Source organism: Xanthomonas translucens pv. undulosa (assembly GCF_017301775.1).
GTDB lineage: Bacteria > Pseudomonadota > Gammaproteobacteria > Xanthomonadales > Xanthomonadaceae > Xanthomonas_A > Xanthomonas_A translucens.
Genome location: NZ_CP063993.1, coordinates 114383 through 345068 on the forward strand (window position 1 = coordinate 114383; position 230686 = coordinate 345068).

At 67.7% G+C, this 230686-nt stretch carries 137 protein-coding genes, 9 tRNA genes and 5 pseudogenes (1 of these 151 only partly in view); 57 read left to right on the top strand and 94 right to left on the bottom strand.

The window, feature by feature from the left end; genetic code table 11:
- The first annotated feature begins 138 nt into the window (after positions 1-138).
- From ISN38_RS00540 to ISN38_RS00560, 6 genes and pseudogenes are all read left to right on the top strand, one after another.
- A complete protein-coding gene (locus ISN38_RS00540) occupies positions 139-14619 on the top strand; it encodes a non-ribosomal peptide synthetase (protein ID WP_206712006.1) in 14481 nt (4826 codons plus the stop codon).
- Positions 14620-14642: 23 nt separating this feature from the next.
- Positions 14643-36995 (top strand): non-ribosomal peptide synthase/polyketide synthase, encoded by a 22353-nt coding sequence (locus ISN38_RS00545; protein WP_206712007.1) that lies wholly within the window; start codon positions 14643-14645, stop codon positions 36993-36995.
- Between the two features lie 5 nt (positions 36996-37000).
- Entirely contained in the window at positions 37001-56257 is a 19257-nt protein-coding gene (locus ISN38_RS00550) for a non-ribosomal peptide synthase/polyketide synthase (RefSeq protein WP_206712008.1), read from the top strand.
- Between the two features lie 237 nt (positions 56258-56494).
- Positions 56495-57994 (top strand): annotated as a pseudogene (locus ISN38_RS20740) (condensation domain-containing protein); the annotation flags it as partial.
- 379 nt (positions 57995-58373) lie between these two features.
- A pseudogene (locus ISN38_RS20745) lies at positions 58374-59441 on the top strand (AMP-binding protein); the annotation flags it as partial.
- 65 nt (positions 59442-59506) lie between these two features.
- Entirely contained in the window at positions 59507-61390 is a 1884-nt protein-coding gene (locus ISN38_RS00560) for a non-ribosomal peptide synthetase (RefSeq protein WP_206712010.1), read from the top strand.
- A gap of 264 nt (positions 61391-61654) precedes the next feature.
- Here ISN38_RS00560 and ISN38_RS00565 read toward each other — a convergent pair whose 3' ends face one another.
- Positions 61655-62665 (bottom strand): helix-turn-helix domain-containing protein, encoded by a 1011-nt coding sequence (locus ISN38_RS00565; RefSeq protein WP_230811686.1) that lies wholly within the window; start codon positions 62663-62665, stop codon positions 61655-61657.
- A gap of 490 nt (positions 62666-63155) precedes the next feature.
- Here ISN38_RS00565 and ISN38_RS00570 point away from each other — a divergent pair, with 490 nt between their 5' ends.
- Positions 63156-63662: a VOC family protein gene (locus ISN38_RS00570; RefSeq protein ID WP_047324911.1), complete on the top strand. Its 507-nt coding sequence runs from the start codon at positions 63156-63158 to the stop codon at positions 63660-63662.
- 18 nt (positions 63663-63680) lie between these two features.
- Entirely contained in the window at positions 63681-65006 is a 1326-nt protein-coding gene (locus ISN38_RS00575) for an aminotransferase-like domain-containing protein (RefSeq protein WP_241753972.1), read from the top strand.
- 146 nt (positions 65007-65152) lie between these two features.
- On the opposite strand, the gene ISN38_RS00580 is transcribed toward ISN38_RS00575, so the two are convergent.
- On the bottom strand, positions 65153-66289 hold the full coding sequence (locus tag ISN38_RS00580; RefSeq protein WP_058358684.1) for an alpha-hydroxy acid oxidase: 1137 nt from the start codon (positions 66287-66289) through the stop codon (positions 65153-65155).
- Between the two features lie 316 nt (positions 66290-66605).
- Between ISN38_RS00580 and ISN38_RS00585 the strand changes: the two genes are divergently transcribed.
- Positions 66606-67172, top strand: coding sequence for an aminotransferase class III-fold pyridoxal phosphate-dependent enzyme (locus tag ISN38_RS00585; protein WP_230938570.1), 567 nt, complete (start codon positions 66606-66608; stop codon positions 67170-67172).
- Between the two features lie 894 nt (positions 67173-68066).
- Here ISN38_RS00585 and ISN38_RS00590 read toward each other — a convergent pair.
- Positions 68067-69392 (bottom strand): glycoside hydrolase family 10-like protein, encoded by a 1326-nt coding sequence (locus ISN38_RS00590; RefSeq protein WP_003470263.1) that lies wholly within the window; start codon positions 69390-69392, stop codon positions 68067-68069.
- A gap of 386 nt (positions 69393-69778) precedes the next feature.
- Between ISN38_RS00590 and ISN38_RS00595 the strand changes: the two genes are divergently transcribed.
- From ISN38_RS00595 to ISN38_RS00620, 6 genes and pseudogenes are all read left to right on the top strand, one after another.
- A complete protein-coding gene (locus ISN38_RS00595) occupies positions 69779-70054 on the top strand; it encodes a hypothetical protein (RefSeq protein WP_003470262.1) in 276 nt (91 codons plus the stop codon).
- 236 nt (positions 70055-70290) lie between these two features.
- Positions 70291-71442 (top strand): SPFH domain-containing protein, encoded by a 1152-nt coding sequence (locus ISN38_RS00600; protein WP_058358685.1) that lies wholly within the window; start codon positions 70291-70293, stop codon positions 71440-71442.
- 19 nt (positions 71443-71461) lie between these two features.
- The gene (locus ISN38_RS00605; protein WP_206712011.1) at positions 71462-72829 is read left to right on the top strand and encodes a TFIIB-type zinc ribbon-containing protein; all 1368 of its coding nucleotides are present in this window, start codon (positions 71462-71464) and stop codon (positions 72827-72829) included.
- Positions 72826-73077 carry a hypothetical protein gene (locus ISN38_RS00610; protein WP_003470259.1) on the top strand — a complete coding sequence of 84 codons (252 nt, stop codon included), beginning with the start codon at positions 72826-72828 and terminating at the stop codon, positions 73075-73077. Before ISN38_RS00605 ends, ISN38_RS00610 begins: the two co-directional genes overlap by 4 nt.
- Before the next feature lie 55 nt (positions 73078-73132).
- Positions 73133-73369, top strand: coding sequence for a hypothetical protein (locus ISN38_RS00615; protein ID WP_058362117.1), 237 nt, complete (start codon positions 73133-73135; stop codon positions 73367-73369).
- Positions 73370-73710: 341 nt separating this feature from the next.
- Positions 73711-75078, top strand: a pseudogene (locus ISN38_RS00620) (efflux RND transporter permease subunit); the annotation flags it as partial.
- A gap of 104 nt (positions 75079-75182) precedes the next feature.
- Here the strand turns inward: ISN38_RS00620 and ISN38_RS00625 are convergent.
- The 5 genes from ISN38_RS00625 to ISN38_RS00645 all read right to left on the bottom strand — a co-directional run bounded on the left by ISN38_RS00625 (position 75183) and on the right by ISN38_RS00645 (position 76307).
- A tRNA-Glu gene (locus tag ISN38_RS00625) sits at positions 75183-75258 on the bottom strand.
- A 47-nt stretch (positions 75259-75305) separates the two neighbouring features.
- A tRNA-Ala gene (locus tag ISN38_RS00630) sits at positions 75306-75381 on the bottom strand.
- A gap of 105 nt (positions 75382-75486) precedes the next feature.
- A tRNA-Glu gene (locus tag ISN38_RS00635) sits at positions 75487-75562 on the bottom strand.
- Positions 75563-75610: 48 nt separating this feature from the next.
- A tRNA-Ala gene (locus ISN38_RS00640) sits at positions 75611-75686 on the bottom strand.
- 534 nt (positions 75687-76220) lie between these two features.
- Positions 76221-76307: transfer RNA gene (locus tag ISN38_RS00645), tRNA-Leu, on the bottom strand.
- A 135-nt stretch (positions 76308-76442) separates the two neighbouring features.
- On the opposite strand from ISN38_RS00645, the gene ISN38_RS00650 reads away from it, so the two are divergent.
- Together ISN38_RS00650 and ISN38_RS00655 are read left to right on the top strand one after the other, a co-directional pair.
- Positions 76443-76823, top strand: a complete 381-nt coding sequence (locus ISN38_RS00650; RefSeq protein WP_003470256.1) for a response regulator — start codon at positions 76443-76445, stop codon at positions 76821-76823.
- A gap of 118 nt (positions 76824-76941) precedes the next feature.
- A complete protein-coding gene (locus tag ISN38_RS00655; protein WP_230938285.1) occupies positions 76942-80784 on the top strand; it encodes a PAS domain-containing protein in 3843 nt (1280 codons plus the stop codon).
- 50 nt (positions 80785-80834) lie between these two features.
- Here ISN38_RS00655 and ISN38_RS00660 read toward each other — a convergent pair whose 3' ends face one another.
- The 3 genes from ISN38_RS00660 to ISN38_RS00670 form a co-directional block, all read right to left on the bottom strand.
- Positions 80835-83192, bottom strand: coding sequence for a Tex family protein (locus ISN38_RS00660; protein WP_058358689.1), 2358 nt, complete (start codon positions 83190-83192; stop codon positions 80835-80837).
- Between the two features lie 129 nt (positions 83193-83321).
- Entirely contained in the window at positions 83322-84950 is a 1629-nt protein-coding gene (locus ISN38_RS00665; RefSeq protein WP_206712013.1) for a hybrid sensor histidine kinase/response regulator, read from the bottom strand.
- 75 nt (positions 84951-85025) lie between these two features.
- A complete protein-coding gene (locus ISN38_RS00670) occupies positions 85026-85241 on the bottom strand; it encodes a hypothetical protein (protein WP_003473015.1) in 216 nt (71 codons plus the stop codon).
- A gap of 176 nt (positions 85242-85417) precedes the next feature.
- Here ISN38_RS00670 and ISN38_RS00675 point away from each other — a divergent pair, with 176 nt between their 5' ends.
- Complete coding sequence (locus ISN38_RS00675; protein ID WP_003473013.1) at positions 85418-86629, top strand: NAD(P)/FAD-dependent oxidoreductase; 1212 nt, start codon at positions 85418-85420, stop codon at positions 86627-86629.
- Between the two features lie 3 nt (positions 86630-86632).
- Here the strand turns inward: ISN38_RS00675 and ISN38_RS00680 are convergent, their stop codons facing one another.
- From ISN38_RS00680 to ISN38_RS00705, 6 genes are read right to left on the bottom strand one after another with little or no spacing between them, the layout of a single operon-like run.
- On the bottom strand, positions 86633-87088 hold the full coding sequence (locus ISN38_RS00680; protein ID WP_047324898.1) for a hypothetical protein: 456 nt from the start codon (positions 87086-87088) through the stop codon (positions 86633-86635).
- Positions 87085-87288 carry a PspC domain-containing protein gene (locus ISN38_RS00685; RefSeq protein WP_058363219.1) on the bottom strand — a complete coding sequence of 68 codons (204 nt, stop codon included), beginning with the start codon at positions 87286-87288 and terminating at the stop codon, positions 87085-87087. Before ISN38_RS00685 ends, ISN38_RS00680 begins: the two co-directional genes overlap by 4 nt.
- Positions 87289-87316: 28 nt before the next feature.
- Complete coding sequence (locus tag ISN38_RS00690) at positions 87317-87748, bottom strand: DUF5329 family protein (RefSeq protein ID WP_399507437.1); 432 nt, start codon at positions 87746-87748, stop codon at positions 87317-87319.
- 4 nt (positions 87749-87752) lie between these two features.
- Entirely contained in the window at positions 87753-88826 is a 1074-nt protein-coding gene (locus ISN38_RS00695; protein WP_003466504.1) for a class III poly(R)-hydroxyalkanoic acid synthase subunit PhaC, read from the bottom strand.
- Entirely contained in the window at positions 88823-89995 is a 1173-nt protein-coding gene (gene phaE, locus ISN38_RS00700; RefSeq protein ID WP_003466505.1) for a class III poly(R)-hydroxyalkanoic acid synthase subunit PhaE, read from the bottom strand. Before phaE ends, ISN38_RS00695 begins: the two co-directional genes overlap by 4 nt.
- Before the next feature lie 46 nt (positions 89996-90041).
- Positions 90042-90656, bottom strand: coding sequence for a CDP-alcohol phosphatidyltransferase family protein (locus tag ISN38_RS00705; protein WP_003466507.1), 615 nt, complete (start codon positions 90654-90656; stop codon positions 90042-90044).
- Positions 90657-90798: 142 nt separating this feature from the next.
- On the opposite strand from ISN38_RS00705, the gene ISN38_RS00710 reads away from it, so the two are divergent.
- Positions 90799-91557, top strand: coding sequence for a 3-hydroxybutyrate dehydrogenase (locus tag ISN38_RS00710; protein ID WP_003466509.1), 759 nt, complete (start codon positions 90799-90801; stop codon positions 91555-91557).
- Between the two features lie 291 nt (positions 91558-91848).
- Here the strand turns inward: ISN38_RS00710 and ISN38_RS00715 are convergent, their stop codons facing one another.
- The 3 genes from ISN38_RS00715 to ppsR form a co-directional block, all read right to left on the bottom strand.
- Positions 91849-92337 (bottom strand): NUDIX hydrolase, encoded by a 489-nt coding sequence (locus ISN38_RS00715; protein WP_003466511.1) that lies wholly within the window; start codon positions 92335-92337, stop codon positions 91849-91851.
- 57 nt (positions 92338-92394) lie between these two features.
- A complete protein-coding gene (locus tag ISN38_RS00720; protein WP_003466513.1) occupies positions 92395-92901 on the bottom strand; it encodes a DUF1249 domain-containing protein in 507 nt (168 codons plus the stop codon).
- Between the two features lie 146 nt (positions 92902-93047).
- Positions 93048-93869: a posphoenolpyruvate synthetase regulatory kinase/phosphorylase PpsR gene (gene ppsR, locus ISN38_RS00725; protein WP_003466516.1), complete on the bottom strand. Its 822-nt coding sequence runs from the start codon at positions 93867-93869 to the stop codon at positions 93048-93050.
- 146 nt (positions 93870-94015) lie between these two features.
- On the opposite strand from ppsR, the gene ppsA reads away from it, so the two are divergent.
- Both ppsA and ISN38_RS00735 read left to right on the top strand, forming a co-directional pair.
- Entirely contained in the window at positions 94016-96391 is a 2376-nt protein-coding gene (gene ppsA / locus ISN38_RS00730; RefSeq protein WP_047324895.1) for a phosphoenolpyruvate synthase, read from the top strand.
- Complete coding sequence (locus ISN38_RS00735) at positions 96391-97350, top strand: mechanosensitive ion channel family protein (RefSeq protein ID WP_003466522.1); 960 nt, start codon at positions 96391-96393, stop codon at positions 97348-97350. The genes ppsA and ISN38_RS00735 overlap by 1 nt, the downstream gene beginning before the upstream one ends.
- A 60-nt stretch (positions 97351-97410) precedes the next feature.
- Here the strand turns inward: ISN38_RS00735 and orn are convergent, their stop codons facing one another.
- From orn to mntR, 3 genes are all read right to left on the bottom strand, one after another.
- Complete coding sequence (gene orn / locus ISN38_RS00740) at positions 97411-97989, bottom strand: oligoribonuclease (RefSeq protein ID WP_003466549.1); 579 nt, start codon at positions 97987-97989, stop codon at positions 97411-97413.
- Positions 97990-98128: 139 nt separating this feature from the next.
- Positions 98129-98626 (bottom strand): tRNA adenosine(34) deaminase TadA, encoded by a 498-nt coding sequence (gene tadA, locus ISN38_RS00745; RefSeq protein WP_003466552.1) that lies wholly within the window; start codon positions 98624-98626, stop codon positions 98129-98131.
- Positions 98623-99087 (bottom strand): manganese-binding transcriptional regulator MntR, encoded by a 465-nt coding sequence (gene mntR / locus ISN38_RS00750; protein WP_003466555.1) that lies wholly within the window; start codon positions 99085-99087, stop codon positions 98623-98625. Before mntR ends, tadA begins: the two co-directional genes overlap by 4 nt.
- A 148-nt stretch (positions 99088-99235) precedes the next feature.
- On the opposite strand from mntR, the gene ISN38_RS00755 reads away from it, so the two are divergent.
- Positions 99236-100588 (top strand): Nramp family divalent metal transporter, encoded by a 1353-nt coding sequence (locus tag ISN38_RS00755; RefSeq protein ID WP_003466557.1) that lies wholly within the window; start codon positions 99236-99238, stop codon positions 100586-100588.
- Between the two features lie 82 nt (positions 100589-100670).
- On the opposite strand, the gene ISN38_RS00760 is transcribed toward ISN38_RS00755, so the two are convergent.
- The 6 genes from ISN38_RS00760 to folD form a co-directional block, all read right to left on the bottom strand.
- Positions 100671-102383: a response regulator gene (locus tag ISN38_RS00760; protein ID WP_003466559.1), complete on the bottom strand. Its 1713-nt coding sequence runs from the start codon at positions 102381-102383 to the stop codon at positions 100671-100673.
- Positions 102380-103897, bottom strand: coding sequence for an ATPase domain-containing protein (locus tag ISN38_RS00765; protein ID WP_003466562.1), 1518 nt, complete (start codon positions 103895-103897; stop codon positions 102380-102382). Before ISN38_RS00765 ends, ISN38_RS00760 begins: the two co-directional genes overlap by 4 nt.
- 338 nt (positions 103898-104235) lie before the next feature.
- A complete protein-coding gene (locus ISN38_RS00770) occupies positions 104236-107187 on the bottom strand; it encodes a glycoside hydrolase family 31 protein (protein ID WP_230839032.1) in 2952 nt (983 codons plus the stop codon).
- Between the two features lie 340 nt (positions 107188-107527).
- Entirely contained in the window at positions 107528-109093 is a 1566-nt protein-coding gene (gene guaA, locus ISN38_RS00775) for a glutamine-hydrolyzing GMP synthase (RefSeq protein ID WP_058358694.1), read from the bottom strand.
- Between the two features lie 146 nt (positions 109094-109239).
- Positions 109240-110697 carry an IMP dehydrogenase gene (gene guaB, locus ISN38_RS00780; RefSeq protein WP_003472503.1) on the bottom strand — a complete coding sequence of 486 codons (1458 nt, stop codon included), beginning with the start codon at positions 110695-110697 and terminating at the stop codon, positions 109240-109242.
- Between the two features lie 131 nt (positions 110698-110828).
- The gene (folD, locus tag ISN38_RS00785; RefSeq protein WP_003472502.1) at positions 110829-111767 is read right to left on the bottom strand and encodes a bifunctional methylenetetrahydrofolate dehydrogenase/methenyltetrahydrofolate cyclohydrolase FolD; all 939 of its coding nucleotides are present in this window, start codon (positions 111765-111767) and stop codon (positions 110829-110831) included.
- Between the two features lie 51 nt (positions 111768-111818).
- On the opposite strand from folD, the gene ISN38_RS00790 reads away from it, so the two are divergent.
- The 3 genes from ISN38_RS00790 to ISN38_RS00800 all read left to right on the top strand — a co-directional run bounded on the left by ISN38_RS00790 (position 111819) and on the right by ISN38_RS00800 (position 114111).
- Positions 111819-112115, top strand: coding sequence for a DUF1244 domain-containing protein (locus ISN38_RS00790; protein WP_003472500.1), 297 nt, complete (start codon positions 111819-111821; stop codon positions 112113-112115).
- Positions 112116-112889, top strand: a complete 774-nt coding sequence (locus ISN38_RS00795; protein WP_047324890.1) for an alpha/beta hydrolase — start codon at positions 112116-112118, stop codon at positions 112887-112889.
- 244 nt (positions 112890-113133) lie between these two features.
- On the top strand, positions 113134-114111 hold the full coding sequence (locus ISN38_RS00800; protein ID WP_241753973.1) for an IS110 family RNA-guided transposase: 978 nt from the start codon (positions 113134-113136) through the stop codon (positions 114109-114111).
- A gap of 32 nt (positions 114112-114143) precedes the next feature.
- On the opposite strand, the gene ISN38_RS00805 is transcribed toward ISN38_RS00800, so the two are convergent.
- The 11 genes from ISN38_RS00805 to ndk all read right to left on the bottom strand — a co-directional run bounded on the left by ISN38_RS00805 (position 114144) and on the right by ndk (position 126046).
- Positions 114144-115985: a monovalent cation:proton antiporter-2 (CPA2) family protein gene (locus ISN38_RS00805; protein WP_206712014.1), complete on the bottom strand. Its 1842-nt coding sequence runs from the start codon at positions 115983-115985 to the stop codon at positions 114144-114146.
- A 252-nt stretch (positions 115986-116237) separates the two neighbouring features.
- Entirely contained in the window at positions 116238-117377 is a 1140-nt protein-coding gene (moeB, locus tag ISN38_RS00810) for a molybdopterin-synthase adenylyltransferase MoeB (RefSeq protein ID WP_003468623.1), read from the bottom strand.
- 62 nt (positions 117378-117439) lie between these two features.
- Complete coding sequence (locus ISN38_RS00815) at positions 117440-118657, bottom strand: molybdopterin molybdotransferase MoeA (protein WP_003468625.1); 1218 nt, start codon at positions 118655-118657, stop codon at positions 117440-117442.
- Positions 118654-119259, bottom strand: a complete 606-nt coding sequence (gene mobA / locus ISN38_RS00820; RefSeq protein WP_003468631.1) for a molybdenum cofactor guanylyltransferase — start codon at positions 119257-119259, stop codon at positions 118654-118656. The genes ISN38_RS00815 and mobA overlap by 4 nt, the downstream gene beginning before the upstream one ends.
- A gap of 7 nt (positions 119260-119266) precedes the next feature.
- Positions 119267-120664 carry a ribosome biogenesis GTPase Der gene (der, locus tag ISN38_RS00825; protein ID WP_003468634.1) on the bottom strand — a complete coding sequence of 466 codons (1398 nt, stop codon included), beginning with the start codon at positions 120662-120664 and terminating at the stop codon, positions 119267-119269.
- Between the two features lie 15 nt (positions 120665-120679).
- On the bottom strand, positions 120680-122035 hold the full coding sequence (gene bamB, locus ISN38_RS00830; RefSeq protein WP_003468636.1) for an outer membrane protein assembly factor BamB: 1356 nt from the start codon (positions 122033-122035) through the stop codon (positions 120680-120682).
- Positions 122035-122673, bottom strand: coding sequence for a YfgM family protein (locus tag ISN38_RS00835; protein WP_003468638.1), 639 nt, complete (start codon positions 122671-122673; stop codon positions 122035-122037). The genes bamB and ISN38_RS00835 overlap by 1 nt, the downstream gene beginning before the upstream one ends.
- A 64-nt stretch (positions 122674-122737) precedes the next feature.
- Positions 122738-123604 (bottom strand): RodZ domain-containing protein, encoded by an 867-nt coding sequence (locus ISN38_RS00840; RefSeq protein WP_003468640.1) that lies wholly within the window; start codon positions 123602-123604, stop codon positions 122738-122740.
- On the bottom strand, positions 123601-124419 hold the full coding sequence (pilW, locus tag ISN38_RS00845) for a type IV pilus biogenesis/stability protein PilW (protein WP_108084926.1): 819 nt from the start codon (positions 124417-124419) through the stop codon (positions 123601-123603). The genes ISN38_RS00840 and pilW overlap by 4 nt, the downstream gene beginning before the upstream one ends.
- Positions 124406-125611: a dual-specificity RNA methyltransferase RlmN gene (gene rlmN, locus ISN38_RS00850; protein WP_425509976.1), complete on the bottom strand. Its 1206-nt coding sequence runs from the start codon at positions 125609-125611 to the stop codon at positions 124406-124408. The genes pilW and rlmN overlap by 14 nt, the downstream gene beginning before the upstream one ends.
- A 9-nt stretch (positions 125612-125620) precedes the next feature.
- Positions 125621-126046: a nucleoside-diphosphate kinase gene (gene ndk, locus ISN38_RS00855; RefSeq protein WP_003468646.1), complete on the bottom strand. Its 426-nt coding sequence runs from the start codon at positions 126044-126046 to the stop codon at positions 125621-125623.
- Between the two features lie 222 nt (positions 126047-126268).
- Between ndk and ISN38_RS00860 the strand changes: the two genes are divergently transcribed.
- The 3 genes from ISN38_RS00860 to ISN38_RS00870 all read left to right on the top strand — a co-directional run bounded on the left by ISN38_RS00860 (position 126269) and on the right by ISN38_RS00870 (position 130665).
- Positions 126269-126901 carry a TetR/AcrR family transcriptional regulator gene (locus tag ISN38_RS00860; RefSeq protein WP_003468651.1) on the top strand — a complete coding sequence of 211 codons (633 nt, stop codon included), beginning with the start codon at positions 126269-126271 and terminating at the stop codon, positions 126899-126901.
- 60 nt (positions 126902-126961) lie between these two features.
- Positions 126962-129334, top strand: a complete 2373-nt coding sequence (locus tag ISN38_RS00865) for a 3-hydroxyacyl-CoA dehydrogenase/enoyl-CoA hydratase family protein (protein ID WP_058358636.1) — start codon at positions 126962-126964, stop codon at positions 129332-129334.
- Between the two features lie 125 nt (positions 129335-129459).
- Positions 129460-130665 (top strand): acetyl-CoA C-acyltransferase, encoded by a 1206-nt coding sequence (locus ISN38_RS00870; RefSeq protein WP_058358635.1) that lies wholly within the window; start codon positions 129460-129462, stop codon positions 130663-130665.
- 124 nt (positions 130666-130789) lie between these two features.
- On the opposite strand, the gene galU is transcribed toward ISN38_RS00870, so the two are convergent.
- The 8 genes from galU to cmk all read right to left on the bottom strand — a co-directional run bounded on the left by galU (position 130790) and on the right by cmk (position 139139).
- Complete coding sequence (gene galU, locus ISN38_RS00875; RefSeq protein WP_003468660.1) at positions 130790-131686, bottom strand: UTP--glucose-1-phosphate uridylyltransferase GalU; 897 nt, start codon at positions 131684-131686, stop codon at positions 130790-130792.
- Positions 131686-133596, bottom strand: coding sequence for a polysaccharide biosynthesis protein (locus ISN38_RS00880; RefSeq protein WP_003468661.1), 1911 nt, complete (start codon positions 133594-133596; stop codon positions 131686-131688). The genes galU and ISN38_RS00880 overlap by 1 nt, the downstream gene beginning before the upstream one ends.
- A gap of 17 nt (positions 133597-133613) precedes the next feature.
- On the bottom strand, positions 133614-134585 hold the full coding sequence (locus tag ISN38_RS00885; protein WP_058358634.1) for an MraY family glycosyltransferase: 972 nt from the start codon (positions 134583-134585) through the stop codon (positions 133614-133616).
- Positions 134586-135764 (bottom strand): lipopolysaccharide assembly protein LapB, encoded by a 1179-nt coding sequence (lapB, locus tag ISN38_RS00890; protein WP_003468665.1) that lies wholly within the window; start codon positions 135762-135764, stop codon positions 134586-134588. It lies immediately after the preceding gene.
- 6 nt (positions 135765-135770) lie between these two features.
- Positions 135771-136070, bottom strand: coding sequence for a LapA family protein (locus ISN38_RS00895; RefSeq protein WP_003468667.1), 300 nt, complete (start codon positions 136068-136070; stop codon positions 135771-135773).
- Positions 136071-136161: 91 nt separating this feature from the next.
- On the bottom strand, positions 136162-136467 hold the full coding sequence (locus ISN38_RS00900) for an integration host factor subunit beta (RefSeq protein ID WP_003468670.1): 306 nt from the start codon (positions 136465-136467) through the stop codon (positions 136162-136164).
- A gap of 79 nt (positions 136468-136546) precedes the next feature.
- Positions 136547-138226 (bottom strand): 30S ribosomal protein S1, encoded by a 1680-nt coding sequence (gene rpsA / locus ISN38_RS00905; RefSeq protein ID WP_003468672.1) that lies wholly within the window; start codon positions 138224-138226, stop codon positions 136547-136549.
- A 241-nt stretch (positions 138227-138467) separates the two neighbouring features.
- Complete coding sequence (gene cmk, locus ISN38_RS00910; protein ID WP_058358633.1) at positions 138468-139139, bottom strand: (d)CMP kinase; 672 nt, start codon at positions 139137-139139, stop codon at positions 138468-138470.
- A 172-nt stretch (positions 139140-139311) separates the two neighbouring features.
- Between cmk and ykgO the strand changes: the two genes are divergently transcribed.
- From ykgO to ISN38_RS00935, 5 genes are all read left to right on the top strand, one after another.
- Positions 139312-139437 carry a type B 50S ribosomal protein L36 gene (gene ykgO / locus ISN38_RS00915; protein ID WP_003468676.1) on the top strand — a complete coding sequence of 42 codons (126 nt, stop codon included), beginning with the start codon at positions 139312-139314 and terminating at the stop codon, positions 139435-139437.
- Between the two features lie 128 nt (positions 139438-139565).
- Positions 139566-139895 (top strand): hypothetical protein, encoded by a 330-nt coding sequence (locus ISN38_RS00920; RefSeq protein WP_003468678.1) that lies wholly within the window; start codon positions 139566-139568, stop codon positions 139893-139895.
- A 105-nt stretch (positions 139896-140000) separates the two neighbouring features.
- On the top strand, positions 140001-141038 hold the full coding sequence (locus tag ISN38_RS00925; RefSeq protein ID WP_003468680.1) for an agmatine deiminase family protein: 1038 nt from the start codon (positions 140001-140003) through the stop codon (positions 141036-141038).
- Between the two features lie 312 nt (positions 141039-141350).
- The gene (locus tag ISN38_RS00930) at positions 141351-142253 is read left to right on the top strand and encodes a carbon-nitrogen hydrolase (protein WP_058363276.1); all 903 of its coding nucleotides are present in this window, start codon (positions 141351-141353) and stop codon (positions 142251-142253) included.
- Positions 142254-142288: 35 nt separating this feature from the next.
- The gene (locus ISN38_RS00935; RefSeq protein ID WP_038237671.1) at positions 142289-143584 is read left to right on the top strand and encodes a TraB/GumN family protein; all 1296 of its coding nucleotides are present in this window, start codon (positions 142289-142291) and stop codon (positions 143582-143584) included.
- 159 nt (positions 143585-143743) lie between these two features.
- Here ISN38_RS00935 and ISN38_RS00940 read toward each other — a convergent pair whose 3' ends face one another.
- The 3 genes and pseudogenes from ISN38_RS00940 to ISN38_RS00950 all read right to left on the bottom strand — a co-directional run bounded on the left by ISN38_RS00940 (position 143744) and on the right by ISN38_RS00950 (position 151497).
- Positions 143744-146836: an efflux RND transporter permease subunit gene (locus ISN38_RS00940; RefSeq protein ID WP_206712015.1), complete on the bottom strand. Its 3093-nt coding sequence runs from the start codon at positions 146834-146836 to the stop codon at positions 143744-143746.
- A pseudogene (locus ISN38_RS00945) lies at positions 146833-150373 on the bottom strand (efflux RND transporter permease subunit). The gene ISN38_RS00940 and the pseudogene ISN38_RS00945 overlap by 4 nt, the downstream one beginning before the upstream one ends.
- A complete protein-coding gene (locus tag ISN38_RS00950; protein ID WP_003468689.1) occupies positions 150373-151497 on the bottom strand; it encodes an efflux RND transporter periplasmic adaptor subunit in 1125 nt (374 codons plus the stop codon). Before ISN38_RS00950 ends, ISN38_RS00945 begins: the two are co-directional and overlap by 1 nt.
- Before the next feature lie 217 nt (positions 151498-151714).
- Here ISN38_RS00950 and ISN38_RS00955 point away from each other — a divergent pair, with 217 nt between their 5' ends.
- Both ISN38_RS00955 and ISN38_RS00960 read left to right on the top strand, forming a co-directional pair.
- Positions 151715-152092, top strand: a complete 378-nt coding sequence (locus tag ISN38_RS00955) for a c-type cytochrome (RefSeq protein ID WP_038237712.1) — start codon at positions 151715-151717, stop codon at positions 152090-152092.
- Positions 152093-152099: 7 nt separating this feature from the next.
- Complete coding sequence (locus ISN38_RS00960) at positions 152100-152561, top strand: c-type cytochrome (RefSeq protein ID WP_003468695.1); 462 nt, start codon at positions 152100-152102, stop codon at positions 152559-152561.
- Positions 152562-152796: 235 nt separating this feature from the next.
- Here ISN38_RS00960 and ISN38_RS00965 read toward each other — a convergent pair whose 3' ends face one another.
- Together ISN38_RS00965 and ISN38_RS00970 are read right to left on the bottom strand one after the other, a co-directional pair.
- Entirely contained in the window at positions 152797-154491 is a 1695-nt protein-coding gene (locus ISN38_RS00965; RefSeq protein ID WP_058358632.1) for a hypothetical protein, read from the bottom strand.
- A 16-nt stretch (positions 154492-154507) separates the two neighbouring features.
- Positions 154508-155104: an NfuA family Fe-S biogenesis protein gene (locus tag ISN38_RS00970; protein WP_003468698.1), complete on the bottom strand. Its 597-nt coding sequence runs from the start codon at positions 155102-155104 to the stop codon at positions 154508-154510.
- 90 nt (positions 155105-155194) lie between these two features.
- Between ISN38_RS00970 and ISN38_RS00975 the strand changes: the two genes are divergently transcribed.
- The 4 genes from ISN38_RS00975 (at position 155195) to ISN38_RS00990 (ending at position 158873) form a co-directional block, all read left to right on the top strand.
- Positions 155195-155536, top strand: a complete 342-nt coding sequence (locus ISN38_RS00975) for a 4a-hydroxytetrahydrobiopterin dehydratase (protein ID WP_003468699.1) — start codon at positions 155195-155197, stop codon at positions 155534-155536.
- A 5-nt stretch (positions 155537-155541) separates the two neighbouring features.
- The gene (locus ISN38_RS00980) at positions 155542-155985 is read left to right on the top strand and encodes an energy transducer TonB (RefSeq protein ID WP_003468700.1); all 444 of its coding nucleotides are present in this window, start codon (positions 155542-155544) and stop codon (positions 155983-155985) included.
- A 117-nt stretch (positions 155986-156102) separates the two neighbouring features.
- Positions 156103-156924, top strand: a complete 822-nt coding sequence (gene zupT / locus ISN38_RS00985; RefSeq protein WP_003468701.1) for a zinc transporter ZupT — start codon at positions 156103-156105, stop codon at positions 156922-156924.
- A gap of 131 nt (positions 156925-157055) precedes the next feature.
- On the top strand, positions 157056-158873 hold the full coding sequence (locus ISN38_RS00990; RefSeq protein WP_058195552.1) for a DUF3300 domain-containing protein: 1818 nt from the start codon (positions 157056-157058) through the stop codon (positions 158871-158873).
- Between the two features lie 49 nt (positions 158874-158922).
- Here ISN38_RS00990 and ISN38_RS00995 read toward each other — a convergent pair whose 3' ends face one another.
- On the bottom strand, positions 158923-159915 hold the full coding sequence (locus tag ISN38_RS00995) for an RluA family pseudouridine synthase (protein ID WP_003474753.1): 993 nt from the start codon (positions 159913-159915) through the stop codon (positions 158923-158925).
- 394 nt (positions 159916-160309) lie between these two features.
- Here ISN38_RS00995 and ISN38_RS01000 point away from each other — a divergent pair, with 394 nt between their 5' ends.
- On the top strand, positions 160310-163837 hold the full coding sequence (locus tag ISN38_RS01000; protein ID WP_206712016.1) for an Rne/Rng family ribonuclease: 3528 nt from the start codon (positions 160310-160312) through the stop codon (positions 163835-163837).
- Between the two features lie 186 nt (positions 163838-164023).
- Here the strand turns inward: ISN38_RS01000 and ISN38_RS01005 are convergent, their stop codons facing one another.
- Both ISN38_RS01005 and ISN38_RS01010 read right to left on the bottom strand, forming a co-directional pair.
- Positions 164024-164614: a putative glycolipid-binding domain-containing protein gene (locus ISN38_RS01005; protein ID WP_004425762.1), complete on the bottom strand. Its 591-nt coding sequence runs from the start codon at positions 164612-164614 to the stop codon at positions 164024-164026.
- 112 nt (positions 164615-164726) lie between these two features.
- On the bottom strand, positions 164727-165374 hold the full coding sequence (locus ISN38_RS01010) for a response regulator (RefSeq protein ID WP_004425760.1): 648 nt from the start codon (positions 165372-165374) through the stop codon (positions 164727-164729).
- Between the two features lie 563 nt (positions 165375-165937).
- Here ISN38_RS01010 and xopAD point away from each other — a divergent pair.
- A complete protein-coding gene (gene xopAD, locus ISN38_RS01015) occupies positions 165938-172645 on the top strand; it encodes a XopAD/skwp family type III secretion system effector (RefSeq protein ID WP_241753974.1) in 6708 nt (2235 codons plus the stop codon).
- Between the two features lie 172 nt (positions 172646-172817).
- Here xopAD and ISN38_RS20040 read toward each other — a convergent pair whose 3' ends face one another.
- From ISN38_RS20040 to ISN38_RS01030, 5 genes and pseudogenes are all read right to left on the bottom strand, one after another.
- A complete protein-coding gene (locus ISN38_RS20040) occupies positions 172818-173087 on the bottom strand; it encodes a TraX family protein (protein WP_230811727.1) in 270 nt (89 codons plus the stop codon).
- A 50-nt stretch (positions 173088-173137) separates the two neighbouring features.
- Positions 173138-173305: pseudogene (locus ISN38_RS20045) on the bottom strand (TraX family protein); the annotation flags it as partial.
- Complete coding sequence (locus ISN38_RS20050) at positions 173227-173568, bottom strand: TraX family protein (RefSeq protein WP_058363974.1); 342 nt, start codon at positions 173566-173568, stop codon at positions 173227-173229. The pseudogene ISN38_RS20045 and the gene ISN38_RS20050, both read right to left, overlap by 79 nt.
- Positions 173569-173658: 90 nt before the next feature.
- Complete coding sequence (locus ISN38_RS01025; RefSeq protein WP_004425755.1) at positions 173659-175374, bottom strand: ATP-binding cassette domain-containing protein; 1716 nt, start codon at positions 175372-175374, stop codon at positions 173659-173661.
- Between the two features lie 135 nt (positions 175375-175509).
- Positions 175510-176568, bottom strand: coding sequence for a phosphoenolpyruvate carboxykinase (ATP) (locus tag ISN38_RS01030; protein ID WP_206712017.1), 1059 nt, complete (start codon positions 176566-176568; stop codon positions 175510-175512).
- Between the two features lie 171 nt (positions 176569-176739).
- On the opposite strand from ISN38_RS01030, the gene ISN38_RS01035 reads away from it, so the two are divergent.
- The 3 genes from ISN38_RS01035 (at position 176740) to ISN38_RS20750 (ending at position 180013) form a co-directional block, all read left to right on the top strand.
- Entirely contained in the window at positions 176740-178290 is a 1551-nt protein-coding gene (locus tag ISN38_RS01035; RefSeq protein WP_425509985.1) for a B12-binding domain-containing radical SAM protein, read from the top strand.
- The gene (locus ISN38_RS01040) at positions 178287-179564 is read left to right on the top strand and encodes a nucleotidyltransferase family protein (RefSeq protein WP_080964767.1); all 1278 of its coding nucleotides are present in this window, start codon (positions 178287-178289) and stop codon (positions 179562-179564) included. Before ISN38_RS01035 ends, ISN38_RS01040 begins: the two co-directional genes overlap by 4 nt.
- A 134-nt stretch (positions 179565-179698) precedes the next feature.
- Positions 179699-180013: a transposase gene (locus ISN38_RS20750; RefSeq protein WP_277820288.1), complete on the top strand. Its 315-nt coding sequence runs from the start codon at positions 179699-179701 to the stop codon at positions 180011-180013.
- Here the strand turns inward: ISN38_RS20750 and ISN38_RS01050 are convergent.
- The 3 genes from ISN38_RS01050 to ISN38_RS01060 form a co-directional block, all read right to left on the bottom strand.
- Positions 179992-181142 (bottom strand): IS3 family transposase gene (locus ISN38_RS01050; protein ID WP_206712191.1). Its coding sequence is split into 2 segments (ribosomal slippage): positions 179992-180887 and positions 180887-181142, totalling 1152 coding nucleotides; the frame shifts between segments, so codons are not numbered across the junction. The genes ISN38_RS20750 and ISN38_RS01050 overlap by 22 nt on opposite strands.
- Before the next feature lie 162 nt (positions 181143-181304).
- Entirely contained in the window at positions 181305-182186 is an 882-nt protein-coding gene (locus ISN38_RS01055; protein ID WP_170874037.1) for an arginase family protein, read from the bottom strand.
- Between the two features lies 1 nt (position 182187).
- The gene (locus ISN38_RS01060) at positions 182188-183258 is read right to left on the bottom strand and encodes a GNAT family N-acetyltransferase (RefSeq protein ID WP_003472821.1); all 1071 of its coding nucleotides are present in this window, start codon (positions 183256-183258) and stop codon (positions 182188-182190) included.
- Positions 183259-183371: 113 nt separating this feature from the next.
- On the opposite strand from ISN38_RS01060, the gene ISN38_RS01065 reads away from it, so the two are divergent.
- Together ISN38_RS01065 and ISN38_RS01070 are read left to right on the top strand one after the other, a co-directional pair.
- The gene (locus ISN38_RS01065; protein WP_003472820.1) at positions 183372-183647 is read left to right on the top strand and encodes an acyl carrier protein; all 276 of its coding nucleotides are present in this window, start codon (positions 183372-183374) and stop codon (positions 183645-183647) included.
- 6 nt (positions 183648-183653) lie between these two features.
- Positions 183654-184880 (top strand): beta-ketoacyl-[acyl-carrier-protein] synthase family protein, encoded by a 1227-nt coding sequence (locus ISN38_RS01070; RefSeq protein WP_206712018.1) that lies wholly within the window; start codon positions 183654-183656, stop codon positions 184878-184880.
- Positions 184881-184941: 61 nt separating this feature from the next.
- Here ISN38_RS01070 and ISN38_RS01075 read toward each other — a convergent pair whose 3' ends face one another.
- Both ISN38_RS01075 and ISN38_RS01080 read right to left on the bottom strand, forming a co-directional pair.
- On the bottom strand, positions 184942-186459 hold the full coding sequence (locus ISN38_RS01075) for an aspartate aminotransferase family protein (RefSeq protein ID WP_003472814.1): 1518 nt from the start codon (positions 186457-186459) through the stop codon (positions 184942-184944).
- 5 nt (positions 186460-186464) lie between these two features.
- Entirely contained in the window at positions 186465-187157 is a 693-nt protein-coding gene (locus tag ISN38_RS01080) for an MtnX-like HAD-IB family phosphatase (RefSeq protein ID WP_058359073.1), read from the bottom strand.
- Positions 187158-187311: 154 nt separating this feature from the next.
- Between ISN38_RS01080 and ISN38_RS01085 the strand changes: the two genes are divergently transcribed.
- Positions 187312-187398 (top strand) — tRNA-Leu (locus ISN38_RS01085).
- Between the two features lie 145 nt (positions 187399-187543).
- On the opposite strand, the gene ISN38_RS01090 is transcribed toward ISN38_RS01085, so the two are convergent.
- Entirely contained in the window at positions 187544-187957 is a 414-nt protein-coding gene (locus ISN38_RS01090) for an oxygen-independent coproporphyrinogen III oxidase (RefSeq protein ID WP_058359072.1), read from the bottom strand.
- 506 nt (positions 187958-188463) lie between these two features.
- On the opposite strand from ISN38_RS01090, the gene ISN38_RS01095 reads away from it, so the two are divergent.
- The 3 genes from ISN38_RS01095 (at position 188464) to ISN38_RS01105 (ending at position 192586) form a co-directional block, all read left to right on the top strand.
- Positions 188464-188539, top strand: a tRNA-Gly gene (locus tag ISN38_RS01095).
- A 79-nt stretch (positions 188540-188618) separates the two neighbouring features.
- A tRNA-Cys gene (locus ISN38_RS01100) sits at positions 188619-188692 on the top strand.
- Positions 188693-188830: 138 nt separating this feature from the next.
- The gene (locus ISN38_RS01105; RefSeq protein WP_230938661.1) at positions 188831-192586 is read left to right on the top strand and encodes a DEAD/DEAH box helicase; all 3756 of its coding nucleotides are present in this window, start codon (positions 188831-188833) and stop codon (positions 192584-192586) included.
- A 179-nt stretch (positions 192587-192765) separates the two neighbouring features.
- On the opposite strand, the gene ISN38_RS01110 is transcribed toward ISN38_RS01105, so the two are convergent.
- From ISN38_RS01110 to ISN38_RS01160, 11 genes are all read right to left on the bottom strand, one after another.
- Positions 192766-192841: transfer RNA gene (locus ISN38_RS01110), tRNA-Gly, on the bottom strand.
- Between the two features lie 36 nt (positions 192842-192877).
- Entirely contained in the window at positions 192878-193513 is a 636-nt protein-coding gene (gene pgsA / locus ISN38_RS01115) for a CDP-diacylglycerol--glycerol-3-phosphate 3-phosphatidyltransferase (RefSeq protein ID WP_003472804.1), read from the bottom strand.
- 9 nt (positions 193514-193522) lie between these two features.
- Positions 193523-195382, bottom strand: a complete 1860-nt coding sequence (gene uvrC, locus ISN38_RS01120) for an excinuclease ABC subunit UvrC (RefSeq protein WP_058361853.1) — start codon at positions 195380-195382, stop codon at positions 193523-193525.
- Complete coding sequence (locus ISN38_RS01125) at positions 195379-196800, bottom strand: nhl repeat protein (RefSeq protein WP_003472797.1); 1422 nt, start codon at positions 196798-196800, stop codon at positions 195379-195381. The genes uvrC and ISN38_RS01125 overlap by 4 nt, the downstream gene beginning before the upstream one ends.
- Positions 196797-197285, bottom strand: coding sequence for a low molecular weight protein-tyrosine-phosphatase (locus ISN38_RS01130; RefSeq protein WP_003472796.1), 489 nt, complete (start codon positions 197283-197285; stop codon positions 196797-196799). Before ISN38_RS01130 ends, ISN38_RS01125 begins: the two co-directional genes overlap by 4 nt.
- Positions 197282-198067 (bottom strand): 3-deoxy-manno-octulosonate cytidylyltransferase, encoded by a 786-nt coding sequence (gene kdsB, locus ISN38_RS01135; protein WP_058195588.1) that lies wholly within the window; start codon positions 198065-198067, stop codon positions 197282-197284. Before kdsB ends, ISN38_RS01130 begins: the two co-directional genes overlap by 4 nt.
- 461 nt (positions 198068-198528) lie before the next feature.
- Positions 198529-199563 (bottom strand): tetraacyldisaccharide 4'-kinase, encoded by a 1035-nt coding sequence (gene lpxK / locus ISN38_RS01140; protein ID WP_003472790.1) that lies wholly within the window; start codon positions 199561-199563, stop codon positions 198529-198531.
- Positions 199563-201311: a lipid A export permease/ATP-binding protein MsbA gene (msbA, locus tag ISN38_RS01145; RefSeq protein WP_003472789.1), complete on the bottom strand. Its 1749-nt coding sequence runs from the start codon at positions 201309-201311 to the stop codon at positions 199563-199565. Before msbA ends, lpxK begins: the two co-directional genes overlap by 1 nt.
- Positions 201308-201730 (bottom strand): ExbD/TolR family protein, encoded by a 423-nt coding sequence (locus ISN38_RS01150; RefSeq protein WP_003472788.1) that lies wholly within the window; start codon positions 201728-201730, stop codon positions 201308-201310. Before ISN38_RS01150 ends, msbA begins: the two co-directional genes overlap by 4 nt.
- Before the next feature lie 3 nt (positions 201731-201733).
- The gene (locus tag ISN38_RS01155; RefSeq protein WP_003472787.1) at positions 201734-202411 is read right to left on the bottom strand and encodes a MotA/TolQ/ExbB proton channel family protein; all 678 of its coding nucleotides are present in this window, start codon (positions 202409-202411) and stop codon (positions 201734-201736) included.
- Positions 202305-204803, bottom strand: coding sequence for a DNA internalization-related competence protein ComEC/Rec2 (locus tag ISN38_RS01160; protein WP_206712019.1), 2499 nt, complete (start codon positions 204801-204803; stop codon positions 202305-202307). Before ISN38_RS01160 ends, ISN38_RS01155 begins: the two co-directional genes overlap by 107 nt.
- A gap of 304 nt (positions 204804-205107) precedes the next feature.
- Between ISN38_RS01160 and ISN38_RS01165 the strand changes: the two genes are divergently transcribed.
- A complete protein-coding gene (locus ISN38_RS01165) occupies positions 205108-206172 on the top strand; it encodes an SDR family oxidoreductase (protein ID WP_206712020.1) in 1065 nt (354 codons plus the stop codon).
- 607 nt (positions 206173-206779) lie between these two features.
- Here ISN38_RS01165 and lolD read toward each other — a convergent pair.
- The 9 genes from lolD to ISN38_RS01210 form a co-directional block, all read right to left on the bottom strand.
- On the bottom strand, positions 206780-207418 hold the full coding sequence (lolD, locus tag ISN38_RS01170) for a lipoprotein-releasing ABC transporter ATP-binding protein LolD (protein WP_483444609.1): 639 nt from the start codon (positions 207416-207418) through the stop codon (positions 206780-206782).
- Between the two features lie 109 nt (positions 207419-207527).
- Positions 207528-208772 carry a lipoprotein-releasing ABC transporter permease subunit gene (locus tag ISN38_RS01175; RefSeq protein WP_003472782.1) on the bottom strand — a complete coding sequence of 415 codons (1245 nt, stop codon included), beginning with the start codon at positions 208770-208772 and terminating at the stop codon, positions 207528-207530.
- Positions 208773-208795: 23 nt separating this feature from the next.
- Positions 208796-209251 (bottom strand): hypothetical protein, encoded by a 456-nt coding sequence (locus tag ISN38_RS01180; protein WP_047324873.1) that lies wholly within the window; start codon positions 209249-209251, stop codon positions 208796-208798.
- Positions 209202-209450 carry an FAD assembly factor SdhE gene (locus ISN38_RS01185; protein WP_003471713.1) on the bottom strand — a complete coding sequence of 83 codons (249 nt, stop codon included), beginning with the start codon at positions 209448-209450 and terminating at the stop codon, positions 209202-209204. Before ISN38_RS01185 ends, ISN38_RS01180 begins: the two co-directional genes overlap by 50 nt.
- Positions 209451-209582: 132 nt before the next feature.
- Positions 209583-210365: a succinate dehydrogenase iron-sulfur subunit gene (locus ISN38_RS01190; protein ID WP_003471715.1), complete on the bottom strand. Its 783-nt coding sequence runs from the start codon at positions 210363-210365 to the stop codon at positions 209583-209585.
- 111 nt (positions 210366-210476) lie between these two features.
- Positions 210477-212267 carry a succinate dehydrogenase flavoprotein subunit gene (gene sdhA, locus ISN38_RS01195; protein WP_003471717.1) on the bottom strand — a complete coding sequence of 597 codons (1791 nt, stop codon included), beginning with the start codon at positions 212265-212267 and terminating at the stop codon, positions 210477-210479.
- Between the two features lie 29 nt (positions 212268-212296).
- Positions 212297-212683, bottom strand: coding sequence for a succinate dehydrogenase, hydrophobic membrane anchor protein (gene sdhD, locus ISN38_RS01200; protein WP_003471718.1), 387 nt, complete (start codon positions 212681-212683; stop codon positions 212297-212299).
- Positions 212680-213072, bottom strand: a complete 393-nt coding sequence (sdhC, locus tag ISN38_RS01205) for a succinate dehydrogenase, cytochrome b556 subunit (protein WP_003471720.1) — start codon at positions 213070-213072, stop codon at positions 212680-212682. The genes sdhD and sdhC overlap by 4 nt, the downstream gene beginning before the upstream one ends.
- Positions 213073-213132: 60 nt before the next feature.
- Entirely contained in the window at positions 213133-213303 is a 171-nt protein-coding gene (locus ISN38_RS01210; RefSeq protein ID WP_003471722.1) for a DUF1674 domain-containing protein, read from the bottom strand.
- A gap of 38 nt (positions 213304-213341) precedes the next feature.
- Here ISN38_RS01210 and ygfZ point away from each other — a divergent pair, with 38 nt between their 5' ends.
- Positions 213342-214214, top strand: a complete 873-nt coding sequence (gene ygfZ, locus ISN38_RS01215) for a CAF17-like 4Fe-4S cluster assembly/insertion protein YgfZ (RefSeq protein ID WP_038239398.1) — start codon at positions 213342-213344, stop codon at positions 214212-214214.
- Positions 214215-214243: 29 nt separating this feature from the next.
- Here the strand turns inward: ygfZ and ISN38_RS01220 are convergent, their stop codons facing one another.
- Entirely contained in the window at positions 214244-215368 is a 1125-nt protein-coding gene (locus ISN38_RS01220; RefSeq protein ID WP_003471726.1) for an ABC transporter ATP-binding protein, read from the bottom strand.
- 412 nt (positions 215369-215780) lie between these two features.
- Here ISN38_RS01220 and zwf point away from each other — a divergent pair, with 412 nt between their 5' ends.
- From zwf to ISN38_RS01245, 5 genes are all read left to right on the top strand, one after another.
- On the top strand, positions 215781-217244 hold the full coding sequence (gene zwf, locus ISN38_RS01225; protein ID WP_081318774.1) for a glucose-6-phosphate dehydrogenase: 1464 nt from the start codon (positions 215781-215783) through the stop codon (positions 217242-217244).
- Positions 217241-218248: a glucokinase gene (gene glk / locus ISN38_RS01230; RefSeq protein ID WP_003471740.1), complete on the top strand. Its 1008-nt coding sequence runs from the start codon at positions 217241-217243 to the stop codon at positions 218246-218248. Before zwf ends, glk begins: the two co-directional genes overlap by 4 nt.
- Positions 218245-218964 carry a 6-phosphogluconolactonase gene (pgl, locus tag ISN38_RS01235; protein WP_003471742.1) on the top strand — a complete coding sequence of 240 codons (720 nt, stop codon included), beginning with the start codon at positions 218245-218247 and terminating at the stop codon, positions 218962-218964. The genes glk and pgl overlap by 4 nt, the downstream gene beginning before the upstream one ends.
- Positions 218965-219085: 121 nt before the next feature.
- Complete coding sequence (gene edd / locus ISN38_RS01240; RefSeq protein ID WP_003471745.1) at positions 219086-221002, top strand: phosphogluconate dehydratase; 1917 nt, start codon at positions 219086-219088, stop codon at positions 221000-221002.
- A gap of 99 nt (positions 221003-221101) precedes the next feature.
- A complete protein-coding gene (locus ISN38_RS01245; protein ID WP_058361831.1) occupies positions 221102-221776 on the top strand; it encodes a bifunctional 4-hydroxy-2-oxoglutarate aldolase/2-dehydro-3-deoxy-phosphogluconate aldolase in 675 nt (224 codons plus the stop codon).
- A gap of 174 nt (positions 221777-221950) precedes the next feature.
- Here ISN38_RS01245 and ISN38_RS01250 read toward each other — a convergent pair whose 3' ends face one another.
- The 6 genes from ISN38_RS01250 to ISN38_RS01275 all read right to left on the bottom strand — a co-directional run.
- On the bottom strand, positions 221951-225073 hold the full coding sequence (locus ISN38_RS01250; RefSeq protein WP_003471749.1) for a discoidin domain-containing protein: 3123 nt from the start codon (positions 225071-225073) through the stop codon (positions 221951-221953).
- Between the two features lie 305 nt (positions 225074-225378).
- Complete coding sequence (locus ISN38_RS01255; protein WP_003471751.1) at positions 225379-226215, bottom strand: carbohydrate ABC transporter permease; 837 nt, start codon at positions 226213-226215, stop codon at positions 225379-225381.
- A complete protein-coding gene (locus ISN38_RS01260; RefSeq protein WP_003471753.1) occupies positions 226212-227093 on the bottom strand; it encodes a carbohydrate ABC transporter permease in 882 nt (293 codons plus the stop codon). The genes ISN38_RS01255 and ISN38_RS01260 overlap by 4 nt, the downstream gene beginning before the upstream one ends.
- Positions 227090-228403, bottom strand: a complete 1314-nt coding sequence (locus ISN38_RS01265; protein WP_058362557.1) for a sugar ABC transporter substrate-binding protein — start codon at positions 228401-228403, stop codon at positions 227090-227092. Before ISN38_RS01265 ends, ISN38_RS01260 begins: the two co-directional genes overlap by 4 nt.
- On the bottom strand, positions 228400-230022 hold the full coding sequence (locus ISN38_RS01270) for a glucoamylase family protein (protein ID WP_003471757.1): 1623 nt from the start codon (positions 230020-230022) through the stop codon (positions 228400-228402). The genes ISN38_RS01265 and ISN38_RS01270 overlap by 4 nt, the downstream gene beginning before the upstream one ends.
- 111 nt (positions 230023-230133) lie before the next feature.
- Positions 230134-230686, bottom strand: partial view of a TonB-dependent receptor gene (locus ISN38_RS01275; RefSeq protein ID WP_058361611.1) — the 3' portion only. Its footprint extends 2423 nt past the window's final position; the window shows 553 of its 2976 coding nt (coding positions 2424-2976); the start codon falls outside the window, past its right edge — the gene reads right to left on this strand; its stop codon occupies positions 230134-230136.

The window sequence follows — 230686 nt, forward strand, 5'->3', positions numbered from 1 at the left end:
CAAGTTGGGTCAGGTACGTGCAACGCCCGATGTCGATGATCCTGTTACGACGCGATCGCCAAGTGCCGCGTCTTCCGCCACGTACTGCCAGGCGCACCCTCCGGTGCTGGTCACGCCTGCTCAAGGATCCCGTCCCTCATGGATAAGTCTGCAAAGACCCTTCCTGCCTCGTTCGTGCAAAAACGCATGTGGCTGCTCGCCCGGCTGGATCCGCAGGCGTCGATCACCTACCACATCGCCAACGGCGTCCGTCTGATCGGCGAGTTGGACATCCATGCGTTGCAAGCTGCGCTGGATCGCATCGTGGCACGGCACGAAATACTGCGCACCAGCCTGGTCGAAGTGAACGGCCAGATCCGCCAGCGCATCCATCCGGCAACACGCTTTCCGCTTGTCCATGAAGACGCGAGCGCCTGCGACAGGGCCACGATCGCACGCATCGCACAGCAGGAGGCAGCGCTTCCCTTTGACTTCGAGCTGGGCGCTCCGGTGCGCGGAAGCCTGCTGCGCCTGGCGGCGCAGGAACACGTCTTGCTGCTGACCTTTCATCACATCGTCTGCGATGGCTGGTCGATCGGCGTTCTATTGCGCGAGATGGAAGCCTTGTACGACGCTTACGCCCGGCACCTGCCCGATCCGCTACCGCCATTGCCGATCCAGTATGCGGACTATGCGATCTGGCAGAGCGAGCAGTTGCGAGGCGAGTCCCTTGCTGCGCAACTGCGCTTCTGGACAGAGCAACTGGCCGGCGCCCCGCCGCTGCTCCCCTTACCGACCGACCGCGCTCGCCCAGCCGTCCAGGACTATCGCGGCAGGGCGGTCGAACTGCTGTTGCCGCCGGAACTGGGGCAACGCTTGAATGCGTTGGCACGCCGCCATGGTTGCTCGCTGTTCGTGACCGTGCTGGCCTGCTGGGCCCTGCTGCTGGCACGGATCAGCGCGACCGATGACGTCGTGATCGGCACGCCGGTCGCCGGACGCACACATCCGGATCTGGAAGGGCTGATCGGCTGCTTCATCAACACGCTTGCGCTGCGTCTCAAGGTGTCCGGCACACCCACCGTGGCGCAGTGGCTGGCACATGTCCGCAACGTGGTTCTAAACGCACAGGATCGCCAGGAGCTGCCGTTCGAGCGCGTCGTCGAAGCGCTGCAACGCAGTCGCAGCCTGAGCCATACGCCGGTGTTCCAGACATTGTTCAGCCTGGATGGCTTCCGCGACAGCCCGTCGCAGCACACTCCGGGCCTGCGACTGGAGCCGTTGCCGGATGCGTCCGACATGTGCGCGTTCGACCTGATACTGACGATGAAGGAGTCCGAGGCCGGGCTGGACGGCGTCATCAGATATCCAATATCCCTGTTCGATCACACCACGGTCCAAGCGTATGCGGCGCAGTTCCTGCACCTGCTGCAGGCCATCACCGCGAACGACGATGCGTTTGTAGAGCAACTCCCCTGGATACCGGACGATCAACGCCGGCAGGTGCTGTATGGCTTCAACGCCACGACGGTCGCCCTGCCCGCCGTCACCACGCTCGTGGAAGCCTTGCACACCCATGTCCAGCGCAATCCCGACGCGACGGCGGTAATCGACGGCACGCTCACGCTTCGCTATTGCGAACTGTGGAGCCGCGCCGCCTGCCTGGCCGAAAGACTTCGGCGCATCGGATTGCAACCGGACCAGCCGGTAGCGTTGCTGTTGCCGCGCTCGGCGCTGTTGATCGTGGCCGAACTGGCGGTGCTGATGTGCGGCGCCGCGTATGTCGTCCTGGACCAGACGCAGCCGGAAGTGCGCCTGCGCGCACTGCTGCACGATTGCGCGGCCGCCGCGCTGCTGTGTCTTCCCGACTGTCCGCTCGATGTCCCGGCCGTTCCCCGCCTGGAACTGGAGTTCGCGGCGCTCGCTGAAGAAACCATTGCGCCGCAGGTCGGCATCATGCCCGGCAGCGTCGCCTATGTCGTCTACACCTCCGGCTCCACCGGCACCCCGAAAGGCGTGGCCGTCTCGCATGCCGCCGTGCTGGCGTTCGCGCTCAGCCAGCAGCATGCGCCGTTGCAACCGCAGGACCGGGTCGCCTTCCTCGCCAATCCCGCCTTCGATGCCAGCACGTTCGAGATATGGGCCACGCTGTTGCATGGCGCGGCCATCGTCGTCGTCGATCAGCAGACCCTGCTCGATCCACGCGCGTTGAGCCGGCACCTGACGGCTGCCGGGGTCAGCATCCTGCATCTGACCGCCGGCCTGTTGCCTGGCTATTGGCAGGCCCTGCGCGCATTGCTGCCGACGTTGCGCTGCCTGCTCACTGGCGGCGACAGCGTCGATGCCGGCAGCGTCGCCGCGCTCCTGGCCCAGGCCGCGCCGCAACGGCTGCTGCATTGCTATGGCCCGACCGAGACCACCGCTTTCAGCGTGGTCCACCCGGTCGCGACACTGGCCTCGGACGCCACGCGGATTCCGCTCGGACGACCGTTGCCGGGCAGCCGCGCCTACGTGCTCGATCGTCACGGTCAGCCGGTCCCGATCGGCGTCGCCGGCGAGCTGTATATCTCCGGTGCGCAGTTGGCGCAGGGCTATCTGCATCGCCCCGACCTGACCGCCGAACGCTTCGTGCCCGATCCGTTCGCCAAGCAACCCGGCGAGCGCATGTACAGGACCGGCGACCTGGCCCGCTGGCTGGCCGATGGAAGTCTGGACTTCCTTGGCCGCAACGATGCGCAGGTCAAGATCCGCGGCTTCCGCGTCGAGCCGGGCGAGATCGAAGCGGCTTTGCGCGGCTGCGACGGTGTGCGCGAGGCGGTTGTCGTGGCGCGCGACGACACCGGCGACAAGCGCCTGGTCGCCTATCTGGCCGGCGACACGTCGGCCGTGGATCTGGCCGCACTGCGTATCCAACTCGCCGCGCGCCTGCCCGACCATATGCTGCCCGCGGCCTACGTGCAGTTGGACGCGCTGCCGCTGACGCCCAACGGCAAGCTAGATCGCGCCGCCCTGCCGGCGCCGGACGCTCAGGCACTGGATCTGCAGGCCTATGTCGCCCCGCAGGGCGAACTCGAACACGTCCTGGCCACGCTGTGGAGCGAGCTGCTCGGCGTCGAGCAGGTCGGCCGCAACGACGACTTCTTTGCCCTCGGCGGGCACTCGCTGCTGGCGGTGCAATTGATCTCGCGCCTGCGCGAGCGGCTGGGCGTGGAGCTCCCCCTGGCCGAGGTCTTCGCCCATCCTCGGGTGGCGGCGCTAGCGACCGTGCTCGCCAACGCGGCGCCGCAGACGCTGCCACCGATCGTCCCGACACCGCGCACTGCCCCGCTGCCGCTGTCCTTCGCCCAGCAACGGCTGTGGTTCCTGGCGCAGCTCGATCCCCAGGCCGAGCTCGCCTATCTGATGCCCAACGGCCTGCGCCTGCGCGGCAAATTGGATCGCCAGGCCCTACGTCATGCACTGGACCGCATCGTTGCTCGCCACGCCACCTTGCGTACCCGCATCGGCCTGCACCAGAACGAGCCGGTGCAGATCATCGACGCCGCCGACGTCGGCTTCCGGCTCTGCGAACACGACCTAAGCATCTCTCCCGATCCAGAAGCCCAGGCACAGATCCACGCCGAACAGGAAACCCAGACCCCCTTCGATCTGGCTCACGACACCCTGGCACGCGGCCAACTGCTGCGCTTGGGCGAGGACGACCATGTCCTACTCGTCACCCTGCACCATCTGGTTTCCGATGGCTGGTCGATGGGTCTGCTGGTGCGCGAACTGAGCACCCTGTACACCGCCTTCGCCCAGGGCCAGCCCGATCCGCTGCCACCGCTGCCACTGCAGTACGCCGATATCGCCGTGTGGCAACGCCGCTGGATCAGCGGCGAGGTGCTGCAACGCCAGCGCGACTTCTGGATTGAACAACTGCACGACGCCCCGCCGCTGTTGGAGCTGCCGACCGAGCGCCCCCGTCCTGCGCTGCAGGACTACAGCGGCGACACGGTCGAGGTCACCGTGGATGCCGATCTCACTGCCGCGCTGCGCGGCTTGAGCCAGCGCCACGGCACCACGCTGTTCATGACCCTGCTGGCCGGCTGGGCGGTGCTGTTGTCGCGCTTGTCCGGTCAGGACCAGGTGGTGATCGGGACCCCGATCGCCGGACGCGATCGCACCGAGCTGGAGCCGGTGATCGGCCTGTTCGTCAATTCGCTGGCCCTGCAGATCGACCTGCGTCAGGCACCCGATACCGCCCGTCTGCTCAGCCAGGTGCGTGCGACCACGCTCGCGGCGCAGGCGCACCAGCACCTGCCCTTCGAACAGATCGTCGAGGCGCTCAAGCCGGTGCGCAGTACCGCGCATAGCCCGCTGTTCCAGGTCATGTTTGCCTGGCAGAACGCGCCGGAAGGCCACCTGGCACTGCCCGGCCTGACCCTGCAGCCAGTGGCGCTGCCGATGCAGACCGTGCAGTTCGACCTGGAAATCGCCATGGCCGAGCACGGCGATGTGCTGGTCGGCAGCCTCGGCTACGCCACCGCACTGTTCGAGCGCAGCAGCATCGAACGCCATGTCGCCCTGTTCATCGCCACGCTGCGGGCGATGGTGGCCGACGCGCACACACCGGTCGCGCGCCTGCCGTTGCTGAGCGCGGCCGACCATGCGCAACTGCGCCAGTGCAACGACACTGCTGGCGGCGTCGTGGACGCGATGCCGGTGCATCGCCTGCTGGAACGGCAGGCCGCACAGCGGCCCGAGGCGATCGCCGTGCAGGACGCGACAGGCAGCCTCGACTATGCCGGCCTGAACCTGCGCGCCAACCGCCTGGCGCACCATCTGATCGCACTCGGCGTGGCCGCGGACGTGCGTGTGGCGCTGTGCATGCAACGTGGCGTGGACGCCATCGTCGCGATCCTGGCCGTGCTCAAGGCCGGCGGCGCCTACGTGCCGCTGGACGCGGCCTATCCGCGCGAGCGTCTGCAGTGCATGCTCGCCGACAGCGCGCCGCGCGTGCTGATCGCCGACGCGGCGTGCCTGGCCCGCCTGCCTGACGCCATCGACGCGGTGCTGCTGCGCATCGATGCCGACGCCGAGGCGTGGTCCGCGGCACCGTCGGACAACCCGTTGGTGCCGGGGCTGCATCCGCAGCAGCTGGCCTATGTGATCTACACCTCCGGCTCCAGCGGCCAGCCCAAGGGCGTGATGGTCTCCCACCAGGGCCTGGCCACGCGCCTGCATGCCTTGATCGCCACCTATGGGCTGGGCCCGCAGGACCGCGTGCTGCAATTCGCCACACTGGCCTTCGACGCTTCGGTCGAGGAACTCTTCGGCGCCCTGTGCAGCGGCGCCAGCCTGGTGCTGCGCGACGACACCTGGCTGGACACCGAGCAGTTCTGGCCGAAGTGCGCGCAGGCCGGTATCACCTTGGTCGATCTGCCGACCCGCTTCTGGGCGCAGCTGTGCGCGCAGTCGCTGCAGATCCCCGACGGCGTGCGCCAGGTGATTGTCGGCGGTGAAGCACTGACCCCGACTATGCGCCAGACCTGGGTCCAGGGCACCCGCACGCCGTTGCTGGATACCTACGGCCCGACCGAAGCCGTGGTGGTGGCAACTACCCAATCCGTCGGCGCCGACACCCCGACCGGCATTGGCCGTCCGCTCGCCGGCACCCAGGCGCATGTGCTCGATCGCCACGCTCAACCGCTGCCGATCGGCGCGCGCGGCGAGCTGCATCTGGCTGGCGCGGCGCTGGCGCGCGGCTATCTGGGTCGTCCCGACCTGACTGCCGAACGCTTCGTCCCCGACCCGTTCGCCGACCAACCCGGCCAGCGCATGTACAAGACCGGCGATCTGGCCTGCTGGCGTGCCGACGGCAGCTTGGGCTTCCTCGGCCGCACCGACCGCCAAGTCAAACTGCGCGGCTTCCGCATCGAACCGGGTGAGATCGAAGCGGCGTTGCTGGCCTGCGGAGGTATCGACGATGCGCTGGTGCTGGCGCGCGAAGACGACATGGGCGAACCACGCCTGGTGGCTTACGTCGTGGCCGAACGGATCGACACCGAGGCAGTGCGCGAACACCTGCGTGCGCGCCTGCCGGACTACATGCTGCCGGCTGCCTATGTGTGCAGGGATGCCTTGCCGCTGACACCAAGCGGCAAGCTGGACCGCAGTGCATTGCCGATACCGCCTCGCTCCATCGCCGATGCAATCGGCGACGCACAGCAGCCGCAGGGCGCGGTCGAACAGGCATTGGCCACGGTGTGGTGCGAACTGCTCGGCCTGCCGCAGCTGCGGCGCGATGACGACTTCTTCGCTCTCGGCGGCCACTCGTTGCTGGCCGTGCAACTGATCTCGCGGGTGCGCAGCTCTCTGGGCGTGGAACTTCAGATCGGGGACGTGTTCAACCATCCGCAACTGCATGCCCTGGCCCGCTGCGTGGCCAGCGCCGCCGCCAGCAGGCTGCCGACCATCGTGCCGGCCGACCGCAGCGCACCGCTGCCGCTGTCCTTCGCCCAGCAGCGGCTGTGGTTCCTGGCCCGGCTCGATGCCCAGGCCGCGCTGGCCTACCTGATGCCCAACGGCCTGCGTCTGCGCGGCCGCCTGGATCGCCACGCCCTGCGCCAGGCCTTGGACCGCATCGTCGCCCGCCATGAGATCTTGCGCACCCGTATCGCCCTGCACAACGACGAACCGGTACAGCGCATCGACGCCGATAGCATTGGTTTCCCGCTGTCCGAACACGATCTCAGCACTCACCCCGATCCGGACGCACAGGTCCGATCACTGGCCGACCAGGAAGCCGACACACCCTTCGATCTGGACCACGAAACCCTGGTACGCGGCCGCTTGCTGTGCCTGGCCGACGATGACCATGTGCTGCTCATCACCCTGCACCACCTGGTCTGCGATGGCTGGTCCATGGGCCTGCTGGTGCGCGAACTGAGCACGCTCTATGCCGCCTTTGCGCAAGGCCAGCCCGATCCCTTGCCGGCGCTGCAGTTACAGTACGCCGACGTCGCCGTCTGGCAGCGCCGCTGGCTCGAGGGCGAGGTGCTGCAACGTCAGCGCGACGTCTGGGTCGAGCACTTGCACGACGCGCCAGCGCTGCTGGAGCTGCCCACCGATCGGCCCCGCCCGCCGCTGCAGGACCATCGCGGCGATGCAGTGGGGTTCGCCTTCGATGCCGAGCTGACTGCGGCGCTGAAGTCTCTGAGCCAGCGCCACGGCACCACTGTGTTCATGACCTTGCTCGCCGCCTGGGGCGTGCTGCTGGCGCGCCTGGCTGGCCAGGATCAGGTGGTCATCGGCACACCGGTCGCCAACCGCACCCGCAGCGAACTGGAGCCGCTGATCGGCCTGTTCGTCAACACCCAGGCGTTGTGCATCGATCTGCGCGCCGATCCTTCTGTCGCCGAGTTGCTTGCCCAGGTGCGTGCCACCGCACTGACGGCTCAGCAGCATCAGGACCTGCCGTTCGAGCAGCTCATTGCCGCGCTCAACCCCGCACGCAACCTGGCCCATCACCCGGTGTTCCAGGCCATGTTCACCTGGCAAAGCGCCACCGCCAGCGAGAGCAACCTCGAGCTGCCCGGACTGCAGCTGCAGTCGGTACCGCAGCCGCTGGCCGTGCTCAAGTTCGATCTGGACCTGACCCTGGAAGAGCGCGATGCCTGCATCGTCGGCACGCTGGGCTATGCCACCGCGCTGTTCGATGCGAGCACGATCCAACGCTGGTGGCGCGGCTTCGAGCAGCTGCTGCAGGCGCTGACGCGCGACGACGACATCCGCGTCTCGCAATTGCCTTGGCTCGACGCGCCACAGCGGCAGCACTTGTTGGCCGACTTCGGCACCGGCGCGATCGCCTCCGTGCCCGAGCAGGCGCTGCACCACCTGTTCGAGACACAGGCACGCCGCACGCCCGACGCCATCGCGGTGGTATCGGACCAACGCTGCGTCAGCTATGCCGCGCTCGATACGCAGGCCAACCGGCTGGCGCAGCGTTTGCTCGGTGTGGGCCTGCGCGCTGGTGCGCGCGTGGCGATCGCCCTACCACGCTCGATCGACCTGATCGTCGCGCAACTCGCCGTGCTCAAGTGCGGAGCGGCCTATGTGCCGCTGGACGAGGCGCACCCCACAGAACGCCTGCTCGCGCTGATCGCCGATGCGCAGGCCGCTGTACTGATCCACGACGCCGACAGCGCGCTGGCGCCTGCGCAGGTGGCGTGCCTGACGATCGGTGATCTTGACGACCTCGACGGCGACGACGTGACAACGCCGCCGGCGATCAGCGTGCCCGCCACGGCTGCGGCCTACGTGATGTACACCTCCGGCTCCACCGGCACGCCCAAGGGTGTGGTGGTGTCGCATGGCGCCGTGCTCAATCTCGTCCTGCAGGACGGGGCGGCGCGCTTGCTGGACAGCGACCGGGTCGCCTTCGCGTCCAATCCCGCCTTCGACTCGGCCACGCTGGAGGTCTGGGGAAGCCTGCTCAATGGCGCCACGGTCGTCGTCGTTCCTGCGCCGGTCATGCGCGATCCGCAGGCCCTGGGCGCGTTGCTGGAGCGCGAACGCTTGTCGGTGCTGATCTTGGTCGCTGGCGTATTGCGCGCCTACGCGCCGCTGCTGGCCACGCAATTGGGTGCACTGCGTCTGTTGCTCACCGGTGGCGATGTCGCCGATCCGCACGCCATGGCCAAGGTATTTGACGCTGGCGGCCAAGCCAGCGTGCTGCAGACCTATGGTCCGACCGAGAGCACCCAGTTCGTCACCGCGCTGGCGTTGCAGCATGCGCCCGATCCACAGCAGCGTGTGCCGATCGGCCGGCCGCTGGCCAATACCCGGCTCTATGTGCTCGATCGCCACGGCCAACCGACGCCAATCGGCGTGGCCGGCGAACTGCATCTGGCCGGTGCGCAGCTGGCGCAGGGCTATCTGCATCGCCCCGACCTGACCGCCGAACGCTTCGTGCCCGATCCGTTCGCAGAGCAGGCCGGTGAGCGCATGTACAGGACCGGCGACTTGGCCCGCTGGCTGGCCGATGGAAGCCTGGATTTCCTTGGCCGCAACGATGCGCAGGTCAAGATCCGCGGCTTCCGCATCGAGCCCGGCGAGATCGAAGCGGCCTTGCGCGGCTGCGATGGCGTAAAAGAAGCGGTGGTTGTCGCCCGCGAACACACTGGTGACAAACGCCTGGTCGCTTATGTGGTCGCCGATCAGGAGGCCACACCTGCGGACCCGGCAACGCTGCGTCTCCAACTTGCCAAGCACCTTCCCGACCACATGCTGCCGGCCGCCTACGTGCAACTCGAGGCGCTGCCGCTGACCCCCAACGGCAAGCTCGATCGCGCCGCCTTGCCCGCGCCCGATGCTCAGGCGCTGGATCTGCAGGCCTATGTCGCCCCGCAAGGCGACCTCGAACAGGTGCTGGCCACGCTGTGGAGCGAGCTGCTCGGCGTCGAACAGGTCGGACGCCACGACGACTTCTTCGCCCTCGGCGGCCACTCGCTGCTGGCGGTCAAACTGATCGAACGCCTGCGTCGGCTCGGCTGGCAGGTCGATGTACGGGCCTTGTTCGCCCAGCCCACGCTCGGGGGCCTGGCCGCCAATCTGCAGACCGCATCCACCCTCGTGGTGCCGCCCAACCGCATCGGTCCCGATTGCACCCGCATCACCCCGGACCTGCTGCCGCTGGTCGCGCTGACCCAGCCGGAGATCGATGCGGTCGTCGCCAGCGTCGAGGGCGGCGTGGCCAATGTGCAAGACATCTATCCGCTGGCGCCGTTGCAGGAAGGCCTGTTGTTCCACCACCTGGCCGATCCACTCGCCGATCCCTATCTGCACTCGTCCGTACTCGGCTTCCCGGCGCGCGAACAGCTCGATGCCTTCCTCGATGCGCTCGACCAGGTCATCGCCCGCCACGATAGCTTGCGCACCGGCTTTGTCTGGCAAGGCCTGCGCGCGCCACTGCAAGTCGTCTGGCGCAAGGCCACGCTCGCTCGCCGTGTGCATCGCTTTGACGGAGCCGATCCGGCCGCCGACTTGCAGGCCTGGATGCACACCCCCACCGCCGCACCCAGCCCGCAGCGGGCTCCGTTGATCCAGGCGCATCTGGCCCACGACCCGGCCTCCGAACGCTGGCTGCTCGGCCTGCAACACCATCACCTGGTGATGGACCACACCACGCTGGAGTTGGTCATCGAGGAGGTACAGGCACATCTGAGCGGACAGCAGCGGCATCTGCCAGCGCCCCTTCCGTTCCGCGACTTTATCGCCCATGCCCACGGCGGAATTTCCGAGCAGGAACACCAGGCCTTCTTCACCGAAATGCTCGCCGGCATCGACACGCCCACCACTGCGTTCGGGGTCTTCGCTCCGGTACAGGATCCCGCCTCGCTGCAACAGGTCTACTTGCCGCTGCCCGCAGCACTTGCCCATGCGCTGCGCAGCCAAGCGCGTCGACGCGGCGTCAGCGCCGCCAGTCTGTTCCACTTGGCCTACGCGCTGCTGCTGGCGCGGATCAGCGGCCGCGACGAGGCGGTGTTCGCCACCTTGCTATTCGGACGCATGCATGCCAGTGCTGGCGTGGATCGTGTGCTTGGCATGTTCCTCAACACCTTGCCGATTCGCCTGGGCGGCGCGCACCATAGCGTGCTGCAGGCCGTGCGTCATACCCAGCTGTGCCTAGCCCAGTTGCTGCATCACGAACATGCACCGCTCGCGCTGGCCCAGCGCTGCAGCGATGTGGATCCCGCCCTGCCGCTGCTGAATGCCTTGCTCAACTATCGCTACGCAGGCGGCAGCACCGTCATCACCGACGACACCCTGCCCCAGCACGATCCTCTGCGCGCGGTAGAGCAGCTCGGCGGCCAGGAACGCACCCACTATCCACTGGTGGTGTCGGTCAACGACCATACCGAGGACGCTGGCTTCTCGTTGGGCGTGCATTGTGTAGAGCAGATCGGCGCCGAACGTATCGCGGCGATGCTGCTGCAGACCGTGCAGGCCCTGGTCCAGGCGCTGGAGCAGGCGCCGGACACCGCACTGCACGCCCTGGAACTACTGCCGGAGAACGAACGCGCGGAGCTGCAGCACTTCAACGCCAACGCCATCGATCTGGCCGGCACCGGCTACCTGCACCGCCAGATCGAAGTGCAAGCACAACGCACACCACACGCCATCGCCTTGGTGGAAGGCCAGGAGGAGCTCAGCTACGCTGCGCTCGAGGCCCGCGCCAACCAGCTCGCTCACCACCTGATCGCGCTGGGCGTCGGCCCGGACAGGTACGTGGCCGTGTGCCTGCCGCGCGGCATCGACCTGGTCGTGGCGCTGCTGGCCACGCTAAAAGCCGGCGGCGCCTATCTGCCGCTGGACCCGGATCTGCCGCCCGCGCGCCTGACCGGCATGCTCGCCGATGCACAGCCGTGTGCGCTGCTTGCGCACCGCGACACCGCCGCGCTGTTGGGCCAGCGCGATGACCTGCACTGCGTGCTGCTGGACGCGGACCCGCCTGCATGGCGCGCCGCTCCCACGCAGACGCCGGCGGTGCCGACCTTGTTGCCGCAACACCCGGCCTATGTCCTCTACACCTCCGGCTCCACCGGACAGCCCAAGGGCGCCATCAACACCCATGCCGGCATCGACAACCGGCTGGGATGGATGCAGCAGACACTGGGGCTGCGGCCAGAGCACAGCTTGTTGCAGAAGACCCCGATCAGCTTCGATGTGTCGGTGTGGGAGATCTTCTGGACGCTGCGCGTGGGAGCGCGCCTGGTCCTGGCCCGACCTGGCGGCCACAGAGACCCGGCCTACCTGATCGCGCTGATCGAGCAGGCCGGCATCGACAGCGTGCAGTTCGTGCCCTCGATGCTGCGGGTCTTTCTCGAAGCACTGCCCGACCAGCGTTGCACCAACCTGCAGCGGTTCTTCTGTGGCGGCGAAGCGCTATCGGTGGATCTGGCTCACGCGGTGCGTGAACGCTTTCCGCAGGCCCGCTTGTACAACCTGTATGGCCCGACCGAAGCGGCAGTAGGCGTCAGTGCCTGGGAATACACCGGTGCCGACGATGCCACCGTGCCGATCGGCAGGCCCATCGCCAATACCCGCCTGCAGGTGCTGGATGCGCATGGCCGCCTGGCTCCGATCGGCGTGCCTGGCGAACTGCAGATCGCCGGCGTGCAACTCGCACGCGGCTATCTGGGCCGGCCCGATCTGACCGCCGAACGCTTTGTCCCCGACCCCTTCGCCGAGCAACCCGGTCAACGCATGTACCGCACCGGCGATCTGGCGCGCTGGCGCCCCGAGGGCGTGCTGGACTACCTCGGTCGCAACGACGACCAGGTCAAGCTGCGTGGCGTGCGCATCGAACTGAGCGAGATCGAAATCGCCTTGCGCGGCTGCATTGGCGTGCGCGAGGCGGCGGTCGTGGCGCGCGACGATCTGCCCGGCGATACACGCCTGGTCGCCTATGTCGTGGGCGACGATGACGCCGTCGGTGCCGATACCTTGCGTACCCAACTGGCCGCGCGTCTGCCCGATGTGATGGTTCCAGCGACCTACATGCAGCTGGACAGCCTGCCGCTGACCTCCAACGGCAAACTCGATCGACGCGCCTTGCCGGTACCCGACGCCGCCATGACGGTGTGCCACGGCTACATTGCGCCGGCCAATGAAATCGAGCGCAGCCTGGCCAAGCTGTGGGCCAGCGTGCTGGGGCCGCAGCCCATCGGCCGCGACGATCACTTCTTCGAGCTGGGCGGTCACTCGCTATCGGCGATGCGACTGATGATCGCCGCCAATCGCCTCGGTCTGCCGCTGACCCTGAATCTGCTGTACGCGCATCCCACCTTGTGTATGCAGGCCGAATGTCTGCTCGGCGGCACGCATGTCCTGGGCAGTCGTGCCCTCGCTGTCCGTCGCCATGGCACACGTCCGCCGTTGTTTGTGGTGCCGACCGGCACGGGCGATATCGCCTATGCCTTCGAGCTGGCGGCACACATCGATCCGAACATTCCTGTCTATGCCCTGCCCTGGCCGGACCCGTTACCGGCCTCGCTGGAAGCGCTGGCCGCGCAGATGGTCGAGCTGATCCAGCAAGTGCAACCGCAGGGCCCTTATCGCCTGCTCGGCTACTCCTCCGGCGGCCTGCTGGCTTATGCCATTGCCCAGCACCTGGGCATGCATGACCAGTCCGTGCCCTTCGTGGGATTGCTCGATTGCGATCTGCCATCGGCACCACCGCAAACCGACGCGCTCGAACAGGCCATCGGCAACGCCCTGGTCCGCCAGCTCGAAGGAGCGATGCGCCATCGCTCGTATCGAGCGCGCAGTGACGTCCAGGCCGGGTTGAATGCACTGCTGGATCGCATCCGCGACGGCACCTATCAGGACATGCTCCACGCCTGCGAAAGCGATCCAACGCTGGCGCAATTGGCGGCCGAAGAGCAAACCACGATCGAAGACCTGCTACGCATCTCGGTCACCAGTACCACCTTCAACCGACTGTGGCCGACGTTCCTGTCCCACCCCCTGCCGACGACGTGCCGACTGTATCTGTTCCAGGCCGTCGAGCCCCAACCGGCAACCGATGCCTATGGTTGGCAACGGCTGTTGCCAGCGACGCAAATCGAGCGGATCCCAGTAGCAGGCAGCCACATCACGCTGATCGAAGCCGAGCATATCGCCGCACTCGGCCAATCCGTTGCGTGCGCGCTTGGCAGTGATGATGCCAAGTCCGTATCGGTGCTTTACCAGCCCGCGCTACCGCTATGCACCGCCAAGGCACGACTGCAGCGCTCCGTGGTTTGTGTTCCAGGCGCGGGCGATAGCGTGACCGGCTTCGTCGATCTGAGCAGCGCCCTCGGCGAGGCCTGCAACGTCATCGGCATGCAGCCGCGCGGCACCGATGGCTGCCAGTTGCCATTCGGCTCGGTCGAACTGGCCGCGCAGCGCTATCTCGACGCCTTGCCCGCCATCGCGACCAACGCTGCGCCGCTGCACCTGATCGGCCATTCGTTCGGCGGCTGGGTGGCGTACGAGATGGCGCTACGTCTGCATGCGCTCGGCCGACCGGCCAGCAGTCTGACCCTGATCGACACCGCCCCCCCGAGCCAGGCCGGCGGCCCGCAGGACTGCAGCCGCGACACCATCGTGGACGACTTTATCGATGCCTTGCAGCTGCGCCTGCATGCTCCCTTGGGCATCGACCGCCAGACCCTGCACCGCCTCGACCAGGAGGCGCTGATCCAGGCTTTGCATCGACTCATGGTCGAGCATGGCCTGATGCCGCCACGCTCGCGGCCCGATTCGCTGCGCGGCAGTCTGACCACCTTCGCGCATTGCTGCCGTACTGCCTACATCCCCGCCAGGCCCTACCCAGGCACCTTGCATCTGGTCCTGGTCGACGATACCCGGCTGCAGCCCGAGCAACACGCTGCCGAGCAGCTGCAGCTGCGGCTGCGGCTGCGGCTGCGCCAGGCATGGGCTGCCTACGCCGCCGAGCTGCGTCCCTGGCAAGGACCCGGCAACCATATGACCGTGCTCGCCAAACCGCATAGCCAGACCCTGGCGCAGTGGTGGGTATCCAGCGTGTGCGACAGCACTCCTCCATCGACGGCCACTGCGCCTGTTCCTCCTGGCACCACGGTGATTGCATGACCCCGTTCGATATGCCCCCTGCCGTGACCAATCCCGTGCATCCGCTCAGCTCGGCGCAGCAAGGCGTCTGGCTCGGGCAACTGCTCGCACCGGACCAGCCCAGCTACACCATCGGCTGCGTGATGCACTTCGAAGGCAATCTGCGCCGCGAGATATGGGAACAGGCCGTTGCCGCGGTCGTCGCACGCCATGACGCCCTGCGCACCGTGCTGCTCGAAGGCTCGCCCTTGCCAAGCCAACGGGTGCTGGAGCACTTGCCCTTCGCGCTGCCCTGGCACGATTATTCGGCCGACGCCGATGGCGAACAGCGCGTGCGCGAGCACATCCAGCAGGCGATGACACGGTCGCTCGCGCAGTACGGCCAACCGCTGTGGGACATCCAGTGGCTACAGGCCTCCGCCACCCGCGGCTATTGCCTGTACCTGTGCCACCACCTCATCGCTGACGGCGTTTCCATGGGAATGCTGGCCCGGCAGGTCGTCGATTGCTACAACCAGTGCCTGCGCGGCGAGCCCGACCAGTCGCCTGCTCCGTCCTACCTGCAAGCGCTCGATGTCGACGTGGCGTATATCGGCTCCAGTCGCTATCAGCGCGATCTGGCGTACTGGCGTACATGCCTGAACATGCGACCGGAGCCGCTGCATCCCGCTGCGACGGTCGCGCTCGGCCATCAGCCGAGCGTGCAGTTGAAGTGCGTGCTGGACACTCCGGTGTTCCTGGGCCTGAGCACGCTAGCCGAGCGCCTGGGCGGCTCGTTCACCAGCCTGATCGTCGCCTGCCTGGCCAACTGCCTGGCTCGCCTGGGCAACCATCAGGCGCCGATCGCCATCGGCCTGGCCATCCACAATCGCCACAACCGCATCGAACGCGCCATGTTCGGCATGCTGTCCACGCAGCTGCCGCTCTATCTCGCCGCGGCGCCACGCGCGGACATCGCCACCGCCATGCGCAGCATCGCCGCGCAATTGCGTACGGCGATGCGCCACGCCCGCTTCCCGCTGCAACATGCCCTGCGCGAGCTGGGCGAGGCCGGACAGTTGGCGCCGCGGCCATTCGACGTCAGCGTTTCGGTCGAGGACTTCAGCGCATTTGGTGATGCGCCGATCGCGGACGGCGCCTGGCACATGCTGCCGCTGCACGCCGGCTACGAAGACACCGCGCTGGGCGTGTTCGTCCGGCGCTACAGCCCGCAGCATCCGACCGTGCTGGAGTTCAACGTCAACCCGGACCGGCTGCCCGTACCGCTGGCCGAACAGGCCCTGGCGGCATTGAGGCAGATATTGCTTGCGCTGCTCGATGAGCCGCATGCGCCTTTGTCGCGTCTTCCGCTACTCACATCGTCGCAGCGCGAGCAGGTGCTCTATACGTTCAACGACTGCGCTGGGCAGCCTCCCCGCGACCGCCAGGTGCACCACGCCTTCGAACGCCAGGCCGCCGCTACCCCTAACGCCATCGCGCTGGTTTGCGACGGCGACATGCTCGACTACGCCGCCCTGGAGGCGCAGGCCAACCAGCTCGCGCACCACCTGTGCACGTTGGGCGTGGCCCCCGACGAGCGCGTGGCGATCTGCCTGCCGCGCGGTATCGCCATGGTGGTCGCCGCGTTGGCCACGCTCAAGGCTGGCGCGGCCTACGTGCCGCTGGACCCGGCCTATCCGGCCGAGCGCCAGGCCTACATGCTGCAGGACTGCCAGGCACGGGTGCTGCTGACGACGACGGCAGCGGCGGCGGCGCTGGCCCTGCCGGCCGACCTGATCGTGCTGTACGCCGACGCTGCGCCAGCGGCGTGGCATGGCCTGCCGACCACGCCACCGGCGCGCGCCGGGTCGCCGCAGCACGCGGCCTACGTGATCTACACGTCCGGCTCCACCGGGCGGCCCAAGGGCGTGGTGATGCCGCACGGCCCGCTGCTCAATCTGTTGCAGTGGGAAGCCGGGCATTGCGCCGGGGCCGAACTGCACGCCTTGCGCACCCTGCAGTTCTCCGCGCTGGGCTTCGATGCCAGCTTCCAGGAAATTTTCAGCACCCTCGGCACCGGCGGCACCCTGGTGCTGATCGATGACACGCAGCGGCGCGACGCACATGCCCTGTACCGTCATGTCTGCACCCAGCGCATCGAGCGCCTGTACATGCCATACATCGCCCTGCAGTCGCTGGCCGAGACGGTGCTGGCCGATCCGGCGCTCGATGCGCTGGACTGTCAGCTGAGAAAGGTGCTCACCGCCGGCGAACAGCTGCGCATCACCCCGGCGATCCGCGCTTTCTTCGCCAGGCGCTCGGCGTGTCGCCTGCACAACTACTACGGTCCCACCGAAACCCATGTCGCGTCCGCCCACCTGCTGCCGGCGGATAGCGCGACATGGCCGCTGTTGCCGTCGATCGGCAGCGCCTTGCCGGACACGCCGTTGTACGTACTCGATGCGGGCCGCCAACCATTGCCGGTGGGCGCCACCGGCGAGTTGTATATCGCCGGCGTGCAGGTCGCACGCGGCTATCTGCACCGTCCGGCATTGACTGCCGAACGCTTCGTCCCCGATCCGTTCGCGACTCAACCCGGCCAGCGCATGTATCGCACCGGCGATCTGGCACGCTGGCGCGCCGACGGCGAGATGGAATTCCTCGGCCGCAACGACGATCAGGTCAAGCTGCGCGGCTTTCGCATCGAACCGGGCGAGATCGAAGCGGCATTGCAGGCCTGCCCGGGCGTGCGCGAGGCGGCAGTGCTGCTGCGCGAGGATCGCCCTGGCGACAAGCGCCTGGTCGCCTATCTGGTCGGCGCAGGACTGCAGGTGGAGCATCTGCGCGACCGGCTAGCCGCGCACTTGCCCGACTACATGGTGCCGACGGCGTATGTCGTGCTGCCGGCCATTCCGACCACCAGCCACGGCAAGCTGGATCGCCAGGCCCTGCCTGCGCCGGATGCCACCGCCCTGGCGGTGTCGGACTACGCCGCGCCCGAAGGCGAACTGGAAACCCGGCTCGCCACGCTGTGGTGCGAGCTGCTCGGCGTGGAGCGCGTCGGCCGTCACGACAGTTTCTTCGCCCTCGGCGGGCATTCGCTGCTCGGCGTGCAGCTGATCGCGCGCATCCGCAGTGCGCTGGGCCTGGAGCTGCCGTTGGCAACCCTGTTCGCCCGGCCGCGCCTGGCTGAGCTGGCCCTCGCCCTCGCCCATGCCGCGCCCAGCGGCTTACCGGCCATCGTGCCGGTGCCGCATCCTGAGCCGCTGCCGCTGTCCTTCGCCCAGCAGCGACTATGGGTGCTGGCCCAGTTCGATGCGCGTGCCGACCTGGCGTATCTGATGCCCGGCACCGTGGCCTTGCGCGGCGCGCTGGACGTGGCCGCGCTGCAGCAGGCGTTGGATCGCATCCTCGCCCGCCATGAGGCCTTGCGCACCCGCTTCGTCGCCACCGAGGACGGGGCCGCCCAGGTCATCGACCCTGTCGAGATGGGCGTGCCGCTGGAGTACATCGACCTGCGCCACGCTTCCGATCCCCAGGCCGCCGCCCAGCGCCATGCCGAGCAGGAGACCACCCTCGTCTTCGACCTGGCGCGCGGTCCGCTGCTGCGCGCGCGCCTGTTGCAGCGCGCCGAGGACGATCATCTGCTGCTGGTGACGCTGCACCATCTGGTCGCCGATGGCTGGTCGATCGGCGTGCTGCTGCACGAGCTGGGCGCGCTGTACAGCGCTTTTGCCCAAGGCCAGCCCGATCCGCTGCCGCCGCTGCCGATTCAGTACGCCGACTACACCCTGTGGCAGCGCCGCTGGATCGACGCGACGCTGCTGCAACGCCAGCGCCAGTTCTGGCTCGATCACTTGGGCGATGCGCCGGCGCGGCTGGCCCTGCCCACCGACCGCCCACGTCCGCCCGAGCAGGACTATGCCGGCGCCGCCATCGCGGTGACGCTGGATGCCGCGCGCACCCGGGCGCTGATCGCGCTGAGCCAGCGGCATGGCGCCACACTGTTCATGACCCTGCTCGCCGCCTGGGGCGCGCTGCTGGCGCGCCTGGCCGGCCAGGACCAGGTGGTCATCGGCACGCCCATCGCCCAACGCACGCGTGCAGAGACCGCCTCGCTGATCGGCCTGCTGGTCAACACCCAGGCGCTGCACCTGGACCTGCGCGCCGACCCGTCCGTCGCCGAGTTGCTGGCCCAGGTGCGCGCCACCGCGCTGGCCGCGCAGGCGCACCAGGACCTGCCCTTCGAGCAGTTGATCGAGGCGCTCAATCCGGTGCGCAGCCTGGCCTATTCGCCTGTGTTCCAAGTGATGTTCACTTGGCAGAACACGCCGCACGTCGAGTTGGCGATGTCCGGTCTGCGCAGCGACGTCCTGCCCGGTCCGGCCCGCGATGCCAAGTACGATCTGGATCTGGATCTGCGGCTCGAAGGCGGCTGTATCGTCGGCAGCCTGCGCTTCGCGACCGCGCTGTTCGATGCCGACACGATCCAGCGGCAGTGGGACAGCTTCGATGTCCTGCTCGATGGCATCCTCGGCGACGCGCAGGCGCGGGTAAGTCGCTTGCCGCTGCTCGCGCCTGCACAGCAGCAACAACAACTGCAAGCCTTCCATGCTGGCGATCGTGCCGGCGACACATCCGCGGCCGATCCGTGCACCGTAGCGCAATGGTTCGCGCGGCAGGCCTCGGCCACACCGCAAGCCATCGCCTTGGTCTGTGGCGATGCCACGCTCAGCTACCAGCAACTGGACTGTCGATCCAACCAGTTGGCGCTCCGGCTGATCGCGCTGGGCGCGCGGCCGGATCGCTGCGTGGCGCTGTGCCTGCCACGCGGCATCACGCAGATCGTGGCGGTGCTGGCCGTGCTGAAGGCCGGCGCCGCCTACCTGCCGCTGGAGCCCAGCCAGCCCGACGAACGCCTCGCCGCGGTGCTGGCCGATGCCCAGCCGGTGCTGTTGCTCGTCGACGAGCTTGAGCGCGCAGCGTTCGTTGGCAATCAGTCCACACCAGTGCAGACCATCGCCGCGCTGCAGGCCGCTGCCTCGAACGATCCCGAGCATGCCGCGACGGTGCCGCCACCGCACCCACAGCAGCTGGCCTATGTGATCTACACCTCCGGATCGACCGGCCGGCCCAAGGGCGTGATGGTCGCGCACCACGGCCTGAGCGTGCGCCTGCAGGACCTGATCCACACCTACGGGCTAGGTCCACAGGATCGCGTGCTGCAATTCGCCACGCTGGCCTTCGATGCCTCGGTGGAAGAACTGTTCGGCGCCCTGTGCAGCGGCGCCAGCTTGGTGCTGCGCGATGATGGCTGGCTCGATATCGAGCGGTTCTGGACGCGATGCGCGCAGGCGGGCATCAGCGTGATCGACCTGCCCACCCGCTTCTGGGCAGATCTGTGCGCGCAGTCGCTGGATATCCCAACTTGCGTGCGCCAGGTCATCGTCGGTGGCGAAGCGCTGACGCCGGCCATGCGGCAACGCTGGCTGCAGGGCGCACGCACGCCGCTGCTGGACACCTATGGGCCGACCGAAGCCATCGTGGTGGCCAGCGCCCAGGCCGTGGCCGCCGACGCCCCCATTGGCATTGGCCATCCGCTCAGCGCCACGCGCGCCTATGTGCTGGATCGTGCCGGCCACGCGCTGCCGATCGGCGCGTGCGGCGAACTGCATCTGAGCGGCGTGGCGCTGGCACGCGGCTATCTGGGTCGCCCCGACCTAACCGCCGAACGCTTCGTCCCCGACCCGTTCGCCGACCAGCCCGGCCAGCGCATGTACAAGAGCGGCGATCTTGCCTGCTGGCGCGCCGACGGCACCTTGGACTTCCTCGGCCGCAACGACCGCCAACTCAAACTGCGCGGCTTCCGCATCGAACTGGGCGAGATCGAATCCGCGCTGCGCGGCTGCGCCGGCATCGACGATGCACTGGTGCTGGCGCGCGAGGATCGGCACGACGCCCACCAGTTGGTTGCCTATCTGATCGGCCAGGACATCGCCGTGTCCAGCGTGCACGCGACCCTGAGCGACCGCTTGCCCGACTACATGCTGCCGGTCGCCTATGCAGTGCTGGCATCCTGGCCGCTCACCGCCAGCGGCAAGCTGGACCGGGCCGCATTGCCGGACCCGCACGCGCAGGCCTTCAACGCGCAGGCCTACGCCGCTCCCGAGGGCGAACTGGAAGCCACGCTTGCCGCGCTGTGGAGCGAATTGCTCGGCGTCGAACGGGTCGGCCGCCGCGACAGTTTCTTCGCCCTGGGCGGGCATTCGTTGCTGGCGTTGCGCCTGATCTCGCGCATCCGCAGTACGCTGGGGCTGGAACTGACCTTGGCCGCGCTGTTCGCCCAGCCACGCCTGGCCGAAATGGCCCAGGCCCTGCCCAGCACCGCCGCCAGCCAACTGCCGGCCATCGTGCCGCTACCCCGCGAAGGCGACCTGCCGCTGTCCTTCGCCCAGCAACGGCTGTGGTTTCTCGCTCAGCTCGATGCCCAGGCCGACCTGGCCTACGCGATGCCCGGCGGCGTGGAACTGCACGGCGCATTGGACCTGGCGGCACTGCGGCAGGCGCTGGATCGCATCGTCGCCCGCCATGAGGCATTGCGCACCACCTTCGTGGCCAGCGGCGACAGCGCCATCCAGCGCATCGCCCCAGCCGAGGTCGGCTTTGCGCTGGACTGCATCGACCTGCGCCACGCGCACGATCCCGACGCCGACGCACAACGCCTGGCCGAGCAGGAAGCCAACACGCCCTTCGACCTGGAACACGGACCGCTGATCCGCGGCCGCCTGCTGCGGCTGGCCGAGCACCGCCATCGTCTGCTCGTGACGATGCACCACATCGTCACCGATGGCTGGTCGATCGGCCTGTTGCTGCGCGAACTCGGCGCCCTGTACGCCGCCTTCGTCCAGGGCCAGCCCGATCCGGTGCCGCCACTGTCCATCCAGTACGCCGACTACACCTTGTGGCAGCGCCGCTGGCTCGATGGTCCGCTGCTGCAGCGCCAGCTCGATTTCTGGCGCGACCACCTGGAGGGCGCACCGACGCTGCTGGCATTGCCGACCGATCACCCGCGCCCCGCCCTGCAGGACTACCGCGGCGACAGCGTCGATCTGACCCTCGATGCCGATCTCACCGAGGCCCTGACGGCCTTGAGCCAACGCCACGGCACCACGCTGTTCATGACCGTCTTGGCCGCCTGGGGCGCCCTGCTGGCGCGCCTGTCCGGACAGGACGAGGCCGTCATCGGCACCCCGATCGCCAACCGCACCTGCAGCGAACTGGAACCGTTGATCGGCTTCTTCGTCAACACCCAGGCCTTGCGCATCGACCTGCGTGGCAATCCCTCGGTCGCCGAGCTGCTGGCGCAGGTGCGCAGCACCGCCCTGGTCGCGCAGGACCATCAGGACCTGCCCTTCGAGCAGGTCATCGAAGCGCTCAACCCGGCGCGCCATCTCGGCCATCACCCCGTCTTCCAGGCCATGCTGGTCTGGCAAAACAACGTGGACGTCGCGCTGGATCTGCCTGGCCTGCACAGTCGGGTGCTGGAACAAGACAACGCCACCGCCAAGTTCGATCTGCAACTGACCTTGCAAGTGCAGGACGCACACATCGCCGGCCAGCTCACCTACGCCACCGCGCTGTTCGAGCGCGACACCATCGAGCGCCATCTGGCCCAGTTCGTCGCGCTGCTGCGCGGCATCGTCGCGGATGACAACATCCGCGTGGATCGACTGCCTTTGTCGAGCGCGCTCGAACGCCAGCAGTGGCTGCACATTCTCGCCCGCCAGCACACGACCTTCGACGACGCCCGCTGCCTGCCCGCCGTGTTCGAACAACAGGTCGCCCGCACCCCGCAGGCCATCGCCCTGGTCGATGGCCTGCGTGAACTTTCCTACGCCGAGCTCGATACCCGCGCCAACCGACTCGCGCATCATCTGATCGCCCACGGCGTCGGTCCGGAAGACCGCGTGGCGCTGTTCCTGCAGCGCGGCATCGACCTGGTCGTGGCCATCCTGGCCGTGCTCAAGGCTGGCGCCGCCTACCTGCCGATGGACCCGGCCTATCCCGCCGAACGCCTGGCCTTCATGCTCGACGATGCGCAGCCGCGCCTGCTGCTGGCCGATCGCGAACTGGCTGCCGCGCTGCCCACCGACGCCCGCATCGCCACCGTGTGGATGGATGCCGAGGCCGACGCCTGGGCGCAGCAGCCGGCCCACGCGCCTCAGCGCAGCGACCTGCTGCCGCAACATCCGGCCTACGTCATCTACACCTCCGGCTCCACCGGCACGCCCAAGGGCGTGGTCGTTGCCCATGCTCAGGTCGTGCGCCTGCTGCACGCCACCCGCACCTGCGTCGCACCCACCGCCGGGGATGTCTGGACCCTGTTCCACTCCTGCGCCTTCGACTTCTCGGTGTGGGAACTGTGGGGCGCGCTGGCCCACGGCGGACGCCTGGTCGTGGTGCCGCAGCACACCGCACGCGATCCGGCCGCGTTCCATGCCTTGCTCTGCCAACAGCGCGTCAGCGTCCTAAATCAGACCCCCAGCGCCTTCCAGGCGCTGCTCGATGCACAGCGACACAGCGACTTGCAGCACAACCTGCGCTTGGTGATCTTCGGCGGCGAAGCGCTGCAACCGGCCACCCTGGCGCCGTGGTTCGCCCAGCACGGCCAGCGCACGGCGCTGATCAACATGTACGGCATCACCGAGACCACCGTGCATGTGACCGCGCATGCGCTCACTCCGCAAGATGCACAACGCGCCGGGCAGAGTCTGATCGGCGCACCGCTGGCCGATCTGCGCGCCTATGTGCTGGCAAGCGACGGCCAGTCCCTGCCGATCGGCGTGGCCGGCGAACTGCACGTGGCCGGCGCCGGCCTGGCACGCGGTTATCTGGGCCGTCCTGGCCTGACCGCCGAGCGCTTCGTCCCCGATCCGTTCGCAGAGCACCACGGCGAGCGCATGTACAAGACCGGAGACCTGGCGCGTTGGCGTGCCGACGGTAGCCTCGAGTATCTCGGCCGCAACGACGAGCAGGTCAAGCTGCGCGGCTTCCGGATCGAACTGGGCGAAATCCAGGCCGCCTTGCGCAGCTGCGAAGGCGTACGCCAGGCTGCAGTCGTCGTGCGCGAAGACAATACCGGCGACAAGCGCCTGGTCGCCTATGTGGTCGGCGACGACGAGGTCGTCCTCAATGCCGAAGCGTTACGCACCCAGCTCGGCGCCCGTCTGCCCGACTACATGCTGCCTGCGGCCTATGTGCCGCTCGCCGCGCTGCCGCTCACCGCCAACGGCAAGCTCGATCGCCGTGCCCTGCCGGCGCCAGACGCCGACGCACTCGCCACTCAGGCCTATGTGGCTCCCGAAGACGAGCGCGAAATCCTGCTGGCCGACTTGTGGCACGAGCTGCTCGGCGTCGAACGCGTCGGTCGCTACGACAACTTCTTCGCCCTGGGCGGACATTCGCTGTTGGCGGTGCGGCTGATCTCGCGGATTCGCACCTCGCTCGGCCTGGAACTGCCCTTGGCTACGGTGTTCGCCCAACCGCGTCTGGCCGATCTGGCCCAGGCCCTGGACAGCGTCGCCGCCAGCGCACTGCCGGCCATCGTGCCCGCCGACCGCGGGCAACCGCCGCCGCTCTCCTTCGCCCAGCAACGCCTGTGGTTCCTCGGCCAGCTCGATGCCCAGGCCGACCTGGCCTACCTGATGCCCAACGGCCTGCGCCTGCACGGCACATTGGATCGCCAGGCCCTGCGTCAGGCGTTGGACCGCATCGTCGCCCGCCACGCCACCTTGCGTACCCGCATCGCCCTGCACCAGAACGAACCGGTGCAGATCATCGACGCCGACAACGTCGGCTTCCGGCTCTGCGAGCACGACCTCGGCACCTCTCCCGATCCAGAAGCCCAGGCACGGATCCACGCCGAACAGGAAACCCAGACCCCCTTCGATCTGGCCCACGACACCCTGGCACGCGGCCAGTTGCTGCGCCTGGGCGAGGACGACCATGTCCTGCTCGTCACCCTGCACCATCTGGTTTCCGATGGCTGGTCCATGAGCCTGCTGGTCCGCGAACTGAGCACCCTTTACGCCGCCTTCGCGCTTGGCCAGCCCGATCCGCTGCCACCGTTGCAACTGCAATACGCCGATATCGCCGTGTGGCAACGCCGCTGGATCGGCGGCCAGATCCTGCAACGCCAGCGCGACTTCTGGGTCAAGCACCTGCATGACGCACCGCCCCTATTGGAACTGCCCACCGATCGGGCTCGCCCACCGAGACAGGACTATCGCGGCGCGATGGTGGACTTTGTCCTCGACGCCGAGTTGACCGCGGCACTGAAAACCTTGAGCCAGCACCACGGCGCCACGCTGTTCATGACCCTGTTCGCGGCTTGGGGCGTGCTGCTTTCGCGCCTCTCCGGCCAGGACCAGGTGGTCATCGGCACCCCGGTGGCCAATCGCCATCGCAGCGAGTTCGAACCGCTGATCGGCCTGTTCGTCAATACCCAGGCCCTGCGTATCGACATGCGCGGCAATCCCTCGCTTGCGGAGCTGCTGGCCCAGGTCCGTGCCAACGCGCTGGCCGCGCAAGAACATCAGGATCTGCCCTTCGAGCAGGTCATCGAAGCGCTCAACCCGGAACGGGGTTTGTCCCACCACCCGGTGTTCCAGGTCATGTTTGTCTGGCAGAACACGCCCGACAGAGACATCGTCCTGCCGGGACTGGAACTGCACCCGATGCAGCAAACGCTGGCCGTGGGCAAGTTCGACCTGGACGTGACGCTCGAAGAACGGCACGGTTGCATCGTCGGCAGCCTGGGCTATGCCACGGCGCTGTTCGATCGCAGCAGCATCGACCGCCACCTGGCCCAGTTCGTGACGCTGCTGCGCGGCATGCTCGTCGACGACAGCGTCCGCGTCGGTCGGCTGCCGTTGTTGCCGGCTGGCGAACATACCCAGTTGCAAGGCTTCAATGTCACCGCGAACGACCTGGGCGGCACCGGCTATCTGCACCGCCAGATCGAAGCGCAGGTACAACGCACGCCGCAGGCCATCGCCGTGGTGGAAGCGCACGTGGAGCTCACTTACGCCGAGCTCGACGCGCGCGCCAATCGACTTGCCCATCACCTGATCGCGCTGGGCGTGGCACCCGAGGACCGCGTGGCGCTCTGCCTGCCGCGCAGTCTCGATCTGATCGTGGCGCTGCTCGCTGTCCTCAAAGCAGGAGGTGCCTATCTGCCGCTGGAGACCGACGCACCGCCCGCGCGCCTGGACGGCATGCTCGCCGATGCGCGCCCAAGCGTCTTGCTAACCCGGCGCGATACCGCTGCAACGCTGGCGCCACGCGACGACCTGCACACCGTGCTGCTGGATGCCGAACCGGCTGCATGGACCTCGGCTCCCGCACACGCTCCGATCGTGACGGCGTTGCACCCAGAGCATCCGGCCTACGTCATCTACACCTCCGGCTCCACCGGAAAGCCGAAGGGCGTGGTCAACACCCATGCCGCCATCGACAACCGCCTGCAGTGGATGCAGCAAAAACTACAGCTGCAACCCGAACAGCGCGTGTTGCAGAAAACCCCGGTCGGCTTCGACGTGTCGGTGTGGGAACTGTTCTGGCCGCTGCGCGTGGGCGCGCGTCTGGTGCTGGCGGAACCGGGCGGTCATAAGGATCCGGCGTATCTGACCGACCTGATCGAACAGGCCGGCATCGACACCGTGCACTTCGTGCCCTCGATGCTGCGTGCATTCCTCGAGGCGCTGCCGGACGGCGCATGCGCCAGCCTGCGGCGCATCGTCTGCAGCGGCGAGGCGCTGCCGGCGGATCTGGCGCGTGAGGCACGGGAGCGCCTGCCACAGGCGCGCCTGTACAACCTCTACGGCCCGACCGAAGCAGCGGTGGACGTCAGCGTCTGGGAATGCACCGCGGCCGACACCCACAGCGTGCCGATCGGCCGGCCGATCGCCAATACGCAATTGCACGTACTCGATGCACAGCGGCAACGCTCGCCCATCGGCGTGGCCGGCGAACTGCAGATCGCCGGCGTGCAGCTGGCGCGCGGCTATCTGGGCCGTCCCGATCTGACCGCCGAACGCTTCGTCCCCGATCCGTTCGCCGAACAACCCGGCCAGCGCATGTACCGCACTGGCGATGTGTCCCGCTGGCGTGCTGATGGCGCGCTGGAGTACCTCGGCCGCAACGATCACCAGGTCAAACTGCGCGGCGTGCGCATCGAACTGGGCGAGATCGAAGCGGCCTTGCGTGGCTGCGACGGCGTGCGTGAGGCGGTCGTCATTGCCCGCGACGACACCGGCGAACAGCGCCTGATCGCCTATTTGGTCGGCGACGCAAAGCACCTCGCGGCCGACGCACTGCGCACGCAACTGGCAGCACGCCTGCCCGAGGTCATGCTGCCCAGCGGCCACGTGTGGCTCGATGCCTTGCCGCTGACCGCCAATGGCAAGCTCGATCGCCGCGCACTACCGGCGCCGGATGCCGACGCGCGCGCCGTCCAGGCCTACGCCCCACCCGAAGGCGAGCTGGAGCCCCTGCTCGCCACGCTGTGGAGCGAGCTGCTCGGCGTCGAACAGATTGGCCGCCACGACAGTTTCTTCGCCCTTGGCGGACATTCGCTACTCGCTGTGCGGCTGATCTCGCGGATTCGCACCTCGCTCGGCCTGGAACTGCCCCTGGCCACGCTGTTCGCCCAACCGCGCCTGGCCGATCTGGCCCAGGCACTGCTGCACGCCGCCACCAGCACGCTGCCGCCCATTGTGCCGGCCGACCGCAGCAAGCCGCTGCCGCTATCCTTCACCCAGCAGCGGCTGTGGTTCCTGGCCCAGCTCGACGTCCAGGCCGACCTGGCCTACCTGATGCCCAACGGCCTGCGTCTGCACGGCCAGCTCGATCGCCACGCCCTGCGCCAGGCGCTGGACCGCATCGTCGCCCGCCACGAGACCTTGCGCACCCGTATCGCCCTGCACAACGACGAACCAGTGCAGCTCATCGCCGCCGACAACGTCGGTTTTCCGTTGCGCGAACACGATCTCAGCGCCTGTGCCGACCCCGAACGTCAGGCGCAACACCACGCCGAACAGGAAACCCAGACCCCCTTCGATCTGGCACGCGACACCCTGGCACGCGGCCAGTTGCTGCGCCTGGGCGAAGACGATCATGTCCTGCTCGTCACCCTGCACCATCTGGTTTCCGATGGCTGGTCGATGGACCTGCTGGTCCGCGAACTGAGCACGCTCTACGCCGCCTTCGCGCTTGGCCAGCCCGATCCGCTGCCACCGTTGCCACTGCAATACGCCGATATCGCCGTGTGGCAACGCCGCTGGATCAGCGGGCAGATCCTGCAACGTCAGCGCGAGTTCTGGGTTGAGCACCTGCATGACGCACCCACCCTGCTTGCGCTGCCCAGCGACCGGCCACGACCCGCGTTGCAGGATTCCCGTGGCGACATGGTGGCATTCGCCTTGGATACGGAATTGAGCGCGGCACTGAAGGCGCTCAGCGAGCGCCATGGCACCACCCTGTTCATGACCGTGCTTTCCGCCTGGAGCGTGTTGTTGGCACGCACGTCCGGCCAGGACCAGGTAGTCATCGGCACACCGGTCGCCAACCGCCACCGCAGCGAGTTCGAACCGCTGATCGGCCTGTTCGTCAACACCCAGGCCCTGCGTATCGATCTGCGTAGCAATTCGTCCGTCGCCGAGCTGCTGGCCCAGGTCCGCGCCACCGCGCTGGCGGCCCAGGACCATCAGGATCTGCCGTTCGAGCAGGTGATCGAAGCGCTCAATCCCGAACGCAGCCTGGCCCACCACCCGGTGTTCCAGGTCATGTTCGCGTGGCAAAACGCTGCATCGGCCGACCTGACCCTGCCCGGCATCCGCCTGCAGCCTCTCCAGTCGCAGGGCCACAACGCCAAGTTCGATCTGGAACTCTTTTTGGGCGAGGACGAGAACCAGGACTGCATCGTCGGCAGCCTGGGCTACGCCACTGCGCTGTTCGATCGCAGCAGCATCGAACGCCACCTGGCCCAGTTCGTGGCGCTGCTGCGCGGCATGGTTTCCGCCGAACCTGCACACATCGCGCAATTGCCGCTGTTGCCGCCAACCGAACGGGCGCAACTGCAGCGTTTCAACGCCACTGAATCCGACCTGGCTGACAGCGGCTATCTGCACCGCCAGATCCAAGCGCAGGCGCAACGCACGCCGCAGGCCATCGCGCTGGTCGACGGCGAGGTCGAACTGACCTACGCCGCGCTCGAAGCGCGCGCCAATCAACTTGCCCATCACCTCATCCATCTCGGCGTGGTCGCCGAAGAGCGCGTGGCGGTCTGCCTGCCACGCGGCGTCGATCTGGTCGTCGCCTTGCTGGCCGTGCTCAAGGCCGGCGGCGCCTATGTGCCGCTGGACCCGGTCTATCCGCCCGCACGCCTGGACTTCATGCTCCAGGACAGCGCGGCGCGCTGCCTGCTCACCCACACCGCGTTGGCCGATCTGCTGCCGGGCAACCAGCTCGCGCGCGTCTGGATGGACGACACCGCCAGCTGGGCCATGCACCCCGTGCACACCCCGGCGGTGCAGGACGTCAGCCCGCACCACCTGGCGTATGTCATCTACACCTCCGGCTCCACCGGACACCCCAAGGGCGTGATGATTTCCCATCACGCGCTGACCCAGTTCCTGGCCGCGCTGCAGATCCAACTGCCACTGTCGCCCGAGGACCGCCTGCTGGCGGTCACCACCGTCTGCTTCGATATCGCCGGTCTGGAACTGTTCGCCCCCTTGGTCCACGGCGCTCGCGTGGTCATCGCCGGCGACCAGGCGATCCAGGATCCTGCCTACTGGTCGCAATTGCTGGACTGGCACGCCATCTCCGTGCTGCAGGCCACCCCGGCGTTCTGGCAGATGCTGCTGGACGCCGGCTGGCAGAGCCGTCCGGGGCTGCGCCTGCTTTGCGGCGGGGAAGCCTTGAGCCAGGAACTCGCGCAGCGCCTGCGCATCGGTGGCGGCCAACTGTGCAACCTGTACGGACCGACCGAGGCCACCATCTGGGCCAGCCTGCACCCGGTGCTTGGCGATGACACCGGGAACGTCGTACCACTGGGCCGACCGCTGACCAATACCCAGCTGTGGGTGCTCGATACCTCTCACCAGTTGGTCCCGCTGGGCGTGGCCGGCGAGCTGTATATCGCCGGTCCGCAACTTGCGCGTGGCTATCTCGCCCGCCCGGATCTGACCGCCGAGCGCTTCGTCCCCGATCCGTTCGCCGAGCACCCCGGCGAGCGCATGTACCGTACCGGCGACCTGGCCCGCTGGCACGCCGACGGCGTGCTGGAGTCGCTCGGCCGCAACGACGCGCAAGTCAAGATCCGTGGCTTTCGCATCGAACTGGGCGAGATCGAAGCGGCCTTGCGCGCCTGCGATGGCGTGCGCCAGGCGGCGGTGGTCGTGCGCGAGGACAACGGCGACAAGCGCCTGATCGCCTATCTGGTTGTCGACGACGAGGTCATCCTCAATGCCGACGCGTTGCACACCCAGCTCAGCGCCCGTCTGCCCGACTACATGCTGCCGGCCGCCTATGTGCAGCTCGCGGCGCTGCCGCTCACCGCCAACGGCAAGCTCGATCGCCGCGCACTGCCCGCACCGGATGCCGATGCGATCGCCACTCAGGCCTATGTGGCTCCCGAAGGCGAACGCGAAGCGCTGCTGGCCGACCTGTGGCACGAGCTGCTCGGCGTCGAACGCGTCGGTCGCCACGACAACTTCTTCGCCCTGGGCGGACATTCGCTGTTGGCGGTGCGGCTGATCTCGCGGATTCGCACCTCGCTCGGCCTGGAACTGCCACTGGCTGCGCTGTTCGCCCACCCGCGCCTGGCCGATCTGGCCCAGGCCCTGGACAGCGCCGCCGCCAGCACCCTGCCGGCCATCGTGCCAGCCGACCGGGGTCAACCGTTGCCACTGTCCTTTGCCCAGCAACGGCTGTGGTTCCTGGCCCAGCTTGATGCTCAGGCCGACCTGGCCTACCTGATGCCCAACGGCCTGCGCCTGCACGGTAAGTTGGATCGCCACGCCCTGCGTCATGCACTGGACCGCATCGTCGCCCGCCACGAGACCTTGCGTACCCGCATCGGCCTGCACCAGGGCGAACCGGTGCAGATCATCGACGCCGCCGACGTCGGCTTCCCATGCTCGGACCACGACCTCAGTACCTCTCCCGATCCAGAAGCCCAGGCACGGATCCACGCCGAACAGGAAACCCAGACCCCCTTCGATCTGACCCACGACACCCTGGCACGCGGCCAGTTGCTGCGCCTGGGCGAGGACGACCATGTCCTGCTGATCACCCTGCATCACTTGGTCTCCGATGGTTGGTCCATGGGCCTGCTGGTCCGCGAACTGAGCACCCTCTACGCCGCCTTCGCCCAAGGCATCCCCGATCCGCTGCCACCGTTGCCACTGCAGTACGCCGATATCGCCGTATGGCAGCGACGCTGGATCAGCGGCGAGGTGCTGCAACGCCAGCGGGAGTTCTGGGTCGAGCGCCTGCACGACGCACCCACCCTGCTTGCGCTGCCCGCCGATCGGCCACGACCCGCGCTGCAGGATTCCCGTGGCGACATCGTGACATTCGCCTTGGACACGGAGTTGAGCGCAGCACTGAAGGCGCTCAGCGAGCGCCACGGCACCACCCTGTTCATGACCGTACTCTCCGCTTGGAGCGTGTTGTTGGCACGCCTGTCCGGCCAGGATCAGGTGGTCATCGGCAGCCCGGTGGCCAACCGCCATCGCAGCGAGTTCGAACCGCTGATCGGCCTATTCGTCAACACCCAGGCCCTGCGTATCGACCTGCGCGGCAATCCCTCGCTTGCAGACCTGTTGGCCAAGGTCCGTGCCAACGCGCTGGCGGCCCAGGACCATCAGGATCTGCCGTTCGAGCAGGTGATCGAAGCGCTCAATCCCGAACGCAGCCTGGCCCACCACCCGGTGTTCCAGGTCATGTTTGCGTGGCAAAACGCTGCATCGGCCGACCTGACCCTGTCCGATATCCGCCTGCAGCCTCTCCAGTCGCAGGGCCACAACGCCAAATTCGATCTGGAACTCTTTTTGGGAGAGGACGAGCACCAGGACCGCATCGTCGGCAGCCTGGGCTATGCCACGGCGCTGTTCGATCGCAGCAGCATCGACCGTCACCTGGCCCAGTTCGTGACGCTGCTGCGCGGCATGCTCGCCGGCGACAGCGTCCGCGTCGGTCGGCTGCCGTTGTTGCCGGCTGGCGAACATACCCAGTTGCAAGGCTTCAATGTCACCGCGAACGACCTGGGCGGCACCGGCTATCTGCACCGCCAGATCGAAGCGCAGGTACAACGCACGCCGCAGGCCATCGCCGTGGTGGAAGCGCACGTGGAGCTCACTTACGCCGAGCTCGACGCGCGCGCCAATCGACTTGCCCATCACCTGATCGCGCTGGGCGTGGCACCCGAGGACCGCGTGGCGCTCTGCCTGCCGCGCAGTCTCGATCTGATCGTGGCGCTGCTCGCTGTCCTCAAAGCAGGCGCGGCGTACCTGCCGCTGGACAGCGACGTGCCGCCCGCGCGTCTCGACACCATGCTCGCCGATGCACGGCCCCGCGTGCTGCTGGCCCATCGCGAGACCGCGGCACTGCTAGCGCAATGCGCTGATCGGCACAGCGTGCTACTGGACGCCGACGCCGCGTTGTGGGCCACCACTTCCACGCAAGCGCCCACGGTGGCACTGCACCCGCAACACCCTGCCTACGTCATCTACACCTCCGGCTCCACCGGAAAGCCGAAGGGCGTGGTCAACACCCATGCCGCCATCGACAACCGCCTGCAGTGGATGCAGCAAAAACTACAGCTGCAACCCGAACAGCGCGTGTTGCAGAAAACCCCGGTCGGCTTCGACGTGTCGGTGTGGGAACTGTTCTGGCCGCTGCGCGTGGGCGCGCGTCTGGTGCTGGCGGAACCGGGCGGTCATAAGGATCCGGCGTATCTGACCGACCTGATCGAACAGGCCGGCATCGACACCGTGCACTTCGTGCCCTCGATGCTGCGTGCATTCCTCGAGGCGCTGCCGGACGGCGCCTGCGCCAGCCTGCGGCGCATCGTCTGCAGCGGCGAGGCGCTGCCGGCGGATCTGGCGTATGCAGCACTGGAGCGCCTGCCACAGGCACGCCTGTACAACCTCTACGGCCCGACCGAGGCGGCGGTGGACGTCAGTGTCTGGGAATGCACCGCGGCCGACACCCACAGCGTGCCGATCGGCCGGCCGATCGCCAATACGCAATTGCATGTGATCGATGCACAGCGGCAACGCTCGCCCATCGGCGTGGCCGGCGAACTGCAGATCGCCGGCGTGCAGCTGGCGCGCGGTTATCTGGGCCGTCCTGATCTGACCGCCGAACGCTTCGTCCCCGATCCGTTCGCCGAGCAGCCCGGCCAGCGCATGTACCGCACTGGCGATGTGGCGCGCTGGCGTGCCGACGGCGCGCTGGAGTACCTCGGCCGCAACGATCACCAGGTCAAACTGCGCGGCGTGCGCATCGAACTGGGCGAGATCGAAGCGGCCTTGCGTGGCTGCGACGGCGTACGCGAGGCAGTCGTCATTGCCCGCGACGACACCGGCGAACAGCGCCTGATCGCCTATCTCGTCGGCGACACGCTAGCCGTGACCCCTGCGCTGCTGCGAACCCAGCTCCGCACACGCCTGCCCGACTACATGCTGCCGGCTGCCTACGTGCAACTCGATGCCCTGCCGCTGACCCCGAACGGCAAGCTCGACTCCCGCGCCCTGCCGGCGCCGGACGATCAGGCGCTGGACCTGCACCTCTATGTCCCCCCGCAGGGCGAGCTCGAACACGTGATGGCTGCGCTCTGGAGCGAGCTGCTCGGTGTCGAACAGGTCGGCCGCAACGATGACTTCTTCGCCCTGGGCGGCCACTCGCTGCTGGCGATCAAACTGATCGAACGCCTGCGCCGGCTCGGCTGGCACTTGGATGTACGCAGCCTGTTCAGCACGCCGACCCTGGCGAGCCTGGCGGCAGAGTTGGCGGCGGCATCAGACGTGATCGTCCCGCCCAACCGCATCGGTCCAGCCTGCACCCGCATCACCCCGGACCTGCTGCCGCTGGTCGAACTGACCCAGGCCGAGATCGACGCGATCGTGGCCACTGTCGCCGGTGGGGTGAGCAATGTGCAAGACATCTATCCTCTGGCCTCGCTGCAGGAAGGCCTGCTCTTTCATCACCTGGCCAATCCGCTCGCCGACCCCTATCTGCATTCTGTCCTGCTCAGTTTCCCGTCACGCGACCAGCTCGATGCGTTCCTCGACGCGCTCGATCAGGTCGTGGCCCGCCACGACATGCTGCGCACCGGCTTCGCCTGGCAAGGCCTGCCTGCACCGGTGCAGGTGGTCTGGCGCCAGGCCTCGCTCGCGCGTCGCCTGCATGTCTTCGACGGACCCGACCCTGCCGCTGAGTTGCAGGCCTGGATGCACGCACCGGCCGCCGCGCTCAGCGTGCAGCATGCGCCGCTGATCCATGCACACCTGGCCGACGACCACGCCGCCGGACGCTGGCTGCTCGGCCTGCAGCACCATCACCTGGTGATGGACCACACCACCCTGGAACTGGTCATCGAGGAAGTGCAGGCGCACTTGAGCGGAAGCCAGCTGCATCTGCCCGCGCCACTGCCGTTCCGCGATTTCATCGCCCACGCACGCAGCGGAATGTCCGAGCAGGACCACCAGGCCTTCTTCACCGAGATGCTCGGCGATATCGACACGCCCACCGCGCCGTTCGGCGCGCTCGCTCCGGTGCACGGCCCAGCCGCGCTGCAACGGATCCAGCGGCCGCTGCCCGCAGCGCTGGCCAATACGTTGCGCGCACAGGCACGACGCCATGGTGTCAGTGTCGCCAGCATCTTCCATCTGGCCTACGCCCTGCTGCTGGCCCGCAGCAGCGGCCGCGACGAGGCGGTGTTCGGTACCGTGCTGTTCGGCCGCATGCATGCCAGCGCCGGCGTGGACCGCGTGCTGGGCATGTTCCTCAATACCTTGCCGATCCGCCTGGGCGGCGCACACGACAATGTGCTGCAGGCTGTGCGGCATACCCAGCTGTGCCTGGCCCGCCTGCTGCACCACGAGCATGCGCCGCTGGCCCTGGCCCAACGTTGCAGTGCGGTGGACCCGACGCTGCCGCTGCTCAACGCCATGCTCAACTACCGTTATGCCGGCGGCAGTAACGTGCTGGACGACGAAGCCCATCCGCACCACGACGCCTTGCGCGAGGTACAGCAGCTAGGCGGGCAGGAGCGCACCCATTATCCGCTGGCGGTGTCGGTCGACGACCGCATTGCCGACGGCGGCTTCCACTTGGATGTGCAGTGTGTGGAACAGATCGGCAGCGAACGCGTGGCGGCGCTGCTGCTGCAGACCTTGGAGGCGCTGGTACACGCGCTGGAGCATATGCCGGAGACGGCATTGCATGCGCTGGACTTATTGCCCGCCGAAGAGTGTGCGCAGCTGCAGCGCTTCAACGCCACCGCCACCGATCTCGACGGCACGGGCTACCTGCATCGCGCCATCGAAGCGCAAACGCAGCGCACGCCCGACGCCATCGCCGTGGCCGACGACCACGGCATGCTCAGCTATGCCGACCTCGATGCCCGCACCAACCAGCTCGCCCATCATCTGATCGGCCTGGGCGTGGTGCCGGAAAGCAGTGTCGCCGTGTGCCTGCCGCGCAGTATCGACCTGGTCGTCGCCCTGCTGGCGATCCTCAAGGCCGGTGCGGCGTACCTGCCGCTGGACAGCGACGTGCCGGCCGCGCGTCTCGACACCATGCTCGCCGATGCGCGGCCCCGCGTGCTGCTGGCCCATCGCCAGACTGCGGCGCTGTTGACGTCACGCGACGATCGGCACAGCGTGTTGCTGGACGCCGATGCGGCGTTGTGGGCCTGCGCTTCCACGCAAGCGCCCACGGTGGCACTGCACCCGCAGCATCCGGCCTACATCATCTACACCTCCGGCTCTACAGGCACGCCCAAGGGCGTGGTCAACACCCACGCCGGTATCGACAACCGCCTGCAGTGGGGACAACAGGCCATGGACCTGCAACCCGAGCAGCGCGTCCTGCAGAAGACCCCGGTCGGCTTCGACGTGTCGGTGTGGGAACTGTTCTGGCCGCTGCGCGTGGGCGCGCGTCTGGTACTGGCGCAACCGGGTGGTCACAAGGATCCGGCCTACCTGATCGACCTGATCGAACAGGCCGGTGTCGACACCGTGCACTTCGTGCCCTCGATGCTGCGTGCATTCCTTGATGCCTTGCCGGACGGCGGATGCGCGAACCTGCGGCGCATCGTCTGCAGCGGCGAGGCGCTACCGGCGGATCTGGCGCATGCAGCACGGGAGCGTCTGCCGCAGGCGCGCCTGTACAACCTCTACGGCCCGACCGAAGCGGCGGTGGAAGTCAGCGTCTGGGAATGCACCGATATCGATACCGACGCCAGCGGCGTGTCGATGGGCCGACCGATCGCCAATACGCAATTGCACGTGCTCGATGCACAGCGGCAACGCTCGCTCATCGGCGTGCCCGGCGAACTGCAGATCGCCGGTGTGCAGCTGGCACGCGGCTATCTGGGCCGCCCGGACCTGACGGCCGAACGCTTCGTGCCCGATCCGTTCGCAGAGCAGCCCGGTCAGCGCATGTACCGCACCGGTGATCTGGCCCGCTGGCGTGCCGACGGCGCACTGGACTACCTCGGTCGCAACGACGATCAGGTCAAGCTGCGTGGCGTGCGCATCGAACTGGGCGAGATCGAAATCGCCTTGCGCGGCTGCGCTGGCGTGCGCGAGGCGGCGGTCGTGGCACGCGACGATCTGCCCGGCGATACCCGCCTGGTCGCCTATGTCGTGGGCGACGATGACGCCGTCAGTGCCGACACCTTGCGTACCCAACTGGCCGCGCGTCTGCCCGATGTGATGGTTCCAGCGACCTACATGCAACTGGACAGCCTGCCGCTGTCATCCAACGGCAAACTCGATCGTCGCGCCTTGCCGGTACCGGAGGCCGACGCGCTCGCCACACAGCTCTACGTGCCCCCCGAGGGCGAGCTGGAAACCCTGCTGGCCGCACTGTGGTGCGAGTTGCTCGGCCTCGAACGCGTCGGTCGCCAAGACAACTTCTTCGCCCTTGGCGGACATTCGCTGCTGACGGTGCGCTTGTCCGCAGCGATTCGCCGAGACCTGCAATGTGATGTGCCGATCCAAAGCTTGTTCGCGCAACCGACGCTGCAGCAGATGGCCTATCTGGTCCTGAGCACGCGTCTGGAGCAACTGCAAGCCGCCGACGCCGCGGACTTTCTCTCCAAAGCCAAACTGGAACGCTAAACCCTATGTCCTCCTCCAAGCTTCCGCAGGATATTTCGACGCTGACCAAGGAGGAGGCCAACCGACTCTGGGCCTTGTTGTCCAAGGCGGCACCTGCAGCCGATGCGCAGGAGACGATCCAGCCACGCAACGGCGACGAGGCGCCGCCGCTGTCCTTCGCCCAGCAGCGGCTGTGGTTCCTGGCCCAGCTCGATGCACAGGCCGATCTGGCCTATCTGATGCCCAACGGCCTGCGCCTGCGCGGCCGGCTGGACCGCCATGCCCTGCGCCAGGCACTGGACCGCATCGTCGCCCGCCACGCGACCTTGCGTACCCGCATCGGCCTGCACCAGGACCAACCGGTCCAGATCGTCGACGCCGCCGACGTCGGCTTCCGGCTCTGCGAACACGATCTGAGCGCCTGTCCCGATCCAGAAGCCCAGGCACAGATCCACGCCGAACAGGAAACCCAGACACCCTTCGATCTGGCCCACGACACCCTGGCACGCGGCCAACTGCTGCACCTGGGCGAGGACGACCATGTCCTGCTCGTCACCCTGCACCACCTGGTTTCCGATGGCTGGTCCATGGGCCTGCTCATGCACGAACTGACCACGCTCTATGCCGCCTTCGCGCTTGGTCAGCCCGATCCGCTGCCCCCGTTGCCGCTGCAATACGCCGATATCGCCGTATGGCAGCGCGGCCACATTACCGGTCAGGTTCTGCAACGCCAAAGGGACTTCTGGCTGGAACATCTTCGCGACGCCCCCGCCCTGCTGGACCTGCCGAGCGACCGACCCCGACCGGCGCTGCAGGACTACCGCGGCGACACCGTCGGCATCACATTGGATGCCGACCTCACCGACGCGCTACGCCGTTTCAGCCAGCGCCATGGCACCACGCTGTTCATGACCATGCTGGCCAGTTGGGCGGTATTGCTGGGACGCCTGTCCGGCCAGGACCAAGTGGTCATCGGCACGCCCGTGGCCAATCGCACCCGCAGCGAACTGGAACCGTTGATCGGCTTGTTCGTCAACACCCAGGCGCTGTGCATCGATCTGCGCGCCAACCCGAGCATCGCCCAAGTCCTGGCGCAGGTCCGCGCCACCGCGCTGGCGGCACAAGACCATCAGGACCTGCCGTTCGAGCAGGTCATCGAAGCAGTCAGCCCAGAACGTAGCCTTGCCTATTCCCCGCTGTTCCAGGTCATGCTCGCGTGGCAGAGCACACCCAACGCCGAACCCTCACTGCCGGGCCTGCGCCTGAGTCCGATCGACAAAGCCGTCAGCGACGCCAAGTTCGACCTCGACCTGTCGCTGCACGAGGCCGACGACCGCATCGTCGGCGGTCTGTGCTATGCCACCGCACTGTTCGACCGCGACACCATCGAGCGCCACGTGGTCCTGTTCGTCCGCATGCTTCATGGCATGCTCGCCGACGATCAAGTCCGCATCGCACAGCTACCGCTGCTGCGCGACGAAGACCGCAGGCAACTCCTGCAGCAGTTCAACGCCACCACGATGGCGCTACCTGCCGCCGGCTGCGTCCACGACCTATTCGAAGCGCAAGCCCGACGCACGCCCGATGCCATCGCCCTGGTTGCCGGCCACTCACAGCTCCGCTATGCCGAGCTGGACGCGCTCGCCAATCGACTGGCAGCCCGGCTGGTCGCACTCGGCATTGGCCCGGAACGCCGTGTTGCGATCCGTCTCGAACGCAGCCCCGAGCTGATTGTCGCCCTGCTTGCGGTGCTCAAGGCCGGCGGCGCCTACGTGCCTATCGACCCGGCCTATCCAATCGAACGCAGCGTCTATCTGCTGGAAGATAGTCAGGCGTGCGTGCTGTTGACCACCACCGCACTGGAAGCAGAGCTGCGTTTCAGCGACGTCCTGCGCACCATCAGTGTCCTGTTGATGGACCAGCCCGACGCCAGCGCCCAGCATGACGCAGCACTGGATACGCCCGCACCTGCCCCGGCCGCGTATCCGCAGCAGCCGGCCTACGCGATCTACACCTCCGGCTCCAGCGGACAGCCCAAGGGCGTGCTGGTCGAACACCGGCAGCTGTGCAATCTGATCCATTGGCATATCGCGCGCTTCGGCCTACAACCAGGCGAACGCTGCACCTCGCTGGCGGGCCTTGGCTTCGATGCCGCCACCTGGGAAATCTGGCCGGCGCTATGCGCCGGTGCCACCTTGCTGCTGGCACCGGCCGCAGCCAGTGCCGATCCCGGCGCGCTGCTCGCTTGGTGGCGACAGCAGCAGATGCATAGCAGCTTCCTGCCCACACCGCTGGCCGAAATCGCCCTGCGCGAGCCGGGTCTGCCGTCGACGCTGCGCGTGCTGCTCACCGGCGGCGATCGGCTCGGCGCAATCGCGCAGCTGCCATCGGTTCAACTTATCAACAACTATGGTCCCACCGAGACCACGGTGGTGGCGACCTCGGCGCAGGTCACGCGCGCCAGCGTGCTGCCCGGCATCGGCCAGCCGATCGCCAACACCCGTGCCTATGTACTGGACGCACACGGCCAGTTGGCGCCGATCGACGTCGTCGGCGAACTGCATCTTGCCGGACGTCAGCTCGCCCGCGGCTACCTCGGCCGCCCTGGACCGACCGCCGAACGCTTCGTCCCCGATCCGTTCGCCGAGCAGCCCGGCCAGCGCATGTACAAGACCGGCGACCTGGTGCGCTGGCGCGCCGACGGCAGCCTGGATTTTCTTGGCCGCAACGACGCGCAGGTCAAGCTGCGCGGGGTGCGCATCGAACTCGGCGAGATCGAAGCGGTACTGCGCGCCTGCGATGGCGTGCGAGAGGCCGTCGTCCTCGCCCGGGAGGATAGCCCTGGCGATACCAGATTGGTCGCCTACCTGGTTGGTGACGCGACACCGGGCGACGCTGCCATCTGCCTCGGTGCAGACAGGCTGCGCGCCCAACTGGCCACACGCCTCCCCGACGCCATGATTCCGGTGGCGTATGTCCGGCTGGATGCCCTCCCGCTGACCACGAACGGCAAACTCGATCGGCGCGCACTCCCACTACCCGACACGGACGCCTTCGATGTACAGGCCTATGCCGCTCCCGAGGGCGAGCTGGAAACCATGCTCGCCGCGCTGTGGAGCGAACTGCTTGGCGTCGACCAGATCGGTCGTCACGACAGTTTCTTCGCCCTGGGCGGACATTCCTTGTTGGGCACGCGGCTGATCTCGCGCATCCGTCGCATGCTCGGCCTGGAACTGCCGTTGGCCGCGTTGTTCATGCAGCCACGCCTGGCCGAGATGGCGCGCGCCATGGACAGCCTCGCGGCCAGCCAACTGCCGGCCATCGTTCCGCTACCCCGCGAAGGCGACCTGCCGCTGTCCTTCGCCCAGCAACGGCTGTGGTTTCTCGCTCAGCTCGATGCCCAGGCCGACCTGGCCTACGCGATGCCCGGCGGCGTGGAACTGCACGGCGCATTGGACCTGGCGGCACTGCGGCAGGCGCTGGATCGCATCGTCGCCCGCCATGAGGCATTGCGCACCACCTTCGTGGCCAGCGGCGACAGCGCCATCCAGCGCATCGCCCCAGCCGAGGTCGGCTTTGCGCTGGACTGCATCGACCTGCGCCACGCGCACGATCCCGACGCCGACGCACAACGCCTGGCCGAGCAGGAAGCCAACACGCCCTTCGACCTGGAACACGGACCGCTGATCCGCGGCCGCCTGCTGCGCCTGGCCGAGCACCGCCATCGTCTGCTCGTGACGATGCACCACATCGTCACCGATGGCTGGTCGATCGGCCTGTTGCTGCGCGAACTCGGCGCCCTGTACGCCGCCTTCGTCCAGGGCCAGCCCGATCCGCTGCCGCCCCTGCCGATCCAGTACGCCGACTACACCTTGTGGCAGCGCCGCTGGCTCGATGGTCCGCTGCTGCAGCGCCAGCTCGATTTCTGGCGCGACCACCTGGAGGGCGCACCGACGCTGCTGGCATTGCCGACCGATCACCCGCGCCCCGCCCTGCAGGACTACCGCGGCGACAGCGTCGATCTGACCCTCGATGCCGATCTCACCGAGGCTCTCACGGCCTTGAGCCAACGCCACGGCACCACGCTGTTCATGACCGTCTTGGCCGCCTGGGGCGCCCTGCTGGCGCGCCTGTCCGGACAGGACGAGGCCGTCATCGGCACCCCGATCGCCAACCGCACCTGCAGCGAACTGGAGCCGTTGATCGGCTTCTTCGTCAACACCCAGGCCTTGCGTATCGACCTGCGTGGCAATCCCTCGGTCGCCGAGCTGCTGGCGCAGGTGCGCAGCACCGCCCTGGTCGCGCAGGACCATCAGGACCTGCCCTTCGAGCAGGTCATCGAAGCGCTCAACCCGGCGCGCCATCTCGGCCATCACCCCGTCTTCCAGGCCATGCTGGTCTGGCAAAACAACGTGGACGTCGCGCTGGATCTGCCTGGCCTGCACAGTCGGGTGCTGGAACAAGACAACGCCACCGCCAAGTTCGATCTGCAACTGACCTTGCAAGTGCAGGACGCACACATCGCCGGTCAGCTCACCTACGCCACCGCGCTGTTCGAGCGCGACACCATCGAGCGCCATCTGGCCCAGTTCGTGACGCTGTTGCACAGCATGGTCGCCGACGACCACGCATGCGTCGTGCAACTGCCGCTGCTGCCGGACGACGAACACGCGCAGTTGCACGGCTTCAATGCCACCGCCACCGACCTCGACGGCACGGGCTACCTGCACCGCGTCATCGAAGTGCAGGCGCAGCGCAGGCCCGACGCCATCGCCGTGACTGATGACCACGGCACGCTCAGCTATGCCGACCTCGATGCCCGCGCCAACCAACTCGCCCATCACCTGATCGTGTTGGGCGTGGTGCCGGAAAGCAGTGTCGCCGTTTGCTTGCCGCGCAGTATCGACCTGGTCGTCGCCCTGCTGGCGATCCTCAAGGCCGGTGCGGCATACCTGCCGCTGGACAGCGACGTGCCGGCCGCGCGTCTCGACACCATGCTCGCCGATGCGCGGCCCCGCGTGTTGCTGGCCCATCGCGAGACTGCGGCGCTGTTGACGCCACGCGACGACCGGCACACCGTGTTGCTGGACGCCGACGCGGCGTGGTGGGCCACCGTTTCCACGCAAGCGCCCACGGTGGCACTGCTCCCGCAGCACCCGGCCTACGTTATCTACACCTCCGGCTCCACCGGCACCCCCAAGGGCGTGGTCAACACCCATGCCGCCATCGACAACCGCCTGCTGTGGATGCAGCAGGCACTGCGGCTGCAACCCGAACAGCGCGTGTTGCAGAAAACCCCGGTCGGCTTCGACGTGTCGGTGTGGGAGCTGTTCTGGCCGCTGCGCGTGGGCGCGCGTCTGGTGCTGGCGGAACCGGGCGGCCACAAGGATCCGGCCTATCTGACCGACCTGATCGAGCAGACCGGCATCGATACCGTGCACTTCGTGCCCTCGATGCTGCGCGTGTTTCTCGAGACCTTGCCGGACGGCGCCTGCGCGACGCTGCAGCGCATTGTCTGCAGCGGCGAGGCGCTGCCGGCGGATCTGGCGCATGCAACACGGGAGCGCCTGCCGCAGGCACGCCTGTACAACCTCTACGGCCCGACCGAAGCAGCGGTGGACGTCAGCGTCTGGCAATGCACCGCGGCCGACACCCACAGCGTGCCGATCGGCCGGCCGATCGCCAATACGCAGTTGCACGTGCTCGATGCACAGCGGCAGCGCTCGCCCATCGGTGTGGCCGGTGAACTGCAGATCGCCGGCGTGCAGCTGGCGCGCGGCTATCTGGGCCGCCCGGACCTGACCGCCGAACGCTTCGTCCCCGACCCGTTCGCCGAGCAGCCCGGCCAGCGCATGTACCGCACTGGCGATGTGGCGTGCTGGCGTGCCAACGGCGCGCTGGAGTACCTCGGCCGCAACGATCACCAGGTCAAACTGCGCGGCGTGCGCATCGAACTTGGCGAGATCGAAGCCGCCTTGCGTGCCTGCGGCGTGCGCGAGACGGTGGTCGTCGTCGATGGTGCCGATAACAAACGGCTGATCGCCTATCTCGTCGGCGACGGTGCGGCTACAGATCCAACCGCCCTGCGCGCCCAACTCGCCGCGCGCCTGCCCGAGTACATGGTCCCCGCGGCCTTCGTCCACATGGACGCGTTGCCGCTCACGCCCAACGGCAAGCTGGATCGTGCCGCCTTGCCCGCAGCGGACACCGACGCACTGGTCGCGAACGCCTACGCCGCGCCCGAAGGCGAACTGGAAACCCTGCTCGCCACGCTGTGGCGCGAGTTGCTCGACGTGCCGCAGGTCGGCCGCCACGACAACTTCTTCGCACTCGGAGGCCATTCGCTGCTGGCGGTCAAGCTGATCGAGCGCCTGCGCCGGCTTGGCTGGCAGTTGGAAGTCCGCGCCCTGTTCGGCACGCCCACCGTCGCCGGGCTGGCCAATAGCCTGCACAGCGCCTCCCAGGTGGTCGTCCCGCCCAACCGCATCGAGGCCGACTGTAGTCGCATCACGCCCGACCTGCTGCCGCTGCTGGAACTGACCCAGGCCGAGATCGACACGGTGGTGGCCAACGTCGACGGCGGCACGGCCAACGTGCAGGACATCTATCCGCTGGCGCCGCTGCAGGAAGGCCTGCTGTTCCATCACCTGGCCGATCCCCTCGCCGATCCGTACCTGCAATCCTCGCTGCTGGCCTTCTCGACATCCGAGCAGCGCGTCGCCTTCCTCGATGCGCTCGACCAGGTCATCGCCCGCCACGACATCCTGCGCACCGGCGTGGTCTGGCAGCACCTGCGCGTGCCCGTGCAGGTGGTCTGGCGCCAGGCCACGTTGCCACGGCATGTGCACGTCTTCGACGGCCCCGATCGGACCACGGCGCTGCAGCACTGGATGCATGCGCCCGAGGCCGCACTGCGCCTGCAGCAGGCGCCGCTGATTCACGCCCACCTGGCCGACGATCCGGCCCGCGGCCGCTGGCTGCTCGGCCTGCAGCACCATCACCTGGCGATGGACCACACCACCCTGGAACTGCTCATCGAAGAGGTGCGCGCGCATCTGGCCGGACAGCAGCACCAGTTGCCGACACCGCTGCCGTTCCGGGACTTCGTCGCCCACACCCTGGCGGGCGTCTCCGCGCAGGAGCACCAGGCCTTCTTCACCAAGATGCTGGGCGACATCGAGACGCCCACCGCGCCGTTCGGGGTGTTCGCCCCGGTGCGCGATCTGGAGAGCCTGCAACACCTCCACCAGGAGCTGCCCACCACGCTCGCCCAAGCCGTCCGCGCCCAGGCGCGGCGCCATGGCGTCACCGCGGCCAGCCTGTTCCATCTGGCCTACGCGCTGCTGCTGGCGCGCAGCAGCGGCCGCGACGAGGTGGTATTCGGTACCGTGCTGTTCGGCCGCATGCATGCCAGCGTCGGCGTGGACCGCGTGCTGGGCATGTTCCTCAACACCTTGCCGATCCGCCTGGGCGGTCGCGGCCACAACGTGGTGCAGGCCCTTCATCACACCCAGCAAGCCCTGGCGCGCCTGTTCCACCACGAGCATGCGCCGCTGGCGCTGGCCCAACGTTGCAGTGCGGTGGAACCGACGCTGCCGCTGCTCAATGCCATGCTCAACTACCGCTATGCCGGCGGCAGCAACGTGCTGGGCGACGAGGCCCATCCACACCACGATGTCTTGCACGAGGTACAGCATATCGGCGCGCAGGAGCGCACCCATTATCCGCTGGCGGTGTCGGTCGACGACCGCACCGCCGACGGCGGCTTCTCCTTGGATGTGCAGTGCGTGGAACAGATCGGCAGCGAGCGCGTGGCGGCGCTGCTGCTGCAGACCGTGCAGGCGCTGGTAAACGCGCTGGAGCATGCGCCGGAGACTGTGTTACATGCGCTGGAGTTACTACCCGCCGAAGAGCGCGTGCGGCTGCAGCGCTTCAACACCACCGCTACCGATCTCGACGGCACGGGCTACCTGCACCACCAGATCGAAGTGCAAGCACAGCGCACACCACACGCCATCGCCTTGGTGGAAGGCCAGGAGGAGCTCAGCTACGCCGCGCTCGAGGCCAGCTCCAACCAGCTAGCTCACCACCTGATCGCGTTGGGCGTTGTGCCGGAAAGCCGTGTCGCCGTGTGCCTGCCGCGCAGTATCGATCTGATCGTGGCACTGCTCGCTGTCCTCAAAGCAGGCGCGGCGTACTTGCCGCTGGACAGCGACGTGCCGCCCGCGCGTCTCGACACCATGCTCGCCGATGCACGGCCCCGCGTGCTGCTGGCCCATCGCGAGACCGCGGCACTGCTAGCGCAATGCGCTGATCGGCACAGCGTGCTACTGGACGCCGACGCCGCGTTGTGGGCCACCACTTCCACGCAAGCGCCCACGGTGGCACTGCACCCGCAACACCCGGCCTACGTCATCTACACCTCCGGCTCCACCGGCACGCCCAAGGGCGTGGTCAACACCCATGCCGCCATCGACAACCGCCTGCAGTGGATGCAGCAAGAGCTGCAGCTGCAACCCGGGCAGCGCGTCTTGCAGAAAACCCCGGTCGGCTTCGACGTCTCGGTGTGGGAACTGTTCTGGCCGCTGCGCGTGGGCGCGCGTCTGGTATTGGCGCAACCCGGTGGGCACAAGGATCCTGCCTATTTGACCGACCTGATCGAGCAGAACAGCATCGACACAGTGCACTTCGTGCCCTCAATGCTGCGCGTGTTCCTGGATGTCTTGCCGCAAGGCACATGCGCCAGCTTGCGGCGCATTGTCTGCAGCGGCGAGGCGCTGCCGGCGGATCTGGCGCATGCAACACGGGAGCGCCTGCCAAACGCACGCCTGTACAACCTCTACGGCCCGACCGAAGCGGCGGTGGATGTCAGCGTCTGGGAATGCACCGATGCCGACGCCAACGGCGTGCCGATCGGCCGACCGATCGCCAATACCCGCCTGCACGTGCTCGATGCGCATGGTCAGTTGACTCCGATCGGCGTGGCCGGCGAACTGCAGATCGCCGGCGTGCAGCTGGCACGCGGCTATCTGGGCCGCCCCGACCTGACCGCCGAACGCTTCGTCCCCGATCCGTTCGCCATGCAACCCGGCCAGCGCATGTACCGCACTGGCGATGTGGCGCGCTGGCGTGCCGACGGCGCACTGGACTATCTCAGCCGCAACGATCACCAGATCAAGCTGCGCGGCGTGCGCATCGAACTGGGCGAGATCGAAGCCGCCTTGCGCACCTGCGCCGGCGTGCGCGACGCCGCAGTGCTGCTGCGCCAGGACAACACCAACAAGCCGCGCCTGGTCGCCTACGTGGTCGGCGATACCGAGGTGCTCGCCGCCGCCACGCTGCGCACGCAACTGGCCGCACGTCTGCCCCACACCATGCTGCCCAGCGCCTACGTGCCGCTGGACGCCTTGCCGCTGAGCGCCAACGGCAAACTCGACCGCCGCGCCCTGCCGGCGCCGGATGCCGATGCGCTGGCGACGCAGACCTACGTCGCCCCCGAAGGCGAGCGCGAAATCCTGCTCGCCGCCCTGTGGAGCGACCTGCTCGGCGTCGAACAGGTCGGTCGCCACGACAGCTTCTTCGCCCTCGGCGGTCACTCCCTGCTGGCTGTGCGGCTGATCTCGCGCGTTCGCGCCTCGCTCGGACTGGAACTGCCCCTGGCCACGCTGTTCGCCCACCCACGCCTGGCCGATCTGGCCCAGGCCCTGGACAGCGCCGCTGCCAGCACCCTGCCCGCCATCGTGCCGGCCGAGCGCAGCGCACCGCTGCCGCTGTCCTTCGCCCAGCAACGGCTGTGGTTCCTCGCCCAGCTCGATCCTCAGGCCGATCTGGCCTATCTGATGCCCAACGGCCTGCGCCTGCGCGGCAAGTTGGATCGCCATGCCCTGCGCCAGGCGCTGGACCGCATCGTCGCCCGCCACGAGAGCTTGCGCACCCGCATCGCCCTGTACCAGGACGACCCGGTCCAGATCATCGCCCCCGCCACGATCGGCCTGCGCTTGCGCGAACACGATCTCAGCGGCCATCCAGAGCCCGAGACTGAGCTGCTGCGTCTAGCCGAACAGGAAACGCGCACGCCCTTCGACCTGGCCCACGACACCCTGGCCCGCGGCCAGCTGCTGCGCCTGGGCGAGCACGAGCATATTCTGCTCGTCACCTTGCACCACCTGGTCGCCGACGGCTGGTCGATGGGCGTGCTGGTGCACGAACTGGGTGCGCTCTACGCCGCCTTCGCCCAAGGCCGGCCCGATCCGCTGCCGCCGCTGCCGATCCAGTACGCCGACTACAGCCTGTGGCAACGTCGCTGGCTCGATGGGCCGCTGCTGCAGCGCCAGCTCGACTTCTGGCGCGACCACCTGCAGGACGCGCCGGCGCTGCTGGAATTACCCACCGACCGCCCGCGCCCGGCGCGACCGGACTCCGGCGGCGACACCGTCGAGTGCGCGCTCGATGCCGAGCTCAGCGCTGCGCTGACAGCGCTGAGCCAGCGCCACGGGAGCACTTTGTTCATGACCCTGCTGGCCGCCTGGGGCGTGCTGCTGGCGCGCCTGTCCGGCCAGGAGCAGGTGGTCATCGGGATGCCGGTCGCCAACCGCACCCGCAGCGAACTGGAGCCGTTGATCGGCCTGTTCGTCAACACCCAGGCGCTGCGCATCGACCTGCGGGGCGAGCCCTCGTTCGCCGAACTGTTGGGCCAGGTGCGCGCTACCGCGCTGGCCGCACAGGCGCATCAGGACGTGCCCTTCGAGCAGGTGATCGAAGCGCTCAACCCGGCGCGCAACCTGGCCCACCATCCGCTGTTCCAGGTCATGTTCGCCTGGCAGAACACCCCCAGCGTCGCGCTGGAACTGCACGATCTGCACCTGCACAGCGTGCAAGGTCCATCTCCGATCAGCAAGTTCGATCTGGAGCTGGCGCTGCACGAGCGCGACGGAACCATCGTCGGCACGCTCGGCTATGCCACGGCGCTGTTCGAGCGCAGCACCGTGCAGCGCTTCCTCGCCAGCTTCGTCCATCTGCTGCGGGCCATGTCCTCGCACGACCACGTGCCGGTGGCCCGGTTGCCTTTGCTGGATGCGCCGCAGCGCCAGCACCTGCTGGCCGTGTTCGGCACGGGGCCGACCGTCGCCATGCCGGCGCAGTCCGTGCACCGGCTGTTCGAAGCCCAAGCGCAGCGCACGCCCGATGCCATCGCCGTGGTCGCCGACCAGCAGTGCGTCAGTTATGCCGCACTCGACGCACGCGCCAACCGGCTGGCGCAGCGTTTGCTCGCGCTGGGCCTGCGCACAGGCGCGCAGGTAGCCATTGCGCTGCCGCGCTCGATCGAGTTGATCGTCGCGCAATTGGCCGTGCTCAAGTGCGCGGCGGTCTATGTGCCGCTGGATTGCGCGCATCCGCGCGAGCGCCTGCTCGCGCTGATCGCCGATGCACAGGCCCAGGTGCTGATCCAGGAACCCGACGGCATGCTCGCTCCGGCAGGCGTGACCTGCCTCAGCTTGGCCGATCTCGACGACGCGAACACAGCCGCGCCACCGGCGATCGCCGTGCCGGCCACGGCCACGGCCTACGTCATGTACACCTCTGGCTCCACCGGCACGCCCAAGGGTGTGGCGGTGTCGCATGCGGCTGTGCTGGCCTTCGCACTCAGCCAGCAACATGCGCCGTTGCAGCCGCAGGACCGCGTCGCCTTCCTCGCCAATCCCGCCTTCGATGCCAGTACATTCGAGATATGGGCCACGCTGCTGCATGGCGCGGCCATCGTCGTCGTCGATCAGCAGACCCTGCTCGACCCGAACGCACTGGCGCGGTACCTGACCGCCAGCGAGGTCAGCATCCTGCATCTGACCGCCGGGCTGTTGCCCGGCTACTGGCAGGCTATGCGCACATTCCTGCCGACGCTGCGTTGCCTGCTCACCGGCGGCGACAGCGTCGATGCCGGTACCATCGCCGCGATCCTGGCCCAGGCCGCGCCACAACGGCTGCTGCATTGTTATGGCCCGACCGAAACCACCACCTTCAGCGTGGTCCATCCGGTCGCGACAGTAGCCGCAGACGCGGCACGGATCCCGCTCGGCCGGCCGTTGCCGGGCAGCCGTGCGTATGTGCTCGATCGCCACGGTCAGCCGGTTCCGATCGGCGTGGCCGGCGAAGTGCACATCGCCGGTGTGCAGTTGGCGCAGGGCTATCTGCACCGCCCCGACCTGACCGCCGAACGCTTCGTCCCCGATCCGTTCGCCGAACAAGCCGGCGAGCGCATGTACCGCACCGGTGACCTGGCGCGCTGGTGCGATGACGGACTGTTGGAGTCCCTCGGCCGCAACGACGATCAGATCAAGCTGCGCGGCTTCCGCATCGAGCTTGGAGAAATCCAAGCGGCCTTGCGCGCCTGCGACGGCATACGCGAGGCGGTGGTCATCGCCCGCCAGGACAGCCCTGGCGAGCAACGTCTGGTCGCCTATCTGGTTGGCGACGGCGCCGCGCCCAGCCCCGAGGCATTGCGTACCCAGCTAGGTCTGCGCCTGCCCGACTACATGGTGCCCAGCGCCTACGTGCGACTGGACGCCCTGCCGCTGACCGCCAACGGCAAGCTCGATCGCCGCGCACTGCCGGCGCCCGACGCAAGCGCCCTCGCGCTGCAGACCTACCTGGCCCCCGAGGGCGAGCTGGAGATCTTGTTGGCCGGACTATGGAGCGAGCTGCTCGGCGTCGAGCAGATCGGCCGCCACGACAGTTTCTTCGCCCTGGGTGGCCATTCCCTGCTGGCGGTACGGTTGATCTCGCGCATCCGCAGCGCGCTGGGCGTCGAACTGCCCCTGGCAACGCTGTTTACCCAACCTTGCCTGGCCGACATCGCCATCGCCCTGCGCAGTGCGGTAGCCAGCACATTGCCGGCGATCGTGCCGGTGCAGCGCGAGGGCACTCTGTCGCTGTCGTTTGCGCAACAACGCCTCTGGTTCCTGTCCCAGCTCGACGCCCGTGCCGCACAGGCCTATCTGCTGGCCGGCGGGGTGGACCTGCACGGCGAACTGGATCTGCCCGCGCTGCAACGGGCGCTGGATCGCATCGTCGCCCGCCACGAAGCGCTGCGCACCAGTTTCGTCTCCATCGACGACGGCGCTACGCAGATCATCGCACCACCGGACATCGGCTTTGCGCTGCACTGCATCGATCTGCGTCAGTCAGCAGATCCGTACGCCGATGCCCAACGCCATGCCGAACAGGAGGCCAGCACTGCCTTCGATCTGGAACATGGACCGCTGATCCGCGGCCGCCTGCTGCGCCTGGACGCGCATGAGCATCGTTTGCTGCTCACCATGCACCACATCGTCACCGATGGCTGGTCCATGGGCCTGCTGGTGCGCGAACTCAGCACCCTGTATGCCGCCTTCGCTTTGGGCCAGCCCGATCCGCTGCCGCCGCTGCCGATCCAGTACGCCGACTACGCCCAGTGGCAGCGTTGCTGGCTCGAAGGCCCGCTGCTGCAACGCCAGCTGAGCTTCTGGCGCGAGCATCTGCAAGGTGCCCCGGCGCTGCTGGAACTGCCCACCGACCGCCCGCGTCCAGCGCTGCAGGACTACAGCGGCGACAGCATCGAAATCGCCCTCGATGCCGAACTCACCAGCGCCTTGCGCGCCTTGAGCCAGCGTCACGGCAGCACCGTCTTCATGACCGTATTGGCCGCCTGGTCAGTGCTGCTGTCGCGCCTGTCTGGACAGGACGAAGTCGTGATCGGCGCGCCTGTCGCCAACCGCACCCGTAGCGAACTCGAAGCGCTGATCGGCTTCTTCGTCAACGCACAGGCGCTGCGGATCGACCTGAGCGCCAATCCCTCTGTCGCCGAGCTGCTGGCCCAGGTGCGCAACACCGCCCTGGCCGCGCAGGACCATCAGGACCTGCCCTTCGAGCAGGTCATCGAGGCGCTCAACCCCGAGCGCAGCCTGGCCTCGCAGCCGGTGTTCCAGGTCGTGCTGACCTGGCAGAACGTCCCCGAGGCCGACCTGACCCTGCCTGGCCTGCGGCTGCAGCCCATCCAGGCCCAGGCACGCGATGCCAAGTTCGATCTGGAGCTGTTCCTGGGCGAAGTCGGAGATCGCATCGTCGGCAGCCTGAACTACGCCACCGCGCTGTTCGACCGCGGGACCATCGAACGCCAGCTGGCCCAGTTCGTTCAGTTACTTGCCGGCATGGCCGCCGACGCGCAAGCACGCATCGCGCAACTGCCGTTGCTGCCCGCCGACGAACGCGCCCAGTTGCACAACTTCACCGCCACAGAGACCGCTCCTCCGGCGCAAGCCACGTGCATCCACCACCTGTTCGAAAACCAGGTGCGCCGCACGCCCGATGCCATCGCGTTGCTGGATGGCGATGTCCAACTCAGCTACGCCGCGCTCGACGCGCGCGCCAACCAGTTGGCCCATCGCCTGCACAAACTGGGCGTTGGACCGGAGAGCCGAGTCGCGCTGTACCTGCCGCGCGGGATAGATCAAGTCGTGGCGCTGCTCGCCGTCCTCAAGGCCGGTGCGGCCTATCTGCCGCTGGATCCGGAGTTGCCCAGCGAACGCCTGGCCTTCCTGCTGGAAGACAGCCGCCCGCGTGCAGTGCTGACCTGCACCGAGCTGCAGGATCGCCTGCCCGCCAGCCGCGCCATGCTGCGCGTCAGCGTGCTGACGCTGGACACGGACATGGATGTAGGTGCGGACGATCCCGGCGCACCGATGGTCCCCGGCCTATGCCCGGACAACCTGGCCTATGTCATCTACACCTCAGGTTCCACCGGCCAGCCCAAGGGCACGTTGCTCACTCACGCCGGCGCTGCGCATTACCTGCAATGGGCCATCGCCACCTATCGTCCGTTCCCGAGTGCAGTGGTGTCTTCCTCGCTGGCCTTCGATGCAACGCTGACCAGCCTGCTCGCCCCACTGCTGTGCGGTGCACGGGTCGAACTGCTGCCCGAGCACGACACGCTCGACGCCTTGCGCCAGCGCCTGTGCGATCCCAGCCCGCTGGGCCTGGTCAAACTCACCCCGGCCCATCTGGAAGTGCTCGGTCAGCAGTTGACCGATCATCCAGGACCGCTCAGCCCGGCAGTGATGGTGATCGGCGGCGAAGCCCTGCCCGCAGCAACACTCGCACGCTGGCAGACCCTCGCACCACACACGCGGCTGATCAACGAATACGGCCCTACCGAAACCGTGGTCGGCTGCGTGGTCCACGACACCACCAGCGAAGACGCACTGGACCCCAGCGGCCGCGTGCCGATTGGTCAGCCCATCGCGCATCTGCGCATCCACGTGCTCGACGCGCACGGTCAGCTGGCACCGATCGGTGTCAGCGGTCACCTGCATATCGCCGGCCCGCAGCTAGCGCGCGGCTACCTGGGCCGTCCCGATCTGACCGCCGAACGCTTCGTCCCCGATCCGTTCGCAGAACAGCCCGGCCAACGCATGTACCGCAGCGGCGATCTGGCCTGCTGGCGTGCCGACGGCACCCTGGACTTCCTCGGCCGCAACGACGATCAGGTCAAGCTGCGCGGCTTCCGTATCGAACTGAGCGAAATCGCCGCCGCGCTGCGCGCCTGCCCCGGCGTGCACGACGCCGTCGTGCTGCTGCGCGAAGACACTCCCGGCGAGCCGCACCTGGTCGCCTATCTGGTCACCGAACAGCCCGAGCAAGCCGAGCCGTCTGCGCTGCGCGACACCTTGGCCACGCGTCTGCCCGAGGTCATGCTACCGACTGCATACGTGCGACTCGACGCCTTGCCATTGACCGCCAATGGCAAGCTCGATCGCCGCGCTCTGCCGGCAGCCGATGCCGATGCGCTCGCCGTCCAGGCCTATGCGCCCCCCGAAGGCGAGCTGGAAACGTTGCTGGCCGCGCTGTGGGGCGAGCTGCTTGGCGTCGAACGCATCGGCCGCCACGACAGCTTCTTCGCACTTGGCGGCCACTCCCTGCTTGGCGTGCGCCTGATCTCGCGCATCCGCAGCACGCTCGGCCTGGAACTGCCGTTGGCCGCGCTGTTCGCCCAGCCGCGCCTGGCTGAGCTGGCCCAGGTCCTGGGAGAGGCGAGCGCCACCGCTTTGCCACCGATCCTGCCGATGCCGCGCACCGCCCCGATGCCGCTGTCTTTCGCCCAGCAGCGCCTGTGGTTCCTGAACCAGCTCGATCCGCGTACCGGCGCGACCTACATCATGCACCGCGGCGTGCGCCTGAGCGGCAGCTTGCACGTGCAGGCGCTGACCCGTGCGCTGGATCGCATCGTGGCGCGTCACGAAACCTTGCGCACCCACTTCGCCAGCGTGGACGACATCCCGGTGCAGATCATCGCCGCACCGTGCGAACTGGCCTTGCAACGGATCGACCTGAGCAGCGACCCGGCACCGGAAAGCGCCGCCCGCCTGCACGCCCTCAGCGAAGCCAGCACCGGCTTCGACCTCGCCAACGGTCCGTTGGTCAGAGGCCGACTGCTGCGCCTGGCCGAGGACGAGCATGTGCTGCTGCTGAGCATGCATCACATCGTCTCCGACGGCTGGTCCATCGGCGTCGTGATCGAGGAGCTCGGCGCGCTGTACGCGGCCTTCGTCGGCGATGCCCCCGATCCGCTGCCGCCGCTGCCGATCCAGTACGCCGACTACGCCGCCTGGCAACATCGCTGGATCGACAGCCAACTGCAGCAAAAGCAGCTGGATTTCTGGCGCACGCATCTGCGCGATGCGCCAGCCTTGCTGGAGCTGCCCACCGATCGGCCGCGCCCGCCGCTGCAAGACACCAGCGGCGACGATGTGGAGCTGATCCTGGACGAACATCTGAGCATGCGTCTGCAGGCACTGGCCGTGCAGCACGGCGTCACTATCTTCGGTCTGTTGCTGTCTGCATGGGCAGCGCTGTTGGCCCGCTACAGCGGGCAGACCGATCTGGTCATCGGCACACCGTCGGCAGGCCGTAATCGCAGCGAACTGGAACCGTTGATCGGCTTCTTCGTCAACACCTTGCCGTTGCGCATCGACCTGTCCGCTCGACCGACGTTCCTGGAATTGCTGGACCAGGTCCAGACCAAGCTGCTTGCCGCACAAGCCCACCAGGATCTGCCGTTCGAACGCATCATCGAAGCGGTGCGGCCGGTCCGCAGCCTGGCGCATACGCCGTTGTGCCAGACGATGTTTTCCGCCGACACCACGCCTGCCAGCGCACTGGATCTTCCGGACCTGCAGCTGAGCGCTTACCCGAGCGAACATTGCGTCGCCCAGTTCGACCTGTCGCTGGAAATGCAGATCGCTCCCTCGCGGATCGGCGGCGTGCTGCGTTACGCCACCGCGCTGTTCGATCGCAGCACCATGCAGGCGTATCTGCACAACTACGCGCGCCTGCTGGCCGCGCTGGCCGATGCGCCGACGCTGGCGGTGGACCGGCAAGCGTTGCTGGATGCAACCGAATGGCGCGCGTTGCAGCAGTGGAACGGCACGGTCCGCGCATTGCAAACGCCGACAACGATCCACACCGCGTTCCAGGCGCAGGCCCGCATCACACCCGATGCCATCGCCGTCATCGACGGCGCCCGCAGCCTGCGCTATGCCGAACTGGACGCGCACAGCGACCGCATCGCCATGCACCTGAGCGCAGCCGGCGTGCGCACTGGCGATTGCGTGGTCACGTTGCTGCCGCGCAGTGCGGAGCTGGTGGCCGCACAGCTGGGCATCCTCAAGGCAGGCGCGGCCTATGTGCCGCTGGATCCGCGTCAACCCGCGGCCAGGCACGCCCAGTTGGCCGGGGATTGCCAGGCCCGCGCCATCGTGCACGCGGCTGGCGAGGCGCCGCCCTGGAGCGCAGCGCCCTGCCTGGAAATCGCACTGGCCGGGCAACCGACCGCAGCGTTCGCCGCGCCACCGCTGCCGGCCGCCGCGCCCGCCTATGTCATGTACACCTCCGGCTCGAGCGGCAGTCCCAAGGGCGTACTGGTGCCGCACCAGGCGGTGCTCAACCTGGTGCGCGACCCGGACTACGCCCGCTGGCAGGCCGACGACCGCTTCGCCTTCGCGTCCAACCCGGCCTTCGACTCCAGCACGCTGGAAGTGTGGGCGCCGTTGCTGAGCGGTGGCAGTGTGGTGGTGGTGCCCCAGGAGGTCATGCTTGACCCGAGCGTGCTGGCCCAGTTCGTCCGCACACATGCCATCAGCGTGCTGATCCTGGTCGCTGGTGTGCTAAGGGCTTACGCAACCGAGCTGGCGCGCGAGCTGCCGACGCTGCGCTATCTGATCACCGGTGGCGACATCGCCGACCCGCAGGCGTTGGCCACGCTGCTGCGCGACACCCCGCCGCAGACGCTGCTGCAGACCTACGGCCCCACCGAGACCACCCAGTTCGCCACCGCCGTTGCAGTCACCGACGTGCCAGCCGACGGCCAGCGCATTCCGATCGGCAAGCCGATCGGCAATCTGCGCCTGTACGTGCTCGACCGGCATCGCCAGGCGCTGCCGGTCGGCATGCAGGGCGAACTGCATATCGCCGGTCTCGCACTGGCGCTGGGCTATCTGCGACAACCGGCATTGACCGCCGAACAGTTCGTGCCCGATCCCTTCAGCGGGGAACCGGGAGCGCGCATGTACAGGACCGGCGATCTGGGACGCTGGCGCGCCGACGGCCTGCTCGAATGCCTGGGCAGACGCGATGCGCAGAGCAAGATTCGCGGTTTCCGGCTGGAACCGGGCGAGATCGAAGCGGCGCTGCACACCCATCCGCAGGTCGACCAGGCGCTGGTGCGGGTGCGCGATGACACGGCAGGGCAACGCCGTCTGGTCGCCTATGTGATCGGCTCGCAAAACGATGCCATGACGGCGCACGACCCGGACGAATTGCGCCGCCATCTGGCGGCCACGTTGCCCGACTACATGCTGCCCGACGCCTACGTGGGCATGCAGGCCTGGCCGCTCACCGCCAACGGCAAGGTCGACGTGCGTGCGCTGCCCGCGCCCGACGACACCCAGCGGGGGATTGCCGAGGCGGATCCCGCGCAGGGCGCGACCGAATGCGCATTGGCGCAGATCTGGTGCGAATTGCTCGGCGTCGGCATGGTCAACCGGCACGACAATTTCTTCGATATCGGCGGGCATTCGCTGTTGGCGGTGCAACTGGCTACCCGCATCCAGGCCCGGCTCGGGCGCCGGCTGCCGCTGTCGCGGCTGTTCGCCGAGCCCACGCTTGCGCGCATGGCCGCGGCGCTGGCCGACAGTGCCGCCGCGTCCAGCGCCCCGATCGCCGCGCTGGTGGACCGGAGCAGCTATTACGAATGATCTGCCTCGGTCAACGTCCAGCGCAGACGTTGGCGCGCCGCGGATCCACGGCACCCACTTGCCCAGCATGCTCGTGCATCAGGCAAGTGGACGTCACGTTGAGTCAAGCGTGAGGGTTCAGTAACGGGGAAAAAGACGTCCTGCGGTGCAGGTTGGATGCGCCGCGCAGACGGTCTGCGCGTGCGGGTTCGGCGGCATCCCCTGGCCACTCCCATTGCAGGCGTCCCGAGTTTTTCAATGGATCGACCTTTGAAGACGTTGCCGGCCTCGTTCGCACAACAGCGCCTGTGGTTTCTGGCAAGGCTCGACCCACGTGGCAGCACCGCCTATCACCTGGCGGGCGGACTGCGCTTGCACGGCAGCCTCGACGAAGACGCCTTGCACGCCGCGCTGGACCGGATCGTGGAGCGACACGAAGTGCTGCGCACCTGTCTGGTCGAGGTGCAAGGCCAGGTCAGGCAACGCATTCTCGAAGTAGCCGGATTCCCCCTGCAGCGGACGGATCTGGGCGGCCACGCACAGTCGGCCGCATGCGTCGACGCATGCGCGCGCGACGAGGCGGGCCGGCCGTTCGATCTCGCGCACGGCCCGCTGATCCGCGGGCATTTGCTGCGTCTGGACGACCAGCAGCACGTGCTGCTGGTGACGATGCACCATCTGGTGTCCGATGCCTGGTCGATGGGCGTGCTGCTCAAGGAGCTCGGCACGCTGTATGCCGCATTTCTGTGCGGACATCCCGATCCATTGCCACCGTTGCCGGTGCAATACGCCGATTATGCGATCTGGCAACACAAGCGACTCGGCAGCGATGCCGTGCAACGACACCTCAGCTACTGGAAGACCCAGCTAGGCGGCGCGCCGACGCTGCTGCCGCTGCCGCGGGATCATCCGCGCCCCGCGCTGCAGGACTATGCCGGCGCCAGCGTCGAGTTCGTGCTGCCGGAACCGGTGACACAGGGATTGCTGGCGTTGGCCCGATCGCATCGCTGCTCGCTGTTCAGCATGCTGCTGGCGGCGTGGGCGCTGCTGCTGTCGCGGCTCAGCGGCGAAGCGGATCTGGTCATCGGCACCGCCGTCGCCGGCCGCACGCGCAGCGAGATGGAGCCCTTGATCGGCCTGTTCGTCAACACCGTGGCGCTGCGCTTCCAGGTGCCTGCGCAGGCCACGCTGAGCGACTGGCTGCAGCAGGTGCGCGATGCGGTGTTGAGCGCGCAGGACCACCAGGACCTGCCGTTCGAGCGGGTCGTCGAGGTCGTGCAGCCGCCTCGCGCGCTCGGCCATACCCCGATCTACCAGGTGATGTTCGGTCTGGATGCGATGCAGCAAGACCAGTCGTTGACCTTGCCCGGTCTGGAGGTCGCACCGCTGCGCAGAGGCCAGGACAGCGCCGAATTCGATCTCGCCTTGTCCATGCAGCATCACGGCGACACGCTCGGCGGGCGTCTCGCTTATGCCACCGCACTGTTCGACGGCGACAGCATGCAACGCCACGTCGCGCAGTTGCTGCAGTTGCTGCAGGCCATCGGCACGGACGCCAATCCGCGCTTGGCGCAGTTGCCCTGGCTGCCGCAGCAGCAACGCGATCAGCTGCTGCACGGCTTCAACGCCACCGAAGCGCCGCTGCCGCCAGTCGCGACCCTGATCCAGGGCCTGCTGGCCCAGGTCCAGCGCGCTCCCCAGGCAACTGCGCTGATCGATGGCGATCTCAACCTCAGCTATGCGCAGGTGTGGAACCGCGCCGCTTGTCTGGCCGAACACCTGCAACGGCAGGGACTGCAGCCCGGCCAGCCGGTGGCGCTGCTGTTGCCGCGCTCGGCCAGTCTGGTCATCGCGCAACTGGCCGTGCTCAGGTGCGGCGCCTGCTATGTGCCGATGGATCCGGAGCAGCCCACCGAACGTCTCGGCCAGTTGCTGCGCGACTGTCGTGCTCGGCTGGCCCTGATGCATGCGCAGACGCCGCTGCTAGACGTTCCGGAGCTGCTTTGCCTGGATCCGGATCAGTTGGCGCTCGATGCGCCAGCGACCCTGCAGCAGGTGGTCACCCATCCGCTCGCGCCGGCCTACGTGATGTACACCTCCGGCTCCACCGGCTTGCCCAAGGGCGTGACGGTGTCGCATGGCGCCGTGCTCAACCTTGTCGTGCAGGACGGACCGGCCCGTCTGCAGGCCAGCGACCGCGTCGCCTTCGCCTCCAACCCGGCCTTCGACTCGGCCACGCTCGAGGCCCAGCGAACGCCTGGCCTTCCTGCTCACCGACAGTCGCCCGCGCGTGGTGCTGACCTGTCGCGAACTGCGAGAGCGGCTTCAGTCCATCGGCAGTGCCATGCCAAGCATCAGCGTGCTGACCTTGGATCTGGATGCCGATGCGGATCGGCACGACCCCGGCGCACCGACCGTCCCCGGGCTATGCCCGGACAACCTGGCCTATGTCATCTACACCTCCGGCTCCACCGGCCAGCCCAAGGGCACGTTGCTCACTCACGCAAGTGCCGCCCATTACCTGCAATGGGCCATCGCCACCTATCGTCCGTTCCCCAGCGCGGTGGTGTCTTCCTCGTTGGCCTTCGATGCCACGCTGACCAGCCTGCTGGCGCCGCTGCTGTGTGGCGCACGGGTCGAACTGCTACCAGAGCACGATACGCTCGACGCCTTGCGCCAGCGCCTGTGCGATCCCACCCCGCTGGGCTTGGTCAAACTCACCCCGGCCCATCTGGAAGCGCTCGGACAGCAACTGGCCGATCATCCAGGACCGCTCAGCCCGGCAGTGATGGTGATCGGCGGCGAAGCCTTGCCCGCAGCAACACTCGCACGCTGGCAGACCCTGACCCCACACACGCGGATCATCAACGAATATGGCCCTACCGAAACCGTGGTCGGCTGCGTGGTCCACGACACCACCAGCGAAGACACACTGCACCCTAGCGGCCGCGTGCCGATTGGCAAACCGATTGAGCATCTGCGCATCCACGTGCTCGATGCGCACGATCAGCTGGCCCCGATCGGCGTCGCCGGGCAGCTGCATACCGCCGGCCCGCAGCTCGCCCGCGGCTACCTCGGACGCCCCGACCTGACCGCCGAACGCTTCGTTCCCGATCCGTTCGCAGAACAACCCGGCCAACGCATGTACCGCAGCGGCGACCTGGCCTGCTCGCGTGCCGACGGCACATTGGACTTCCTCGGCCGCAACGACGACGAGGTCAAGCTACGCGGCTTCCGTATCGAACTCGGCGAGATCGCGGCGTCGTCCAGGTGGCAGACGACCTGCCGCTGCACACCCCGGCGCAGCAGCAGCAGCCGACGCACGCCCCGCCCTGCGAAACGGTGCAACCGCTGCCGGCCAGCGTGCATGCGGCCTTTGCGCAACAGGCGCAACGCACGCCCGCTGCGCCCGCCGTCTGCGACGGGACGCTGCAGCTGGACTACGCCGATCTGGATGCGCGCTCGGACGCCTTGGCGCAGCAGCTACGTGCTGCCGGCGTCGGCGCCGGCGCCACGGTGGCGACGGTATTGCCGCGCAGTGCCGCCCTGGTGATCGCGCAGTTGGCCATCCTCAAGTTGGGTGCCGCCTACCTGCCGCTGGAACCGCAACAGCCCGCCCTGCGCCTGGCGCAATTGGTGGAGGATTGCCGCGCCGCCGCGCTGCTGCATCCGCCACAGGCACGTCCGGCCTGGGCCGGCGCACTGCACTGCCTGGCGGTCGACGTGCATGCGCCGACCGCCACAGCGGAGCGGTTCTCTGCTGCGGCGGTGCCGGGCAACGCACCTGCCTACGTCATGTACACCTCCGGCTCCAGCGGTGTGCCCAAGGGCGTGGCCATCACCCATCGCGGCATTCTCAATCTCGTCGCCGCGCCGGACTACGCCGATTGGAAAGCGCAGGACCGCTTCGCCTTCGCCTCGAACCCGGCGTTCGACTCCACCACCCTGGAAGTCTGGGCGCCGCTGCTGTGCGGTGCCTGCGTGGTGGTGGTGCCGCAGGCGGTGGTGCTCGATCCCAGCGCATTGGCGAGCTTCGTCCGCACGCAAGCGATCAGCGTCCTGATCCTGGTGGCCGGCGCGCTGCGGGCGTACGCACCGCAACTGTCAACCTCCCTGCCCAGATTGCGGTATCTGATCACCGGCGGCGATGTCGCCGATCCGCATGCGCTGTCCCTGCTACTGGGTTCTGCCGAGGCGCCGGAGCAAGTGCTGCAGACCTACGGACCGACCGAGACCACCCAGTTCGCCACCACCCTCGCCCTGCGCCAGCCACCGCCGGATCGGCGTGTTCCGATCGGGCAGCCGATCCGCGACATGCAGGTGCGCCTGCTCGACGCCCGCGGCAAGCCGGTGCCCATCGGCATTCCCGGCGAACTGCATCTGGCCGGTGCCGGCCTGGCCCAGGGCTACGTCGGGCGCCCCGACGCGACCGCCGAACGGTTCGTGCCGGATCCGCATGCCACCGCACCCGGCGAGCGCATGTATCGCACCGGCGACCTGGCCCGCTGGCGGGAAGACGGCAGCCTGGATTTCCTCGGGCGCGCCGACGCGCAACTGAAGTTGCGTGGCTTCCGCATCGAGCCGGGCGAGATCGAGGCCGTGCTCGGCACCCACCCGCAGGTGGCGCAGGCGGTCGTGCATGTCCAGCTCGATCTTGCCAATCAACCGCGCCTGCTGGCGTACATCGTCGCGGACGCCGCAGCCGAAGAAACCACGCTGTGCCAGCGCCTGCGCCCCTGGCTGATCGACCGATTGCCCGACTACATGCAACCGGCCGCCTACATCCCGCTGCCACGGCTGCCGCTCACGGCCAACGGCAAGCTCGACCGCAACGCATTGCCGAGCGACGCCGGCCAGGCGCGCAGCGGCGAAGCGGCGCAAGGCGCGAGCGAGCAGGCCTTGGCGCGCCTATGGTGCGAGCTGCTCGGCCTGGAGACGATAGGCCGCCACGACGATTTCTTCGAGGTCGGCGGTCATTCACTGCTGGCGGTGCAACTGATCGCACGCATCGAGTCGCAGCTGCAGCGACGCATCGCCGTTTCGCAACTATTCGCCCATTCCAGCGTGGCCGCGCTCGCGGTCCTGCTGGACGCCACCGAGATGCACAGCGACGACATGATCACGACCAGCGACCGCGAGGACTACTTCGCATGAGCCGGTTCGATCCGCGTACGCCCGTGTCCGCCGTTAAGCGCAGCCCAGCTCGACGGCAACGCCTGCCCCACGCGCTTTCCGTCAACGCGGCCGCAGGATGCACCTGGTATGCCGCGACGTCGAACTAGTGCAATGCCGGCCCGAACAATGCGCACTTGCGGAATGTGGCGGCCACGCAACGGTCGCTGCTCGCGACCAGATTGCGCATCGGGCAATCTGGTCGTGAGCAGCTTTATTCGCTATCGACCGTGATTCGTGCGCCGATCAATAATCGCCACGGCGATACCGCAGCGGCGACGCCCCCATTTGCTGCTTGAATAGACGACTGAAATGCGGGCAACTGCTGAAACCGAAAGAATAGGCGATTCCCGTAATACTCAAATTACTGGAACCACGCAGCTCCTGCGCACATTGTTCGATTCGCCGCCGCCACAGGTAACCGTTCAAACTCTCGCCGTTGCCGCCCTTGAATGCGCGGTAAACCGTGCGCTTGCTCCACCCGAGCGCACGCGAGATGGTGTCCGGAGACAGCTTCGGGTCACGCAGATTGCGCTCGACGAACTGCAACACCATCTCGCGCGAGGGCCGGTTGGGTTCCGCCTGAGGCTTCGCCACGGCGGCCTCCTTGAACGCCAGCTCCAGCAGTTTGATCATCGCCTGCGCAAAGAATTGCCCGCTCTCCGGATTGCAAAGATCTGGCTCATTGAATAGGCGTTCGACGAAACTGCATGCCAGACGCTGCATCGGCGCCGGCCTACAACGCCGATGTGAGACGACGCCATCCATCATCCTGATCGCATGCCGCGGCTTCTCGAACCAGATGAAATGTTGTTCGACACTGGATTGATTGACGATGCGCAACGCGCGCTGGATCGGCAGCACCACCATCTCGCCGGCCCGCAACCGCAACGGCACGCCATCGTGCACGAACTCGCTGGTGCCCTTTGATTGCAGCGCGATCAGGATGCGGGGATGACGTTCGGCATTGCCGCCGAACGTGAATTCCAGCGCGTGTCCGCTGGCCGACACCTTGGAAACATGCAAGGCGCCCAGGCGTAATCGGGTGACGGAACCCTGGAACGCCGATTGCGCGGCATCGAAGGAAAACGTGTGCCGCCCGGGCGTGTCGTCAACATCCGCACCGACCGAGCGTGCCATCCACTCGAGCCAGCGCAGCACACGCTCGCCAGGGTGAACGTGCGAGGTGGAAAACGCATTCACTATATCCAACGATGACGCAGACTGCACATCCGGTGCGCAACGTGAAATTTCCATTTGTGCTCGGTGTGACTTATTCATTCCATCCGGCCCTCAGGAATCAGGTTGTGGCGCCGGCATGCTAGGCAGGCACTGCGTCCTTTTCGTGACAGGTTCGTAAAAATTCGTCATTGATTTGTAGAAATGAAATTTATCCAAATTAAATTTTCGGTTTGAATGCGGATGTCATGTAATGGAAATGCGACGAATTCCACGGCATTCGCAAATATATAAAGATGAATTATTTTTTATAAATCCAACGTTAATCCATACGGAAATAGCGAACCGCCGCTTCGGATTCACCGCATGGTCGCCTGCATGTCACAGCCTTTTCTTAATTGCGGATCATCCTGGATGCTTGCTTCTGAGCACCGCATGCACCTGAATTCTTCTCCACGCCTGCGCCGATGCAGAACGACTCAGCTTCGACGTCAACGCATACGGGCTGGCCAAGATGCCACTGTCGTCGGCAACGCAGCGCCTTTCCCGATGACATACGGAGCGTTCGATGACCAAGAGTATTCAACAACCCGATACTGCGCCGCGTTACCACAAGATCGATCACATCGCACTGGCGGTCAACGATCTTGAAGCAGCGATCACGCTGTTCCGCGACCAACTCGGCTTTGTATTGACCGGGCGACGCCACATCAGCGGCAAGACAACCGGCATGCTTTCGGCTGAGATGCAGCATGGCGACCTCATGTTCGTGCTGTGCCAAGGCACCGAACCGCAATCGCAGGTGTCGCGACTGATCGAGAATCACGGCGTGGGCGTCGCCCATATCGCGCTGCGTGTCGACGATGCCCATGCGGCCGCCAAGCACCTGCGCGAACGCGGCCTGGCCTTCGACACCAACGTAATCGAAGGCCAGGGGCTGCGGCAGACCTTCTCCAAACGCGACGAGGTCACTGGACTGAGCTTCGAATTCATCGAGCGCAGCGGCGAAGTCGGCTTTCAGGATGCCTCGGTCAACGAGCTCTTCGCGCAATTGGAGCGCAGTGGCGCCTATTGACCGAACATCTCGCACTTCATGAGCCAGCCGATGCCAAACACAAACGCCTCCCAAGCGGCCGGCGATCGTCTGAAGGTGATGAACTTTCTCAACGAGGTGTCGTCCCGACACCCCAACGCCATCTCGTTCGTTTCAGGACGTCCAACCGACAGCTGCTTCGATCTACAGGCCTGGATGCGTGCTGTCCCGCGCTTCGCCGCGCACTTGGCGCAGCGTCACCCCATCAGCCAGGCAGGTGCGCTAGATCTGATCGCGCAGTACGGAACCACCCAGGGCATCGTTGAAGATCTGGTGGTGGCCCAGCTGGCCGTGGACGAAGGCGTACCGGCCAGCACCGATCGCATGCTGATCACGGCGGGTTGCCAGGAAGCGCTGCACTTGTGCGTCACCGAATTGTGCCGACAGCCGAACGATGTTGTGCTGGTACGCAACCCTACCTATATCGGCATCACCGGAGTCGCCGACAGCCACGGCATTGCCATTACCGCGTTCAATCGCGGCGGCCGCGCCGACGCCGAGGCACTGGCCGAGACGCTGGCCGCACTGAACGCTGCCGGGCAGCGCGCACGCCTGCTCTATCTGGTGCCGGATTTCGACAACCCCACCGGAACGGTACTGCCATACGCTCAGCGCGAAGCGATCATGGCGCTGTGCGCCGCGCACGGCATCCTCATCCTGGAAGACAATCCCTACGGGCTGTTTGCGTTCGAGGCAGAACGCGTACCCACGATGCGCGCATTGGACAGCCATGGTTGCGTCATCTATCTGGGCACCTACTCCAAGACGCTGTGCCCAGGCCTGCGCGTGGGCTTCCTGCTGCTGCCGCCGACGCTATTCGGCAGTGCGGCAGCGGCGGGCGCCATGCACCAGGCGCTGATACGGCGCAAGAGTTTCGGAACGCTCAACACCAGTCAGGTCACCCAAGCCATCGTCGGCGGCGTGCTGCTCGAACACGGCGGCAGCCTGGCGGCCTTGATCGAGGCCCCGCGTGTCCTATACCGGCGCAATCGCGACCGCATGCTGGAATGCCTGGCGCACGAACTGGGCGACATGACCCCGCAGATCCATTGGAACGTTCCGGCAGGCGGTTTCTTCCTGGTGGTCACGCTGCCGTTCGTGTTCGCCGCCGAAGAAGCCGCGTGTTGCGCGCGCGAATGCGGCGTGCTGGTGATGCCGCTGTGCTTCTTCGCGATCGATGGCAGTTGCCGCCAGCAAGTACGCCTTGCCTATAGCAACGTGGCGACCGACCGGATCGCCGAAGGCATCGCGCGGTTCGCGCGATTCGTGCGCCATCGACTGCATGCGGACAATGGCCTGCGCCAGTTGGCGCCCAGCCTTCCGTAATAGATCCCTGAGCCCCCCGTTGCCCGGTAATGCGCATTCGCGCAACGCAGGCACAACGCGAGCAGACCCGCCAAGCGATCTCCATTACCGTGGTGAAGACGCGGTTCCTGGGCGTCCACCAGCTGACAGCGCTGCGCCGAATGCAATCAATCCAGGACGACCGAGCGAGCGATCTCTGCGATCCGGGTCCGTCCGCACAAGGCCATCGTCAATTCCAGTTCACGCTGGATCAACGTCAACACCCGCGCCACGCCCTGCTCGCCCAGCGCCCCGAGCCCATACAGCCACGCACGGCCGATATAAGTACCGCACGCCCCGAGCGCCAGCGCCTTGAGCACGTCCTGGCCACAACGGATGCCGCTGTCCATGTGGACCTCGGCGCGGCCGGCAGCGAGCTCGGCGATCGCAGGCAGGGCGCGAAGACTCGAAACGGCCCCATCCAGTTGTCGTCCTCCGTGATTGCTGACCACCAACGCGTCGGCGCCGGCCGCCAACGCCTGCCGCGCATCTTCCGCATCGAGCACGCCCTTCACCACCAGCATCCCACCCCAGCGGCTTCTGATCCAGGCCAGGTCGTCCCATCCCAGACTGGCGTCGAACTGGCGAGCGGTCCACTCCGCAAGCGTCTGCAGATCGCCTCGATCAGGCGCGTACTCAAGCAGATTGCCGAAGCAACGGCGGCGCGTGCGCAACATTCCCAGTGCCCAGCGCGGATGGCTGAGGAAATCCAGCAGCACAGCAGGCCGCAAGCGAGGTGGCACGCTCAGCCCATTGCGAAGGTCGGCATGGCGCTGGCCCAGGAACGGCACATCCATCGTCACCATCAACGTGCTGCAACCGGCAACGGTGGCACGCTCGATCAACGCCGCGACGATGCCCCGATCACGCAGCGGATAGAGCTGAAACCAGCAAGGCTGGCGCACACTTGCGCAGACCTGCTCCAGCGAGCAGATGCTCATCGTCGACAAGACGAACGGCACGCCAAACGCCTCGGCCGCGCGCGCACCGAGAATCTCGCCATCGGCGCGGATCAGGCCAGCCAGTCCGGTCGGCGCCAGCGCGACCGGCATCGCCACCGGCTGCCCGAGCATGAGCGTGGCCGTGCTGCGCAGCGAAACATCGCAACCGATACGCTGGCGCAGTGCAAGCGCATCGAAATCGCGGCGATTGGCCTGCACTGTCGATTGCGACCAGCTACCGGCGGTCGCATAGTCGTAGAACATGCGCGGCACTCGGCTACGCGCCAAGGCTTGAATATCGTCCAGGCAGGTCAGGGTCTGCATCGTGCGAGCCTAACGCGCGCAGATGACCACAATACGGCGCACATACCCATGCATCGCAGCAGGCCAACCGGCTACGCCGCAGACAAACGCGCGTCACGGCCAGTCAAGATGCCGGCCGAGCATCGCCGTAAAAAGGCCGACATCCACCGCTTGGCAGCCAGCGCCTGGCGCGGCGTACGGCAACCGTTGGCCGCTGGTGGATGCGACGTGCCCCACAACGTCGCTCGCCTTCAGCATCGGGCAGGCAGGACGGATGCGGGATCGACGCATCCGGCCTTGCTGGGGCGGGATGCTGCTGTCACGAATCGAGACCGATATGAACGACCCTCGCCAACTGTTTCAGCACCATGAATCCAATGTGCGCAGCTATTGCCGCGCGTTCGACGTACTATTCGTCCGCGGTGCGGGCAGTGAGCTGTTCGATGCGCAATCATTGTCAGGCCTCGGCTTGCCGTTTTCGCTGTTGTTGGTGGCTCCCGAGCACGACAGCTGGCTTCCCGGAGAACACACCGGCACCTTCCGCGGCAACAACCATGCCATGCTCACCGCGACCGTGGCGCTTCGCAAATTCTGGACAGACGATGCGCTCTGCACGCAGATCGACAGGCGTGGCCAGATCGTGGCCCAGGCGCTGACACGCATGGCGGAGCACGTGCCGGAAGCACGGCTCAAGGGACGCGGCATGTTCATGGGGCTCGATCTGCGCACGCGCGAACGTGCTGCCTCCGCAAGCGCACACGCATTCCGCAACGGACTGTTGATCGAAACCGCAGGGTCGCGCGGCGAGGTGCTGAAAGTCATGGCCCCATTGACCACGCCCGATGCGTTGCTGCACGAGGGCCTGGAGATCCTGTCGCATGCGGTGCTGTCGGCACGCGGATAACATGCGAAAGGAGGGCGTCGAGCTCTCCAGGCTCGGTCACAACGTCCGCCTCGTCGTTTTACGCCAACGCGCGCGCGAAGTGCCAGGCCTACTGGCCCTGGCGCAGTGAGTTTGGTTCGTGAAGGTACGGCAGCTTGCGCTTGCTCATAAGTACTCTCGTAGCTCGATCGGCGCCGGGATGGGCCGACATCGTTACCCCCTGATCGCCGGGTCGCTCAACGCATACCACTGCTGCAGGAAGTGGATCTTCAATGACCTGGCCCAGCTCGCCTATGGCGGATAAACCGAAGCCGACCCTCAATACGCGCCAGCGAGCACCCCAGCGTCGCGGCTGTTGGTGGCACATGAGCGCGCCTGATCGCGTAGACCTGTCCAGCAAAAAGCCCAGCGCATCGGCTGGGCCGTTGGTGGCAAGACCAGTCGCAGACCTTGCAAAGGCGATCAACTGAAACGTCTGTGGCGGATCTGCTCGCGTTCTTGGTTGGTCAAGTCATCAATGTGGATGTAGTGGACTCCTTGACCGCGCGGTGTGCTGAGAAGCTGCGACTCGATCTCGTCCTGGCTATGGTCGGGCGATGACATCACGATGCGGGACTTTCTGATTTAGCGCTGCGGCTGCGCACCGGGTCATCTGGGTTTCGCTGCTGCTCGAAGGGTTTCGCGTACTACGCTCAGTGGACCAGATGGGCTGCGATCAGCTTGGCGCATTGGTTGCTGATTTCGATCTCGAGGGTCGGCAGGAATTCGTGAAAAATTCTTTTCTGACGGTGATTTGCTCACTTTTGGCTGTTTTTTACACAAATCCCTACCGACCCTCATGTGGCGGCGCGACCGCCCAGCGCCGCGCCCCGTTCCCTGAGTTGCAGCAACAGACAAGATGTTCTCCGTACTGGGCTAAGGCGCTTGCCAACGCAGCCTCAGATACTCCACTACCTGCTGGGTCTGTGGAGCAGCCAGGAAGCCTTGGCGAAACAACATGCATCCGTGCACTTGCGGCAACGATGCATTCACGTCCAATTGCCTGGCGATCTCCGGCACCCCGCCCTCCACGGTCCAATCCGGCTCCAGCGGATTGGCGATGCCGACCTTGTACAAGGCCATGCCGATATACAACTGCACGCGATAGCCGCGCACGGTCTCGGCCCACCAGCGGGCGATCGTGTCGTAGCGCACCGCCGTGCGTGCAAGCGGCCAGTAGATCTGCGGCACGATGTAGTCGACGATCTCTTCGCGGACCCAACGACGTGTATCGGCGTACGCGCTATCGAACGCGGGAGCGCCCGCCTCGGTGTCCGATCCAAGTGGATCGTCCTGATGGTTGCGCCATACGCCGGCCGGGCTGACGCCGAAGGCCACGCCGGGCCTGATCACGCGGATGGTTCTGGCCACATCGCGCATCAATCGATAGGTATTGTTGCGGCGCCAATCGCCTTTGTCGGCGAATCCCGCTCCATACGTTGCGTAGGTTTGTGTGTCGTCGAGTGGCGATTGCAGGGATTCTGTATAGAAGTAGTCATCGAACTGCACGCCGTCCACGCGATAGCAGATCACCAGTTCCGCCACCACCTCGCAGATCCAGCGGCGCACGGCCGGGATTCCTGGATCAAGGGTTAACCGGTTTGCCGCAACGCCGACCCAGTCGGGGTGGCGCACATACACACTCGCAGGCGAATCGGGCGATACCGTGGTGAGCGCGTCCAGCGTGGACTGATCCAGGCCGGTCGACACCCGGTACGGATTGAGCCAGGCATGAACCTTCAGGCCGCGCGCGTGCGCGTGCGCAAGCAGAAAGGCAAGCGGGTCAAAGCCGGGGTCTTGTCCGAGCACGCCGGTCAAGACTGACGACCACGGCAGGATGCGCGAACGATACAGCGCATCGGCACAGGGCTTGACCTGAAAGACCAGCGTGTTCAAATGCAGCGCCGTCGCCTGCTCGATGATGTCCAGCAACTCCTGCTGCTGAACCCGCACGCGTTCGGCAGGGTCGGCGATCCGGGTAGACGCCGCGCTTGGCCAGTCGAGATTGAACACGCTGGTGACCCAGGTGGCGCGCATCTCGCCGATCACAGGCGCCGCCGCGCGCGCTGGCAGGCCCGTGATCCCGGCCACCACGGCCGCCGACCCCAGGCCGAGGAAGCGCCGCCTGTCGATCCCGGCAGATTCGCTGGCAGGCGCTGCATCAGTGCGCAACGGGTAGCTGTTGCCATCGCTCTCTTTCATAAGCTCTCCTGTAGCGTGAGCATCTGCGCACAAAGCGGCAGTTGCACAGTCGGGCAATGCACCCTAACAAGCGCCAAGTTGGCGCTCAATGTCCAAGTGCAAGATCCTCCGAGCAAGTCACATAGGGTGCATGCAGGCCAAAAAACTATTTCATCCCAGTGCAGAAAAACGGGCTGTCGCGCAGATCGAAACGCGACGTGGACGCCGCTTGCGCTCGATATCCAGGCCAAGCCGAGGGAGCGGATTCTCCTCCCCACGAAGCCTTAACCTCCTCGTCCTATGCTACCGACGCGCCGAACCACGCCTGCCACGCCCTCACGCATATCCGTGACGTACAGAGCACGTCGCCGGCCGCCAACGGACATCGACATCGCAAAGGAGATTCTATGAAGAAGCTGCACATACTCGTGTTCGCCGGATGCCTGCTCGGCCTGAGCCCGCTGGCATCCGCGGAGGTCGTCAATTTGACCAACAGTGCGGATGGGGCCAATCGCGACGCCGGCATTGCCGCGGTAAAGAAGAAGCTGCAGGATGCTTGCACGTCGCGCAAAGGCACGCCGGATCTGGACTCGTTCGAGGTGGTGTTCGAGAAGACCAGCCAGAACCCGGATGTCCCCAAGCCCTATTACGTGGATGGCAAGCTCAAGTGCAATCTGCCGTAAGGCTGCTGCTACCGGCGCTGCACCAGTCCGCGCCTTGAAACCATGCAAGCCGAACAAGGCCCCGCTCCTGCGGGGTGTTGTCTTTCGGCGTGCACTTCCTGCGCTGGCTTCTTCGGCACGAAGCCAGCGACACGCCGGGACCAGGCCGGCGCCGTCCTTCGCGCCCTGCCCACTGCTGATATAGTCCGGTCAGCACGATGGGCATGGTGCCCGTCCACGCATCAAACGGAGTTGTCATGGGCCTGGTACAGGCGTTGGCGGGTGCGGTCGGCGGCGTTCTCGCCGATCAGTGGAAAGACTTCTACACCGTTCCGGTCGGCCTGCCGGCGACAGCTGCGCTGTTCGCCGCGGTGCCGCACGGCACCAATGCGGGTCGTGGCTCAAACACCGGCGCGTCGTCGAACATCATCAGCAACGGGTCGAAGATCGTGGTGCCCGAAGGCTATGGGCTGCTGCTGCTCCAGGACGGTGCGATCACCGGCTTCGTCGCCGAGCCGGGTGGTTACGAATGGCGCTCCGAGGATCCTAATGCGCAGTCGATCTTCGCTGGCGACGGCCTGGTCGCGCCGCTCATCCGGCAGAGCTGGGAGCGCTTCAAGTTCGGCGGCCAGCCGGGTTCGCAGCAAGCCGCATTCTTCGTCTCGCTGAAGGAGCTGCCCGACAATCGCTTCGGCACGCAGTCCGAGATCTATTGGGACGACGGTTTCCTCGGCACCCAGGTCGGCGCGGTGACGCGCGGCGCATATACGCTGAAGATCGTCGATCCGATCCTGTTCGTGAAAAACTTCGTGCCGGCGCGCTATCTGCAGCCGGGCCAGGTGTTCGACTTCACGGATCTCGACAACGCCGCCGCCAACCAGGTGTTCAACGAGGTGATCGGTTCGCTGGCGCCGGCCTTCAGCCTGTACACCAACGACCCGGGCAAGGGCAACCGCATCACCAAGCTGCAGCAGGATTCGCTCGGCTTCGCCACGAGCCTGTCCGCTGCGGTCGAGCAAGCGTACCAATGGCGCTCCGAGCGCGGCCTGGCCATCGTCAAGACCGCGATCGTCTCGATCGAGTACGACGCGAACACGCGCGAACTGCTCAAGACCGTGCAACGCGCCGACGCGCTGGCCGGTGCGCGCGGCAATTCCAACCTGCAGGCGAGCGTCGCCCAGGGCATCCAGTCGGCGGGCGAGCATGGCGGCGCCGCGGGTCTGGTCGGGGTCGGCATGGCCACGGGCATGGTCGGCTGCGTGGGCAGTCTGCAGCAGCCGGTCGCGCCCGCCGCGCCGGCCGCCGACGACGCGGTCGCCAAGCTGAAGAAGGCCAAGGAGATGCTGGACCTCGGCCTGATCACCCAAAGCGACTACGACGCGGCCAAGGCCAAGGCGCTGGGCTTGTAAGCCGCCGGACGCCGCGATCATGTCCGACCCCAGCACCCCGCCGCCGTTGCCGCCGATCCCCCCGCCGTTGCCACCGCGGTCGGCCGCGCCGCCGCCATTGCCGGCGGCGGCGGTGAGCGGCCCCGGCTCGCCGCAGGATGTGCCGCCCCTGCCCGGCAGTTTTCCGCTCGATCCGGCCACCCTGCCCGCTCCGATCCGCGACGAACTGCGGGCGCCCGATCCGCTCGCCATCGACACCGCCGCCAACGCGCTGAAGGACGGCCTCAACCGCTGCCCGAAATGCGGTGCCACCGACATCCGCCCCAAGCTCGGCACCGACCTGCTGGTCTGCCAGTACTGCCGCAACGAATGGCACGGCGCGCGGGTCGAGGAGGTATTCGGGTTCGGCGAAGGTCTCGACGCGCTGCGCGGCACGGTCATCGCTTCGGGTGCGCGCGACATCGCCGCCGACGCCGCCGTCCTGATGAGCTTCAAGTGCAGCGGCTGCGGCGCCGAGGTCACGGTCAACACCGAGAGCACGATGACCGCACGCTGCCACTGGTGCCGCCACGTGTTCGGCGTCAACGAGCAGGTCGCCAACGGCGCGGTGCCCGACGCGGTGCTGCCGTTCCACATCAAAAAGGAGGATGCGGTCGCGCGCATCCGCCAGTTCGTGGACAAGCGGCGCCTGTTCGCGCTGAAGGCGTTCAAGCAGCAGTTCACGCCCGATAACGTAGTCGGCGTCTACCTGCCCTACATGATCGTCGATGGCAACGTCAGCGCCAGCGTGGCCGGCACGGGCGAGATCGAGACGCGCAGGTACACGCGCGGCACGGAAAAGAACAAGACCACGTACTACGACGCCGACGTATACCAGGTGCAGCGGCACGTGGATTTCACCGTAGACGACCTGCCGCTGGAATCGTCTTCCGAGCGCGGCAACCTGGACACCCAGGCCAACACCAACAACATCATCAACACGATCCTGCCGTTCGACACCAAGAATGCAGTGCAGTGGAATGCGTCGTATCTGGCGGGCTTCACCTCGGAAAAGCGCAACCGCGACGTCGAGCAACTGCGGCCGCGGCTGGAGGACCAGTTGCTGTCCATCGCCCGTGCCCAGATCGAAGACTCGGTCGGCCACTACGACCGCGGCGTGCGCTGGGAGCAGGAGCGGCTCGAGGTCCACGGCACGCGCTGGGTGTCGATGTACCTACCGGTGTGGCTGTACTCGTACCGCCAACCCGGCCGCAACGGCGGCATGCTGCACTACATCGCGGTGAACGGCCGTACCGGCGAAACCATGGGCAGCGTGCCGGTGCAGCAGTGGAAGCTGCTGCTGACCGCGCTCACCGCCGGCACCTTCATCGAAGCCATCGCACTGTGGATCCTGGTAGGCAGCTCATGAGCGACGACAGCGGACTCTGGTTGCTGCTGGCCGGCCCGGCCGGCGCGAGCGCGTTGTACTGGACCCTGTACCGGTACTACCGCAACACCGACAAATCGCACGCGTTCGAGCGGGAAACGACGGTCGAGGCCAAGCCGGTGACCGGCTCGGACAGCAAGATCGACACGATCACGGGCACACAGGAAAGTCGCATCCGCGGCGACAATGTGCGCGCGTTCCGGGCGCGCGTGCAGCGGGACACTGGCTGAAGCGCCATCCAGATCCATGCCGCGCCAAGGGGGCTGCTGGCGGTGCAAGCCCGAGATGCAGCGCTGCGACGCGACGCTCCATCCATGGCGCGATGCTTCCGCGCCGATCGCGTGGCGCGCCCTCGCCTATCGCTCAACGCCCTTTGCGCAAGCGTCGCTGCAGCCCCGCGATCTGCCGCGGGCTGAAATCCCGGGCATGGCGCTGAAGCAGTGCGAGGATCGCCGCATGCGCCTCGCCGGTGCGGCGCTGCAGCTCCTGCGCCGCGGCGCGCTCGATCGCCTGCCACTGTGAAGGGGTCTTGCCGGTCTTGCCGGTCGGGCCGGTTGGGCGCTTTGCAGTCAATGCGTTTGTCCGATGATGGAAATCCAGGTTGGCCGGTTGCATCGGCCAAGTGCAACTTTACCGCCAAATCCGTCGTGAACGGGCCGGCCTTGCCGCCGGTATCGCGCACCGACGCGGCGCCCCTGCCCGCGCGGGATTGCGCAGGCATGGCCAAGAAAGCCCAGCGCGATCGGCATCATAGGCAAGGTCCATGGCCGCAGCGGCGGTGAAGCCGACCGGCATACCCGCCTCGGCCAACGCCTGGATCGTGGCTTCGCCCAGGCGCAGTTGCGATGCAGGTAGCCGCATACATGCTGTTGCTGTTGGCTGCAGCCACGACCATCCTGAGTTCGATCCCCTACAGCTTCATGCCCAAGTCCGATCGCCTGCAGTTCCAGATGCCGGTCACCCTGCAGCCGGGCAGCGATTCGCGCGAGACCCTGCGCACCGTGCAGTCGATCAGCCGCTGGCTGGCCGATCGCAAGCGCAATCCCGAGATCGTGGACAGCATCGGCTACGTTGCCGACGGCGGACCGCGCATCGTGCTCGGCCTGAATCCGCCGCAGGCCGCCGCCAACATCGCCTACTTCACCGTCAGCATGCGCCCCGGCACCGACCTCGACGCGCTCATCGCCCGCGTCCGCCAGCACATACGCCAGGGCTATCCCGTCGTGCGCGCCGAGCCCAAGCGCTTCTCAATGGGCTCGACCGAATCCGGCGTGGCGATCTATCGGGCGGCCGGTTCGGACGAAGCGCAGTTGCGCCGCATCGCCGCCGGCATCGCCCAGGCGCTGCGGCAGCTGCCCGGTACCATCGATGTCAGCGACGATTGGGAGATCCGCCTTCCCCGCTACGACGTCCGCGTCGATCAGGTCAAGGCGCGCCGCGCCGGTGTCGACAGCGACGACATCGCCCAGGCCCTGCAACTGCGCTACAGCGGCATCGATGTCTGGGCGATCGCGGAGATTGCGCTGTCTTCGGAACCATCGGCGATCCAGCGCCGCAACCTGAGCCGCGCCATCACCGTCAGCGGGCACAACCCAGGCATGACCACCGACGAGGTCGCCGCCGCCCTGGCCGGCAAGGTCGCCGCGCTGCGCCTGCCGCCGGGCTATCGCATCGAGATGGGCGGCGAGCTGGAGGATTCGGCCGAAGCCAACCAGGCCTTGCTGCAATACATGCCGCATGCGCTGGGCGCGATCCTGCTGTTGTTCATCTGGCAATTCAACTCGTTCCGCAAGCTGTTCATCGTTGTCGCCAGCGTTCCGTTCGTGCTGATCGGTGCGGCGCTGGCGCTGCTCGTCACCGGCTACCCGTTCGGCTTCATGGTCACCTTCGGCCTGCTCGCGCTGGCCGGCATCATCGTCAACAACGCGGTACTGCTGCTGGAGCGCATCGATGCCGAACTGGCCGATGGCCTTGGCCGGCACGAGGCGGTGATCGCCGCGGCGCTCAAGCGCCTGCGCCCGATCGTGATGACCAAGCTGACCTGCATCGTCGGACTGATCCCATTGATGCTGTTCGCCGGCCCGCTGTGGACCGGCATGGCGATCACCATGATCGGCGGCCTGGCGCTGGGCACGGTGGGCACGCTGGGCGTGATCCCAATGCTGTACGACCTGTTGTCCTCGCTACGCAGCGGCCACAGCGCCACGCCGATGGCGCAGGCGAGCGCGTGACCGGCAACAACGGCGACTCGGCGCTCGCAACCCAAGTCGTCCAAGCGGCGCACGCAAAACGCGGACAAAAAACACCCGGACGTGCCGGGTGTCTTGGTATGAAATGGCGTCCCCACGGGGATTCGAACCCCGGTCGCCACCGTGAAAGGGTGATGTCCTAGGCCTCTAGACGATGGGGACGCTGATGCTGTTGCCGCTTTGCGGACAGGCCTAGTGTCCGAAAAAGTTGGTGGAGCCAGCCGGGATCGAACCGGCGACCTCTTGCATGCCATGCAAGCGCTCTCCCAGCTGAGCTATGGCCCCACGTGCACTGGCAGGGACGGAATCTTACCCGATTCCTGTGGAATGTACAAATCCCGCACAAAAAAAGTCCGGCATCGCCGGACTTCAGGTTTCTTGCAAAGAAAATGGCGTCCCCACGGGGATTCGAACCCCGGTCGCCACCGTGAAAGGGTGATGTCCTAGGCCTCTAGACGATGGGGACGCTGATAACGATGTAGCTTTTGCGGACAGGCCTAGTGCCCGAAAAAGTTGGTGGAGCCAGCCGGGATCGAACCGGCGACCTCTTGCATGCCATGCAAGCGCTCTCCCAGCTGAGCTATGGCCCCACGTGTGCTGCTAGGAGCGGAATATTAGCGATGGCGCCCTGTATGCGCAAGCGTTTTTTGAAGTTTTTTTAACGCGGCGAAGCGTGCGATTTCGGCGATCGGCTGTCGCAAGCGCAGAGCGCATGCGTCGATCGCATCGACGCATTCCCCTTCGATCGCATTGGATCGCCAGAAGCTAGGCAGTGTTGGTGTGCCTGGCCAGACAGCCGGGCCGACAACGAAGCACCGCATCGCACATCGGCGCCTATAGATAAGCCAAGCGAACTTCGTATCGGTTTGGCGCGGGAGTTCGCGTACGCGACGCCATGGGCCTAGGCGATGCTGCCAACCCGGGTCCACGCTCCGTCTCGGCAAGGAGCGGATAGATGCCCTGCTCGCCTCCACCATGCACGGACAACCTGCGCCCCCTAGCAGAAGCCGTCGTGTCGATGCGGTCGCCGCGGCCCAGGCGGCGCAGCGCGGTGGCAGGTCGGTGCAGAACATCCAGGACCGATCGCGCAAAAAACAAACGGCAGCCGAAGCTGCCGTAGGTCCTGGTGCCGAAGGTGGGACTCGAACCCACACGCTTTTAAGGGCGGCGGATTTTGAGTCCGCTGCGTCTACCGATTCCGCCACTTCGGCGCGGCCGCGAAGTATAGCCGACAGCAACCGCCTGCGACAGGGGTAAACCCTTCATCTTCGTTGGGATCGCGATCCAACCAGGGCCAGCGTGGCTACCGCTATAATTTCCATTACTCAAACCTTAACGAGCAAGCGATGTCGGCATTGCGGGGCCTGCGTATCCTGGTGGTCGAGAACGACGAAATGAACGCCACACTGCTGGAACTGCAGCTGGCCCAAGCCGGGGCCGAGGTGATCGGCCCTGCCGAGTCGGTGCGCCAGGCGCTTGCGTTGATCGAGCAGGAACGGCCGGACCGGGCGGTACTCGACTTCCGCCTGGCCGCTGGGGAGACCAGCGAGCCGGTTGCGCACGCCCTCACCGAGCATGACATCCCCTATGTGCTGGCCACCGGCGTCGCCGCCGAGTCGCTCCCCACCGGCTTCGCTGCCGGCGTGGTGTTGACCAAGCCCTACCTGTCGGAACAGCTGATCAAGGCACTGGTCGATGCTCACGCCAAGATGACCGCGCGACCTTGACAATCCCGGATCGGGAGCCTGCCCCGCAGGGATCGATTCGAGGGACATCGCCATCAACGCTAACGCCTGCTCGCCCCCTCCTGTCTGGCTGCCCGCCAACAGCGCCACGGGGGAGTTGTTGCGCGCCACCGATTGGTCAGGCCACGCGCTGGGGCCGATCCAGGACTGGCCGCAGAGCCTGCGCTCGGCGCTGTCGCTCTGCCTGAGTTCGCGCTTCCCGATGGTGATCCGCTGGGGCCCGCGGATGATCAATTTCTACAACGACGCCTACATCCCGATCCTGGGGATGCGCCACCCGTTCGCGTTCGGACGCGAGGTGGCCGAGGTGTGGCCCGATGTGTGGCCGGCGGTCGCCAGCCAGGCCGAGCACGTGCTGGCGACCGGCGAGTCGACCTGGAACGAGCATGTGCCGTTCGTGATGTTGCGCAACGGCTACAGCGAAGAGGTGTATTTCACTTTTTCCTACAGCCCGATCTTCGACGACCGCGGCGGCATCGGCGGCGTGCTGTGCGTGTGCACCGAGGACACCGCGCAGATCAAGCTGGAACGCGAGCGCGACGTATTGCTGCGGGCGCTGGACGCGCAACGCATGCAGATGGCCGACGCGTTCGAGCAGTCGCCGGCGGCGCTGGCGATCCTGCGCGGCCCGAACTACGTGGTCGAAAGCGTCAACCAGCACTACCAGCAACTGGTCGGGCCGCGCGAAGTGGTCGGCAAGCCATTGGCCGAGGCGATCCCGGAGATCCAGCAGCAGGGTTTCATCAGCCTGCTCGACAACGTGCGCGCCAGCGGCCTGCCATTCACTGGCGAGTCGATGACCTTCAACCTGCGCCGCACGCCGCACGAAGCGGTTTCCGAGACCACGCTGGAATGCGTGTACCAGCCGATGCGCGACGCCGAAGGCAAAGTCACCGGCGTACTGGTGCACGGCATCGACCGCACCGAGCAGACCCGCGCGCAGGCCCACGACAGCTTCCTGCTGATGCTCGAGGACGCGCTGCAGAACCTGGACAGCGCCGAGGCCATCTGCGAGACCGGCGCCGTCCTGCTCGGCCGGCACCTGCATGCCAGCCGCTGCGCGTATGCGATCGTCGATGCCGACGAGGACGCGTTCGAGATCCGCGCCGACTACGTCGACCGCACCGCGCACGTGACCGGCCGCTTCCGCTTCAGCGATTTCGGCAGCGACCTGCTGGAGTGCATGCGCGAGAACCGGCCGTGGGTGGTGCAGGACACCGAGGCGCACGTGCCGCCGATGCGCTTCGACGACCCCGGCTACCGGCGCATGGGCACCCGCGCGTTGCTGAGCGCGCCGCTGCACAAGGCCGGCCGCCTGGTCGCCGCGATCGGCGTGCACCAGTTGCAGCCGCGGGTGTGGACCTCGGCGGAGATCGAACTGGTACGGCTGGTGGCAGCGCGCTGCTGGGAGTCGATGGAGCGTGCCAGCGCGCAAGCGGACCTGGCGCGCAGCGAGGCGCGCCTGCGCGAGCTGGCCGACGCGATGCCGCAGATCGTGTTCACCGCCACCGCCGACGGCGAGATCGATTACTTCAACCGGCGCTGGTACGAGTACACCGGCCTGCCGGCCGGCGAATGCGGCTACGACAGCTGGCGCAAAGTGCACACCGACGATGGCTTGGCGCGGGCCATGCAGGCCTGGCCGCAAGCCGTGCGCAGTGGCCAGGGCTACGAGATCGAGTATCCGTTGCGGCGCCACGACGGCAGCTATCGCTGGCATCTGGGCCGCGCGCTTCCGATCCGCGATGGCGATGGCAGGATCGTGCGCTGGATCGGCACCAATACCGACATCCACGATCGCCGCGTGGTCGAGCAGCGGCTGCAGGAAAGCGAGCTGCGCTTCCGCAACCTGTGCGACAACGCGCCGGTGCTGATCTGGATGGCCAATGCCGACGGCGATTGCGAATACGTCAGCCGCCAGTGGTACCTGTTCACCGGGCAGACCGAACAAGAGGCATTGGGCTCGGGCTGGATGGAGAAGATCCATCCCGACGACGCCGCCGCGGTCGGGCGTACAGTGGCCCGTGCCGCCGCCGATCGGCGCGCGTTCACCATCGAATACCGGTTGCGCCGCCACGACGGCGAGCACCGCTGGTGCGTGGACACCGCCTCGCCGCGCTTCAGTTCCTCCGGCCAGTTCCTCGGCTTCATCGGCTCGGTGCTGGATATCGCCGAGCGCAAGCGCATCGAGAACGCCACCGCCGCCGAACGCGCGGCGCTGGAAATGATCACCACCGGCAAGCCGTTGAGCGCGGTGCTCGAATCGATCGCGCGCGGCATCGAGGCGCAGAGCGACGTGGGCCTGCGCTGCACCATCATGCTGGTCGACGAACACCGCCAGTGCCTGCTGGAGGGCGCCGCGCCGAGCATGCCCGCCGGGTTCCGCAAGAGCATGCAACGCCTGCCGATCGGCGAACGCAGCGGCTGCTGTGGCCGTGCCGCGTTCCTGCGCCGGCAGGTGCTGTGCAGCGACGTGCGCGTGGATCCGTACTGGCAGGAGTACCTGGTCGCGGCCACTGCAGCGGACATCGTGGCCTGCTGCTCCACGCCGATCCTGGCCAGCGACGGCCAGGTGCTGGGCGTGGTCGCGCTGTACTACCCGTTCGTGCACTACCCGACCATGTATGAGCAGGACCTGGCGCGCTCAGCATCGCACCTGGCCGGCATCGTGATCGAACGCCGCGAGACCGACCAACGCCTGCAGCAGCTGCTCGCCGCCGAGCAGAGCGCGCGCGGCGAGGCCGAGCGCGCCAGCCGCATGAAGGACGAATTCCTGGCCACGCTGAGCCACGAACTGCGCACGCCGCTGAACGCGATCCTGGGCTGGTCGCGGCTGATGCAGGGCGATGCGGTGCGCGAGAAGGACTTGGTCAGGGGTTTGGAGGTGATCGAGCGCAGCGCCCATGCGCAGGCGCAGATCATCGACGACCTGCTGGACATGAGCGCGATCCTGTCCGGCAAGGTGCGCCTGGACCCGGCCGAACTGGATCTGTGCGCGCTGGTCGGCGAGGCGATCGACGCGGCGCGGCCCGGCGCCGAGGGCAAAGGCATCGACATCGTGCTGACGCCTTGCGCCGACAGCCCGGTTCTGCCCTATGTCGGCGATGCGGTGCGGCTGCAGCAGGTGCTGACCAACCTGATCGGCAACGCGATCAAGTTCACCCCCAGCGCGGGCAAGATCACCCTGACCCTGGACAGCAGCACGACCCATCTGCGAATCAGCGTCAGCGACAGCGGCGTCGGCATCGATCCGTTGTTCCTGCCGCACGTGTTCGACCGCTTCCGCCAGGCCGACGCCAGCAGCACGCGCAGCGCCGGCGGACTCGGCCTGGGCCTGGCGATCGCCAAGCAACTGGCGGAAATGCACGGCGGCCAGCTGTCGGTCAGCAGCGACGGCATCGGCCTGGGGGCGACCTTCACCCTGCTGCTGCCGCGCAACGATCTGCACGGTATCGATCCGGCGCGGCGCAACGATGGCACGGCGATCGCCGCCGCCGCGTTGCAACGCGGCGGGATCCGCCTGAACGGGGTGCGCGTGCTGGTCGTCGACGACGACATGGACTCGCGCGGGGTCACCCAACGCTTTCTGCAGGAAGCCGGCGCCGTGGCCGAGGCGGCGGTCTCCGCCGACGATGCCGAATCGCTGCTGCGCGAGCGTCCCTACGCCCTGCTGGTCAGCGACGTGGGCATGCCGCGCCGCGACGGGCACAGCCTGATCCGCAGCGTGCGCTCGCGCGGCGCCGGCGCGGTCAGCCGCATCCCGGCGATCGCGCTGACCGCGTACGTGCGCGGCGAGGATCGCTCGCTAGCGCTGGAGGCCGGCTTCAATGCGCACCTGGGCAAGCCGGTGGACCCGGTCAAGCTGGTCGCGCTGGCCGCGTCGCTGACCCAGCCGCAGATCGCCGCCGAACCGGATTCGAACGCGAAAGCCGAATCGGCGTGAGCCGGCCGGCGCGGGCCGCATGCCGCGGCCGCGCCGACGCACGCGTGCGCTCAGTTGCGCTTGGCGCGGGCGAACGCGTCGGCCAGGGCGCTGTTCAGCGGCGGTGCCGCCGGTGTGCGCGGCTTGCCGTTGCCGCCACGCGCATCGCGTTCGCGACGCGGCGCGCCCGGCGCCGGACGCGCGCTGCCATCGCGCTCGCCGCTACGCACCGATGCCGCTGGCGGCGCATCGTCCAGGCGCCGGGTCAGCGCGATGCGCTTGCGCGCCACATCCACTTCCAGCACCTTGACCTTGACGATGTCGCCGGCCTTGACCACGTCGCGCGGATCCTTGACGTAGCTGTCGGACAACGCCGAGATGTGCACCAGGCCGTCCTGGTGCACGCCGATGTCGACGAAGGCGCCGAATGCGGCGACGTTGCTGACCACCCCTTCCAGCACCATGCCCGGCTTGAGGTCCTTGATGTCCTCCACCCCGTCGGCGAAGCGTGCGGCCTTGAACTCCGGGCGCGGATCGCGGCCGGGCTTCTCCAGTTCCTTCAGGATGTCGCGCACGGTCGGCACGCCGAATTTCTCGTCGGTGAACTGGTCCGGCTTGAGCGCGCGCAGGAAACCGCCGTCGCCGATCAGCGCCTTGATCGGCTTGCCGGTGGCGCCGACGATGCGCTCCACCACCGGATACGCTTCCGGGTGCACCGAGGAGGCGTCCAGCGGCTCGTCGCCGTCGGCGATGCGCAGGAAGCCGGCGCATTGCTCGAAGGTCTTGTCGCCCAGCCGCGGCACCTTGAGCAGGTCCTTGCGGCGCTTGAACGGGCCGTTGTCGTCGCGGTGGCGGACGATGTTCTCGGCCACGCTGGCCGACAACCCGGACACGCGGGACAGCAGCGCCGCCGAGGCGGTATTGACGTGGACGCCGACCGCGTTGACGCAGTCCTCCACCCGCGCATCCAGCGCCCGTGCCAGGCGGTACTGGTCCACGTCGTGCTGGTACTGGCCCACGCCGATCGCCTTCGGCTCGATCTTGACCAGCTCGGCCAGCGGATCCTGCAGGCGCCGCGCGATCGACACCGCGCCGCGCAGCGACACGTCCAGCTGCGGGAACTCCCTGGCCGCGAATTCGGACGCCGAATACACCGACGCACCGGCCTCGCTGACCACGATCTTTTCCAGCGTCAGCTGCGGGTTCTGCTTGATCAGGTCGGCGGCGAGCTTGTCGGTCTCGCGGCTGGCGGTGCCGTTGCCGATCGCGATCAGCTCCACGCCATGCTGCGTGCACAGCTGCCGGAGCGTGTGCAGCGACTGGTCCCACTGCTTGCGCGGCTCGTGCGGATAGATGGTGTCGGTGGCGAGCAGCTTGCCGGTGGCATCGACCACCGCGATCTTGCAGCCGGTGCGGATGCCCGGATCCAGGCCCAGGGTCACCCGCGCGCCCGCCGGCGCGGCCAGCATCAGGTCCTGCAGGTTGTCCCCGAACACCGCAATCGCCTCGGCTTCGGCCTTCTCGCGCGCCTGGTTGAAGAGATCCAGAAACAGGTGCATGTGCAGCTTGGCGCGCCAGGTCAGACGGCACGCGTCGAGCAACCAGCGGTCGCCGGGACGGCCCTGGTTGGCGATGCCGGCGCGCAGCGCGACGCGGCCTTCGGCGTACTGATGGCCGGCCTCGGGGTCGCTGCCCGGGTCCAGTTCCAGATAGACGATTTCCTCGCGGCGCGCGCGGAACAGCGCCAGCAGCCGGTGCGAGGGAATCTTGCCCAGCGCTTCGGCGTGGTCGAAGTAGTCGCGGTACTTGGCGCCCTCCTGCTCCTTGCCTTCGGCCACGCGCGCGCGGATCACGCCGACCTCGGCGAGCCAGGCGCGCAGTTCGCCGACCAGCGCCGCGTCTTCGCCCCAGCGCTCCATCAGGATCGCGCGCGCGCCTTCCAGCGCCGCCTTGACGTCGGCCACGCCCTTGTCAGCATCGACGAAGCCGGCGGCGAAACTGTCCGGCGTCAGCGACGGATCGGCCAACAGGCCGTCGGCCAGCGGCTCCAGGCCGGCCTCGCGCGCGATCTGCGCACGCGTGCGGCGCTTGGGCTTGTATGGCAGATAGAGATCTTCCAGCCGCGACTTGGTATCGGCGGCGACGATCTCCGCGCGCAACTCGGCGCTGAGCTTGCCCTGTTCGTCGATGCTGGCTAGCACCGCGGCGCGGCGGTCTTCCAGCTCGCGCAGATAGGTCAGGCGGGTTTCCAGGTTGCGCAGCTGGGTATCGTCGAGGCCGCCGGTGACTTCCTTGCGGTAGCGCGCGATGAACGGCACGCTGGCGCCTTCGTCGAGCAGGGCGATGGCGGCCCGGGCTTGCGCCGGCTGCGCGCCGATCTCGGCGGCGATAGTGTTGGCGATCTGCTGGGCGAGCTGAGTGTCGTGCATTGCGTCCGGCCGGAGCCGCCTTGCGGAAAGACCGCTATTTTCGCAGTGTCGGCGCCATCCGGGAACCCGTTGACAGGCGCTCCCCCGACCTGTCGGCGTCTGCTCACCCCAGCGTCCGCCCCGGCAGGATCAGCTCACCCCGGTAGGACCGTCCAGCACGGTGCGCACCTTGCGGGTCAGTTCCTGGCGGTTGTAGGGCTTGGACAGCACGTCGAACTCGGCGCCGCCGGCGTCGGTACGCTCGATCGACGTCTCGGCATAGCCGGTGGTCAGCAGCACCTTGATCTTGGGCCGGCGCCGCCGCGCCTCGCGCGCCAGCATCACCCCGTTGAGCCCGCCGGGCATGATCAGGTCCGAATACAACAGGTCCACCTGCAGTCCGTTGTCGAGCAGTTCCAGCGCTTCGCGCGCGTTGTGCGCGACGTGGGTGGCGTAACCCTGGTCCTCCAGGAACAACCGCGCCAGTTCGGCGATGTCCGGCCGGTCCTCCACGATCAGGATCGTCTCGTCGCCCTGCCGGTCGAAGGCGCGGCGCGCACGCGAGTCGCGCGGCGACATGTTCTCGATATTGTCGTCGATCGGGAAGTACAGCCGCACCGTGGTGCCGTGGCCGTGTTCCGAATACAGCCGCACCGCGCCGCCGGACTGCTTGGCGAAGCCGTACACCATCGACAGGCCCAGGCCGGTGCCCTTGCCTTCTTCCTTGGTGGTGAAGAACGGATCCAGCACCCGCGCCAACACCTCCGGCGGCATGCCGCTGCCGTTGTCGGTGACCGACACGCAGACGTAGTGGCCGGGCAGCAGATTGTCGTAGGTGGTGGGTTCGTCAGCGCGGATCGAGACGTTGCGGGTCTGGATCACCAGGCGCCGCGCGGGCTGCTCGGCCATCGCATCGCGCGCGTTGATCAGGATGTTCAACAGCGCCACTTCGGCCTGGGTCGGATCGATCCGGCAGTTGCGCAGGTCGGCCGCCAGGTCCAGCGAAAACGCGATGCCGTCGCCCAGGGTGCGCTCAGCCACGTCGCTCATGCCGGCGACCAGCGCGTTGAGATTGAGCACGCGCCCTTCCAGCTTCTGCTTGCGGGCGAAGGCCAGCAGTTGCTGGGTCAGCCGCGCGGCCTGGCCGGAGGCGTCGCGCGCGCGCTCCACGCTCTTGCGCAGCCGGGCCGGATCCAGCGGCTCGCGCTCCAGGCCATGCTCGATCAATTCCAGATAACCGGACATGACCTGCAGCAGGTTGTTGAAGTCGTGCGCGATCCCGCCGGTCAGCTGGCCCAGCGCCTCCATCTTCTGCGCCTGGCGCAACGCGTCCTCGGTATCGCGGCGGCGGCTGACGTCCAGCTGCGAGCCGAAATAATAGACCAGCTCGCCGTGCTCGTTGTAGACCGGCGAGATGAACAACGCGTTCCAGAAACTGGAACCTTCCTTGCGGTAGTTGAGGATCTCCACCGCCACTTCGCTGCGCGCGGCGATCGCCTCGCGCACGCTGTCCACGGTGTCGCGGTCGGTGTCGGGTCCTTGCAGGAAGCGGCAGTTGTTGCCGAGCAGCTCTTCGCTGCTGTAGCCGGTCATCTCCAGGAACGCGCGGTTGACGAACACGATCGGATTGTCCGCCTGGCGCGGATCGGTGACGATCATCGGCATGCGTGTGGTTTCCACGGCGGCGAAGAAGATATCGCTGCGGTGCTCGGACAGATCGGTGGTGGTACTTTCGTGGACGGTGACGCGTGGGGCCTTGCGGGTATCGGGTGCGGGCATGTTCGAAGGCAGATCGATGCGAACCGTTGCTGGCCCGCCTAGGCGGGCGGCCACGCCGGGGTCCGCATGCCGGCGTCAACGCGAATAATACTGGTGCAATCGCTCCGCCACGATCTCGTCCTGCAGCGATTCCAGCGCCATGATCCGGACCCGGCGGTCGCTCAGCGCCAGCACGCGCTCGACATAGATTTCCGGCCCGGCGTCGGTCTCTTTCATCGATTTGCTGAAGCCATAGGGCATCACGCCCTTCTGGCCATCCTTGCTGCCACCGATATACAGAACGACCGACATGACGCTTCCTCTGCTGGGAATTGGTAGAGCTGGCGAGCAGCCTACACAGCGCATCGTGACGGATGTCTGCACGCGGGTTAATCGCGGCTGTCGCCAGCACAGGGCCTGCCCGCATCTCACGCCGGCTTAACCGGCGGTGCGCCTTAGTCGCGCACTTCCCATTGCAGCGAACAGGCATGGATCTCAAGAGCGGCTATCCTTTCTGGTCGGTGCGCAACGGCCTGATGCAGAGCTTTCCGCAATTGCACAGTGACCTGCGCTGCGATGTGGCGATCGTCGGCGGCGGCATCACCGCGGCCTTGATCGCTGACGAACTGATCGCGCATGGCCACGACGTGGCGGTGCTGGAGCAACGCGACATCGGCTGGGGCAGCACCTCGGCCAGCACCGCGCTGCTGCAATACGAGATCGACACGCACATGCTCGATCTGGCCAAGCGCTACGGCGAAGACGCCGCCGCCCTCGCCTACCGTTCCTGCGCGCAGGCGCTGGAGCAGTTGCGTGCGCTGGTGCGGCCGCTGCGCGACGTCGATTTCGGCTGGAACGACAGCCTCTACTACGCCAGCCGCCGTCGCCACGTCCGCGTGCTGCAGCACGAACTGCAACTGCGCGCGCGCCACGGGCTGGACGTGGAATGGCTGGATGCGCAGGCCTTGCGCAGCGCCTACGGGGTCGAGGCGTATGGCGCGATCCTCAGCCACCAGGCCGCACGCGTGGATCCCTATCGCCTGACCTATCGCCTGCTCGGTCGCGCGCTCAAGCGCGGTGCAGGCGTCTACGACCGCACCCGCATCACCGATATCCAGGTGAACGGCCGCGGCGCCATCCTGCGCACCGAGCGAGGCGCGCAGGTACGCGCCGGCCATGTGGTGATGGCCGCCGGCTATGCCAGCCAGGGTTGGCTGGACCAGCGCGTGGCCAGGAACCGCAGCAGCTACGCCTTCGTCAGCGATCCGCTGGACGACGCCCAGCTCGGCGCACTGAAGGACACCATGGTGTGGGAAAGCGCGCGCCCCTACCTGTATCTGCGCAGCACCGGCAATGGCCGCATCGTCGCCGGCGGCGAGGACGACAGCATGGATATTCCCGCGCGCCGCGATGCGCGGGTGGACGCCAAGGCGCGTAAGCTGTGCCGCAAGATCGCCAAGGCGCTGCCGGGCCTTGAAGTGCAGCCGACCTTCGCCTGGGCCGGCACCTTCGCCGAGACCGCCGACGGTCTGCCGTTCTTCGGCCCGCACCCGCAGCACGGGCCGCGCATGCAGTTCGCCATGGCCTACGGCGGCAACGGCATCACCTACAGCATGCTCGGCGCCGGGCTGCTGCGCGCGCAGATCGAGCGCCGCGCGCATCCGCTGAAGCAATTGTTCGGTTTCGCCCGGCTGGACTGAGCGTCAGCGCCGCCATGGCCACCAGCCGTGGCCGTGCAAGGCATAGCGGTCGGCGGCGCGCTCCAACCGGTTGCCCACGCCGACCCCGCCGCAGGCGAAGTACACCGGCAGGAACAAGGGGCCGAGCAGCAAGTATTGCAGCACGTGGGCACGCTCGTGGTCGCCCAGGCGCACGTTCGGGTGCCGGCAGCGGCCGGCGGCATGTTCGTAGGTGGCGCACGCCACGTCCAGGTCGTCGGCACTGACCAGGATCACGTTTCCCAGCGTCAACGCGCCGCGCGGCCCCCACGGAAAGCGGTCGAACACCAGCGCCAGCTCGCGCCGGCTGACGTACGCGCGCGCGCCGAAGGGCATGGCGGCGAAGCCGGCGATCAGGCCGAGCAGCGTATTGGGCGACGTCCACAGCGCGCCCAGTGCGAAACCGGCCAGGCGCAGCGCGCCCAGTGCAGGCCGCGTCAATCGGCGTCGTCGGGGATCAGCAGCCACAGGATCAGGTACACCAGGATGCCGGGGAACGCGGCCGAGGCGATCGAGCCGACCACGTACACCACCCGCAGCAGGGTCGCGCTCCAGCCGAAGCGGTGCGCGATGCCGCCGATCACGCCGGCGAGCATGCGGTCGTCGAGCGAGCGCGACAGGGTGCGGCTGGGCTGGGACATGGCGGCGGCTCCTGCGGCGAAGGCGCGGCTAGTCTGGGCGCGGCGCCGCCGACACGGCGTGATGGCGCAGCGCGGCCAGTTGCTGCGCGAACCAGCTCGCCGCGTCCTGCTCGGGCTGGCCCGGACAGGCTACCCGGTAGGCCGTCCCACTGCGACTGCTGCGGCTGGCGCCGCGCGCGATGAATTGCTCGGCGCTGGCGGCCAGGTCGCGCTTGCGCAGGTAGTCGTACTTGCGCTGCAGATGCGCCTTGGCCTCGGCCGCCGGATACCAGTTGCCGTTGCGCTGGAACCGGCACGGCGAGGCCTGCAAGGCCGCCAGCAGCGCGCCGATTTCGCGCTCGGCCACCGGCGCCGGCGCCGGCGCGGCCGCGGCGGCGGCAGCCGTGCAGACGCAGGCCAGGCCGAACGCCAGCAAGCGCGCGCCGAGTCGGCGCGGGAAGCACGCAGCGCGCCGCGTCACGCGCTCACGCGCCGCCATCGCGCTCGGCCAGCCAGCGGTGCAGCGCCGCCGGCACTTCGCGCTGCGCGCGGCCGGACACGTAGATGCCGATGTGGCCGCCGCGGAAACTGAGTTCGGCATAATCGTCGCTGCCGACCAGGCCGCGCAGCGCGCGCGAGGCGTCCGGCGGCACCAGGTGGTCCTGTTCGGCGTAGATGTTGAGCACCGGCATGCGCACCTGGGCTAGGTCCACCGCGTGCTCGCCGATGCGCGCGCGGCCATGCACCAGCGCGTTGTCCTGGTAGAACTGCTTGACGAATTCGCGGAAGGTCTCGCCGGCCAGGTCGGGCGAATCGAAGATCCACTTTTCCATGCGCAGGAAGTCTTCCAGCGCGCGCGGATCGTCGAGGATGTCCAGCAGTCCCACGTATTTCTGCAGGTTCAGCCGGAACGGCTTGAGCATCAGGTAGCTGGCGTTCATCAGGTCCGCCGGCACGTTGCCCAGCGTGTCCACGAACAGATCCACGTCCACCTGCCGCGCCCAGTTGGACAGCATGTTGTCCGGCGTATGGAAATCCACCGGCGTGACCATCGTCACCAGGTTGCGCACCTTGTGCGGCTGCAGCGCCGCATAGCACAGCGAGAAGGTGCCGCCCTGGCAGATGCCGAGCACGTTGATCGGCGCGCCGGCAGCGCCGCGCAGGTGATCGACCGCGCCGTCGATGTAGCGCAGCAGATAGTCTTCCAGGGTCAGGTAGCGCTCGGAACGGTCGGGATAGCCCCAGTCCAGCACATACACGTCCTCGCCCAGCGCCAGCAGGCCCTTGACCAGCGAGCGGTCGGCCTGCAGGTCGACCATGTACGGCCGGTTGACCAACGCGTAGACGATCAGCAGCGGCACCTTCGCAGTGGGCGGCCGCTCGCCGACGAAGCGGTACAGCACCACCTTGCCGTCGCGCCACACTTCCTGCCGCTCGGTGACGCCGTACTGCACCTCGTCCAGCCCCGGCAGCACGCGCAGCCCTTCCATGAGCTTGCGCTGCAGTTCCAGGGTTTCCTGCAGCAGGTCGTCGCTGCTGAAGCTCAACGGCCCTTTCATGCGCGGCTCCGGCGCGGCGCCGCGCCCGACTTGCCACGCGCCGGCTTGACCGCCGCAGGCTTGGGCTTCGTGACGGGCTTGGGCTTGGCCGGCGGCTTGGGCGTGGAAGCGGCGCGCGCGCCGGACGGCTTGGCAGCGGCCTTGGCCCTCGCGCCAGTTGCCGTCGCCTCAGACGGCGCAGCGGCCGCCGGTCTGGATCGCGACGGCGAACGCGGCGCCGCCTTGCCGCCCGCGGTCGTTTCGGAAGGCGCCGACGCAGCGGCCGGTGCCGCGCCCCGCTCCAACCGGCGCAGCCGCCGCTCCAGGTCGGCGATATGCCGATGCGCGGCATCCAGCTCAGTGCGGGTGGGCAAGCCCAACTGCTCGCACAGCTGCTCGGTCTCGCGTTGCAACAGCGCGCGCAGGCGCATCTGCGCATTGGCGAAGCCGGCGTAGACCTCGCGGAATTCTTCCGACAGCGCGGACGCGGCGTAGGCCTCTTCGGCGGCATCGATCCACAAGTCGAACATCGCCCGCGCATTGGTCAGCTGGCGACCCGGATCCTCATGCTCGCGCAGCTTGGCCTCAAACACGCCGAAGGCGCGATCGATCGCGCCCTGCAGCTGGCCCAGGTAGGCCTGCAGCTGCGCCTGGTACTCCTGCTGCGCCTTGGCCAGCGCGCGCCAGCGCGCGTGGTGGTTACGGCCTGGGCCGAAGCCCGGCATCTGCAGCCACGGCCCGCTGTCGCGCTGCCAGCCCTGCAGCCAGTGCGCCGCCTGCTGCAGCCAGGGATCCATGCCGGGCTGGCCGGCGCCGCGCGCGGTGCCGATCAGCCATTGCAGCATCTGCTCGCGCTGGCCCTGCACCTGCTGCTTCCAGGCCTCGGCCACGTCGGCACTGCTGGCATCGCGCCCGGCGAACTGCGCGGCCACCTGCTGCATCGCGCCGAACCACTCGCCGGCGTGCTGCTGCAACTGCGACACCGCATCCTCGGCCTGCGTCCCGGTGCCACGCGGCAACCATTGCGCCCAGGTGTCGATCGCCTCGCGCCACGAACCGTGGCCGGCACCATCGGCGGGCGCTTGCGCGCCCGCACCGCCGCCCTGGCGCAGCGCGTCGCTCCACGCGCCCCAGTACTGCCGCGCCAACGCTTCGAAATCGCCGGCACCGCTGCCGCCGCTAGCCTTCATCGCCACCCTCCCAGGTCGAACCGGGATGATAACAACCTGCCAACGCTCAAGGCTTGGGAATGCGCAGGGTCTTGCTGATCATCAGCGAACCGGACAGGGCGAAAAGCAGCACCAGCGGGTGCAGCAGCCACGGCCCCAGCCGCCATTGGCCCCACCACAGCGCATCGCCGAGATGGCCCAGATGCGCGGCGACCGCCAGCACGATCACCAGCGCCAGGCTGCTCGGGATCGGCGTGCCTTCGAAATACGGCACCTTGTCGCCGTCGCCGGCCAGCTGCTCGGCGGTGACGTTGTAGCGCGCCAGGCGGCTGACCCCGGAGCACACGAAGAAGCTCAGCACCAGCCAGTCCCAGCCGCCCTGCATGCCGCAGGCGTAGGCCAGCGCCGCCGGGGCGACGCCGAAGGAGATCACGTCGGCCAGCGAATCCAGCTCGCGGCCGAGCGTGGAAGAGGACTTGCGCCAGCGCGCCACGCGCCCGTCCAGCGCATCGAACACGAACGCCAGCGGGATCAGCGCCATGCCAACCAACAGGTCGCTGCGCCGGCCCTCCTGCAGGAAACGCATCGACGCGAACACCGCGCCTGTGCCGCAGAAGGCATTGGCCAGGGTGAACCAGTCGGCCAACTGGAATTCGCGCAGCATCGAGAAGTGGCGTTTCATCGGCATAGCGTGGCGGATCCGGGGTGAGAAGGGTGCGACCGGCACAGGGTAGCGTGGCGCCACCGCACTGGCGAGGACCGCGGCCACGGCGCCATCGCGCCACGCTGCTACGCTGCGCCCTTTCCCCGACAGGTGCCTTTGCATGCAGACCGTCCTGATCACCGGCGCCGCCAGCGGCATCGGCGCCGGCATTGCCCGCGAACTGGCCGCCGGCGGCCGCCACATCGTCGTCAGCGACCTGGATGCGGATGCCGCGGCCGCCGTGGCCGCGCAGCTGCGCGAAGCCGGCGGCTTGGCCGAATCGGTGGCGCTGGACGTGACCAGCCAGGCCAGCATCAATGCGGCGCTGGCGGCGATTTCGCGACCGGTGGACGTGCTGGTCAACAACGCCGGATTGCAGCACGTGGCGCCGCTGCAGGACTTTCCGATGGCCAAGTGGAGCCTGCTGATCGAGGTGATGCTGACCGGCGTAGCGCGGCTGACCCAGGCCGTGCTGCCGGGCATGCGCGCGCGCGGCTTCGGCCGCATCGTCAACATCGGCAGCATCCACTCGCTGGTCGCCAGCCCGTACAAGAGCGCCTACATCGCCGCCAAGCACGGCCTGGTCGGGTTCTCCAAGGCCGTGGCGCTGGAAACTGCCGATACCGACATCACCATCAACACGCTGTGCCCCAGCTACCTGAAAACCCCGCTGGTGGATAAGCAGATCGCCGACCAGGCGCGCACCCGCGGCATTTCCGAAGCCGACGTGATCGCGCAGGTGATGCTCAAGCCGATGCCCAAGGGCGTGTTCATCGACTACGACGAGCTAGCCGGCTGCGTCGCGTTCCTGGCCTCGCCGGCGGCACGCAACATCACCGCGCAGACCATCGCCATCGACGGCGGCTGGACCGCGCAGTAGCGGCGCGGCACCTGACGGAACAGCAGCCTGGGTAGCAACGTGAATCCTGGTTGGCGAATTTTTCGCCAACCAGGCGGCAAGCCCTGCGCTGCAACGTGGCGACGCGCTTATCCACAGACTTTGGCCGATTTCATCCACACCCGCTGTGGAGAAGCGCCGAGCGCACTGGCGAAATTTTCGCCAGGCACAAAAATCCGGCAGCGATTTCAGCGACTTGCCATGCTTGCCCACAGGCTTGTGCAGCATCGATCCACAGCCTCTGTGGACAAGCGCAGCGCAGATGCGAGCCGCTCAGACCCGCGAATAGCGCCACGACAGCATGCGCCCGTCGCGGTACGGCATCACCCCGTGGAACGGACGCGGATCGCCATCGAACACCAGCGGCAGGAAGTGGCGGTCGCCCTCCCATAGCGGCAGCGTTTCCATCTCCGCCACCGGCACCCAGGCCAATGTGCCCTCGGCGTTCTCAGTGAAGGGGTCGCCGCGGTAGGCGCTGATCAGGAACAAAAAGCCCAGCCAGTCCTCGCCGTGCTTGCCGAAGCCGGGCCAGCTGATCGTGCCGCGCAGTTGCAGCGCGTCGCATTCGATGCCTGCTTCTTCGCGGATTTCGCGGCGCATGCCGTCCAGCACGTCCTCGTCCGCCTCGACCTTGCCGCCCAGGCCGTTGTACTTGCCCAGGTGGTGGTCGCCGGGCCGGGCGTTGCGATGGATCAGCAGCACCTTGGAGCGGTCGGGCGACAGCACGTAGCCCAGCGTGGCGACGATCGGGGTGTAAGGCATGCGGCAGGTGGGCGAGTCGGCGGGCGCGCAGTATGCCGCATCCGCCAGGGCCAACGATCAGGGCGCGGGCGTCGCCGCGTCCTCGGCTGGGCGCCGCAACGGCCCGGCCGGCTTCAGCGTGGCCACGCCGTGGCCACGCTCGGCCAGGTATTCCAGCCACTTGCTGAGGAAGGTGTTCATACGCATGCGGTGGCTGATCAGTTCCGCCGGCGGCGGATACAGCCCCATCACGTCCTGCCAGCGGCGGCCGACGTAGCAATGCGTGGTCTCGGCCTGGCGCGCGTCGCGGTACAGGCGCACGTAGGCCGAGGGGTCCGGCTCGCCGGTGAGCGGATCGCACAGGTCGTAGGTGAGGCGCAGTTCCACCGTGTAGCGGTGGTGCTCGATCACGTCCAGGCGCAGGTCCAGGCCGTCGCCAATCGAGGACAGGTAGCTGCCCACGGCCAAGTCCGAGGGCACGAACAGGCGGTTCAGGTGCACGAAGTTCTCGGCGTACAGGCCCATCAACCAGCCGAATCGGCTCAGCCGGGGGATGCGTTCGCTACGGGTCAGGGCGTGCTGCATGGCACCGATGCTACACGCTGCAACGCCGGCGCGGCAGCATTGACGGATCGCCCGCGCCGGCCTACCTTGGAAGTCTGGGCACGGTGGCGCGACCGTCTCGCCGATAGGCCGATTCCACGGAGTCGGCCCGATCCGTCCTGTAGCGTTCAGAACATCTCGCGCTGCAGCCCCAGCGTCGCCAGCACCTTGCTGGAAATCTCCTCGATCGAGGTATGCGTGGTGCTCAGGGTCGGAATCCGCTCCATCCTGAACATGGTCTCGGCCGCGGACACCTCGCGTCGGCACGTCTCCAGGTTGGAATAGCGCGAATTCGGCCGCCGTTCCTGGCGGATCTGCTGCAGCCGGTCCGGATCGATGGTCAGCCCGAACAGCTTGTTGCGGTACGGCCGCAGCCGCGGCGGCAGCCGATCGTGCTCCAGATCCTCCTCGGTCAACGGATAGTTGGCCGCGCGTACGCCATAGTGCAGCGCCAGGTAGATGCAGGTCGGCGTCTTGCCGGCGCGCGAAACGGCGACCAGGATCAGGTCGGCCTCGTCGTAGTTGATCGCGATGCCGTCGTCGTGGGTCAGCGCGAAGTTCATCGCGTTGATGCGGCGGTGGTAGGTCTCGAAATCGACCAGGCCGTGCGCCTGCCCCACCCGCGAATGCCGCGGCGCGTTCAATTCGCGCTCCAGCGGCTCGATGAACGGCGCGAACACGTCCAGCATCAAGGCGCCGCTCTCCGACAGCAGCATGCTCAGTTGCGGATCGACGCAGGAGTTGACCACGATCGGCCGCACCTGATACCTCTCGCCGGCGGCATGGATGCGCTGCGCCGCCTCGCGCGCTTTTTCCGGCTCGTCTACGAACGACATACGGTCGGTGACAAAGCTGAAACCGCTGAACTGGGTGAGCAGGCTATGCCCAATGGTTTCAGCGGTGATACCGGTTCCATCGGAGACGTAGAACACCGGTCGGATCGTCGACATTGCCTGGATTCTCCTTGCTGAAACCCAACGGATGCGCCCGGCCGCGCTTGTGCCGGCTCGGGTGCGCACTGCATGATATCGGCTTCTTCCCCCACGGACGCGGCCACTCTGCCCGCTTCGGGCGATGGCCCTACGGAGCATCGCGCTTGAACGAGAACATCCTTTGGTTGCACGAGTTGCGCCTGACCGACCTGGCCCGTGTCGGTGGCAAGAACTCCTCCCTTGGCGAAATGATCGGCAACCTGGCAGGTTTGGGAGTCTCGGTACCGGGCGGCTTCGCCACCACCGCCGAAGCGTTCAAGGCGTTCGTCGCCCACAACAATCTCTATCAGCGCATCTTCGACAAGCTGGCGACGCTGGACGTGGAAGATGTCGGCGCGCTGACCGTGGCCGGCAAGGAAATCCGCGGCTGGGTCACCGATGCGCCGCTGCAGCCGGAGCTGGACCAGGCGATCCGTGACGCCTATGCGCAACTGTGCGCCGAGAACGGCGGCGGTGACGTCGCGGTAGCGGTGCGCTCCTCGGCCACCGCCGAAGACCTGCCCGACGCCAGCTTCGCCGGCCAGCAGGAGACCTTCCTCAACGTGACCGGCGCCGACGACGTCGTGCACAAGGTCAAGGAAGTCTTCGCCAGCCTGTACAACGACCGCGCCATCGCCTATCGCGTGCACCACGGCTTCAAGCACGAGGACGTGTTCCTGTCGGCCGGCGTGCAGTTGATGGTGCGCTCCGGCGTCGGCGCCGCCGGCGTGCTGTTCACGCTCGACACCGAATCCGGTTTCCGCGACGTGGTGTTCGTCACCTCGAGCTTCGGCCTGGGCGAAATGGTCGTGCAGGGCGCGGTCAATCCCGACGAGTTCTACGTCTACAAGCCCACCCTGGCGGCCGGCAAGCCGGCGATCCTGCGCCGTTCGCTGGGCAGCAAGCTGATCCGCATGGTGTATTCGGACGTGCCGGGCGAGCGCGTGCGCATCGAAGATACCCCGGCCGAGCTGCGCAATACCTTCTCGATCAGCGACGAGGACGTGCAGGAACTGTCCAAGCAGGCGCTGGTGATCGAAAAGCACTACCAGCGGCCGATGGACATCGAATGGGCGAAGGACGGCGTCAGCGGCAAGCTGTTCATCGTGCAGGCGCGCCCGGAGACGGTGAAATCGCGTGGCCATGCCACCCAGATCGAGCGTTTCGCGCTGGAACAGCGCGGCACGGTGATCGCCGAAGGCCGCGCCATCGGCCAGAAGATCGGCGCCGGCGTCGCCCGCGTGGTGCGCAGCCTGGACGATATGAGCCGGGTGCAGCCCGGCGACGTGCTGGTCGCGGACATGACCGATCCGGATTGGGAGCCGGTGATGAAACGCGCCTCGGCGATCGTCACCAACCGCGGCGGCCGCACCTGCCACGCGGCGATCATCGCCCGCGAGCTGGGCGTGCCGGCAGTGGTCGGCACCGGCAACGCGATGGAGCTGATCGAGGATGGCCGAGAAGTCACGGTGAGCTGCGCCGAGGGCGACACCGGCTTCATCTACGCCGATCTGCTGCCGTTCGACCGCACCACCACCGATCTGGGCAACATGCCGCCGGCGCCGCTGAAGATCATGATGAACGTGGCCAACCCGGAGCGCGCGTTCGACTTCGGCCAGCTGCCCAATGCCGGCATCGGCCTGGCGCGGCTGGAGATGATCATCGCCGCGCACATCGGCATCCATCCCAATGCGCTGCTGGAATACGCCAGGCAGGACGCGGCGACCAAAAAGAAGATCGACGAGAAGATCGCCGGCTATGCCGACCCGGTCAACTTCTACATCAACCGCCTGGCCGAAGGCATCGCCACGCTGACCGCGTCGGTGGCGCCGAACCCGGTGATCGTGCGCCTGTCCGACTTCAAGTCCAACGAGTACGCCAACCTGATCGGCGGCAGCAACTACGAGCCGCACGAAGAGAACCCGATGATCGGCTTCCGCGGCGCCAGCCGCTACGTCGATCCGAGCTTCTCGGCCGCGTTCGCGCTGGAGTGCAAGGCCGTGCTCAAGGTCCGCAACGAGATGGGCCTGGACAATATGTGGGTGATGATCCCGTTCGTGCGCACCCTGGAAGAAGGGCGCAAGGTCATCGAGGTGCTGGAGAAGAACGGGCTCAAGCAGGGCCAGAACGGCCTGAAGATCATCATGATGTGCGAGCTGCCGTCGAACGCGCTGCTGGCCGACGAGTTCCTGGAAATCTTCGACGGCTTCTCGATCGGCTCCAACGACCTGACCCAGTTGACCCTGGGCCTGGATCGCGATTCGTCGATCGTGGCGCACCTGTTCGACGAGCGCAACGCCGCGGTCAAGAAGTTGTTGTCGATGGCGATCAAGGCCGCGCGGGCCAAGGGCAAGTACGTCGGCATCTGCGGCCAGGGTCCGTCGGACCATCCTGACCTGGCCGAGTGGCTGATGCAGGAAGGCATCGAGTCGGTGTCGCTGAATCCGGACACCGTGGTCGATACCTGGCTGCGCCTGGCCAAGCTGAAAGCCGCTGGCTGATGGGCACGGCGGCAACGTTGCTGGCAGCGGTCGCGGCGGCGACCCCGGCCGCGCCGGCGGAGCGGACACAGCAGCCGTTCAACTGGAGAGACCTGGATTGGGCGCAGTACGCGCTCAATTGGGGCGTGGCGCTGGTCATCCTGGTGCTGGGGATGTGGATCGCCAAGCGCCTGAGTCAGTGGCTGCACCGCGCGCTGGTCCGCGCGCGGGTGGAGACCACGCTCAGCAATTTCCTGCGCAATGTCGCCTATGCCTTGCTGCTGGTGCTGGTGTTCGTGACCGCGCTGCAGAAGGTCGGCGTGCCGCCGACCTCGCTGTTCGCGGTGCTCGGTGCGGCCGGCCTGGCCGTGGGCCTGGCGCTGAAGGATTCGCTGTCCAACATCGCCTCGGGGGTGATGCTGATCGTGCTGCGGCCGATGCGCGACGGCGACCATGTGGTGGTGGCCGGCCAGGAAGGCATCATCGACGAGATCCGGATCTTCCAGACCCGCATCCGCAGCTTCGACGAGCGCATGATCACCCTGCCCAACAGCACCATCACCACCGCGCCGATCGTCAATTACAGCACCCTGCCCAACCGGCGCATGGAGATCACCGTCGGCGTCGGCTACGGCGACGACCTGAAGAAGGCGCAGCAATTGCTGCTGCAGATCGCCCAGGACAATCCCAGCATCCTGGAGACGCCGGCGCCGTTCGTGCAGGTCACCAACCTGGGCGAGAGCACGGTGGACCTGATGCTGTTCGCCTATGCCAGGAACGGCGACTTCGGCGCGGCCAAGAGCAGCACGCTGGAGAACATCCGTAACCGGTTGCTGGAGAACGGGCTCAGCATTCCTTATCCGCAGCGCGATCTGCACGTGTATCACCACGATGCCGACGGCCGTCCGATCGCAGAGCTGCTGCTGAAGGGCGTGACCGACGACGGCGAGACCAGGCAAGGGCCGCCGCTGGCCCGTTGACGCAAGTCATTGCGCAAGGCCATGCCGGACAGGCGCGGCCTGCGTGCCGCGCAGCGCGACTCAGCGTGCGCCGCCGCCCTGCCCGCCCAACGCGCCCATGAACGGGCGGTAGTAGCGCAGTTCGTCGATCGAGTCGTGCACGTCGCTGAGCGCGGTGTGCGAGGAGGTCTTGTTCAGTCCCGAGGCGACCGTCGGCGCCCAGCGCCGCGCCAGTTCCTTCAGCGTGGACACGTCCAGGTTACGGTAGTGGAAGAAGCGTTCCAGCCGCGGCATCTGCCGGTGCAGGAAGCGTCGGTCCTGGCAGATCGAGTTGCCGCACATCGGCGACGCGCCGGCCTTGCACCATTGCGCCAGGAACGCCACGGTCTGCGCCTCGGCCTGGCCAAGGGTGATCGTGCTGTCGAGCACGCGCTGCCACAGCCCGGAATGGCGATGCTGGTTGCGGTTCCACTCGTCCATCGCTTGCAGCGTCTGCAGCGGATGCGCGATGGCGAATTCCGGACCCTCGGCCAGCACGTTGAGCTGGCTGTCGGTGACCACCGTGGCGATCTCGATGATCGAATCCTTGTCGGTATCCAATCCGGTCATTTCCAGATCGATCCAGATCAGTCGATCGTTGTCCACGTGCGGTTCCGCCATATCACCATCCAATCGTTCGCGGCGGCGCTGCCGGCGCGGGGGTTTCGTATCGGTCGTGCATGATACCGCGCGCGATACAGCGGCTTCACAGCAGCGGCTTCACATCCGCCAGCCGCCGCGCCGCGCCGCGCTGTGGCGCCTAGCCGCCGAGCAGCGGCTTGCCGCGTTTGGCGCGGAAATAGTTGCTCAGGCGCAGCCCGGCCGGCGTCGCCAACACGCCGCCGCGCACCTGCACGCGGTGGTTGTGGCGCGGATCGGCGAGCAGATCGAACACGCTGCCGCAGGCACCGGTCTTCGGATCGGCGGCCGCGAACACCAGGTGCGCCACGCGCGCATGCACCACCGCCATCGCGCACATCGCGCACGGCTCCAGGGTCACGTACAGGGTGCTGCCGACCAGGCGGTGGTTGCCGAGCCTGCGCCCGGCCTTGCGCAACGCCACGATCTCGGCGTGCGCGCTGGGATCGTGCTCGGCGATGTTGAGGTTCCAGCCCTCGCCCAGCACCTCGTCCTGCGCCGAAACCAGCACCGCGCCAACCGGGATCTCGTCGAATTCGCGTTCGGCGCGGTCGGCCAGGGCCAGCGCATGCCGCATCCAGCGCTCGTCGCGCGCGGCGGTGTCGCTATCGCCGTTCATCGCGCTGCGGCGTGCTTGCGCACGAACGCGGCGAACACTGCCAGCGTGGCTTCGCTGACATGGTGCTCGATGCCCTCGGCGTCGCGCCGCGCGGTGTCCTCGTCGATGCCCAGCGCCAGCAGGAACTGCTCCACGGTCTGGTGCCGCTGCCGGCTGGCCGCCGCCAGCGCTTCGCCGTCCGGGGTCAAGAATACGCCGCGATACGGCCGTTGGATCACCCAGCCGCCCTTGACCAGCCGCTTGAGCATCTTCGCCACGGTCGGCTGGGCCACGCCCAGGCGCGCGGCGATATCCACCTGCCGCGCCTCGCCACCGTCGGCCAGCAGGTCGGAGATCAGCTCCACGTAGTCCTCGATCAGTTCCAGGCGGTGCGCCTCGCGCACCTGGCGGAAGCTCTCGACCTGTACCTGCGCGTCGAGCAGCGCCGCCCCTGGCGCCGTCAACTTCCCGCTTTTGTGCATCGCAAGGCCCTTGTCCGGTGCCGGCAAACGCCGGCCGCTGACTATTCTGGACGAAATCGCGCCTATCGCAGCGATTTGGTTTGCCAATGCTAAACAGAATAGCAAGTGCTATATACTGGATGGTGCTCCTCCCACACACGTTTGCGCCATGGCCGATCCCCTGCCCCAGCCCGATTCCAATGCCACGTGGCCGCAGACCAGCGAGCCGCGGCGGCGCAGCCTGGGGCGCATGAACGGCAGCGTCGCCGTACCAAGCGGAGGACTCGGCTGGCGCCGCTTCCTGGCGTTCCTGGGACCTGGCTACATGGTCTCGGTGGGCTACATGGATCCGGGCAACTGGGCCACCGACATCGCCGGCGGCTCGCATTTCGGCTACCTGCTGCTGTCGGTGATCCTGCTGTCGAACCTGATGGCGATCGTGCTGCAGGGGCTGGCGGCGCGGCTGGGCATCGCCACCGGCTGCGACCTGGCGCAGGCCTGCCGCGAGCACTATTCCAGACCGGTCAACATCCTGCTGTGGCTGGCCTGCGAGGCGGCGATCGTGGCCTGCGACCTGGCCGAGGTGATCGGCACCGCGATCGCGCTGAAGCTGCTGTTCGGCATCCCGCTGACCCTGGGCGCGATCATCACCGCGATCGACGCGCTGCTGGTACTGTACCTGATGCGGCGCGGCTTCCGCACCCTGGAGGCGTTCGTGATCGCGCTGCTGATGGTGATCTTCGCCTGCTTCCTGGTGCAGATCGTGCTGGCCGCGCCGCCGCTGCACGAGGTGCTGGCCGGCTTCATCCCGCGCGCCGAAGTGGTGACCAACCCGGCCGCGCTGTACCTGGCGATCGGCATCATCGGCGCGACGGTGATGCCGCATAACCTGTATCTGCATTCGTCGATCGTGCAGACCCGCGCCTACGAGCGCACCGACAATGGCCGCCGCTCGGCGCTGCGCTGGGCGCTGGCCGACAGCACCATCGCGCTGAGCCTGGCGCTGTTCGTCAACGCCGCAATCCTGGTGCTGGCCGCGGCGGTGTTCCATGCGCACGGCCGCACCGACGTGGAGGAGATCGAGCAGGCCTACGAACTGCTGGCGCCGATGCTCGGCGTCGGCGTGGCCTCGACCCTGTTCGCGGTGGCGCTGCTGGCCTCGGGCATCAACTCCACGGTGACCGCGACGCTGGCCGGGCAGATCGTGATGGAAGGCTTCCTGCACCTGCGCATCCCGGCCTGGGCGCGGCGCCTGCTGACCCGCGGCCTGGCGATCGTGCCGGTGGTGGTGGTGACCTGGCTGTACGGCGAGCAAGGCACCGCCAAGCTGCTGGTGCTGAGCCAGGTACTGCTGTCGATGCAGCTGCCGTTCGCGGTGATCCCGCTGGTGCGCTTCGTCGCCGACAAACGCAAGATGGGCGCGCTGGTCGCGCCGCGCTGGCTGGTCTGGCTGTCGTGGGTCATCGCCGCGCTGATCGTGGTGCTGAACGCGAAACTGCTCGGCGACATGCTGCTGCACTGAACTGGCGCCAGCACGGCGCGGCGCTGGCGCACTGTCGGAACGCTGCGGCGCCCGCGCTTGCCGGCGCCAACCGCGCATGCGTTCAGGAATACAGGGGAGCCGCTTCCGGTTTGCCGTGGGCGCCGGGATTGGAACGCACCTGCTGCAGCGCCGCCGCCAGCTCGTCCAGCCGGTAGGGCTTGGGCAGAATCTGCACGCCTTCCGCTTCGGCCGCCGATTTCGCCGCTTCCGCATAGCCGCTGGTGAGCAGGATCGGCAGTTGCTGGCGCCGCATGCGGATCTCGTGGACCAGTTCCAGGCCGTTCATGCCGCCAGGCATCATGATGTCGGAAAACACGATGTCCACCACGCGCTCGTTGGCCAGCGCGCCCAGCGCCGCCGCCGCGCTGGCCACGCGGGTGACCTGGTAGCCGAGCTGGCGCAGCATTTCGCCGACCAGCGCGGCGACTTCGTCGTCGTCCTCTACCAGCAGCACATAGCCGGCCTCGCCCGGAACGCGGCGCGTCACCTGCAGATCGAGCAGATGCCGCTCGTCCAGCGCCGGCGCGCGGAACGAGCGCGGCAGCAGCAGGTGGATGGCGGTGCCTTGCCCAAGGTCGCTGTCGATATGGATCGAGCCGCCGGATTGCTGGACGAACCCGTGCACCTGCGCCAGGCCCAGGCCCGACCCCTTGCCGATGTCCTTGGTGGTGTAGAACGGTTCGAACACCCGCGCCTTCACTTCCGGCGCCATGCCAGTGCCGGTGTCGACGATCGACAGGCGGATGAAGTCCGGATCGGTCTTGCCCACGCCCGGCAGATTCTGCGCCCGCACCACGATGGTGCCGCCGCTGGGCATCGCATCGCGCGCATTGACTGCCAGATTGAGCACCACCAGTTCCAGCTCGCCCGGGTCCACTTCGATCGGCCACAGGTCCTCGGCAAAATCGAAATCCACATGCACGTCGCCGCGCAGGCTGCGGTCCAGCAGCTCGCGCATGCCGCCGATCTGCCGGATCAGATCGACCGGCTCCGGCTTGAGTTCCTGCCGCCGCGAAAACGCCAGCAACTGCCGGGTCAGTCCGGCGCCGCGCTGCGCCGCCTTCTGCATGCCGTCCATCAACCGCTTGCGCACGGCCGGGTCGGTCTGGATGTCGAGCATCGCCAGGCCGCCGGAAATCACCATCAACAGGTTGTTGAAATCGTGCGCGACGCCACCGGTCAATTGACCGATGGCCTCGATCTTCTGCGCGTGGCGCAGGGTCTCCTCGACCCGCGCGCGCTCGTCCATCTGCGTGCGCAGCAGACGGTTGGCTTCTTCCAGCTCACGCGTGCGCGCCACCACCTGCGCCTCCAGCTCCTGCGCCGCCGACGCCTGCGCCTGCAGCAGCGAGCGCACTTCGTATTGGCGGGCGCGGGCGCGCAGCGCGGCCTTGATGGTGCTGGTGAAGGTGATCGCCTGCACCGGCCGCTCGAGCAAGGCCACATTGCGCAGGGACGCCACCAGGTTGCGCCGCCAGCTCACCACCGACGGTTGCTCCTGATGGCTGGTGAGCACCACGAATGGCAGATCCGACCATGCCGGCTGCGCATTGGCCCAGGCGAACAGCGCCGATGCATCCCTGCCGAACAGGCCTTCCTCGGCGACGAACACCGCGGCGGCACCGACCTCCAGTTCGCCCACCAAATTGTCCAGATCGGGACAATGGCAGGCCACCACGCCGCCACGCCGCAACAGCTCTACCGATGCCCCACCGTCGCGGCCGATCGGGGCATGAACCAGAACGCGATGCTCGGTCGCGTCGCTGCTGCTCATGAAGGCGTATCCACCAGCAACGGCATCTCCTCTCCGCTGTAACGCGGTGTTCCCGAGAAGATGCCGCTGAACCCCTTGAGTGGCGGACCGACATCGATGCCGTTGCGGCTGAGGCGGAATTCGCGGATGGTGTTCTCGTGCTGGCCGCTGCGCTTCTTCACCACCGACAGCGCCCGGCGCACTGTGCCGTCCACCTCGAAATAGCGCAGCATCAGCACCGAATCGCTCAAATAGCTGAGGTCCAGCGGCGTTTCCATCGGCCCGACCAGGCCGTGCTGGGCCAGGACCAGGATGGTCAGCACGCCCTTCTGCCCCAGATAGCTGAGCAGCTCGTGCATCTGCAGGATCAGGAAGCGTTCGTCCGGCATCGCATTGAGATAGCCGTTGAGGCTGTCGATGACGATCACCCGCGCGCCGTCCACTTCCACGCTGCGGCGCACGTTGGCCGCAAACTGGCCCGGCGACATCTCCGCTGGATCGATCTGCTGGAACCGGATCAGTCCGTTATCGAGCTTTTCATCGAGCGGCAGGCCCAGGGTGCGCGCGCGCGCCTCCACGGTACCGCGCCCCTCGTCGAAGGCGAAGAACACGCTGTGCTCGCCACGCTCGGCCGCGGCGATGGCATAGGTCAGCGCCAGCGAGGATTTGCCCACGCCGGCCGCGCCCAACAGCAGCGCGTTGGTGCCGCGCTCCAGACCGCCGCCGAGCAGCCTGTCCAGTTCTTGGTTGCCGCTGGGGGCGACTTCGTGGATGTGGTGGTGCTTGTAGTCGGCCGCGATCAGGCGCGGGTAGATTTCCAGCCCGCCCTTCTCGATGGTGAAGTCGTGGAAACCGCCGCGGAACTGGATGCCGCGCATCTTGATCACCCGCAGGCGCCGGCGTTCGGCGCCGTAGTCGATGGCCAGCTGTTCCAGCAACACCACGCCGTGGGTGATGGAGTGCAACTGCAGATCGTTTTCCTGCGAGGACAGGTCGTCGAGCATGATCACCGTGCACTGCCGGCTGGCGAAGAAATGCTTCAGTGCCAACACCTGGCGGCGATAGCGCAACGGACTCTGCGCGAGCAGGCGCAGTTCGGAGAGACTATCCAGCACCACCCGCGTGGGGTTGAGCTGCTCGACCTTGTCGAAGATCAGCTTGGTGGTCTCGGTCAGTTCCATTTCCGCGGGATGGAACACGGTGAGTTCGCGTTGCGGATCCAGCGCGGTCTCCGGCGGCACCAGTTCGAACACGTCAACCTGGTTCATGCTCCAGCCGTGGCGGCTGGCGACCAGGCTCAGTTCGCGCTGAGTCTCGGACAAGGTGATGTAGAGCACCCGCTCGCCGTTGCGCGCGCCTTCCAGCAGGAACTGCAGGGCGATCGTGGTCTTGCCGGTGCCTGGGCGGCCTTCGTAAAGATAGAGCCGATTGGGGTCCACGCCGCCGCCGAGGATGTCGTCCAACCCCGCGCTGCCGGTCGAGATGCGCGGCGGATCGTCGCCATTCACGTGATCGCGCTGCCGATGGGGCGTCATGGTCGTCCTTATACTTGCGGTTGGATGAAAGGCGCCGGTTGTCCGTCGCCGCTGCGGGCCCACGCGCAGCGACTCGAACCGAGTCCACCTTCGCCAGCACGCGCTGCCAGATCCTGCGACAGACGCGCCAAAGGGTGGCGCTCAGCGCACGAATCGCATACTTCAATCACACTACGTTCGGCAAAGTGATGGTCTTGTGTAGAACCGCCGCACGCTCGGCAGCGGCGCATTGCCGCTGCCTTACCTGCAGCGGCATGATCGGCGAAGCGCGACGCGAGCGCCTGGCCGCGCCATTGCCGACGGGCCTGCTTGCAATCGAACAGCAACAACGCCGCGCGTCAGAACCGGACCGTAGCCGCTGTCCCGGTGTAGGAGATCCGCCTGGTGACTGGCGCCGGTTCCAGGCCGCCACCGGTCGCGCCGTCCACGAGCACCAGATCGAGTTCCCGCCGCCGGGACATCCCGGGAAAACCGCCGCGTCGCGGGCCGATGGTCAGCGTCCTGGCCGCATCGTTCCAGACCAGATCGTAGGTGGCATAGCCTCCCTGCTCGTAGGCATAGGTTTCATTGTCGTCTTCGTAGAGCGTGAAGCGCGCGTCCGAACCTGGATAGATGCGGACCTCGTACGCCGCGCCCGGGTCTTGCGTGGCGTATTGCACATGCGGCCCCATCGGCACGATCGATCCGGCACGCACATAGAGCGGCAGCAGATCCAGCGGCGTGCGGCGCGCGACGCGGCGGCCGCCATCGAAACGCTGATTGGTCCAGAAGTCGTACCAGCCCGCAGCCTTGGGCAGATAGGTCTCGACGTTGTCGTCCATGGCGGCGCGCGGGGCGGCGAGCGCCTGCCGCTCGCTCGGCGTTCGCCATGCCAGGCGCAGCATGCGATCGGCATCGCCCTGGTAATACTCGAGTCCGAGCTTGACCACCTGGCCCTTGCGCAGCGCGACCGTGGTTGCCTTGTAGCGCGCGGCGCCTGCCGCCCAATCCTGCACCACGGTCTTGCCGTCGAGCATCAGCCGGACGCCGTCGTCGGCTTCGACCCCGATCTCATACTCGCCCGCTTCCGGCGCGGTCAGCGTGCCCTGCCAACGTGCCGAGAAGTGCGTCAGCCCGGCAAGGCCGGCCGGCACCTCGGCGAGCGGCGGATCCGGCCAGGTGTGGTCCACCTTCGGATCGACGACGCGGCTCTTGGGCGTGTCGAAATTCTCGCCTTCGAAATACTGACCCGCCAGGCCCGGCTTCCCGTCCGGCGTGCGCAGCACCGCGCTCGGGATGGTCGTCGCCGGCGGCGGCTCGATGTGGTACATGGGCCGTGTCACCGGATGCACGAGAAAGGCGCTGCCGAACATGAAGGTATCGTCGATGGTGTCGGTGGCGCGGTCTTCGGGGAAATCCATCATCAGCGGCCGCATCAGCGTATAGCCGTCGGAGGTCACCTTCCAGCTGAGGCTGTAGAGATACGGCAGCAGGCGATAGCGCAGCTGGGTGCTCTTGAGCAGCGAGGCATAGACCGCCGGGTCGGTGGACTTGAACCGGTACGGCTCGCGCTCGACGTTGGTGCCGTGGATGCGCATGATCGGATTGAACGCGGAGAACTGCAGCCAGCGCGCATAGAGCTCGCGCCACGCCGGATTGTTCTCGCCACCGGGGAAATCGGCGACGAAGAAGCCGCCCGTATCCTGCGTCCAATACGGGTTGCCGGTCACCGTGACATTCACCCCGTCGGCGACCTGCTGTTTCAAGGTTTTCCAACTGGCGTAGATGTCGCCGCTCCATGACGCCGCCGCGGTGCGTTGCGCGCCGGCCCACGCCGAACGGGTCAGCGTGAACACGCGCTTGTCGCTGGTGGCGCGCTGGCCGTCGTACGTGCCCTGCGTGGTGAGCAGCGAATAGGGATTGAGGTAACGGGTGAAGTCGCCCAGGGCGTTGGCGCCCAGCGCCTTGGTGTCGCGGATATTGTCCTGCGCATTCCACATGGCGCTGCTGACTTCGATCTCGGTCCCATCCATCCACAGCGCATCGACGCCCTTGTCGAGCAGGCCCGATTTGAGGTGCTTGAAGTAGATCTGCCGCCCCAGCGGACTGTAGGCGTCGTAGACCCGCGCGTGCTTGGAGATCCAGTGCAGCGGCGCGAAACGCAAGTTGTGCCGGTCCAGCTCGTGGGCGAGCGCAGTATCGTCGCCGACGGAGGGCCAGATCGACACCATCAGCTTCATGTGCAGGTCATGCACCTGGCGCGCCATGCCGGCAGGATCGGGATAACGGACCGGATCCCAGGTCATGCCGCTCCAGCTGCCGTCCTTGTCCGATCCCCAGTACTGCCAGTCCTGCACGATATAGTCGAGCGGGAATCCGTCGTTGCGGAAGCTGCGGGCGACGTCGAGCAGTTGCTCCTGGGTCTTGTAGCGTTCCTTGCTCATGAACAGGCCGAACGCCTGCTTGGGATACATCGGCGCCTGGCCGGTCAGCGCCCGGTAGGCCGCGACCACCGCATCCGGGGTGTCGCCGCCCATGAAGTAGTAATCGACGCCACCGGGGGCGCTTTCGGCCCACATCGATGCGCCGTTCGCATCGTCCTTGAAGCGCATTTGCGAATAGGTATCCCACAGGATCCCGTAGCGACGCGAGGACATCAGCACGGGGATGACGATGCCCACGTTGGTCTGCACCAGCAGCAGTTCCTTGCCGCGCCGATTGCTGTTCTCCTCGCCGAGGAAGCCCAGACCGTAGATCGCCTCGTCCGGGCGCAAGGTAAAGCGGTTGGCCGCCTCGAACGTCGGCGCGCCCGACACCACGAGCTTCTTCAAGGTCTGCGGCGCGTCGCGGTTTTCTTCCGTATAGAGCTTGCCTGCCGCGTCGAAGAAACGCAGCGCACCGGTCTTCTTGCTGATTTCCACGCGCAACCTTGCGCTTTCGAGCGTCAGCGTGTCCGCGGTCTCGCTGGTGGTGAAGGCGATCCGTTGCGGCTTGCCGGTCACGACGAGGCTGGCGGCGGTCCAGTAATTCTCCCCCAGGTTCGCATTCACGCGAACGGTCTGCGGCCCGTAGAAGATCACGTTCTTGGCGATCTGGCCGATGCGGACCTGGACCCCTTGCTCCAGCCGCATATACGCGAAAGACTCGCCGCGCCCGGTCGCCACAGCGCGCAGATGTCCGCGCGCATCCAGGCCGGTCTGCGCGGCCCCCGCGGCCTGCATCGCAGCAGCGAACGCTGTCGGAACGGATCCCCAAAGCCCGACGCTCAGCAACGCCGCCGCCAGCAACCTGTGTCGTCCGATCCGCATCATGACACTCCCTTTTCGCCCATCACGGGCACATGGCGTTCGCCTTGCGAAAAAGTGTACGCCATGTGGCCGGACGATCAACCGAAGCTTGCAACTGCATGCGTACGCTACGCGCGCATGCGATCGGCACGGTCCGCGCCAGTGGAATTCTCCACGCGGTGCGGCAGCTGCCGCGTCTTCGGTTTCCCTCAGCCGCCTGGCAGCGGACCGCGATCGCCAGCAACCAGCGGGGTCGGTCCGGTCGGCGCATGCGCTCGCGCCTGTCTTCGACATCTGCCCGATTCCCGCAACGACGGTCAGACCGCGATCGGCCGCCAGTAACGACCGCCCGCAGGCAACTGGGTCACTCCCACTCGATCGTCGCCGGCGGCTTACCGGAGATGTCGTAGACCACGCGCGAGACGCCGCGCAGTTCGTTGATGATGCGGTTGCTCACCGTGCCCAGGAAGTCGTACGGCAGGTGCGCCCAGTGCGCGGTCATGAAGTCGATGGTCTCCACCGCGCGCAGCGCGATCACCCATTCGTAGGCGCGCGCGTCGCCGACCACGCCCACCGACTTCACCGGCAGGAACACCGCGAACGCCTGGCTGGTGGTGTCGTACAGGTCGGCCTTGCGCAGCTCTTCGATGAAGATCGCATCGGCCTTGGCCAGCAGCTCGGCGTACTCGCGCTTCACTTCGCCGAGGATGCGCACGCCCAGGCCGGGACCGGGGAACGGATGGCGGTAGACCATCGTGCGTGGCAGGCCGAGTTCCACGCCCAGGCGCCGCACTTCGTCCTTGAACAGCTCGCGCAGCGGCTCGACCAGGCCAAGCTTCATGTGCTCGGGCAGGCCGCCGACGTTGTGATGGCTCTTGATCACGTGCGCCTTGCCGGTCTTGCTGCCGGCCGACTCGATCACGTCCGGATAGATCGTGCCCTGCGCCAGCCACTTGGCATTGGCCAGCTTGTTCGACTCTTCGTCGAAGATCTCCACGAACAGGTTGCCGATGATCTTGCGCTTGGCTTCCGGGTCGCTGACACCGGCCAAGGCGTCGAAATAGCGGTCGGCGGCGTTGACCCGGATCACCTTGACGCCCATGTGCTCGGCGAACATCGCCATCACCTGGTCGCCTTCCTGCCAGCGCAGCAGGCCGGTATCGACGAACACGCAGGTCAGCTTGTCGCCGATCGCCTTGTGCAGCAGCGCGGCGACCACCGACGAATCGACGCCGCCGGACAGGCCCAGGATCACCTCGTCGTCGCCGACCTGGGCGCGCACGCGCGCGATCTGGTCGTCGATGATGTTGGCCGCCGTCCAAAGGGTCTCGCAGCCGCAGACGTCGACCACGAAGCGGCGCAGCAGGGTCTGGCCCTGCAGGGTGTGGGTGACTTCCGGATGGAACTGCACGCCGTACCAGCGCTTGGCCGCGTTGGCCATCGCCGCGACCGGGATGCGCTCGGTCACCGCGGTGATGGTGAAGCCCGGCGGCACCTTGGAAACGTGGTCGCCGTGGCTCATCCACACGTTCAGACGCGCGGCGCCGGGGTGGTCGCTGAGGCCGGAGAGCAGCGCGTCGGGCGCGATCACCTCCACTTCGGCATGGCCGAACTCGCGCTGGTCAGCCGCCTCGGTGGCGCCGCCCAGCTGCGCGGCCAGGGTCTGCATGCCGTAGCAGATGCCGAACACCGGCAGGCCGCTGTCGAACACTTGCTGCGGCGCGACCGGCGCGCCCGGCAGCGTGGTCGATTCGGGGCCGCCGGACAGGATGATGCCCTTGGCGCCGAAGCCGGCGATCTCGGCAGGATCGTGGTCCCAGGCCCAGATCTCGCAGTAGACCCCCAGTTCGCGGATGCGCCGCGCGATCAGCTGCGTGTACTGCGCGCCGAAATCGAGGATGAGGATCTTGTCGCTGTGGATGTTTGACATCGGGACTCGGGACTCGGGACTCGGGACTCGGGATCCCGCGATCCGGTAGCGATCGACGATGAAGAAACGGCGAGGAGGAATCGCTTCGTCCGTCGCCGTCCAACTGCTGTGCCGAGTCCCGAGTCCCGAGTCCCGAGTCCCGGCGCTTACCCCATGCGATAGTTCGGCGGTTCCTTGGTGATCTGCACGTCGTGCACGTGGCTCTCGCGCTGGCCGGCACCGGTAATGGTGACGAAGCTGGGCTTGGTGCGCATGTCCTCGATGGTCGCGCAGCCCACATAGCCCATCGTGGCGCGCAGGCCGCCGACCAACTGGTGGATGATGCCGCTGAGCGGGCCGCGGTACGGCACGCGGCCTTCGATGCCTTCCGGCACCAGCTTGTCGGCGTCGGAGGCGTCCTGGAAATACCGGTCCTTGCTGCCCTTCTCCATCGCGCCCAGGCTGCCCATGCCGCGGTAGCTCTTGTAGCTGCGGCCCTGGAACAGCTCGACCTCGCCCGGGGCTTCCTCGGTGCCGGCGAACAGGCCGCCGACCATCACCGTGGAGGCGCCGGCGACCAGCGCCTTGCCGATGTCGCCGGAATAGCGGATGCCGCCATCGGCGATCAGCGGGATACGGTCCTGCAGCGCCTCGGCGACCATGTCCACCGCGGTGATCTGCGGCACGCCGACACCGGCGACCACGCGCGTGGTGCAGATCGAGCCCGGACCCACGCCGACCTTGACCGCGTCGGCGCCGGCGTCCATCAACGCCAGCGCGGCATCGCCGGTGACGATGTTGCCGCCGATCACCTGCAGCTGCGGGTAGGTCTTCTTGACCCAGGCCACGCGGTCGATCACGCCCTGCGAGTGGCCGTGCGCGGTATCGACGATGACCACGTCCACGCCCGCCGCGGCCAGCAGTTCGATGCGCTGCTCGGTGTCGCCGCCAACCCCGACCGCCGCGCCGACCAGCAGGCGCGTGGACGCATCCTTGGCGGCGTTGGGGTTGTCGGTTTTCTTCTGGATGTCCTTGACCGTGATCAGGCCGCGCAGCTCGAAGCTGTCGTTGACCACCAGGATCTTCTCGATGCGGTTGCGATGCAGCAGCTGCAGCACTTCCTCGTCGCTGGCGCCTTCGCGCACGGTGATCAGGCGATCCTTCTTGGTCATGATGTGGCGGACCGGATCGTCGAGCTTCTTCTCGAAGCGCATGTCGCGGCTGGTGACGATGCCGACCAGCTCGCTGCCGTCGACCACCGGCACGCCGGAAATGTTGCGCGCGCGGGTCAGTTTCAGCACTTCGCCGATGGTCGTTTGCGGACCGACGGTGAACGGCTCGGTGATCACCCCGGCTTCGAACTTCTTGACCTTGGCCACTTCCGCCGCTTGCTGCGCCGGGGTCAGGTTCTTGTGGATGATGCCGATGCCGCCGAGCTGGGCCATGGCCACCGCGAGGCGGTGTTCGGTCACCGTGTCCATCGCCGCCGACAGGATCGGCAATTTCAGGCGCAGGTCGCGGGTCAGCCGGGTTTCCAGGCTGACGTCCTTCGGCAGGACGATCGAATGGGCGGGGACGAGCGAAACGTCGTCATAGGTAAGAGCTTCAGCCTGGATGCGCAGCATCGGCGGACCCGAATGTGGGGAAGCGCGGCATTTTAACCTGAAAGGCGAGTCCAGGCTATGGGAGAAGAGCCGGGACTCGGGACCGGGGACCCGAAGAGCGTCCATCGGTAAAGCCACACAAATCTCGGCCGTCAGACGCTCGCGCCTGGTTTTACCGAGTCCCGAGTCCCGAGTCCCGAGTGCCGAGTCCCGGCCCCATCCGCCGCCTCGATCGTGTTCTGCATCAGCGTGGCCACGGTCATCGGCCCGACCCCGCCCGGCACCGGGGTGATCCAGCTGGCGCGCTGCGCGGCCGCATCGAAGCCGACGTCGCCGACCAGGCGGCCGTCGTCGAGGCGGTTGATGCCCACATCGATCACCACCGCGCCGGGCTTGACCCACTCGCCCGGGATCAACCCGGGACGGCCCACCGCCACCACCAGGATGTCGGCATCGCGCACGCGCGCCTGCAGCACCTCCGGCGGGGTGAACTTGTGGCAGCAGCTCACCGTGCAACCGGCGATCAGCAGTTCCAGCGCCATCGGCCGGCCGACGTGGTTGCTGACCCCGACGATGGTGGCGTTGCGGCCGCGCACCGGCTGGTCGGTATGCCCGAGCAGGGTGACGATGCCGCGCGGCGTGCACGGGCGCAGGCCGAATTCGCGCAACGCCAGGTGGCCGACGTTCTCCGGATGGAAACCGTCCACGTCCTTGCGCGGGTCGATGCGGTGGATCAGCCGGCTGGCGTCGGGAATGCCCGGCAGCGGCAACTGCACCAGGATGCCGTGGATCTTGGGATCGGCATTGAGTCGGTCGATCAGCGCCAGCAGCTCGGCTTCGCCGGTGCCGGCCGGCAGGTCGTAGTCGAATGCCTCGATGCCGACCTTTTCCGCCGCGCGGCGCTTGTTGCGCACGTAGACGGCGGACGCCGGATCGCCGCCGACCAGCACCACCGCCAGGCCCGGCCGCGGCTGCCCGGCCGCCAGCCGCGCATCGACCCGCAGCTTGAGCTGGTCGAGCAGTTCGTCGGCGATGCGCCGCCCGTCGAGGATGCGGGCCGGAATGGAGGAGACGGGCGCGGAATCGGTCATCGAGGCGAGCGGGTGTAGAGTTTGGGGACCCCCATTGTCCCCGATTCCGCCATGACCGACACCACCCGCATCGAGGCCGCCGCGTTCCGGCGGCTGCTGCAGCACCTCAACCAGGAGCGCAGCGACGTGCAGAACATCGATCTGATGATCCTGGCCGGCTTCTGCCGCAACTGCCTGGCCGACTGGTACCGCGAGGCCGCGGCTGCCGAAGGCGAAACGCTGAGCAAGGAACAGGCGCGCGAGCGCGTCTACGGCATGCCGTTCGCCGACTGGAAGACGCAGTTCCAGGCCGAAGCCACGCCGCAACAACTGGCGGCCTTCGCCGACGCACAACGCCGGCGCGCATAGATGCTGCGTCACCTGGGCATCGTGGCGGCGATCGCCGCCGTCGCCTACCTGGTGGTCTGCGCCCTGCTCTACCTGGGCCAGCGCGACCTGCTGTATTTCCCGCAGGCGACCCGCGTGGCGGCGGCGCAGACCGATTTCACCCTGCCGCGCAGCCGGGCGTTGCGCCTGCGCGGCTGGCAGCTCAATCCCGGACGCGACAAGGTGTTGCTGTACTTCGGCGGCAACGCCGAGGACCTGCGCCAGGCGCGCGCGCAACTGGCGCCGCTGCTGCCCGGCTACAGCGTGTACCTGCTCGCCTACCGCGGTTACGGCGCCAGCGACGGCACGCCGAACGAAGCGGCGCTGATCGGCGATGCGCTGGCGCTGTACGACCATGTGCGCGCCGCACAGCCGCAGGCCGAGATCGCGGTGCTCGGGCGCAGCCTGGGCAGCGGCGTGGCCAGCCAGCTGGCGGCGCGGCGGCCGCTGGCGCGGCTGGTGCTGGTCACCCCGTTCGACAGCCTGGCCGCGGCCGCGCAGGCGCACTACCCGTGGGCGCCGGTGCGCTGGCTGCTGCGCGACCGCTACGACTCGGCCAGCGCACTGCGCACCTATCGTGGCCCGTTGCTGGTGTTGCGGGCCGGCCGCGATCAGGTGGTGCCGGCGGCGAGCACGCAGCGTCTGCTCGACGCGCTGCCGCAAGCGCCCACCCTGGTCGCCCTGCCCCACGCCGGACACAACGACATCAGCGCCGACCCGCGCTATGCGCAGGCCTTGCAGGCGTTTTTGCGCTGACGCATTCAGATCGCGCAGTTCCTGTGGGAGCGGCTTCAGCCGCGACCGGGGCGTCACCGGTAACGTCCGGTCGCGGCTGAAGCCGCTTGTGTCTAGAGGTTGCTTTACAGTTTGAGTGGAGAGCGATGTGCGGCACGCCGACAGGCCGCAGTGTTCCAGCACGTGTAGGAGCCAGGGCGGCCGCACATCGACCTCGTTGCCTAGCCCGAACAGTTGAACGAGCGTTCGCTCGAACTTCACAAGCGTGGGCAGCGACGAGGTGGCTCTCTCCTGTCCCTTAGTCTACCTAACGCTTATGCCTCTTTGGATCGGTATCGATGTGGCCAAGGACACCTTGGCCGTCCACGTGCTTCCCCTGGACCAGTTGCTGTCCTTTCCCAATACCGCCCAGGGCCACCAGCGCCTGTGCGACCACCTTGCCGGGCACTGCGTCGGCAACGCGCTGCTGGAGGCCACCGGCGGCTACGAACGGGCGGTGATGACGGCACTGGCCACGGCAGGGATCCCGGTGACCCGGATCAATCCGCGCCGGGCACGCGCTTTCGCCACGGCCTTGGGCACAACCGCCAAGACCGATCCGCTGGATGCGGCCTTGCTGGCGCGCATGGCTCAACTGGTGCAAGCGCCCGCGCCGGTTCCCGATCCCTTGCGTGAGCAACTGCGCATGCTGGTCCAGCGCCGCGAGCAACTGGTCCAGCAACGTGACGACGAGCGCCGTCGGTTGCATCAGGCGACCCTGGCCATGGTGCGCGCGTGCCTGATCGAGCAGATCGGCGACTTGCGCCGCCGTATCCAGCGGATGAACCAGGCGATCAAGCAGGTGCGGTGCCAGCTCGACGATGCGCTGGCGCACGCCCTGGGCACGGTCCCGGGCATCGGCGAGGTCACCACCGCCAGCCTGATGGCCTATCTGCCCGAACTGGGGACGCTGGATCGTCGCCAGATCGCGGCCCTGGTCGGCCTGGCTCCCTACAACGTGGACAGCGGGCAGCACTGCGGCAAACGCCGCATCCGCGGCGGGCGTGCCACGATCCGACGAGTGCTGTACATGGCCTGTTGGAGCGTTGTGCGCACCCAAGCCTCCTTCAAGGAGCTTTATCAACAGTTACGGGCACGCGGCAAGCCCGCCAAGGTCGCCATCACCGCATGCATGCGCGTACTGCTTATCCGACTCAACGCCATGGCACGAGATCGCACACCATGGCGTGAGGTGATCGGATGAGAAGACAGTTGCTCCTACAGGTCGGCTGTGCCTTAATCGTTACGGCGCGCGTCCGCCGCCGGCACCGCTTCGGGATTGAGCGTGCGGCTCTCGCGCCGCGGCGGGGTGAACGGGGTCGGCTTGGGCACCGCCGGGGCGATGTTGCCGTACATCAGGCCGCTGCCGGCGCGCACATCGCCCGCGGCGATCTCCAGGTCCAGGCGCTCGGCGTCGCGACGGCGGATCGCGCGGGCGATGCCCGCGGCCTCGTCCTCGGCCATGCCCAGTTCGATCAGCGCGGCCTGGCCGAATTCCACCGCCGATTCGAAGGTTTCGCGGATCTGGTAGTCCACCCCGGCGGCGATCAGCTTCAGCGAATGCTCGCGGTCGTAGGAGCGCACCAGCAGCTTGGCGTGCGGAAATTCCTGCGTGGCCAGTTCGACGATACGGTTGGCCGCCTCGCGGTTGTCGATGCACACCGCGATCGCGCGCACGCTGTGCGCGCCCGAGGCATGCAGCACGTCCAGCCGGGTGCCGTCGCCGTAATAGATCTTGAAGCCGAACTCGGCCGCGCTCTGGATCATCTCGATGTCGTTGTCGATGATGGTCACGTCCACGTCGCGCGCCAGCAACGACTGGCTGGCGACCTGGCCGAAGCGGCCGAAGCCGATGATCAGCACGCTGCCAGTGAGCCCGTCGGCCGCCTCCACGCCATCCAGCGACGGCGCCTCCACCGGCGCCCAGCGCCGGTACAGCAGCACGAACAGCGGGGTCAGCGCCATCGACAGCACCACGATCGCGGTCAGATTGGCATTGACCTGCGCATCGATGACCCCGGCCGCGCCGGCGGCAGCGAACAGCACGAAGGCGAACTCGCCGCCCTGCGCCATCAGCACGCCGCGGTCCAACGCCTGCGTGTGGCCGCTGCCGGTGAGCCGCGCGACCAGGTAGATGCACGCGGCCTTGGCCGCCATGAAGGCGAGCACGCCGCTGAGGATCAGGGTCCAGTTCGCCGCCACCACCGCCAGGTTCAGGGCCATGCCCACTCCGAGGAAGAACAGCCCGAGCAGGATGCCGCGGAATGGCTCGATGTCGGCCTCGATCTGGTGGCGGAAGGTGGACTCGGACAGCAGCACGCCGGCCAGAAACGCGCCCATCGCCATCGACAGCCCACCGAGCTGCATCAGCAAGGCCGCCCCTAGGACGACCAGCAGCGCAGCGGCGGTCATCACTTCGCGCGCCTTGGCCGCGGCCAGCAACCGGAACAGCGGGTTCAGCAGCCAGCGCCCGGCCACCAGCAGGCCGACGATGGCTGCCGCGCCGATGCCGATGCCAATCCAGCGCGAAGGCGCATCGGCGGCGACCGGCACCGGCGCCATCCACGCCACCACCGCCAGCAACGGTACGATCAGTAGGTCTTCGAACAACAGGATCGCGACGATCTTCTGCCCGGCCGGCAAGGCGATGTCGCCGCGCTCGCCGAGCAATTGCATCACCACTGCGGTAGAGGTGAGGACGAAGCCGGACGCGGCGATGAACGCCACCGGCAAGGACAGCCCCAGTGCCAGCCCGACCCCGGTCAGTACCGTCGCGCAGACCACGATCTGCGCCGTGCCCAGGCCGAAGATCTGCTTGCGCAGGCTCCACAGGTGCGAGGGCCGCATCTCCAGCCCGATCACGAACAGAAACATCACCACGCCCAGCTCGGCCACATGCAGGATCGCCTGCGGATCGGCGAACCAGCCGAATCCGAACGGCCCGATCGCCAGGCCCGCGGCCAGATAGCCGAGCACCGAGCCCAGGCCGAGGCGGCGGAACACCGGCACCGCCACCACCGCGGCGCCGAGCAATGCCACCACCTTGATCAATTCGCTGCTGTCGGCTGCACTGGTCATGCGCCGATTCTACGCACATGGTCGGACCGGTCTCATGCACCGATGTGCGGGACGGCATACTGCGGCGGCGACGCCATCGATACGTCGCTTTCGTCTGCAACGTTCGCTTCGCCATCCGCGCGGCGGGACTGAAGCACGGTTCCACAAAATTGGTCGCCCCCCTTGTAGGAGCGGCTTCAGCCGCGACGGGCGTTACCGGTGAAGCCACGTCGCGGCTGAAGCCGCTCCTACAGAAAAGCCCGGATGCCGTGCTCAGGTGTGGGCGCCGCAGAACTGGGCGTAGTCGATGTAGCCAGGAAACGCCAGGCCGGGCGCGCAGACCGGGCACTGCGGATCGGCGGCCAGGCGGGTTTCGCGGAAGCGCATCGCCAGCGCGTCGAAGTACAGCAGGCGGCCGCGCAGCGGCTCGCCAATCTCCAGTAGCAGCTTCAGCACTTCGTTGGCCTGCAGCAGGCCGACGATGCCGGGCAGCACGCCGAGCACGCCGGCCTCGGCGCAGCTGGGGGCGAACTGCGGCGGCGGCGGCTCCGGGAACAGGCAGCGGTAACACGGCGCCTGGCCGCGCCGGCGGCCGGCGTCGAACACGCTGACCTGGCCTTCGAAGCGCTGCACCGCGCCGTACACCAGCGGCTTTCCGAGTTTCACGCAGGCGTCGTTGAGCAGGTAGCGCGCCGGAAAGTTGTCCGAGCCGTCGAGCACCACGTCCACGTCCTGCAACAGGCGTTCGACATTGGCCGCGCTCACCCGTTCGCGCACTGCCTCGACCCGCACGCCCGGATTCAGCGCACCCAACGCCGCGGCCGCCGACGCCACCTTGGACTGCCCGACCCGCGCCTCAGTGTGCAGGATCTGCCGCTGCAGGTTGCTGCGATCGACTACGTCGTCATCGGCGATGCGCAGCTGGCCGACTCCAGCCGCCGCCAGGTAGAAACCTGCCGGCGAACCCAACCCGCCGGCGCCGACCAGCAGCACGCGCGCCGCCTGCAACCGCCGCTGGCCGTCGATGCCGACCTCGGGAAGGCGTAGGTGGCGCGAATAGCGCTCGAAGAAATCCTGCTGCTCCGGCGCCAGCGCCGGCCGCTGCAGCGGCAACCCGTCGCGCTGCCAGCGCGTGGTGCCGCCCAGCACCGAGGCAATCGCGGAATAGCCGGCCTGCTGCAGGAACAGCGCCGCTTCATGCGAGCGCTTGCCGCTCTGGCAGATCAGGATCGTCTCGGCATCGGCCGCGCCAAGATGCGCGGCCGGATCGTCCTGCAACTGCGCGCGGGCCACGCCGAGCGCGCCCTCGGCCATGCCGGCGGCGCGTTCGTGTTCCTCGCGCACGTCGATCAGCCGCGCACCCTGGGCGATGCGCGCGCGGGCCTGCTGCGGGGTCAGTTGTCGAATGCTCATGCGGGCATTATCGGCGCAAACCTGTGGTGCGTCCTTCGCTCAGCAACCCACACACGCGCGGCTCAGTACGCGAACATCTCGACCACGTCGCCGCCATCGAAACGGCGCGCGCCCTCGTCCAGGCGCAGCAGCACGTCGCTGTCGGCGGCACCGCGCAGGCGGTGCGAGCCGTCGGCCGGGTTCGGCTCCACCCACAGCTGCCCGTGCGCGTCGCAGCGCATGCGCCCGCGCAGGAATTCCAGGCGGTCGTGGCGCTTGTCCCAGCCCGAGGCCAGACGCGCGCGCCATTGCGGGCGCGGCTCGGTGCGCTGCTGCAGCGCGTCCAGCAGCGGCCGCCCGATCGCCATGAATGTGGCCAGCACCGACACCGGGTTGCCGGGCAGGCCCAGGAACAGGGCACGGTCCAGCTCACCGAACAGCAGCGGCATGCCGGGGCGCATGCGCACCTTCCAGAAATGGATGCGGCCGCGCTCGGCCAGCAACCGCGGCAGATAGTCCTTCTCGCCGGCGGAGACGCCGCCGCAGGTCAGCACCACGTCGAACGCCGAGGCCGCATCGCTCAGCATGCTTTCGATCCGCTGCGGATCGTCCGGCAGCGTCGGCCACGCGGTCGGCTCCAGGCCGAGCAGGCGCAGCTGCGCCATCAGCATGTCGCGGTTGCTATTGTAGATCTGCCCGGGCTTGAGCGGCATGCCAGGCTCGACCAGCTCGTCGCCGGTGGCGAACACCGCCACGGTCGGTCGCGCCGCCACCGCCACCTGCGCCACGCCAAGCGCGGCGGCCAGACCGATCCGCGACGGCGTCAGCACCACGCCCGCTTCGAGCACGCGTTCGCCGGCACGCACATCCTCGCCGCGGACGCGCACATGCGCAGCGGCGGCCGGCGCGGCCGGCACCTGCACCTGGCCGTCGCGCTCGACGACGTTTTCCTTGATCACCACCGTATCGGCACCCGCCGGCAGCGGCGCGCCGGTGGTGATGCGCAGGCATTCGCCGACGCCGATCGCCTGCTGCAAGTCCTCGCCGGCGAACTGCTCGCCGGCCAGGCGCAGCATGGTGGGCGCATCCGCACGCAGATCGGCATGGCGCAGCGCGAAGCCGTCCATCGCGCTGTTGGCGAACGGCGGCAGGTCGATCGGCGCGTCCAGCGGCGCGAGCAGGATGCGCCCGTCGGCGCGCGGCAGCGCCAAGCGTTCGGTCGGCAACGGGCGCGACTGGGCAACGCTGGCGACGATGGCCAGCGCTTCGGAATAGGCAATGCGGGAGGGATAGTCGTTCATGGCGCCGGCAGGATACCCGCTGCGTGCAGATCCTGCGGCGTGTTGAGGTTGCCCAGGACCACCCCCGGCAGGCGCACGCAGGCCAGCGCCAACGCTCGCTGCAGGGCGCGCGGCGCGTAATCCCGCGCCGCCAACGCCGCGGCCAGCGCGGGACGCAGGCGGGCGACTCGGTACAGCGCCACCAGCGGCTGCAGGCCGTCGTCGTCCTCGACATAGGCGCCATCGCCGGCACCGACCGCATCGATCAGCAGCGTCGGCAGTGCCGACGGAAGCCGGCGCAGATCCACCGGCAAGGTCAGCAGCCATGGCGTGGTGCAGGCGGCGGCCAGCGCATCCAGACCGGTGATCGGCCCCAGCGAGCGTTCGGCGCCCGCTGGCGCGACGATCCGGTCGGGCACCGCGTGCAGGCCGACGGCGGCATAGCGCGGCAGGTCGCGGTTGGCGCTGACCAGTACCGCGGCCACCGAAGGCGCCAGCGCCTGCACCAGTTGCCGCACCAGCGGCTGCCCGTCGCGTTGCAGCCAGGCCTTGTCGCAACCGCCCAGGCGCTGCGCGCGGCCGCCGGCGAGGATGCCCAGCGTGACCTCGCGCCGCGCGTCCATCGCCGGACTACTTGCCGCGGACGTGCTTCATCAGGCGCCGCTTCTTGGCGACCTGGCGCTCGGTCAGCACGTTCTTCTTGCCTTCGTACGGATTGGCGCCTTCGCGGAACATGAAGCGCACCGGCGTGCCGACAAGTTTGAAGCGCTTGCGGAAGAAATTCTCCAGATAGCGCTTGTACGACTCCGGCAGCACCTTCAGCCGGGTGCCGTGGACGATGAAGGTCGGCGGATTGCTGCCGCCCGGATGCACGTAGCGCAGCTTGGAGACGTGGCCGCGGATGCTCGGCGGCGGATTGGTCTCGTAGGCCACTTCCAGCGCCTGGTTGACTTCGCTGGTGCTGAAGACGCGCACAGCCGAGGCATGCGCGCTGTGGATCGCGCGGAACAGTTCGCGCAGGCCGGAGCCGTGCTTGGCCGAGATCCGCACCGCTTCGGCCCAGGGTACGAAGCCGAGCTTGCGCGACAGCAGCGCCTCGGCCTGCTCGCGCTGGTAGTCAGTCAGCCCGTCCCACTTGTTGACCGCCACCACCAGGGCGCGGCCGGCGTCCAGGATCGCGCCGAGCACGCTGGCGTCCTGGTCGGTGACGCCTTCGGTGGCATCGAGCAGCAGCACCGCGACCTCGCATTGCTCAATCGCCTGCAGCGTCTTGAACACGCTGAACTTCTCCACCGCCTCCTCGACCCGGCCCCGCCGGCGCAGGCCGGCGGTGTCGATCAGCCGGTACAGGCGATCGTCGCGTTGCAGGTCCACCGCGATCGAATCGCGGGTGGTGCCCGGCACTTCGGACGCGATCATCCGCTCCTCGCCGAGCAAGCGGTTGACCAGCGTCGACTTGCCGACGTTGGGACGGCCGACGAAGGCGATGCGCATGCGCGCAGGATCGGTGTCCAGCGTGGCGCCGGCTCCCTCTTCCGGCAAGCGCGACAGCACTTCCTCGAGCAGGTCGTCGATGCCATGGCGGTGCGCCGCGGACACCGCGATCGCCTCGCCCAGGCCGTAGCGCGCGAACTCGGCGCGCACCTGGTCTTCGTCGGTGCCGTCGATCTTGTTGATCAGCAGCAGCGTCGGCCGCGCCAGCTTGCGCAGCCAGGCCAGGATCTCGTCGTCGAGGGAGGACGAGCCCTCGCGGCCATCGACCACGAACAGCACCAGGTCGGCTTCGCCGGCCGCGGAACGCGCCTGCTCCGCAGTGGCGCCGGCCAGGCCTTCTTCCTCGCCGGAAATGCCGCCCGTGTCGACGATCACGAACGGGGTGTCCGGCTCCAGCCGGCACACCCCATAGTTGCGATCGCGGGTGACACCGGGCTGGTCATGGACCAGCGCGTCGCGGCTGCGCGTGAGCGCATTGAATAGCGTGGACTTGCCGACATTCGGCCGTCCAACCAGGGCGACCAGCGGCAGCATCGCGAATTCCTTCCCTTATTGACCCAACCGGAACGCGGTCAGGTCGCCTTTCGTGTTCTGGACCAGCAGGATGCCATCGGCCACCACCGGCTGCGCTACCAACGCCTTGCGTCCCACCCGCTCGCGTGCGGCGATCTCGCCGTTGTCGAGCTTCAACCAATGCAGATAACCCTTGTAGTCGCCAACCACGGCGTAGTCGCCCTGGATCGCCACGCCGGTCAGCGAACGCCGTGCCAGCGCCGGCTGCGACCAAGTCGCCGAGCCGGTGGCCTTGTCCAGCGCCCACACCGAACCGGCGTTGTCGGCCACCACCACGCTGCTGGAACTGACGCCGACACCGCCGGCGCCGCCATGATCGCGGGTCCACAGCGGACGCCCGCTGGGGCCTTCCAGCGCCACGGTCTGATTCTTGAAGCTGGTCGCGTACAGGGTGGTGCCTTCCAACACCGGAGCGCCGTCCACGTCGGCCATGCGCTCCAGTTCGGTACGCCCTTCCGGCACGCCGATGGTCTGCTCCCACAGCACGCGCCCATCCTGCATCGCCAGCGCCGCCAGGGTGCCGTCGTCGTTGCCGATGAACAGCACGCCCGGGCCGGACACCACCGGCGCGTTGCCGCGCACGGTCAGTGTCGGCAGTTCCTGCGCGTGGAACCAGCGCTGCTGGCCGCTGCTCGCATCGAACGCGGTGACGTGGCCATCGTTGCTACGCACGAACACTAGGTTCTGCAAGACGACAGGCGCGGCGATCACTTCGTTGGGCACCTTGGCGTGCCACTTCTCGGTGCCGCTGGCGGCGTCGAGCGCGATCACCTCGCCATTCAGGCCGCCGACGACGACCAAGCCCTCGCCCACGCCAGGACCACCGGCGAAGCGCGGCAGCGGGCGGTTCTTCTCCAGCCGCTTGCGCTCCTTGGCCTGCTGCTTCTCGTTGCGCAGGCGCTGCTTGTAGGCCACGCGCTCGTCCTTGGACAGGCCCTTGCTGGACTCGCCCTCGACCTGGCTCTCCGGCTGCGCCTGCACCTGCGACATGCGCTCCTTGCGCGCCTTCTTGGCGTCGTATTCCCACAGCGTCTTGCCGGTCTGCAGGTTCAGCGCGTAGACCGAACCGGAGGCCGCGGCCAGGTACACCTTGCCGTCGGCCACGGCCGGATGCTGGCGCACGCCGATCCGCTTCTCACCCTTGCCGGCATCGGTGGACCACAGCTTGACGACCTTCACCGACGGCTTGAAATCGACCAGTTCGGCCGGCTCGGCGGCCTTCTTGGCGGCCGCGTCCTTGCCTGCGAACCAGCCCTTGACCGTGCTGCAGCCGGACAGCGCCAGACCCAGCAGCGCGATGGTCGCGATGCGCTTAAACATGACTACCTTCATCAGATCGGCTCCGCAGGATTCGGCACGGTGCCGCCCGCATCCATCAATTTCGTTTCCAGCAGTCGCCGTTGCGGCGCCGCCACGTCCAGGGTGGTCAACGACTTGGCGTACGCCTCGCGTGCCGCGTCGCGCTTGCCCTGCGCGATCAGCGCATCGCCACGGATCTCCAGGCTCTGGTTGTCGTCGGCCGTGGCCAGCAGCTTCAGCGCGTCATCGCTCTTGCCGGTCTCGATCAGCAACCGCGCCACGCGCTGGTCGACCAGCAGCTTCAGCTCGCCCTCGGCCTTGAGGCCGCGCAGCGTCGCCAGGGCCTGGTCGTACTTGTTGTCATCGGCTTGCGCCTTGGCCAGGCGCAGCGCGGCCAGTTCGGCGTAGATGTTGGCCGGACCTTGCTGCAGCGCCGCCATGTCCTTGCCGGCCTTGTCCAGTTGCTTGGCCTGGATGCTCTTGAGCACGGCGTCGTAGCGGGAATTGGCCAGCGCCAGGTCGTTGGAATGCTGCTTGGTCCACCACTGCCAGCCAATGATCGCGCCGATACCCAGGGCAATGCCGCCGATCAGGCCGGCGCCATTTTTCCTGAGCCAAGTGCGGACGCGTTCGCTTTGTTCGTGCTCGTCGAGCAGGTCGTCGATCGCCATGCGTACTCTCGCCCCGCCGCAACGACGGGACATGAAATGTTGAGATTGAGGAACCGCGCCGCCGTCACTCGGACGCTGGCACCACGGAACCGTCAGAGGATACCGCAAAGCGGGCCACGTTCGCGCGCTTGTACGGCGTCAGATCCACGGTACTACCGGATTGCTGAACCTGGACCGCCGAGGCATTGCCGAGCACGATGCGGCCCACTTGACCCGGCGCGTAGTCGCGCTTTTCGCCAGCTTTCAGCAATGCCTTCTCCAGCGGCGTGCCGTCCGGGGCGATGATCTGCACCCAGCTGTCGCCCTGGAACGACAGGCTCAGGCCGGGCTTGTCCGGCTCGCTGGAGGCGCGCGGCAGCGGCGTCAGCGAGGCGATGTACGGCGCCGCGCTGGGCGCGGTGTGGGCGACCGGCGCGGGCGCAGCGGCGTTGCCGTTGCCGCCCTTGCCGGCGGCCGCGGACGGCGCGGTATCGCCCGGCGCAGCCGGCACCACGTCCAGCGACGCGGTGCTGGGGCCGTCTTCGGCGAAATGGGTGCGGGTCGCGTACCATACCGGCACCGCCAGTCCGGCGGTGATCACCACGTACACCAGGCGCCGGGTGGCGCTTTCGAGCATGCGCCGCAGCGGCGGCGTATGCGTGTGGCTGATCAGCTCCACCGGCTGCACCGGCGCGATGTGCGCGCTGGCCAGCAGCGGATCCAGGTCCACCCCGAGCAGGCGCGCATAGCTGCGCAGCTGGCCGCGCACGAACACCGGCGCGCCGAGGCGCTCCCATTGCTCGGTTTCCAATGCACGGATCACGTGCAGCGGCATGCGCAAGCGGCTACCGACGTCGTCGATGCTCAGGCCGGCGGCTTCGCGCGCTTCGCGGAGCTGTTGCCCGCAACCTTTGGCGCCGTCGAAAGCGTTCGGATTGGAATCACTGATCACAATGCACTAGCCCCGGGAGTGGTGGTCGCGGCATCGGGAAACTCCTTGCGCAACCGCTGTTGGTAACGGCCGGCAGCAGCCATGTCGCCCAGCCCTTGTTCAATCTGAATCGCAAGTTGTAACACGGATGCAGTGGCCGGCGCAGCCGACAGACGCCGTTCGGAGAAGGCGCGCGCCTCGAAAAAGCGCGTCTGCGCCGCTTCGTCGCGCGCCATCGCTTCCAGCGCGTAGGCATTGTCCGGCTGCAGCGCCAGCGCCTTGCGCAAGTCGCGTACGCCGCGTTCGCGCTGGCCGATCTGCAACGCGCAACCGCCGGCATTGGCCAGGGCCGATGCCGGCGTGGCGTAGCCGGGGGCCGCCAGCGCGCGATCGAACCACTGCAGCGATTCGGCGATGGCGCCGTTGGCGCACAGCCAGGCGCCGTAGTTGTTCAAGGTCTCGCCGCGGTTCGGTGCCAGTTCGGCCGCCTTGCGGTAATGCTCGCCGGCGGTGACGGCATCGCCGCGGCGCCCGGCGACCACCGCCAGCAGCGTGTGCGCCTGCACCGACTCCGGCGCCAGCGCCAAGGCCTTGCGCGCATGGTCCGCGGCGCCTGCCAGATCGCCGCCGCTGAGCCGGTTGCCGGACAGGCCCAGCTGTTCCTGCAGCGCATAGCGCGCCTTGACCTGACCGTTGTCGCGGAAATCGTAGTCCGGTGCCACCTGCTCGACACTGCGCAGCTTACCCGGCTTGCTGCTGCGTCCGGCGCAGGCCGACAGCGCCAGCAGCGCCGCGACCGACAGCGCGATGGACAGGGCGTGTCTAGGCCGCCGCATCCCGGTCCGCCTGGGTCTGCAACTGGCGCTGGAAATCGGCCTGGCGGCGGGTGCGGTCCAGAACCTGCCCCTTGAGCTGACCGCAGGCCGCGTCGATGTCGTCGCCGCGCGTGCGCCGCACCATGGTCAGCACCTGCGCATCGAGCAGGATCTTCTGGAACGCACGGATTTCCGTTTCGCCGGAGCGCTCGTAGCGCGTGCCCGGGAACGGATTGAACGGGATCAGGTTGACCTTGCCGGCGTTCGCGGCCTGCACCGCGTTGTCGAACTGGCGCATCAGCCGCGCCAGCTGCCGCGCATGCTCGGGCTGATCGTTGATGCCCTTCATCAGCGTGTATTCGAAGGTCACCGACTCGCGCCGCTTGTTGGCGCGCAGGTAGCGCGCGCAAGCGGCCATCAGTTCGGCGACCGGGTACTTCTTGTTCAGCGGCACCAGCGTCTCGCGCAGCACGTCGTCGGCCGCATGCAGCGACACCGCCAGCGACACGTCGCTCTCGGTGGACAGGCGATCGATCATCGGCACCAGGCCGGAGGTGGACAGCGTGACCCGCTTGTTGGCCAGGCCGTAGCCGAGGTCGTCGCGCATCACACTCATCGCGCGCACGACGTTGTCGAAATTCATCAGCGGCTCGCCCATGCCCATCATCACCACGTTGGTGAGACGGCGCTGCTGATGCGGCACGTTGCCCAGATGCCGCGCCGCGACCCACACCTGGCCGACGATCTCGGCGGTGGACAGGTTGCGGTTGAAGCCCTGGGTGGCGGTCGAACAGAACGTGCAGTTCAATGCGCAACCGACCTGGGAGGACACGCACAGCGTGCCGCGGCCCTTGTCGGGGATGTACACCGCCTCGATCGCGTTCTTGCCGTCGCTGCCCATAGCCAGCAGCCATTTGTGAGTGCCGTCGGTGGACGGCTTGTCGAACACGATGTTGGGGACGACGACCTCGGCATGCTGCTGCAGCTTGGCCCGCAGCGCCTTGCCGAGATCGGTCATCTGGTCGAAGTCGGTGACGTAGCGATGGTGGATCCACTTCATCACCTGGTGGGCGCGGTAGCGCGCTTCGCCGAGCGTGTCGGCGAAGAAGCGCTCCAGGCCCTCGCGATCGAGGTCGAGCAGATTCTGCTTGGCGGCCGCACCGGTCCGGATCGGATCGGCGAGCGCCAACGGGGTGTGGACGACCTCGTTCACGATGACCTCTTAGCGCGAAACCACTTCGGTGGCGGCGAAGAAATACGCCACTTCGTTGGCCGCGTTCTCGACCGAATCGGAACCGTGCGCGGCGTTGGCGTCGATCGAGTCGGCGAAATCGGCGCGGATGGTGCCGGGCGCGGCGTCCCTCGGGTTGGTGGCGCCGAGCAGGTCGCGGTGCGCGGCCACGGCGTTCTCGCCTTCCAGCGCCTGGATCATCACCGGGCCGGAGATCATGAACTCGACCAGCGCGTTGAAGAACGGACGCTCGCGATGCACGGCGTAGAAGCCCTCGGCCTCGCGGCGCGACAGCTGCTTGTATTTGGCGGCCACGACCTTCAGGCCGGCCTTCTCGAAGCGGGAATAGATCTCGCCGATGACGTTCTTGGCGACGGCATCGGGCTTGATGATGGACAGGGTGCGCTCCAGCGCCATGGGAAGTTCTCCGTTGGGCGGGCCACTAGATCAGTTGGCCCGAGGTTAGCATGAAAAAAACCCGCGTCAAAACGCGGGCTTAGCCAGAATTGCGGTGGACAATTCTATCCAATCGCAATGCGATTTGCACGGCCGCCCGCAGAATCGTGCTGCATTGCAGCATGACGCAGGCGGATGCCAGGCTTAGACTCAAACAATCGTTTGATTGATTCTGGCGGCCGCATGGCAAAGCAAGCGCACTTCTCGACCAAGGACCGCATCCTCAGCGCGGCCGAGGAACTGTTCGCCCAGCACGGCTTTTCCGGGACCTCGCTGCGCCAGGTCACCAGCCAGGCCGACGTCAACATCGCCGCGGTGAATTACCACTTCGGTTCCAAGGAAAACCTGGTCAACGAGGTGTTCCGGCGACGCATGGACGAGATGACCGCGGCGCGCCTGACACAGCTGGAAACCGCGCAGCGCACGCATCCTGGCCAACTCGGGCCGGTGCTGGCCGCATTCGTGGAGCCGGCGCTGGCGATGGCCCAGGACCGCCAGAGCGGCGGCGCCTTCGTGCGCGTGATCGCCCGCGCCTATGCCGAAAAGAACGACAGCCTGCGCCAGTTCCTGTCCGACCACTACGGCCACGTGCTGCGCGAATTCGGCAAGGCCATCGCCGTCTGCGCGCCCGAACTGAGCAAGGAAGAACTTTACTGGCGCCTGGACTTCCTGGCCGGCGCGCTGACCTACGCCATGGCCGACTTCGGCCTGATCAAGCGTCCCGCCGGGGTCAGCGAAGGCGCGCATCGCGCCCATGCCGCGCGCGAACTGATCCGCTTCGCCGAGGCCGGCTTCCTGGCGCGCAGCGCGCCCTGATTCCGCAACACCCCGTTCCGACCACATCCCGCAATCGTTGATCCACAGAGGCTGATCGCTATGTCCAACCCCCTGCTAGTCCGCCGTGTTGCCGTCCTGGGCGCGGGCGTGATGGGCGCGCAGATCGCTGCGCACCTGACCAACGCCGGCGTCGACACCGTCCTGTTCGACCTTCCTGCCAAGGACGGCCATCCCGACGGCATCGTGCTCAAGGCCATCGCCAACCTGACCAAGCTGAGCCCCGCCCCGCTCGCCAGCGCCACCCTGGCCGAGGCGATCACGCCGGCCAACTACGCCTCCGGCCTGGAACAGCTGCGCGGCTGCGACCTGATCATCGAAGCCATCGCCGAGCGCATGGACTGGAAGCAGGACCTGTACAAGAAGATCGCCCCGTTCGTAGCCGATCACGCGGTGCTGGCCTCCAACACCTCCGGGCTGGGCATCAATGCGCTGTCCGACGTGCTGCCCGAGCAGCTGCGCCACCGCTTCTGCGGCGTGCATTTCTTCAACCCGCCGCGCTACATGCACCTGGCCGAGCTGATCCCGGCCAAGGGCACCGATGCGGCGGTGCTGGAAGGCCTGGAAGCGTTCCTGGTCACCACCCTGGGCAAGGGCGTGGTCTATGCCAAGGACACCCCGAACTTCATCGGCAACCGCATCGGCGTGTTCTCGATCCTGTCCACCATCCACCACACCGCGCAGTCCGGCCTGGGCTTCGACGAAGTGGACGCGCTGACCGGCCCGCTGGTCGGCCGCCCGAAGTCGGCGACCTACCGCACCTCCGATGTGGTCGGCCTGGACACCATGGCCCACGTTATCAAGACCATGGCCGACACCCTGCCCGACGATCCGTGGCACCAGTACTTCGCCTCGCCGAAGTGGCTGGAGGCGCTGATCGCCAAGGGCGCACTGGGCCAGAAGGTCGGCGCCGGCATCTTCCGCAAGGTCGGCAAGGACATCGTAGTGCTGGATCTGGCGAAGCAGGACTACCGCGCCGCCGACCGCACTGCGGCGCCGGAAGTGGTCGAGATCCTGAAGATCAAGAACCCGGCGGAGAAGTTCGCCAAGCTGCGCGAGAGCAAGCACCCGCAGGCGCAGTTCCTGTGGGCGACGTTCCGCGACCTGTTCCACTACAGCGCCTACCATCTGGCCGATATCGCCGAGACCGCGCGCGACGTGGACCTGGCGATCCGCTGGGGCTACGGCTGGTCGCTGGGTCCGTTCGAGACCTGGCAGGCCGCCGGCTGGAAGCAGGTCGCGCAGTGGATCGCCGACGACATCGTGGCCGGCAAGGCCATGTCCAGCGCACCGCTGCCGGACTGGGTGTTCGACGGCCGCGACGGCGTCCATGCTGCCGAAGGCAGCTACAGCCCGGCGCGCAACGCCAAGCTGCCGCGTTCGGCGCTGCCGGTGTACCAGCGCCAGCGCTTCCCCGATCCGCTGCTGGGCGAGACCTTCGCGCCTGGCGAGACCGTGTTCGAGAACGACGGCCTGCGCCTGTGGCACGACGGTGACGACATCGCCGTGGTCAGCTTCAAGACCAAGATGAATACCGTGTCCGACCAGGTGCTGGACGGCCTGCAGGAAGCGGTCGGCCGCGCCGAGAAGGACTTCAATGGCCTGGTGCTGTGGCAGCACAAGGAACCCTTCTCCGCCGGCGCCGATCTGGCCGGCGCGCTGGGCCTGCTGCAGGCCGGCAAGGTCGATGCGTTCGAGGCGATGGTCGCCAACTTCCAGGCCACCAGCCAGCGCATCAAGTATTCGCTGGTGCCGGTGGTCGCGGCGGTGCGCGGCCTGGCACTGGGCGGCGGCTGCGAATTCCAGATGCACAGCGCCAAGACCGTGGCCGCGCTGGAGAGCTACATCGGCCTGGTCGAGGCCGGCGTCGGCCTGCTGCCGGCCGGCGGCGGCCTGAAGGAGATCGCGGTGCGCGCCTCGCAGGCGGCCGGTCCGGGCGGCGACGTGTTCGCCGAGCTGAAGAAGACCTTCGAGACCGTGGCGATGGCCAAGGTTTCCACCTCGGCGGTCAACGCCAAGGAACTGGGCTTGCTGCGCGGCACCGACAAGGTCGTGTTCAACAGCTACGAGGCGCTGTACATCGCCAAGGCCGAAGCGCGCGCGCTGGCCGAGAGCGGCTACCGCCCGCCGCTGCCGGCACGCCGCATCCAGGTCGCCGGCGACGTCGGCATCGCCACCTTCAAGATGCTGCTGGTCAACATGCTGGAAGGCCGCTTCATCAGCGACTACGACTACGAGATCGCCACCCGCATCGCCACCGTGCTGTGCGGCGGCGAAGTCGATCGCGGCGCACTGGTGGACGAAGAGTGGCTGCTCAAGCTCGAGCGCAAGCACTTCGTCGAACTGGCCCAGCAGGAAAAGACCCAGGCGCGGATCGGGCACATGCTCAAGACGGGTAAGCCGTTGAGGAACTGATTGAAGACGGGACTCGGGACTCGGGACTCGGAAAGTCAAAAGCGCGCTGTGGCGGCTCTTGCTTTTCCGAGTCCCGGGTCCCGAGTCCCGAACCAGCAAACTTCCAGCCATTCGAGACTCCCCAAATGACCAGACAAATCCAAGACGCCTACATCGTCGCCGCCACCCGCACCCCGGTTGGCAAGGCGCCCAAGGGCGTGTTCCGCAATACCCGTCCGGACGACCTGCTGGCGCACGTGCTGCGCGCAGTGGTCGCGCAGGCGCCGGGCATCGACCCTTCGCGCATCGACGATGCGATCATCGGCTGCGCGATGCCCGAGGGCGAGCAAGGCATGAACGTGGCGCGCATCGGCGTGCTGCTGGCCGGGCTGCCGAATTCGGTGGCCGGGCAGACCATCAACCGCTTCTGCTCCTCCGGCATCCAGGCCGTGGCGCTGGCCGCGGACCAGATCCGCCTGGGCAATGCCGACCTGATGCTGGCCGGCGGCACCGAGTCGATGTCGATGGTGCCGATGATGGGCAACAAGGTCGCGCTGTCGCCAAGCGTGTTCGCCGACGACCACGTCGCCATCGCCTACGGCATGGGCATCACCGCCGAGAAGGTGGCCGAGGAATGGAAGGTGTCGCGCGAGGACCAAGACGCGTTCGCGCTCGCCTCGCACCAGAAGGCCATCGCCGCGATCGCCGCCGGCGAATTCCGCGACGAGATCAGCCCGTACGAGATCCTGTCGCACCAGCCCGACCTGGCCGGCAACGTGATCGCGCTGCGCAAACGCCTGGTCGATACCGACGAGGGTCCGCGCCCGGACAGCTCGATCGAAGGCCTGGCCAAGCTGCGCCCGGTGTTCCGCAACGGCCAGTTCGGCGGCAGTGTCACCGCCGGCAACTCCTCGCAGATGAGCGACGGCGCCGGCGCGGTGCTGCTGGCCTCCGAGCAGGCGATCAAGGACTACGGGTTGACTCCCCTCGCCCGCTTCGTCAGCTTCTCGGTCGCCGGCGTGCGCCCGGAAGTGATGGGGATCGGCCCGATCGCGGCGATCCCGAAGGCGCTCAAGCAGGCCGGGCTGAGCAAGGACCAGATCGACTGGATCGAGCTCAACGAAGCCTTCGCCGCGCAGTCGCTGGCGGTGATCCGCGACAGCGGCCTGGATCCGTCCAAGGTCAATCCACTCGGCGGCGCGATCGCGCTCGGCCATCCGCTCGGCGCCACCGGCGCGATCCGCACCGCCACGCTGGTGCACGGCCTGCGCCGCCGCCAGCAGAAGTACGGCATGGTCACCATGTGCATCGGCACCGGCATGGGTGCGGCCGGCATCATCGAAGCGCTCTGAGCGGCGCGTTTGGGCAACGAAAAAGGGCAGCCCAGGCTGCCCTTTTTCTTGCATCGGCGGGTGCGCTGCCGAACCCCGTACGCAACGCGGCGGACCCGCGCGCTTCGGCAGCCTCGCCGTGCGTTTACTTGCTGCCGGCGTCCACGTCGGCCAGCGCACGACGCATCATGTCCTGCGCCGGCTTGCTCAGCTTCTCGTGCTCCAGCGCATAGCGGATGGTCGCCTCGATCAGGCCGATATGGGTGCCGCAGTCGAAGCGGGTGCCCTCGAAACGGTAGGCATGCACCGGATCGCTCTCGATCAGCGCGGCGATCGCGTCGGTCAGCTGGATCTCGCCGCCGGCGCCCGGCACGGTCTTTTCCAGCAGATCGAAGATCTTGGAACTGAGCACATAGCGGCCGACCACGGCCAGGTCGCTCGGCGCATCGGCCGGCTTGGGCTTCTCGACGATCGCGGTGATCTTGCCTTCGCTTCCATCGAACGCCTCGGTGGCGACGATGCCATAGCTGCCAGTGCTCTCGTGCGGCACGTCCTGCACGGCGACCACGCTGGCGCCGGAGCGCTCGGCCACGTCGGCCATCTGCGCCAACGCGCCGGGGCCGCGGTTCCAGATCAGATCGTCGGGCAGCAGCACCGCGAACGGCTCGTCGCCGATGATCGGCTTGGCGCACAGCACCGCATGGCCGAGGCCGAGCGCTTCGGCCTGGGTCACGAAGATCGCGCGCACCCCGTTGGGCAGCACGTGGCGCACCAGTTCCAGCTGCTCGAGCTTGCCGGCGCGTTCGAGCTTCTGTTCCAGCTCGTAGGCCTTGTCGAAATAGTCCGCAACCGCATGCTTGTAGCGGTTGGTGACGAAAATGAGGGTGTCGCAACCGGCCTCGATCGCCTCGTCCACGGCGTACTGGATCAACGGCCGATCGATGATCGGCAGCATTTCCTTGGGTACCGTCTTGGTGGCGGGGAGGAAGCGGGTACCCAGACCTGCAACCGGGAAAACTGCCTTGCGGATTCTCTTGATCATCAGAGCCTTCTGGCCTCGCGTGCGGGGAAGGGAACAATTGTAGCGGAGCTATCCTGACCAGCTTGTTGTCGCAGCGGCGAGAATTCGGGCATTGTCGTGCGCAGCACTTTTTCGATGCTATCGCTGTCGTATTCGGCCACAGCAGCGCGCAATTGCTGCAGGCCCTGCAACACGTTCTCGCGCGAGAACGTGCGTGCGCCAGCCTCGAGGATCTTCGGATGCGAGGTGGGACGATAGTTCTCATCGGAATAGAACAGGGTCTCGTGCAGCTTCTCGCCCGGACGCAGCCCGGTGTAGACGATGGCGATGTCGCGACCGGGCTGCTTGCCGGCCAGACGGATCATCTGCTCGGCGAGCAGGCGGATCGGCACCGGTTCGCCCATGTCCAGCGTATAGATCGCGCCGTGCGACGCCGACGCGGCGGCCTGCACGATCAACTGGCAGGCCTCGGGAATGGTCATGAAATAGCGGGTCACCTGCGGATCGGTCACGGTGACCGGGCCGCCCTGGCGGATCTGCTCGCGGAACAGCGGCACCACGCTGCCGGCCGAATCCAGCACGTTGCCGAAACGCACGGTGACGAAACGCGTGCCCACGGTCTGGTCATCCAGCGACTGGCACACCATCTCAGCGTAGCGCTTGGAGGCGCCGAGCACGTTGACCGGATTGACCGCCTTGTCGGTGGAGATGAACACGAAGGTCGAGACCTTGGCGGCGACGCAGGCGCGCGCCACGTTCTCGGTGGCCAGCACGTTGTTGCGGACCGCCTCGCGGAACTGCTTCTCCAGCAGCGGCACCTGCTTGTAGGCGGCGGCATGGAACACCGCATCCGGCTCGGCGATGCGCATCGCATGACGGGTCACTGCCGGATCGCCGCAGTCGCCCAGCACGCACTCGATCTCCAGGTCCGGGAAGGTGCGGTGCAGATCGGCGTGGATGGTGATCAAGGCCAGTTCGTCGATCTCAAGCAGCACCACCTTGCGCGCGCCATGGCGCGCGCACTGCCGGCACAGCTCCGAACCGATCGAGCCGCCGGCACCGGTCACCATCACCGTGCGCCCGGACAACCAGGCATTGATCAGCTTCCAGTCCGGGGTCACCGGCTTGCGCCCGAGCAGATCCTCGATCGCGACCTCCTTCAATTCGCCCGGCAGATAGTGGCCTTCGAGCACGTCGAGCAGGCGCGGCACGGTCCGGAACGGCAACCCTGTGCTTTCGCAGATCGCCACCACCCGCTGCATGCCGGTCGCATCCAGCGACGGGATCGCGATGACCAGCAGTTTGGCCGCGGTTTCCTTGGCGATCGCGCCAGCTTCGTCGATCCGGCCCAGGATCGGCAGGCCCTGCAGCTTGGCGCCGTGCAGATGGCCGGCATCGTCGACGAAGCCAACCGGATGATAGGCGCCGGAACGGCGCAGGTCGCGCACTAGCGCCTCGGCCGCACGGCCGGCGCCGACGATCAACACGCGTCGCGCGGTCTCGTCCGAATGCGCGATCTGGTAGTCCTTCCAGGCGCGGTACAGCAGCCGCGGCGCGCCGAGCAGCGCCGACAGCGCGAACGGATAGACCATCAGCACCGACAGCGGAATGGCATCGAAGCGGCTATATGCCAGCCCCAGCACGATCGCGACCAGGCCATAGAAACTGGCCTTGAAGATGTTCAACAGATCCGGAACGCTGGCGAAGCGCCACAGCCCGCGGTACAAGCCGACCTTCCAGAACACCAGGCCCTGCGCCACCAGCACGATGGCGGTATTGAGATTCCACAAGGGCAAGGGATGCTCGCCGGGCAGCATCGTGTAACGCGCCGCATGCAGCGACTGCCAGCAGATCCACACGATCACAAGATCGTGCACGACCACGGAGGCCTTGGGGAACAGCTCGGTCAGACGGTCGCGGGTCGATAGCATCAGTTATCCATGAGAGTTCAGCACAATCCCTTGCGCAAAGTCAGCCAAAGCGCACTCGCCAATGCATACCAGGCAAGCGCCAACCCAGCCTGCCCGGCGGTTTGCAACGTTTCACCTAACCAGGCAATTGTAATCGCGACAATGCTGAACAGGGCATAGGCGAAGGTCACAAGCGTGTGGCTCCTGCCTGTATGTACCCAACGCTGGTAAAAATGTTGCGCATGCGGTTGCCACCAACGTTCACCAGCGAGCATGCGCGACAGCAATGTGAAGCCGGCGTCGATGGCGAACGCTGAGATTGGTATCAACAGTAACCATGGCGTGAGCTGGGTCACGCTGTTGCATAGCGCGAACAATGCGGCGACCAAGTATCCCAGCGCCCCACTCCCGACGTCGCCGAGGAAGATGCGCGCACGCGGATAGTTGAACGGCAGGAAGCCGGCGCAGGCCACGATCAACACCCAGCACGGCCAGCGCAACGGCGCGGGCAGCAGGCAGGCGAAGCCCAACGCCACCAGCATTGCCTGGCTGGTCGCCAGGCCATTGATGCCGTCCATGAAGTTCCAGATGTTGATCAGCGAGATCGTCGCCAGCCAGGTCAACGCGGTCAGCCAGGGATTGTGCTGCAATCGGTAGACGAGTCCGGCCAACAGGGTGGCCGCCAGCGCATGCACCAGCAGCCGCAGCGCGGCCGACAGCGGGCGGTGATCGTCCCACCAGCCGATGCCGGCGACCAGTACCAGCCCGCCAGCGAACGCCGCAATGGCCATGCCCTGCGGCGGCCACAGTGCCGCCGCATACGCGCAGGCCGCCAGCACCGCGACCACGATCGCCACACCGCCGCCGCGCGGCGTCGCCACCGTATGGCTGCGGCGCTCGCCGGGAGCGTCCATCAACTTGCGCGTCAGGGCATAGCGGCGCGACAGCCAGGTCCCGACCGCGCTGAACGCCGCCAGCGCCGCGAGCAGCGTCCACCCTGCGACCGGCACCTACACCACCGCGTAGTTGAGCAGCGGCTTGACCGTACCCCACTCCTTGCAACTCGGACATTGCCAGTGGTGGGTGCGGGCGCCGAAGCCGCAGCGCGTGCAGCGGTAGCTGGGATTGCGCACCAGCAACTGGTCGGTGATGTGCTTCAGATCCTGCAGTGTGGCAGTCGAATCGGCGCCCTCGGCCAGGGTCAGGTCGATCAATGCCGATTCGCCGCGCACCGAGGGCCGGTCCTTCAGCTGCCGCCCGAGGTAGGCGCGCGCCGCGGACACGCCTTCCTGCGATTCCATCAAGCGGGTCAGCGCCAGCACCGGGGCGATACCGCGATAGTGCTCGGTCATTTCCGACAGGAAAGCGCGCGCGCCGCTGAGATCGTTGCCGCGACGGTAGCAGTCCATCAGCGCCGGCATGATCTCCGGCAGATAGTCCGGATCGTGGCGCGCGGCGCGTTCGAAGGCGCGGATCGCGGCCTCGTCGTTGCCGTCGTCCACGTCGATGCGCCCTTCCAGGATGCCGGCGCGCACCGAGGTGGCGTCGGCCTGGTAGGCGCGCGCGATCGCCGCCCGCGCCAGCTCGGACTTGCCGGAGGCGCGGTAGCGGTCGGCCAGTTCGCATTCGAACTGCGCGATCAGCTTGCCCATCGGCTCGCCGGTCACGTCTTCGTAGCGGGTGGCGTTGTCGATCGCCTTTTCCCATTCGCGCTCGGCCTGGTAGATGCCGATCAAGTGTTTGAGCGCCTGCGGCGCGCGCTGGTCGATCTGCGCCAGCTCGGTGAACACGGTCTCGGCCCGATCCAGCAGGCCGGACTTCATGTAGTCCTCGCCCAGCGCCAACAAGGCCTGCACGCGCTGCGGATCGCTGAGGTCGGCGCGCTGCACCAGGCCCTGGTGCAAGCGGATCGCCCGATCCACTTCACCGCGACGGCGGAACAGGTGACCGAGCGCGACCTGGGTCTCGAAGGTTTCCTTGTCCAGTTCGGCGATGTGCAGGAACAGCTCGATCGCCTTGTCCGGCTCTTCGTTGAGCAGATAGTTCAGGCCGCGGAAATAGGTGCTGGAAAGGCGGCTGACCTGCGTGTCGCCATGGCGTTGGCCGCCGCGGCGGCCGATCACCCACCCGCTCAGCGCCGCCAATGGCAGGAACAGGAAGAACCAGAACCACTCGGTCAGGAAGTCCATCGAAGATCAGCGTCCGTCCACAGGCGGGGGATAGGTCGGTACCGGCGCGACGGCCGGTGCGGCGGCGGCGATCGCGGCCTTGTTGGCGCGGCGCAGCTTGGCGTACAGCGGGATCACCAACGTGACCAGCAGCAGTGCCGCGCCGATCACCACGCCGGCGAACAGCGAGACGATGATGGCGATGCCGGAGGTGGTGCTGATGCCGGTGAAACCAAAATTGATGACGATCTGCTGCGAATTCAGCGATCCGATGACCAGCCCGGCCAACAGGAACACCAGCAGTATCAGCAGACGGGCAATTTTCATGAAGCTCTCCAGCGTCGGGAGACACTAGATTAGCCGAACCGGCGTGGGTTCCGGAAAAGTCCGGGACGCAGCGGAACAGGCGTGGGGCGTATCAGGGCGTGTCGGACTCGACCGGAACGACGCCGCTGACGCGTTCGCGCAATTCCTTGCCTGGCTTGAAATGCGGCACATGCTTGCCGGGAAGCGCGACGGACTCGCCGGTCTTGGGATTGCGTCCCAGGCGTGGCGGCCGGTAATGCAGGGAAAAACTGCCGAAACCGCGGATCTCGATGCGGTCCCCGCCGGACAGCGCACCACCCATCATCTCCAACAGCGATTTCACCGCCAGATCGACGTCGTCCGCCTTCAGATGCGCCTGCTTGCGCGCCAGGATTTCGATCAGTTCGGACTTGGTCATTACGGCTTCGTGCGATGGGGGTACAACCCGGCACGGCCCGGATCGACCGGGCCGTGCCAGAAACGCTGCGTGTGGCGGATTACTCGGACTTGTTGCCGTTCAACTGCGCACGCAGCAGCGCGCCCAGCTGAGTGGTGCCGCCCGACGCGGACTGGTATTCCTCCAGCACTTCGCGCATTTCGGCATCGTCCTTGGCCTTGATCGACAGCTGCAGGGTACGGCCCTTACGGTCCATGCCCACGAACTTGGCTTCGATCTTGTCGCCGACCTTCAGGTGCTGGGTCGCATCGTCGACGCGCTCGTTGGCGATGTCGCGCGCGGCGACGTAGCCCTCGATGCCGTCGGCCAGGTCGATGGTGGCGCCCTTGGCGTCCACTTCACGGACCACGCCCTCGACCTTCGACCCCTTCGGATTGGCCGCCATGTACTGGCCGAACGGATCCTGCTCCAGCTGCTTGACGCCCAGACTGATGCGCTCGCGTTCCGGATCCACCGCCAGCACCACCGCTTCCAGCGTGTCGCCCTTCTTGAAGTTGCGCACGATGTCTTCGCCGGTGGTGTTCCAGCTGATGTCCGACAGGTGCACCAGGCCGTCGATACCGCCGTCCAGGCCGATGAAGATGCCGAAGTCGGTGATCGACTTGATCTGGCCGGACACCTTGTCGTTCTTCTTGTGGGTGGCGGCGAAGGTCTCCCACGGATTGGCGGCGACCTGCTTCATGCCCAGCGAGATGCGGCGACGCTCCTCGTCCACGTCCAGGACCATGACCTCGACCTCGTCACCGACCTGCACGACCTTGGACGGGTTGACGTTCTTGTTGGTCCAATCCATCTCGGACACGTGCACCAGGCCTTCCACGCCGGGCTCGATCTCGACGAACGCGCCGTAATCGGTGACGTTGGAGACCTTGCCGTACACGCGGCTGTTGGCCGGGTAGCGACGCGCGATGTTGTCCCACGGATCCTCGCCCAGCTGCTTCAGACCCAGCGAAACACGGTTGCGCTCGCGGTCGAACTTCAGCACGCGCACGTCCAGCTCGTCGCCGACGTTCACGACTTCGGACGGATGGCGCACGCGCTTCCAGGCCATGTCGGTGATATGCAGCAGGCCGTCGATGCCGCCCAGGTCCACGAACGCGCCGTAGTCGGTCAGGTTCTTGACCACGCCCTTCAGGATTGCGCCTTCCTGCAGCTTGTCCATCAGCTGCTCGCGCTCTTCCGAGTGCTCGCTCTCGACCACCGCGCGACGCGAGACCACCACGTTGTTGCGCTTGCGGTCCAGCTTGATGAGCTTGAACTCCAGCTCCTTGCCTTCCAGGTAGGCCGGGTCGCGCACGGGGCGCACATCGACCAGCGAACCCGGCAGGAACGCGCGGACATCCTTGATGTCCACGGTGAAACCACCCTTGACCTTGCCGCTGATACGACCGGTGATGGTCTCGTTCTTTTCCAACGCTTCTTCCAGCTCGTCCCACACCATCGCGCGCTTGGCCTTCTCGCGCGACAACACGGTTTCGCCGAAGCCGTTCTCGAGCGAGTCGAGGGCGACCTTGACCAGGTCGCCTTCGGCCACGTCGATCTCGCCAGCGTCGTTACGGAACTGTTCGATCGGCACGATGCCTTCGGACTTCAGGCCGGCGTTGATCACCACCACGTCGCCGCGGACTTCCACGACGACGCCGGTGACGATGGAGCCCGGCTTCAGCTTGGCCAGATTGGTTTGACTGGCTTCGAACAGTTCGGCAAAAGATTCGGTCATTTGAAATTACTCTAGTGGACACACGGACAGGGCGTTTCTTCTGGAAACGGCGAACTGCCCACCTGGTTAGTCGGCCCAAACCGCGGCCGGGTGTGAAATGGGAAAAACCGCAGCGCGACATTGCGCGGCGGAGCGTGGAACAACGGTGTTACGGCATTACGTGGTGAAGCGCACTGCGGTGCAACTGGCCTGGATGGCACCGAAGCGGCGCCATGCTGCTGCTCTACTCCCGGCGCGACTCTCAGGCGGGCAGCAATTCCAGGACGCGGCCGACCACCTGTTCGATGTCCATGCCGGTGGTGTCGAGGAGGACGGCATCGTCTGCCGGCCTCAGGGGCGCCACCGAACGTTGGGCATCGCGTGCGTCGCGGGCCATGATCTCGCTCAGCAGGTCATCGAATATAACGGAAACTCCTTTTCCCTTCAACTGCTTATGCCGGCGCATGGCGCGCTCCTCGGCGCTGGCGGTCAGGAACACCTTGTACGGGGCGTCCGGGAAAATCACCGTGCCCATGTCGCGGCCGTCGGCGACCAGCCCCGGCAGGCGCCGGAACGCGCGCTGGCGCTGCTTCAGCGCCGAACGCACCTCAGGGATCGCGGCGATCGCCGAGGCCACCGCACCGGTGGTCTCCAGCCGCAGCTCGTCGGTGGCGTCGACCTCGTTGATCCTGACCCGCAGGCCACCGCCGGCCAGATCCTCGAAGCTGACATGGGTAGCGAAGGTGCAGCGCACCAGCGCCGCGGCGTCGGAAATGTCCAGGTTGGCCCAGCTGGCGGCCACCCCGACCGCCCGGTACAGCGCGCCCGAATCCAGGTAATGCCAGCCCAGCTTGGCGGCGACGATGCGGCTGACGGTGCCTTTGCCGGCCCCGGAAGGGCCATCGATGGTCAGGACGGGAGCGGGGTCGTTCATGCGGTTCCTCGGACGGGGGGCGACGCATTGTAGCCCCGGCGCCGGCCCGGCTGGCGCAACCAGTTGAAACCATGAAGAAAACCAGGATATACTCGCCGACTTACTGATCCAGCGACGTGGTTTCGCCGCGCCGTGTCCTTCTCTAATCCACAAGTTTACGCCGAGGTGTGCCATGAAAGTCCTGTCCTCCCTGAAGTCGGCGAAGGCCCGTCACCGCGACTGCAAGGTGGTCCGCCGCCGCGGCAAGGTCTTTGTGATCAACAAGACGAACCCGCGTTTCAAGGCTCGCCAGCGCTGATCCGACGACGGCCCACCCCGCGGCGCCGCGCGCACGCTTGCGGGTCATCGACGAAAGCCGCCTTCGGGCGGTTTTTTGTTGCCGAAATTTGCTGTAATCGCCGTTCGTCCTCTGGGGAGCACACCGTGATGAAGCACCGTCTGACCGCACTGCCGCTGCTGCTCGTCCTGGGCCTGGCCGCGGGCGCGCACGCCGAGACCCTGCTGGTGGAGCGGGTCAAGCAGGAACCCGTGGCGGCGATGCCGGCGCGCGGGCTGAGCATGGACGAGGTCGAGTCGCGCTACGGCGCCCCGCAGTCGAAGCTGGAACCGCGCGGCGGGCAGAAGCGGCAGTGGCCGACGATCAACCGCTGGGTGTATCCGGCCTTCACCGTGTACTTCGAGAAGCACAAGGTGGTGGATGTGGTGGCCAACAAGGCCGATGCCAACGAGGTCGGGCCTAAGCCTGCCATTCGGTAGTGCGAGTTGGCATGCGAGTCCCTTGCAAGAGCCCGCACATCCATGTGCGGGGATCAAATGAAAAGCCTGGGCTTCGGCTTGGGCATGACGTGAGTAGTGGTCGCAATGACTGATCGCCTTCGCCTTCCCGCGGAATGGGAGCCCCAGTCCGCCATCCTGATCGCCTGGCCGCATGCCGGCACCGACTGGGCCGAGCGCCTGGCCGAGGTCGAGGAGACCTATATCGCGCTGGTCGCGGCGATCGCGCGCTATCAGCGCGTGCTGATCTGCGTCGCCGATGCCGACCTGCAGATCTACGCCGAGGCACGGCTGCGCTCGGCGCGGGTGGACATGCAGCGCGTGCGGTTCGTCGAGGCCGAGTACGACGACACCTGGCTGCGCGATTCGGGCCCGATCACCCTGGCCCGCGCCAGCGGCGGTTTCCAGTTGCTGGACTTCCGCTTCACTGGCTGGGGCGGCAAGTTCCAGGCCAGCCGCGACGACCAGTTGGTGAGCGCGCTGGCGGCGCAGCGGCTGTTTGCCGACAGCGATGTGCGCAGCATCGATTTCGCGCTGGAAGGCGGCGCGATCGACAGCGACGGCGCCGGCACCCTGCTGACCACCTGGCAGTGCCTGCACGAACGCCATCCGCAGCGCGCGCGCGAATCGATGAGCCGCGACCTGGCCGACTGGCTGGCGCAACAGCGCGTGCTGTGGCTGGATCACGGTTACCTGGAAGGCGACGACACCGACGCGCATATCGACACCCTCGCCCGCTTCGCCAGCGAGGACGCGATCGTCTACCAGGCCTGCGACGACGCCGCCGATTCGCACTACGCCGAGTTGCAGGCGATGGGCGCCGAACTGGCGGCGCTGCTTACTGCAGACGGCCGCCCGTACCGGCTGTTCCCGCTGCCGTGGGCGCAACCAGTGCTCGACCATGGCCGACGCCTGGCCGCGTCCTACGCCAACTTCCTCATCGTCAACGGCGCGGTGCTGATGCCGGCCTATGGCGATGCCGCCGATGCGCAGGCGCAGGCGGTGATGGCCCAGGCGTTCCCGCAACATGAGATCGTGCCGATTCCGTGCCGCGCGCTGATCTGGCAGAACGGCAGCCTGCACTGCATCACCATGCAGTTGCCCGAGGGCGTGCTGGCGGCGTGATCCGCGTTCGCTGATCGAAGGCGTACCCAACGACGGCAGGCGTTCGCCGGGTCGCATCGACTCGCAGCAATCGGCAGACGCGCCGCCGAAAAACGCCGCTCCCGAGGCGGCGATGGCGGCAACACGCAGGAATTCCGATCCCTCGGTGGAACTCAGGCAACGGACCGGATTGGGCGCCGCATGGCGCTGGCGCCCACAACGCCGAGCCACCGGAACGTGGCCGCAGCGCGCCGGGCGGCATTCATCTGCCGGGAACCTGCCGCGGCGCCATCCGCGTTACCATGCGCGCTTTCGCCGACCATCCTTCCGCCAATGAGCCGAAACACTCTTTCCGTCGCGCTGATCCAGGAGCGCAACCATGGCGATGCCGCGGCGAATCTGGCGGTCATCGAATCGCGCGTGGCCGAGGCCGCGGCGCAGGGCGCGCAGTTGGTGCTGCTGCAGGAACTGCACAACGGCGCCTACTTCTGCCAGCACGAGTCGGTGGACGAATTCGATCTGGCCGAGCCGATCCCCGGCCCCAGCACCGAGCGCCTCGGCGCGCTGGCCAAGCGCCATGGCGTGGTGCTGGTCGGCTCGCTGTTCGAGCGCCGCGCCGCCGGCCTGTACCACAACACTGCGGTGGTGTTCGAGAAGGACGGCAGCCTGCTCGGCAAATACCGCAAGATGCATATTCCGGACGATCCGGGCTTCTACGAAAAGTTCTATTTCACCCCGGGCGACCTCGGCTTCACCCCGATCCAGACCTCGGTCGGCCACCTTGGCGTGCTGGTGTGCTGGGACCAGTGGTATCCGGAAGCGGCGCGGCTGATGGCGCTGGCCGGCGCCGAACTGCTGCTGTATCCGACCGCGATCGGCTGGGATCCCAGCGATGCGCAGGCCGAGCAGGAGCGCCAGCGCGACGCCTGGATCCTCAGCCACCGCGGCCATGCCGTCGCCAACGGCGTGCCGGTGCTCAGCTGCAACCGGGTCGGCCACGAAGCCTCGCCGCTTGCCGCCGATGGCGTGGTCGGCGCGGCCGGCATCCAGTTCTGGGGCAATAGCCACGTGCTCGGCCCGCAGGGCGAGTTCATCGCCGAAGCCGGCGCCGAACCGACCCTGCTGGTTTGCGACGTGGACCTGCAGCGCAGCGAGCACGTGCGGCGGATCTGGCCGTTCCTGCGCGACCGCCGCATCGACGCCTATGGCGACCTGCTGAAGCGTTACATCGACTGAGCCGCTGCACCCCGGCGCCGATCAGGCGCCCTCCGATGAGTGATGGAATGAACGAACTTTCCCAGGCCGGCGACGACGCGCTGTTCGCCGGCCAGCCGTACCGCATCGTCGAGCGCGATGGCGTGCGCTACACCCTGCTCGGCACCGCGCATGTGTCGCTGACCAGCGTCGCCGCGGTGGAACGGGCGATCGACAGCGGCCGCTTCGATGCGGTCGCGGTCGAACTGGACCCGCAACGGCTGCAAGCGCTGACCGACCCGGACGCGCTGACCAAGCTCGACCTGGTGCAAGTGATCCGCAAGGGCCGGGTCGCATTGTTCGCGGCGAACCTGGCGCTGGCCGCCTACCAGCGGCGTCTGGCCGAACAACTGGGCATCGAACCGGGCGCCGAACTCAAGCGCGCGGTGCTGTTGGCGCGCGAGCGGCAGCTGCCGGTGTACCTGATCGACCGCGAGGTCGGGCTGACCTTCAAGCGCGCCTCCGGCCGGCTCGGTTTGTTCGGCAAGCTCAAGCTCGGCAGCGGCCTGCTCGGCGGCCTGTTCGCCTCCGACGAGGTCGGCGAGGCGGAGATAGAGAAGCTCAAGCAGGGCGACATGCTTGAGGCCAGCTTCGGCGATTTCGCCAGCGAGAGCCCGGCGCTGTACGACACCATCATCGCCGAGCGCGACCGCTACATGGCCACCCGCCTGCGCGAGGAACACGCGCAGCGGACCGCGCCCAGCCAGACGTCGATCGCGACTCCGGACTATCTCGAGACCGCGCGCGCCGACGGCATCCGCAACGTGCTGGCGGTGGTCGGCGCCGGCCATCTGGCCGGTCTGGCCAGGCACTTGCAGGACGACCAGGACGATCCGGCCACGCTGCGCAAGGCGCTGGAAGACGTGCCAACCAAGAAAAAGGTTCCGTGGATCACCCTGACCCTGACCGCGCTGGTGCTGGGCGGCGTCGCCTGGGGCTACTGGCGCGGCGGCTTCGCGCTGGGCACCGACCTGCTGCTGCAATGGGTGCTGTTCACCGGCGGCCTGGCCGGGCTCGGCTGCCTGCTGGCCGGCGGCCATCCGCTGAGCATCATCGCCGGCGCAATCGCCGCGCCGTTGAAGCCGTTCCGGCCCGGTGTGCCGGCCGGTGCGTTCAGCGCACTGGTAGAGGTGCATATGCGCAAGCCGGCGTACGGCGACTTCCTGGCGCTGCGCGACGACGCGCAGAACCTGCGCGGCTGGTACCGCAACCGCGTCTCGCGGGTGGTGCTGACCTTCCTGCTGACCAACCTCGGCAGCATGATCGGCGTGTGGCTGGCAGGTTTCCGCATCTTCGGCAAGCTGGCCGGTTGAGTGCGCCGCGGCGGCAGGGTCATGCGCCCTGCCCCCATCGCATAGCCGCCATGTCGTGAACATTGTGGGAGGGGCTTCAGCTCCTCCCACAGGTTTTCCGCGCGATGCAGCAGGCGACGATTGCAACAGCCATTCCTGCGCGCGGCCCACCTCCCTTCGTCAGGACACCTGCGGCGCCGCCACGCCGCGGCCGCCGCGGGCGCGGCGCAGCAGCTGCGCCACGCCGCCGCTGAGGTCGTCGAGGATCGCGTAGATGGTCGGCAGGAACAGCAGGCTGACCACCGTGGAGAACGCCAGGCCGCCGGCGATCGCACGCGCCATCGGGTAATAGGCCGGGCCGTCGCCGAACATCTGCGTGGTGGTCAAGGAGATCGGCACCATCGCCAGGATCGCCGTGCCCATGGTCATCATGATCGGCCGCAGCCGCTCGCGCGAGCCTTCCACCAGCGCTTCGGTGCGGCCCATTCCGCGCCGGCGCAGGTTGTTGATGTGCTCGATCATCACGATGCCGTTGTTCACCACCACGCCCATCAACACCAGGATGCCGATGAAGGCCATGATCCCGAAGTTGGTGCCGCTAAGCCAGAACAGCCAGAACACGCCGAAGATCGAGAACAGCACGCCGCTCATGATCGCCGCCGGGAACAGCAGCGATTCGAACACCGCCGCCATCACCACGTAGATCATCAGCAGCGCGATCAGCAGGTTGAACAGCATCTGCTGGCCGGCCTGGTCCTCGTTCTGGCCGTCGGCGCCGTCGAAACTGTAATGGTAGCCGGCCGGGAAGCTGACGTCCTTGAGCGTTGCCTCCATTGCCTGCTTGGCCTCGGCCGGCGTGATCTTGACACCGAGGTTGGCGGTGATGGTCAGTGTGGTCTGGCGGTTGGTGCGCCCGATCTGGGTCGCCGCCGGCCGCGTCTGCACGTCCACCAGGCTCAACAGCGGCACGCTGCGCCCGTCCTTGGTGCGCACGTTGAAGCTGTCCAGGTCTTCGGGCGTGGTCTGCTCGGCGCCGGCGAAGCGCACCCACACCGGCACTTCGGTGTCGCCGCGGCGGAACTCGCGCAACGAGGCGCCGCGCAGCGCCAGGCCGACGAAGCTGGCGACCTGCTCGGCATTGAAGCCGAACGCCGATGCACGCTCGCGATCCACCCGCACCGCCAGCTCGGTGCTGCGGTCGCCAGTGTCCACGCGCACGTCGCGCAATTCCTTGCGCCGCGCCAGCAGCGGCACCACGTCGTCGGCGATCGCGCGCAGGGTCTGGGTGGAATCGCCGACCAGTTGCACCTGCACGCTCTGCGCACCGCTGCCCTGCCCATTGCCGTTGCCGTTGCCGTTGCTGCCGACGCTGTAGTCGGCCAGCGCCGAGCGCGGCAGTTCCTTGCGGATCTGCTCGATCAGCGCCTGCAGGTCGCGCACCTGCTTCAGGTCCACGGTCAGCGTGGTGCTGCTGCCTTCCACTTCGCTGAACCAGGAATACACCTGGGTGACGTGGTAGGGCTGGCGGCGCGCGTCGATGAAGCGTTCCAGTCTGGCCACTTCCGCGGACAGCTGCTCGCGCGTGTACGAGCCCTTCCACTGGTAGCCGATGAAGATCTGCTCGCCGCCGTCGCCGCCGAACATGTCCTTCTTGGTCTGCAGCATCGGCACCACGCTGAGCGCGGCGATCAGCGCGATCGCCGCCACGCTCCAGCCGCGATGGGCCAGCGACCAGCGCAGCAGCCGCGCATAGCGGCGCTGCAGGCGCGGGATCAGGCCGCGCTCGGAGCGCACCAGCGCCGGCGTGCGCATGCGCGCGGACAGCATCGGGATCAGGCTCACCGCCACCAGCCACGAGGCCAGCCGCGACACCGAGATGGTGATGGCGATCTGCGCCATGAAGATGCTGATGTTGTTGGTCTCGCCGAACAGGTTCGGCACGAACACGATGCAGTGGCACAGGGTGCCGGCCGACAGCGCGATGGCCACGTTGCGGGTGCCGATGATCGACGCCAGCTGCGGCTGGTCCGGCATGCGTTCGCGTTCCTGGTAGATGCTTTCCACCACCACCACCGCGTTGTCCACCAGCATGCCCACCGCCAGCAGCAGGCCCATCATGGTCAGGATGTTGAGGGTCACCCCGGCGAAATACATGAAGCCCAGGGTGATGGTGAAGCAGATCGGGATCGCCAGGGTCACCATCAGCGTCGAGGGCCAGTGCCGCAGGAAGAAGAACAGCACCGTCACCGACAGCAGCAGGCCGACCCCGCCGGCTTCTGCCAGTTCGGTCAGCGACGAGGTCACCGCCTTGCCCTGGTTGTCGATGACCTTGACCTGCACCTCGTTGAGCGCCGGCTGGGTGCGGATCTGTTCGACCTCGGCCAGCACCGCGCGCGACACCTCCACCAAGTTGGCGCTGCGTTCCTTGTACACGTCCAGGCCCACCGCCGGGCGCCCGTCCAGGCGCCGGCCGTAGTTCATCCGGGTCGGTTTCAGCCGGATGTCGGCGATGTCGCCCAGGCGCAGGCCCTTGGGGTCGATGACCAGGTCGCGCAGTTCCTGCAGGTCGCGCAGCTCGCCGACCGGCTGCACCCGCAGGCGCTGGCCATGGTCGTCGATCTGCCCGGCCGACAGCGAGAAATTGAGCTTGCCCAGGCGCTCGCTGAGATCGTTGAGACTGAGGTTGTGCGCGCTGAGCCGGTCCGGGACGATCGCGATCTCGACCTCGTTCGGCGGCGCGCCGGACACCTTCACCTTGGCCACGCCGGGGATGCGTTCCAGGCGCCGCTTGAACTCGCGGTCGAGCATGTCGTAGGCGCCGGTCAGGTCGGCCGCGCCGGCCAGACGCACCTTCAGCACCGGCTCGTCGCTGCTGGACCACTTGAACACGTGGTAACGCTGCAGATCGGAAGGCAGGTCGGCGCGGATCGCGTCGATGCGCTCGCGCGCGTCGGAGGCGGCGATGGCAATGTCGCGATCCCAATCGGAGAACTCGATGAAGATGTTGGCGCCGTCGGCGGTCGCGGTCGAGCGCATGCGCTTAATCCCGGTCATCGTCGCCAGCGCTTCCTCGGTCGGCCGCACCAGGTTGCGCTCGACCTCGTCCGGGGTCGAGCCGCTGTACGGCAACTGCACGAACAGGAACGGCGCGGAGATGTCCGGCAACGCCTCCAGCGGCAGCCGGAACGCCGCGATCAAGCCGACCACCACCAGCGACACGAAGCACATGATGGTGGTGATCGGACGGCGGATGCTGAACTCGGCGACGCTCATACCGGTTCGCCCGCGCCGTCGCCTTCGGCGCGGCCAAGACCTTCAAGACGCCGCCGCGCGCGCTGCCCGCGCTCGGCGTAGTCGCCGTCGGCGCGTCGGTCCAGGCGGTCGTAGACCACCGGGATCACCACCAGCGTGAGCAGCGTGGACACCAGCAGGCCACCGATCACGGTGATCGCCATCGGCGCGCGCACTTCGGCGCCCTCGCCCACCGCCAGTGCCAGCGGCAGGAAGCCGAACAGCGTGCACAGCGTGGTCATGATGATCGGGCGCAAGCGCGAGCGTGCGCCCTCGATCAGCGCCTGGCGCTTGGCCACGCCGTCCTCGCGCAGCTGGTTGACCTTGTCGATCAGGATGATCGCGTTCTTGGTCACCAGCCCGACCAGCAGGATCAGGCCGATGAACACCACCACCGACACCGGCTTGCCGGTCAGCAGCAGCGCCAGCACCGCGCCGACCATCGCCAGCGGGATGGTGAACAGGATCACGAACGGGTGCAGCAGCGATTCGAACTGCGAGGCCATCACCAGGTACACCAGGAAGATCGCCAGGCCGAACGCGAACAGCAGCGACCTGGCCGACTGCGCCAGTTCCTCGCCCTGCCCGCCGATGTGCATGCCGACGCCGGCGCCGAGCGGTTCGCGCGCGACCAGCTCCTGCACCTCGCGCACCGCGCCGCCCAGGTCGATGTCGCGCAGGTTGGCCGACACGATCGCCACGCGGATCTGGTCGGCGCGGTGGATCTCGCTGGGTCCGGTGGTGGCGACCACGTCGGCGACGGCATCCAGCGTCACCGGCTTGCTGTTGCCGGGATTGACGATCAGCCGGCGGATGCTGTCGACGCTGGCGCGATCGCTCTGCTGCGCGCGCACCAACACGTCGATCTTGCGGTCGCGGAAGCTGTAGCGGGTAGCGACATCGCCGCGCACCTTCTTCACCACCACATCGGCGATCTGCCGCGTGGTCAGGCCCAGCGCACCGGCGCGCTCCTGGTCGAAGCGGATCTGGATTTCCGGAAAGCCCTCTTCCACGGTCGATTTCACATCGGCGTAGTGGCCATTGCCGCGCAACATCGCGGTCAGCTTCTGCCCGGCGTGCTGGATCGTCTCCAGGTCCTGCCCGCGCAGCTCGATTTCCAGCGGCGTGGAGAAACTGAACAGCTCCGGGCGGCTGAAACCGACCTGCACGCCCGGACGCTTGCGCATCGTCGCGCGCATGCGCTCGCTCTGCTGCGCCTCGAACTGCGCGCTGCCGCCGCCGGCCATGGCGATGGTCAGCTTGCCGATGTTCTCGCCGCTTTCGGTGGGGCTGGCATCGAGCCGGGTGCCGCTGCCGCTGACGCCATACAGCGCCTGCACGCCGGCGTCCTTGCCGTGGGTTTCCTGCAGTTCGCGCACCAGCGCATCGGTCTGCCGCAACGGCGTGCCGTCCGGAAGCTTCACCGTCATCTCGAAACGGTCCTGGGCCAACTGCGGAATCAGGTCGGCGCCGAGCATCGGCAGCACCGCCAGCGTCGCCGCGAACGCCAGCGCGGCCAGCCCAAGCACCTGCCACGGCCGCGCCAACGCGCCCGGCAGCAAGCGCAGATAGCCGCGTTCGGCGCGCGCATACGGCGCCATCGCCAGATCGCTGGCCTTGCGCATCACCGGCGCGACCAACGCCATGCCGCCGCGCCACAGCCGCACCAGCAGCCACGCCGCGCCGAAGAACGCGCCGCGCACCGCCGCGCCGGCACCGCGCCGGCACCGCGCCGGCCCCACGCCGGCCCCACGCCACCGGCTTCAGCCAGCCGCGCTGCGGCTGCCAGTGCGGCTGCTCCGGTTCGGGCGGGAACGCCAGCGGCGGGCGTCCCTTCAGCGAACTGAGCATCGGGATCAGGGTCATCGACACCACCAGCGAGATCGCGATGGCGATCGCCACGGTCAAGACCTGGTCGCGGAACAGCTGCCCGGCCACGCCTTCGACGAACACCAGCGGCAGAAACACCGCGATCGTGCTCAGGGTCGAGGCGACCACCGCCATGCTGACCTCGCGGGTGCCGGCAATGGCCGCATCGAGAATGCTCAGGCCGCGCTCGCGCGCCTTGGCGATGCTCTCCAGCACCACGATCGAATCGTCCACCACCAGCCCGGTGGCCAGCGCCAGGCCGCCCAGCGACATCACGTTCAAGCTCAGCCCGAGCTGGCCCATGAAGAAGAACGTGGCCACGATCGACACCGGCAGCGACAGGCCGATCACGAACGTGCTCCAGCCATCGCGCAAGAACAGGAAGATGATCAGGATCGCCAGCAGGCCGCCGATCACCGCGTCCTTCTTGACGTCGCCGATGGCGTGTTCGATGAAGCGCGACTGGTCTTCCAGCGTGGTCAGCTCCACGTCCGGCGGGATCTGCGCCTGCAGCTGTTCCAGGCGCTTGCGCAGCGCCGCCGCGGTGGACACGGTGTTGGCGTCGCCCTCCTTGTAGATCGCCAGCTCCACCGCTTCCTTGCCGCCCAGGCGGATGATCGCCTCGCGCTCCTTGTAGCCCTGCCGCACCTGCGCCACGTCCTTCAGCCGCACCGGCATGCCGTTGGCGATGGTGGTGGTGGCACTGGACGAGGCGCTCTGCGCCGCCGAGGCCGCGGCCAGCGCCGCTTCCGAACCGGTCGAGGCGGCGATCGCGTACATCTGCTGCATCGCCGAATCGGCGGCGCTGCTGCCCGCGCCCTGGGTAGTCAGCAGCAGATTGCGGATTTCGTCCAGGTCGGCGAACTGGTTGACGGTGCGCACCATGTAGCGCTGCGAACCCTGTTCCAGGCGCCCGCCGGAAATGTTGATGTTCTCTTCCTTGAGCCGGGTGATGACGTTGTCGATCGGCAGGCTCAGCTGCGCCAGCCGCTGCTGGTCGATATCGACCTGGATCTCGTCTTCCAGCCCGCCGCCGACCTTGACCGCGGCCACGCCGGCCACCGGCTCCAGCTTCTTCTTCAGGTCCTCGTCGGCATAGCGGCGCAGCTGGGTCAGCGCGCGCACCGCATCGGCGTCGCTGGCCGGCGTCGCCTTGCTCGCCAGCACCAGGCGCATGATCGGCTGGGTGGAGGGATTGAAGCGCAGCAGCACCGGCGCCTTGGCTTGCAGCGGCAGCTGCAGCGCCTCCATCTTGTCGCGCACCTCCAGGCTGGCCTGGTCCATGTTGGTGCCCCAGGCGAACTCCAGCACCACGTCGCTCTGCCCGGTGCGCGACACCGACTTGAGCTTGCGCAGGTTCTTGACCACGCCGACCGCTTCCTCGACCGGCTCGGTCACCAGCGTCTCGATCTCCGACGGCGCCGCCCCGGTGTACTCGGTGCGCACGGTCAGGGTCGGATAGCTCATGTCGGGCAGCAGGTTGACCTTGAGGCTGTTCAGCGCGATCACGCCGAACAGCAGCAACGTGACCGTGGCCATCGCGATGGTGACGCGGCGGCGCGTGGCAAATTCAACCAGCCCGCCGCCGCGCACGCCGGGCGGCGCGTGGTCGTGCGGATCGCTGCCGTGATCGGAACCGGCGCTGGTCATCAGTACGCTCCGACCGCGGCGGCGCCGCCGACCTCGGCGACCTCGCGTTGCGGCACGATTACCTGCACGCGGCTGCCGTCGCGCAAGGCGACCTTGCCGGCGGTGACCACCTGGTCGCCTGGCTGCAGGCCGTCGCGGATCTCCACCCACTGACCTTCGGCGTAGCCCAGCTTGACCGGTACCCGCGTCACCTTGCCGGCACTGACCCGGAACACCGCCGGCTCGCCGTCGTCGAGCAGCGCCAGGCGCGTCACCACCAGCGCATCGGCGCGCTGGTCGTAGTCGATGCGGATGCGCCCGAACATGCCAGGCTGCAAGGCTTCGGCGCCTTCCTCGAACGCACACACCACGCGGAACGTGCCGCTGCCCGAATCCACTACCGGCGCGATGCGATCGACCTTGCCCAGGCACTGCTTGCCCGGCAGCGCATCGGCCAGCAGCGTCACCGGCTGTCCGGCCTTGAGTGTGGCCAGCTCGCGCTCCGGCACGTTGAGCGTGGCCTCCAGGCGCGAGTCGTCGACGATGCGGAAGATCGGCGTATTGATCTGCACGAAGTTGCCGGTCTTGATCGAACGCGACGCGATCACCCCGGAAATCGGCGCGACCACCGTGGCGTAGGACAGTTCCAGCGATGCCAGCTGGTGCTGCGCGCGCACGTTGGCCAGGTCGTACTTGATCTGATCGACATCGGCGGCGCTGACCAGTTGCTGGCCGACCAGTTGCTGCGAGCGCCGGTAGTTGTTCTCCAGCTTGCTTAGCTGCGCCTCGCTCTGCGCCACCGCCAGCCGCGCACGGTCCGGGTCCAGCCGCACCAGCGGCTGCCCGGCGCGGACCTGCTGGCCTTCTTCGGCCAGCACCGCCAGCGCCACGCCGGAGGTCTTGGCCACCACCTGCGATTCGGCGCGCGCCTCCAGCGCCGCGGTGCCGCTGTAGCTGGCCGCCACCGCGCGCCGGCCGACCTTGGCCACCTCGACCGGCACCGCGTCGGGCGCCTTCTCGGCCTGCTTGGCCTTGGCCTGCGCGTCGCCGGCCGCCGGCTTGCAGCCGCCGAGCAGCAGTGTGGAGGTGATCAACAGCGCGGCGGCGCAGCTGGCGGTGCGTCGGCGCGTGGAATATCGCGTCATCGTCGTGTCCTTGGTGGATGGCGTGAATGGTGTTGTAGGTAAGTAGATCACCTGATGACGCCCAGGTGAATGAGCCAAAGGTCATGGCCCCCTGCGTGGCGCAGCGTGGAGGATTGCCAGGGCCTGTTTCGGAGCCGCGAAAGGCCAGGCTATACTCGGGTCGTTCCGTGTTCCCCCACGCCGGAACGCCCAGTCCCGTCCTCCGGACCACGAAACCATGCGCACGCAGCCGCTAGCCGCTTGTTTTGCTTTGGCCGTACTCGTTTCTCTCGGGGTCGCCCCGGCCGCGGCGCAGACCGCGCCGGCGCCCGCCGCTGCCGCTCCAGCCGCTCCCGCAGCCGTCGCCGGCAATGCCGACAACGGCAGGCTGCTGACCTATACCTGCCAGGGCTGTCACGGCGTGACCGGCTACAAGAACGCCTATCCGAGCTACCGGGTCCCCAAGATCGGCGGCCAGTCGGCGCAGTACCTGATCCAGGCACTGAGCGAATACCGGCTCGGCAAACGCAAGCATCCGACCATGCAGGCCCAGGCGGAGAGCTTCTCCGACCAGGACATCGCCGACATCGCCGCTTACCTGACCACCCTCAAGTAGCCCTCCCATGCCGAAAGCCGCGCACGCATTGCGTCACGCCATCGTCCTGCTTGCTGCCCTGTGCCTGGGGGCGTGTTCGCAATCGCAGGTGGAATCCACCAGCCAGTCCGCCGCCGACCCCGGCCACGCCAGCGGCGAGCACGGTTCCGGCTCGTCCGCCGGCCTGCCCGGCGGACGCGTCGCCGCCGGCGAAAAACTGGCCCACGCCAAGGGCAAGGCCACCGGTCAGAGCTGCATCGACTGCCACGGCGCCGACGGCAACGCGCCGATCGACCCGAGCTATCCCAAGCTCGGCGGCCAGTACGGCGACTACGTCGCGCATGCCTTGCAGGCCTACCGTGCCGGCGATCGCCAGCACCCGCTGATGACCCCGCAGGCGGCGCCGCTCAGCGATCAGGACGTCGCCGACCTGGCCGCGTACTTCGGCTCGCGCGCCACCCAACTGCGCGATCTGCACGGGCTGAAGTGACCGCGTGCGCCGGCGTCTTGCCGCTAGTGCGTGCGGCAGACGTGGCGTAGCCGGCGCAAGGTGCCGGGCAGTGCACGCACCGCGTCGGCCGCACATCCTGTAGGAGCGGCTTCAGCCGCGACAGACTCTATCGGTAACGCCTGTCGCGGCTGAAGCCGCTCCTACAAGATCCAGGCGTCTGCATGTTGGCGGATCGCTGTGAACTCCACCGTGCAGATGCGCGCGCTGCCGCTACCTACTTCACGCTGCCGTTGTCGTCCTGCAGGCCCGGCTTGAACGGTACCGCCGGCGGCGGCCGCGCGCCGGCGGGCTGGTCGTTGAGGTTCGGATCGGTGATGCCGCAGCCACCGCCCAGCTGCAGGATCGAGATTACGCAGGAAATGCTGCTGCTGGTGCCGGGAATCGGGATGTTGACGCTCTTGATGCCGCGCCGCACCCACTCTTCCAGTAGCGTCGCGTTCGGCAACCAGTACTTGTCGAACGAGGTCGGCGTGTAGTCGTAGGGCGGACGCTTGAGCCACTGCCCGGCATTGGCGATCCGGTCGCGCGACCAGCTGTCGGTTTTGCTTCCCGGCGCGCCGCGCGGCGGCGCCTTGCCCTGCCCGTCGCCGCCGGGCACGCGCACGCTGCCATCGGCGTTGAACATGCCATTGCGCTGGCTGGCGCCGGCTCCGGCATCGCCGGCGCGGTTGCGCGCCGATGCGCCCCAGTCGTCGCCGCGCTGCGGCGTCGCCCAGCCGCCGTCATGCGCGACCGCCGCCGGACCGCTGCCCGGTGCGGATGCCTGGCTACCGGGCGGCGCGGCGCCGTTGCCGGTCGGCGTTCGCGTCTCGGCCTTGCCCTGCGCCGTGGTGCTGGCCTGGGCCGGCGTCTGCGCCGAGGCCGCGCTGGCCGTCGCCTCGGGCTGCACAGCCGCTGCTGTCGGCGTCGGCGTCGGCGTCGGCGTTGCCACTGTGGCGGGCGTCGGCACTTCGATCTGTCGCACCTGCGGCGCCTCCGGCGTACGCAGCGTCGGTGCGGGGTCGCGCGCGCGGATCTGCGGCATCGGCACCTGCACCTGCGGCAACGGCGCGGGCACTTCGCGCTCGCGCACCTGCAGTTGCGGCGCCGGCGCGCGCGGCACCGGCAGTTCGCGCGGACGGAGCGGCGCCACCGTCGGAATCTCGGTGACCACGTCGACGTCGCGCTCCGGCACCTGCACGCTCGGCGGCGCGATCTCGCGCAGGGTCAGGGTCGGTTCGCGCACGCTGGGCGGCGGCAGCACGAAATCGCTGCGCGGCTGCGCGGTCTCGGTGACCTGCAGCGATTGCTCCTGCGGCGGCGGTGGGCTGGTCACGGCCTGCGCGGTGCTTGCAGCCGCTGCGGCGGAGGCGGCAGGCGCCGCCGTGGCGGTCTTAGGCTGCGTGGCGGCAGTCGTCGCTGTGGCCCGCGGCGCACTTGCCGCTGCCGCCTGCTGCGCGGCGGGCGCGGCATCTTGCGCCGCCGCGCCGCCACCGGTGTCGGCCGGAGTGCCGCGACCGACGAATTCCACCTGCACGCGCCCGGCCTCGCCTGCGTCCGGACGCGGCGGCAACCAGCGCACGAAGGCGACCCACGGCAGAAACAGCGCGAACAACAGATGCAAGGCCAGGCTGACCAGCGCCGCGATCCGCCGCCACCAGCGCTGGTCGTACGGTGCCGGATCCCAGTCCTGCCACCACAGCCGGCGGAACGCCTGCCACGGGCTCAGTGCGGGCAGCCGCGACGTCGCTGCCGGCAGCGGCTGCGGCAGCGCCGCGAGCAACTCGGAGCAGACGAACGGGCGCGGCACGGCCGGCTGCGAGGAGATCCAGTGCGCCCAGCCGTACGGCAGGCCGCTGCGGCGATCGCGCAGCAGCTTGCGCGGCGAGCGCGCCAACAACGCGTCGAGGATGTCGGCGGCGCGCGTCACTGGCGTGGCGACGGAATCAGGCCGCGGAGTCGCGCGGGATATACGGGGCGCTGCCGCTGTCGTGGTCGGTGGCGTCGCGCACGGCGGTGATGCCTGGCACGCGCCCCATCAACGTCTTCTCGATGCCCTGCTTCAGGGTCACGTCGGCCATGCCGCAGCCGTGGCAGCCGCCGCCGAAGCGCAGCAGCACCACGCCCTCGGCCGACACTTCCTGCACCGCCACGCGGCCGCCATGCTGGGCCAGCTGCGGGTTGACCTCGTTCTCGACCACCCAGCGCACGCGCTCGACCAGGGAGGCGGCCTCGCCCGGGGCCTCGCCCTTGATCTTCGGCGCCTTGATCGTCAACTGCTGGCCGGTACCCTGGGTAACGTAGTCGATCTCGGCGCCGTCCAGCCAGCCGACGCTGTCGGCGGCCACATACAAGGTGAAGCCGGCGCAGTCGATCGCCCATTCGTCGCCGGCCAGGTCCGCCGGTTCAGCGAACTCCAGCCGCGCGTCGGCGCGTGCGGTGCCGGGATCGACCGCGCTCAGGCGCACGCCCATGCCGGGCACGGCCTCGCGTTCGAGCAGTTTGCGGAAATGGGTCTGCGCATTGTCGGAGATCTGGATCATGCGGTTATTCTAGCGCTTCCACGCGACCGGCTCATCGCGAACCTTCCCCATCGGCGGCACGTTCAGCCGCCACGCCGCGGAGACCACGACATGAACGACCTGATCCCGCTCGCACAGGCCCATTGCGCGCCCTGCAAGGGCAGCGAATACAAGCTCACCCAGGCGCGCCTGGCCGAACTGCTGCCGCAGGTGCCCGGCTGGGAACTGGTCGAGAACGGCATGGCGATCAGCCGCACGTTCCGCTTCCCCGACTACTACCGCAGCCTGGCGTTCGTGAATGCGCTGGCCTGGATCGCGCACCGCGAAGACCATCACCCCGACCTGGGCGTGCACTACGACCGCGTGGTGGTGCGCTATTCCACCCACGATGTCGGCGGCCTCAGCGAAAACGACTTCATCTGCGCCGCCAAAGCCTCTGCCCTACCGGAATGACCCTCATGCCAGCCGCATCCCGCCGTTCCATGCTCGCCGCCACCTGCCTGCCGCTCGCCGCGATGCTGCTGCTCGGCGGCTGCGGCAAGTCCGAACAAGCGCAGACCCAGCGCGTGGCCGCCGCGCCGACCGAAGTCGCCGCGGTGCAGACCCCGCCGCCGGACTACCCGATCGAACTGGCCTGCGCCGGACTCGGTGGCAAGGCGGTGCTGAGCGTGGTGGTCGGCGTGCAGGGCAAGCCCACCGACGTGCAACTGGTCAGCAGCAGCGGCCAGCCCAAGCTCGACGCGTCGGCGCAGCAGCGCGTACGCGAGTGGATCTTCAACCCCGCCACGCGCGAGGGCAAGGCGGTGCCGCGCATGATCCAGGTGCCGGTGAACTTCAACCCGCCGCAGCCGCGGCCGGACCGCTGCTTCGCACTCGACGCGCAAGCGCACCACGCCAACTGAGCGCGGCCCCCGGGCCGCTTCCGCGCGCGGCGCCGACCGCGGCGCGGCGTCGCCTTCACACTGCACCAGCCTCGCGCCCGCTTTCATCGCCCTCTGGACACAGGAGCCGCCTGGCGCATGCTGGATATTCCCTCGCACAACGTGTGGGTCGCCCTGGCGGTGACCCTGGCCGCCGGTCTGGCCACCGGCCTGGGCAGTGTGCTGGTGCTTTTCACCAAGGGGCCGAACCCGCGCCTGCTCGCCTTCGGCCTGGCCTTCGCCGGCGGTGCGATGGTGTACGTGTCGCTGACCGAGATCCTCGGCAAGTCGGTCGCCGCCTTCAGCCACGCGTTCGATCCACGCCTGGGCTACGCCTATGCCACGCTGGCGTTCCTGGCCGGCATGGCGCTGATCGTGGTGATCGACCGGCTGGTGCCCAATCCGCACGAAAGCCTCAACACCCAGGACCCGCTGTTCCGTGCCGACAACCACGCCTACGTCAAGCGCGTCGGCCTGCTGACCGCGGTGGCAATCACCGCGCACAATTTCCCGGAAGGCCTGGCGACCTTCTTCGCCACCCTGGAAAGCCCCACCGTGGGCATGCCGCTGGCGTTCGCGATCGCCGTGCACAACATTCCCGAAGGCATCGCCATCGCGGTACCGGTGCACTACGCCACCGGACGCAAGTCCTACGCCTTCGCCGCCAGCCTGCTGTCGGGGCTGGCCGAGCCGATCGGCGCGATCATCGGCTACGTGGCGCTGTCGCGGTTCCTGTCCGAAGCGATCTTCGGCTCGGTCTTCGGCGTCATCGCCGGGGTGATGGTGTTCCTGGCGCTGGACGAATTGCTGCCGGCGGCCAAACGCTACGCCAAGGGCCACGAAACCGTGTACGGACTGGTCGCCGGCATGGCCACGCTGGCGCTGAGCCTGGTGCTGTTTCGCCTGTCCACCACGCCCTGAGCCGGCAAAGGCGGCCTGTCTGAACGGACGCTGGCGCGACCGGCGTTGCGGCGCGTCGCAGAAAGCTTGCAGACATGCAACACAGAGCATCCTGGGCGCAACTTCACGAACGCCAGTCGCAAAGGTGCCGCATGGATATCCGCTCCCTGCCATCCACGAAGTTGGCGCTGGTCACCGCCGCGAGCATGCTGGCGCTGAGCGCGTGCCAGCAGCAGCCGTCGCCAACAGCAGCCCCGGCCGCCGCGACCGCCGCCGCGCCCGCGCCCGCCCCCTACCTGCCGCCCAGCGCCGAGCAGCTGTACAAGCTGGTCGCGCCGATCGCGTTGTTCCCCGACAAGCTGCTTGCGCAGACCCTGGCTGCCTCGGTGTATCCGGACCAGGTCGGCGACGCTCAGGGCTGGCTGCGCAGCAATAGCGGCCTGGCCGCGACCGATCGCCTGAAGGCGGCCGCGGCGCAGCCATGGGATCCCAGCGTCAAGGCGCTGACCGCGTTTCCCGAGGTGATCGACCAGTTGGCCAGCAACGGCGACTGGACCCGCGCGCTCGGCGATGCCTATGCGCACGACCCCAACGAAGTCCTCGACGCGATCCAGGTCATGCGCGGGCGCGCGCAGGCGCAGGGCCACCTGCGCAGCACGCCGCAGCAACGGGTGCAGATGGTGCAACGCACGGTGGTGGAACCGGCCTACGCAGACGAGCGGATCCCGCCGCCGCGCCAGACCATCGTCATCGAACCGGCGCAGCCGGATGTGGTCTATGTGCCGCGCTACGATCCGGACGTGGTCTACGGCGCACCGGTCGACGTCTACCGCGAATACCGCTACCACCCGCGCTACTACAGCGAAGGCGATCTGGTCACTGCCGGCATCATCTCCTTCGGCGTCGGCGTGCTGGTCGGCGACGCGCTGGAGCACCGCCACCACGGCCCGCTGGGCTGGCTGCAACCGGAACCGGCCTGGCACCCCTGGGGCTGGAACAGCTGGGGCATGAACTGGAACGCCCCGCCCTCGGCGCCGCATTACGTGGTCTACCAGAACCGCGTCTATGCGCCGCGCACAACCATCATCAACAACAACATCACCAATAACATCAGCAATAACATCAGCAACAACCGGATCGACGCGCGCCGCTTCGTGCACAACGACAACCGCAGCTTCCCGCAGCAGGCGGCGCTGGCGGCGATGCCTGCGGTCGCCGCGGCCGCCGCGCTGGCGCCGCATCTGGCGCAGAACTCGCGCGGCCCCGCGGCGCAGTTCGCGCCTGCGGCGGCGCCACGCCACGCGCTCGACTATGCGCAGCTGTCCACGCCGCATTTCAATGAGCGGATGCTGCAACCGGGCCGTCCGGTCGTCGCGAACGCCGCGCAGCGCGCGCCGCTGCCGGGGCTGGGCGGCCAGAACGCAAGGGATGCTGCCCACGATGCGCGTGCACAGCCGGCATTCGCGCAATCGCGGCACGCGCCGATGCCGATGTCCGCCAGCGATCCCCGCCACGCCATGGCGATGGCCAACGCCGCCGCAGTGCAACGCCGCACCATGCCGCAGGCGCCGCACGCCAACGCGCCGATGCCGATGGGCAACATGCAGATGGCGCATGCAGCGCCGCCGCATGCGCTGTCCATGCCTGCACCGCACCGTGAGGATGCGCGCGCGCAGCAGGCCCGATTCGCCCAGTCCGAACCGCCACGGCAGGCGCCGCACCAGTTCGCCGCCTTCACTGCCCAGCAGCAGGCCCCAGCGCACCGGGAGGCGCCGATGCGGCAGTTCCCTGAGCGCGTTCAGGCCATGCCGCGACAGGAACAGCAGCGTCCGCCGATGCAGGAGCAGCACATGGCCCGGATCGCGCCGCCGCGGCAGCAGCCGATGCGAGCGGCCGAGCCGCGCCCAGCGCCGCGCCCGGCGCAAGCGCACTCCGAGCCGCACCGCGAGCACGACAAGCACAACGGTTAGACGGCACGGGCCGGGCGGCGTGCGACAGCGACGCCCGGCCGCGCGTGGTTCAGCCGCCCAGGCGGCTCAGCGCCTCGGCCAGCTCGTCGGCCAGCGGCGCATTCAGCAGATACGGGGTCTTGCCGCCATCGAGGGTGAATTCCAGCGACGCGGCATGCAGGAACAGGCGCTTGAGCCCGATCTGCTCGCGCAGGCGCTTGTTCACTGCCGCATCGCCGTACTTGTCGTCGCCGGCGACCGCATGCCCCAGGTGCTGGGCATGCACGCGGATCTGGTGGGTACGGCCGGTCTCGATCCGCACCTCGCAATAAGAATGCCCGCCGCGCCGCTCCAGCACCCGGAAATGGCTCAGCGATTCCTTGCCACCCGCGTTCACCTGCACATGGCGTTCGCCGCCCTGGCGCAGGCCGATGTGTAGCGGCGCGTCCACGCTCATCACCCCGTCTGGCATGCGCCCGACCAGCAGGGTCAGGTAGCGCTTGCTGATGCCGCGGCCCTCGACCCGGTCGTCCTCACGCATCAGCGCCTGCATCTCGGTCAGCGCCGAGCGCTTCTTGGCCACGATCAGCAGACCGGAAGTGTCGCGATCGAGCCGGTGCACCAGCTCCAGCGACTGGTTCGGGCGCAACGCACGCAGGGTCTCGATCGCGCCAAAGCTGATCCCGCTGCCGCCATGGCTGGCGACCCCGGACGGCTTGTTCAGCGCCAGCAAGCGCGCGTCCTCGTAGACGATCGCCGCCTCCAGCCGGGCCATGAACGCGTCCGGCGGCGCGGTCTTCTCGCCCTCCTCGTGCAGCTTCACCGGCGGGATGCGCACTTCGTCGCCCGCCTCCAGCTTGCGCTCGGCCTTGGTGCGGCCGCCGTTGACCCGGACCTGGCCGCTGCGCATCAGCTTGTAGATCAGGCTGCGCGGCGCGCCCTTGAGCTGGCCGAGCAGGAAATTATCCACGCGCTGTCCGGCCCTGTCTTCCGGGACCTTGAGAATGCGCACCGCGCTGGTCGCGACGTCGCGCGGCTTGGGAGGGATCGGGGGGGAAGTCATCAGGCAGTTTATTCTGTTACACTCGGGCGGCGAGATAAGGGTTTGATTTCGTTGGAAGTTAGCGCAGGGCCAGAAGCCCGGCTTGCGACGATTCCGGCACAGTGCGCGACCACCGCCCCCGGGGCGGCCATGTTAGCGGCTCACCGGCCTACCCGGCCATCGCCGGACGCCACAAGCGTCCGCGCTGAACATGCCCCGTGCGGCGCCCAGCCTGGCTGGAGTCGCCGCCGGTCCTGAACCACCTAAAAGAAAGAAGCGCTCCCGCGGCTCGCCGTGGTGTCGTAGCGCTGGAAACCCAAGCTGCCCTCCCCGCGCCTGCGCGATGGGCGGCGAAGCGTGACCAGAAGCGAAACCCCATGGCGTTCCGCGCGGTAGCAGCGCGAGGAACGCAACAATGAAGCGAATGCTGATCAACGCCACGCAGGCAGAAGAACTGCGTGTGGCCATCGTGGACGGCCAGACCCTGTACGACATCGACATCGAGCAGCCGTCCAAGGAACAGAAGAAGTCCAACATCTACAAGGGCCGCATCACGCGGCTCGAACCCTCGCTCGAAGCCGCTTTCGTCGAATACGGCGGCGAGCGCCACGGCTTCCTGCCGCTGAAGGAAATCTCCCGCGACTACTTCCAGGCCGGCGTCGACCACAACAAGGCGACGATCCGCGAACTGCTGCGCGAGGGCCAGGAAGTGGTGGTCCAGGTGGACAAGGAAGAACGCGGCAACAAGGGCGCCGCGCTGACCACGTTCATCTCGCTGGCCGGCCGCTACATGGTGCTGATGCCGAACTCGCCCAGCGCCGGCGGCGTCTCGCGCCGGATCGAGGGCGAGGACCGCGCCGCGCTGAAGGAAGCGCTGGACAAGCTGAACATCCCCGACGACATGGGCGTGATCATCCGCACTGCCGGCGTCGGCCGCGATGCCGAAGAGCTGCAGTGGGACCTGGACTACCTGCTGCAGGTGTGGAAGTCGATCGCCGAAGCCGCGCTGGCCAAGCCGGCGCCGTTCCTGATCTACCAGGAATCGCGGCTGATCATCCGCGCCCTGCGCGACTACTTGCGCGCCGACATCGGCGAGATCCTGGTCGACACCCCCGAGATGTACGGCGATGCCCAGGAGTTCATGCAGCAGGTGATGCCGCAGAGCCTGCGCAAGCTCAAGCACTACACCGACGACATCCCGCTGTTCAACCGCTTCCAGATCGAATCGCAGATCGAGGCGGCCTACGAGCGCAGCGTGCGCCTGCCGTCCGGCGGCTCGATCGTGGTCGACCAGACCGAAGCGCTGACCGCGGTGGACGTCAACTCCTCGCGCGCGACCAAGGGCAGCGACATCGAGGACACCGCGTTCCAGACCAACCTGGAGGCCGCCGAAGAAGTGGCGCGCCAGCTGCGCCTGCGCGACCTCGGCGGCCTGGTGGTCATCGACTTCATCGACATGGCCTCCAACAAACACCAGCGTGAGGTGGAGAACCGCCTGCAGAACGCGCTCAAGTACGACCGCGCGCGGGTGCAGATCGGCCGCATCTCGCGCTTCGGCCTGCTCGAGATGAGCCGCCAGCGCCTGCGTCCGTCGCTGGGCGAGTCCAGCCAGATCGTCTGCCCGCGCTGCGACGGCCACGGCCGCATGCGCAGCGTCGAATCGATGTCGCTGTCGATCATCCGCGTCGCCGAAGAGCATGCGATGAAGGAGAACACCGGACAGGTGCTGGTGCAGGCCCCGGTGGAGATCGCCAACTACCTGCTCAACGAGAAGCGCCGCGCGCTCAGCGAGATCGAGAAGCGCCACGACGCGCCGATCGTCATCGTCGCCGACGAGCAGCTGCACACGCCGCACTACGAAGTGACCCGCCTGCGCGAGAACGAGCTCGGCGAGGAAAGCGCCAAGCCCAGCTACCAGCGCAACACCCCGCGCAAGCTGCCGGTGCATGCGCTGACCAAGGCGCAGTTGAACATCCCGGCACCCGCCGTGACCAATGTGAAGCACTCGCAGCCGGCCCCGGTGCGCGAAGTGGTCGAGGCGCCCGAACCGGTCGCCGCGCCCGTGCAGGTCCAGGCGCCGGCCCCCGCCCCGGTCGCGGCCCCGGCCACCGGCGTGGTCGGCTGGCTGAAGCGGATCTTCGGTGCCGGCGAAAGCCCGGCCCCGGCGCCGGCCGCAAACGAACCGGCGCAGCGCCAGCGCGCCCACGACGGCAACCGCAACCGCAACGACCGCAGCGACCGCAACGCGCGGCGCGACGGCAACCGCAACGGCGGCCAGGGCGGCAATGCCGCACGCGGCAATGGCGGCAACGTGCGCCGCGACGAGCGTCGTCCGGGCAACGGCGGCGGCAACCCGCAGGGAGGCCAGCAGAACCTTGCAGCCAAGTCGCCGCGCAACGAACAGGCGCCGCAGCAAGCCAAGCCGCAGCAGAACCCGCCGCAGCAGCCGAAGGCGCCGAAGCAGCAGCAGCCGCAGAACCCGCCGCGCCAACCCAGGCCGCAGCAGGACCCGGCACAGGCCGCCCTGCAGAGCGACAAGCCGCAGCGCCAGCCGCGTCAGGACGAGAGTGCGGTCAAGCCGGTCACCGCACCTGCCGCTGTGCAGGACGTCACCACGATCGCGGCCGCTGCCGTGGCCGGTGGTGCAGCCGCGCTGAGCAGCGATGCACCGGCCAGCGAGGCCACCAGCGCCGCGCCGGCAGCGGCAGCGGCAGCAGCGCAGCCGAACCTGGCGCAGGCGAGCGTCGATGAGCGCGAGAGCGCAGCGGAAACCGCGCAGGCCGTCCCCGCTGGCGAGAACGGCGATGGCGACGACGCCAATGGCGAGGCCGGTGGCCGCCGCCGTCGCGGTCGTCGTGGCGGCCGTCGCCGTCGTCGCGGCAATGGCGAAGCCGGCAGCGGCAGCGAGGGTGCAGCGTTCGACGACAACGACCTGGATGCAGGCGATAGCGAAGGCGACGGCGAAACCGCACCAGCGCCGAGCCGCAGCCAGCCGGAGTTCGATTTCGACGACGATGCGGCCCCCGCCGAAGCCACCGAAACCAAGCCGCAGCAAGCGCCGCGTGTCCCGCGAGAGAAGCGCGAGCCGCGGCCGCCACGTACGCCGCGTCATGAGCAGCCTGATGCCGCGCAGACGCCTGTCGCTGCTGCGCCGTCAGTCACCGACACGGGAACCGACCCTGCCGCAACCCAGGCTGCGCCGGTTGCTGCAGCCGCTGTGGCTGCGATCGCAACGGCTCCTGCCGTTGCCGAGCCGGCACCGGCATCGGCACACGTCGCGGCAGCGCCTGCGCAAGCAGCGACGCCGGTAGTGGCAGCGCCCTTGCCGCCGGCCAGCGATGTACATGCCGCACAGGTCGAGGCAGCGCCTGCAGCGGAACCTGCCCAGTCGTTCGTCGTCGAGTCGGCACCGTCCGAGCCAACGCCGGCGACAATCGAGGCCGCGACGCAACCGGCCGCGACGCCGATCGTCGAACGGCCTGCGCCGATCGCCGCAACGCCGCCAGCGGCGGCAGCGGAAACGGCAGTGGCACCGGCCGCAGCAGCCGAAGAACCTGCAACGCCGTCGCCGCTGGTTGCCCAGCCGCGGCAAGCAGCCGCTGCGGCAACGCAACCGATCGCAGAGGAAGCAGCGCCGGCCTACGTGCCGGTGCAGACCACGCTGCTGGACGCATTGCACGAGGCGCCGGCCGCCGCGGCCGAACCGACGCCGCACGCACCGGTCGCCGCTGCCGCCACTGTGTCGAACGACGACAGCGAGCGCAGCCAAGCCAGCGCTGCCGAACCGGCACCTGCCGCTGCCGCGGCCAGCACCGGCCTGTTCGATGCGCCGCCTGCAGCTCCGGCGGATGCGCCGGTCGCTGTCGCCCAGCACCAGCCGCACGCCAAGTCCGGCGAAGGCGAGAGCGACGACGACAAGGAGCACAAGGAACGCGCCAGCTGATCCGGCGCCGTTCTTCGCAACAGAAAAAAAGCGGCCTTCGGGCCGCTTTTTTGTCTGGGCGTGGATCCATCTCTATTTGCGCACTACATCCGGGCCGTGGGCAGCTTGGGCGCACACGATCGGCGCGGACCGAAAACGGAATCGGGAACCGCTGGGGGGGGAGACGCTGGCAGTTGGAGCGACCGCTCAGGCCTCTGCGGTCCAGAGCCCCGGATAGTCGCGCACGAAGCCCTCACCGGTCGCACACAGCGTCGCCGCATAACCGAAGCGCTTCGCTTGGTAGGCGTAGGCATCGTCGGCGGTGCGCGCGTAGCGCTGCATGAGCTCGCTGAGCGTGCCGCCGCCGTCGAGGTCGACCCAGGCGGCCGGGGCGTCGGCACCCTCGCCCACTGCCAGGCGAAGCCGGCGCAGTTGCAGCAGGTTGGTGGCCGGCGTGAAGCCGAGGTCGAGGTCGATGCAGTGCGACACGTCGGCCACCGGCCGACCGTTGAGCTTCCAGTGGCCACGCACATCGCGCGCGATCGCCAGGTCGACCGTCCCGCCGCCGAGCCAGCCGCGCACGGTGCCCCTTTGCGTGTGCCAGTGCAGGTCGCATTGCACGCGGTACTGCAACTGGCCGATGCGGCCGTGTTCGAGGCGGAACACGGCGGCGCCGTCGAGCTGCCATGCGCTAGCGTTGCGCTGGAGCCGGCAAGCGTCATGGCCCGGTGCGTCGAGCCTGCGCCACAGGATGGAGGCAACGGTGTGCATGCCGCGGATGATGCCGCGGGCGGACACCCGAGGCAAACCCTGCAAACTGGCGACATCCGACGGCAGCGCATGCACACGAGGAGCACAAAAAAAGCGACCCGTCAGGTCGCTTTCCTTTGCGCAAGGAAAACCCGTGGCGCTAAAGCGGATGCGCCGGATCCAGCAGGCCGTACTGCGTTGCCAGGCGCGCCAGCGCGATGTTGTCGTGGATGCCGACCTTCTCGAACAGTCGCGCCTTGTGCGTGTTGACCGTCTTGGCGCTGAGGCTCAAGCGCTTTGCGATGTCCTCCTGCCGCAGCCCGCGGGTCAGCAGCAGAGCGACTTCCAGTTCCCGTGGGGACAGCGCATCGAACGGCGAACCGCCGCCTTCCAGGTTGGCCAGCGCCAGATTCTGCGCGATGTTGGCACCGAGATAGCGCTTGCCCATCGCCACATCGCGTACCGCGCGCAGCAGTTCCTGCGCGTCGCCCGCCTTGCCCACGTAGCCGGACGCGCCGGCCTCGAGCAGGCGCTTGGGCAACGGGCCGTCTTCCAGCACCGACACGATGATGACCTTGGTGCCATGATCGCCCTTGACGATACGTTCGGTGACCTCGAGCCCGCTGACGCCAGGCATGTGCAGATCGCAGAGCACGATGTCCGGCTTGAGCTGACGGATCTGCGGCATGGCGACCTCGCCGCTCTCGGCCTCACCGACGATTTCGATATCGGTCTGATTCGAAAGGATCAGCTTCATGCCAGTACGGACAAGAGCGTGATCGTCGACCAAAAAAACCCTGATGGCCATCTCGTATAACCCCAACGCAGCGAACGCCACACGTTCAGACTAGCGGCGTGAACTGTTCAGGGCAACCGAAATTTGTAGACAAAACCATCCAGCCTTCACAGTTCGCTCACTAGTCGCACTGCGCTGTCATCATGCTGAAAAACACCACACCGAACTTATTCAAGGCTCGGCACGCGGGGCGAGTGACCAGCCTGTTCGCTCCTCTAGTCTGCCCTGAAGAATCTCCGCCAGTAGATGACCGCCGCAACGACTGCGGTGGATTTCGCCATCGGCGCGAGCACGCTGGCTCGGAGCCAAGCACGCAAAAACGCGATCCAACGCATCAGCCGGCGGGGGTACGTCGGCCCTTACGCTGCGCGCGCATGCCCTCGCCTTGCTGACCGATACGCCGCTGCCCGAACAATCGGTCAGCTACGTTAGCCGCAGGTAGATGGCGAATAAGAAAAGTCAATCCAGGCGCGGATGGGGCATGCACTGCTCCAACCCGCAGCGAGCGTCGCAAACGGAATGGAAGCTTCGCTGCGAGCAGGACGGTGGGCAGGGAGATTGAATAAATTACAGGCATGAAAACCTCCAATGTCAATCTGAACGCATTGCGCACGAATCTGTCTTTCCCCCGCGAGGACCAGCCCATGTCGGCCGGGGAGCAAGCTGTACGCAGCACCCGCGACAGTCAGCCGCCGCTTGGACGGCCACCGGCCAAACGGCGGCGGCTGGAGCCAGCCACTCACTCGCACAGGCACGATGAACCCAGCGACCGACGCGGTATCGCTCCGGAGCGGCGCCCGGACAGAATGCCGGCTTACGCCAGCACCTCGTCCTCGCAGCGTCTGCCACAACGACCGAGGAATGGTATGCAGGCGCCAGCAGAGCTTCGCCTGACGGAACAAACGTCCGACCGGGCTGCCGGAAAACGACCGCGCGAGCAGCAAGAGCCGTATCGGCAGCCAAAGCGGCCACTGCATGGCGTGGAGTTGACGCCGGCGGAGATTCGCCTAGCCGAACATCAGCTCGACGCGGCGGAAAAAAAACAGCTGCAGGCAGAGCGAGAGCGCTTTCGGCGGCATTTGAGTGCGCCCAACCGGTTGGTGCAGACGCACAACGCCCGCCTGAGCGTCTCAATGACGCAGTATAACGTACTGGCGCGCCGCATGAGCTGCAAGCTGGCCCTGCCATTCCTGGACAGAAACGCCCACGCACAAGTCAATGCGCATTTGCTGGACAGATATCTTCAGATGATTGCCAATGCAAGGCGGTTCGCAGGCCAAAGTATAACGCACCGCGATCTCGATCGTTGCACCGAACTTGCGGCGCAGTATCTCTACAAAACCGGGTGGTTCAACGGAGCATCGCTGAAACAGCTGGCCCATGTGGCCAACAAGCTGAGCAAGCACCCGAACCAACCGGCGTGCATGTATGCAATCGCGTGGATCGCTGGAGAGGTGATCCAGGCCGATGCTCCGCTGGGGCTGGATGGCGCCCCGTCAATCCTCCTCCTGAACGCCTTCGCCAAGAACACCGACAGCGGAAGGTGCGAACTCGCGGTGGCGCGTCTGGCACGTCACCTGCAACGTGAGCACAAGGCCCGGCAGTCCATGGACGCGCAGGGCATCGGCCTGGCACTCAATGCCTTCAGCAAGTGGTCCGATAACCCTGACTGCCAGTCCATCGCGCACTCGCTTGCCGAGCTACTCGCCAGCAACAGGCACATGCGTCATGCGATGGATGCACAGAGCGTTGCAAACACGCTCAACGCCCTGAGCAAATGGCACGACGCCGAGCTGTGCGAAGTCGCCGCCAGCGCGTTGGCCTTGCGCCTGGCCACCGAGCGCGGTTTGTGCAACGCCTTCAAACCGCAAGAAGTCGGAAACGCGTTAAATGCCCTGAGCAAATGGCACGACACGCCTCACTGCAAGGATGCCACAAGCGCGCTGGCCTCGCGATTGGCCAATGATGGCACTTTACGCAACGGCCTCGAGGCGCAAGGCGTTGCCCAGGTGTTGAACGCCCTGAGCAAATGGCACGACACGGAGATCTGCGCGGTGGCCGCCAGCGCGCTGGCCTCGCGATTGGCTGATGACCGCGACCTGTGCAACAACCTCAACTCGCAAGGCGTGGCCAACGTGCTCAACGCCTTGAGCAAATGGCACGACACGACGGTGTGCGCCACCGCCGCGGAGGTGCTGGCGGCACGACTGGCCGACGATCCCGGATTATGCGACGCCCTCGAAGGGCAACACATGGCCAACGTGCTCAACTCCCTAAGCAAATGGCCCGACACGCCCGACACGCCCGACTGCCAGGATGCCGCCAAGGCACTGGCCTGGCGACTGGCCGGTGAGCCCGCGTTGCGCGACGACCTCGACGCGCAAGGCATGGCCAACGCGCTCAACTCCCTGAGCAAATGGCCCGGCACGACGGTGTGCGCCACCGCCGCGGAGGCGCTGGCGGCGCGACTGGCCGACGATCCCGGGTTGTGCGAAGCCCTCGAAGGGCAACACATGGCCAACGTGCTCAACGCCTTGAGCAAATGGCACGACACGACGGTGTGCGCCACCGCCGCGAAGGCGCTGGCGGCGCGACTGGCCAACGATCCCGGGTTGTGCGACGCCCTCAACCCACAAGAAGTCGCCAACGCGTTGAATGCCCTGAGCAAATGGCACGACACGACGGTGTGCGCCGCCGCCGCGGAGGCGCTGGCGGCGCGACTGGCCAACGATCCCGGGTTGTGCGACGCCCTCGAAGAGCAACATATGGCCAACGTGCTCAACGCCTTGAGCAAATGGCCCGACACATTGCTCTGCGCTGCCGCCGTCGAGGCACTGGCCTCACGCTTGGCCGACGATCCCGGGTTGTGCGACGCGCTCGAACCGCAAGGCGTGGCCATTGCGCTGAACGCCCTGAGCAAATGGCCCGACACGACGGACTGCAACGACGCCGCCAACGCACTGGCCTTGCGACTGGCCAAAGATCCCGAATTGTGCGGCGCCCTCGAACAGCAGGAACTGGTCATCGCCCTGAATGCCCTGAGCAAATGGCCCGGCATGCCAGTCTGTGCCGATGCCGCCAGCAGGGTGGCATCCCGGTTGGTGAACGAGCCCGAGGTGTGCGGCGACCTCAACACGCAAGGCGTGGCCAACGTATTGAACGCCCTGAGCAAATGGCCCGACACGCGTGAGTGCCAGGATGCCGCCACTGCGCTGGCCTCGCGCCTGACCGACGATCCCGAGTTGTGCAACGGCCTCGACCTGCAAGGCGTGGCCAACGTGTTGAACGCCCTGAGCAAATGGCCCGGACGTGCGAACTGCGAGCAGGCCATCGACGTGCTGGCCGACAGGCTGACGGAGGACCACGACCTGCGACATGCCATGCGGGCGCCAGACGTGGCAATGTCACTCAATGCGCTGAGCAACGGCCTCGAAAGGCCGGCGTGTCAAACAGCAGCGGTGCTGCTCGCCGAACGCACCGACTCGGCCGCGTTGCCGTGGCAGCAGTTCGATATGCGTGGGCTGACCATGGTGGCCAACGCGATGTCCCGCCTGCTGCACTTGGACGATGAACAGTTGCAAGCCCTGGGTGGCGCCAGACTGCGGGCGATGGCCGGGCACCTGGAGTTGCACCGCGAACGTTTTGAGTCAGCCCCCGCCGGAGAGATCGGGGTGATTTTCAAGGCCCTTGCATCGGCGCAACTGCATCGCCAGATGCGTCCGCTGGCAGGGCCAGCACTGGAGCGGGTTTCGGCGCTTGCGCAGGACGACGGATTACGTGAAACCAGCCTTGAGGGTCTCGGCAGCCTGTGCATGGGACTGTTGCCATTGATCCGCAACCCGGAGCTGAGCCCTCGCCATCGCAGACGCGCATTGCGCGTGTTCAACGCATTGCAGCCCATTGCCGAGCGCAAGATCGACTTGTACCTGGGCGGCGCTGGAGCGCAGGCTTCGGCCGACACCGAACAGCACGCAACGCGATGCCCGGCGTTGTCCTTCTTCCAGGTGCTCAAGGCCTATGGCGTGATCTCCGGGCAATGGAAGACGCGCCATGTCGAAGGCTCACGCAAGCAAGTGCAGCAGCGCCGCGAGCAATTGACGACATGGGTAGAGCGGACGCTGGAGCGGACCCGCGAGGCCATCGAGGCTGACCTGGGCGAGATGAGCTGGAACTTGATCGCGCAGATCGAGGCTGGTGACCAGGTGTTTGACACGCTGGACCTGCGCATGGCGAAGGAGTCGACGCAGATTGCGCAGGCCCATCCACCGAGCAGCTTCGACCTGGACAGCGGGCGCTTGAGCATGCGCTCAGCTCCGGGCCAGCCTGCCGCACCCGTCGCCGGCACGGGCAGCACGACGCATGTCGTGGTCGACATGCGGGGCAAGGAAATCTCGAACAATCTGGCCGAAGCGGACAAGCCCTACTCGCTGTTCGCGCGTCTGACCGGCCTGCCGCTGGTAGAGGTCCAGCTGCCGGGGCCGATTTCGCCGTTCATGCTCGCGCGTACGTTCAACTATCAGGATGAGCAATGGCGCTTCGACATGTTCGGCGGCAGCCGCGCCGTGGGCAACAAATCGGCCAGCAGCGGCCTGTCGCTGCCAAGCCGGCCTGAAAAAACCTCGCTGTTGCCGGCGTTCCGCTATGCCGACACTGTCCCGGGCAGCAGCCTGATGCAACTCGCAGCCAAGCTCGCCCCGCAACGAGAGGACTGGTCGCGCATGCAGCGCTCGCTGCTGGAGATGGTCCCGAGCGACCATGTCGTTGAGGGCACGCTGCGCCTGGGCTTTTTCGATGACGTCCAAGGCCCTGCGCACCCGTTCAAGCCTCTGGCATGGGATGGGAGCCCGCTGGCGCTGTGCCCCAACGATGGCTGCGGCTTTCTGAAGTTGGAGGTGGCCTTGTGCATCCCCGCCTTCCGCAAGCATTACGATGCCTGGCAAGCGGCGCAGGCCGGCCAGGCCAGCCAGGAGCAGCTCGCGCTTCTGGCCGTGGACAAGGGTCCTTCGATGATGCCAGCGCAGGCGCTGCAGCACTTTCCGCGCGACGAGGCGGCATTGCGGGAGGCGCACGAGGCGATGCAGCAGCGGCTGAAGGCGCTACCGCTTGACTCGGTTGAGCCACTCTCGACGTACAGGCTTGCCGTCGGCGGCGGCTACCAGGGCCAGAGAGTCAGGGCGGTGCCGTCCGCCGATGACAAGGTGCACCTGCCGCGGCAGCGCAGCCAGGCCTTCGACGCCGCAGGCGGTCCCTTGCTACTCGGCAAGCCGCCCTACGACAAGGAGAACCTGCTGCCGGTGCCAGAGGAGCGCGTCGCGACCGTGGCGCAGGGCGATGCCACCGCCGAGTTCCTCTCGCAGTCGTTCGGCATCCAGTACAGCTACACCGGCTTCGACGACGGATCGGGCGACGACGACCCGCAGATGCTGCACAGCAAGGGCATGCTCATCGTGGTGCCGAAGACCAACTGGCCGGCCGATTTCGCCAACAAGGATCTGGTCTGCTCCAAGGAGGATCTCAAGACGCTGTCGAGCTGGACCACCGGCCGCGACCGCAATGCCTTGCCGCGCGACATGCGCAGCACCGGTAGCCTGCGGCTCAAGGACATCGTGGAGCCCGGGCGTCTGGGCGCACTGCCGATCGCCGAGTTGCGCAAGCGCAACATGGATACCGACGGGGACGACGCCTTCGTGTACGCAGGCTACCCCAAGCTGGCCGCGCTGATTTCGCGGGTGATGGCCGAGCGCGAGGTTAGGCTCGGTCGGCAGCAGTCCTTCAAGCCACCGAAGACGGCCACGCCGGCCGTCAACCCCGTCACTGGCCACTACCAGGCCGGGCGGCTGTCGGAGATCATCTCCTTCAAACGCGGTCAGCACATCACAAGCGCGGCCGCCACCCTGGCGTCGCGCTTCATGGCGCAGCCCGACGAGCTGCGCGAGGCGATGGCGCGCAGCATGATGTTCGGCACTTACGATGGCATCGAGCCCGCCCTGCGCAACGGCTTGCGCGAGATGCTCGAAGACGACGCCCGCGATCCGCAGATGTTGGCGGAACTACGCACCCAGGCGCAGGAGGCGATCGGACGCGCCCACATGCCCGAGGCGCGCGAAGCCGCCGAGCTGCTGAACGCGCAGCTGGCTGGGCTTGCGCCGGGTTCGGCCGCCAGCAGCGACGCGCCGCGTCTGCCCGACGCATTGGCTGAGGCGTTTCCGCTGCTTGCCCAGGCCTACGAGGCAGCGCCTGGCATAGAAGCGCGCATTCAGGCCATCCTCGACAACTACCCGGTGTGCCGCTTATCGCACGTGCAGTTCCCGAACGGGCAACCGGGGCTGGTCCAGGATGAGCCTGAACTGAGCATGCGCAACCTTTTCACCATCGCGATCAAGGTCGGCACCGATGCGCTGAAGTCTGACACTGGCACGGCGTTGTTCGCCAAGATCGTGGAGGCGTGCGAACGATCCGAGCGGGCGTTCGCCAAGCGCGTGCCCATCGTGCCGTACGGCAAGGCGACCGCCCGGGCCATGCACGAGGGTCGCTTCGATCCCGAACGGACCAAAGGACTGCTGAAGGACATGCCGTCGATGGCTGCGGGTGTCATGGAAGACGCGCTTGACGCGCTACAGCAGGCAGGCCTGATCGCAACGCCGCCGCCGCCGGCAGCGCGTTTGCGCGAGGTTCGGCGCGAGGACATTGCGCTGCAGGCGCAGGCCTTGCTGACCCGTGCTCGCGAAATGGAACCCAAGGTCACCGACATGCTGATGCGTGTTGCCGCGCCCCATGGTGGGCGACTGGAGGGAACACAGCATCAAGTGAAGTCGCACGGCTCGCTGCTGGCAAAGCTCGAGCAGCGGATGGCGTTGAAAAAGCAGACCTTGGAAGAAGCCGCGGCCGACATGAACGACGCGCTGCGCTACAGCGTGGTACTGGAACCGCAGGACTTCACCGCCGGCCTGCGCGGTGTGCTGGCCGCACTGGACGACCAGGGGCATGCACGGGTCAAGCTGAACAACCACTTCAGCATGTACCGGCAAACCTTCAAGGCAGTCAATGTCACCTTGCGAAGCCCGGAAGGCGCGCTCTGGGAAATCCAGTTCCACACGCCGCATACCTTCCAACTCAAGGAGCAATTCCATGACCTCTATAAACGCTCATTTGCGCTGAAGCTCGGCGGCGCCGCACCGGCCGAGAAGCGCGAACTGGAAGCCCCTGCGCTAGCGGCTTTCAGTCGCGTGGCTTCGCCGCCAGGGTGCGACGAGATCGAGGATTGGGAAGAGTCCAGCCCTTGACGCGGCGTAAGCCAAGCACCAGTCGGGGCTGCCGATCATCGCAGGCCCCGTTGCAGAGGCGGCCGGGATTCTTGCAAAAAGCAGCGATTTCTCCGCCCACCCAATCGCCTCGGGCGGGATAACGTCACATTATCCCGCCCGACGTATCAGTGCCCCACAGTGCGGCAAACTCTCAAGCAGCATGCACCGCCATCGTTCGCGCCAGCACCGCAAGCAGCGCCAGATGCCCAACGTAGTAGATGTAAAACGCCCAGCGCGTGCGTGGAATGGGGAAATCGCGGTTCGCCAGCAATGCCCAGCCGCTAACGTTCCAACAGCACAGCGGCACGAACGACCCTGCGAGCACCAAGAGGCGCACGGTGAGGCTTTCGCTCCAGTCACGAAAACCGTTGCGCGGCGCAGCCTGGCGTGGCGCATGCGGCACAATGCGCAAACGGAACACCACCCCAGGGCGGCAAGCACAAGAATCAATCCGCTCCAGTTGTAGTCCAGCAGCGGTAGAACGGCCAGGGCGCACATGCCGAGCAGCAGCCATTCGCGGCGCTGGATGCTCCAGACCACCGCCGCGGCCAGGGCAACGCTCAGCAGCACATTGAACGGCACCCAGTAGCCGAACGCCAGTGCATGTGCCGGCTGGGCCAGGATGCCCCACAGCAGCAGCCTGCGCACGGACTTGAGCACGTCGGCGCCAGGTTGTGCCAGGTTGTGTAGGCCAGGACCAGGGCGAACAGCGGGAACGCGATACGGCCCAGTTCGGAGACGACCGGGAAGCAGCCGTCGCCGAGCACCTTCGCCACGTGATCGCCGGTCATCAGCAGCAAGGCCATCCAATTCAATAGTTCGCCGGCGCTGCTGGTCATCGTGTCGTTCAGAACGCTGCTCCTGGCGGCTAGGTGAACGCCCTGCCCATGGCCTTGCGCCATTGCCTGTGATGGGCGCTAAGGCAGGAATACGGACCAGTGTTTTTCGCAGTGCGGCGCGCCATCGCCGATCGCGCCCGCAGGCGACACCGGTCAGTGCGGTGCTTGCGCCATCGCCAGTGGCGCCGATGCCGGGCGCGCCAGGTGCAGGCAGCGGTCGGCCACGCTGGACAGGCTGGTCCGGTGCGAGACGACGACCAGCGCGGTACGCGGCAGGCGCTGCCGCAGCGTCGACAGCACCTGCTGCTCCGAGACGGCGTCGAGCGCGCTGGTGGCTTCGTCCAACAGGGCGATCCGCGGTTGCCTGAGGATCACCTGCGCCAGCAGCAGGCGCTGCAGTTCGCCGCCAGAGAGTTTGGCGGCGGCGCCGCTCAGGGTCGTGTCCAGGCCTTGCGCGCCTTCGTGCAGGCGTGCGGCCAAGCCGACGTCGCGCAGCGCCTGCCACATCGCCGCTGCGCTCGCGCCCGGCTCGGCCCAGGCCAGGCAGTCGCGCACCGTGTGCTGCCACGGACGCACGCTCTGGCCGACATAGGCGCCGTGCCGGACCAGGGCGCGATAGGCGGTGAAATCGAGCGCCCGTCCGTCGCAGTGCGCGGCGAACACGCGCGGTTCGACCATGCCGGCGAGCACATCCATCAGGCTGCTCTTGCCGGCACCGGAGTGTCCGCAGATCAGGGTCATGCTGCCGGGCGCCAGGATCAGTTCGCCGATCGCAACCGCGGCCAGCGGCGGCGCCAGGCCGATGCTGTGGATCCGCAGCGGGCCACGCATGGGCGCGGCCGTGTGCGGCGTTGCCGGCAGCGCCCTCGCCGTCCCCAGGCCCACATAGTGCTGCCATAACTCCAGCGCCGGTGCCGCCGATCGCAGTTGCTGGAAGCTTTGCCGGGTCGAGACCAGATACGGCAGCAGCCTTCCCAGCAACAGGCCTACGGTGATCAGTGCGCTGCGGTCGATGCCGTGCCACAGGCCGGCCAGCAACATGATCGCGGCGATGGCGGCGACCGCGCTCAGTTCGAGCAGCAGCCGGCCCGAGGCGACCAATGCCTGCTGCCGCCAGTAACCATGGCTGAGCCGGCTGGAGATCGCGTCGTAGCCGCTTTTCTCCAGGTCTTCGCGTTCGAACGAACGCACGTGGCGCAGGCGCCGCGGGAAATCCTCGCTGAGCCAGAACAGCCGGGTCATGTCGGCGACGTACTGGCGGCTCACCCGCGCCTGTTCCTGGCCGGAGATGCGGAACGCGAGCACCGCCAGGCCCAGCAGCGGCGGCAGTGCCAGCACCAGGGCCGGCGACACCAGAAAGGCGATGCCCAGGCTGACGCCTGCGGTGATCGCCGCCACCAGCAACTGCAGCAATGCGCTGAAGCCCTGGACGATGATCTCGATGTTGTAGGTGAGCACATTGGCGATTTCCGCCGAACTGGCGCCGGCGAGCGCCGGCAGCGGCGCGGCGAGCAGGCGCGCGTGCACCTGGCGGCGCAGGCGCAGCGCATGGCCGCTTGCCAGGCTTGCGGCCAGCCGCGCGCCCGCCCAGCGCAGCAAGGCGAAACCGGCACTGGCGACGACGAAGATCGCCGCCTGGGCGAGGACGCCGTCGGGCAGCGCCAGGACGTGGCCACCGAGTGTCAGGGCATGCCCCGGTTGCACCAGCGGCACCAGGGCGACCGTGGCGACGACGCCGGCCAGCGCGCACAGCAACGACAGCGCGACGTACAGACAGATGCGCATCCGCTCGCCACGATCCAGGGTAGCGCTGAACGCGTGCAGCAGCGGCTGTGCCGGGTCGGGCACGGTGGTGTCGCGCTTGGTCATAGGTGGCGGCCTGGGAATGCCGGCTGTCCACTGGATGCCACGGCTGGCGGCGGCGTCCGCGTGGCGACGCGGCGGCGGCCCTCGCCTGCGCGCGAGGCCATGCTCATGGCGCGCATCCGCTCTCCGCCGCCGCGCTCATCGCAGCAACTGCAGCAAGGCATCGACCGAGGCATCCGGATCCGCGCCGCGCTGCAGTTCGTACACACCCAAGCGCTGCAGTTGGCGCGCGAACAGCGACCATCCCGGTTGCGCGGCGGCATACGGCTGGTCGGCGATCAGGCGCTCGAGCAGCTCGTGCTCGGCGATGGGCCGCAACAGCTGCTGCGGATCCGCGGCGGCCGTGCTGGAGACGAACACCGCCGCGGCCAGCTGCAACGGCGCGGGCGCAAGGCATGCGCGGCCGTTGCGGATATCGACTTCGTGCTTGGCCACGCCGCTGCGGCGCCGGATCGTCGGCGCGGCGGCGATCCAGGCGCGCGTCGGCGCATCGACCAGCCGCAGCAGATCCGGCCGCAGATGCAGGAAGTTGCCGATGCCCGTGGCGAGCATGCGCTGCGGCTCGACGAACAACGCATCCTCGGCGAGGAACTCCAGGTCGCGCAGCAGGCTGTGCAGGGCCAGCGTGGACTTGCCCGCACCACTGGCGCCGAGCAGCAGCACGCCGCGCCCGCCGGCGCCGACACAGGCGCCGTGCAGCGGCACCAGACCCATCACGCGCGCCGCCAGCACGAACACCGCGAACTCGATCAGTTCGTAGCGCACATGGTAGGGATGGGCGAGCATGTCTTCCGACACCACCAGCAGCGCCCTGCCCTGCTCCGGCGACAGCACCATGTAGTTGTCGGCGTCGATGACGCCGCACAACACGCCGGCCCCCGCATGCGTGCGCACCGGCGGCGGTTCCAGCGCGAACACATAGGGCGCGTCATTGCGCGCGACCAGGTTCAGTTCGATGCGAAGCTCGGCGGCATCGTGAAGTTGGTGCGCCGGCACCCCGCCGAATGCCGCTTCGACCAGCTGCAGCAAGGCCTCGCTGTTGCTTTCGAACCGGAAGCGGCAGCCCAGCAGCTGCTTGCTGAGCACGTGGTCGCGCCGCAGCCGCTCGTGGAACGGATCGGCGGCCACGCCAGCGTGCGTTGCGCCGGGGCTGGCCACAGGCGCCCAGCGTTGCGTGCGCACGGTCGAGAGCGGCATCGGGATTGAATCCATGGGGGTCGATGTGCGTGAGTGCGCGCAGCGGCGACAAAGGTTGCGCGGCAGGCGCCGCAGTGCGCTGTCGGCTGCGCACGCCGCTGCGCCGGTGCAGCGCGCACAACCAAACACGGCGATGGCGGCACTTACGGCACGGCCACCTGTGCGCGGCCACTGTTGCATGCGCCGCGGCCTTCGTTGCCGGCGCCGAACGAGACCCTTCCGCCGATGCCAAAGATCCAGGTCAGCCATTCCTATTTCCTGCGCTACGATCCCAAACAATGGGAGCGCGGCAAGCCGTATCCGCCGCTGGCCACGCTGCAGGTAGCCACGCTGCTGCGCCGGCAAGGGCACGCGGTGACGCTGTTCGACGCGATGCTGGCCGACGGCGTGGAGGACTACCAGGCCTCGCTGCACGCCGCGCATCCGGACCTGGTGGTGTTCTACGAGGACAACTTCAATTTCCTGACCAAGATGTGCCTGAGCCGGATGCGCGAGGCCGCCTGCCGGATGATCGGCGAGGCGCGTGCCGCAGGCAGCCGGGTGATCGTGGCCGGCTCCGACGCATCCGACCATCCCGAAGCGTTCCTGGCGGCCGGTGCGCACGCGGTGCTGATCGGCGAAGGCATCGCTGCGCTGCTGCAACTGGTCGAGCGGCTGCAGCAAACGCCGGACCTGGATGCCGCGTCCTGGCTGGCAGATGTGGCCGATATCGCCACCGCCGCGCTGCCGCAACTCAACCGCGCGCAGATCGGCGCGCGGCCGCCGGACCCACGCCTGTCCGGGCTGGCCGCCTGGGACCTGGTCGATATCGAGCGCTACCGGCGCCTATGGCTGCAGAGGCACGGCTATTTCAGCCTGAACATGGCCGCCTCGCGCGGTTGCCCGTTCCGCTGCAACTGGTGCGCCAAGCCGATCTGGGGCAACCACTACAAGCGCCGCAGCGCGCCGGAAGTGGCTGCGGAAATGATCTACCTCAAGCGCGCCTTCGCCCCCGACCATATCTGGATGGCCGACGACATCTTCGGTTTCCACATCGACTGGGTGGAAGAATTCGCCGCGGTGCTGGCCGCGGCCGATGGCTCGATTCCGTTCACCATCCAGACCCGCGCCGATCTCGGCAGCGAACGCATGGCCGACGCGCTGGCCCGCGCCGGTTGCGCGGAAGCATGGATCGGCGCGGAAAGCGGCAGCCAGCGCATCCTCGACAAGATGACCAAAGGCACCGCGGTGGAGGACGTGATCGGCGCCCGCCAGCGCCTGGGCGTACAAGGCATCCGCGTCGGCTTCTTCCTGCAGCTCGGCTACCTGGACGAGCAACTGGACGACATCCTCGCCACCCGCGCGCTGGTGGCGAAGGCGCGTCCGGACGACATCGGCGTCAGCGTGTCGTACCCACTGCCAGGAACCAAGTTCTACCAGCAAGTGAAGAACCAGCTCGGCCACAAGACCCATTGGCAGGACAGCGACGACCTGGCGATGATGTTCCATGGCGCCTATGACTCGGAGTTCTATCGGCGCGTGCGCGATCTGCTGCACCGGCAGGTGAACCTGCAGTGCAGCGAGGACACGCGGCAACCGCACGATTATGCGCGGGACTTGGCAGAACTGGATGCGCAATGGCAGACGCTGATCGCCAGCGAAGGCAGGCACCGGACCGACGCCGCCAGGCCCTCGGTAATCCCTGACTGCGACCCCGGCATCCCGCTGCTGCAACGCCAATGACCGTGCACGCGACAGCGCAAGCGCATGCGCCCTGCTCCACCAACCCCATCGACGACCGCGCAGTGCAGCCCGCATTGAAGCATGTCGGCAAGGGCCTGCGCCTGGCGACGGAAACCCTGGCGCGCGAGCTGGCGCGGCCGGGCAACGCGATGCCGCAGTGGAACCGGCTGCAATGGCAGCTGGCCGCGGCGGCGACCGCCGCGCACGGCATCGGGCCGTTGCTGAGCCGGCGGTCGGTGTGGCCCGATCGCGACTGGAGCGCGTTCCTGGCCGGGCAGCGCGAGCACGTCGCCCACCGCTACCGGCGCATTGCTGCGCTGCTGCAACGGATCGATACGCTGGCGCAGGCCGCCGGCGTGGCGATCGTGCCGCTGAAGGGCGCGGCCTTGCACGCGCAAGGCCTGTACCTGCCGGGCGACCGGCCGATGGCCGACATCGACCTGCTGGTGCGCGCCGAAGACGCCGCGCAGGTGGGCGCGCTGCTGGGCGAGCTCGGTTACGTGGCCGAATTCGCGCAGTGGAAGCACCAGACCTTCCGCCCGGCGCAGGCGCAGCCCGTCGCCAGCCTGGGCGAACATCGCGACACGCCGATCAACATCGAGTTGCACCTGCGCATCCAGGAACGGCTGCCGCTGACCACCGTCGATATCAGCGAGCGGGTGTTCCCGCGCGACAGCCGCCCGGGGCTGAATCCCTATCCATGCAACGGCGCGCTGATGAGCCATCTGCTGCTGCATGCGGCCGGCGGCATCTGCGGCCGCAGCCTGCGCCTGATGCATCTGCACGACATCGCACTGCTGGCCACGCGGCTGAGCGGCAAGGACTGGCGGGTGCTGTGCGACGCCACCGATGGCGCGCCGTGGTGGGCGTGGCCGCCCTTGCAACTGATGCTGCGCTACTACCGTACGGCGATTCCGAAAGCGGTGTTGGCACAGTTGCGCGCGCAGTGTCCGCCGCTGCTGCGGCTGGTGTCGCGGCGGCTGGACCTGACCCGCGCCTCGTGCTCGCAGCTGTGGCTGCCGGCGCTGCCCGGGATCGAGTGGGCGCGCTCGCTCGGCGAGATGCTGCGCTATCTGCGGCAGCGGCTGCAGCCGTCGCAGGAGAGCCGGCAGGAGCGCGCCGAGATGATCCGCACCCAGCTGTGGCTGCAGGGCCAATCCTGGGTCGCCCTGCCGCAGCGGCGGCGCGTGCTGCTGCGCCTGCTGCGGCCGGTGCCGCGCATGGATACCCTGTATGCGGTGCGCAGCGCCTTGCAGGGGTATGCGCCGGGTTAGGTAGCCGCGGCTTCAGCCTCGACAACGTCCGAAGCCGAAAGGCCCGCCGCTGCGCTCGCCGCGACTTCAGGGCACCTCTAAAAACCTGCCTGCTTTGGCATCATAGGGTCTTAGCCAACAGCCGAGGTCGCGCGATGATCAGCTTGTTTGCCGGACACGAACGCGAGTCCAAGCGGCAGCAGATAGGCGACCCGCTGGCGGTGTTGCCTCGCCATATCGATTTCGCAGCGATTGCTCAAGCCGTCGATGCGAAGCTGTCCTTGTGCACCGGCACGCGCGGGGGCCGTCCGGCCTGGCCGACGGTCGTCATGGTCAAACTGCTGCTGTTGCAGCAGTTGTATAACCTCTCTGACGATGCGCTGGAGTACCAGGTGCTGGATCGGCGTAGTTTTCAGCAGTTCTGGACTGGCCAGAGTTCCGTAGACACTCAGTTGCGGCTCTGCGCGTAGCGCCTTTCAAACTCTACAGGTGACAGCCCGGCAGCGGAACCATGCCGGCGGATCGGGTTGTAGAACATCTCGATGTAGTCGAACACGTCCGATGCTGCCACGGCGCGTGTCGGGTAGATCCGCCGCTTGATCGGCTCCTTCTTCAAGACGCTGAAGAAGCTCTCGGCCACGGCGTTGTCGTGGCAGTTCCCGCGTCGGCTCATGCTCGGCACCATCCGGTGCGCTTTCAGGAACGACTGCCAGTCGCTGCTGGTGAACTGACAGCCCTGATCCGAATGCACCAGCACACCTGGGCCCGGCTTGCGCCGCCAAGCTGCCGCCACCAGCGCCTGCAGTACCAGATCGCTGGTCATCGTCGACGCCGTCGCCCAGCCGACGATCTGCCGCGAGTACAGATCCATCACCGTCGCCAGGAACAGCCAGCCCTCGTAGGTCCTGATGTAGGTGATGTCCGTGACCCAGACCTTGTTCGGCGCCTGTGGCGCGAATTCCCGGTTGAGCACATTGGTCACCACGCCCACGGGACCACCGTGATGACGTGGCTTGCGGCCGTAGCCGACTTGGGCACGCAGGCCTTCTGCTTTCATCAACCGCAGGACGCGGTGCCGGCTGCAGCGCTCGCCGGCCTCGCGCAGGTCCAGGGTGATCTTGCGATAGCCATACACCGTGCCGCTGGCCAGCCAGTGGTGCTTGATCAGCCCCAGCAGACGCTGATCTTCGCGCTCGCGAGTACTGGCGCCATGGCGCAGCCAGGCGTAGTAGCCACTGCGTTGCACGTCCAGCACCCGGCACATCGCCACCAGACGGAACTCCCGGACGTGCGCGCGCATGAACGCGTACTTCGCCCTTACCCCTTGGCAAAGTACGCGGCGGCTTTTTTTAGGATGTCGCGCTCCTCGGTTACCCGCCGCAGCTCAGCCTTGAGCCGGCGGATCTCGGCCGAGTCGCTCGGCGCGGCCGGGGCTCCAGGGGCCGGTACCGTCTTCTTGGCCGCCTGCACCCAGCCATACAACGTGTGCTTGGGGATCCCTATGCGGGAGGCGACGTCAACCACCGTGAAGCCACGCTCGATCACCTGCCTCTCCGCCTCGGCACGGAACTCATCCGTGTACTGCTTGCTGTTGCCCATAAACACCTCGGTCATTGCCATCAATTATGGCAACTGGATGTCTACGAAAGGCTGGCCGGTCCAGCTGTTGTCCAGTGATGGCAGCAAACGCTTCGCGGACCATCGCTGTAATGGCTCGCACACAACGCGCGTGGACTCCTTGCCCCCGTCGAGATCCAGGCGCTACCGCCGCAACCCCGCCTCGGCCAGCGCTTCCAGCAGCCGCAAGTTCACCTCGTGCTGCTGCACCTGCCACGCCGCCAGCGATTGCGGCGATGGCGGCGGTTGCGCATCCAGCGCCGCCAGGCGCCGCTTCCAGCACTGCGGATACCGGGCTTCCGACACCTCGCCGGTGATGTCGCTGCCGAGCAGTTGCCCATGCAGGTAGGCGATGGCGGTGAGCAGGTGCGGCACCCGCAGTTCGCCCTGGTCCCAGTTGGTGCGCGCGTCCTGCGGATCCAGCACGTCCTTGTCCAGCGACAGGTAGGTCGGCATCGGCGTGCTGCGCAGGTGTTGCAGGAAGGCGTCGATCATTTCCATGCTCGAGCCGAAGCCGCACACCGCGCGGCCCAGGCCCAGGCGTCGCGCCCAGCCCACGTCCACGCCGCTGCACCAGTAACGCAGCTTGCCGCGGTACAGCGGCCGCAGATGGTTTTCCCAGGCATGCGCGGCACCGACATCGCCCGAGGTGATGCCGACCACTTCCACCCGCGCCACCTGCGGCAGCGCCGCCACCCGCCATACCCACGAACCGCAATGCACGGCGAACGGGAACCGCATGTTGTCCGGGTGGTTGTCGAACACCACGACCCGCAGCGGCTCCTGCGCGCACTGCGCCTGCCGCACGATCAGCGGCAGGCTCAGGTGATGGAAATCGCCGCTGCCCAGCAGCACGGTCCCGTGCCGTGCCGGCAGTAAGCCTTCGAGCGCGGCGCCGAAACGCCGTAGCCGGTGCAGCGAACAGGCGAAGCGCAGCCCGTCGCGCCATTCCTGCAGCGGCAGGCGCAACGCGCCCGGCACTGCGCCGAGCGAGTCATCCAGATCCAGCAGTACCGGTGCGCTCATCTCATTGCGCCAGGTCGGCATCGGTGTCGGCAAGGCCGACGTCGTCGGCTTCGAACAGCGGCCGCAGCCGCGGCAGCGCGATGCGCAGCAGCGGATTGCGCAGGTACACCGCATGCCAGGTATAGGTGAAGCTGGCGCCGATTTGCGCCTTCACTTCCGGATCGGTCCAGCCGGCGACATAGGCGCGCAAGCCATGGCGGCAGGCGTAGTCCAGGTTGTGCATCCAGCTCAGCGCATACAGGTTGTGCTCGCGCGCCTGCGGGTAGTGCAGGCCGATGTACTTGTCCAGCAGCCGCCCGTCGTGCACGTAGCACAGGTTCCAGCCAATCAGCCGGCCCTGGTGGCGATAGGTGAACACCAGCCCGCCGGCGTCCGCATCGGTCAACAGCGCGTCGAAGAACGCTTCGCTCAGCAGATCGAAATGCACCTCGCTCTGCGCATAAACCTGCAGGTACAGCGCATAGCAGTGCGCGCGCAGCGCCGGGTCGGCGAAGGCGGCGCCGGTTGGCAGCGCCCCGATCTGCAGATCGGCGCGCGAGCGCAGCTTGCGGCGGATGTTGCGGCGGCGGCCACGCGACAGGCGCGCCAGATAGTCGTCGGTGGACGCGAAATCGATCGGCACCCAGGCCAGCGCCTGCCCGCGCAGCAGCTCGTAACCGCTGCGCGCGCAGGCATCAAGGAACACGTGCGCCCAGGCGTTGTCGCTGGCATCGAGCAGCGGCGAGTGCTGCCGGATGTCCTTGACGATCAGCAGCGGGCGCTCGCGCCCCAGTTGCGCCCGCCACTTGCCGGGCAACTGCGCCGGGTCGGCCGGGCGCGGCAGCCAGGCGTACTCGCTGACGGTACTGCCGACGAAGCTGGTGCGCGGACGCAACCAGCGCCGCCACAGCCACTGCAGCGGCCAGCCGGCCACGCGCGCGCGCAGTGCAGGGTCGGCGGTGGTGAGCAGGTCGAACACGGCGTCGAACGCCGGCACGCCATGCTCCAGGGTCCGCGCCTGGAAATCCTGCGGGGGATGCGCGAGGAACTGCTGCTGCAGCGCCCGCGGTTCGAGTTGGCTTACGAAAGGCATCTGCAAGATTGACCGGCTAGCGTGGAGGATGGACGCCGCAGCCGTGGGCCGCGGCATGCCTTCCACCGGCGGCACGTGCCGCGCGGTGGCCTTTCATTTCGCGGAGGACTGCCATGACCACGTCTATCGAGACACAGATCCACAGCATCGTCGCCAGGCATGGCGAGATCGATCCCGCCGGCCTGAGCGCGGACACCAAACTGCAGGACCTGGGCGTGGATTCGCTCGAGGCGATCGAAATCCTGTTCGACATCGAGGAGCACTTCGACATCACCTTCCCGCAGCGCGATCCGAACCTGGACGACGGTTCGCTGGGCAAGCTGGCCGAGGCGGTGCAGCAAGCGCTGGACGCCAAGGCCGCCGCCGCCGCGCCGGCACCGGCGCACTGAGCCGGCATGGACCGCTCGGCGCAGGGACACCGCGTCGTCGTCACCGGGATGGGCGCGGTCAGCGCGCTCGGCCTGGGTGCCGATGCCCTGTGGCGAGGCATGTGCGAGGGCCGTAGCGGCATCACCGCGCTGGCCACGCCCGATCCGCAGGCCACGCTGAAGATGCGCCTGGCCGCGAGCGTGCCCGATTTCGCGCCGCAGTTGCACGGCATCGCGCCGGGCCAGCTGGATCGGATGACGCAGATGGCGCTGGTCGCGGCCTGCGAGGCCGTGGCCCAGTCCGGGCTGGCGCTCGATGGCGCAGCCGCCGCACGCGCGGCGTTGGTGATCGGCACCGGCGTCGGCGCCGAACTCAGCCGCGACGAACAATCGCGGCGGCTGTACCGCGAGCAGGCCGAGCGCCTGCATCCGCTGACCATCGTGCGCAGCATGAACAACGCCCCGGTCAGCCAGATCAGCATCGCCTTCGGCCTGCGCGGCCCGGCCTTCGCCGTGTCCAGCGCCTGCGCCTCGGCCAACCACGCGCTGGCGCAAGCCGCGCTGCTGATCCGCCACGGCCTGGCCGACGTGGCCATCGCCGGCGGCAGCGAAGCCTGCCTGAGCCTGCCGCTGATCCGCGCCTGGGAAGCGATGCGGGTGGTCAGCAACGACACCTGCCGGCCGTTCTGCGCGCAGCGCAGCGGCCTGGTGCTGGGCGAAGGCGCCGGCATCTTCGTGCTGGAAAGCGCCGCGCACGCCGCCGCGCGCGGCGCGGTGCCGCTGGCGGAACTGGCCGGCTTCGGCCTGGGCGCGGATGCGCACGACATCGTCGCGCCCAGCGCCGACGGCGCCGCCGTGGCGATGCGCCTGGCCTTGCAGGACGCCGGCCTGGAGCCGCAGCAGATCGACTACATCAACGCCCACGGCACCGGCACCCTGGCCAACGACGGCGGCGAGACGCAGGCGATCCGCCAGGTGTTCGGCCGCCACGCCGATGCGCTGGCGGTGAGTTCGACCAAGGCGGTGCATGGACATGCGCTGGGCGCCGCCGGTGCGCTGGAACTGGTCGCGGCGATCGGCGCGCTGCGCGAGCAGCGGGTGCCGCCGACCGCCAACTTCCTCGATCCGGATCCGGACTGCGACCTGGACTACGTGCCCAATCAAGCCCGCGCGCAACGGGTGCGCGCGGTGCTCAGCAATTCCTTCGCCTTCGGCGGCCTCAACGCGGTGCTCGCGGTGCGCGAGGCGCGCTGAGGCCGATGCCGCGGCGGGCGACGGGAGGCAACGCGGCGCCAACGCGCTGTCTCCCGCCATTTCACGCCACCCGCTTGGCGCGGGTCAGCAACTGGTCCAGCAGCGACAGCCCCAGATCGATCTCGTCGTGGCTGATGTGCAGCGACGGCGCCAGAGTGATCACGTTCTTGTAGTAACCGCCCACGTCCAGCACCAGGCCGATGCGCTTGCCGTTGTGGCGCAGCTCGCCTTCCAGGCCCATGTCCACCATCGTGTCGAGCAGCTTGCGGTTCGGGGTGAAGCCGTCCGCCTGGCAGATCTCCGCGCGCAGCGCCAGGCCCAGGCCATCGACGTCGCCGATTTCCGGATGGCGCGTCTGCAGGTCGCGCAGGCCGTCGAGGAAGTGCGCGCCCTTTTCCATCACCATCGTCTCGTAATCGGTCTCGGCGAGCATGCGCATGGTCTCCATGCCGACCGCGGTGCCAAGCGGATTGGAGGCGAAGGTGGAATGGGTCGACCCCGGCGGGAACACGGTCGGGTTGATCAATTCCTCGCGCGCCCAGACGCCGGCCAGCGGATTGAGGCCGTTGGTCAGCGCCTTGCCGAACACCAGCACGTCCGGAGTCACCCCGAAATGCTCGATCGCCCACAGCTTGCCGGTGCGGAAGAAGCCCATCTGGATCTCGTCCACCACCAGCAGGATGCCGTACTTGTCCAGCACCCGCTTCAAGCCGGTGAAGAAGTTCGGCGGCGGGATCACGTAGCCGCCGGTGCCCTGGATCGGCTCGACGTAGAACGCGGCGTACTCGCACTGCCCGGCCTTGGGGTCCCACACGCCGTTGTACTCGGTCTCGAACAGGCGCTCGAACCTGGCCACGCACTGCTCGCCGTACTCTTCCTTGGAAATGCCCTTGGGGCCGCGGAAGTGGTACGGGAATTCGATGAACTGAGCGCGGTCGAAATGGCCGAAACGGCGCCGGTAGCGGTACGAGGAGGTGATCGCCGAGGCGCCCAGGGTGCGGCCGTGGTAGCCGCCCTCGAAGGCGAACATCAGGCTCTTGCCGCCCGTGGCGTTGCGCACCAGCTTCAGCGAATCCTCCACCGCCTGCGCGCCACCGACGTTGAAATGCACGCGGCCCTTGCGGCCCCACTTGCGCTGCGCGTCCTGGGCGATGGTCTTGGCCAGTTCGATCTTGGTCGGGTGCAGGTACTGGCTGGCCACCTGCGGCAGGCTGTCGATCTGCCGCTTCAGCGCGCCGTTCAGGCGCGGATTGGCATAGCCGAAGTTGACCGCCGAATACCACATCTGCAGGTCCAGGTACGGCACCTCTTCGGTGTCGTACAGATAGCTGCCGTCGCAGTGCGCGAAGATCCGCGGCGGTTCGCTGTAGTGCACGGTGTCGCCGAACGAACAGTACTCGGCCTCGTCGGCCAGCATCTGCGCATCGCCGAGCGCGGCGTGGTAGGCCGGGCCGGTGCGCAGCAGCGCGTCCGGATCGGGCGAGGCCGGCTGCAGGCCGTCGTGCGCGGCCAGATCGAGCGTGTCGAGATCGCCGTGGAGCGGCGCAAGCGCGGTGGGGAGCGGAACATTCCGATTCATGGGGATCAAGCTCGTTGGGGAACGGGGAGTGGGAAGCGCGCGCTGGCGACAGCAGGCGCGGCGAGTTCGTGCAGCAGGGAGATGGCGTCGTCGAACCCGTTGATCGCGCGGTGGGCGATGCCGCTGGCGCGGCAATGGCGCAAAAGGCCGTCCTTGGCGAAGACCAGATCGGCCTTGCCGGCCACGCAGAAATCGGAGCGGCCGTCACCGATCAGCAGGGTGGAACGCACCGGTTCCTGCTGGGCCATGACCGCGCACTTGCAGGTGCCGCTGGCGCAATCGGGCTGCGCGTGCGGCGAGGCCATGCGCCATTGCCCGGCATCGGTGCGCAGCAGGCGGTTGGCGATGATCGGCAGCTGATGCAGGCCGTGCCGCGCCAGGATCAGCGCGATCGGGTAGTCCAGACCATCGCTGACGATGCTCAGCGGCATGCCCAGGTCGCGCGCCAGATCGACGAAGCGCACGAACGCCGGGTCGATGCGCACCTCGTCGAGCACCCGGTACAGCGCGTCCACGTCGCCGTCGAGCAGCGCCACCTGGCCGCTCATGCACTCGCGCGCGCCGATGCGCCCGGCCAGCCAATCGTCTTCCAGCGCGCGCCAGCCGGGCTGACCGAGGCGCTCGAGCAAGGTATCGGTCACGTCCTGCAGCGACACGGTACCGTCGAAATCGCAAAGAATTTTCCACTGGACGCGCAAGGCGGCTCTCCGGCTAATTCGGGCAGAGCCTAGGCAGGTTGTCTTTCGTGCTCCTTTCGGGCAGATCTCAAGCAGATGCCGCCGCGCCGCATGCCGCGCCAGCGCCACGCGCGGTTCCCAATTCGGACACAATCAGGCACGCTAGCGGCACCAGGCCCGGATGGCGAAACTGGTAGACGCATCGGACTTAAAATCCGCCGGGGGCGACCCCATGCCGGTTCGATTCCGGCTCCGGGCACCATCTGCGTTTCGGCGCGCGCAATCGCAGTCGAACGCCATACAAGCCGCCACGGCGCTACACCCGCCAGACAAAAGCCCCGGCGTCGCTGCCACGACGAGACCGGGGATGCCACTCGGCAAACAGTGAACCCGTCGGCGGGCGTCGCTCAGATCGCCCGCGAATAACGTGCCGGCTGCACAGGCTCGCGCAGGTAGCGGTCGAAGCACATCGCGATCAGGCGCAGCAGCGGGCCCCCGCGCGCGGTGGCCTGGATCGTGCCGTCGCGGTAGTCGGCCAGGCCGTCGGCGCACAATGGCGCCAGCGCCTGCAGCTCGTCGTGAAAATAGGTCGCGAAGTCGATGCCGTGGCGCTGCGCCAGCGCGGCGACGTCGGCGCGCCCCTGGCACATCAGCTGCTGGATCAGCTCCGCGCGCAGCGCATCGTCGGCGCTGAGCCGCAGGCCGCGCAGCACCGGGCTGTCGCCGGCATCGACCGCCGCCTCCCAGGCCGGCAGCGCGCGCTGGTTCTGGCTGTTCGCTGAAGCGAAACAACACGCGCAGGCCCTGCAGCAGTTCGCCAAGCAATTCAGGGGCCAGGGACAGGCAGGCGGCCATCATCGCCGCCTCGCGCAACACGCGCTGCACGTAGGCGCGGCCCTTGCCGACATCGCGGGTGATCACCCGGTTGCAGCCGCAGTAGAAACACGGGCTGCGGCAGCATTGCATTGCGCACGCTCGGCGCCGATGCCGCAAACGCCGCCATCGATGCCGCGGCAGCGCCGCGGCAGCCTGTGGCTGCTGTTCGCCGCGTTCTACCTGCTGCCGTGGCTGCGATTGCTGGCGGCGCTGCTCGCCGCCGGCTGAGCCGCAGCCGCGAGGACACCGCATGCAGCGGCGGCGAACGCCAGCACCCGTGCGTGCGGCGCGGACATGCACGCGATCTGTGGCCCACCTCGAGACACCCCCACCCCGCGACTTCATGCACACGGACTATTACCACGCGGTCCCGGCCGCGCCGCAACGGCGGATATTTTTGCCGGGAGGCTAGCGCAACGCACGGGAGGGCTGTAGAATGACTTGCTCACAAGCGGGAATAGCTCAGTTGGTAGAGCGCAACCTTGCCAAGGTTGAGGTCGCGAGTTCGAGTCTCGTTTCCCGCTCCAGATTCAGACAGAGCCCCGTCAGCGGGGCTTTCTCTTGTCGGACACCGTTCCAGCGGTTTCGGCTAGAATTGAGTCCACCGGCCTGGTGGCAGAGTGGTTATGCAGCGGACTGCAAATCCGCGTACGCCGGTTCAATTCCGACCCAGGCCTCCATCTGCGATTCCGAACGCCCGGTAGATCCACGATCTACCGGGCGTTTGCGTTTGCGCGCCGCTGCAGCGCACCGCGCTCCGACACTGCCGCCGCACTAACGCGCCGTTGGGCGCGCGCCGTGCGCCGTGCGCATGGACGGTGTCGCAGATCGCCTTGGCGCCGGTGAAGGTCGGGACCACGTCCTCTGTTCTGGCCGTCCTGACCGTGATCGTTGTCGAGCCGCCAACTGAACATGCCGCGCAAGCCGTTCTGCAACGCGTAGCTGCTCCGGCCGCAGTGTCTTCGAGCGAGGACGGCAACCCGCCGCGGCAGAACGCAGCGATAGCCGCCGTGATCGACTCCACACTCCCGCACTGTGCCGCTGCCGACAGCGATGACCCGCACGATATCCTGCGGGTTATTGCATGGTCTGAACGAATCCGCCAGGCCGGTGCTCGAAGTTCATTGCTTTTGTCATCGACAGGATCGGCAAGGACTCGAGCAGTCGCAGGAAACGCGCCGATTCTTCTCCAATGGAGTTCGACCTTGAGCAATTCGGCCAGTGAACCCCTTCGTGTCCTCGGTTTTTGGCGCGATCTGGAAGTCTTCAACATCCCCGCCGCGCCGTCGGCTCGGGATGCCAGCAGCCAGACCAAGATCACGACGCTCCGCCATGGCGATCCTCTGCCGTGGCAGCACGACGATTTCAAGCCCACGGTCGAATACGGCTACGTTCATGTTGTCTATCTCGGCGTCGCGGATACCGAGGCTCTTTCCCGCCTGCTGTTGCGCGCGATCTTCCCCGACCGCGACCTGAGCGAGCGCGAGCGTCAGCGCGCCAGCGGCAACGGCTGGCTGGCTGCCTTCGTCGCCGACGAGCATGGTTGTCCCAAGCCAGACAGCTACCTGGCTGCCAGCTTCGCCCACGGCGCGGCGGCACTGCGGCAAACCGACTCGCTGGAGAACGTCAATGCGCGCCTAAGCCGTGCACGCGACGAATTCGCCCAACGCTGCCACCGTTTCGAAGAAATCCAGGATGCCTCCGTTGCCCGCACGGGGAGCGACAGCGCAACTGCCATGCCCCTGACCTGGGACGAACTGAGGAACGAGTTGCAACTGGTGCGCCGGTTGCTCGGCAGCGAAACCAAGCAACCGGACCTGGACTGGCGAATGGTGGTGCGCAGCAGCCGAGTCAAACGCCGCTACCTGAGCGACAACCTGCAGGCCGCAACCGATTTCCTGAATTCGTTCTACCTGGACGACCTCGATCGCCTGATTGCCCAGGCACGAAACAACCGCCCTTTCGGCGCGGCGCTGAGCGCCTACCTGGGACGTGCACTGGAGCAAGACCAGCGTACCGACATCCTGGTACAGCACGCCGAAATGGCCAAACTTCTGAGCGTGGCGCATCTCCCCAGCGCACGTTGGCCCGCGCCATCCGAGCATCCTTTGGTGCTGGCGCAGCAGGCTGCAGTCGCACAGGTGTTGCATACGCTCGGGGCCTCCAATGGCGTCATCGGTGTCAATGGACCTCCCGGCACGGGCAAGACCACCCTGCTGTGCGATGTCATCGCAGAGATCGTCACCGAACGCGCGCGCCGGATCGCCGCGCTTGATCGCCCCGTGGCACTGTTCGAAGAGAAGATCAGCGTGGCCGGCAAGGGCTTCTATCCGCTCAAGGCCTCGGTGATCGCCGGCACTTCCATCGTGGTCGCCAGCACCAACAACAACGCGGTCAAGAACATCACGCAGGAGTTGCCGGCACGCAAGAAGGTCGCAGGCGAGTACGGCTCTGTCGATTATTTCGCCAAGGTCATGGGAGAGATATTCAAGGCGCAGAAGGTCCTGGACGACAAGGATCAGCCGCTGGAAGGCTGGGGCGTGATCGCCGCTGCGCTGGGCAACGCTGGCAACCGACGCTCGTTCGCCCAGGGTTTTTTCCGCGACGAGTACGTGCCGCGGGCAGAGGCCGCCGAGGTAATGGGCGAGGATTCGGAATCGACGGAGGACGAAGCCGATCAGGCGGCCGACGCGGCTCACTCCCCCGTGCTGCCGCCATCCATGAAGCAGTTGCTGGAGGTTGCCTCCAATGACGACTACCGGCGCCACCAGGACGAATGGCAGGCCACCAAACTCCGTTTCCTGGCGCTGCTGTCGGAGTTCGAGCAGCGCCGCGAGGCGTTGATGCGAGCGGAGCAAGCGGCTCAGTCTCTGGATGCCGAACGCGGCCACCTCGACACGCTCCAAGCCGAAATCAATCACATGACCGACGACATCGCCGAGCACGCGCGGACCCTGTCCCGGCAGCAGGAGACGCTGTCGGATCAACGCGCGATGTTGGAGGCCCACAAAGCCCTGCTCGCGCAGCGGCAGGCGGCAGCGACGCCCAACCTGCAGGACCGCCTATCGGCCTTGTTCGGCCGCGAAACGCAGCGGATGGCGGTATTGCGCCGATCCCTGGAGGAACCTGCCAAACTTCTGGCCGAGTCCGCCGCCGTCTTTGCGCACCAGGCCAAGGAGGTCGCCCACACGCAGGCGGAGTTGGAGCGTCGGCAGGAGCGTCTGAAGCCGCTGTCCTCCAAGCGGGACCAGTTGGACAAGGAACTCCAACGGCATCGACAGGCGCTGGACGCCGTCTACGCACTGGGCACCCGCCACTTCCCGGATACCCGTCTGTGGGAACTGCCGAACGCGGACCGCCAGCGCGCAAGTGTCGCCGTCTATGCGGAGCTGGACCAACTGCGTGCGCAGGTCTTCCTGCAAGCGGTGGAGCTGCACAGGCTGAGCATCCTGGCCAACGCCGGCAAATTCATCGCCAATCTGCGCGCGGTGAACGGCATGCTGATGGGCACACTGCGGGACAAGCTCCCCGTCGAACAACGCCCCACGCTGTGGGATGCATTCTTCTTCGTCGTGCCGGTGGTATCCACCACCCTCGCCTCCTTCGACCGCCTGTTCCTGGGCATGGGCCAGGACAGCCTGGGCTGGTTGCTGCTGGATGAAGCCGGCCAAGCCACGCCGCAATCGGCGGCTGGCGCGCTGTGGCGCAGCCGTCGTGCCGTGATTGTGGGCGACCCGCTGCAGATCGAGCCAGTCTTCACCGTGCCGCTCAGCCTCGCCGAAGACCTACGCCAGCGAAACGGCGTCGACCGCACCTGGTCGCCGGTCGACGAATCCGTGCAGACCCTGGCCGATCGCATCACCCCTTTCGGCTCATGGGTCGCGATGGCATCCGATCCTTCCGCAGCCGATACGCCGGAACGCCTTTGGACCGGCATGCCGTTGCGCACGCATCGTCGCTGCGACGCCCCCATGTTCTCCGTCGCGAACGAGATCGCCTATGCAGGGCAGATGGTGCAAGGACGAGTGGACGCACAGGGGCAACCCAAGCCCATCGCGTTCTCCTGCATCCTGGGCGAAAGCGCCTGGATGGACGTTCGCTCCACGCAAGTCGAGCATCCGGTCTGCGCCGACGAAATCGCTCACCTGCTCGCGTGCCTGGAGCGATTGCGTCAGGTACCGGCACACGTGTTGTCGGGATCGCCGGATGAGCCTGGCCCCCTGGCCAAGGTGTTTGTCATTTCGCCGTTCCGCAAGGTCGTCCAAGCCTGCAAGCCCCGCATCAAGCAGGCTGGCTTCAGCGGCATCGAATGCGGCACCGTGCATACCTTCCAAGGAAAAGAAGCGGAAATCGTGTTCTTCGTCCTGGGTACCGCACCGGGCTCGGAGGGCGCGGGCGCGCGTGCTTGGGCTGCCGGCAAGCCGAACCTGTTGAACGTCGCGATCACGCGCGCCAAGTGCCGCCTCTATGTGCTGGGCGATGTGCAGCAATGGGGTGGACTTGACTATTTCCGGCAATTGCGGGAAGCGCTACCGGTGCAGCGTATCGAATCGACGGCAGCATCGAGGCCGTAGCAGGCGGCGCCTACGCCCGCGAAGCGACACCGGCCGGGCGCAACATGCTCGATATGGCCAGTAACGATACCCGGGGTGCGCCCCGGCGAGCGCATCGCACTCGGCCAGAACGAAAAAAGGACCCGAAGGTCCTGATTTCATCGTTTTGCAAATACCCGCTGGGTACCTGCGAAACCGTCTGGAGCGGGAAACGAGACTCGAACTCGCGACCTCAACCTTGGCAAGGTTGCGCTCTACCAACTGAGCTATTCCCGCTTGAGGCCGCGAATTTTACCGGGAACCTGCAGGCTGTCAACCATTGCCTTCGATTTTCTTCGCATTCTTGTCCGCCACCGCGGCGCGCTCGTCGGCGCGCAGGCTCGGCCAGGCCGCATGCAGGTACTGGATGCCGGACAGCAGGGTCAGGATCGAGGCGATCGCCAGCGTCCAGTCGCCGATGTGGAAGATGAACAGGCCCATCCACACGCTCTCCGGCGGCGAGCCGTCGGGCATCACCGAATACAGCAAGCACAGCAGCGCCACCATCTGCGCGGTGGTCTTGACCTTGCCGATCATCGCCACCCGCACCTTGGCGCGCTGGCCGATCTCGGCCATCCATTCGCGCAGCGCCGACACCGCGATCTCGCGGCCGACGATCACCGCCGCCCAGAACGCCATCCACGGCGTCGGGTGGCCCTGCACGATCAGGAACAGCGCCACCGCCACCATCAGCTTGTCGGCCACCGGGTCCAGGAACGCGCCGAACGCCGAATACTGGTGGTAGCGCCGCGCCACCCAGCCGTCCAGCCAGTCGGTGAACGCGGCCAGGCCGAAGATCGCCGCCGAAGCGAAGTTCGTCCACGTGTAGGGAAGGTAGAACACCAGCACCAGCACCGGAATCATCACGATGCGCAGCAGCGTCAGCCAAGTGGGGATGGTCAACTTCATTGCGCTGCTCTACTCGCCTGCCGGATCGGGCACCGGCAGCCCGTGCAGGTTAGCGTAGATTCGTGCGGCGAGCGCGTCGTTGATGCCTTCCACGCGCGCGATCTCCGCTTCGCCGGCGGCCTTAAGTCCGGCCAGTCCGCCGAAATGCTTCAACAGGCTGGCGCGGCGGCGCGGACCGATGCCGGGGATGTCCTCCAGCTTGCTGGTCATGCGCGCTTTCTGGCGCCGCCCGCGGTGGCCGGTGATCGCAAAACGGTGCGCCTCGTCACGTACCTGCTGAATGAACTGCAGCGCCGGCGAGGCCGCGCCGGGGCGCAGTTCGCGCCCGTCCGGCATCACCAGGGTCTCGTGGCCGGCGCGGCGTTCGGCGCCCTTGGCCACGCCGATCACCAGGATGCCGTCCACCCCCAGGTCGGCGAGCGCGGCATTGGCCTGCGCGAGCTGGCCGGCGCCGCCGTCGATCAGCAGCACGTCGGGCAGCACCGCATCGGCCTTGCCCTCGCCCTCCGCCGCGCGGCGGAAGCGGCGCTCGATCGCCTGGCGCATCGCCGCGTAGTCGTCGCCCGGCTCGATGTCGCTGATGTTGTAGCGCCGGTACTGGCTGCGCACCGGGCCGCTGGCGTCGAACACCACGCACGAGGCCACGGTGGCCTCGCCCATGGTGTGGCTGATGTCGAAACACTCCGCGCGCCGGACCGGCTCGGCCAGCCCCAGCATCTCGCGCAAGGCCTCGCTGCGCGCGTGCTGCGCGTTGCGGCTGGTCAGCTCGGTGACCAGCGTGGCCTGCGCGTTGCGGCTGGCCAGTTCCAGATAGCCGGCGCGCTCGCCGCGCACGTTCCAGCGCAATTGCACCTTGCGCTCGGCAGCCGAACCCAGCGCCGCTTCGATCAGTTCGGCGTCGGCAATTTCGCGATCCAGCAGTATCTCGCGCGGCGGCGCGTGCTCGGCGTAGTACTGCGACACGAACGCGCCGAGCACCTCGGCCGCGCTGTCCTCGCCGTTGGTCTTGGGGAAGAACGCGCGGGTGCCGAGATTGCGCCCGTCGCGGAACGCCAGCAGCAGCACGCAGGCATTGGCGCCCTGGGTGGCGCAGGCGAGCACGTCCAGGTCGGCGGCGCGGCCGTCCACGTACTGGCGGCTCTGCATGCTGCGCAGCGAGCCGAGCAGGTCGCGCAGGCGCGCTGCGCGTTCGAACTCCAGCTGTTCGCTGGCGGCCTGCATCGCCTGCACCAGTTCCTCGCCGAGCTGGTCGCTGCGCCCGTCCAGAAACATCGTCGCGCGGCGCACCGACTCGGCGTACTCGTCGGCCGGCACCAACGCCACGCACGGCGCGCTGCAGCGGCCGATCTGGTACTGCAGGCACGGCCGCGAGCGGTTGCGGAACACGCTGTCCTCGCAGCTGCGCAGCTTGAACAGCTTGTGCATCAGGTTCAGCGTCTCGCGCACCGCGGTGACGCCGGGATACGGGCCGAAGTAGCGCCCGGGCAGCGCGCGCGGGCCGCGGTGCAGCGCGATCCGCGGCCACTCCTCGCGGGTCAGCAGCACGTAGGGATAGCTCTTGTCGTCGCGCAGCGACACGTTGTAACGCGGCGCCAGCGACTTGATCAGCTGGTTTTCCAGCAGCAGCGCCTCGCCTTCGCTGCGGGTCACGGTGACGTCCATGCGCGCGACCTGGGCCAGCATCGCCATGGTCCGCGCGTTCTTCGGCGAGGCGCTGAAATAGCTGGACACGCGCTTGCGCAGCGCGCCGGCCTTGCCGACGTAGAGCAAGGTGTCGTCGGCCGCGTACATGCGGTACACGCCGGGCGCGGTACTGAGGTTGGCGGCGAAGGCCTTGCCGTCGAACGGGGGCAGCGCAGATGCGGTCATTCGCTGATCGGCACGTCGCTCAGTTCGCCACTGGCGATGTCGTAGCGCAACACGGCGTGGGCATCGGTTTCGGCGATCCACACCGTGCCGGCGCTCACCGCCAGCCCGGCCGGGCCGTGCAGGCGACGCGGCAAGGGCGTGGTCGACAGGTCGCCGCCGCCCAGGCGCAGGCTGCGCAGGCTGCCGTTGCCGCTGTCGGCGATCCATAGCAGCGGCGCGTCCGGACTCAGCGCGATCGCCTGCGGGAACTGCAGCCGCGCGCGGCTGCGCGGGCCGTCCTCGTTGCCGAAGTCCCACGGCCCCTGCCCGCCGAGCAGGGTCTGCACCAGGTCGCCGCGCAGCTGCAGCGAGCGCACCGCCGAGCCCAGCGCGTCGCACACGTACAGCGCCTGCTGCACCGCGGCCAGGCTGCACGGCTGCGCGAACGCGGCCAGGTGGCCGCTGCCGTCGCGCAGTTCCAGCGCGCCGGCGCCGGCACGCCAGCGCAGGCTGCGGTTGCCGAGTTCGTAGCTCCAGATGCGGTTGTCGCCGGCCATCGCGATATGCACCTGGTTGTCGGCCACCACCACGTCCTGCGGGTGGTTCAGCGGCGCCTGCTGCGGGTGCTGCACCGGGCCTTCGACCGGCTCGCCGGCACGGCCGTTGCCGCACAGCGTATCGACGTGACCGCTGAGCAGGTTGATCCGGCGCAGCGCGTGGTTGCCGGTGTCGGCGACGTACAGCACGCCGCGCTCCAGCGCCAGTCCGCGCGGCCGGTGGAACGCCGCCTCGCCGATGCCGCCGTCGATGAAATCGGCGGTGCCCAGCCCGAACTGGCGCAGCATGCGGCCGCCGCTGGTGCATTCGACAATGCGGTGGTGGCCGCTGTCGGCGATGTACAGGCGATCGTCGGCGAGCGCCAGGCCGAACGGGAAGCGCAGGCTCAGGCGCGGCTCGGGCTGGGTCTCGCGCGCATCGCGCAGTTCCTCGTCCAGCGGCAGCGATTGCCCGGCGCACAGCGCGTTGAGCGCCTTTTCCAGATCCGCGCCGCCGATCCCGACCAGGCGCTCGCGTTCGTAGCCGCCGGCATCGAGCAGCACCAGGGTCGGCCACGCCTGCACGGCGAAACGCTGCCAGGCGGCCCAGTCGGCGTCGAGCAGGATCGGCGCCGACACGCCCTGGCTGCGCAGCAGTTTCAGCGCGCGCTGCGGTTCGCGCTCGCTGTCGAAACGCGGCACCTGCACCACGATCAACTGCAAACGCCCCGGATTGCGCGCCTGCCACTGCGCCAGTTCGCCCAGGCGCTGCGCGCACCATACCGAGGCGGCGTTGACGAAGGCCAGCACCAGCGCGCGCCCCTGCTGCTCGCGCAACGTGGTCGGCGCGGCATTGAGCCAGATGCCGGGCTGCGGCAGTTCCAGGGCGGCGATCGCGTTCATCGGCCGATTATGCCGGAGCCGCCGTCGGCGGACAGGCGAGCCACGCTACCGGCGGCGGCATCGTCTACAAGGCGCCAGACATCCTCGAAATGGTCGCTACCGCCGGTGTACGGATCTGGGATCTCGCGGCGCCCATCCAGGCCCGCCCACGGCAGCCACAGCGCCACCCGTTGCAGCGCGACGGCCGGAGCGCGCCGGCGCACGTCGCGCAGGTTGCTCGCGTCGGCGCACAGGATCCAGTCAAAGTCGGCGAAGTCGGCGGCCTGCAGCTGGCGCGCGCGCAGCCAGGCGATGTCCACGCCATGGCCGCGGGCGCAGGCGATGGCGCGCCGGTCCGGCGCCTCGCCGCTGTGCCAGTCGCCGGTCCCGGCCGAATCCACCTGCACCTGGCCGGCCAGCGGCGAGCGCTCGAGATGGTGGCGCAGCGCGCCTTCGGCCATCGGCGAGCGGCAGATGTTGCCCAGGCACACCAGCAGCAGTTTCATGCCAGGGCCTGCAGATGCGCCTCGGCGCGGGCCAGGTCCTCGGGCGTGTCCACCCCGGGCGGGAACGGCTCGGGCGACAGCGCCACCGCGATGCGGAAGCCGGCTTCCAGCACCCGCAGCTGCTCCAGCGCCTCCAGCTGTTCCAGGCCGCCCGGCGGCATCGCCGCGAAACGGCGCAGAAACCCGGCGCGGTATGCGTAGATGCCGATATGGCGCAGCCACGGGCCCGGCGGCAGCCGTTCGCGTGAGGCGGCGAACGCGTCGCGGTGCCAGGGGATCGGCGCGCGGCTGAAATACAGCGCATCGCCCTGCGCGTTGCGCACCAGCTTGACCAAGTTCGGATCGAACAGGCTCTCGGCAGATTCCACCGGAGTGCCCAGCGTCGCCATCTCCGCGCCGCTGGCGGCCAACGCCTTCGCCACCGCGACGATCCCGGCGGCCGGCGCGAACGGTTCGTCGCCCTGCAGATTGACCACCAGGGCCGCATCGTCCCAGCCGGCGAGGTCGGCGCATTCGGCCAGGCGATCGGTGCCGGAGGCGTGCGCCGCCGAGGTCAGCGCCACGTGCACGCCGTCCAGATCGGCCACCGCCGCAGCGATGCGCGGATCGTCCGCGGCCACCCACACCTGCTGCGCGCCGGCGCCGAGCGCACGGCGCGCCACATGCCGCACCAGCGGTTCGCCGCCGAGCAGGCGCAGCGGCTTGCCGGGCAGGCGCGAGGCGGCGTAGCGCGCCGGAATGGCGACCACGAACGGCGGCGGCATGGCGTGTGCGGCACTCATGCGCGGCGCGCGCCGGCGGCGGCTGAATGCTGGAATGCGCGGAATCCAAACATGGATGGTCTTCTCCGTTGTCGATGGGGGCAAGGCGTCTTCGAAGGCTTGGCGGCGGCAGCCGGTTCGCTGCAGCCAGGCACGCTAGCAGGCGCCGAGCGCGTGGCGCTCGCCTTTGCTGCCATTCTATAGACCCTGTCGATCGCGCTCTGCACCTGCTCGGCTTGGGCGAAAGCGTCTGCAGCGTCGGCGACGGCTGGTCCGCGATGGCAGCACAAACGCGCACAACGCCTTCGCGTGGCCGGGCGACGGCATTTCGACACGGCACTGCAGCCAGCGCGGGACCTTGTGGGAGCGACTTCTGTCGCGACGGGCGTTACCGATAAAACCTGTCGCGACTGAAGTCGCTCCATGATTCGCCTGCCGTGGTGCGTTACTGCAAACGTCACGGATGCGCTGTTTGCGCCACCCTATTCGATGGCGTCGCCGCTGCGCCCGCGCAGCTTGTCCAGCCGGTCGAGCAGGCCGATCCAGAACGCGGCCGGCAACTCGGCCACCAGCGGCACGCTGAAGCACCAGTCGTTGACCAACTGCGCGCACTTGACCGCGTCCTTCTCGGTCATCAGCACCGGCAGTTCGCTGCCGAACGACAGGTCGGCGGCGCGGTAGCGGTGATGGTCGGGAAACGCGTGCGGCACCACGCCGATGCCATGCGCGCGTAGCATGTCGAAGAAGCGCTGCGGATGGGCGATGCCGGCGACGGCATGCACGCGCTGCCCGGCGAAGCTGCGCAGCGCGCGCGCGCGGCCGCCCTGCAGCGGTTGCGCGCTGTCGATGCGCAGGCGCATCGCCCACTCGCCGAAACCAGCCTGGACTTCGCCGACATCGCTGGCCTGGCCCAGGTTGATGACCCGGAAATCGCATTCGCGGCCGCGCGCCACCGGCTCGCGCAGCGGCCCGGCCGGTAGCAGACGGCCGTTGCCGTAGCGGCGATGGCCGTCGACCACTTCGATCTCGATGTCGCGCTGCAGGCGGTAGTGCTGCAGGCCATCGTCGCAGACCACGATGTCGCAGCCGGCCTGCAGCAGCGCGCGCGCGGCGGCGACGCGGTCGCGGTCCACCCGCACCGGCGCGCCGGTCTTGTGCGCGATCAGCACCGGCTCGTCGCCACCGAGTTCGGGCGTGGTGCCGGACTCGATCCAGCGCGCGACCTGGTCCTGGCTGCGGCCGTAGCCGCGGGTGGCCACGCCCGGTTTCCAGCCGGCGTCCTGCAGCTTGCGCACCAGGGCGATGGTCAGCGGAGTCTTGCCGGTGCCGCCGGCGGTGAGGTTGCCGACCACCACCACCGGCACCGCGATGCTGTGGCGCTTGCGCCAGCCGCGCCGGTACAGCGCGCGGCGCAGGCCGATCGCCGCCGCGTACAGCGGCGTGAGTAGCTGCGAGTACAGCGGCGGCGTACCCTGGCCATACCAGTAACCAGGCGTGTGTGGCCCGCGATCGCTCATCACGGCTGCCTTTCGCGGAACTGCATGCTGTGCAGGTGGGCGTACAGGCCGCCCTGGGCTAGCAGCGCGTGATGGGTGCCGCGCTCGACGATGCGGCCGTGGTCCATCACCAGCACCTGATCGGCATGTTCGATGGTGGACAGGCGGTGCGCGATGACCAGCGTGGTGCGCTCGGGCATCAGCCGGTGCAGCGCGTCCTGCACCAGCCGCTCGGATTCGTTGTCCAGCGCGGCGGTGGCTTCGTCCAGGATCAGGATCGGCGCGTCGCGCAGGATCGCGCGGGCGATCGCCAGGCGCTGGCGCTGGCCACCGGACAACAGCGCGCCGTTCTCGCCGACCGGGGTGCGCAGCTGCAGCGGCAGCCGTTCGATGAATTCCCAGGCGTTGGCCGCCTCGGCCGCGGCGCGGATCTGCGCGTCGCTGGCCTGCGTGCCGTAGGCGATGTTGGCGGCGATGGTGTCGTCGAACAGCATCACCCGCTGCCCGACCAGGGCGATCTGCCGGCGCAGGTCGTGCAGGCGGTAGTCGTGCAGCGGCACCCCATCCAGGATGATGCTGCCGCCGCTGGGTTCGTAGAAGCGCGGCACCAGCCGTACCAGGCTGGTCTTGCCGCTGCCGGAACGGCCGACGATGGCGGTGACCGTGCCTGGCTTGGCCGTGAAGCTGATGTCGTCCAGGGCCAGGCCGCCGTCCTGGCTGTAGCGCAGCATCACCTTGTCGAACGCCAGTTCGCCGCGCACGCGCTGCACCGACACGTTGCCGGTGTCGCGCTCTTCGGGCGTATCCAGGATCGAGAACAGCCGCTCGGCGGCGGCCACGCCGCGCGAGATCGAGGTCTGCACGCTGGTCAGCCGGCGCAGCGACGGGATGATCGCCATCATCGAGGTCATCAGCGCCATGAACTGGCCGGCGTTGAGGCGCCCGGCCAGCGCCTCGCGGGTGGCGACCCAGACGATCGCCGCCAGCGCCACCGCGGCCAGGAACTGGACCATGCTCGAGGCCAGCGCGCGGGTGGTCTCGACCTTCATGTTCAGGCCCAGCATGCGGTTGGCCAGCGCCGCGTAGTAGCTGATTTCCAGCGCCTGGGTGCCGTGCACCTTCACTTCCTGCTGCGCCCCCAGCGACTGCTCGGCGCGCTGCGCCATCGAGCCCATGCCGTCCTGGATGCCGCGGCTGATCTTGCGGTAGCGCTTGCCGACGTAGGACACGATGACCCCGATCAGCGGCGCCACCACCAGCAGCGCAAAGGTGACCTTGACGCTCATCTGCAGCATCACGATCAGCATGCCGATGATGGTCAGGGTATCGGCCACCAGCGTCTTCAGCGCATCGGAGGCGGCCTGGGTGACCTGTTCGGTATCGAAGTTCAGCCGGCTGACCATCACCGGCGTGGCCTCGACGTCGAAGTGTGAGGACGGCAGGTGCAGGTACTTGGCCAGCACCTGCTCGCGCAGGTCGCGCACCACGCTGCGGCCTGTGCGCGCCATGCAGTAGTCGCCGACGAAGGTGGCGACGCTGCGCATCAGGAACAGGCCCAGGATCGCCAGCGGCAGCAGCACCGCCATGCGCGCCTCGGGATTGACGAAACCGCGGTTGACCAGCGGATCCATCAGCCGGGTGAAGAAATAGCCGGCGGTGGCCTCGATCACCATCGCCACCACCGCCGTGGTCAGCATCGCCCAATAGGCGTGGGTATAGCCGAGCAGCCGACGGTAGATCGGCCAGACCGGTGCCGACTTCGCGCTCACTGCTTGACTTCCGGCGCGGTGGCGATAGCGATGCGGCGGAAGCCGAGCTGGCCCAGCGCGTCCTGCGCGGTGACCACGGCCTGGTAGGGCGTGCGCGCATCGGCACGCAGCAGCACCGGCTGCGCGCGGTCGTCGCCGGCGACCTGGGCGATGCTGCGCTTGACCGACTCCACGTCGGTGCGCAGCACTTCCTGGTCGTTGATGAAGTAATGCCCGTCGGCGTTGACCAGCACGCTCAGCGCGCGCGGCGGCGGCGGGTTGTGCTGGTCGCTGGCGTTGGGCAGTTGCAACTGCAGCGTGGAACGGGCGTCGAAGGTGGTGGTCACTACGAAGAAGATGATCAGAACAAGGATGACGTCGATGAGGGGCACCAGGTCGATCTGCGGCTCGTCTTGGCCGCGATCGTCACGAATCCGCACCGGTCAGCCCTTGGCCGGCGCAGCGGCACCGCCGCGCGAAGCCGGGCGTGCCGCGGCCGGGGTCGGCGCGCCGTCGCGGCCATGGCCGTCGAGGACATCGCTCAAGGCGGTGGCTTCGCGCTCCATCTCGATGATGTAGCCAGCGATGCGGCCCTTGAAATAGCGATGGAAGACCAGTGCCGGTACCGCGATGATCATGCCGGTGGCGGTGCACACCAGTGCCTTGCCGATGCCGCCGGCGAGTTGGTTCACGTCGCCAACGCCGCGGTCCAGGATGCCCAGGAACATCTGAATCATTCCCACCACGGTGCCGAGCAGGCCAAGCAGCGGCCCGGCCGAGGCCACCGTACCCAACGCGTTCAGGAACCGCTCCATGCGATGCACGACGTGGCGGCCGGTGTCCTCGATGCGTTCGCGGACGATCTCGCGCGGCCGGTTGCGCACGTCCAGGCCGGCGGCAAGCAGCTCGCCCAGTGCAGAATTGCGCCGCAGCGACTCGATGTGGATCGGGTCGAGCTTGCCGCGGGTGGCCCAGTTGCGCACTTCCTGGCCCAGCCCCGGCGGCAGCACTTCGCTACGGCGCAGGCTCCAGAACCGCTCCAGGACGATCGCCAGCGCGACCACGCCCAACAGCAGCAACGGCACCATCGGCCAGCCACCGGCCTTGACCAGTTCCCACACGTCGCAACCCTCCGGCACGTTCGGCCGTTCGTTCACCGGCCGATAGGATAGCAGCCGCCCGCGCCCGCTCCGCGGCATCCCACAGCCGCGCCCGCCACGGCCGCCGTTCGCGCAGTTGCAGGCCGGCGCGTCCCAGCCACACGCGCAGCGCGCCGCCCTGCGGTGTGGTCGCGACCTCGGCGCCGGACGCCTGCCAACGCGCCACCACCACCGGCCGCGGATGGCCGAAGCGGTTGCCCTCGCCCGCCGAAATCAGCACCAGGCGCGCGCCGGTGGCGGCGACGAAGGCCGCCTGCGAGGAATGCGCGCTGCCGTGATGCGGCGCCAGCACTACCTCGGCGCGTAGGTCCTGCGGCGCCTGGCGCAGCAGGCGGCTCTCGACCACCTCGCCGATGTCGCCGGTCAGCAGCATCGCGCCATGCGCGCTTTCAACCCGCAGCACGCAGCTGGACTCGTTGTCGAGATAGGGAAAGCCGGGCGCCGGATGCAGGAAGCGGAAACGCACGCCATCCCATTCCCAGGCGGTGCCGGCCAGGCACGGCCGGTCCACCCGCACCGGCGCGCCGGCCGGCGCCTCGGACAGGCCGACCGGCAGCGCCGCGCGCACCGCCTCGAAACCACCCGCATGGTCGTTGTCGCCGTGGCTGATCACGGTGCGGTCCAGCCGCGCCACGCCGAGCGCGTGCAGCGCAGGCACCACCGCGAGCTCGCCGGCGTCGTAGCCATCCTTGATCGCCGGGCCGGCGTCGTACAGCAACTGGTGCTGCGCGGTGAGCACCAGCACCGACAGCCCCTGGCCGACATCGATCATCACCAGTTCCACCTCGCCCGCGGCCGGCCGCTCCAACGGCGGCCAGAACAGCGGCAGCCACAGCAGCGCCGCCAGCGGCTTGCCCGGTACCGCGCGCGGCAGCAGCAGCCAGAACGCGCCCAGCAGCGCCAGCGGCAAGGCCCAGTTGCGCGCTTCCGGCAGCCAGCGCAGCGCGAAACGGCTTTCGCCGAGCGCGGCGAACAGCGGCCAGGTCAGGTCGAAGCACGCCGCCGCCGCACGCCAGGCCCACACACCGACGCCGGCGTGCAGCGCCTCCAGCGCGGTGCCGAGCAGTGCTAGCGGCACCACCACCAGGCTCCACCACGGGATCGCCAGCAGGTTAGCGAGCGGACCGACGGCCGAGGCCTGGCTGAACAGCATCGTGCTCAGCGGCAACAGGCCCAGCGTGGCCACGCCCTGCGCCGACAGGAACTCGCGCAGCTTGCCGTGCCAGCCGCTGCCGGCGGCAGGCATGCACCAGGCCAGCCAGGCCACGCCGAGGAAGCTCAGCCAAAAGCCGGCGGACAGCACCGCCAGCGGGTCGAAGGCCAGCATGACGATCGCCGCCAGCGCCAGCGCATCGACCACCCGCACCGGGCGCCGCCACAGCCGCGCGACCACGACGACCGCGATCATCAGTGCGGTCCGCACCGTGGGCAGCGCCATGCCCGACAGCAGGGTGTAGCCACCGGCGCCGAGCACCGCCAGCAACGCGGCGGCCTGGTGACGCGGCCAATAGCGCCCCAGCCGCGGCCACAACCGCCACAGGCCGCCCCCGAGCAGCGCGAACGCGCCGGCGACCAGGCCGACATGGAAACCTGAAATGGCGATCAGATGGGTCAGGCCCGCAGCGCGCAGGATGCGCCAGTCGCGATCGTCCAGCGTGCGCGTGTCGCCGAGCGCCAGCGCCTGCACGTAACGCGCCGACGCGCTCGGCACCGCCGCCGCAATCCGCGCCGACAGCCGCTCGCGCCAGGCATCGATGCCCTGCCCAGGCGCCAGTTCGGCGGCTTCGTGCGGCGCGGTCACGTAGCCGCTGGCACTGATCCGCTGCGCCAGTGCATAGGCCTCCGCGTCGAATCCGCCCGGATTGCTGAGCCCGCGCGGCGCGCGCAGGCGCACGCTCAGGCGCCAGCGCGCGCCGGCGTGCAATGCCGTGCGCGGACCAGGCGCGTGCGCGCCGAAATCGTCGTACCAGGCCAGTTGCAGCAGGCGCCCGCGCAACGGCGCCGGCTGCGTGGCATCGGTGTCCACCCGAAACATGAAACGCGTGCGCCGCACCTCGGCCTGCGGCAGTTCCAGCACCTGCCCTTGCAGCGTCGCCACGCGCTTTTCCCAGTCGGCGGGCAATTGCCGCGCCAGAACCATGCCGGCAATCAGCCCCAGCCAAGCAAAGCCCAGGGCGAAGGCGCCCAGCCAGCGCCAGTGCGGCATGCCGATCCACACCGCGCTGCCGCCAAGCAACAGCAGCAGGGACAGCGGCCACGGCGCCAGCCGCGGCAGCCACAGTGCCGCCAGTACGCCCGCGGCGAGCGCGGCGGCGACGCCGATGCCGAACGGGGCGATCGCCTCGGCACGCACAGGTCCTGGTGCGGCAAACCCAAGACCAGGCGCAGACTCAGGATGTTGCTGCATGCGATCGCCGCTCCTTGACGTAAACAGGGTGCAGAGGTAACAGCGGCGATCGCGACAGGCGGCGACAACCACAACGAGGCCAGGTCGATAGCCTCGCGCGCCGCGGTGATGTCCGCCATCGGCAAAGCCCTGCAAGCGGTGTAGGAATTCGCCTGGAGACGCACGACGCCGCGCGGCGCATGGCCGCTTTTCGCCATACTTTCATCGGCCTGCGGCTAGCGTGCCCGGTTTAAATCGAAGGAATCCATGCATGCGCAAGGGCACCGCACTGGTGGTCGGGGTCACCGGCATCTCCGGCTACAACCTGGCCAAGGTTCTGGTCGCGGACGGCTGGACCGTCTATGGCCTGGCACGCCGCCCGATCCCGCAGGAAGGCGTAATTCCCGTGGCCGCCGACCTTCTCGACCGCGACGCCACCGCGGCCGCGCTGCACGGGCTACCGATCACCCATGTGTTCTTCTGCACCTGGACGCGGCGCGACACCGAAAAGGAAAACGTCGCCGCCAATGGCGCGATGCTGCGCCACTTGTGCGAGGGCCTGGACGGGACCGCGCTGCAGCACATGGCGCTGGTCACCGGCACCAAGCACTACCTGGGTTCGTTCGAGCACTACGGTAGCGGCAAGGCAGAGACGCCGTTCCGCGAGAGCGAGCCGCGCCAGCCGGGCGAGAATTTCTACTACACGCTGGAAGACCTGCTGTTCGACGCCGCCGCGCGCCATGGTTTCGGCTGGAGCGTGCACCGCTCGCACACCATAATCGGCCAGGCCCACGGCAGCAACGCAATGAACATGGGCGTGACCCTGGCGGTGTACGCCACGCTGTGCAAGCACAGCGGGCAGCCGTTCGTGTTCCCCGGTTCGCGCGCGCAGTGGGACAGCCTCACCGATCTCACCGACGCCGGCCTGCTCGGCCGCCAGCTGGCCTGGGCCGCGACCAGTCCGGCCGCGCGCGACCAGGCGTTCAACACGGTCAACGGCGACGTGTTCCGCTGGCGCTGGATGTGGGGCGAGATCGCTGCGTTCTACGGTCTGGAGGCGGCGCCGTATCCGGAAGCGCCGATGCCGTTGCAGCCGCGTCTGCAGCACACCGCGCCGGCGCAGTGGCGCGCGATCGCCGAACGCCACGGGCTGGTGCAGGCGGACGTGAATCAGTTGGCATCGTGGTGGCATACCGATGCCGACCTCGGCCGCGAGATCGAGTGCGTCAACGACATGACCAAGAGCCGCGACCTCGGCTTCCTCGGCTATTACGACAGCCGCGCCTCGTTCCTGGAGCTGTTCGCCAGGCTGCGTGCGCAGCGGATGATTCCGTGAGGTGTGCGCCCTCGGTGGGCGAGTTGCTGCCGCGGGGAGATGGGCGGTGCAGGATCGTCGACTAGGCAGGCGTTCGAGCGTTTTTTCCATGCGATTGTGCGTCTCCATTGGGAGAGCGCCTGCGGGTGGCCTCGGGCCATCGGCCCCGAGCGATTCCGCAACCGGACAGACTCCGGCTGCGTTCATCGCGGCTGAAGCCGCTCCTACAAGGGGCGGTTGGCTGCACTGTAGGAGCAACTTCAGCCGCCGACCGATAGCCCAAGCCGCTGCGATCCCCGGCCTTTTCCTGGCCCATCTGTCGCGATCGCTTCTGAGGCCCGGCAACTGGACGGCTCCGCGCGTCGCGACTGAAGTGTCGCTCCCACAATGACTTGCGGCCAGCAGGCTGGGTGCACTGTCGGAGGGACTTCAGTCCCGACTGTTTCCGAAGCCGGATAGCCGGATGGCTTCGTTCGTCGCGGCTGAAGCCGCTCCTACAGGAAGCAAGCGACCGACTCGCCGGCTGCACTGTAGGAGCGGCTTCAGCCGCGACCGATTGCCGAAACCGTCATGGTTCCGGGCTGCATTCGTCGCGGCCGACAGGCCGCGGCCATAGGCATGCGCGCCGCTACACGTCGGCAGGCGCCAGTTCGCGCAGCTTGCCCTGATGCAGTTCCAGCACGCGGTCGAGCTTGCGCGCCAGGCTGCGGTCGTGGGTGACCAGGGCCAGGCTGGTGCCGTGCGCGCGGTTGAGCTCGAGCATCAGCGCGAACACGTTGGCCGCGGTCTTGTCGTCGAGGTTGCCGGTCGGCTCGTCGCCGAGCACGCAGGCCGGACGGTTGACCAGCGCGCGCGCCACCGCCGCGCGCTGGCGCTCGCCGCCGGACAGTTCGCCGGGCTTGTGCTCCAGGCGATGGCCCAGGCCCACCGATTCCAGCAAGGCGCGCGCGCGCGCGTCGGCGTCCTTGACCGCGGCGCCGCCGAGCAGCACCGGCATCATCACGTTCTCCAGCGCGGTGAATTCCGGGAGCAGATGATGGAATTGGTAGACGAAGCCCAGCGAGCGATTGCGCAGCTGGCCGCGCGCCGCGTCCGACAGCGCCGACATGCGCTGCCCAGCCACGTACACCTCGCCGGCGGTCGGCACATCGAGGCCGCCGAGCAGATGCAGCAGCGTGCTCTTGCCGGCGCCGGACGCGCCGACGATGGCCACGGTCTCGCCCGGCGCCACGCTCAGGTCCAGCCCGTCGAACACCGGCGTACGCATCTTGCCCTCGGCATAGGTCTTGCCCAGGCCTTCGGCGCGAATCGCCGCGTCTGCTTGCGGTGGCGTGTGCACTGCCGATTCCCGATTCCCGATTCCCGATTCGCGGCCGTCATTCATAACGCAGCGCCTCCGCCGGTTGCGTGCGCGCAGCGCGCCAGGCCGGATACAGCGTGGCCAGGAAGCTCATCAGCAGCGCGACAAGGGTGATCACCACCACGTCGCGCGGCTGCATGTCGGTGGGCAGGCCGGTGATGTAGTACACGTCCTCGGGCAGCAGCTTGATGTGGAACAACGCCTCGATGCCGGCCAGGATCCGCTCCAGGTTCAAGGTCAGCAGGATGCCGCCGATCACCCCGGCCACGGTGCCGATCACGCCGATCAGCGTGCCCTGCACCATGAACACCTGCATCACCCCGCCCGGGCTCAGCCCCAACGTGCGCAGGATGGCGATGTCGGCCTGCTTGTCGGTGACCAGCATCACCTGCGAGGACACCAGGTTGAACGCGCCCATCGCGATGATCAGCGACAGCAGGATGCCCATCACCGTCTTTTCCATCTTCAGCGACTGGTACAGGTTGGCGTTCTCGCGGGTCCAGTCGCTGACCATGTACGGGCCGTGCAGGTTCAGCGCCAGGTCGCGGGCCACGTTCCAGGCCAGGTCCATGTCGTACAGCTTCAGGCGTACGCCGGTGACGCCGTCGCCGATGCGCAGCACGCGCTGCATGTCCGCCATGCTGGTCACCGCCAGGCCGCGATCGATCTCGTTGTAGCCGGCCTCGAAGATGCCGCTGACGGTGAAGCGCTTGTAGCGCGGCACCATGCCCATCGGGCTGGCCTGCGGTTCGCCGAGCATCACCACCACCTTGTCGCCCACGCCCACGCCCAGCCACAGCGCCAGTTCCTGGCCGAGCAGGATGTTGTAGGAACCGGGGGTGAGGCTGTCGATCGAACCCTGCTTCATCTTCTGCGCCAGCACCGAGACCTTGGACTCTTCGCGGGGCAGGATGCCGCGCACGATCGCCGGCTGGTTGCGCTGCCCGGTGAGCAGCGCTTCTTCCTCGACATACGGCGCGGCGCCGGCCACACGCGGATCGCGGGTAGCCACGTCCACCGCGTGCTGCCAGTTCTCCATAGGCGCGCCCTGCGCGCTGACGGTGGCATGCGCGGCCATCTGCAGCAGGCGGTCGCGGATCTCCTTCTGGAAGCCGCTCATCACCGCCAGCGTGGTGATCAGCACGGTCACGCCCAGGGCGATGCCGAGGATCGAGGCCATCGAGATGAAAGAGATGAAGTTGTTGCGGCGCTTGGCGCGCAGGTAGCGCAGGCCGATGGCCACGGGTAAGGGTTTGAACATGCGCAGCCACCATCCAGGGAGCGCTATGGTGCCATCTGCGGCGGCGCAGACGAAGCGGCACGGGCCTGAGCGGCCAGACGCAGTTCACGTCGTGCCGGCGGCGGCAGGGTGTCCGGCCACCAGGCCAGGCGCCCTACCCGGCCATCCGCATCGCGCCAGCGTACGAACGCCAGCGGCCCGCGCCAGTCCACCTGCAGCGTCGCGACCGGCTGGCCATCGACGCTTGCCGCCACGCTGCCCTGCGCCGGGAGCAGCAGGGTACGCGGCGCCCGCCGCGCCTCGCGCCGCAGCAGCCACGCCGCATACAGCGCGGCCAGCGCCGCCGCAGGCCAGGCGCAGGCGCGCGGCATGTCCGAGCCCAGGATCGACAGCGGCGCCAGCACGCTCAGCAGCGCCAGCGCCGCCAGCAGCCAGCGCGAGGGGCGCCACTCAAGCCGGCAGGGCGCGGATGGTGGCGATGAGATCGGCGGCGCGTGCATCGGGACAAGCCTCGTAGCCCATGAACCAGCGCCACAACTTATCGTCCTCGCATTCGAGCAGGTATAGGAAAACCCCGCGCTCGGCCTCGGAGGACTGCGCCCAGCGCCGGTCCAGGTAGCGTCCGAACAGCTGATCCAGCTCGCGCATGCCGCGCCGGCAGCGCCAGCGCAGCTTCTTCAGTTCGGTGGCTTCGTCCATCGCATCGCACCCCAGGTCTTGGTGGACGGACGCCTAGGTCGGCGACCGTCGAAAACGCGCGCGGCACCGAACCCGAGAGCCGGTGCCGCGCAGTCGAACGGGCCTGCCGTCCGTGGTGGCGACGCTAGCCGATCAGGCGCGGCGCGCCATCATCAGCTTCTTGATCTCGGCGATCGCCAGCGCCGGATTCAGCCCCTTCGGGCAGGTGCGCGCGCAGTTCATGATGGTGTGGCAGCGGTACAGCTTGAACGGATCTTCCAGATCGTCCAGGCGCGCACCGGTGTCCTCGTCGCGCGAGTCGACGATCCAGCGGTAGGCCTGCAGCAGGATCGCCGGACCCAGGTAGCGCTCGCCGTTCCACCAGTAGCTCGGGCAGCTGGTCGAGCAGCACGCGCACAGGATGCACTCGTACAGGCCGTCGAGCTTCTTGCGGTCTTCCGGCGACTGTAGCCGCTCGCGGTCCGGCGGTGGCGGGGTCTGAGTGCGGATCCACGGCTTGATCGACGCGTACTGCGCGTAGAAGTGGGTCAGGTCCGGCACCAGGTCCTTGATAACCTCCATGTGCGGCAGCGGATAGATCGGCACTTCGGCCTTGCCGCAGTCGGCGATCGCCTTGGTGCAGGCCAGCGTGTTGGTGCCGTCGATGTTCATCGCGCACGAACCGCAGATGCCTTCGCGGCAGGAACGACGAAAGGTCAGGGTCGGATCGATATCGTTCTTGATCTTGATCAGCGCGTCCAGGACCATCGGGCCGCACGCGTCCAGATCCACCTCGTAGGTGTCGGTGCGCGGGTTGCTGTCGTCGTCCGGATTCCAACGGTAGACCTTGAAGGTGCGTGCATTCTTCGCGCCGGTGGCGGGAAAGTGCTTGCCCTTGCTGATCTTGGAATTCTTGGGGAGGGTGAACTCTGCCATGGCTTTAAAATCCGGGAATGGGGATTGGGGAATGGGAAATGGGAAGCAGGGGCGAAGAGCGCAGGCGCTGTTCTCGATTCCCCATTCCCGATTCCCGATTCCCGGCTTTGGTCAGTACACGCGCGGTTTCGGCGGCACCACGTCAACGTCCTTGCTGAGCGTGTACATGTGCACCGGGCGGTAGTCGAAGCTGCACTGGCCCTTGTCGTCGACGCTGACCAGGGTGTGCTTCTGCCAGTTGACGTCGTCGCGGTCCGGGAAATCCTCGTGCGCATGCGCACCGCGGCTTTCCTTGCGTTGCTCGGCCGAGTTGATCGTCGCCACCGCGTTGAGCAGCAGGTTGTTCAGCTCGTAGGTCTCGATCAGGTCCGAATTCCACACCAGCGAGCGGTCGGAGACCTTCACGTCCTCGAAGGTGGCGTAGATCTCGGCCATCTTGTCCACGCCTTCCTGCAGCGTCTTGCTGGTGCGGAACACCGCCGCGTCGGACTGCATGGTGCGCTGCATCTTGTCGCGGATCACCGAGGTCGGCGTGCCGCCGTTGGAATTGCGCAGCTTGTCGAGCAGGCCCAGCGCCTTGTCGCAGGCATCGCCGGGCAGGGTCTTGTGCGGCGCGCCGGTCTTGATGGTCTCGGCGCAACGGATCGCCACCGCGCGGCCGAACACCACCAGGTCCAGCAGCGAGTTGGACCCCAGGCGGTTGGCGCCGTGCACCGACACGCAAGCCGCTTCGCCGATCGCGTACAGGCCGGGCACCACCGCATCGGGGTTGTCGCCGTCCTTGCGCACCACTTCGCCGTGATAGTTGGTCGGGATGCCGCCCATGTTGTAGTGCACGGTCGGGAGCACCGGGATCGGCTGCTTGTGCACGTCCACGCCAGCGAAGATCCGTGCGCTCTCGGCGATGCCGGGCAGCTTCTCGTCGATCACCCCCGGGCCGAGATGGGTCAGGTCGAGCAGGATGTGGTCCTTGTGCTCGCCGACGCCGCGGCCTTCGCGGATCTCGATGGTCATCGAACGCGACACCACGTCGCGCGAGGCCAGATCCTTGTAGTGCGGCGCGTAGCGCTCCATGAAGCGCTCGCCGTTGCTGTTGCGCAGGATGCCGCCTTCGCCGCGCACGCCCTCGGTGATCAGGCAGCCGGCGCCGTAGATGCCGGTGGGATGGAACTGCACGAACTCCATGTCCTGCATCGGCAGGCCGGCGCGCATCACCAGGCCGCCGCCGTCGCCGGTGCAGGTATGCGCGGAGGTGGCGCTGAAGTAGGCGCGGCCGTAGCCGCCGGTGGCCAGCACCACGCCATGGGCGCGGAACAGGTGCAGCGAGCCTTCGGCCATGTCCAGCGCGAGCACGCCGCGGCACACGCCTTCCTCGTCGAAGATCAGGTCGAGCGCGAAATACTCGATCATGAAGCGCGCATCGTGCGCCAGCGACTGCTGGTACAACGTGTGCAGCATGGCGTGGCCAGTGCGGTCTGCGGCGGCGCAGGTGCGCTGCGCGGACGGGCCTTCGCCGTACTTGGTGGTCATTCCGCCGAACGGACGCTGGTAGATCTTGCCGTCCTCGGTGCGCGAGAACGGCACCCCGTAGTGCTCCAGCTCGATGATCGCCGGGATCGCCTCGCGGCACATGTACTCGATCGCGTCCTGGTCGCCCAGCCAGTCCGAGCCCTTGATGGTGTCGTAGAAGTGGTAGCGCCAGTCGTCCTCGCCCATGTTGCCGAGCGCGGCGGAGATGCCGCCCTGCGCGGCCACGGTGTGCGAACGGGTCGGGAAGACCTTGGTCAGGCAGACCGTCTGCAGGCCCTTGGCGGCCAGGCCGAAGGTGGCGCGCAGGCCGGCGCCGCCGGCGCCGACCACGACCATGTCGTACTTGTGTTCGGTGATCTTGTAAGCGGACATCTAATTTGAATTCCTGTTCCGGGCGCCGATCAGGCGCTGCCCAGCGCGATGCGGGCGACCGCGAATACACCGACGAGCGCACCGAGCACGGCGACGAACTTCACCGTGGTCTGCAGCGCCAGGGCCAGCAGCGAGTTGTGCACATAGTCTTCGAGGATCACCTGCAGGCCGATCTGCGCATGCCAGAACATCGCGATCAGGAAGCCCACCAGCAGCACGGCGTTCCACGGCTTGGTCACCGCCGCGGTGGCGGTGACGTAGTCGGCGCCGAGCAGGCTCAGCACGAACACCAGGAACCAGATGGTGAGGCCGACCAGCGCGGTGGCGGTAAGCCGCTGCAGCACGAAATGCTCGGTGCCGGACTTGGCCGCGCCCAGGCCGCGCACGTTCTTCAACGGGGTGCGGTAGCGGTTCATGCGGCGGCTCCGGTCAGCACGTAGGCCCAGATCAGCGCGACGATCAGCAGGCTGCCGATCACCGACAGCCAGCTGTTGCGCACGAAGGCGGGGATGCCGAAGCCGTGACCGAAGTCCTGCACGATGTGGCGCAGGCCGTTGCACAGGTGGTAGGCGAAGGCCCAGCTCCAGGCGAACAGGAACAGCTGGCCATACCAGGCGCCGGCCATGCCGCGGAAGCAGTTCCAGGACGCCGGGCCGAGCATCAGCACCAACAGCGCGGCGGCAATGATCAAGGCACCGACCGACAGAATGATTCCAGTGGCTCGATGCAGGATGGAGGTGACCATCTGGATCTGCCAGCGATAGACCTGCAGGTGGGGGGAAAGAGGACGTTCGCGCGTAGCCATTCGCTGGGCTCGTTGTCTCGGCTGGGCGGCGTGCTTAAGGCCGCGTTGGCTCAAAGCTGCTCAGAAATCGATGCAGCGTCCGTTTTTTTCCCAGTCGCCGTAGCGCGTCGGTTCGAGGCCGCCGCGACCGCCGATTTCCCTCGGTGCAGGCGTCGCTTGCGGAGTGTTCTCCTCGGCGGGTCGCTGCGTTTCGGGCTCGGGCTCGGGTGTGGGGGTTGCTTGGCTTATCATGCGGGTCTCACAACAATATAATTTTAGTCCTCCCCCTCGTGCCTGACAACCTGAATCTCACTTCCACCGGTTTTTCCGCGCTTCCAGACCTGCAATACGTGGCATTGAGCGGCACGGATGCAGTGGCTTTCGCCCAGGCGCAGTTCGCCAACGATGTGCAAGCGCTGCGCAACGGCCACTGGCAATGGAACGCCTGGCTGAGCGCCAAGGGCCGGGTGATCGCGCTGTTCGCACTGCTGCGCAGCGCCGACGACGCCTTGCTGGTGCTACTGCCGGACGGTGGTGCGGCGGAGCTGGCAATCGCGCTGAACCGCTTCGTGTTCCGGCGCAAGCTGCGTATCGCCGCGCACGACGACCTGCATGCCTACGCGTGCCTGGCTTCGCCCGCGCAGGCGCAAGGCGCGGCGCTGGCGGAGCGTGGCGACGGGACGATCGAACTGGACATGGGCGGCGCCGGCCTCCCGCGCACGCTGCTGTTGGTGCCGGCAGCACAGGCTACGCAGGACGCGGCCGACCCGGCCTTCGCCGCCGCCTGGCGCCACGCCGACCTGCGCCTGGGCCTGGCCCGGCTCGACCCCAGCCAGCGCGAGCAATGGACACCGCAGCAGCTGGCGCTGGACCGGCTGCATGCGTTCAGCGTGAAGAAGGGCTGCTATCCGGGCCAGGAGATCGTTGCCCGCACCCATTTCCTGGGCAAGGCCAAGCGCGCCCTGCAATTGCTGGAGATGGACGGCGTAGCCGAGGTCGGCGCGCAGGTGTTGCGCGACGGACAGCCGCTGGGCAGCGTGGTCAGCGTCGCCGGCGCATTGGCACTGGCGGTGCTGCCGCTGGAAGAAGTGCCGCCTACCGGCTTGTCCATCGGCATGCATCCTGCGCATTGGCAGCCACTGCGCGACGGCCTCGCGCGCTGAACCAGCCCGCCCGCGACGCCCGCCTTGGCTTATTGCGGTCCCGAGTCCCGAGTTGCAAGTCCCGAGCCCCGTACATCAAGACGCTCTCCGCTCTCCGGATCGAAGAAATGCAGCGCCTCGCCGCGCACCGCCACGCGCAGGCGCTCACCCAGGCCCGGCAGCGTGCGCGGTGCCACCCGCATCACCAGCGGCTGGCTGCCGTGGCTGAGGTTGACGAAGATCTCGTTGCCGACCGGCTCGATCATCTCGACCGTGGTCTCAAACCCGCCCTGCCCGTCCGCGCTGGGCTGCAGGTGCTCCGGGCGCACGCCGATCGCGATCGGCCGGCCCAGCCACTGCGGCGCGACCTGGGCGCCGTGCAGCGGCACGCGGCTGCCGTCGGCCAGCTGCAGTTGCAGGCCGTCGTCCTCGACCAACTGGCCCTGCAGCACGTTCATCGCCGGGCTGCCGAGGAAGCCGGCCACGAACAGGTTGGCCGGGCGGTCGTACAGCGCCATCGGCGTGTCGATCTGCTGGATCAGCCCGTCCTTGAGCACCACGATGCGCTGGCCCAGGGTCATCGCCTCGACCTGATCGTGGGTCACGTAGATCATCGTGGTGCCGAGCTTGCGATGCAGCTGCGCGATCTCGGTGCGCACCGAGTGGCGCAGCTTGGCGTCCAGATTCGACAGCGGCTCATCCAGCAGGAACACCGCCGGTTCGCGCACCAGCGCGCGGCCCAGCGCCACGCGCTGGCGCTGGCCGCCGGACATCGCCCGCGGCAGCTTGTCCAGCATCGGGGTCAGGCCCAGGGTGTCGGCGGCAGCGGCGACGCGGCGCGCGATGACCTCCTTGCTCTCGCCGCGCAGCTTCAACCCGAACGCCAGGTTCTCGGCCACGGTCATGTGCGGATACAGCGCGTAGCTCTGGAACACCATCGCGATGTCGCGGTCCTTCGGCGCCACGTCGTTGACCACGCGCTCGCCGATGCGCAGCTCGCCGCCGCTGATCTCCTCCAGCCCCGCGATCATCCGCAGCAGGGTGGACTTGCCGCAGCCCGACGGCCCGACCAGCACCATCAGTTCGCCGTCGGCCACTTCGAAACTGGCCCCGTGCACGGCGACCTGGCCGTTGTCGTAGACCTTGCGGATGTTGTCCAGTTGTACGTTCGCCATGGTGCGGTATCCGGTTTCCGGCAGGAGGGACGGGCTGCCGCCGGTCCCTCCCGAAGGCAGTGCATACGCATGCGGCTCGCATCGTGCCAGCGACACAGGCAACAATGGGAGCGCAATGCGGTATTCTGCCATGTAACCGTTTTCACGGGGCAACATCGACGCCTGGGAGGGCCGCCGATGCGATCCGCCAGCCGCCGCCGTCCGGGCGTGCGCCGAGCACCGACTCTGATGTTTGCGGCATTAGGCAGGTATGCTGGGAGGTCTGGCCGTCGTATTCATCTCCCGGATCGTGCGCTCCCGCCTGGCGGTCGTCATCGCCATGCCCCCGCGCGAGCTGCAGGACGGATACAGGCCGGCTCCGCCGCTTGCTTACCAACGCCACGTCACTACTAGCCCCCAGGTAATCGACGAAATGTCACCCGAAACCGAAAACCGGTCGATGCACGATACGTTCCTGCTGTTTGGCGCCACCGGCGACCTCGCCCAGCGCTACCTGTTCCCGTCGCTGCTGCGCATGCTCGACGACGGCTTCCTGCCGGACGACTTCCGCATCCGCGCGCTGGCGCTGTCGCCGCACGACACCGCCAAGTTCCACGACATCCTCAAGCCGCGGCTGCAGGCGGCGATGCCGCAGGTCAGCGAGGCGGTGATCCAGTCGCTGCTGGATCGCACCGACTACCGCTCGGTGGACCTGCGCAATGCCGAGTCGGTGGCCGATGCGGTGCGCGAACTGGCCGCGCGCAAGTGCGTCAGCTACCTGGCGATCCCGCCGGGGCTGTACATCAGCACCTGCCAGGGCCTGGCCCAGGGCGGTGCGCTGGCTGCGCCGAACCGGCTGATGCTGGAGAAGCCGATCGGCCACGACTCGGCCAGCGCGCGCGCGATCCTGCAGGCGATCGGCGCGCTGATCGACGAGGACCGCGTGTTCCGCCTGGACCACTACCTGGGCAAGGCGGCGGTGCAGAACCTGATCGCGCTGCGCTTCGGCAACACCCTGCTGGAAGCGGTATGGAACCGCAACTACATCGAGTCGGTGGAGATCCTGGTCGCCGAGAGCGAGGGCGTGGACGGCCGCGACGCCTACTACGCGCGTTCCGGCGCGCTGCGCGACATGGTCCAGAGCCACATCCTGCAGCTGCTGTGCCTGGTGGCGATGGAGCCGCCGGCCTCGCTGGAAGCGGACCGCATCCGCGACGAGAAGGTCAAGGTGCTGCGCGCGCTGCGGCCGCTGCAGGCCGCGCAGGCCGCACGCGACAGCGTGCGCGGCCGCTACACCGCCGGCACCATCAACGGCCAGCAGGCGCAGGCCTACCAGCCGCCGGAAGGCAGCGATGTGGAGACCTTCGTCGGCGTCACCGCCTACATCGACAACTGGCGCTGGGCCGGGGTGCCGTTCCGGCTGTGTACCGGCAAACGCCTGGCCGAGCGCACCACGCGCATCGTGGTCACGCTCAAGCCAGTCACCCACTGGCTGTTCGAGCGCCCCGACGCGCAGCACGTGGCGCCGAACCGGCTGACCTTCCAGTTGCAGCCGCAGGAAAACATCGAACTGGGCCTGATGAGCAGCCTGGCCGGCCCGGAATGGGGCGCGCTGGAACTGCAGCCGCTGGAACTGGAACTGTCGATGCCGACCGGCCTGCATCGCCGCATCGCTTACGAGCGATTGATGCTCGACGCGCTCAACGGCAACCATGCGCTGTTCGTGCGCGACGACGAAGTGCGCGCGGCCTGGGCCTGGATCGACAGCGTCAGCGACGCCTGGGCGCAGGCGCAACTGCCGCTGCTGCCCTACCCGGCCGGCAGCTGGGGGCCGCAGGAAGCCGAACGCTACGTGTCCGCCGACGACGCCAGCGCCGTGCAGCGGGACACGCCATGAGCGCGCCGCTGCGACCGGTGCTGGTCGCCGACATCGGCGGCACCAACGCGCGCTTCGCGCTCGCCGACGTCGGCGCGTCCACGCCGCTGCTCGACGACAGCACCCAGACCTATGCGGTGGTGGAATTCCCGTCGCTGGGCGACGCGGCGCGCCACTACCTGCAACAGACCGGGGTGGAGGCACGCAGCGGCGTGTTCGCCGTGGCCGGGCGGGTGGATGGCGACGAGGCGCGGATCACCAACCATCCATGGGTGATTTCGCGCTCGCGCACCCGCGCCATGCTCGGCTTCGACGCCCTGCACCTGATCAACGACTTCGCCGCGCAGGCAATGGCGATCAGCCTGCTGCAGCCGCAGGACGTGGTCCAGGTCGGCGGCGCGGCGTGGCAGCCGGCACCGATCGCGCAGCCAGGCAACTACGCGGTGATCGGCCCCGGCACCGGCCTGGGCGTGGGCGGCCTGCTGATCCGCGGCGGCCGCTGCTATCCGCTGGAGACCGAAGGCGGCCATGTCAGCTTCCCGCCGGGTACGCCGGAGGAAATCCGCATTCTCGAGCTGCTGTCGCAGCAGTTCGGGCGCGTGTCCAACGAACGCCTGATCTGCGGTCCCGGCCTGGTCAACATCCATCGCGCGCTGAGCGAGATCGCCGGCGACAACCCCGGCCCGCTGCAGCCGTCGGACATCACCGCGCGCGCCGCGCAGGGCGACTACCGCGCGATGCGCACCATCGACGTGTTCTGCGCGGTGTTCGGCGCCATCGCCGGCGACCTGGTGCTGATGCACGGCGCCTGGGACGGCGTGTTCCTGACCGGCGGTCTGGTGCCGAAGATGCTCGACGCATTGCAGCACTCCGGCTTCCGCCAGCGCTTCGAGCACAAGGGCCGCTTTTCGTCGATCATGGCGCGGGTGCCGTCGCTGGCGGTGACCCACCCCCGTGCCGGTCTGCTTGGCGCCGCCGCCTATGCGGTCGATGCCGAACGCGAATCCCCAGGAGTCGTTGCATGAGCCCCACGTTGTCCGATCGCATCACCCTGATCCGTTACGACGATGCCGACGAATGGATCGACGCGGCAGCGGCCGAGATCGGCGCTGCGCTGCGCGCGGACATCGCGCTGCGCGGCGGCGCGCGCCTGCTGCTGTCCGGCGGCACCACACCGGCGCCGGTGTACCAGGCGCTGGCCGAGCTGCCGCTGGACTGGAGCAAGCTGGAAGTGGGCCTGGTCGACGAACGCTGGCTGTCGCCGCAGGACAGCGACAGCAACGCCTACCTGGTCCGGCAGAGCTTCCTGGAGCGTGCCGAAGGCGCGCGTTTCGAACCGCTGGTGCGGGTCGGCCAGCCGCTGCAGGATTGCGTGCACGCCGCCAACCTGCATGCGCAGCACGCGCCGGCCGCGTGCATGGCGGTACTGGGCATGGGCGGCGACGGCCACACCGCGTCGCTGTTCCCCGGCGCCACCGACCTGAACAAGGCGCTGGCCAATCCGCTGCCCTACGCCGCGCTCGACGCCACCGGCTGCCCCGGCGCCAATACCTGGCCGCTGCGCATCACCCTGACCCCGGCCGGGCTGGCGCCGATCGGCCAGCGCATGCTGCTGCTGCGCGGCAAGCAGAAACTTGAGGTGCTCGAACGCACGCTGTCCGGCAACGATCCGCACGAATTCCCGATCCGCGTCGCCTTCGACACGCCCGGTGCGCGCTTGCGCGTGCACTGGTGCGAGTGAGGCCGGGACTCGGGACCCGGGACCCGGAACCCGGAACAGCCCAGCGCTGCGCATTCCCGCTTTCCCCAGTCCCCAGTCCCCAGTCCCGACTACACCCCACACTTCATAGCCACTTCTGCCAATGACCCTGCACCCTAAAATCCACGCGATCACCGAACGCATCCGCGCGCGCAGTGCGCCGTCGCGGCGTGCCTATCTGGCCGGCATCGACGCCGCGTTGCGCGACGGCCCGTTCCGCAGCCGCCTGAGTTGCGGCAACCTGGCGCACGGCTTCGCCGCCTGCGGCCCGACCGACAAGAGCCGGCTGGAAGGCGGGATCACCCCGAATCTGGGCATCGTCACCGCCTACAACGACATGCTGTCGGCGCACCAGCCGTTCGAGCACTACCCCGAGATCATCCGCAGCACCGCGCGCGCGCTCGGCGCCACCGCGCAGGTCGCCGGCGGCGTGCCGGCGATGTGCGACGGCGTGACCCAGGGCCGCCCGGGCATGGAGCTGTCGCTGTTCTCGCGCGACGTGATCGCCCAGGCCACCGCGATCGGCCTCAGCCACGACATGTTCGACACCACCATCTACCTGGGCGTGTGCGACAAGATCGTGCCCGGCCTGCTGATCGGCGCGCTGGCGTTCGGCCACCTGCCGGCGGTGTTCGTGCCGGCCGGGCCGATGACCCCGGGCATCCCCAACAAGCAGAAGGCCGAGGTGCGCGAGCGCTATGCCGCCGGCCAGGCCACCCGCGAGGAACTGCTGGCCGCCGAATCGGCGTCCTACCATGCGCCAGGCACCTGCACCTTCTACGGCACCGCCAATTCCAACCAGGTGTTGCTGGAGGCGATGGGCGTGCAGTTGCCCGGCGCCTCGTTCGTCAATCCGGGTACGCCGCTGCGCGATGCGCTGACCCAGCAGGCCACCGAACGCGCGCTGCGCATCACCGCGCTGGGCAGCGATTTCCGCCCGCTCGGCCGGCTGATCGACGAACGCGCGATCGTCAACGCCGCGGTCGCGCTGATGTCCACCGGCGGCTCCACCAACCACACCATCCACTGGCTGGCGGTGGCGCGCGCAGCCGGCATCGTGCTGACCTGGGACGACCTGGACGAACTGTCGCAGATCGTACCGCTGCTGACCCGCGTGTATCCCAATGGCGAGGCCGACGTGAACCACTTCGCCGCGGCCGGCGGGGTGGGGTTCGTGTTCCGCGAGCTGATGGACGCGGGGCTGATGCACGACGACCTGGCGACCATCGTGCCCGGCGGCATGCGCGCCTACGGCGACGAGGCGTGTGTGCAGAACGGCGCGCTGGCCTACGTGCCGAGCCCGGCCAAGAGCGCCGACGAAGCCGTGGTACGCCCGGCCTCCAACCCGTTCGAAGCGCAGGGCGGGCTGCGCCTGCTGCGCGGCAATCTCGGCCGTTCGCTGATCAAGCTGTCGGCGGTGAAGCCGGAATTCCGCACCATCGAGGCGCCGGCGGTGGTCATCGACGCGCCGCAGGCCTTGAACAAGCTGCACGCCGCCGGCGTACTGCCGCATGATTTCGTGGTGGTGCTGCGCTACCAGGGCCCGCGCGCCAACGGCATGCCGGAACTGCATTCGCTGGCGCCGCTGCTGGGCCTGCTGCAGAACCAGGGCCGGCGCGTGGCGCTGGTCACCGACGGGCGCCTGTCCGGCGCCTCGGGCAAGTTCCCGGCGGCGATCCACATGACCCCGGAAGCGGCCCGCGGCGGCCCGATCGCGCGCGTGCGCGAAGGCGACATCGTGCGCCTGGACGGCGAGGCCGGCACCCTGGAAGTGCTGGTGGATGCCGCCGAATGGGCGACGCGTGCGCTGGCGCCGAACACCGCGCCGGCCGCGCACGACATCGGCCGCAACCTGTTCGCGCTCAACCGCCGCGTGGTCGGCCCCGCCGACCAGGGCGCGATGTCGATCTCCTGCGGCCCGCCCGCGGCCGATGGCGACGTCTGGGACTACGACGCCGAGTACGACCTGGGCCGCAACGCCGAGGCGGCCGCGGCACCGCACGAGTCGAAGGACGCCTAACCCTGCAACCCGAAGCGGCGCCGCGCGCGCCGTGCTGCCCCCACGGTGGCCGCCTGCGGCCGCCACACTCCTGACCATCATCGCGAACACGAGATTGCCATGACGATTGCCGAATACCAGAACACCGCCGAACAGCTCCTGCGCGCCGCCGGCATCCTGCCGGTGGTGACCGTGCACAGCCTGGACGAGGCGCGCCGCGTCTCCGCCGCGCTGCTCGAAGGCGGCCTGCCCGCGATCGAACTGACCCTGCGCACGCCAGTGGCAATGGACGCGCTGGCGATGCTCAAGCGCGAGCTGCCGCACATCAAGATCGGTGCCGGCACGGTGCTCACCGAAACCCAGCTGCAGCAGGCGATCGACGCCGGCGCCGATTTCATCGTGACCCCGGGTACGCCGCCGGCGCTGGCCGAGGCGCTGGTGCGGGCGCCGCTGCCGGTGGTACCGGGTGCGGCCACCCCGACCGAACTGCTGGCGCTGATGGCGCGCGGCTTCCGCGTGTGCAAGCTGTTCCCGGCCACCGCGGTCGGCGGCCTGGCGATGCTCAAGGGCTTGGCCGGTCCATTGGCGGACCTGAAGCTGTGCCCCACCGGCGGCATCGGCGAAAGCACCGCCGCCGAGTACCTGGCGCAACCGAACGTGGTCTGCATCGGCGGCTCGTGGATGGTACCGAAGGACTGGCTGGCCAACGGCGCGTGGGACAAGGTGCGGGAGAGCGCGGCGAAGGCGGCGGAGATCGTCCGCGGGACTCGGGACTCGGGACTCGGGACTCAGTAAAGCCGGGACTCGGGACTCGGGACTCGGGACTCGAAAAGCGAACCACAAAAAAAGCGCCGGCATGCCGGCGCTTTTTTGTGGCTGTTGCTGTCGCGTTTACTGTCCCGGGTCCCCGGTCCCCGGTCCCGGCTTTACCGAGTCCCGAGTCCCGAGTCCCGACGTCCCGGCCTCACCTCACCTCACCTCAATCTGCACATCCGCCGGCAAAGACTGGATCCGCAACTCGCCATGTTCCCATTGCGCCGGCTCGCCGTTGATCTGGGTGCGCCCGGGTTCGCCCGGATACGGCCACGGCAGCACCAGGCCGCCGCTGGGCACGCGCAGGCCGCCGCTGATGCTCAGGGTCAGGCGGTTCTTCTGCCGCCGCAGCTGGTAGCTCAGCTCGCCCTGCGGGGTGCGCAGGTCCTGGATCGCAATGCCCTTGTCGTCGAACCACGCCACCGGCACGCCGGCCGCCAGCACCAGGCTGTCGTCGATGTCGCGGGCGTAGGCGAACATGTCCAGCACCGAGCGCACGAAGTCCGAGGCCACCCAGGCATGCGGCAGGTCGCCGAGGAAGAACGGCTTGCGCGGCGTGCGCGAGACCACTTCGGCCCACTGGTTCCACGGCTGCGGCGCGCGGTCCTTGAAGAAGAACTGGATCGCGTCCCAGGCGCGCGCGCGCCAGCCCAGACGCACGAACGCGGCGACGTTGCGCCATTCGTACGGGGTGTAGTCCTTCCACTCGCGCTTGCCGTCGCGGCGGCTCACGAACTCACCCCAGTAACGCTCGAAAGTGCCGTTCAGCAGTTGCGGCGGCAGCCGTCCCTGCTCCCCGCCCGGCGCCAGCGCGATGGTCGTGGAGGTGGGATCGAAATCGCCCAGCTCGGCCGAGCCCGGCAGGAAATCGATGTGGTGCTGCTGCGTGGCGGTCTGCAGCGAAGCGTACAGGTCCTGGCGGAACTCGTCGCGCGCGGCGGCGAAGCGTGCCACATCGTCGATGCGGCCCAGCTCGGCGGCGATCTCCACCGCGTCCTTGTAGCCGCGCAGCGCCCAGAAGTTGTCCCAGTACGAATGCATCGGCTTGGCCGAATAGCCTTCGTGGCTGATCGACACCGGCATCATCCCGTAGAACGCCGGGTTGCGCGCCCGGTTCTCCTCGGTGCGTTCGCTGAGCCGCAGCTGGTCCATGTACTCGTACGCGGCCAGCACGTGCGGCCACATCTTTTCCAGGAACGCACGGTCGCCGCTGTAGCGGTAGTAGTCGGCGACGCCGAAGATCAGCTCGCCGTGGCTGTCGTTCTCCGGCACCGGATCGCTGCCGCGGTCGTCCACGCAGCACGGCACCATGCCGTTGGCGAACTGGTACGGCGCGTACCAGTCAAGGTATTCGCGTGCCACGTCGGCGCGGCCCAGGCGCAGCAGGCCTTCGGAAATCATCGCGCCGTCACGGATCCAGCTGCGCGAATACGAGCGCGTGCCCGGCTGCAGGCGCGGCCCGATCCGCGAGATCAGCATGTGCGCCAGCGCGGTGCGCAAGGTGTCGGCCAGCGGCTTGCCCTCGGCCGGAACATTCAGCTGCAGGCGATCCAGCTTCTCGCGCCACTGCTCGGCCACCAGCTGTTGCGCACGCGCCGCATCGAAGCCGGATGGCAGTGCCTGCGCACCGGTCTGCGGGATCAGCAGGGCCACGTCGCGCACTTCGCCCGGCGCCAGGCGCCCTCGGTACAGCAGCGCGCCCGAGGCCAGCCCGTCCGCATCTTGCGCCTGCTGCGGCAGCGCGGCGGTGTCGGCGGCCAGCCGCTCGATGTCGATGCCGGCGTCGAACGCCGTGGCGTACGCGGCGTCGGGCTTCTGCACCGCGAACACGCGCGGCTGGCCGTTGACCTGCACCTGCGCGCCGTCGAACGCCAGCGAACGGATCGGGCTGACCCCGCCGACGGTGTTGAGGAACTGGCTGGGCGGGTTCACCTGGAACGGCCGCACCGCCAGCGCCAGGGTGTAGTCGTGCGGCGTCTTGCTCGGGTTGCTGAGCCGGTAGCGCGCCACCAGTTGCGCCTGCTCCGGGGTGCCCTGCACGAAGGCGGTGATGCGCAGGGCGGCGTTATCGTGGCGCCAGTCCACGCTGGGGATCGGCAGGTAGTCGTCCTGCAGGCTCTGCGCGCTCTTCACGTCGGCCCAGCTCAGACGCTTGCCGTCCAGCAGCAGGAACGGCTCGATGCTGAAGCCGCCCTTGCCCACTTCGATCGCACCGTCCTCGCCGACCAGGCCCTGCTCGCGGCCGCCGTCCAGGCCGACGATGGTCCAGTATGGCTGCTCGCCGCTGAAGCCACGCGGGAACCAACCGCGGGTGGAATCGGCCGCCACCGACTTGACGAAATCGTTCGGGGTCGCAGCGAAGGCCAGCGGCTGCAGCGCGATGTCGGCGATGCCGTAGCGGAAGCTGGGGCCGTCCTCCAGGTCGATGCGCACGTAGCGCGCCTCGGTCTCGGGCAGCGGCAGCCAGTCGGTGCCGCCGTTGCCGGCGCTGACGGTGCGCAACTCGCGCCAGCTGCGGCCGTCGGCCGAGCCCTGCAGCTTGTAGCGCGAGGCGTACACGCCCGGCGCCCATTGCACTTTGGCGCCGCCGAATTCGCGCACCTTCCCCAGGTCCAGCATGATCGTCTGGGTCTTGGCGTTGCCGCTGTACCACACCGTGTCGGCCTTGCCGTCGGCGATGCGCTGCTCCAGCGCCGGCGCGGTGTCAGCGCTGACCTTAACGGTCAATGGCGAGCTATCCTGCGGCGGCAGCGGGGTCAGGCTCAGCTGGTCGAAGCACACCGTGCCCTTGCCGCCGACCTGGTTGTAGAGGGTGAACTCGACCTGCGCGCTGCGCTTGAGTTCCTTGTCCGGACTCGGGCCCCAGGCCTTGTCGATCTGCCGCTTCTTGAAGCTGACCGTGCTCCACTGCTTGGGAAAGTCGTAGCGCGGCCGGTTGACCCACCACACGTTGTCGCCGCTGGCGTCGACCAGCTTGAACTGCAGGTCGTTGCTCGGCGAATCGCCGCGCAGCTGGAACGCGAACTGGTAGTTGTCCGGATACTCGATCGGGATCGCGCGGCGGATCCCGGCATAGCCGGAGACGCCGTTGAAGTCGTAGTCCAGGCAGATCGCCTTGGCGCGGCCGCCGCTGGCGGCCTGCACCAGCCGGGTCGAAGCGGTGACCTGGTTGGAGACGACGATCTGCCAGTTGTCGAGGTTGTTGAAGCCGTCCAGCGGCACCGTCGCGGTCGGCGCCGCGGCGAAGGCCTGCACCGCCGCCAGGCCCAGGATGGCCATCGTCCACCGTCTGCTCGTCATCGCCACTCCCGTCATGAACCTCGTTCCCGTTGTGTCGTTGGCTTTTTGTAGGAGGGGTTTCAGCCCCGACGCTGTCCTGGCAAGGCGTCGGGGCTGAAGCCCTCCTACAGCTACATCCTCCGCATGGCCGGCAGTTCAGCGCCGAGCGACGCAAGCGCGTTCCCACACTCGCGCATTCCCCATGCCGTCCATGGCGCAGCATACTGGGTCCGGATACGCCGGCCGGGCCATCCATGGCCGGGCGTTCGCGGACGCGCGAGCCAGTGGCTCGCAAGCGCGTCCGCTCACCCCTTAACGCTACCCAATAGCAGTCCCTGGATGTAGTAACGCTGCATTGCCAAGAACAGCGCCAGTACCGGGATCACCGTCACCACCGCGCCGGCCATCATCATTTCCACGTCCATGATGTGCTCGCGCGACAGCGCCGCCAAGGCCACCGGCAAGGTGTAGTGCTCCTGGTCCGTGAGCACGATCAGCGGCCACATGAAGTCGTTCCACGCGGCCATGAAGGTGAAGATGGTCAACGTCACCAGCACCGGCTTGAGCATCGGCAGCACGATCTGGAAGAAGATGCGCAGCTCGCCGGCACCGTCGATGCGCGCGGCCTCCAGCAGTTCGTCCGGGATCGAGCGCGCATACTGCCGCACCAGGAAGATGCCGAACACGGTCGCCAGCGCCGGCACCACCACCCCACCGAAGTTGTTGACCAGGTGCAGCTGCTTCATCAGCAGGAACAGCGGCAGCATCGCCACCTGCGCCGGGATCACCAGCGCCGCAAGCAGCACCTGGAAGATCCGCTCCTTGCCGACGAAGCGCAGCTTGGCGAAGGCGTAGCCGGCCATGGTGTTGATCAGCAGCGAGCCGAAGGTGATCGCGCACGACACCAGCAGGCTGTTGGCGAAGTTGCGGGCCATGCCGGTGCGCGAGAACAGCTCGCCGTAGTTGGCCAGGGTCGGGCCGGTCGGCAGCATCGGCGGCGGGAAGCGGCTCGCCTGCCCAGCAGGCATGAACGACACCGACACCATCCACAGCAGCGGCGCCAGGCTGACCAGTGCCAGCACCAGCAGCCCGCCGTTGACCAGCAGCGTGTTCCAGCGCGACGCACCGATTTCGCGGCTCATACCAGGTCCTTCTTGCGGCCGAAGCGCAGCATCACGGAGGTCACTCCCAGGATGATCAGGAACAGCAGGAACGCAACCGCCGACGCGCGGCCGAGGTTCCACCACTTGAAGCCTTCCTCGAACATGAAGTACAGCACGCTGACCGTGCTTTGCAGCGGGTCGCCGCGGGTCATCACGTAGGGTTCGGCGAACAGCTGGAAATAGCCGGATACGGTGATCACCCCGACCACCAGCAGCACCGGCCCCAGCATCGGCAGGGTGATGTGCAGGAACTGCCGCCACTTCGACGCCCCGTCGATGCGCGCGGCCTCGTACAGGTCCTGCGGGATGCCCTGCAGGCCGGCCAGGAAGATCACCATGTTGTAGCCGAAGTTTTTCCACACCGCGAACAGCATGATCGTCGGCATCGCCCAGTGCGGGTCGCCGAGCCAGTCGATCGGGCCGATGCCCAGATGGCTCAGGCCATAGTTGACCAGGCCGTAGCTGGTGTGGAACAGATAGCGCCAGATCACCGCCACCGCCACCAGCGTGGTCACCACCGGTGCGAACAACGCGGTGCGGAACAGCGGCTTGAAGCGCGCCACCGGCGCGTTCAGCAGCAGCGCCGCGCCCAGCGAGGCGCCGATCGAGAGCGGCACGCCGACGATGACGAAGTAGGTGGTGTTCCACAACGACTTCCAGAACATCTGCGTCTTCAGCAACACGATGTAGTTACCGAAACCGACGAAGCGCAGGTGGTTGCTGTCGGCCAGCGCGTACAGGTCGAAGTCGGTGACGCTCAGCGCCAGCGCCGACAACACCGGCAGGCCGAAGAACACGCCGATCACGATCAGCGCCGGCCCGGCGAACAGCCAGCCGACCAGGGAACCGCGCTTCATGGCGCCGCTCCCGCAGCCGGCGCCGCCGCGGCCTGCGGATGCTGCTGCTGGTAGATCCAGCGCCGCTTCTCCAGGATTTCGTCCACGCGCTTGTCCAGGTCCTGCACCGCCTTCTCCTGGCTTTCGCCGCCGCGCACCACGCGCTCGGTGACCAGCCGCATTTCCTGCACGATGCGCTCCCATTCCAGCACCTTCGGCGCCGGCTTGACCCGCTCCAGCTGGTCGCGGAACGCGTGCGCCAATGGATCGTTGGCCAGCGACGGATATTCCCAGGTGCTGCGCCGCGGCGGCATGTCGCCGATCAGCGCATGGAAACGCGCCTGGGTCTGCGGCTGCGACAGGAACTCGATCAGCTTCCACGCCGCGTCCTTCTGCTGCGACTTGCGGAAGATCACCAGGCTGGTGCCGCCGGCGATGCCGGCACCCGGGCCGTCCGGACCGGGCAACGGCATCGTGCCCCACTGCCCTTTCAGCGCCGCCGGCTCCAGCTTGCGGAACTCGCGGATATTCCACGGCCCGGAGATGTAGAACGCGTAGAAGCCGTTGAAGAACTCGTCCCAGACGTTGGAGATCTGGGTTTCGGACATCTTCGGTGCCCAGCCCTGCTCGAACATGTTGGCGTAGAAGCCCAGCGCCTTGCGGAAACCGGGGCTGCGGAAGTTGCCGTAGTTGTTGTGGTCGCGCAGCAGCGGATCATTCAGCTGCAGGCCCAGCGACAGCTGCTGCTCGAATTCGTTGATCGGCATCAGGATCGCATAGCGCTTGGGCCCCACGTGCCGCTTCACCGCGGCCATGGCCTGTTCCCACTCGGCCCAGGTCTGCGGCAGTTTTTCCACGCCGGCGTCCCTGAGCATGTCCTTGCGGTAGAACAGCAGGCGCGTGTCCACGTACCACGGCACCCCGTACAGCTGGCCGTCGATGACGCTGGTGTCCCAGATGCCGGCGAAGTAGTCCTTCGGATCGATCACCTTGGATTTATCCACGTAGGGCTGCAGCGGCTGCAGCGTGTCCAGCGCGGCGAACTCGGGAATCCAGGTGTTGCCGAGCTGGCACACGTCCGGCAGCCCGTCGGCGGCGAACGCAGTCAGCAGCTTTTCGTGCGCGGCGGTCCACGGGATGTTCTGGATATCGACGTGGATGCCGGGATGTTCCTTCTCGAACTCGGGGATCAGCTCGGCCACCACCTCGGCCTCGCGGCCCATCGCCCAGAACCGCACCACCTCGCCCTGCGGCGCGCGCGCGCAACCGCACACGGCCAGCACCAGCACGCCCAGCGTCGCCCAGCGGCGCATCCTCGGCAATGCGCTCATTGCGGATTCTGCGGTTGGCGTTGCACGGGATTGGGCTGCGCCTCGGCGGAGGCGGCACGCGACTCGGCGATGCCCAGCGCGCGGGCCGTGGCGGCCTGCTCGTCCTTCTTCGGCACCGGCGGGGCCTCGCCTTCCGGGGTCAGCCAGCCGCCGCTGAAACCGGCGCGCTCCAGGCCGGTCCGCAGGTACTTGTTCTTCTTCATCACGTTCCACACGAACTCGTTGCGGTAGTTGGCGATCATGGTGACGATCGCGCCTTGGTCGATGCCGATGTAGTCGCCGGCGACCCAGCCGCGGTTGGGCAGCATGCGCCCGGTCTTGAGCGGGATATCGTAGTTGAAGCTGGGATTGAACGAATCCAGGAAACCGTAGCTGGAATAGATGTAGTCGCCGAAGCGCTTGTGCATCTCCTGCGTCGCCGGGATCACCACTTCCGGCGCGAACACGATCGAGGACACCGCCGCGGTCGGCGCGATGGTGCCGTCGTCGAAGGCTTCGAACAATCCGGCGCCGCGGGTACGGTAGTGGAAGAACTGGCGCTGTTCGCCGCGGTAGTCCTGGGTGGTGTTCTGCGGGCCGTCGCTGGCGGTCAGGCCCCACACGTTCTCGCCGTACTCCTTCCACTTCATCGGGTTGTCGATGGCGTACTCGCGCTGGGCGAGCGTGGCGCGGCGGCTGTTGAGGAAGTAGTCGATGCCGTGCTCGCGCATATACTGATCCTGGATGTCGCGGAAGTCGATCCAGACGTGGTTGTACTGGTGCGCGAACAACGGCCCGAACGCCAGGTATTCCTGGCCGTAGTACACGCCCCAGTCCTTGTTGTAGGTGCGGGTCCACTCCAGCCACGCATCCGGTTCCACCGGATGGGTCGGCGAGCCCAGCGCTAGCAGGTAGACCATCATGCCTTCGTTGTAGCCCATCCAGTCGTGCTGGATGAAGCCGCGCTCGGGGTACCAGCCCATCGTGATCAGCGGCGTGCGCTGCTGCATCCACTTCCAGTCCACGCGCCGATACAGCGTGTCGGCGATCTGGCGGATCTCCTTTTCGTCGGCGCTGTCGCCCTCGTAGTAGGACTGCGCGAACAGCACGCCCATCATCAACAGCGCGGTGTCCACGCTCGACAGCTCCACCCACTGGTCGTAGCGCAGGCCCTTCTGCATGTCCAGGAAGTGGTAGTAGAAGCCCTTGTAGCCGGCACGGCCGGTGCGCTGCGGGCCGACCGGCACGTCGCGCAGGAAACGCAGCGTGGTCAGGGTGCGCTGCACCGCCTGCTCGCGGCTGATCCAGCCATTCTCGTAACCGATCGGATAGACGGTGAGCGCGAAACCGACCGAGGCGATGCTGGCGAACGGGCGCGACGGGTAGCGATCCACCGCCATGCCGTTCTGCTCGTTGGTAGTGTCCCAGAAGAACTGGAAGGTGCGCCGTTCGATGTCGTCGAACAGCGGCGGCAATTCGGGCTTGACCAGTTTGGGGGGGAGTTCGGCTTCGATCAGGATCACTTTTGCCGGCTTCTTGTCCGCAACGGAGGGCTCCTCGGTTTTCTTGCAGGATGCCAGCAGCGTTGCCGCCGCCAGCAGCAGGACCAATGGTGAGCGTGCGACGCTGCCCAGTTTCATGCTTTCGACACCCCTGTGAAATCGCTTACATACGCGGTTGAAACTATCCCATTCCGGGACCTGCTGCTGCGGCCGCCCCGGAACCTTCCGGGGCGGCCTTGATGTCGCTGCTTACCAATTCAGGCCGAACGACAGCCGGAACGTGCGCATCTGACCATAGATCTGGTAATCGGTGGTGCCATACGCGGTGTCCGGATCGGTGGCGGTCCCGGTATTGGCGCCGTAGGAGTTGTAGTTGATCCAGTTGAACACATTGAGCACATCGGCACGGACGTTGAACTTGACGTTGCTGCCAGTATCCCACTGCTTGTTCAAGGTCAGGCTCAGGTCCTTGTAGCCGATGCTGCGGTCCGGGGTGAACTCGATGATGCTGCACTGGTCGTTGCCGGCCAGGCAGTTGGTGCCGTAAAACGGCGTGGGCGTGGACAGTGTCAGCTTGCCGGACAGGGTGATGTCCCACGGCAGATCATAGATCGCAGTGGCGACCAGGCGATGCTTGGGCACGCCGGCGGCCTGGTGCCAGCCGTAGCCGCCGATGCTCGGGTAGTCGAGCGAATAGTGCTCGCCGAACTTGCGGTTCTCCTTGGCATTGCTGAAGGTGTAGGCCACGGTCACGCCCCAGCCGGATTTGGCGGTATACGGCTTGTCGATCTTCAGCCCGAGG

Coding starts and splice junctions, on each gene's coding strand:
- ISN38_RS00755 (WP_003466557.1), top strand. CDS start 99,236: ATGGCCGATCCCCTGCCCCAGCCCGATTCCAATGCCACGTGGCCGCAG.
- ISN38_RS00955 (WP_038237712.1), top strand. CDS start 151,715: ATGCGCACGCAGCCGCTAGCCGCTTGTTTTGCTTTGGCCGTACTCGTT.
- ppsR (WP_003466516.1), bottom strand. CDS start 93,869: ATGTCGACGATCCGACCGGTGTTCTACGTCTCCGATGGAACCGGTATC.
- ISN38_RS00970 (WP_003468698.1), bottom strand. CDS start 155,104: ATGATCCAGATCTCCGACAATGCGCAGACCCATTTCCGCAAACTGCTC.
- ISN38_RS01180 (WP_047324873.1), bottom strand. CDS start 209,251: ATGCACGCGCCGCCGATCTCATCGCCACCATCCGCGCCCTGCCGGCTT.
- ISN38_RS00585 (WP_230938570.1), top strand. CDS start 66,606: ATGAACGACCCTCGCCAACTGTTTCAGCACCATGAATCCAATGTGCGC.
- ISN38_RS01025 (WP_004425755.1), bottom strand. CDS start 175,374: ATGACCAAGCGCGACACCACCGTGCCCGACCCGGCACAGCCGCTGCTG.
- orn (WP_003466549.1), bottom strand. CDS start 97,989: ATGGCGGAACCGCACGTGGACAACGATCGACTGATCTGGATCGATCTG.
- phaE (WP_003466505.1), bottom strand. CDS start 89,995: ATGAAGGCTAGCGGCGGCAGCGGTGCCGGCGATTTCGAAGCGTTGGCG.
- ISN38_RS00950 (WP_003468689.1), bottom strand. CDS start 151,497: ATGACGCGATATTCCACGCGCCGACGCACCGCCAGCTGCGCCGCCGCG.
- bamB (WP_003468636.1), bottom strand. CDS start 122,035: ATGAAGGTAGTCATGTTTAAGCGCATCGCGACCATCGCGCTGCTGGGT.
- uvrC (WP_058361853.1), bottom strand. CDS start 195,382: ATGACCGCATCTGCGCTGCCCCCGTTCGACGGCAAGGCCTTCGCCGCC.
- ISN38_RS01255 (WP_003471751.1), bottom strand. CDS start 226,215: ATGAGCCGCGAAATCGGTGCGTCGCGCTGGAACACGCTGCTGGTCAAC.
- ISN38_RS01260 (WP_003471753.1), bottom strand. CDS start 227,093: ATGAAGCGCGGTTCCCTGGTCGGCTGGCTGTTCGCCGGGCCGGCGCTG.
- ISN38_RS00605 (WP_206712011.1), top strand. CDS start 71,462: ATGTCCGACCCCAGCACCCCGCCGCCGTTGCCGCCGATCCCCCCGCCG.
- ISN38_RS00570 (WP_047324911.1), top strand. CDS start 63,156: ATGACCAAGAGTATTCAACAACCCGATACTGCGCCGCGTTACCACAAG.
- ISN38_RS01220 (WP_003471726.1), bottom strand. CDS start 215,368: ATGGCGAACGTACAACTGGACAACATCCGCAAGGTCTACGACAACGGC.
- ISN38_RS01040 (WP_080964767.1), top strand. CDS start 178,287: ATGACCGTGCACGCGACAGCGCAAGCGCATGCGCCCTGCTCCACCAAC.
- ISN38_RS00805 (WP_206712014.1), bottom strand. CDS start 115,985: ATGACCAGTGCAGCCGACAGCAGCGAATTGATCAAGGTGGTGGCATTG.
- ISN38_RS00865 (WP_058358636.1), top strand. CDS start 126,962: ATGTCCAACCCCCTGCTAGTCCGCCGTGTTGCCGTCCTGGGCGCGGGC.
- ISN38_RS00670 (WP_003473015.1), bottom strand. CDS start 85,241: ATGTCGGTCGTTCTGTATATCGGTGGCAGCAAGGATGGCCAGAAGGGC.
- galU (WP_003468660.1), bottom strand. CDS start 131,686: ATGATCAAGAGAATCCGCAAGGCAGTTTTCCCGGTTGCAGGTCTGGGT.
- sdhC (WP_003471720.1), bottom strand. CDS start 213,072: ATGGCTACGCGCGAACGTCCTCTTTCCCCCCACCTGCAGGTCTATCGC.
- ISN38_RS00895 (WP_003468667.1), bottom strand. CDS start 136,070: ATGAAAATTGCCCGTCTGCTGATACTGCTGGTGTTCCTGTTGGCCGGG.
- ISN38_RS01245 (WP_058361831.1), top strand. CDS start 221,102: ATGACGATTGCCGAATACCAGAACACCGCCGAACAGCTCCTGCGCGCC.
- ISN38_RS00580 (WP_058358684.1), bottom strand. CDS start 66,289: ATGCAGACCCTGACCTGCCTGGACGATATTCAAGCCTTGGCGCGTAGC.
- ISN38_RS01125 (WP_003472797.1), bottom strand. CDS start 196,800: ATGAACGCGATCGCCGCCCTGGAACTGCCGCAGCCCGGCATCTGGCTC.
- ISN38_RS00980 (WP_003468700.1), top strand. CDS start 155,542: ATGCCAGCCGCATCCCGCCGTTCCATGCTCGCCGCCACCTGCCTGCCG.
- ISN38_RS00590 (WP_003470263.1), bottom strand. CDS start 69,392: ATGAAAGAGAGCGATGGCAACAGCTACCCGTTGCGCACTGATGCAGCG.
- ISN38_RS20050 (WP_058363974.1), bottom strand. CDS start 173,568: ATGGCGCAAGGCCATGGGCAGGGCGTTCACCTAGCCGCCAGGAGCAGC.
- ISN38_RS00675 (WP_003473013.1), top strand. CDS start 85,418: ATGGATCTCAAGAGCGGCTATCCTTTCTGGTCGGTGCGCAACGGCCTG.
- sdhA (WP_003471717.1), bottom strand. CDS start 212,267: ATGTCCGCTTACAAGATCACCGAACACAAGTACGACATGGTCGTGGTC.
- ISN38_RS00760 (WP_003466559.1), bottom strand. CDS start 102,383: ATGAGCAGCAGCGACGCGACCGAGCATCGCGTTCTGGTTCATGCCCCG.
- pgl (WP_003471742.1), top strand. CDS start 218,245: ATGAGCCCCACGTTGTCCGATCGCATCACCCTGATCCGTTACGACGAT.
- pgsA (WP_003472804.1), bottom strand. CDS start 193,513: ATGAAGTTGACCATCCCCACTTGGCTGACGCTGCTGCGCATCGTGATG.
- moeB (WP_003468623.1), bottom strand. CDS start 117,377: ATGAGCATTCGACAACTGACCCCGCAGCAGGCCCGCGCGCGCATCGCC.
- ISN38_RS00650 (WP_003470256.1), top strand. CDS start 76,443: ATGTCGGCATTGCGGGGCCTGCGTATCCTGGTGGTCGAGAACGACGAA.
- edd (WP_003471745.1), top strand. CDS start 219,086: ATGACCCTGCACCCTAAAATCCACGCGATCACCGAACGCATCCGCGCG.
- mntR (WP_003466555.1), bottom strand. CDS start 99,087: ATGCACAAAAGCGGGAAGTTGACGGCGCCAGGGGCGGCGCTGCTCGAC.
- rpsA (WP_003468672.1), bottom strand. CDS start 138,226: ATGACCGAATCTTTTGCCGAACTGTTCGAAGCCAGTCAAACCAATCTG.
- kdsB (WP_058195588.1), bottom strand. CDS start 198,067: ATGAGTGCCGCACACGCCATGCCGCCGCCGTTCGTGGTCGCCATTCCG.
- ISN38_RS20750 (WP_277820288.1), top strand. CDS start 179,699: ATGATCAGCTTGTTTGCCGGACACGAACGCGAGTCCAAGCGGCAGCAG.
- ISN38_RS00790 (WP_003472500.1), top strand. CDS start 111,819: ATGACCGACACCACCCGCATCGAGGCCGCCGCGTTCCGGCGGCTGCTG.
- ISN38_RS00900 (WP_003468670.1), bottom strand. CDS start 136,467: ATGACCAAGTCCGAACTGATCGAAATCCTGGCGCGCAAGCAGGCGCAT.
- der (WP_003468634.1), bottom strand. CDS start 120,664: ATGCTGCCGCTGGTCGCCCTGGTTGGACGGCCGAATGTCGGCAAGTCC.
- ISN38_RS01010 (WP_004425760.1), bottom strand. CDS start 165,374: ATGGCCATCAGGGTTTTTTTGGTCGACGATCACGCTCTTGTCCGTACT.
- ISN38_RS00990 (WP_058195552.1), top strand. CDS start 157,056: ATGGATATCCGCTCCCTGCCATCCACGAAGTTGGCGCTGGTCACCGCC.
- ISN38_RS00595 (WP_003470262.1), top strand. CDS start 69,779: ATGAAGAAGCTGCACATACTCGTGTTCGCCGGATGCCTGCTCGGCCTG.
- ISN38_RS01070 (WP_206712018.1), top strand. CDS start 183,654: ATGGACCGCTCGGCGCAGGGACACCGCGTCGTCGTCACCGGGATGGGC.
- ISN38_RS00815 (WP_003468625.1), bottom strand. CDS start 118,657: ATGAACGACTATCCCTCCCGCATTGCCTATTCCGAAGCGCTGGCCATC.
- ISN38_RS00720 (WP_003466513.1), bottom strand. CDS start 92,901: ATGCAGCACGCCCTGACCCGTAGCGAACGCATCCCCCGGCTGAGCCGA.
- ISN38_RS00710 (WP_003466509.1), top strand. CDS start 90,799: ATGCAGACCGTCCTGATCACCGGCGCCGCCAGCGGCATCGGCGCCGGC.
- ISN38_RS00540 (WP_206712006.1), top strand. CDS start 139: ATGGATAAGTCTGCAAAGACCCTTCCTGCCTCGTTCGTGCAAAAACGC.
- xopAD (WP_241753974.1), top strand. CDS start 165,938: ATGAAAACCTCCAATGTCAATCTGAACGCATTGCGCACGAATCTGTCT.
- mobA (WP_003468631.1), bottom strand. CDS start 119,259: ATGGACGCGCGGCGCGAGGTCACGCTGGGCATCCTCGCCGGCGGCCGC.
- ISN38_RS00880 (WP_003468661.1), bottom strand. CDS start 133,596: ATGCTATCGACCCGCGACCGTCTGACCGAGCTGTTCCCCAAGGCCTCC.
- ISN38_RS00550 (WP_206712008.1), top strand. CDS start 37,001: ATGTCCTCCTCCAAGCTTCCGCAGGATATTTCGACGCTGACCAAGGAG.
- ISN38_RS00870 (WP_058358635.1), top strand. CDS start 129,460: ATGACCAGACAAATCCAAGACGCCTACATCGTCGCCGCCACCCGCACC.
- ISN38_RS00575 (WP_241753972.1), top strand. CDS start 63,681: ATGAGCCAGCCGATGCCAAACACAAACGCCTCCCAAGCGGCCGGCGAT.
- ISN38_RS00835 (WP_003468638.1), bottom strand. CDS start 122,673: ATGGCGATCGACGACCTGCTCGACGAGCACGAACAAAGCGAACGCGTC.
- ISN38_RS01265 (WP_058362557.1), bottom strand. CDS start 228,403: ATGAGCGCATTGCCGAGGATGCGCCGCTGGGCGACGCTGGGCGTGCTG.
- guaB (WP_003472503.1), bottom strand. CDS start 110,697: ATGCTGCGCATCCAGGCTGAAGCTCTTACCTATGACGACGTTTCGCTC.
- ndk (WP_003468646.1), bottom strand. CDS start 126,046: ATGGCGCTGGAGCGCACCCTGTCCATCATCAAGCCCGATGCCGTCGCC.
- ISN38_RS00995 (WP_003474753.1), bottom strand. CDS start 159,915: ATGACTTCCCCCCCGATCCCTCCCAAGCCGCGCGACGTCGCGACCAGC.
- folD (WP_003472502.1), bottom strand. CDS start 111,767: ATGACCGATTCCGCGCCCGTCTCCTCCATTCCGGCCCGCATCCTCGAC.
- ISN38_RS01030 (WP_206712017.1), bottom strand. CDS start 176,568: ATGCCGCTCTCGACCGTGCGCACGCAACGCTGGGCGCCTGTGGCCAGC.
- ISN38_RS00735 (WP_003466522.1), top strand. CDS start 96,391: ATGGGCACGGCGGCAACGTTGCTGGCAGCGGTCGCGGCGGCGACCCCG.
- ISN38_RS01065 (WP_003472820.1), top strand. CDS start 183,372: ATGACCACGTCTATCGAGACACAGATCCACAGCATCGTCGCCAGGCAT.
- ISN38_RS01250 (WP_003471749.1), bottom strand. CDS start 225,073: ATGGCCATCCTGGGCCTGGCGGCGGTGCAGGCCTTCGCCGCGGCGCCG.
- ISN38_RS01075 (WP_003472814.1), bottom strand. CDS start 186,459: ATGAATCGGAATGTTCCGCTCCCCACCGCGCTTGCGCCGCTCCACGGC.
- ISN38_RS00665 (WP_206712013.1), bottom strand. CDS start 84,950: ATGCCCGCACCCGATACCCGCAAGGCCCCACGCGTCACCGTCCACGAA.
- ISN38_RS00960 (WP_003468695.1), top strand. CDS start 152,100: ATGCCGAAAGCCGCGCACGCATTGCGTCACGCCATCGTCCTGCTTGCT.
- ykgO (WP_003468676.1), top strand. CDS start 139,312: ATGAAAGTCCTGTCCTCCCTGAAGTCGGCGAAGGCCCGTCACCGCGAC.
- glk (WP_003471740.1), top strand. CDS start 217,241: ATGAGCGCGCCGCTGCGACCGGTGCTGGTCGCCGACATCGGCGGCACC.
- ISN38_RS01210 (WP_003471722.1), bottom strand. CDS start 213,303: ATGATAAGCCAAGCAACCCCCACACCCGAGCCCGAGCCCGAAACGCAG.
- sdhD (WP_003471718.1), bottom strand. CDS start 212,683: ATGAACCGCTACCGCACCCCGTTGAAGAACGTGCGCGGCCTGGGCGCG.
- lapB (WP_003468665.1), bottom strand. CDS start 135,764: ATGGACTTCCTGACCGAGTGGTTCTGGTTCTTCCTGTTCCTGCCATTG.
- ISN38_RS01175 (WP_003472782.1), bottom strand. CDS start 208,772: ATGTTCAAACCCTTACCCGTGGCCATCGGCCTGCGCTACCTGCGCGCC.
- ISN38_RS00940 (WP_206712015.1), bottom strand. CDS start 146,836: ATGAGCGTCGCCGAGTTCAGCATCCGCCGTCCGATCACCACCATCATG.
- ISN38_RS00565 (WP_230811686.1), bottom strand. CDS start 62,665: ATGGAAATTTCACGTTGCGCACCGGATGTGCAGTCTGCGTCATCGTTG.
- tadA (WP_003466552.1), bottom strand. CDS start 98,626: ATGAACGGCGATAGCGACACCGCCGCGCGCGACGAGCGCTGGATGCGG.
- ISN38_RS00935 (WP_038237671.1), top strand. CDS start 142,289: ATGAGTGATGGAATGAACGAACTTTCCCAGGCCGGCGACGACGCGCTG.
- ISN38_RS00660 (WP_058358689.1), bottom strand. CDS start 83,192: ATGCACGACACTCAGCTCGCCCAGCAGATCGCCAACACTATCGCCGCC.
- zwf (WP_081318774.1), top strand. CDS start 215,781: ATGTCACCCGAAACCGAAAACCGGTCGATGCACGATACGTTCCTGCTG.
- ISN38_RS01000 (WP_206712016.1), top strand. CDS start 160,310: ATGAAGCGAATGCTGATCAACGCCACGCAGGCAGAAGAACTGCGTGTG.
- lolD (WP_483444609.1), bottom strand. CDS start 207,418: ATGCGTACGCCGGTGTTCGACGGGCTGGACCTGAGCGTGGCGCCGGGC.
- ISN38_RS01060 (WP_003472821.1), bottom strand. CDS start 183,258: ATGCCTTTCGTAAGCCAACTCGAACCGCGGGCGCTGCAGCAGCAGTTC.
- lpxK (WP_003472790.1), bottom strand. CDS start 199,563: ATGAGCGATCGCGGGCCACACACGCCTGGTTACTGGTATGGCCAGGGT.
- ISN38_RS00770 (WP_230839032.1), bottom strand. CDS start 107,187: ATGATGCGGATCGGACGACACAGGTTGCTGGCGGCGGCGTTGCTGAGC.
- ISN38_RS00860 (WP_003468651.1), top strand. CDS start 126,269: ATGGCAAAGCAAGCGCACTTCTCGACCAAGGACCGCATCCTCAGCGCG.
- ISN38_RS00975 (WP_003468699.1), top strand. CDS start 155,195: ATGAACGACCTGATCCCGCTCGCACAGGCCCATTGCGCGCCCTGCAAG.
- ISN38_RS00615 (WP_058362117.1), top strand. CDS start 73,133: ATGCAGCGCTGCGACGCGACGCTCCATCCATGGCGCGATGCTTCCGCG.
- ISN38_RS00610 (WP_003470259.1), top strand. CDS start 72,826: ATGAGCGACGACAGCGGACTCTGGTTGCTGCTGGCCGGCCCGGCCGGC.
- ISN38_RS00695 (WP_003466504.1), bottom strand. CDS start 88,826: ATGAAAGGGCCGTTGAGCTTCAGCAGCGACGACCTGCTGCAGGAAACC.
- ISN38_RS01055 (WP_170874037.1), bottom strand. CDS start 182,186: ATGAGCGCACCGGTACTGCTGGATCTGGATGACTCGCTCGGCGCAGTG.
- ISN38_RS01130 (WP_003472796.1), bottom strand. CDS start 197,285: ATGAAACTGCTGCTGGTGTGCCTGGGCAACATCTGCCGCTCGCCGATG.
- ISN38_RS01185 (WP_003471713.1), bottom strand. CDS start 209,450: ATGGACGAAGCCACCGAACTGAAGAAGCTGCGCTGGCGCTGCCGGCGC.
- guaA (WP_058358694.1), bottom strand. CDS start 109,093: ATGTCAAACATCCACAGCGACAAGATCCTCATCCTCGATTTCGGCGCG.
- ISN38_RS00705 (WP_003466507.1), bottom strand. CDS start 90,656: ATGAAACGCCACTTCTCGATGCTGCGCGAATTCCAGTTGGCCGACTGG.
- ISN38_RS00925 (WP_003468680.1), top strand. CDS start 140,001: ATGACTGATCGCCTTCGCCTTCCCGCGGAATGGGAGCCCCAGTCCGCC.
- ISN38_RS00765 (WP_003466562.1), bottom strand. CDS start 103,897: ATGACGCCCCATCGGCAGCGCGATCACGTGAATGGCGACGATCCGCCG.
- ISN38_RS00715 (WP_003466511.1), bottom strand. CDS start 92,337: ATGCCTTACACCCCGATCGTCGCCACGCTGGGCTACGTGCTGTCGCCC.
- ISN38_RS01165 (WP_206712020.1), top strand. CDS start 205,108: ATGCGCAAGGGCACCGCACTGGTGGTCGGGGTCACCGGCATCTCCGGC.
- ISN38_RS00930 (WP_058363276.1), top strand. CDS start 141,351: ATGAGCCGAAACACTCTTTCCGTCGCGCTGATCCAGGAGCGCAACCAT.
- ISN38_RS00920 (WP_003468678.1), top strand. CDS start 139,566: ATGAAGCACCGTCTGACCGCACTGCCGCTGCTGCTCGTCCTGGGCCTG.
- ISN38_RS01270 (WP_003471757.1), bottom strand. CDS start 230,022: ATGAAACTGGGCAGCGTCGCACGCTCACCATTGGTCCTGCTGCTGGCG.
- ISN38_RS00685 (WP_058363219.1), bottom strand. CDS start 87,288: ATGTCCCAGCCCAGCCGCACCCTGTCGCGCTCGCTCGACGACCGCATG.
- ISN38_RS00795 (WP_047324890.1), top strand. CDS start 112,116: ATGCTGCGTCACCTGGGCATCGTGGCGGCGATCGCCGCCGTCGCCTAC.
- cmk (WP_058358633.1), bottom strand. CDS start 139,139: ATGAACGACCCCGCTCCCGTCCTGACCATCGATGGCCCTTCCGGGGCC.
- ISN38_RS00600 (WP_058358685.1), top strand. CDS start 70,291: ATGGGCCTGGTACAGGCGTTGGCGGGTGCGGTCGGCGGCGTTCTCGCC.
- ISN38_RS01190 (WP_003471715.1), bottom strand. CDS start 210,365: ATGGCAGAGTTCACCCTCCCCAAGAATTCCAAGATCAGCAAGGGCAAG.
- zupT (WP_003468701.1), top strand. CDS start 156,103: ATGCTGGATATTCCCTCGCACAACGTGTGGGTCGCCCTGGCGGTGACC.
- pilW (WP_108084926.1), bottom strand. CDS start 124,419: ATGCGGCGGCCTAGACACGCCCTGTCCATCGCGCTGTCGGTCGCGGCG.